The following is a 230,686-nucleotide window of genomic DNA, read 5'->3' as shown; positions in this document are numbered from 1 at the left end:
ACTAAAAGCCTCGTTTAACAATGCAGAAGTTGTAATTTCATCAAATTTTAACAAAGCTTGTAGTAAATCGTCCACTAAAACAACTTCTCTATCGGAATGTATTTCTTTTTGAACATCACTCTGCAAACGATTCCCTTCTAATAATTGAACTGCTTGTCCAATCATCATGCCGGAAGAAACCTTGTCCATTAACCATTTCAAAATTTGAATATGCTCTTCTGTATATAATCGATGCCCCGCATGATTCCGCTTTGGGGCAATAATTTGATATCGTCTTTCCCACGCACGAAGCGTACTCGGCTGAATTCCAATTATATTCGAAACAGCCTTTATGTTATATTTTCCGTTTAGAGTTGGCATCATTTCCCTCCCTGTAACGTAATAATATGTGTTTGAGCAGGTGCTCGGAAACGAAATGGAATCAACGTTGTTCCATAACCATTACTAACAAAAAGAGTCACATTTGAATGCTTATATACGCCACCTTTTAAATATTTTTTAGATGGGAATAATCGGATTTGCCCTCCATGTGTATGTCCACTTAACACAAGGGAAATTTGTTCTTTTCCAGACATTTTGTTTATTATATCAGGGTTGTGGCTAATTAATATGCGAAAACCATCTTCTTTACAATCAGCCAACGCTAAATCTAAACGATCACGTTTCACCCCAACATCATCTACACCAAGTAAACAAATTTTCTCTCCTAATTCAGACTCAAATACAACTCTTGTATTATCTAAAACTTTCACATTATTTTCTAATAACAAAGCATCTAATTCATGATATTCAATCTCATAATCATTATTTCCCCATACAAAGTATACAGGAGCTATCGCTCTTAACTTTTGTATATTTGCAGAGATTTGCGATAAAGGGACACCTTTTTCCGCTAAATCACCACCAATAATTACAAGATCTACTCTTCCTTTTACTTGTTCAATTAACGAATTTGAAATGACCCTTCTATGAATATCAGATATAAAAAACACATTTACTTTTTGAAAACTTTTCGGAAACTCTTCAAATATTAAAGTATGTTCTAGCACCGTATCACGCATTGCTTCTCTATACATGACAAGAAGAAATATAATACCAATACATATGAGAGTACTTAATAAGATAATCCATATCATATATTTTTTACTCCCCTCCTCATAAAGATAATCCTCAGTTTTTATAGTAAGCGTTTTACTAACTCTCTTGTTTTGTGGACTTATCTTTTATCGGAATTTTTAATTCTTGACCTACATTCACTTCATCTTCTTGTAAGTCATTATACTTTTTAATTACTTCGATCCCAGTTTCATCTGAAAAATATTGCCTCGCTATACTTTCTAAAGTTTCTCCCTCTTTCACCGTATGCGTTACGATCTTCTCAGACGATGCTTCAGAATCAGATTTAGCTGAATCAAAGAAAATGACCTCAAATGCACTTTTCCCAGCGTTATTACCATCACTTTTCACCTGAATATATTTATCTGTATACCATAAAATACTAATTGGTAGTAATATGAATAGAAATGTTAAAACTCGGACGAAAATATGATTCATTTTAAATTTTTGTTTGTTCTCTTTATTTCTATGAATTTCACTACGCGGCGGTAAACCTTCTTTTTCTTCCACTCGCTCAACTTCTAATTCCTCTTCAAAATCAGGAATTCGTTTCCTCATGTTGTTCACCACCACCTTCCATTTATTTTCTTAATTGGAGTCCCATTATAAAATCTACAAGAAAGTGTGCAAAGATTGTTATAAACAAATTTCCTGTCCATTCAAATACATACCCAAAGACAAAACTAATGAAACAGACGAAACAAAACAAAAACGGCTTTTTTATATATCGAATATGTAACACTGCAAATACTAAACTCGCTATTACAATTCCAAAGTGCGTCTGCACTACACCTCTAAATAAAAATTCTTCTGCAAAGCCGATAATGAACGTAATAACGAGTAGATGCATAATTGACATCCCTTGAAACATCCTATCGTTAATACCACCATCATCAAACCAAGACTCTGGAAATACTCGCATTGCAACATAATCTAATAACACAATACCAATTGCTAACAAGCCACCTATTATAAGTATAGACATCGGTTCCCATTTCCACAGACTATACACCGATTTTATATCTCGAAATAATATATATGCTAGTAAACAACCGATACCGATAATAATGAACTGTGTGATATACAGATTTAGTCTTATTTCTTTCGGACTCATATCTTCTATATTATGCCTTTGAATGTTCATCATTCCCCCATCTTTTCTAGACCGAAAAGCTTTTGTAACTCTGTTTCCCAATTATAGTCGAAATCCGATTGTTGCGCTTGTCTTTTTTTATAATCTGTTTTTGTAATATGACAATAGTCACAGCAATTCTGCAACTCGTCCTCTTTTCTATAACCGAACTGTTGCAGCAAATATTCACGTCTACATCCTTTCACTTGTATCCATGATTTCATGTTTTCTAGCTCACTATATTTATTACGTAGTCTTATTTCTACTTCAGCTATTAATCTGTTCATAATTTCATCTGACAAGCTCTCTAATATTAATTTTCGCTGTTGTATGATTCCAAGCCGCTCCAGATGATAGCGAATGAAACGCCAATATTGTTCATTAAATCTTGCTGCATTATAACAAATTTCTTCTACCTCTTCTATTGGTAATTCTTTCGTTTGAAACATTCTTTCTTGTAGTAAAGAGAATAAAAATTGTATTTGTGACTGACTCGGCAATTCGTCTTCAATGATTGAAATTGGCAAATCGTGATCTAACGGACTACATAGTAAAATAGCTATACTCGGTTCGCCATCTCTTCCAGCTCTTCCGATTTCTTGCAAATAAGAAGCTATATTAGTCGGATAATGGAAATGAATAATATATCTCGTATTCGACTTATTTACTCCCATACCAAAAGCACTTGTACATATTACTAGCTGCAGCTGGTCATTCATAAACTGCTGTTGAATTAACATACGCTCTTCATGTTCCATCCCACCATGATAGAAAGCGACACCAGTCACGCCTTTTCCTCTTAAATATTCCGTTAAACGTTCTGTCCACGCTCTGCTTGAACAATATACGATCCCTGGCCCTTCTAAATACATCACCTGGTCCAAAAGCGCTTCTTTCTTCTCTTCAATCGTCTCTACAAATTGTACTTCCATTGCAATATTTGGACGATCAATAGAGTATACATGCTGCGTCACATTCTTCAAATCTAGACTCTCTGCTATATCACGAAGTACATCTTTCGTCGCCGTTGCCGTTAATGCTAGCACCGTAGGAGACCCGATATTTTCAATGACTACATTTAGTTTTTTATAATCTGGTCTAAAATCATATCCCCATTGCGAAATACAATGGGCCTCATCCACAACAAATAGTGAAATATGAATTTTCTTCAATTCTCTTATTAACAATTCCGACTGTAACATCTCTGGCGAAACAAAAATAAATTTATATGAAGCTAATTTTTTCATCGCTTCTCTTTTTTCATGTAATGTCCGAAAACTATTAAATGCTATCACTCGGTTTTTCACAACATATTTTAATTGTGTAACTTGATCTTCCATCAAAGATAATAATGGTGATACAACAAGTACTGTTCCTTCTTGCATTAGCCCGGGAAATTGATAGCACATTGACTTCCCTCTCCCGGTCGGAAGCATCGCTATAACATCTTTTCCTTCCAATAAATCTGTAATTACCCCTTTTTGACCTGGACGAAATTCAGAATATCCAAACCACCTATATAAATATTCCTCAAGTTTCATTTATACCCTCCATCCGCGCCAATACAAGACGAACTTCAAAATAAGAAATATCCTCTCCAACCGCTTGTTTCAACTCACGCAACTTACGTGTTTGTAATGTATCAATTACTTTTGTTACTTTATCTATCTTGTCTTTTTGCATAAACATCTCGATAGAAAAATCTCTTTCTCGCAAAGCAATTTCAACAAAATGATCTTCTATCGTTGCAACTTTTAAATTTCTAATTGTCGCTATTTCTTCTAAAGAGCGCCCTTGCCTCCAAAAATTATATGTTTTTTTCGTTGATAAACTAAATAATTCAGCTCTCTCATTTGGATAAGAGATAATTTCAGCTAATAATGGAAATTCATTTTCTTTATCTCGAACTTCTTGTATAAGGAAATGAATTGTACCCCAAAATAAAAAGTACACCCTGAATATATCTTGTTTCGTAATTTCCGCTAACTGCTGCAATGTACAACCGATACGTTCATATCCTGTTAATCTATATGTTACAATCGTCGCTTCTACCACATCACATTTACCTAAAAGATTATGTATTTCTTTCCATAATCTTTTCGCCAATTCACTTCGCCTATACGGCATACTTGTTAAAAAGCGTTTCACCCACACCATTATTTCTGTATCTTGTTGAATAGGAATAAACTTCGTATTATTCTGTTGTAAATTAGATATAGTTTGAATAGTTAAAGATAATCTTTTCCAAAATGTTTCACCTAATTCACCGTAGTGCAAACCATGTAAATGCGCTGGAAAAGCATACCCTTCCTCCCATGTATGTAACTGCATTTTACCTTTAGGTGTTAACAAATATGTATTTTCATGTATCTCTTGAATCCAATCCGCTTGCAATAACTTTGCAACTTCACGATCATATTCAATTCTATTTAACGATTTATATATTCCAAACAAAAAAGAAATTCGGAACATATTTCCATCTTGTAACGTTTGCGAAGAACGTTTTCCCTTTAGTAAATAATAAATAGAAGAAACGGTTCTTTCACCATTCAATTGTTTTAAACAATACAATAAAGTATATTGTAGTTGCATTACCGCTTCCACCTTTCAGTTTAATTTAATTGCTTTTTAGTATGATTACACCGTCTACCGTTACTCATCAAACTTATCATACCGGCAACATATACTTGTATATAGTCTATTGTACCAAACGAAATAACATTTACGTATTTTGAAAATCTTATGACATAATGCAAAAATTAGTTGACACTCTAATTGATAAGCATTATCATTATAATTTTATGTTGAAAAGTTTTAAAAACCGTTTTACAATAAGGTTATAATTTTTATGGCGAGCTTTTCACATACATATTATCAGGAGGGAAAAAAGATGGCAAAATATACAATCGTTGATAAAGATACTTGTATCGCATGTGGTGCTTGTGGCGCTGCTGCACCAGACATTTATGACTATGATGATGAAGGTATTGCATTCGTAACATTAGACGATAACCAAGGTATCGTTGAAATTCCAGATGTATTACTTGAAGATATGATGGATGCATTCGAAGGTTGTCCAACTGACTCAATCAAAGTTGCTGACGAAACATTCGACGGCGATGCTTTAAAATTCGAATAGTCTTTTATTAACTTCAAAAAATACCCCTCATTCATTTGAGGGGTATTTTTTGTTTTCCATTTTCATTCTCCTTAATAAAAAAACATTAGTAGTTCCATACTACTAATGTTTTTTTATTTTACTTTTATGCATTTTTCATTTTTGCAAACACCCATACTTTCAGGCGTGAGAATAACGCTACAAATACAATTGTCACAACAATTCCTTTAATTAAATTAAACGGTAAGATTGCCGTTACAACCGTCGTTCTTATAGCTTCGCTAGACATAGCTGGTGAATTTAAAAACCAAGTGTAAGCTGGGAATATGATGATGTAATTTAATACACTCATAATGAGCGCCATTGTAATTGTCCCTAGCATTAATCCTGTCGTTAAACTTTTAACAGTACGATACTTTCTAAATAAGAAAGCTGCTGGTCCAATAAATAAACATCCTGCAATAAAGTTAGCAATTTCTCCAACTGGTACTCCCGTTAAACTCCCTTGAATCCCGTAATGTAAAATGTTCTTTATCGCCTCTACAATTATCCCCGCAACTGGCCCGAAAATAATCGCAGCAATTAGAGCTGGTACATCACTAAAATCAATTTTTAAAAATGGCGGAAGCCCTGGGAACGGGAAGTCCAACATCATCAGTAAATATGCAATACTACTTAGCATCGCTACACTCACCATCTGCACTACACTGTTTTTTTGTTTCATCTTTCTCTCTCCTTTTCCATCGATCATCTCATGGAAAGTGGAAAGGTTCTGCTATGCCTACTTTTTCATAGAACGAAAAAACCCTTTGTGTTTTACACAAAGGGAGAATTTAAGGCACATCAAACAGACGTTCAAATACCTATCTTTTTTGAACGCTTGAACCTCCATCTTCTCCCATCCAGACTATACTGTCGGCTTTGGAATCACACCAAATCCTGCCTTAACGGCTCGCGGGCTTAGAACAAAATCACATATAGTTCATCACCGCCGGTCGGGATTTTCACCCTGCCCCGAAGATAGACCGATATTCTATTTTCCATTTCATTATACAACAACATGATCGTATTGTGAACAAAAAAAGCGTAACTTATTAAAAATAAGTTATTAATTTTATACAATCGGAACGATTCATTATATTTTACAATACACTCCATATTTTTTAGTATTCGGCATTTCTCCTATGAATCCCCTAGTCATATATAATTAAAAGTGATAAGATGTTGAATTGTTAAGATAAGAACATTTTCTGGATTATGGAGGAAATGTCATGAAGAAAGAAAAAAGACACTCTATTCGAGAAGCAATGAAAAAAAACTTACGAAAAGAATACTTTTACTTAAAAAAAGAATTACTTTTCTACTGTCCGATTGATTTAGGCACATTCTCAAGCGAGACATACTATGCTGCTTTCGATGAGGATGGCATCAGTATTTATCAGTATGATAAAAAAACAGAAAGTAAATTAAAATTATGTGAGCGTCATCCGTGGAAGAGTTGGAATAAAGTGAAGGTGGATCATTATTTAACAACTTCTCAATTTATTTTCCAAGGGGAGCGAAACTGGATATTATCCCTTTTCCAAAAAGGAAAAGAAGCTCAAAAAATAATCGAAGAGCATACCTCTTTACAAACTGAAGTTGTTTCCCGCTCTTTCTTAAAAAAACTTCCAGGTTTTCGTTCTAATACACCATTGAATAAATACATCGGCAGCATTTGTTACACTGCACTTATTGCATTTTTATTAAAATGGATGATTCCATTTCAAGGACCACAAATCGCCCTGTATTCCATTTCAATCGGTTGTATGCTTCTTGGTTTACTTTGTTTGACAATCGGTTTAATTGAACCGACTATTGTACTGTTTCGAACAAATGAAAAAACAAGAACGAAAGTATTTTACTTATATAGCTACTTAGCTATTTCTGGATTTATATGTGTCTTTATTTTTTGGTAAAAAAAGAGCTAGTTGTGAACTAGCTCTTTTTTACTTTACATATAATTGTTGATTTGGATAAATAAGCTCTTGCTGCAGTCCGTTTTTTTCTTTAATTTCCTTAACTGACATACTAAATTTCCGTGCAATACTAACTAAAGTGTCCCCTTTTTGGACGACATATAACGATGAAGAAACGACTTCATTTCTTTGTTCATTTAAAACAAGCAACGGATTCATCGCATTCTTTTTCGCCATCGTCCATCTTCCTTGATGAACTTCTAAATGTAAGTGCGCACCTCGCGATTCTCCTGTATTTCCTACTTCTCCAATTATTTTTCCTTTTGAAATATAATCCCCTTGAACTACATATCTCTTATTTAAATGTGCATATACAGCCTCATATTCTCCATGTTTAATAAACACAACGTTTCCGTAACTACTGGAATAATAAGACTTTGTTACCCTACCTTCTTGAATAGCTGCCACAGGTGCGCCAATTGGTGCCGCTATATCTATACCGTAGTGTTTTCCATGCCTTGTCCCAAAATAATCACTTATCTTTCCCTCAACAGGCCATGTCCATTGATTTTCCTCTGCGTACACATGTAATTGAGATAAAAACAATACTGTCAATAACATGACGCCACATTTTAACACTTTCATATACATCCTCCGTTTTCTAATTACCACCATACCTTCTCTATTTTGGTATATTACAGAAAAAAGTATACAAAAAAAGAAAGTGGATCACTCCACTTCCTTCTCATTTTTATCACGGAAAACGATTGCACTACGATTATACTCTACATCTTTTACTTGTAATCGAGCATTTATCACTCTAGCTACTGCAAATAAATAATCAGATAATCTATTTACATACTTTAGAACAACTTTATTGATTTCCCCTTCTTTTTGTAAAGTCACTATACACCGCTCCGCTCGCCTTACAACCGTACGTGCCATATGAATAGCAGCAGCCGGCTCGCTTCCACCTGGTAAAATAAAGCGCTCTAGCGGCGGTGCTTCTTCTATATACGAATCAATCCTTCTTTCTAAGCTTTCGACCATTTCAATCGTCACTTTATAAGGGATTTTCCCTGCTACTATCGCCAAGTCTCCCCCGCAATCAAATAGTTCATGTTGAATATTTTCAAGTTCATTGTAAATATCTCCGAAAGACCCGCCTTGTAGCTTCGTCATCGCATATCCAATATAAGAATTCGCCTCATCTATCGTGCCATATGCTTCAACTCGGATATCATCTTTATCCACTCTGCCGCCTATTACACTTGTTTTCCCTTTATCTCCTGTTTTTGTGTATAATTTCATCGCTTTACGACACCCCTCTTATTATTCTTCATTCGACTAAGATAGAAAAAAGTTCTACTATTATTTATTTAATTGATTTACAAAAAAATAAAAACAGTAGAACTTTATTCATTATCAACTTTAAAAACACATATCTAAATTATACGATTCGGTAAATATACAGAGAATGTAGTTCCCTCTCCAACAACACTTGAAACAGCAATTTTCCCCTCATGGCCTTGCACAATATTTTTTGCAATCGCAAGCCCGAGTCCTGTTCCACCTTTTTTCCCACGTGTTCTTGCTTTATCAGCTTTATAGAAACGATCAAATAAAAATGGAATATCTTCCTCGGGAATACCAGCACCCGAATCTTGCACTTCAAAAATAAGTCCATTATTTTTCGTATCAATTACAAGCGTTACATGCCCACCTGCATTCGTATGACGAATTGCGTTATCAATTAAATTCGTCAATACTTGTTCCATACGATCTGCATCAAACGGGTATTGCTCAATTGGATTTTGGAAATCAACCGTTAATTCGACTTCTTTATCCTTTGCAATCCCTTGGAATTTTCGACCTATTTTTTCAACGAAAGGATGAATATCTACTTCACCGATATGTAACTCTACATTACCACTTTCCATACGCGCTAAATCTAACAATTCATTTACAAGTTTACCTAAACGGACGGATTCATCATAAATAATTTGAACAAACTCATTAATTTCTTCTTTCGTTTGCACAATATCATCTAAAATTGCTTCACTGTATCCTTGAAGCATTACCATCGGTGTACGAAGTTCATGTGATACGTTCGCAATAAAGTCTTGACGCATCTTCTCGAGACGACGTTCTTCCGTCATATCACGCAATACCGCTACAGCACCACGAATTTTCGTTTGGTTGTAAAGCGGCGTCATAAGAACTACGTAGTTGCCTTTTTGTAAATTAATTTCAACTACTTGTTGTTGTTCGCTTTCTACAACGAGATGGAATAGTTCAACAAGTTCAGAAGGTAGCTTTTTACTTAATTCTACTTCTTTTTCTTCTTGCCAAACTTGTAAGAAATGTTCAGCCGGCGGATTGATTACAACAACTTCGCCTTCTTGATTTAACGTAATAACCCCATCTGCCATACTACTTAAAATACTAGCTAACTGTTCTTTCTCTTGCTGCAGGGCATTCATATTAAACTTCAACTGTTTCCCCATTTGATTTAAGGCCGTTGCAAGCTCACCAATCTCGTCCTGAGATACCATAGGAGCTTTCGCATCAAACTTCCCACGTGACACCTCAAAAGCAACCTCACGCATTTTACGAAGTGGTGCTGTAATTCGAGTAGATAAGAAGAATGCAAAGAAAGTTGTTAATATAATCGCAATCCCTGCTGATAAGAATATAAAATCAGTCGTTCTTTCCATACCTTGTATCGGCACTTGCAGTGATTCATATACGAACACTGCACTTTGATTTTTTGACTGTACCGGTTTTCCGACAATCATAATATCATTTTCAGTGTTTTTATTCTTTCTACTATTAGAAGCTTTTCTAATGTTATTTTTAATTTCTTTTTTGTCTGTAAAAACAGCCGCTAATTCTTTATCTTCTTTCAAATCATCCATTGTAAGAGTGACTAATCCTTCTTGTTTCGGCGAAGAAGATATTTCTTTACCATCTTCTACAATAATGATTCTTGAAAGTGGATCAGAGAATTTGTACGCGATATTCTCAATCGTTTTTACATCGGCACCTTCTTCAATTAGTTCTGAAACACTTGTTGCAACTTTTTGAAGTCTAGTTTCACTCATATCAACATAATATGTTCTAAAAAACTGTGAAAGTAAAATTGCAACAAATCCAAGCACAAACGAAACGAGAAGTAATATGGTCATCCATAACTTCCCTACTACACTTCTCCAAAGCATCAGTCGTTCACAACCTCAAATTTGTAACCTACGCCCCAAACAGTAACAATCATCTTCGCAGCGTCTGGTGATTTTTTGCTTAACTTCTCACGTAAACGCTTTACATGCGTATCAACTGTACGTAAATCTCCGAAGAATTCATATTGCCATACTTCTTTTAACAATTGCTCACGATCAAACACTTTATCAGGCGCTTTCGCTAAGAATAATAGTAATTCGTACTCTTTCGGTGTTAAGTTCACTTCATTACCATCTGCTGTAACACGGTGTGCATCATTATCAATTGTTAAATGAGGGAACACAGTAACATCTTTTGTCGTTGTATCTTGTGTAAAGAATGTTGTTGGTACAGAACGGCGTAAGACCGCTTTCACACGAAGCACTACTTCACGTGGGCTAAATGGTTTCACAATATAATCATCTGTGCCTACCTCAAACCCTTGTACTCGGTTTACTTCTTCACCCTTTGCTGTCAACATAATAATTGGTGTCGCCTTCTTCTCACGAACCCCTTTACACACTTCAATACCATCTTTACCAGGCATCATAAGATCTAATAGGATTAAATCATAATCATTTTGCAGTGCCATTTCTAAAGCTGTATCACCATTGTCTGCTTCATCAATTGTGTATTGTTCTCTCTCTAAATACATTTTCAACAAACGACGAATACGATCCTCATCGTCTACAATTAAAATTCTTGATTCATTTTCCATTTTTACCCGTTGCGTACTTTTACCACAACGGTTCACACCTACCCTTCTACACTATTATGTTGCGCTATTCTCGTTTATTTAAGCAATCTTCTAAATGTTTCACTTCCCATATTATGCTTCACAAGAATAATAAAGTTTGTTCAATTTTTTTCCAAAACTATGTATTTTTTTTGAACAGTATATAATGTCCTCGACATCATTTTACAAAATCAACCGCTACTTTGTCATGTTTTTCTCAAAAAAGAAGAAAAGTTGACAAAAATAAAATAGGAAAGTGACATACACTCTCCTATTTTATTTCTCTATGCGTATGAATGTAAACCCGCGATAATTAAGTTTACTACAATAAAGTTAAACATAATGATTGCAAAACCAATTACCGCTAACCACGCTGACTTCTCTCCGTGCCATCCTTTTGATAAACGTAAATGTAATACCGCAGCATAAAAGAGCCAAGTAATAAGCGCCCAAACTTCTTTCGGATCCCAGCCCCAAAAACGTGTCCACGCTATTTGAGCCCAAATCATGGCAAAAATCAATGCACCTAATGTGAAAACTGGGAATCCAATTGCAATAGATCGATATCCTATTTCATCTAACAAATCACTATTCGTATTTTTCACTAACGGCTGAAGTGCCGCTGATACTCGTTTACGTAAAATTAGCCTTAATACGATATACAGTAACGTTCCGACTAACACAGACCAAATTACAGTATTTAATTTTTTTGCATTTACAATCGCTGGAACTTCAACTGTCGGTTCTAATTTATTTTCTGTCAGTAACTTCCCTTCATGTGGTCCAACTAAAGCGGGAAGGTTGTACTTCATTTCCACTTGTTGTTCATTTTTATCAATCCATTGAAACTTCGCTTCATATTTCATACTAGAAAATACCGTTGTTACTCCAATAAATCCAACTGTACAAACAAGTGTGAACACGACCGTTTCTAACCAAAATGTACGTTTACTTCTCGTTGATTGATCTACATTTTTCAATAAATACATAACACCCGTTATAAAACTAATTGCTAAAATTGCTTGTCCTGCAGCTGCAGTCGTCACGTGAATATGTAACCAATTACTTTTTAAAGATGGAATAAGCGGAGATATTTCCCTCGGAAACATACTTGCATAGGCAATTAATAAAAGCGCAACTGGTAATGCAAATAGTCCAATTATACTTACGCGGTACATAAAATACATGACAATAAATGCTCCTACAAGCATCATGCCGAAAAATGTACCGAATTCAAAAAAGTTACTAACTGGCGCATGCCCTGATGCAATCCATCTTGTAATAAAATATACTGTTTGTGCAATAAACCCTAAAATTGTAATCGTTATTCCTACATTTGCCCACTTATGTCCCTTTTCTTTAATTGCTCCCCCAAAAAATAGAGTGGCAATTAAATATAAAATAAATGCGGTAAAGAGAAAGTTACTACTTATTTGCACCATATCGTTTCCCCACCTTAACTAATTTTTTTATCGACTACTTTATCATTTGGTTGCGGAATTGCTGTACCTTCTATTACTCTTTCAATATCTTTCTTTAAACCGAACCAATTTTTATTCGTATGTCCTGCAATCCACCATTCATCATTAACGCGTTGTATCCAAATACGGCGATGATTCCAATACATCCCTTGAATGACACCAACCATAAAGATAAACCCTCCAATACCGAGAATCCAAAGCGTTAAATCTTTCCTTACAGTAAGCGCAGTTGCATTTTGCATTTCCACACCCGCAAATGACATTTTATATTTGTTATTCCCATCTGGTTCTATATTTTGCTGAATACCAACAAAACTCACTTCACCGTCTGGTGTTTCAGGTGTAAACATTTTAAACACAAATGCAGGGTTGTTTGGTAATTTCGTTTTTGTATTTGGTCTTCCATTCTCGTCAAAATAAAAATCAGGGAAATAGCTTAATAGTTCTAAAGAATAACCATTTCCTAAATCATATTTTTCCTTAGGATTCGTTAAATCAACTTTAATCGGTCCCCACTTTTGATTATTTTCTTTATTTTGCAAGTTAAAGGACATACTTTTAAATTCATTTTCTTTATAATCCACTTGATACACTGCAAACTTATCAAATTTCAGTGGTTCATTCACTCGAATTTCCGCTTCTTTTACTTTTTCCAATTTCGGTTTTTGTCCTGCTATATTTTCGCCGACCGCTTTATATAATACAGCATTCGTTTGGAAGTTTTTCGCAATCATCTTATCACCTACACGGTCAATTGCTTCATCAAAAACTTCTTTGTCCTTACTTTTATCATAAACTTCCTTTATAAACTTCTCGTTTTTTAAATAGTATTGACCATCTGTCCCTGGTATTTCTTTCGTTTCTCCATCACGTAACCAAATCGCTTCGTCTACGTACATACTCGGTAAAAAACGGAGCATTGCACCGAATAAAAAGATAATGAGACCGATATGATTCACATATGGACCCCAACGTGAAAACCGCCCCTTTTCTGCTAAAACGTTTCCATCTTCCACTTTCACATTATAGTTCGTTTTCTTTAAATTCTTTTGAACTTTTTCAAGATCCCCTTCTTGAGGTGTACCAGTACCGTATAATCTTTGTCTCTTTAAAAAGCTAGGGTGTCTTTTTACCCCTTGCTTCTTTAAAGCTTTATAAAGCGGAATGACACGGTCTAAGCTACATATCACAAGAGAAATACCAATTGAAGCAATTAACATCATATACCACCATGAACCGTATAAATTATTAAAACCTAATTGATAGTATAATTGCCCTAAAAATCCGTATTCTTGCTTATAATATTCGGCGGGTGCAATTCCTGGAGTTATGTACATTTCTTGCGGAAAAATAGTTCCTATCGCCGATGCAGCTAAAGTGATTACAATGAGCCATACACCGACTTTTACAGAAGAGAAAAAACTCCAAATTTTATCGACTATCGTTTTTGTTTGCGTGAGAGATCTTCGAGCACTCCCCTCATAGCGCATATCCAATAGTTTTATATTTTCATTGCTTTCAAATGGTTTCCCGCAAGCTTCACAAAAAACAGTTCCTATCGGATTCACATGTCCACATTCACACTTAATTTCTTTCAACACTCTCACCGCCCCTGTATCTATATGTACTATTGTATATTCTAACCTTAAGTTACCGCAATACTCAGAATTTTTAAACCGAAGGCGCTATAGGTAAGCGCCTTGTATGTAAAGGCTTTCTTTATTATGGAGTGATTTTCTTTAAATACTCCTCCAATTGTTCCTTCGTTTGTTCACCTTTAATCTCTTGAATCACCTTACCATCTTTATCAATTAAGAAGCTTGTTGGTAATGGTATTACTCCATACGTTTTTATAATTTCTCCACCTTTATCGATTGCAACGGGGAACTTAAGATCATATTGTTTCACAAAATTCTTAACAGCAATATCCGTTTCATCTGCATCTAACGCAATAATTTCAACGCCTTTTTCTTTATACTTTGGATATAATTCGTTCATATAAGGCATTTCTTTTTCACAAGGTTTACACCACGTGCCCCAAAAGTTTAAAAATACACCTTTTCCCTTAAAATCTTTTAGCTCAATTTTCTTTCCTTCTAAATCTGTCACAACAAAGTTAGGTGCTTCTTTTCCAATTTCCATTTTCTCTTCTTTAGTGAAATATCCTTGATAAAGTGTAAACCCTACAGCACCACATAAAATGAGCAGAATAATAACGCGAAATAATAAGCGATTTTTTTTCATATTGTCTCCCCTCTCTTCGACGAGTGATGAATATATGTATTTTTTAATAAATCACCAGCGGAGCATTCCACTGGTGAAATTTTCACAATATCGATTAGCGAGGCTTTGTAGAAGCCAATGCACGTAATTGTTTCACCTCATGTGGTGTCAATTCTCTCGCATCACCAGGGCGCAAGCTTCCTACTTCTAAGAAAGCATAGCGTTCACGCTTTAGTTTCACTACTTTACAATCTAAAGCTTCAAACATACGACGTACTTGACGGTTACGCCCTTCATGAATTGTTAATTGTACAATCGCCATTTCTTTACGCTTGTCCCAAGAAATAATTTTCACACGCGCTGGTGCTGTTTTCCCGTCTTCTAACATTACACCACGTTCTAACATACGGATTTTCTCACCTGTTAGGGGACCTTTTATTTTTGCAACATATGTTTTTTCAACTTTATATCTAGGGTGCATTAATACGTTTGCGAAATCCCCATCATTTGTCATTAATAATACGCCAGATGTATCATAATCTAAGCGTCCGATTGGGAATAAACGTTGTGTAATTTCAGGGAAAAAGTCTGTTACAACATTTCTTCCTTTATCATCTGATACACTTGAAATTACGCCAGTTGGTTTATATAGTAAAAAATAAACAGGCTCTTCTTTTTCAAGAGGGATGTTATTTACTTCTACTTTATCTTGAGGAGTTACTTTCGTTCCTAACTCCTTCACTATTTTTCCGTTAACTTTCACTTTTCCTTGCTGAATTAATTCCTCAGCCTTTCTTCTCGATGCAATACCTGCTTGCGCAATCACTTTTTGTAATCGTTCCATTTCTTTTTTTCACCTCGAATTTATCTTACCTTACATTAGAAAGACTTGGCAACCGCATACACTTGACGGCTTTTCGCTTCATCTCACTTAAACAACATAGCGATGATAATAAACATATACAGGTCAAATCATGTTTTTACCTTTTATTATTGTCCATCTTTTTCATATTTCTCACAATAAAAGTTCATCATTTTGTCAAAATTACCGCATAAAAAAACCACTATTAAGCAACAACTTAATAGTGGTCGTATACGTATTATAAGCGAAATAGCATAAAAAATGAATAGTATTACTTAAACATTAAAGAAACAAACACAATGGAACAAATAATTCCGATCAAATCGGCAAAAAGTCCTACTTTTAATGCATCTCCCATTTTTCTAATTCCAACGGCTCCGAAGTATACTGTTAAAATATAAAAAGTTGTATCTGTACTTCCTTGCATCGTAGAAGCTAACCTTCCAATAAACGAATCTGGTCCATATGTGGCAATTAAATCGGTCGTAATACTTAAACCAGCAGAGCCTGAAATAGGGCGTATAAGTGCTAGCGGAACAATTTCTGCTGGGACATGAATTAAATCTAACATCGGCTTCATTACTGATATCATTGCATCCAATGCACCTGAAGCTCGAAATATAGAAATAGATACGAGCATCCCAACCATAAACGGTAAAATGGAGATTGCAATTTGAATTCCTTCTTTTCCTCCCTCAACGAACGATTCATAGGTTGGCACTTTCTTGATCGTACCATATAAAAGGATAAAACCAATTACACAAGGGATTACCCATAATGAAATTGTATTTACAATGCTCATTTTTTCCGCCCCTTCCTACTCCTTCTTCGGTAAAAATAGCGGTCAATCCAAATCGCTCCGATCATAGAGAGTACTTGTGCAATGAATGTTACCCCAACAATTTCAGTAGGATTCGCTGATTCATACGTCATTCGAATTGAAATGACAGTAGTAGGAATTAAAGTAATTGCTGATGTATTTAACGCGAGAAACGTCACCATAGAGCGGCTTGCCGAATCTTTCCCTCCATTTAACTCTTTCAATTGTTCCATCGCTTTAATACCAAGAGGAGTCGCTGCATTACCTAACCCAAAAAAGTTTGCCATCATATTTGATAAAATAAACCCCATTGACGGATGATCCTTTGGTATTTCTGGAAACAATCTTTTTACTATCGGTATAAAAAGTGACACTAACTTTTTTAACAACCCTGCTTCCTCTGCAATTTTCATTAAACCGAGCCAAAATACTAAAACACTAATGAGTCCTATACAAATTGTTACTGCATCTTTTGCCCCGTCAAATACAGCTTTATTTATTTCTTCCATCGTTCCGTTTATCATGGCATAAACAATCCCTATGACCGCCATCGCAACCCATACGAGATTAACCATCGCTCCCAACACCTATCATATGAGAAAAAATTTCTTTCACATTATTCCAATACATTCCCGTTGTAGCTACTAACTTTCGTTTACTATAAAATAAATTCCGTTCTCCAACTTTCTCATTGCCAACATAAATTTCTGCCTTCCCAACCTTTACCCCATCCTTAAGTTTTGCACTTTTATCGAGTTCAACTTTTAATACGACATTCTTTCTTTCCTGCTCAGTTAATGGCACCGCAAAACTATTTTTCGTATAAACATGATTGGCATATTTCTTTTCAGTTATTTCAGCAAGAGCTCCTTGTCCTACAACATTCGTTTGCTTAAAACGCTCAAACCCTTTATCAAATAAATTCATATGATCATCCCAATCACTAGAAGCGCTCAACGTTACGACAATTAGATCTAGTCCATCTTTTGATGCTGTTGTAACAAGCGTCCGTCCTGCTTTCTTCGTAAAACCTGTTTTTCCTCCTGTTGCAAATTCATAATACGACGTCACGAGTTTATGTTTGTTTTTCCACGGATAATCCCATGAATCTGATTTATACGTTTTTGTCCCAAAAATCTTCTTAAAGGTTTCGTTCCCCATTGCATACTTCGTTAAAAGCGCCATATCATAAGCAGACGAATAATGAGAGCCATCTCCATCCAATCCATGTGGGTTTGAAAAGTGCGTATCTTTCATTCCAATTTGTTTTGCCTTTTCATTCATTAAATATACGAACCCTTCTATACTCCCTCCAACATTTTCAGCAATTACTTGTGCTGCATCATTACCAGATCTAAGTATGAGTCCGTATACTAAATCCTCTAACTTCACTTTCTGTCCAGGTTTTAAATAAATTGCTGAGCCTTCTACTCTCACCGCTTCATTACTAACCGGTACCATTTCTTTCATTTTTCCTGATTCAGCAGCTAACAAGGCAGTCATAATTTTTGTTATACTAGCAATCTTTTGTGGCTCATGTTCTGCTTTTCCGTATAATACACGACCTGACTGTTGCTCCATTAATACTGCATTTCGAGCACTGACATTACTGTTCATCTTTGCATATGTAGGAATTGGCATAACGCTTGCGTACATAATAAGAAGCGTGATTATTACACAAATTCGTCTCATATTTCCCCCCACGTCCTTTTGGCACTTTTTGTACAAGTGTATGCTTGGCCTTTTAAAATATGAACGAAATATCCCTCCCCTTCCAATAAAGTGAAACTTTAATCAGTGGGGGTTTTCTTCATCCCCCCACTGATTATCAGCCCTCACCAATCGGACTTTTATGGGCAGCCCGACCCCCACCTAACTTCTTTGCTTTCGCTGAATTTTGAGTGGGGGTCTTACTGCCCATTAAAGCGGGATAAAAAAGACGCAGAGAGCCTGCGTCTAATACGGTGTCCATTCAATTTGTTTCGCACTTTCAAATCTTTTTTCCACATCAGGCCAATTGACGACATTCCACCAATTTTTTATATATTCATCTTTTCGATTTTGGTATTGTAAATAATACGCATGTTCCCATACGTCTAGTACAAGGAGCGGTATCGTATCCCATTGTGTAAATAATTGATGAAGTGTACTCTGCAAAATTTCCAACCGTCCAGATCGTGGCACCCAAACGAGAATCGCCCATCCTGACCCTTCTACTTTAGAAGCTGCTTCTGTGAAATGTTTTTGAAAACGCAAGAAACTCCCAAAATCTTGTTCAATTTGTTGTGAAAGAGCCCCTCTTGGACTTCCACCACCATCTTTTTTCATGTTATTCCAAAATATCGTGTGTAAATAATGACCTGATCCATGAAAAGCCGCTTCTCTCTCCCAATGCTTAATTAGATCAAATTGATTTGTTTTTCTCGCTTCTTCCATCATCTTTTCTGCTTTATTTAATCCTTCAACGTAACTACGATGATGTTTATCATGGTGTAACATCATAATTTCTCTAGAAATATACGGTTCTAACGCATTATACGGATATGGTAATGGCGGAAGTGTGTGTCCTCCAATTGGAACAGCTCGTTCACTATCCCCTCTTTCATATAGTTCATATTCCTCTTCTCCCTGCACGAACACTTCCTGTAAATGATGCTGAATATGCTCTACATCATCACTTATTTCATACATAAACTCTGCATCTGTATCATACTCATGCTCTTTCATACGGTCTAATAACGTTTGAATTTTATAAGCAAGCATATGGACATCATACACTTCCATTGCACGACTATCTAATACATGAAGAACACTTTCACACCAGCTTTCTACTTCATGAAAGTAATCTGTAAATACACCTTGCTGACTCATGTTACACCTCCTTAATGCTATCCCCTTAAATATATTCAAAGGAAATCCCTTATATAACTGTACAAAAGGAAAAGAAGCTAAGTCCCCTTAGCTCCTTTTTCGCCATTAATATTTGTGTAACATCTTTGTTTGATAATCCGTCTCATAATATTCTAGTTCTTCACGCATCAATTGAAATTTACCTTCTAAACTCTTCATCACTAGCTCTATAGATGCAGGTGGCGTTTGTTGAAAAACGATGGAGTTTTTCCCTGTATAAGCAGACCGACTATTTTCGTACCAATGATCATTCTTTGGTGAAAAGAACTCTGCTATTACTTGATGATAAATTTTATATAGAATCTTTTCAGCTGCTGTTTTCCGAAATGGCTGGCTATTTAACAAAACAAAACATGCATCATGTCCTTCTTCACAAAAAACGAGAAGACGTCTTATTGACGCTAATAACCCCTTATAATATTGTTCATTCCCTGCTGGTGTCTCTTCTAATAAAGAAGGCAACGTATGATAATTTACATAATTGGTTATCAAAGTAATAACATCTTCTAAAAACATAGAAACTTGTTCTGTTTGATTTTCAACCATTAGATTAGACATTTTTTCCCTCTCCTTTGCCATTTCACGCTATTTCTACTCTTTTATTTTTATGTAATTCAGCCAATATTTCTTGTACTTTCACCACTGTTTCCACATCAAAATATTGTTGGAATTCTTCTATATTATTTAAATACAAACGTTTTTGCATGCGAAGCTCATTCTCTTTGAGTAAACAACATATCGCTACAATATCCCGCAAATATATGTCTTGTTCTTCTACTTTACATATTGGATTTCCTTCAAAAGGAGTAATTTCTTGTAAAACTTCTTCAAAATACCGAACGTATAAAACGGAAAAGGTTCTTTCTTTATCATTTAATATATATGTCACTTCAGATCTATTAAAAAAATCTTCTGATGTATTAGGTTTTGCTTTCTCTAGCTCATACCCCGCATAACCTATTAGAATCATCTACTTCCCCTCTCTTCCTTCTTTCAACTTATTTTAACTTAATTTTCTGACAAACGAAATACTCTTTTAAATATAAACGTCATAAAAAATAGCTTCCTTATACAGGAATTTACCTTTTTATTTTTCTTGAAGTTTGTCATAATAATATTATTGTCTCAGTTTTCTTATACAAGGAGAGTTGTATTTATGTCGTTTTCATGGAAACGTTTCTTACAAATCGGGAAAATTATATTCCCATTTGTTGTATTAACAATTGTATTCTTTCAAGCAAAAAAAGAATTAGCAGGCATTTCTTTTTTAGAAGCAATCAATACAATTAAAAACATTCCAACCGGAGGAGTCTTTTTAGCAATTACACTTGGTGCGTTTGCTGTATCAACAATGTTCTTTTATGACTATGTTATGCTTCGTTATTTAAAAGCTGATATACCCGTCCAAAAGATTTTTCGCATCTCATGGATTGCTAATACTTTAAATGGATTTATTGGATTTGGTGGTCTCGTTGGAGCTGGTGTACGCACAATGCTTTATCGTCCATACATAAAAGAAAATGGCAAACTTATTAAAAGTATTGCTTGGATGACAACTGCTTTTATTAACGGATTAGCCATCCTTTCATTCCTCGGCCTTATTGGAATATTAGACACTAGTTTTATTTTGCATGAAAAACCGTGGCTATGGCCTGTTCTTATCTTCTTCGCCCTTTTCGTCCCTATATATATTGGCTTTTCTAAACTAAAAAATAGAAAACCAAAGCAAACTGAAGGAGAAGAAGGAGAAGAGAAAAATCCAACTGTTTTATACTCATTAGTTTCATTAGTTGAGTGGGTATCTGCCGGTATTGTTATGTACGTCATACTAATATTATTTGGCATCGATATCGAATTTCAAAAGTTTTTAGGTGTGTATGTCATTGCTGCTTTAGCTGGTGTTGTTAGTCTTGTGCCTGGTGGACTTGGTTCATTTGATCTCGTCTTTTTAACTGGACTCGGACAGTATGGCATTGATACAGGCGTATTACTACCTGCTATGTTATTATATCGCCTCGTCTATTACATTTTACCTTTCTGCCTTGGTCTTATTTTTGCAGCTTTTGAAATGACAGGCGTGGCCATTAAAAAGTTTGAAGATAAACCTTTTATTGCGCCTGCATTAGAAACAACTGGTGTTATATGGACTTTGCAACGTGATTTTCTAGGAAAACTAGGTTCATGGGCATCTGCTGCTTTAACAGTATTTGCTGGATTAATGGTTATTTTATCGACCATTCTACCGACAAGTATAAACAGAGCACACGCCTTACATATTCTAGCTCCAAAGTATCTTATTCAATTTTCTTTTAGCTTATCACTAACATTCGGTATTCTCCTCCTGATTCTTTCACGAGGCATATATTATGGAACAAAGCGTTCTTACTATATGACGATTATTTCTTTAATCGGAGCAGCCATCTTTAATACGCTAAAAGGGATTGATATTGAAGAGACGTTTATTTTATTAATCGTACTTGCTGTATTATATATGCTTCGTAAAAGATTTGTACGTGAGAAAATGGAAGTCTCCCTTTCTGATATGGTAAAAGTTTTTATATTCTTGCTCATAACTTTATATTTATATAAAAACTTAGGTATTTTATTTGCAGGTGCAAAAGAAGCTTTTAAACCTGATTTTGTCGTTCGCAATATTACGCAAGTGAAACGAAGTGCATTAGCAGCTGCCTTTTTCGTTCCTACATTTTTACTGATCGGCTCACTCATTGCCAATCGTTATCGAAATGAATTTCCCGGGCAACCAGCTAATGATAAAAGATTGCAAAACTTTTTAGATGAACATGATGGAAATGTACTTAGTCATTTAGGATTTTTAGGAGATAAACAATTCTTCTTCAGTAGTGATGGGAAAGCGCTCCTTCTCTTCTCTATAACTGGAAAACGTCTCGTTGTGCTAGGTGATCCAATTGGGGATCCTTCCTCCTACCGCACTGTGTTACAAGAGTTTTTAGCTGAGGCTGATCGATTTGGATACATTTGTGTATTCTACCAAATCGAAAGTAAATGGATGAGTTTATATCATGATTTTGGTTACAACTTCTTTAAGCTTGGCGAAGAAGCTGTCGTTGATTTGAATACATTTACAATAACGGGGAAAAAACGGGCCGGTATGCGAGCGACTTTCAACCGTTTCGAACGAGAAGGCTATACATTCTCTATTCACCAGCCACCGTTCTCAAACGAGTTATTTGAAGAGTTAAGAAAAGTTTCAGATGCGTGGCTCGGCGGAAAAAAAGAGAAAGGTTTTTCACTCGGATACTTTGACCGTGAATATATCAGCCGCGCACCTATTGCTACATTATCTGATACGGATGGAAAAATCATCGCATTTACAACTTTTATGCCCGTATATCAAGACGGATCGTTGTCTGTTGATTTAATGCGATATTATCCAGATGCACCGAGCGGCATTATGGATGCAATTTTCATCCACCTATTCCAGTGGGCAAAAGAAAATGAATACCATTCCTTTAATATCGGTATGGCACCACTTTCAAATGTAGGTTTATCGACACAGTCTTTCTGGTCTGAACGAGTTGCTGCTGCCATCTTTAATAATGTTCGTTATACGTATAGTTTCAGCGGGTTACGACATTTTAAAGAAAAATACAAACCAGCATGGAGCGGTAAATATTTAGCATTTAGAAAGAATCATTCTTTACCAATTACAATGCTCTCTGTAACAAAATTAATAGGAAAAAGAAAAAACGGCTAAACATTTAGCTGTTTTTTCTTTTTTGAACTTGTACAATAAATTCTTTTTCATATTTCTTACCATTTATATAGAAATCTCCCCATATTTTATACGTTCCTTCAGCAGGAAATGTAATGCGATATTGTACTTGCTCATCTGTATCAACAGGTATTGCGTATAAAAAATTTTCTCTCGTTTCGTCCACGATATAGAGCGCCTCCACTTCTCCTCTCTCTGCATGTAACTTCAATTTTTCACCCTTTTTCGCTTGGAATTGAAACGTTAATGTCGCTGGTTCATTTGGATGCAATGCACCAAATAAAAGAGAAACTTCATACTCCCCTATTTTTTTTGTAAGTACACTATCGATTGGAAATTTTACTTTTTTCTTATTTTTCTCCTCGACTTCTCTCCCCAAATCTTTCTTTGCAAATGATTTTACCGACTTATTTTTATCTTCATATAAAAACATTGTATATCTTTCATCTTTCGCTATTTTGGAAGATACTTTATATGATCCATTCCCTGCAAATGTAGGCTTCATTTGTTGTATATGCTTTAATTGCCCGTCCACAATAACTGCCCGAATTTGATCATTTACACCTCGAACTTCGTTATTTTTATTATTTAGTAATTGAAACGAAATATCTACTTTCTCATTTCCTTTTCCGTATGACACATCCCATTTTACTTCCTGAATATTACCTACAGTCTCTGTAGTTGCTTGATACTTTTTTATGTAAAATCCTCCTACTACAATAAATAACAAAGCAACAAATCCAATGACAAGATTTTTCAAGACATCACCTACCATTTTTATTGTCTCTGTTCATACAAAACTTCTTACTTATATATTCTAGATTGTTATTTATGAAATCCTCCTGTTTTGCACATATTACAAATAATAAAAAGATTTTAATTGAAAGGATTCGTAGTGTATAATGCAAATGATATTGATTTCTATCAATACATTATAAGGAGGACTTTTCATGAGTGTACATATTGAAGCAAAACAAGGCGAAATCGCTGAATCTATTCTATTACCTGGTGATCCATTACGTGCAAAATATATCGCTGAAACATTTCTAGAGGACGTTACATGCTATAATAACGTTCGTGGCATGTTAGGTTTCACTGGAACTTATAAAGGAAAACGTGTATCTGTTCAAGGTACAGGTATGGGTGTTCCTTCTATTTCTATTTATGTAAACGAATTAATCCAAAGCTACGGAGTTAAAAATTTAATTCGCGTTGGAACTTGCGGTGCGATTCAAAAAGACGTAAAAGTACGTGACGTTATTATTGCAATGACAGCTTGTACAGATTCTAATATGAACCGTTTAACATTCCCAGGTTTCGATTTTGCACCAGCTGCAAACTTTGATCTTTTAAAGAAAGCTTACGATGCTGGAACTGAAAAAGGCTTACATGTTCGTGTTGGTAATGTTTTAACAGCAGATGTATTTTACCGCGAAAGCATGGACATGGTTAAAAAACTTGGAGATTACGGTGTACTAGCAGTAGAAATGGAAACAACTGCTCTTTACACTTTAGCAGCGAAATACGGTGTAAATGCGTTATCTGTATTAACAGTAAGCGATCACATCTTCACTGGTGAAGAAACAACATCTGAAGAACGTCAAACTACATTTAACGAAATGATTGAAATCGCTTTAGATGCAGCGATTCAATAATAATACATTAAAGAACTCGTCATACGTCTGTCGAGTTCTTTTTATGTGACTTTTTATTAAAAACTACTTTCGGAAGAGACAGATTTTCTCCTCTACTTTTTTGTACCGTTTGTTATAATAAAGAAATCATTTACAGTATTTCTCACAAGAGGTGACGCAGTGAAAAACAGAAGTATCGTCTTTAAACTATTTTTATTAACATCGACATTATTTACAATCATATTCCTCCTTTTTTTCTTAGGACAATCTCTATTTTTAGAGAAATTTTATATTAATAAAAAAGTAAAAACAGTTCAAACTGCTTTTGAAAAATTCGTAGCTAATTATGAAAAAAGCGAAAAAGATCCTGAGGAAATAAGAAAACTAAAACAAGAATTTCATGATAAAACAAATGCTGATATGCAATTTTTAAATTCTGAGGGCATTATTAAAAGTGACAGCAATTACTACATTGATGTAATTAATCCTAAAAATAATGAAACATATTTCATTCCACTCAATAATCTTTTAACGCCTGAAGAATATAAGAAATTCGAAAACTTAGGATTGAAAAAAGATGGCATGATAAACGTTGTCGGTTTGGTACGAGGGAAAACAATAACACCACTAGAATTGACAACAAATTATAATAGATGGCAAAACGAACGTGTCACTTCAGATTTTCAATCCATTAATGGCAACTCTTCCAAAAATAGACTTACAAACCGCTCCAAAACTGTAACTCAAATTGAGTTTACTGGTATTATATCTAAATTACAGCTCCCATCAAAAGCCGAGGTTCGGCTTGCAAATGATTTTGAAACATTACAAGCCGTTCAATATTTTGCAGACATTATTAGAAATGGCACTGCTAACTCGCACCAATTAAACACTTATATAATAGATGGCGGAGAGAATATAAAGAATAGTATCTTTGTAAAACCTATTATGGAAGACGGAAAAATTACAGAATACGCTTTTGCGATAGCATCTTTACAGCCTGTTAATGAAGCAATGCTCGTTTTAAAGGATTATTATGTCTATGCCTTAATCATCGTATTTCTCGTTATTATTTTGTTATCCTTCTACTACTCAAAAATCATTGTGAAACCATTAATTAAAATTAATCGCGTTACAAAAAAAATGGCCAATTTTGATTTTAGCGAGAAGTTACCTGTGACAGCAGACGATGAGATTGGTGGGCTTTCCGGTAGTATTAATACATTATCTGTAAACTTAAAAGACCGAATTGATCGATTAAATGTTGCCAATACAAAATTACAACAAGATATTGAACGTGAACGTCAATTAGAGAAAACGCGAAAAGAATTCATTTCTGGTGTATCACACGAATTAAAAACACCACTTAGTGTAATTAGAAGTTTCGCAGAAGGAATTAAAGATGGTGTTAGTAAAGATACGACGTATTACACAGATGTTATTTTAGAAGAAACCGAAAACATGAACAGACTTATTGTTGAAATGTTAGAATTAGCAAAATTAGAATCAGGTACGTACAAGCTAGATATGACGACATTCTCAATCGGTGAACTAATTCAACAAGTCTATACAAAGTTATTATTTAGCATGGAAGAAAAGCATTTACAAGTGAATATAGATGTAGACTCTTCTATATTTGTTCAAGCGAATCGTAGTCGTATTGAGCAAGTGGTTGTGAACTTACTTAGCAATGCCATTCGCTATACGCCAGAAGGAGAAAAAATACAAGTTTCCGTTATAGCAATGGAAGATACAGTAAAAATACAAATCGAAAACACAGGAAACCCTATCCCAGAAGAAAGTCTTGAAAAAATTTGGGATCGTTTCTACCGTTTAGATGCATCTCGTAGCCGTCATACTGGTGGTACTGGTCTCGGATTATCAATTGTAAAAAACATTTTAGACCTTCACCATGCGGAGTACGGTGTATATAACACAACTAATAGTGTTGTATTCTACTTTAATTTACAAAAAGTAAAAGAAGTCAAATAATTTGTCTTAATTTCACTAGGAGTTCACATGAAATTCACACTCTCCCTTTATAGTAAGAAACAAGTTAATCCTTTCCTTTACACATATAAAAGAGGAGAGTGCGTGAAATGAAACAAGCAGGACAACCTATTCAAAATGAAAAACAATTAGAAACTATCAAAAATATACTTTTACAATCTTCGAAACGTGATGGCTTATTATTCGTATTAGCTGTAAATTCTGGCTTAAAAGTAAGTGAAATCTTACAATTAAAAGTTAGTGATGTAATTGATGAAAATGAAAATGTTCGCCATTCCATTTTATTTTACAATGAAAAAGTAAAGAAACATAAATGGTTTGCTGTTAATGAAGACTTACAGCACGCAATCGAAGACTACATGAAAGAACGTAAAACTTGGAAACGTAATGAACCATTATTAAAGTCTCAAAAAGGAACAAAATCTATTACGAGACAACATGCATGGTACATTTTAAACAAAGCTGCAAAAGAAGTTGGATTAGAAGGGATTAGCTCACATACACTTCGAAAAACTTGGGGATATTGTGCATACAAATCAGGTGTTGACATCGCATTTTTACAACACTTCTTTGATCATAGTACTCCATCAAAAACTTTAAAGTATATCGGTATTGCTTAATAACTCTTATACATAAAAAAGGTTACCATTTTATAAATGGTAACCTTTTTTATGTTTCACATTCTCTTCCCTTGTCTCTCCTATATTGTAGTGGTACTCTAATAGTAAGGGGGAGAAATTATGAACACATTAACAATTGAATTACCGAAAGAAACGGCTGAAAAACTTGATTTATTAAAACAAGCTTATGAAAAGAAAACAGGTGCTTCTATTTCTGAGAGTACTCTAGTTCAAACACTTATCTCAAAAGAGTTTATCCAAGCGATAACTCCTTTTGATTTACAACAATTCGTCACTGGAAAAGAACAGCATTAATTGCTGTTCTTTTTTGTACTTTATCAAAAGATCTCTGATAAAAACTTCCTCGCTTCATCCAAACCTTTTATTTGGAATCTCCCTACCGTTAATGTCTCATAAAAAGTTTTTTATTTATTTTCCGGAAAACCATTGACAATGATAATGATAACCATTATCATTTATTACGAAGCCAACAATTGATGAATCAACCAAACGCTCAGTAACATTGTTACCCCTCTTTTTCATATAGAAAGGCACTGTACATTCCCCCTGTTTGTACAGTGCCTTTCTTATTTATTATCATTCAAACAAATTTAATTGCTCGGGCTTCGGCTCACCATATGTAATGTTCATCATTTTCATAAGCTGTTTCGCATTATCCGCTGCATCTCCGCCTGAATTGTTGTTAAATAGTACATATATGTTCTTTGTCTTCTTTTTTAATTGCTCTAATCTTTCTACCCATTCTTCTAATTCTTTATTGTTGTAGCGATATAAGCAACGAACCGCTCTCCAATTTTCTCCTTTATCAAGCCAACCATGAACATTTCGGCCATGAAAACGTATTAACACCATATCTGCATTCGTTACTTCTAATACGAGCGGTACTGAACCTATTCCGGCCTGCGGCTCATCACAAATGGTATGAATCCATTTCTCTTGTTCCAAAAACTGTAGCGTCTTATCTCTCATTTCCGGATAAAACCATGTTTGGTTCCGAAATTCTATGGCACATGGCAAACCTTCCATTTTTTCTTTCGTATATCGAAGAAAATCTACATTTTTCTTTTTACAATCAAACCATGGTGGATATTGAAATAAAATCGTTTTTAATTTACTAGCTTCTATTAAAGGAAGAATGGATTGTTTATACACATCAAACATTTCATCAAACGTAGAAAAAGGAATTTCACCTTTCATATGTCCCGTCATCCCTTGATACGCTTTTACAACAAAAGAAAAATCATTCGGTGTCTCCATTGCCCATTTTGTATAATTTCGTGCAGGTTGCATCGCATAAAATGAACTATCCACTTCTACAATAGGAAAATGCTCACTATATGTTCGTAATTTATTTCTATTTTCATAGGGATCTATATATAAAGAATCATGATCTCCCCATCCTGTTACTCCAATGAAAAGCAAATATATCCCTCCCTTTTTCACTTCATCTTCTATTCATTCTACTCACTTCCTGAACACTTCGACTAATCAATTTCATTAAGTAGTCCCTTCTTTCAGAGTGTCCGTATAAAAATATGATATACTATATGGAAGAATTTTTAAATTGAGGGGTTATTTATTTATGCTTCCAAACGATGATATTGTATCTCATGAAAAACGAATAGAAGAACTAGAAAATAAAGTACGTTTTTATGAAGAACTTGTAAAACAATTACCACATCATTTCACATACAAAAATCCACATATTGGTTTACAAATAAAGAAAACGAGAACGACTCATTCCATTCAAAACATACGAAAAGAAAATAAAGAAGATGATTTTCAACTTACTTGCGATTCATTATTTTTATTTGAACAACTTGAAACATACTTTGTTCATATTTTTGATGCTTTTTCACATCATGTAACCTTTGTTGATAGTAAAGGAAATATAACTTTATGTAATCAAGTTGCAGCAGATGATTTTGGTGTAGTACGAAATGATATAATTGGAAAACCAATTCAACAATTGCTACAATTACCAGAAGAAAAAATTAAAGCTCTTGAAACATTAAGAACGGGCATAGAAATATATAATGAAGAAGTTTTAGACAAAAACTATGGCATTATAAATAACCGCATTATTCGTGATTATAACGGAGAGATTTTTAGAGTTATTAGTGTCTTTCATTATTTAAACACAGAACGTGATGCAGAAAAATTTTCATTAGCAGGACGAATCGCAGCTGGTATTGCACATGAAGTACGTAATCCTCTTACAACCGTACGGGGTTATTTACAATTTTTACAAGAAAGTGTTTCTCCATCTAATAAAGAATTATTTAAAAACTTACTTATCCCTGAATTAGATCGTGCAAATAGTATTATTACAAAATTTTTATCTATTTCAAAAACACGTGAATTTACAAGAGAACCGTTTCCTATTAATACATTTTTACGGGAGTATATTCAACAGTTACTAGCTAGTGAAGTCTTTTTACACAACATTTCAATTGATTATAATTTTTCTACCGAATTAGATGATATATTAGTCCATATCGATCGTCACGAACTTGTGCAAGTTTTTTTAAACTTATTTCAGAACGCTGTCGATGCGCAAGGCGAAAAAAAACTTTCTATCCAAATCAGTAGTTATCGCCTAGATAATTTTGTCCGTATTACTTTCACTGATAATGGAATTGGTATTCCCACAGCCATTCAAGAATATATCTTTGATCCATTCTTCTCTACAAAAGATTCAGGCACAGGGCTGGGCTTGTCAGTAACGAAGAAAATCATGCAAAATCATAACGGTACATTAAAAATGACTAGTAATGAAAACGGGACAACTTTCACTATTTCAATTCCAATCTTACCTAAAACAGCCCTTGAAAAATTAAATCCATGCGAATAAAGGAATAACCCACGAACTGCATGCCAATTGTTCAACATTCTCAACAATTGGCATGCAGTTTTTTATGTTGCACTTTTTTTCTTTACATTATATAAAACCTTCTCTATATCTTACTTAGTTTTTTTGCTAGGTGGGCCCATTTCTTATTTTTTTAGAAATGGTAGTTTGTCCATCACGAATTTAGTATAAATTTCATTTTAATATCTAGTAATGACTATTGATTCTATGAAAGAAAGGAATGAAAAGATGAACAATAAAAATAAAGGAAAAGTATTTTATGGGAATGATTGTTGCGAAGTCAGAGCTTGTAGTCATATTAACATTTCTAAGTCCGAACTTACAGAATTCGTTAGACTTCTTCAAGCTCTTGGCCAAGCTATTCAAGCTGTCTTTCAAAACCCTTCTCAAAATAATATCGATAACTTAATCGCGGCCCTAAATAACTTACAAAAATTCCTCAATTGCTTAGATTTATCTCCAGCACAAAAACAAATTGGAAATTCTATTATTGCTAATCTATTAACTATTTTAAGAACAACACCTTTCTCATGCGGAGCATTGTACGTTGAGCTACAAAGCCTGCTCAATTATTTATTGTATATCGCTAAGTTATTCAAAGTAGATTGTTGTACAATCGACAAACTAGTTAAACTCATAACAGAAATCCAAACTATCCTAGTTCAATACGGATCAGGATGCCTTGGAGGAGGCGCAACAGGTGCTACGGGACCTCAAGGACCTCAAGGTATTCAAGGACCAGCTGGCGCTCAAGGTGCTACGGGTGCTCAAGGACCAGTTGGCGCTCAAGGTGCTACGGGTGCTCAAGGACCTGCCGGCGCTCAAGGTGCTACGGGTGCTCAAGGACCTGCTGGCGCTCAAGGTGCTACGGGTGCTCAAGGACCTGCTGGCGCTCAAGGTGCTACGGGACCTCAAGGACCTGCTGGCGCTCAAGGTGCTACGGGTGCTCAAGGACCTGCCGGCGCTCAAGGTGCTACGGGTGCTACGGGACCTCAAGGTGCTCAAGGTGCTACGGGTGCTCAAGGACCTGCTGGTGCTCAAGGTGCTACGGGCGCAACTGGACCAGCGGGTACTCCAATTCCTGTAACGATCGCTGCAATCGGAAACTCAAATCCACAAACTATATCCCCTGGAACAAACATCCAATTCAATCAAGTTTTCGAATTAACTAATATCTCTTTTAACGACACTTCAGATACTTTAACAATTTTAGAAACAGGCGTATATGATATTAGTTTCTCAGCTTCTACAACTTTCCCTGGATCTTCACCGTTTGGATTCGGAATTTCATTCAACGGTCAACCACCTACTCGTAATTTCTCAACTAACGTTATCGGTAGTGCTGTTTCTTTCTCTACAATCGTTACTTTACAAGCTGGTACAACAATTTCTGTACAACCTACAGCAAATACTATTTCTATTCCTAACACAGGTGATACAACTGCAACACTATCAGTATTCCGAATTTACTAATTTCCACTCAATAAGCATATTTACAATAATATGTATCGTTTAACCGTGCATTAAATCTCTCTTTATATAGAAAGGAGCACTTATTTGGGAGGATAAGTGCTCCTTCTTTACGTTTCTTTACCTCAAATTTACTCTATCTTAATCCTCATTTTGTATGATAAATAGTGAAGTCAAAGATATGAAAGAGGGATGAAAATGAGAGTTATGTCACTAATACGCATTTGGTTTGCTCTTATGATATGCATTATTTTATGTGTAGGATTTTTTTTAACTCTAAAATATTCCACTATATCAAAAGCAGAGAGAAAAACCGTTCCATACAACCTTTTGTATACGAAACAAAATAACATCCCTTATTCCAATGCCACAAATAATGAAAAAAAAGTTATAAAAGGAATGCTCATTACGAAAGCTTCTAATTCCGAAGCATTACTTCAAATCGCTGAAACGATTAAAGATCAGTATACAAATAAAGAAATTGATGAAATTATACTCACTATCCACAATGAAAATAATGGTAATTACGAAGAAGAATTACCTTACGAACCTATTAGTAAAGGAAAGATAATCGTCACATATGATTCAAAATCCTTTGGCAGTACGAACATTATACTTAACGAGTAATAACTAGTAAGAGTAGAGGAAAATCTCCACCATTTAAAGTTCCATATTGTTTTTCATACGAAAAAGAGGCGAATTTCGTTATCCGCCTCTTTCTTTTACCAAAATGAAGGAATCCATTCTTTCACTTTATCAATCCACTCTTGTTGCTCTTTTTTTCTTTGTTGTTCTTCTTCTTTCCTTCTCTTCTCTTCTTCTTTTCTTCGTTTTTCCTCTTCTATTGTATTCAATTGTTTTTTATAATCAGCCTCAGATATGAGCGATAACTGGAATGCTTTTTGCGTCGGATTAGCATTCGCTTTTCTCATAATATCCCGGAACATTGTCGTCGTAATTTGACTCCCGCCTGGAACATAATGATCACTATCTGTTTTATCATATCCTACCCAAATCGCACCTACTAAATCTGGTGTGTATCCAACAAACCATGAATCCTTTGCACCGGTGCTTGGTCCATTTACAATTTGAGTAGTTCCTGTCTTACCGGCCGTATCAACATTATTAACTTTCGCCTTTTCGCCCGTCCCCTTTTCGACAACACCTTTTAATAAATATGTCATCTTTTGAGAAATTTTCTCGCTTGTCACTCGTGTCTCTTTCTTATACCACTTTCCAATCGTTTCACCTTCAGCATTTTGTATCTCTCTAATCGCATGGGCTTCCACTTGAACACCATCATTTGCAAATGTACTATACGCTTGAGCCATTACAAATGGAGATGTCCCTACATGCATACCACCTAAAGCGATCGGATACGTACGATCTTCTGGTACTAATGGAATACCAAATCGCTCTAAAGATTTCAATCCTTTATCTAATCCAATCTGTTCTAATAGCCAAACAGCCGAAACATTGTACGACTTTGCCACAGCTTCATACATTGTCACATCACCGTGAAAAGTATGATCGCTATTTTGTGGTTTATATTCTTTAATATTAAATGGTTCATCTTTCAATATATCGTATACTTCATACCCTTGCTCTAACGCTGGTACATATACAGCTAAAGGCTTTAACGTTGAGCCAGGTTGTCTTTTTAATTGGGTTGCATGGTTAAACTGTAAAAACTGATACGGTCCTCTACCTCCAACTAAAGCTGGTACACCACCTGTTTTTGGATTCATAAGAACTACACCCGTTTGCATAAGTTGGTCTGAACCACTATCTTTGAAATAACTATCATTATTCACAACATCTTCTACAGCCTGTTGTTTTTTCGGATCAAGCTCTGTATAAATACGATAACCACCCGCCAAAATTTCATTTTGTGTTAATTCGTACTTATCCATCGCTTCTCTAACAATATAGTCTACATATTGAGAGTATTTTCCCTTATATTTATCATCCACACCACGTTTTAATACAAGACCGCTCTCTTTTTCTTTATTATACTGTTCGTCAGAAATATACCCTTGCTCTTTCATTAAACTTAATACGACATTACGTCTTTCAATTGACTTATTAAAGTTTTTATAAGGCGAATACGCAGACGGTGCTTTAATCAAGCCAGCAATCGTTGCAGCTTCTGAAATTGTTAAATCTTTTACCTCTTTATCAAAATAAGATTTAGCTGCCCTTTTTATCCCCCAAGCACCTTCACCAAAATAAATTTGGTTCATATACATTTCAATAATTTCATCTTTCGTATACGTACGCTCTATTTTTTTTGTTAAAAAATATTCCTTTATTTTTCGAGAGTATGTGCGGTCTTGTGTTAGAAATACATTTTTTGCAAGTTGTTGTGTAATTGTACTTCCCCCTGCTACAACTTCTCCTGCTGTAATATTTTTAAAAACTGCACTTATAATTCCACTATAGTAAATACCGTGATGATTAAAAAATTCCTTATCTTCTACTGCAACAATTGCCTGAACCATAATATCAGGAATATCTTTCCTTTTAACACCTTCTGTTTTAGAAGAAGCTAATTTAGTCGCAACTTCATTATTTGCATCATAAATTAAGGTCGGTTGCGGAACAGCTTGTTTTAATTCAGATATGTCTTGAATGGAAATTATTATATTTATAGCAATAAATAGAGTAGCAAGTAAACTTCCTAATACAATTAATGAATTACGAAGCTTCTTTCTCTTATTGAACCACTCCTGCATTTTTTTTAAGTGAGTGTTCTTCAATTTCATTCGTTCACTTCCTTCGTTTGTTTACACTCTTCTTTTCAAAAGGAAGAATATACCTCCTTTTAAATTTATTATAATAACGTAGTCTTTCCTGTAGTGTAAAGCTTTTCTTTTACATTCATACTTTTTGCAAGAAAAGGACATTCTACAAGTAAGATATTCAATATTGATTATTAATATTATTAATACAACAATGAGAGTTATGTTAAGTTTTTGTAAACTTTTCGATAAAATGTTTTAAAAAACGACAGTTTTTTGTTAGAATTGACTAGCCAATATATTTTACATATATTACTTTTGTGGGGGTAACTAATAATGGTCTTTAAATCAAAAAAAGATAAATTTTCTGAAATGTTAATGAATGTTTCCGAAAATTTAAAAGAAGGCGCGCAGTTTTTCGTGGAGTATAAAATTAAAAATGCTAGCGATTTAAAAGAGTTTTCTATGCGCATGAAAGAGTATGAGTCAAAAGGTGACTCATTTATTCACGAAATCATTATGGAGCTAAACAAAGCGTTTATTACTCCTATTGAACGTGAGGACATCCTACAACTTGCAATGAGTATGGATGATGTATTAGACGGATTAGATCATAGTGCTGGTCTATTCGAAATGTATTCTATTACAGAAGCTGATGAATACATGATTAAATTCGTTGAAGCAATTAATCAATGTGCGATTGAGATTGCGAATTCTGTTGAACTACTGTCTAAAAAGAAGTTAGTCGACATTCGTACGAACGCGATTAAGATTAAGGATTATGAATCACAATGTGATGATATTCGCCGTCATGCGATTAAGCACTTATTCTCTCGTGAGAAAGATCCGATTAAGATTATTCAATACAAAGAGATTTACGAAGAACTTGAAGAAGTAGCGGATAGCTGCCAAAGCGTTGCAAACGTATTAGAAACAATTATTATGAAGAACGCGTAAGGAGTTTGATCATGGATACACTCTTGATACTGACCGTTTTAGTAGTCATTTGCGCTTTAGCTTTTGACTTTATCAATGGATTTCACGATACAGCAAACGCTATTGCAACGGCTGTTTCAACGAAAGCTCTAAAGCCTAGACATGCAATTATTATGGCAGCTATTATGAACTTTTTAGGTGCGATGACATTTACAGGTGTAGCAAAAACGATTACAAAAGATATCGTTGATCCATTTGCTTTACCAAATGGTTCTCTTGTAATTTTAGCTGCTTTACTTGCGGCAATAGCTTGGAATTTAATTACTTGGTACTACGGTATTCCAAGTAGTTCTTCGCATGCAATTATTGGCTCAATCGCAGGTGCAGCTATCGCTGCTGCCGGTATTAGCTCATTAAATCTTAAAGGGTTCATAAAAATTCTTGAAGCTTTAATCATTTCACCGATTATCGCTTTTGTTATCGGTTATACCGTATACAGTATTTTTAAAGTCGTCTTTAAAAACTTTAACTTAACGAAAACGAATAAAAACTTCCGTATATTCCAGATCTTCACTGCCGCATTACAAGCTTATACACACGGTACAAACGATGCGCAAAAAGCAATGGGAATCATTACGATGGCTCTTATGGCCAATAACTATCATACTTCTAGCGACATCCCGTTCTGGGTACAATTATCTTGTGCAATCGCAATGGGTCTTGGTACTTCTGTCGGTGGATGGAAAATTATTAAAACTGTCGGTGGACAAATTATGAAAATTCGTCCTGTAAATGGGGTAGCTGCCGATTTATCATCATCACTTGTTATTTTCGGTGCAACATTCATTCATTTACCAGTTAGTACGACGCACGTTATCTCTTCTTCTATTTTAGGGGTTGGTGCTTCTCATCGTGTAAAAGGTGTAAAATGGGGAACAGCAAAACGCATGTTAATTACATGGGTTATCACGCTTCCTATTTCAGCTTCTTTAGCTGCTTTATTTTACTCTTTATTACACTTAATCTTTTAATTAAAAGTCGTCTTCCTTATTTTTCTAGGAAGACGACTTTTTTGTGAACATACCTTTTTCTTATTAAAAAGCGTGTATAATAATTGGTGGATAAGTTATATAGAGGAGTTGGCAATTTTGGAATACATCATGTTACTTTTCATCGGGTTAATCGCCGGGACAGTCGGGAGTCTAGTCGGGCTTGGTGGCGGAATTATTATTGTTCCGTTATTAATCGGATTACACAGTCTATCACCACAACTTGCAGTAGGAACTTCAATGGTAACAGTCGTTTTTACAGGACTATCTTCCACCCTTACTTATATGAAACATAAACGAGTAGATTACAAAAGTGGACTTATTTTATTTATCGGGAGTGGGCCTGGTGGTATCATCGGCTCGTGGGCAAATAAATTTTTAAACCAAGATACATTTTCTTTATATTTTGGGATTTTCCTTATTTTCGTCTCCATTCTTCTTATGTTACGAGACAAATTAAACCCTCTTTCTTTATCAAATATGACGGTAATTAAGCGTTCTTTTACAGATAACGAAGGAAACACTGTACACTATCAATTTCCACCGCTTCTCGCTATCTTTATCGCCTTTATAGTTGGTTTTATATCTGGGTTATTTGGAATTGGGGGCGGTGCCTTACTTGTTCCAGCAATGATGCTACTTTTTGCATTCCCAGCACACATTGCTGTAGCAACTTCGATGTTTATCGTATTTCTATCAGCAATTGTAAGTTCGGCAACTCACATCTCTCTTGGAAATGTCAGCTGGATTTACGCATTAATTCTTATTCCTGGTGCATGGATTGGCGGAAAAATCGGGGCTTATATTAATACAAAATTAAGTGGTAAAGCTGTAATTAATTTATTACGTATCACATTAATTATTCTCGGAACTAGATTAATTATTACTTCTTTTCTATAACGCGTTCTTTTTAGAATGCGTTTTTTTCTTATACACATGAATATAAAAATCCTCCTAAGAGAACGAATAAAATTAAACAAACAGATAATAGCATATAATTGGAAATATGTACTTTCTTCACGTTGACCACTCCTATAACTGCGACTGTTATCTTTATGATAGCGAAAAAATGGTTTACTTGCAGTTACAAAGTGCTAACAATGCAAAATCATTTATTACAAATTTTATCCTTATATTTCATTTCTTTGTATATTCTATCGATTTAATAAAAAAAAGATGTCATATTGACATCTTTTTTAATGAAGAAGTGACCATCCCATAAAATCCTCATGTACTTGGCACGCCCTCTTATCGTTTCGATCATATAATTCAGCATAACTATCTGTTTCTTCATCATAAGCCATCGTATAAATAATTTGGCCGTCTACTTCAACGGATAATACGACTCCACCTTTCATCTCTTCTACATGAATGATAGCATTCGCCGGAATTCTCATATCCGTCATTTTTATCGCATCTAACAATATACTAAACCCCCTACAGCGTATTCATTGCTAGTACTATTACACACTAAATAGTATACTACTGTAATAGCATATATTTCGTCAATGAAATTGCTGTTTAAAAGCATATTGTCTTTATACATATACGCTAAAATAAAAGAAATATAAATGTTTAAATGGGGGGCTAACATTGATTCTACACAAAGGAGATGTACTATTCCGTCAAGGCGAGGACGGTCCTTTATATTTTATAAAAACAGGTTTATTAAAAGTAGTACGGATAGAAGAAGATGGAACACCATTTTTATTCAACATTATCGTTCCAGGTGAAACGATACCTCACCATTCTTTAATTTCACCGAAGGAATATCACGGTACAGCAATCGCTTTAATGAAAACAGAAGTTGAACCTATAATTAGTAATGAATGGTACGATCAACTTCAGGCAAATCCTGCATCATATGCAAATATTGCTATGCAACTTCAATCAAAATTAAGAATGATGCAGCAACGTATCGATCAATTGACAACTGTCTCTCCGAAAGAACGTCTTCATCGTTTACAAGAATGGTTCACACTATATTTAGGTGACATTCCTATATATGAAATATTAACACAAACTGAAATTGGTCAACTCATAGGTATACGCCGTGAAACTGTAAATCGGCTGTTACGAGAACAATTAAAAAACGAGGTAAAATAATACCTCGTTTTTTGCTTATTTCAAACCTCATCTATTGTAAGCTTGCTGCTGGACCGAAAAACTCATAATGAATATGCTCTTGTTTCACACCTAAATTAGTTAGTGCAGCATTTATATGTTTCATAAATGGTACCGGACCACAGAAATAAAACTCTGCTTCAGTTGTTGGAATAATCGTTTGTAACCATTCAGCTTCAATGAAACCTTCTTTATCAAAGTTCTTCATTTCCAAATCTGTTTCAGTTGGCGCAGAATAGCAAGTATACGCTTTAACTTGTTCGTATTCATTATCTACTGCCTCAACGTGTTCTTTCATTGCATGTGTATTACTATTTATCGCTGCATGAACAAAACATACATTACGTTTTGAATCTTGTTCAATTAACGTATTTAGCATACTCATCATTGGTGTAATACCTACTCCACCACTAATTAGTACAACTGGTAATGTTGAATCCATATTTAATACGAAATCTCCTGCTGGTGCACTTACTGGTAATATATCGCCTTCTTTTACATGATCATGTAAGTAGTTAGATACTTTACCATCCGGTGTATCTACACCTTTTTCTTTCTTTACACTAATACGATAATATTCTTTTCCAGGGGCATCTGATAAGCTATATTGACGATTATGTGTATATGTTTCACCTTCGATATTTATTTGAACCGTTACATATTGTCCTGGGATGAATAAAGAAACTTTCCCTCCATCTTCAGGTTTTAAATAAAATGACGTAATAACATCGCTTTCCTTCACTTTTTTAACAACTACAAAGTTACGGAAATCTTTCCATCCGCCCTCTTTATGTGCCGCTTCTTCATACATCTCTGCTTCAATGCTAATGAATGCATCAGCGATGACACCGTAAGCTTCTCCCCATGCGTTTAACACTTCATCAGGTGCACCTGCGACCTCTTTAATTGCACGTAGTAAACATGTACCTACAATCGGATAATGCTCTGCTTTAATACCTAAACTTCTATGCTTATGACCAATTTGTTTTACAACCGGAATAATAACTTCTAAATTATCAATATACGTTGCAGCTGCATAAACAGCATTCGCTAACGCTTGTTGTTGTCTTCCCTTTTTCTGATTTGTATGGTTGAAAATATTCAATAACTCCGGATGTTCCGAAAATAAAATTTCATAAAATCTCGTTGTAATTTCAACGCCTTTTTCTTGTAATAATGGTACTGTTGACTTTACGATTTCAATTGTTTTTTCACTTAACATTGTATCCCACTCCTCTATTTCCTTAACTGTTTTTAGTTTAACTGAATTGTATAGTACATATTGTGATTTTAATCACTATTAACACTGTGTTTTTGTGAATAATCTATGAACATTGCACTTGCAAAAGAAAATAAGCCAACTAGAATTCTAGCTAGCTTATTATTTGGACTCTATAGCTTGTTCAATTACCCTTATATCTTTCCCATCTCCAAACTCTGTATACCCCCAGATGTTCGTTTCACCTCTATACTTATTTACGATAATATCTAAGTCATGATATACACGGTGTGCATAAACTACATACTCAATATTTTGAAGTTCCACACCTTTTTTTACAATTTCATAGCTTCTATTTACATCACGTTTTATTTTTTCATTCTTTATTTCTGTATGTATACTTTTTAAAGACGATTCTTGTTGTTGAAACCATTGTTTAAATTGGTTCCAGTCCCCTTCTGTATAATTCTCTGCTTTACCATAATTTAAGAAATTATTATAACTTTCATGTGTCATACGAATAAAATCAAGCACTTTTGTCTCTTCTTGTACATCTTCTACTTGAGCTATTGTATTTACCTCAGCAGGCTTATTCGCATAATGTAACAACACTTTCATGAGACTATAACTTGCAATGATCATTACGATAATAATCCCAAATACACGTAACAATTTCTTCATATACAGAACTCCTTCTCTACTAAAGATATTACAATGTATGACTATACTTGTAACATTCTCTCGTAGAAATATAATTCCTGTATAAATCTTTCACATCATTTCGACAATATTTTTCTATACATTTCTCGTTGGCAAATGTTCTTGTAAAACAATATACCCTTCATAAGCTGCGTAACCGAGTATAGCCATTAATCCGATATAACAAGCAAATACCGTCCATTTCGTTTTCGTATCCACTTTGTAATAGTTTTCCTGTTGTCTCTTTTCTGCTTCCCATTCCTGTAATTTTCTTTCTGACATTTCAAATGCTTCTCTTATATGAATTGTATGGGTTTCTTTTTCATCTTCATATGGGACGTAATCAAGTGGCTCAAACTTTGGTAAAAGATACTCTAACACCTCAATCTTTTGAAGTTCTCCTGTTTTTAATTCTTTCTCTCCCTCTTTTTGCCTTAATATATTTATTTCATGTTGCATCATATATATATTTCGATGCACCGCACCTGTTTCTTTTAACTCCTCTTCAAGCCTTGCAACATAGTCTTTCATTCCATCAATTCTATATCCTAACTCCTTAATTGGCTCATCTCTCTTTATTACTCTATATAATTCCATACAGCCGATAATAAAAATAAACCCTCCCAAAATACTTTTAAAGTAAATGGAATAACCGAGCAATACAATAAGGCCCGCTCCCCAAATCTTTGTACTTACAACTGAAATAATTCTTCCACCATCCAATGGAGAAACTGGAATCAAGTTAAAGAAGTTAATCATACTTCCAAGTAAAATAATTAATGCCCAAAATGGCTCTTTCGTTATTATATAAAGTGGGATTGCAGGTAAAAATGATAACAATCCGAAAAGAGGTCCCATATAAGCGATATAAGCTTCATCTTTTGCATTTTTCGGCATCTCTTTCATCCCAATAAGAGCACCCATAAATGGAATAAATATTGCTGGCGATGTTGGTATACCTTTTCTTTTCGCAGCCCATAGATGGCCCATTTCATGAATAAACAACAAATAAATGAGCGCCACCCCAAATTTCCAACCATATATAACTGCGTATGCACCAAGTGATAGAAACATACTAAATACCGTTGAAAACTTTGCTAGTTTAAAAATTGCAAATACCCACTTTAACTTAGAAAGTAAAAATAGCCCTATTGCAACAATAATTCCCCATAATCCTTTTTTATTATTTTTCATATTCCTCTCCTTTATCTCTCATGAATGAATCATATTAATTAATCAAAACTATTCTTTTCTCTATTATGACATATTTTTTTCTATTGTTAGAAACAATGTTTAATTAATCCATTTTTAGCCAAAAATATAAATAAAAGGAGGTGTTCGCAAATGAATTTACAATCTCTCATAATAGGCGCTCTATCGTTTTTAGCTTCAACTCTTATTTTTTATACCGTTAGTTACGTATTATTATTAGATTTGTTGCCCAATCACGTATTTATTGCCCTTATCATCCTTTCCGCTCTTATGATTTCTTTTCTTATTACACGAAAATCAATGAATGAGCCATCTGCAAAAGTAAAATAATAGAGAGGGGATTTTCCCCTCTCTATTATCATTTCCTAGGAAAGGTCATATAGACTTTACGAATTCACATACATCCCAATCCATAAGGGTTAATTAAAGTTTCACTTTATCTTTGTAAATCCATTTTTTCACCATACTCTTTAACAATTTGAATGATATTTTGAAAAACACCTATTTTTTCTTTTTTACTATTTAATATTTTTAAATCATAATTTTCATAATATGTTTCTAATGAATTTAATTGTGATTCTGAAGCACCTTTTACCGGAACAGTAGCATGTAATTCATACTGTTTATACCCTTCCTTTACCTTCTCACCTGAAATTTCTTCACTCTCTTTTGCTCCAATTAATTTTTGAACTTTTTCCGGATAAATGACTTGCAAATAATATTCTTGTTCCTTCTCTAACTTGTTGTATAGTGATTGTGAAATCGTATACCGTACCGTATAATTCACTTTTTGATCTCCTGCTTTAATATGAAACGCGGTAATCTGCAAATCTTTTTTTGTTACTTCCGTTAAAGGACCTACCTGCTTCGCATCTTCTGTTTGTTCTGAAACATTTGGAAATATAGCCAAAAGCTTTTCCGTATCTTTTTTATTCAGCATATACATAGCTTTCTTATGTTGTATCCAACCTCGTCTATCTTCTCCTCTTAGCCATGCATAATACGTTTCTTTCTTCCCATCTCTACTAATTTGTATTTCATATTCAGGTTCACCAAAGCTCCCTGTTATTTCTTGTTTCTCCGCTTTATCCATAATGTCTACTACTAACTTCGCTTCTGATTCCTGTAATTTTTTCTCTTTATGTTTTTTTTGTATAACAGTTACCCCTATTGTTTCTTTCACTTCATTCACCGTCTCTTCTACTTTTTCTGTTTCTTTTTTTGGCTCAGTTTGACTACAAGATGCTAGTAACATAGCAAGTACTAACAATACATATTTCCTTTTCAATTTAATCCTCCCTTTACAATAAGAAATCCTTATAATCTTCATACAAAAAACAAAAACGTGACACACTATAAAATACGCTATACTAAGCATTGAAAGGAGGTCTTTTTCATGTCTATTAATTTTCACGATGCAAACAATAAATACACATACGCACAGCGAAACGCCCATATTTCTTGGGGAGAAATGATAAAAAGTATTACAAATATACAAAACAAGCAAATAATTGATATCGGCTGTGGTGGCGGAATTTATACGAAAGAACTTGCTCTTATGGGAGCAAAAAGTGTTGTTGGGCTGGATTTTTCCAAAGAAATATTACAAGCTGCAAAAGAAAATTGTAGCGCTTTTTCAAACATTTCATTCATTCACGGCGACGCACATAGCGTCCCCTATCCTAATGATACATTCGACATTGTTATTTCGCGCGCAGTTATTCATCATTTACAAGACATTCCTACATTTCTACGTGAAGCTTCTCGTATATTAAAGAAAAACGGTGTACTCATTGTACAAGACCGAACTATTGAAGATTGCATAATTCCAGGAAGCCCCGAACACATTCGTGGATATTTTTTCTCTATCTTTCCAAAACTTATTGAAATTGAATCAAAAAGACGTCCAAAAACCACCACGATACAACAAGAATTACAAAAATATTTTCTTCACGTGTTCCCCACTCAAACACAATGGGAAGTACGAAAAATACATGATTCTGTAGAAGCATTGCTACAAGATTTATCACCTCGAACAGGTCGATCCATTCTATACGAATTAACAGATCATGAACTTTCTCAACTTCTACAACAGATCCAGATCGCATTACAAAACACCTCTCCTATAATTGAAAGGGATCGGTGGACAATTTGGAGTGCCATGAAATTGTAAGGAAGGAAGCCTCACAAAATAATGTGAGGCTTCCTTCTTTCATAATCTACTTTTGCAACACTCTTGATATCCTCCACTTCTGGCCTGTGCACTTCCACACTTCGGACATACTAAATATCTAGACTGATTTGTCAACAAACTACCTTTTTGAAAGAGTAAAACTTCTGCTTGTTTAAACGAACGTGAATAATATAACCACATAAAACCAATTATAGCAATAATGCCAAATAATACTCCCATCGCAAGCATTTCAGTCACCTCTTTTGGTTTGTTCTTTCCAGCAAGTGGATTGATGTATTATTCTCTGTAAATTCAAACAATACCTTCTTTACTCCTGTAAATATCAACTTTCTCTATAAACTTTACAATTCTCTACAAAATTTTACTCCCTTTTTACAATTCACCATTCCTTTTACTACAACGAATATCACATTCGACATTTCCGCATATAAATATATCTTTCAAAAAAAATATTGACTTTCAAAAAAAAACATGCAACAATACTGTCAGAATACTTGAATAAAAATTCATTGACGAGAACGAGTACGTTATAGGACTGTCCCCAGAGAGTTGGCGATTTGCTGAAAGCCAACGTTCAGTGCGTAGCGGAAAATCATCTCCGAGAAGTAGAACCGAATGTTACAGTAAGTTCTTACCGGCTGTCCCCCGTTACAAGGAACACGTATCATGTTGTACGTTGTAAAGCCGTATACATATAGACTCGTTTCTACATGTATAAATTAGGGTGGTATCGCGGGTAAATATAACTCGTCCCTTTCTTTAGGGACGAGTTTTTTGTGTTCTTACAAATGAATTTAAAAAAAGGAGGAAAAACGATGAACACTGTATCAAAAAAACATATTTTTTTCACGGGTCTTATGCTATTTTCTTTATTTTTTGGGGCAGGTAATTTAATTTTCCCTCCCATGCTTGGACAAAATGCAGGTGAAAACTTTTGGCCGGCAATGATTGGATTTTTACTAACAGGAGTCGGTTTACCATTATTAACTGTTATTGCAATTTCTTTATCAGGAAACGGTATGCAACAACTCGCAAGTCATGTTCACCCATTATTCGGAATTTTCTTTACTGTAGTTGTATACATCGCAATAGGTCCTTCTATGGGAATTCCACGCGTTGCAAATGTCGCTTATGAAATGGGTGTTAGTTCTTTCTTACCAGAAACAATTCGCTCTAGTAACCTAGCACTCTTTTTATACACGGTCATCTTCTTCGCTATCGTATTTTGGCTTAGTTTAAATCCATCTAAACTTGTCGATCGCATCGGAAGTATATTAACACCTATTTTATTACTCTCTATTTTCTTATTATTTGTTAAAAGTGTATTTACACCACTCGGGCAATCAGGACCCGCAATGCAAGAGTATCAAACTTCTCCAATCTTCAAAGGCTTTATGGAAGGATACTTAACGATGGATACCATTTCTGCGCTTGCATTTGGAATTATCGTAGTAAATACCATTCGTTCTAAAGGTGTGAAGGATCGTAAATCGATTGCCATCGCAACAGCGAAAGCAGGACTTATTGCCGCTACTGGTCTCGTACTTGTATATGGTGCACTTGGCTGGCTTGGTGCAACTAGCGTCTCTCTCGGATATGCAAAAAATGGCGGACAATTACTTACTGTTATCGTACAGCAATTATTCGGTCCATACGGTTTGCTTCTATTATCTCTAATCGTTACACTCGCTTGTTTAACGACATGTGTTGGACTTGTATCTGCATGTAGTCAATATTTCTCAACATTATTGACTACATTTTCATACAAAACGTTCGCTAGCATCATTTGTGCATTAGGATTATTAGTTGCCAACTTAGGTTTAACAAAAATTATTGCTATCTCTGTTCCAATTCTACTTGTCGTATATCCAATTGCGATTGTACTCGTTCTACTATCGTTACTTCATAAATATTTCGGTGGATATCGCTCTGTTTATGTAGGTACTTTAATTGGAGCAGCAGTGGTGAGCGTATTTGATGGATTAAAACAAGGTGGTATTTCAGTTTCATTTATCACACCATATTTTGAATTCATCCCTTTATATAAGGAAGGAATCGGCTGGTTAATACCAGCATTAGCCGGAGCTCTTATCGGCCTTATAATCGCTAAGCTAAGCGGTGCGAAAAAAGTGCCCTTACTAACCGAATCTCATGAAGTAAAAGCATCCTAAAAAAACTCCCAAAAGGGAGTTTTTTTACATTTGATAGGCAGTATGATTAAAACTGCTTATTTTATACACTTTCGTATAATAGTCGATATTTGTATCCACTGTTTCTACTTTGACAACATCGTAGCAATCTTCTTGTTTCACTAAAAATAAATAGTACTCTTCTGTCGCCTCGACAATTGCAATTTTATCTGTTTCAACATCATATTGTTCACAAAGCGCTTGTAATGCGTTCACATAATCCCCTAATTTTTTAGACTTATCCATGCCAAATATCGTTTGAACTAACATACACTCTCTCCCCTTTGTATGTACTGTTAACAACTCAATGATAACGCTTACATTTATTGGCGTCAATAATAAGATTTGGAATCCCAATTGGTGCAAACTAATAATCAGTGGGATACCCCCCACTGATTAAAGTTTCACTTTATCATTTCGTCAATTGATGTCTAAACGCATAAATAACCGCCTGTGTCCGGTCACTTACATTTAGCTTATTTAATATATTACTCACATGTGTCTTTACTGTTTTGAGGGCAATAAATAATTCATCCGCAATCTCTTGATTACTTTTCCCCTCTGCAATTAATAACAAAATTTCAGACTCTCTTTCTGTTAACTCCTCATGCAAAGGTTGTTCTTTCTTCTGACGCATACGAGACATCATTTTACCAGTAACTTTTGGCTCTAATACCGTTTCTCCATCATAAGTAGCTCGTACAGCGTCTGCTATATCACTCGCTCTTGATGTTTTTAATAAATAACTTGTCGCTCCGGCCTCAATAACAGGATACAATTTCTCATCATCTAAAAAGCTCGTTACAACTACAATTTTCGCTTCTGGCCATTCCTGAATAATTGCGCGTGTTGCTTCAACCCCATCCATTTCGTCCATGACAAGGTCCATCAAAATAATATCTGGTCTTAATTGCAAAGCTAACTCTGAACCTTTTCTTCCATTTTCAGCTTCTCCAACTACTTCAATATCTGGCTGCGTTGATAAATATGCCGATACACCCATTCGAACCATTTCATGATCATCAACTAGTAATACTTTTATCATGACTCTCCCCCTCTCTCAATTATAATCGGTACTTTCACTTCTATTTGTGTACCTTTATTTGGAAAACTAAGCACTTTTAATGTACCACCAATTTCATGAACTCGCTCTTGCATTGATCTTAATCCGTACGAACCAGCTTTATTAACCCCTACTTTAAAACCGACACCATCATCAATAATTTTCAATATTGCATATTGCTCAATTTTGCGTAGACGTACTTCCGTTTTCTTTGCCTTCGCATGCCGTAAAGTATTAGACAGCGCCTCTTGTACAATACGGAATAAGTGATCTTCTACACCTTTTTTTAATTGAATTGGTTCAATTAACCATTCAATTTTCATATGTTGCTTTCTAGACAGTTCTGTTAATAATTCTTCTATACCCTCTGTTAGTTTCTTACCTTCTAACTGCACTGGGCGTAAATGAAGAAGCAATGCTCTCATTTCTGATTGTGCATTTACAACCATATTTTCAACGAGCTGCAACTGCTTTTTCGTCGTTTCTGGAAATGCAGCTACTTGTTCATTAATAGCCGACATCATCATCGACATTGCAAAAAGCTGCTGACTTACAGAATCATGCAGCTCCCTCGCCAATCGATGCCTTTCCTGGGAAATCGCCTCTTGTCTCATCTCTTCATTCCAATGAGCTCGTTCATTCGTTACTTTTTGAAAGAGTCCAGCTTGCTCCTCTAATCGACGGGCAAGAACGATTACTTTTCGTTCCACTTCATGAAATTCATCATCTGCAGTAAACGAAACATCGCTTGGAAAATTCCCTCGCTCTACTTCAAATAAAAACGTATTTAATCCTTGTATACGCTGCTCTATATAGTAACCAATTGCATATCCTACAATTCCCCCGATAAGTAAACTTGTAGTCATAATAAACAAGCCAATTGGAACAGAAGCGATGGATTCTTTCCATAATAAATCATACACTTGTTGCTCGCTCTTCCATACATATACAATTGTACAAATGAGTGCGATACTAACAGAGGACAACATAGAATAACGAATATACATCCACGAAATATTTTTTTGTTTCTTCATTATACTTTCCTCACTTCCGTATCGCCTACGACAAGCGAAGAAATAATTTTAATACGACGAGGAGCCTCTTTATACTGCTCTGTTCTAAATGTAACATTACGGTTAAACCCTGTCTCCTCATGTCCTGGCAAGAGCACCCGTCCGACAATAACAGAATGATTTAAAGACAGTTCAATATCATATGGCACATATAAACGAATATTACCAACGACACCCCGAATAACAATTACCGTTTCTCCTTCTGGAATCATAGCAGTTGTTAAATCTATTTCCACATCACAAGCACCATATTGAACATTAATATCCTCAAGTTCATAAATATGATCCATCATTCGTACATTACCGACAAACATATTTTTCAAATATGTTTCTGTACGATATATTTGCTTCTCTTCGTCTATAATCCCTTTTTCTTTAATTTCAATCTTCATTTCCTTTTGCTTATGTCCTTGTTGAATCAATTGATAACCAATTAAAGCTAAACAAGCGAATACGACAAGAACAAATGCTGCTGATGAGAATAAGAAGAATAAAAATACGATACCACCAACAAATAAAAATACATTTCCCCGTACATAACGATTCTTTTTACGATAATGCCTTCCAAACATAAGCATAATAAATGCAAAAATGAGACCACCTGGTTCAAAATGTCCAAGTATCATATCAAGAAAAAGACCGAATCCAAATATGATGAGGAGCATCCCCATTAATTGTGTTTTTGAAAAATGTTTCTTCATTTCAGCTCCCCCCTTCTTGTCACATATACATAGAAGAAAAGGCATTGCTTTCCAACACCTTTTCTCCTATCACTATATCATAAGCCTGTTTTATAATATACTACTATTATTTTGTTAACTCTTTCGTTAACGATACATCATTCTTTTCCTTCATTTCACGCTCAAGCTTTGCAATCTTCATATCAAATGTATCACGTTCATGCTCCTCATTCATACGAGTTTCTAAGTCGCGGATATGATCTTCAATTTCTTCAAAGCGTAAGAACGGATTATTCTCATCCATTTTATGCATAGCAGTATTCATACGACGATTTGCATGTGCCATATTTTCACGTGCCATTAATTCCATACGTTTCGCGTGCATTTCTTTTAATTTATTTTTCATCTCAGAAAGACGACGCTCCAACTCATCAATTTGCTCTACAACACCTGCATACATTTCTTCTAATCGAGTTACTTGCCCTTCATAATACGCTACTTCTTCTAACGCACGCTCATGTAGTTGTAATTCGCCTGCTTCTTGAGCAATGATAGCTTGCTTTGATCTTTTATTAACGAAATAACGTGCTTGCTCAAGCTCACGAGCAAAATTTGATTTTAATGTTTTATGGCGCTCAATTAACTTTTCAATTTTTGTTATTTCACGCTCACTATCGCGTAAATATTGATTTAACATCGCTATTGGATTTTTTCTTTCTTTCTCATCTAACACATTATGAAAATCTGCTAAAATTGCATCGCGTACACGTCCGAATAAAGATTGTTTCATTATAATCTTCCTCTCTTCTACCTTATAAATTTGATTTTTATTAGTTTTTCATTAGTTTTTCATTAACTTGTTCCACTCATCTTCAAAGTTGCTATATGGTTTAGAACTTTCTGGTGCAGAATCAACAACTACATTTTTTTCTTTTTTCCACTCACGGTATCCGTAGTATAAAACTACTAATGCTGCGATACCGATTAATGCTGGGGAGTGCGAAAGTGCAATGGATAAACCGATTAAACCAACAATACCCCAAGCTAACTTTCCAAAAAATGATTGTGCTCGCACAAATGATTTATAGCTCCAGTACACAACTCCTGCTCCGATTGCGAATCCTACAATACCAGCAAGACTACCAAGAGCAATTAAAGCCAAAATACCGGCCGCGATAAACGCTAGAAATTGTTTCATCTTGTGCTTGCCTCCCTTCGATTTGATACTCTTATCTTAACTATTTTTTCATTTTTCCATAACGAGCTTAAGAACCGTTTTCGACTCAGACTTAAGACCGAGTTGCATTCAGCCTTTTGTAAAAACATACGGTAGGATAGGATGTTTCACTCTTTTATCGCACATAAAAAGCCGTACAGAGAACATTCTCTGTACGGCTTTCGTTACTATTCATAAACTTCATTTTACTTATGCTGTTTTATGATACTCTTTCTTTCCCGCTACTTTAGAAAACCTCGGGAAACCAATTAATATAGAAATGATTCCACATACTCCAACTAAAATCGGATAAAATGCATATGGTAACAATTCAATCGGAGATAACGCTGCAAATCCTGCTGCAGTTAACATTTGCGCACCATACGGAATTAATCCTTGCACACAACATGAGAAAAGATCTAATACACTCGCTGATTTACGAGGATCAATTTCATATTGGTCTGCAATGTTTTTCGCAAGCGGACCTGTAAAGATAATAGAAATCGTATTATTCGCTGTACACATATTCGTCATACCTACTAAACCAGCAATACCGAACTCCGCTCCTTTTTTTGAACGAATGTTACGAGTTAAAATATTCATTAAATATTGAATACCACCATTATATTGAATCAGTTCGACCATACCACCAATTAAAATAGCAAGTAATACTAACTCCATCATACCGCCCATTCCAGTCGTTACACTTTTAAAGAAACTCTCTAACGTGTAGCTACCATCTAAAAGACCGATAACGCCGGATAGTACAGTTCCACCAGTTAACACAATAAGTACATTCCAACCTAGTAGCGCTGTAATAAGTACTCCTGCATACGGTAAAATCTTTATCCAGTCAAAGCTATGCGCTTTAATCTGCGTGTCGCTTCCTAAAGTAATGATTACTAATAGTACAATTGTAATAATAGCTGCAGGTAATACAATTAAAAAGTTCGTTTTAAACTTATCTTTCATTTCTGTTCCTTGCGAGCGTACAGCTGCAATTGTTGTATCTGAAATAAATGATAAATTATCACCAAACATTGCCCCGCCAACAACTGTCGCCATCGTAAGTGCAATTGAGATATCAGTTTGCCCACTAATACCTACAGCAATTGGTGCTAATGCAGCAATTGTTCCCATTGAAGTTCCCATCGCTAATGAAATAAATGCCCCTATAACAAAAATTCCAGCTACGATAAATCCTTGCGGTAAAATTGATAACGCTAAGTTAACTGTAGAATCAACGCCGCCCATCCCTTTTGCTGTTTCAGAGAACGCTCCTGCCAGTACAAAAATTAAAACCATAATCATAATATCTGGATTCCCTGCACCTTTAGCAAATCGTTCCACTTTTACATTAAAGCTTTCTTTACGATTCATTGCTAAAGCGACTCCTACAGCAATTGAAATCGCTATAAGTATCGGCAATTTATAGAAATCACCTGTAATAATTCCAGAACCAATAAATAGTGCCAAAAATATTCCAAGCGGTAATAAAGCTAAACCATTTCCTCTCGTTTCTTTCAAAGTATCATCTCTCCCTAGTTTTAAACCTTTTCTACTGAACAACAAAAGACCTCTTCCAACGAGAAGAGGTCTTATACATCTATAAGAAACGCTCTTCTCATCTTTCAAGCACATGCTTGCTGGATTTGGCACAGCACTCTGAAATCGAGTCCGCTGCCGAGGCATCGTAGGGCCAGTCCCTCCGCCTCTCTTTATAAGAAGGTTTCATATTTATTTTTTAATAATAATTTCTTCCCTAACTTTACTCGCTTACAAAACAAAAGTCAATTATTTTTTGTATAGATTTTTTTGGTAATTATGCAAAAATTTGAATACAATAATCATTTTAACTTTTTGATTTCTTCTTCCAATATTGAAATCCAATAAAATTCACTATTGTTTATTGCAGCTATTATCCATTTCGTAGTGCACCAAGCTAAATCATACTCTTCTTTTGTAACATCGCCACTTTTATAGGCATCCTCTAACTCATCTTCATCTAGTACATACATCTTACCGTTCGGTAATAACACTACATCTAAATATAAATCATCAAAATACGGTAAACCACGGTCATCAATTTTATATTCTTTCGCCACATCGATATAATATTGCACTAATTCTTTTTGATCATCTAACATGGCTGTAATCGCAAAGTTTTTCCCGTTTATGAAATATTGAATCCACGTATACTGATCCCCTGCAATACAAAGTTCTTTCCCATCATATTCTTTATAACTAGGTTCGCTAACCTTTTTTATTTCCAGTATTCCTAGCATTCCCTCTTCTATTTGCTTAACCGTATAATCTTTCTCTATTAGTCGCTTCCACGAAGAACCGTCACCATATTTACGTTTCATTACGTCCGCTCCCCTTCTATATAGAAAAGCCCCCACATATTATGTGAGAGCTTGTTCAAATTATAATTTAAGCTGCTTGTTTATTAGAAATCTCTTCCAAATAAGCTTGTCCTTTTTCAGCATCATACTGACCTTCCCACTTAGACATAACTACAGCTGCTAAAGAGTTACCTACAACGTTAACTGCTGTACGAGCCATATCTAAAATACGGTCAATACCGGCGATGAAGGCTAAACCTTCAGCTGGAATACCTACTGTACCAAGTGTCGCTAATAATACAACGAATGATACGCCCGGTACACCCGCGATACCTTTTGATGTAACCATTAATACAAGTAATAATGTAATTTGTTGTGTAATAGATAAATCAATACCGTACATTTGCGCTAAGAAAATAGCCGCAATTGCTTGATATAAAGTTGATCCATCTAAGTTAAATGAATAACCTGTCGGAATAACGAAAGATGTAATTGCTTTCGGACAACCGAACTTTTCCATTTTCTCCATAATTTTCGGTAAAACTGTTTCTGAACTTGCTGTTGAATACGCTAAGATCAGTTCGTCTTTTAAAATTTTAAAGAATTGGAAAATGTTAATTCCAAATATTTTCGCTGTAAGTCCCAATACAACTACAACGAAGAAAATCATTGCCCCGTATACTACAATTAGTAATTTCCCTAACGGAATTAATGAAGCTAAACCGAATGTAGATACTGTAACACCAATTAATGCGAATACACCAAATGGTGCAAATTTCATAACTTGGTTCGTTACGTAAAACATTGCATCAGCTACACCTTGGAAAAATTGAAGAACCGGTCTTCCTCTTTCCCCAATTGCTGCTACACCTAAACCAAATAATACAGAGAAGAAGATAATAGCAAGCATATCTCCGTCAGCTAATGACTTCACAATGTTCGTTGGAACAATATTTACAAATGTATCTGCAAATGAATGACTTTGCACTTGCTCTGTCGTATGTGTATATTTCGAAATATCTGTCTTTGTTAACTGCTCCATATTTACGCCTTTTCCTGGTTGGAAAATATTCGCAATTAATAGACCGACAATAATTGCAATTGTTGTAATTATTTCAAAGTAAATAATTGTTTTTCCGCCTAGTCGGCCTAATTTTTTTACATCGCCAACACCAGCAACCCCAACAACAATACTTGCTACAACAATCGGTACAACGATCATTTTAATTAATCGGATAAAAATATCACCAATTGGTTGTAAATAACTCACCACTGCCGGATTGCCAAAGAAAATCGCCCCAACTGCAATACCTAGCGCAAGACCAATTAATATTTGCCATGCAAGTCCTATTCTTTTCATATTTGTTGTAACCCCCTCTTCGATGTGTCACTCTATCTCTCATTCTATCTCTATAAAACTCGAAATTAAGAGTATTACATATTATTCGACAATTCACTACATTTTGTCCCTGTTAAAAATCATAAATCAAAAAATTAAATCTGACAACAAAATAAGTTTGCCCGGACGCAAATAATTTTCTTGACAAAAATAAAACCCATGTCAGAAAACCTAACATGAGAACGATTCCTCACCAGTGTTTTATTGGATTCCTAACTAATATTTCACTACATAAAATAAACTCACTTTTCCCTTTATTTTACAACAAAAAAACTAAAAATACATCCTTGTTACACAAATATAAAAAATGCATCGACAGTGAAATTTATCGTCGAAAGATGATAAATTCCGACAAAACTTAGCAATTTCATAAAATTTTCTTTACATTATGGTTACAACGATAGACACTCTTCTTCTTATGATATATAACATTCATAGGGAAAGGAGCCAGACAACCATGAAAAAGAAATTTGCAGCGTTCAGCGTTTTAGCAGCAGGAACAATTTTTGTTTCTCCGTTACTATCACCTGCATACGCTGAAACGAATCAAGATAAATTATCTAATATTCAATCTGAATTAGAAGGAAAACAAAATGACTTACAAAATAAATCAGCTGAAAAAGAACAAATAGAAAAGGAAATTCAAGAATTACAAAAGAAAATCGACGATTTAACTACTTCTATTAATAAAAACGAGGCTGAATTAAACGATACAAAAAAAGAAATTAGTAAAACACAACAAGTAATCGCTGAAAAAAAGAAACATATAGAGCAACTACAAACAAACATAGATACACGCCAAGAAGTTATTAAGCAACGTTTGCAATCTATGCAAGAAAAACCTCGTACCAATATCATTACAGAGGTATTAACAACTTCTACAAACATCGCTGATCTTGTTGATAATATGTACTCTGTTAGTTTAATTTTAAACAACGATACCGATATTGTGAAAAAACAAACAACTGACCAAAATGCTGTAACGAAAGAAAAAGAGGCTGTTGAGAAAAAAGAACAAGAATTAAAAGAAGCTGAACAGAAATTAGTTCAAAAACAACAAGAATTACAAACGAATCAGCAACAGCAGCAAACCTTTATTAGCGATCTACATACGAAAGTAGCAAAAGTAGATTCAGAGATTGAAGGATTAGAAGAATCTAAAGGTATTTTAGAAAATCAGCGTCAAGCTGTTCAAAAAGCAATTGAAGAAGAAAAACGCGCAGAAGAAGCTCGTAAAGCTGAGGAAGCCCGCAAGGCAGAAGAAGCTCGAAAACAAGCTACTACATCTGCTCAAAAAGCTCAAGCAGCTCCAACACCACACGATACAAATATCGGCGGCTTTATTAAACCAGCAGCTGGATCAAAAACTTCTGGGTTTGGCGTGCGTTCTATAGATAACCATAAAGGAATCGATATCGCAGCTTCAGGGACCGTTCCGATTATTGCCGCTGCTGATGGCGTTGTTATTCGCTCGGAATTATCTTCTAGTTATGGAAATGTTGTGTACTTATCTCACCGTATTAACGGAAAAACATACACAACAGTATATGCTCATATGAGTAGCCGTTCTGTATCAAATGGACAAACTGTAAAACAAGGAACTCAACTTGGATTTATGGGGAACACTGGTCAATCATACGGACAGCATTTACACTTCGAACTTCACCTTGGAGAATGGAACGTCGGCAAGACAAACGCAGTGGATCCATCTCCTTATATCGGATTATAGAAAAAAACTCGGTGCATACCGAGTTTTTTATTTCCACTCCACACAATATAGGCATTCCACATAGACAACAACTAAATGCCATATTTTACGGGGTGAATCATATGAATACACAATTACAGCAAAAAAATAGAAGAAGCTAGAGAAACTCACATTGGCCGGCTATTTACATTTGGCGGTTCAGCATTATTTTTAATCGGATCATTCCTCGCAGTCATCACAGCTTATAAAGCCTATAATCGCTTATTAAATACACCTACATAATAAAAAGACGGAGAAATCTCCGTCTTTTTATTATGCAAACATTTTAAATACGCCTATCGCATTTAAAAATACAATGATTACCGTTACTGGAATAACATAACGAAGTAAGAAGAACCAAATATTAAATAATGTTTTCCCTTTCGTTTCCGTAACTTCTAATTCTTTCATTAACATTTCTTTACTCATTTTATTTGGTACAAATAGCGAAATGGCTAGTACACCAAGCGGCAGTAATACGTTACTTACCGAGAAATCGACTAAATCAAAGAACGTTTTCCCAAATATCTTCACATCACTCATAATTCCAAACGATAGAGCTGACGGAATTCCAACTGCAAAAATAAGAATACCAATTAATAATGATGCTGACGGACGCTTTTTCTCATTATCTTTCGCAACAGATGCTACTACAATTTCAAGCATAGAAATCGCCGATGTTAACGTTGCAAAGAAGAATAAAACTAAAAACATAATAAAGAAAAATTGTCCAAATGGTATTTTCGCAAATACTGCTGGAAGGACAATAAACAGTAGTCCTGGTCCTTCAGTCGGCTTAACGCCTAATGCGAAAATCGCCGGGAAGATTGCTAATCCTGCAAGTACTGTAATAAAAACAGTTAAACTTACAATAGATGTTGCTGATTTAGCTAAATGCTCTTCTTTCTTCAGATATGAACTATACGTTACCATTACTGAGGCACCAACTGTTAACGAGAAGAACGATTGTCCCATCGCGTATAAAATTGTATCTGCTGTCAGCTTTGAAAAATCTGGTTTTAAGAAGAACTCTACCCCAGCAAAAGCACCATCCAGTGTTAACGCACGAACTATGATCGCAATAAATAAAATAAATAATAGCGGCATCATATACTTACTTGCTTTTTCTATCCCTTTCTCTACACCTTTACTTACAACAAAAATAGTGCAAAGCATAAAGATAAATTGTGCTCCAATCGCGCTAACTGGATTTGAAATCGTTTCACCAAACAATTGTCCATAATCAACAACACCATTCCAGAAGCTTCCTGTAACACTATAGTATAAATACAGTAAAATCCAGCCACCTACAACACTATAAAAAGATAGTACACTAAAACAAGTAACAACACCCATACGACCAATCCAAGGATATAACTTGCTATTTGGCACCAATACTTTATACGCTGTAACTGCCTCTTTTTGTGTACTACGTCCAATAACAAATTCAGCTAAAAGAAGCGGCATACCTATAAATAAAGTTAATAGTAAAAATACAAGGAAGAATGCGCCTCCCCCACCATTACCTGCAACATATGGAAATTTCCATATCGCACCAAGACCTACTGCGGCTCCGGCTGCTGCGAGTACAAAGCCTATTTTCGACGTCCATTGCTGTGTTTCTTTCATCATAAATTCTCCTTTTCTGAATATTTAAACTTTTATTAATTATACACTTTCATTTCATACTCGCACACCTCCTTTAGAAAATAAAAAAGTCCCCTACACGCAAATATGCATGTAGAGGACGATATATGTAATGTAAATACCGTGGTACCACCTCAATTGGATTGATAAATCCCACTTGTTCAAGTACAGGAAAAACTCCGATACTCTATCCTTTTAACGGCGGAACCCGGGTTGCCTACTACAATGTTCAACATACCTCTCGCAAGCCCATTCTGTATATTTTATCGTACCGGGCTCACACCTTACCCCAGCTCTCTGAACGTATCAAATATACATACTCTTCTTGCTCATCGATTTCATCTATTGAAGTTACTTGTGATTATAAATTATATTTTTATAGTTGTAAAGTACAATTTATTCATTATCCTATATGAACTCTTCTCTCTAATTCTTGTAAAAACAATTCTCTTTTTTGTTCATCTTGAACATATATCGACTTTAATACTTCTTGCAACAATATATTTCTCTGCTTTTTCTCTATTTGTAATTCTTTCACTTTTATTCTAACCTCGTATAAAAAATCAAGATATGATTCATACGCCACGTCATATTTATTTGCGATATCATCTCGAATTTTTTTTGCAAGTTTCGGACTCGCTCCTCCGGTAGAAACAGCTATATTAAGTAGCCCCCGATGAAATGCCGCCGGAAAATGAACATTTCCACTTTCCGGATTCGTAATAACATTTACCAACTGATTTTCTGCCGCATCTTCAGCAACCTTTTCATTCAATATGGCATCACTACTTGCTGCTACAACTAAAAAAGCACCATTAATATCACTTTTTTCATACTCCCTTTGATACCAACGAATTTTCTTTTCTTCTACAAGTTTCACTAAATTCGCATCCAATTCAGGACTGACCACAACTATATCTGCACCTTGTTTTAGTAAAGGAATGATTTTAAATCCTGCGACTTTCCCTCCACCAATGACAACAACACGTTTCTTCTCAACTCGCACTGTAAGTGGATACATATTGATCTCCCTTCAATAATTTCTTCGTTTTCTGAATTAACATATACTGAAACGCTTCATTCTTTCCTAAATACGGACTTATTTTTATCTCATCTAGCTCATATTGGAGCACTTCTTTTTCAATATGCTTCATAAGTAAACCTGTAAATAATAAGTAAGGCAGCACAACGATATTCTTTTCTTTTCGTTCTACAACTTCCTTTAACTTCTCCTCAAATTTCGGCTCGGCAGCCGCTAAATAACAAACTTCTACTTTCTTAATCTTTTCTTCCGTTTGAAATAAAGAAGCGATCCAGTTTATATCTCTTAATACTTCAGGATCACTGCTCCCTCTTGCAACGAGAAGTAACGTCACTTCATTCATATCTTCCTGTTCAATACCACTACCGTTATACACTGATTTTATAAGTGTTTCTGATACGCCAAATGGGTTACCATAGGTCACTTTAACATTCGAAAATTGATTATTTAACTTCTCCAATTCAAACGGGATATCTTTTTTCACATGACCTGCCGCTAATAAAAAAACTGGAATAACAATAATCTCTGTAGCACCACGCTTCACACATGTACGGAACCCTTCATCAATAGTTGGACTCGCTAACTCTAAAAAACAAATTTCTTGAATACTTGCCTCTACACGGTTCATGCATGACGTAATAAACGCAGCCGCTTCTTCTTTAGCTGCTTTCAAACGACTTCCATGACATATATATAAGATGGCTTTCATTTTATAACACTCCACTTACTTGATACGTACTCTCTGTCTGTTTCTCAAACCAATGGATTTTTTCTCTAAAACGGACCACTTCTCCAATTACAATCATGCTCGGATTTTGAATTTGTTCTTTTTTGGCAACATCTACAATTGTCCCTAACGTCCCAACAACTGTGCGCTGCATAGATGTCGTTCCTCGCTCAATAATAGCAGCAGGTGTACTTTTATCTTTTCCATGCTTCATCAGTTGTTCACATATGTAGGGTAAATTACTAACCCCCATATATACAGCTAAAGTCTCTACACCTTTCGCTAAATGTTCCCACTTCACTTCTTCTTCAGCATCTTCTTTCCTATGCCCTGTCACAATAGCAAAACTTGCACTTGCATCACGATGTGTCACCGGAATACCAGCATAAGCCGGAGCAGCTATTCCAGCTGAAATACCAGGAACAATTTCAAATGGTACCCCTTGCTTCGCTAACGCTTCAGCTTCTTCTCCCCCTCTACCAAATACAAATGGATCGCCGCCCTTAAGCCTCGTTACAACTTTTCCTTTCTTCGCATATTTAATAAGAAACGTGTTAATTGTCTCTTGCTTCATCATGTGATAATTTGGTAGTTTTCCGCAATAAATTAAATCCGCTTCAGGCTTTGCATAGGAAAGTAACTCTTTATTTACGAGACGGTCGTACAAAATAACATCTGCCTCCTTAATACATTTCAACCCTTTCACAGTAATTAAATCTGGATCACCAGGACCTGCACCAACGATATAAACCTTCCCCATCATCTCTCCTCATTTCTACTATTAAAATGAAACTTCCATCCTTATATACGAATGGAAGTTTTCATTATTTCGTATTACTTTTTCCTTACTCATGAATAACAAAAGCCGCCCCTTTTCGAATCTTCTTTTTTTCAAATAGGGAAATCTCCTTTACTTCTGGCAACGGTAAAAAATGCTTTTCAAGCTCCATCTCCGCGAGCTTAAATGCCTGTTCTTCACTTTGAGCAACGACAACAATCGGAACAATACTATTTATTAACACAGCTTCAAATCGATATAAATCCATATTGTCCCTCCTAAGACGCTATTAATTCTTCTAGTACGTTATTTAACGCTATTTGCAATGTATCTACACCGATACGACCGACAAAATCATAAAACGTTTCAGCTGGTAATTTATTCTCTTTGAAATAACTTATAAATGAAGCAAGTACATCAGGTAGATCCTCGCCATCTATTTTCCCTTTTAACTTTTGATTATAAGCACCACCATCTAATAACGTTCCACCTACATATATTTCAAATGCTTCAACAATTCCTTTCTCCTTCGTTTTCATTTTCACTCCTTGTAATCCAATATCAGCAATTTGACGTTGACCACATGAATTCGGGCACCCTACCATATGAATACGAACCGGAACATCGAGCGCAATTTGTGTATCTAAGTATTCGGCAATTTTCCGCAATCTTTCTTTCGTTTCTACTAAAGCAAGGTTGCAATATTCAATACCAGTACAAGAAACCGCATGACCAATAAATGATTTCGGACTTGCTGATATTGCTTCAAACAATGGCTCATTTAGTAAACCCGTCACATTTTCTGGCGGAACATTCGGAATAATAAAGTTTTGCGAATTACATGTACGAATCTGTCCATTTCCATACCGCTTAGCAATTTTTGCAATCTCAAACATTTCTTCTGCATGTAGACGTCCGACAGGCACATTAAAACCTACATATTTTAGTCCATCTTGTTTTTGATCTTGAACCCCATAAAAGTATCCAGCATTCCATCCTTTGACAGCACTTTCTCCTTTACTTTGCAATGGTCCTGTATACTCTATTAGTTTCTCTTTAAATTTCTCTGCTCCCCAGTCTGCAACAAGAAATTTCAAACGAGCTAAATGACGTTTTTCGCGATATCCAAAATCACGGAATATCGTAGCAATCGCAATCGATACCGCCTTCACTTCTTCCGGTAAAACGAATACATCTAATTCATCAGCTAAATATGGACGAGCTGATAATCCACCGCCTACTTTTATATGAAAACCAACTTTTTTCTCACCATCTATTTCTTTCGTTGCAGGTGTAAATGCAACACAGTTAATCTCTGCGTTTGCTGAATTATAAATGTTAGAACTAATAGACATTTTAAATTTACGTGGTAAGTTAGAAAACTCTTCATTATGTTGGAAATAGTCATATACCTCTTTCACAATACCAGTTGTATCAAACAGTTCATTTGCATCAATGCCAGCAAGCGGATTTCCTGTAATATTACGCGTTATATCACCACACGCTCCAGCTGAAGATAACCCAACTCTTGCTAACCTTTTAAAAATATCTGGAATTTGATGAATTTCTAACCAATGAAACTGAATCGCCTGTCTTGTCGTAATATCTATTACGTCACGCCCATAATCCTCAGCGATAGAAGCAAGCACTTCTGCCTGTGCATTCGTAATAATCCCTGAAGGAATATTTACACGCATCATAAAATATCCAGCTTCTTTCGGTCTTTGTAAATACAACCCTGCCCATTTGAATGCGTCCCACTCTTCTTTCGGAATAGATTCGAAGCCATTCTCTGCATAGTAAGGAATATCATTAAAGATTTCCAATCCATCTTTTTTTAATTTATTTTTCTCAGTTTGATTTAATTTTTCATTGTTAGACCATACTTTTTCATAACTCATTTTTTAATCCCCCTATATAAAACTACGCTCTTGTAAGTACTTCACAATTTGTTCTGCACATTCTTCAATAGAATACTTGTGTGTTTCTACAATTAATTCCGCTTGCTCCGGTTCCTCATACGGTGAATCGATACCTGTAAACTCTTTAATATCACCTTTTCTTGCTTTTTTATAAAGCCCTTTCGGATCACGCTTTTCGCACTCTTCAATTGGACACTTTACAAACACTTCTATAAACTCATCTGCAGCTAATAAATCTCTAACTTGTTTTCTGTCTACTCGAAACGGTGAAATAAACGCCGTAAGAACAACAGTACCTTGATCTACAAATAGCTTCGCCACTTCGCCAATCCTTCTTATATTCTCCATACGATCACTTTCAGAAAAACCTAAGTCTTTATTTAAACCGTGGCGTATATTATCTCCATCTAGTACATAGTTTCCAATATTCTTTTCAAATAGTTTACGAGCCACCGCGTTCGCCACTGTAGATTTACCTGAAGCTGATAATCCAGTAAACCAAACTACGAAACTATGATGCCTATTTTTTATTCTTCTCTCATCTTTTGAAACAGATGCTGTATGCCAAGTAATATTTGTGTCCATCTCATTCTCTCCCTATTCTGTTACTACTTCTTTTTTCAAACCTTTAATTAGCACTTCCACTACTTCTTTACGACTAAATGTACTTGGCGGAACCTCACCATTTCTTAATAATTCTCTTACTTTCGTACCTGATAAAATGACATGATCTTCTTTTCCGTGCGGGCATGTTTTCGTCGAAGCCATCGCTTCACATTTCGCGCAGTAAAAACTATGTTCGAAAAATAGCGGTGTAATCCCCAACTCTTCCACTGTAAAGTTTGTAAAAATTTCTTGCGCTTCATACGTACCGTAATAATCTCCTACCCCTGCATGATCGCGCCCTACTATAAAGTGTGTACATCCAAAATTCTTTCTAACTAGCGCATGAAATATCGCTTCCCTCGGTCCTGCGTAACGCATTGCTGCCGGAAATACACTTAAAAAGACACGATCTTTCGGATAATAATTTTGAAGTAATACTTCATAACTTTCCATCCTTACATCAGCAGGAATATCGTCCGACTTCGTTTCCCCAACAAGCGGATTCAAAAAGAGGCCGTCTACAATTTCAAGAGCAGATTTTTGAATATATTCATGGGCACGATGTACCGGGTTCCTCGTTTGAAATCCGACTACTGTTTTCCAACCACGTTTTTTAAATTCTTCTCTCGTTTCAATTGGATCTAAATGATAAGAAGGAAACGGATTATTTTCAAAGCGTTTCGTAAGAATAATAGCTCCTCCAACGTAAACATTCGGTCGTTCGTATAATTTTTTCACTCCAGGATGAGCCTCATCCGTCGTTTTATACACTAGTAACGCTTCTTTTTCCTTGTCAGGCACAAAAATATCTTCTATTTGAATGACGCCATATACATTTCCAGCGTTAACAAGCTTTACTTCCTCTCCAACTTTCAGGCTCTTTGCTACTTCTTCTGTTACTGGTAATGTAATTGGTATACTCCAAACGCTCCCATTATCTAAACGAAGCGTTTCTACAACTGAATCATAATCTTTCTTTCCCAAAAAACCAGTAAGCGGGCTATATCCCCCTGTCGCTAATAGTTCTAAATCACTTAACGCAATGTTGTCTAGCCCAATTTCTTTTTCAATTTGTGATACGTCATATGTCTCATCTATAAGATTTACTAATTCGTTTACTGTACTCATTTTCTATATCCCCTCTTAGTTTTATTTCAAGATTCATCTTATTGATAATGTAGACCACATTCAGTTTTCACTTTCCCGGCCCATCTACCATCTCTCGAATCGCCATCCTCACCTACAGGTAACGTACACTTCTCACACCCAATACTTGGATATCCAATATCATGTAATGGGTTATACGGCAAGCTATGCTTGTATACATATCGCCATACCTCTTTCCACGTCCAATGAATGAGCGGACAAACTTTAATAGATTGAAAGCGATGATCTTGATTTATAAACTTTGTATGCTTACGTGTTTCTGATTGTTCCCTCCTTAAGCCCGATATCCACGCTTTTTCCGGTGCTAATGATTTTTCTAACGGTAAAATTTTTCTAATTTTACAACAGAGATTCGGATTACTTTCCCATAATTTCTCACCATGCAACTTCGCTTGTTCATCAAGTGTAAGTTCCGGCTGTTGTTCTATAATATTTAATGAAGGAAATCGTTCCCGCACTTTTTGGATTAATTCATACGTTTCTTGAAAATGAACATTTGTATCTAAAAATACAACTTTAGCAGATGGATTTACTTGGTTTATAAGGTGCAGCAGTACCATCCCTTCCACTCCGAAGCTACATGCGTATACAATTTCACTTTTATATTCTTTATAAGCCCAACTTAATACAGATAGCGCGCCTTTCGTTTCATCTTCTTCTGAAAATGAAATGTTATTTTCTTCCCACGTTTCATACGTCAACATGTTCTTTCCCCCTGTAAAAGCAAAAAGACGGTTTTAACCTAATGATATAGGTTAAAACCGCCTCTAGTTTTTCTAGTCAGCGCTTTTTACTTTAAACGTACTTTTTCACTTTTCTCTAATTGAATGACTTTCCCATCTTGCACAACAATTGTAATTGAACCATATTTCATATCAGCAAGCATCGCTTGAATCTTCTCAGATACTTCCTCAAAATGTTCCCGTACGCTCACGCGAACAGCCCCCCTTTTTATTCATAAAAAAAATCTTTCCCATTTCGAAAAGACTGTTCGGTAATATATTTTACCTTATCTTTCAAAATGGATTCCATTTTGCTGGATTTAGCACCTTGCTTTCTATAAGCAGGTTGCCGAGCTTCGTCGGGCCAGTTCCCTCCGCTTCTCTTGATAAGCTTTGTATTTGTATTTTATCACAATTCAGATTTTTTTCAATCCTAGTTTTCCGATATATTTTAATTATTTTATTTTACAAAAAAGGAATTGCCCATCTGAACAACTCCTTTTTCCTCATTTAAACTAATTCTTTAATACGTATGCGATCGTTCCCAATAATATTTTCATATGTTTCGCGCTCTACAACAATTTGTGATGTGCCACCTTTCGCGAAGACAACAGCTGGTCTACGAATCCTGTTATAATTATTCGCCATCGAGTACCCGTATGCCCCTGTACAAGAAATTGCTAATAAATCGGCAGTAGCAACTTTCGGTAAAGTGATATCCCAAATTAACATATCTCCACTCTCACAACATTTCCCTGCAATCGAAACAACTTCCTCGTTCTCATCGTTCCCTCGATTCGCTAACATCGCTTCATAACGAGCGTTATATAAAGCAGGTCTTAAATTATCAGTCATCCCACCATCCACTGATACATATTTCCGAATACCAGGAATGTCCTTCACAGATCCGACTGTATAAAGTGTCGTTCCAGCATCACCTACAATGCTACGGCCTGGTTCAACCCATATTTCTGGCAAGGGATAATTACATACTGTAAATTGTTCTCTCACTGCACTTGTTACCGCTCGCACATATGTCTCAAGAGTTAATGGCGTATCTGATTCTGTGTAGCGTATTCCGAATCCTCCGCCCACATTTAGCACTTTTACTACATAATTTGTTCGCTCTCTCACTTCTTCTAAAAATTGATGAAGAACTTCAATCGCTCGCACAAAACCGGCCGTTTCAAATATTTGTGATCCGATATGTGAATGAATTCCTAGCACGTTATAATTTGATTTTTGTAAAGCAAGCTCAATTGCCTGCATCGCTTGACCATTTGACACACCAAATCCAAATTTCGAATCATCTTGACCTGTTGTAATATATTCATGTGTGTGCGCCTCTACTCCAGGCGTTACACGAATTAATATGTTCACAAATTTCCCATGTTGCACTGCTAAATCATGCAAAATCTCTAATTCTAAGAAATTATCTACGACAAAACAACCAATATTCGCCTGAAGAGCCATCACAATTTCTTCATCTGTTTTATTATTGCCGTGAAAATGAATACGCGATGCCGGAAATCCTGCTTGAAGCGCAGTATATAATTCCCCTCCAGAAACAATATCTAATGACATATTCTCTTCACGAGCCACTCGGCACATCTCCATGCACAAGAACGCCTTGCTTGCATATGCTACTTGGTAAGAGAAACCACTTTCTTTAAAAGCACGATGAAACGCGCGGCACTTTCCTCGAATAGACTCTTCATCGTATACATAAAGTGGTGTTCCGTATTGTTTTGCTAGCTGCGTCGTATCGCACCCTCCAATTTCTAAGTGTCCTTGCCCATTGATTCGGCTTGTGCCGTGTAAATACATTTGAATTCCTCCCTTATTTCCTCTAAAACTCATAACCCCAATCTTCTATTCATTGCAGCACGCTTTTAGATAGACAAAAAACGCGCGGAACAATGTTCACACGCGTTTCTTATTAGGAAAAATATATATTGAAAAAATAAACGAGTTGTTATCTCCTCAAAATAAGAAACCGCATCAACATCTCCAAATAGCTCTCCATAAAATAAATCTTATGACAGTACTACATTTATTCAATGCAGTCCCAATATATGAATAAGATGGTTATTCTTATATTTCGGCAATAGTCCCTTTCAACCTATGATCACAGATTCCATTAAATCTCCCATAGCTTACTCTTTCCTATCGCGGCCTCTACCTTTGAGAGTAGATGAGGTAAGTCTATTTAATTTTCAAACATCTAATTGTTGCTATTAACAATACCAAAGGACCATTTTATTTGTCAAACAATTTTTTATATTGTTTTTTTACAGTTTAATTTTGTATCATTTGGTAAGCGCTTTACTATTATCTTTGTTACTTCCCATTCGCCCTCTTCGTTATTAAATGTAATCGTTACCTTCTCAAATGGTGGAACAATTTTCCCACCAACCTGTTCATACTTCGTCACTTCAATACTCGCTTGAAATAAATATGTACCGCTATACACTTTTTTTAAACTGATGATTTTCGGACATTGATAAGGTTTTAAGCTCCCATATTGTTTTTCAATTGCTTTATTTATTTTCGGAAATAAAACAGAATAAAGGGCATCTTCCATAAGAGGTGCATCATATTGAGCTACCGACACACTCGGTGAAGCAAAAAGTATAACACTACTGCATACTATAAAATATAATAATTTTCGCATTATAACCTCCGTATTGTTACACGATTCTTTCTGCGCACGATAATAATCATACATAGAAACTCCGTTATATTGTCTCCTACTGCCCTTTTTCTACTCAATTATTATAAAAAAGCCCACAACTCTCTTTTATTTTCGTATAATGATACTCATAGTATAATAAACATAATAATAAAGGACTGTTCGTATATATAAAATGAGGCGCTAATCAAACCGGCTCACAAGAACGGTCATGCTTTTTAGGAGAGGAGTATATTATGCTACAACGTCTGTTTCCAAAACTGCGATTTGCACTCGTTGCAGTCGTTTTATTATGGATAAAAACATATATTGTGTACAAGCTAGCATTTGATATTAAAATTGATAATTTCTTTGAAGAATTTATGCTTTTTATTAATCCACTAGCTGCGTTACTTTTATTTTTCGGTTTTGCTTTATTTGCATCTAAACACCGAAACCGCATTATAGTTGGAATTAGTTTTGTACTATCATTCATTTTATTTGGAAATGCAATGTTTTATGGGTTTTATAACGATTTCGTTACGTTCCCAGTGTTATTTCAAACAAATAATATGGCTGATTTAGGGACGAGTATAAAAGAACTCTTTACGTACAAAACATTACTGTTATTTGCAGATGCGATTATTTTAATGTTTCTTTCGCGTAAATTCCCGGCATTTTGCGACAAGACGCCGCTTTCTCGCTCTGAGAAGCGAACTTTCTTTAGCGGTGTAACAGCTCTATTAGCATTGCAAATTGTTGTTTCCGTTATTTATAAACCACAAATGTTCTCACGCTCATTTGACCGTCAAACCGTCGTGAAAAATTTAGGTTTATACACATATCATCTATTCGATATTACACTTCAATCAAAATCTTCAGCTGAACGTGTATTTGCAAGTGGTGACGGGTTCTCTGAAATTAAAAACTATACAGACTCAAAAGATAAGCAAGTTGATAAAAACTTATTTGGGGCTGCAAAAGGTAAAAATGTCATTTTGATTTCCATGGAATCTACACAAAGTTTTGTTATTAATAAAAAAATAAATGGAAAAGAAATCACTCCATTTTTAAACGAATTTATTAAAGATAGTTTTTATTTCGATAACTTCTATCATCAAACAGGACAAGGTAAAACTTCTGATGCTGAATTTATCGTTGAAAATTCACTTTATCCGTTAGACCGCGGTTCAGTATTCTTTACTCACGCAACAAATGAATATACAGCTACACCAGAACAATTAAAAAAATACGGATATTCTTCTGCTGTCTTCCATTCAAATGATAAAGCTTTTTGGAATCGTGATGTAATGTATCCTGCACTTGGATATGATCGTTACTTTAATTTAAATGATTACGTAGGCACAGAACAAATGTCTGTCGGTTGGGGATTAAAAGATAAAGAGTTCTTTGAACAATCGATTCCAAAGCTAAAATCTTTACCACAGCCGTTCTATACAAAATTCATTACTTTAACAAACCATTTTCCATTCCTTCTAAATCCAGAAGACCAATATGTTGATGAGTTTAATTCAGAAAGTGGTGTTGTAAACCGTTACTTCCCAACTGTTCGTTACACGGATGAAGCTCTTAAACGATTTATTAAACAATTAAAAGAAGAAGGACTATATGATAATTCCGTTATTGTCATTTACGGAGATCATTACGGTATTTCTGAAAACCATAACGCAGCTATGGCTCAGTTCCTTGGGAAAGACGCTATTACACCGTTTGATTCTATGCAATTACAACGCGTCCCTCTCATTATTCACGTGCCTGGTCAAGAAGGAAAAGTCATTTCTAAAGTATCTGGTCAAATTGATATTAAACCAACGCTACTTCATTTACTTGGTATTAAAACAAATCAATCGGTTGAATTTGGAACTGACTTATTTATTAAAGAAGAAGACCCACTTATGGTAATGCGTGATGGTAGCTTCGTTTCGGAAGATTATGTGTATACAAAAAACATGTGTTATAAACGAAATACAGGTGAAGAAGCAGACATTTCATTATGTCAACCGAATATTGAAAAAGCAAAAAATGAATTAAAACTCTCCGACAAACTCATTTATGGAGATTTATTACGTTTCGATCCTAACAATCGGTATAAAACTGGAACGATGACAACGAAATTTGAATAATACACGAAGCAACTTTATAAAAGTTGCTTCTTTTTTCACTTATTTTTCAAATCATTCTTCTATGAAATCTTTCACAAATTGGGAATTTTTTTCGTATGAGGAAGAAATTTATGGTATGATAAAATAAGTAAACTTTCATACACTAATTAAGAATTTATTACAGAAAGCAAGGGATCAGATTTTGTATAGAGCAGCTATTCCAAACTTATTTACGCTCGGAAATTTATATAGTGGATTCTTGTCAATCGGCTATGCATCTTTAGGATATTATAAATCAGCTGCTATTTTAGTACTTATCGGGATGATGTTAGATAGTCTTGATGGGCGTGTTGCTCGTTTATTACGCGTTGATTCACAAATGGGAAAAGAGCTTGACTCACTTGCAGATGTCGTGACATTTGGTGCCGCACCTGCTGTTCTTATGTATTACACATCTTTCTCCAATTATGGAATCATCGGACTATACATAGCGGGACTATTCCCTCTTTTCGGAGCATATCGTTTAGCACGATTTAATGTAACACCATCTTCTACTTCAATGAAATATTTCACTGGGGTACCGATTACAGCAGCGGGAGGGCTTGTTGCTTTCTTAACATTATTTTCACATACCATTCCCAAAATCGTTCTTATTACAGTATTTGTAACGTTCGCATTTTTAATGGTGAGCCGCATTCGTATCCCAAGTTTAAAAGATGTACCAATTCCACGATATAGCATCATTATTACACTATTTTTAGTTGGAATCATTATCACAATGTACCAAACAGGGTTCGGTAATTTTTCTGTTTTCTTATTCATTGCTATTCCACTATACATTTTGTATATGCTATCTCAATTTCTTAGACAAAGACCATCTAAAAGAGCAAATAAAGACAAATAAAAAACCTTCCGGTTCCGGAAGGTTTCTTTTTATTTTGTAACTAACACTTTTTGATTTACAGGTGTTACAGGCTCTTCACCGTTTAATACGGATAAAATATTTCTTACAGCCATTTCAGCCATCGCATCACGCGTTTCAAATGTTGCATTTCCTACGTGAGGAGCTAGTACTACATTCTTTAATTCTTTTAGCTCTTCCGTAATTTTCGGTTCAAATTCAAACACGTCAAGAGCCGCCCCTTCAATTTCATTCGTTTTTAATGCATGAGCAAGTGCAAATTCATGCATAATTGGTCCACGTGAAGCATTTATAATATACGCTGTTTTCTTCATCATTTTGAACTGTTCTTCATCAATCATATGATGTAATTTCGGATTATACGCACAGTTAATTGTAATAAAATCTGCTGTTTGTAATAATTCTTCCAATGTTACATATGTTGCTTCCAATTCACTTTCAGCTTCGGGCTTTCGATTTGGTCCTGTATATAAAATATTCATTCCAAATGCTTTCGCGCGCTTTGCAACTGCCTTTCCGATTTCTCCAAGACCAATAATTCCAATTGTTTTACCGTGTACTTCGCGGCCTAAGAAAAATAACGGTGCCCATCCATTAAATCCAGTTGTACGACATAACGTATCCCCTTCAGGAATTCTACGTGCAGCTGCTAAAAGAAGTGCAAATGTTAATTCTGCTGTCGCTTCCGTTGATACTTTCGGTGTATTCGTTACCGAAATCCCTTTTTCCCCAGCATACGTGTAATCAATATTATCGTAACCAGCACCATAGTTTGCAACGATTTTTAAACTAGGTGCCGCATCAATCACTTCTTTTGTCACCTTTGTAGAAAGTAAGCTTAACAATGCATCTTTATCTTTTACACGCTCTGTTAATTCATCTAAAGAAATTAACGCCTCTTTATCGTACATTTCTACATCATGATCCTTTAATAGTTCTAATCCGATTGCTGGAATTTTCCCTGCTACTAATATTTTTGCCACTACTAACACCTCTTCTACAGAAAATAAGATAGCTCTTATCTTTCATTGTAAGAAATCCACCTATAAAAACCAAGGAATTTGATTATAGTTTTGAAAATCGACACTTTTCCATGAAAAAAAGAGGAGATGCAAGTCTCCTCTCTTCTTATGCTTTCTCTTGTGATTCTTTTCCAAGCTTCACATCGATCGTTCCTTCTGCAACTGTATCACTAATTTGTTCCTCGATAACGGATTGAGAAGTAGCATTCGTTTCAGAAGTATACGCTTGTTGCTGTGCACCTTGTACATTTTGTTTATTTTGTTGTTTCGCCATTTCTTTACCCTCCTTTTTTATTCTTTCTTATTTTGAACAAAAAGGTGGGTTTTCATCAAAAAATCATGATCATTTTAAAATTGTAACTTCTTCTTCTAACAATCGCATCGTTCTTACTCGTTTCGTAAATGTAGCTACATGCGAAATATCATGATTGCGTAACGTCTTTATATTCTCTTTCACATATTTCCCCAAATGATTCGGATAATGAGCATCTGAGGAGAGTGTAATCGGGACCCCGTGCTTAGCTAATACTTGTAAATATAGTGGACTCGGGCACATCTCGCGCACAGGGTATCGATAGTACAATCCCGCATTTATTTCCGTTGCCGTATCAGTTTCTACTAACGCACGCGCAATTTCCTTATAATAAGAAAGTTGTTCATTCTCATCTAGTCGGTAATTAAATACTTTTATGTTATCAAGATGAGCTATTATATCAAATAACTCAGAACGAACTGCACACTCCACCGTTTTGAAAAACGTATCATATAAAGCATATAAGTCATGTTCCTTAAAATATTCTTTCGTATCTGGATTATCAAATCCCCATCCATTTAAAAAATGAACAGAACCAATTACATAATCAAAATCTCCTAATGCGAGTAAAGATTGTAATTGTTGTTCACCACCAATAAAATAATCCGCTTCAATTCCAAGTTTAAGCGTAACACCTCTTTTACTCCACCGTTCTTTTGCCTCTTCAATTGCCTTTGTAAAATCATGTAGTGACGCTACCCTTACTTGGTCTAACCATTCCTTCTGTAAGCGACCAAGCCTAGAATCACTAATATCGACATATCTTTCATAGTATTCTTTCGCTTCATAAAAACGGTATAAATGATCGACAATCCCAACTTCTTTTATACCTTTTCGTAAAGCTTCTTCTAAATATAAATCAATCCATTTCGCTGTAAATGGCCCTTCTTTCACACGTCTTTGCAGGCGTTCTTGTGTTTTCACAAGCCATTTCATAGAATGTTTTTCTTCTTTAAGCGGTTCATAATGTTGCAGTGCTTCATTTATTTTAGCTAGCCATCCTATTGAATACGGCCCTTCTTCTAAATGAATGTGATAATCCACTTTCATACATATTCCCCCTTATAATGTATCTATTTCTCTTCTGTCCCCTACTCTCGAAAGCTTTCCATTTCTTTCTGTTACTTCCTCCATAATATCTTCTAACGATATATTTTTTTCGGCTAATAAAACGAAGCAGTGATACAGTACATCAACCATTTCTCTCACTAACTCTTCTTTATCATTATTTTTAGATGCGATAATTACTTCCGTACATTCCTCACCAATTTTCTTTAAAATTTTATCTTCTCCTTTTGAAAACAAGTAATTTGTATATGATTCAGGAAGTGGATTTCTCTTTCGTTCTTCAATTGTTTCAAATAGTAATGTAAAGGCGTTTTTCATATGTATCCCCCTATATAATTTTGTAGTGAAAACATGTCTTCTCTCCCGTATGACAAGCAGGTCCCACTTGCTTTACGACGACCACAATTGAATCTTGATCACAATCTAAATAAAGAGATTGCACAGATTGGACATTTCCTGATGTTTCTCCTTTATTCCATAACGACCTTCTTGAACGAGAATAAAACCATGTTCTTTTCGTTTCTAACGTTTTTTCATATGCTTCTTCATTCATATAAGCTAGCATTAAAACTTCTTTTGTCCCTTCTTCAATTACAACTGCTGGTAATAATCCTTTTGAAAAGTTAGGTTTCATAGCCGCACCTCAACGTTAGCTTCTCTTAACTTTCTCTTTACACTCTGTACAGTTTCCTCACCATAATGAAAGATGGATGCCGCTAATGCTGCATCAACTGTTGTCTTTTGAAAGACTTCTATAATGTGATTAGCATGACCACATCCGCCTGACGCAATGACTGGAACAGAAACACTTTTTGAAATTTCTTCTGTTAAACGAAGGTCATATCCATTTTTCGTTCCATCTGCATCCATACTCGTTAACAAAATTTCACCTGCGCCTAGCTCGGTAACACGCTTCGCCCATTCTATCGCATCTATTCCTGTATCAACTCTGCCTCCGTTCACGTATACATTCCACCTATCTTCCGCTACTTTTCTAGCATCAATTGCTGTGACAATACATTGTGAGCCAAAATGTTCTGCCCCTTCTTTGATTAGCTTTGGATTTCGCACTGCCGCTGAGTTAATTGAAACTTTATCTGCTCCAGCTCTTAGTAAATTGTACATATCTTTAACACTTGAAATCCCTCCCCCAACTGTAAGGGGAATAAATACTTTCGAAGCTGTTTTCTCTACAACATCTATAATCGTTTTTCGTCCCTCATGCGTTGCCGTAATATCTAAAAATACTATTTCATCTGCTCCCGCCTCGTTATATAAAGCGGCTATTTCAACAGGATCACCGACGTCTTGTAACCCTATAAAATTTACACCTTTTACGACTCGCCCTTCTTTCACATCTAGACAAGGAATAATTCGTTTCGCTAACATAACTTTGTTACCTCTAATACTTCTTCTAAATCAATCGTTTTCTCGTAAAGAGCCTTACCAATTATGACACCGTATATATTCATATCATTTAACTTTTTCACATCTTGCATAGTTGCCACTCCTCCAGAAGCAATAAGACGAATAGAAACGCTTTTTTGTAGTAACTCCAATTGCTCTATATTCGGCCCTGCAAGCGTCCCGTCTTTCGAAATGTCTGTAAACACAATCGTTTGAACCCCTACATTCTCCATTTGCTTCGCTAAATCAATGTAAGAAATTTCAGACACATCAAGCCAACCTCTCGTTGCTACGAAACCATTTTTCGCATCAATGCCTACAATGATTTTTTCTTTATATAGAAGAACTGCTTCTTCTAAAAATTTCTTATCATAAAGAGCGGCTGTTCCTAAAATCACTTTGTCTACCCCTGCTGACAATAGCTTCTCTACCGCTATAAGTGATCGAATTCCTCCTCCAACTTGTACTGGAATTCGTACCACCTTACAAATTCTTTCAATGACGGACAAGTTTAACGACTTACCAGCAACTGCACCATCTAAATCAACAATATGCAGTGTTTTCGCTCCCGATTTTTCGAATATAATCGCTTGCGCAACCGGATCTTCATTCATTACTGTTTCTTTACTAAACTCTCCTTGATAAAGTCTAACGCATCGCCCTTCTTTTAAATCGATAGCTGGGAAGATTTCCATATTTCTACCACTCCTTTGAAATTTTTCAACATTTGCATGCCAATGTCACCACTTTTTTCAGGATGAAACTGTGCGCCATATATACTTCCTTTTGCTACAAAACCAGGTACGTTCACTCCATATTCACTTATTCCATACACAATTTCATTTGGACAATCTGCGTAATAAGAATGGACATAATATACGAAAGAACCGTCCTCTACTCCATTCCAAAGTGCTGTTTCTCCCTCTTTCTTTAACTCATTCCATCCCATATGTGGAATTTTATAAGGAACCTTTAACTTTCTAATAACACCTGGCAATAAACTTAATCCGTTACAGTCTTGTAGTTCCTCACTTTTTTCAAATAAAAGCTGCATTCCTAAGCAAATGCCTAGAAGTGGTTTTCCTGAACTTCCGACTTCTTTTAACACACTCACTAAATCTTTTTCTTCCAATACATTCATCGCTTTTGGAAATGCACCTACTCCTGGTAAAATCACTCCATCACTTCTAAAAATCTCTTCTTTCTCACTCGTTACGATGTAATCTGCTCCAATATACTTTAAGGCTTGTTCTACACTACGAATATTTCCCATTCCATAATCTACAATGGCAATCAATTACAACATCCCTTTCGTTGAATTTACACCAGTAATGTTGGCATTTCTTTCGACTGCTTCCCTAAGCGCTCTACCAAACGCTTTAAATAATGCTTCAATTTTGTGATGTGTATTACTTCCGTATAGAATGCGAGCATGTAATGTAATATTGGCAGCATGAGCAACTGCTCTAAAAAACTCTTCCGTTAATTCTGTATCGAAATCGCCTAATTTGGGATTTGTTAATTCTCCCTGAAACACAATATAAGAGCGTCCGCTTATATCAATTGCGACAAAACCTAAAGATTCATCCATTGGTACATAAGCGGAGCCATAACGGTTAATCCCCTCTTTATTTTGCAATGCTTCTTTCAAACAATTTCCGAGTACAATTCCAACATCTTCAACTGTATGATGCGCGTCAACAAATACATCCCCTTCTGCTTCAACTTGTAAACCAAATCTTCCATGTCTTGCAAACAAAGTTAGCATATGATCAAAGAAACCTACTCCCGTTTGCACAGACACATTCGTACTTTCATCGAGCTGCAAACTTAGTTTAATTTTTGTTTCTGTTGTCTCACGTACTTGACTGGACTCACGCATTATTCTTCCTCCTCAAATCTAATTTGGATTGCTCTCGCATGCGCATGTAACCCTTCTTTATTGGCAAGTTCTACAATATGATGTTGTACATCTCTTAACGCTTCCTCCGTATAAGACAGGAAGCTTGATTTTTTCACGAAATCATCAACTGATAACGGCGAGAAAAACCTTGCCGTTCCACTTGTCGGTAACACGTGATTCGGCCCTGCTAAATAATCACCGAGTGGTTCTGGTGCATATGGTCCAAGAAAGATTGATCCTGCATGTTTCACATAAGCTAGTGCATTCATCGGTTCTTTTATATGTAACTCTAAATGTTCCGGGGCGATTTCATTTGATAATTGTAGTGCCTCATCTAAAGAAGGAACAATAAAAACGGCTCCATTTCTATTTATCGATTCACGTGCAATTTCGCTTCTTGGTAATGTCCCTAACTGTCTTTCAATCTCTCTTTCTACTCCTTTTGCTAGCTCTATATTCGTTGTAATACAAATAGCTGTTGCTCTTTCGTCATGCTCTGCCTGTGACAATAAATCAGCAGCAATATATTTCGCATTTCCTGTTTCATCAGCGATAACTACAATTTCTGACGGTCCGGCAATCATATCAATATTCACTACTCCATATACTTCTCGTTTCGCCAGAGCAACGTACAAATTTCCCGGGCCAACTATTTTATCCACTTTCGGAATCGATTCCGTCCCGTATGCTAATGCAGCAATTGCTTGCGCGCCACCTATCGTATAAATTTCATCTACTCCTGCAAAGCTTGCAGCAACCAAAATATGTGGATCAATTCCTCCTTCTCTCGGCGGTGTTACCATTACAATCTTTTTCACACCAGCGAGTTTTGCTGGCAATACATTCATTAATACTGACGAAGGATATGAAGCAGTTCCGCCTGGCACGTATACTCCTACATTCTCTAACGGCCGAATGATTTGTCCTCTAATGATGCCTTCATTCTCGCAATCGAATATAGATTGCCTTTTTTGCTTTTCATGATACGAAATAATATTTTTCTTCGCCTCTTGTAACGCTGCTAAAAATGAATTCTCGACAAACATACTCGCTTGTTTTATGTCTTCTTCACTTACGCGAAATTCTTTAACCTTTACACCATCAAACTTTTTTGTATAAAAAGATAGGGCCTCATCCCTACTCTCCCTTACATTTCGAACGATTTCACTTACACTTCTTTGAACAGTTTCTTCTATTATATTAGCGTTTTCTCTTAGCAATTTTATTTTCGATAACGCCTCTTTGAAATCTTCATAAACGATTTCCATTTTAATCCCCCTATTTTCCTGATAAAATTTCTTGTTCCATCATGTTTATAATACTGAATATTTCGTCTTTTTTAGTTTTTAATGCAGCCTTATTTACAATCATTCGAGCAGATATAGAACACATTTCTTCAAATACAATGAGCCCGTTTTCTTGTAATGTTTTTCCTGTTTCAACAATATCAACAATCGCATCTGCCAATCCAAGAATAGGCGCAATTTCTACCGAACCTTCTATTTTTATAATTTCTACATCTTCTCCTTTGTCATGAAAATAGTTAGAAGTAATATGTGGATATTTCGTCGCAATACGTTTCTTCCGGTAGCTCTTCGCGTTATAAGTAGGAATAGAAGCAACACAAAACTTACACACACCTACTCCTAAATCCAACATTTCATAAATATCTTTCTCGTTTTCCATTAAAACATCTTTTCCAACGACTCCAATATCAGCTACTCCATGTTCCACATAAGTAGCAACATCTACTGCTTTCACTAAAATAAATGAGATATCTGTATTTTTACTTTGAAAGACAAGCTTTCTTCCTTTATTTTTGAGTTCTGAACAATCAATTCCAATTTTCTCAAAGAGCGGAATCACATGTTTTTCTAATCTTCCTTTCGTTAACGCAATTTGAATGTTACGCATGAAGTTTCTCCTTCTTTCTGGACTACCCATTTTTCTTTCCACACATATTCCACTAATGATTCATTCTTTGCCTCAACGACCGTTCCTATTTGATTTTTTCTTGCAAATTGAAAGGTGTCATTTATATTAGAGAATAAAGATAGCTCTACTTTTTTTCCGTCCTTTTGAAGTAAACTTCGTAATCGTTCCGCTTCTGCTAATCTATTTAACTCATAATGAATTATCATATCTATTCTCTTTCGTTCATATGGCTCTTGTTGATCTTGTAGTGCCTTCACAATTTGATTGACTTGCACCGCGAGTCCAACAGCCGGCCGTATTTCTCCAAAATTTCCAATTAACTCATCATATCTTCCGCCACTAACAATTTCTTCCCCAATTTCATATATATATCCTTTGAAAATAACACCTGTATAATAATCCAAATGTTGAATCATACCTAAATCAATTGATATGTAAGATCCATAGCCTAGTTTTTCAATCGCTTCATATATTTCTTTCACTCTTGCAATAGCCATTTTCATTTCATTACTTGAGGCGAGTTTTTCTGCTTCCTCAATCACTTCTAAATCCCCAAAAAGCCTTGGTAATTTCTCCAGTAATCTGACTGTTTCATCACATCGATCTAATTTCTTTTCTCTAATAAAATTTGATAGCGCAGCATAATTTTTACTTTCAATATACGTTCTAAGTACTTTCTCTTCTTCCTCATGAATAGAGAGCTTTTTTACAATACATTTATATAACTGCACTTGCCCAATCTCTATTGTAAAAGATTGTACTTTCAACTTTTGAAGTGATTGAATGACGCTTATAACACATTCAATTTCCGCTCTTACATTATCAATCCCAATAATTTCAATACCACTTTGTACAATCTCATTATATTTTCCAGTAAGAGACTCATTCGCTCGAAATACATTCCCGCTATACGTTACTTTAAGTGGCGTATCACATCTCTGCGTTCCAATCACTCTCGCTAAAGGAATTGTCATATCTGGACGCAAGACGATAATCCGTCCCTTTTCATCAAAAAATTTATACATCTTTTCTTCATCTATCGGTCTATTTTGAAAGGCAAATACATCATAAAATTCTATTGTTGGTGTCCTTATTTCTTCATAACCTCTCTCTAAAAAAGTACGCCTTAATTTTTGCTCCACTTCTTCAATTAACGTACATTCTTCGAATAAATAATCTCTCGTTCCATTTGGGTTTGCACGCTTCCATTTTGTCATCTACATTCTCACGCCTTTCCCTTTCTACTGTATGCCTATTTCATGCACCTAAACCGAAAATAAAAAGAGCCTTGTAGATAAAATATACCTACAAGGCTCTTTCGTAGCGTGTAGGTACAACGGGAATAACCCTTGCACCTACACGTTTTCACGCTAGGTTCAAGGGCTTTATGTATGATGATGTAGTTGTGTAAGCATTTTAATAGATTGCATTGTTTTCATAATACTTACTCCCTTTCTCCTCTAATTTTTACATAGTATATAATACTTCATTCTGAATGTAAATACATTTTAAATATTCCGTTATCTCTTAATATACTGCTACCCTTCTTTCATACTCTTTTATTTCTTGTTCATATTGCATCGTAATACTAATTTCATCTAAACCATTTAATAATTTGTCTTTCCACATTTTCTCGATTGTAAAATGAAACCTGTGCGTACTCGTTGTAATGACTTCATTCTCTAAATCTACTTCTATTTCTTCTCTTGCATCTGTTTTGGCAAGTTTTTCTCGCATTTCTTTATCCATTACAATTGGTAACATACCATTCTTCATACAATTCATATAAAAAATATCTGCAAACCCTCCAGCGATAATAGCGCGGAAACCATAATCAGCAAGTGCCCAAGGTGCATGTTCTCTTGAAGAACCACATCCAAAATTATCACCTGTAATTAATATACTTGCTCCTTTTCTTTCGTGTGCATTAAGCGGGAAATTAGGTTTTTCTTGTCGTTCATTATCATAACGCCACTCATCAAATAAATATTTTCCAAACCCCGTCCTTTCAATTCTCTTTAAATATTGCTTCGGAATAATTTGATCTGTATCAATGTTATCATTCATCAGTACTGCGGCAGTACCTTTATGAATAAGAAATGGCTCCATCATAACTCTCCTTTCTAGTATCAACAAAATGACCATATAACGCAGCTGCTGCCGCCATTGCTGGGCTAACTAAATGTGTTCGTGCCCCTTTTCCTTGTCTTCCTTCAAAATTCCGATTTGAAGTGGAAGCACAATGTTCTCCTTCAGGTACTTGATCTGGATTCATTCCAAGACACATGGAACATCCAGGTTCTCTCCATTCAAATCCTGCTTCTTCAAATATGCGGTGTAGTCCTTTTTGCATCGCTGCTTCCCTTACTCTTTTCGACCCAGGAACAACGAGTGCTCGCACACCTTCTTTTACCTTTTTCCCTTTCACAACAGATGCAGCAATTTCTAAATCAGAAAGCCTGGAATTTGTACAAGATCCAATGAAGACATGCTGAACTGGAATATCATACGTGCTTTGTCCAGGGCTTAATCCCATATAAGAAAATGCTCTTTCGTCATTTACATCATGCTTTTCTGGCAACCTTTCATCAATACGAACACCCATACTCGGATTTGTTCCCCACGTAACGTACGGTGCTAAATCCGTAACATCAATTGAAATATGTAAATCATACATTGCATCTACATCTGTATAAAGTTCAGACCATTTTTTCTCGAAAGTTTCATAGTCTTTCGGTACATATTTACGCCCTTTTACGTAAGCAAATGTTTTTTCATCTGGTGCGATAATACCTGCTTTTGCTCCTCCTTCAATTGCCATATTACAAAGCGTCATTCTCTCTTCCATCTCCATAGACCCAATCGTCTCTCCGTAAAATTCCATTACGTACCCAGTTCCAACTGCTACACCGTACTTTGAAAGGAGATGCAAAATAATATCTTTTGCGTAAACACCTTTCTGTAATTCTCCTTTTAACTCAATGCCCATCGCTTTCGGTTTTCTTTGCCACAGCGTTTGCGTTGCCAATACATGTTCCACTTCACTCGTACCAATACCGAATGCTAACGCACCAAACGCACCGTGCGTTGCCGTATGACTATCACCACAAACAATTGTTTTGCCTGGCTGCGTGAGCCCTAATTCTGGTCCGATAACATGAACGATCCCTTGCTCTTCATCTCCGATATCCGCTAACGGCACCTGAAATTGTTTACAATTTTCCCGAAGTGTATCTAGTTGCTGCTTCGCAATACGATCGGTAATATTCCAAACGTCTTTCGTTGGGATATTATGATCCATCGTTGCGAATGTTAAATCTGGTCTGCGGACCGTTCGATTTGTAAGCCGCAAGCCTTCAAAGGCTTGCGGTGACGTTACTTCGTGAACAAGGTGCAGATCGATATACAATAAATCTAATCCATTTTCGTTTGTCGTAACTACGTGTCTTTCCCAAAGTTTATCTAGCAAACTTTTCCCCATTATCTCCCTCTCCCTACTAGCGCTTGCTCTTCCATTTCTTGCATAACTGCCTTCGTAAATGAAGTTGTCGTTTCAGTCCCGCCGATATCTGCTGTACATTTTCCTGATTTAAGGACTGCTGAAATCGCTTCTTCAATTGCACACCCTTCTCTCGTTAATCCGAACGATTGCCCAAGCATCATCGCAACAGAGCGCATCATAGCAATTGGATTCGCCTTATTTTTCCCAGCAATATCTGGCGCTGATCCGTGAATAGGCTCGTATAATGAAGGTCCCTTTTCCGCGTGACTTGCTGATGGAAGCATTCCTAATGATCCAGCTAATACGGAAGCTTCGTCGCTCAAAATATCTCCAAATAAATTTTCCGTTACAATTACATCAAACCGTCCTGGATTCCGAATTAACTCCATCGCAGCGGCATCTACTAAAATATGTTCTAGTTCAACGTCTGGATAACGAAGTGCTACTTCTTCTGTCACATTTCTCCATAGTTTACTAGACTCTAAAACATTCGCCTTATCAATTGATGTTACTTTTTTCTTCCGCTTACTTGCTAGTTGAAAAGCATACGAAACGATACGTTCAATTTCATGGCGATGATACGTAAGTGTATCTGTTGCTACTTCGTCCGTTCGTTCTTTCGGATAAGAAAAATAAATCCCACCTGTTAACTCACGAACGACAACGAAATCAATTTCATCTGCCTTCTTTAATGGTGATAAATGTGCCGTTGCGCTTTCTACAGTTACAGGGCGAACGTTCGCAAATACACCAAGCCCTTTTCTTAAAGCTAATAATCCTTTTTCTGGTCTTTCTTTCGCACCATCCCACCTTGGTCCACCAACCGCTCCTAGTAATACCGCATCACTTGTTAAACAGGCGGCAAGCGTCCGTTGTGGTAATGGTTGCCCATTTAAATCGATAGCACTCCCGCCAAAGTACTCATCTTGCAAATGAAAATGATGCCCATATAGCCTCTCTACCATATGCAATACTTCCTTCCCACTTTCCATAACTTCTGGGCCAACACCATCACCAGCTAAACACACGATACGTTTTTCCAATTTCAACACTCCTTTTAACTGAATTTTCAGAACTTTAATTAGATAGATGAGAAATGCTTCTCTCACCTATCTAAAACTTATTTCACAAGTTGGATAAAAGATTTCAATTTTCCCGCTGCATGGACATATGCTCTCGCCGACGCTTCCAATACGTCTTGGGCGACACCAAAACCTGATACTTGATGCGTCCCTTCTTTTAATTCAACATGTACATGAGCCAGTGCATCTTGACCTTGTGTAATAGATTGTATGCGATAATCTGCCAATTCACATTCTAATCCTAAAATTCTTTGGATTGCATTGTAAATCGCTTCAATACTACCAGAACCAGTAGCTGCATCTTCGTATACATTTCCCTCCTCATCTTTTAGTACAACTGTCGCGCATTGTGTACTATTTGATACGAAATGTACTTGCAGTTGCTTAATGTTATATTGCTGAGCCGCAAATGCTGCTTCTCCAAGCATAAGTGCACGTAAATCTTCCTCCGTAATTTCCTTTTTACGATCAGCTAATTTTTTAAACGCTTCAAACACCGTATCTCTTTCTTCCGTTGTAAATTCATAGCCAAGCTCTTTCATTTTTTCTGTAAACGCGTGACGGCCAGAATGTTTTCCAAGTACAAATAAGTTTTGAGATTCGCCTACTAACTCCGGTTCAATAATTTCATATGTTGTCACTTCTTTTAGAACACCGTCTTGATGAATTCCTGACTCATGAGCGAACGCATTCGCTCCAACAATCGCTTTATTTTTCGGTACAACCATACCTGTTAATCTGCTTACTAATGTACTCGTCGCTTTAATTTCTTTTAGCGTCATAGAAGACTCTGCTTTATAGAAATCTTTTCTAATATGAAGAGCAACTGCGACTTCTTCTAACGCTGCATTCCCTGCTCTTTCTCCAATTCCATTAATGGTTCCTTCTACTTGCAACGCTCCTCCTTCAACCGCAGCTAACGAATTTGCTACAGCCATCCCAAGATCATCGTGACAATGACAAGAGAAAATTGCTTTTTCATATGAAGGAACAGATTCTTGTAAGTGCTTAAAAAGAGAATAATATTCTTCTGGATTCGTATATCCAACTGTATCTGGAATATTAATTACATTCGCTCCTGCACGAATCGCAACTTCTACTGCTTCAGCTAAAAAATCTCTTGCTGTTCTTGTCGCATCTTCTGCAGAAAATTGTACTGTCGGAAATAATGATTTCCCGAGTGTAACCGAGCGGTGAATACTATCTAATACATCTTCTTTTGACATACAAAGTTTATATTTCATATGAATATCACTCGTAGCTAAAAATACGTGTAAACGAGGAGATACAGCACCTTTCACCGCTTCATATGCTCTTCGAATATCACTTTCTTTCGCTCTAGCTAAACTCATAACTGTAGCATTTCGAATCGTATTTGCGATACGTTTTACCGATTGAAAATCCCCTTCGGAAGCTGCTGCAAAGCCAGCTTCCATGACATTAATCCCTAGTCTCTCTAATTGCCTTGCGATTTGCAATTTCTCTTGTTCATTTAAATTCACTCCTGGTGATTGTTCGCCATCACGTAGCGTCGTATCCATGAACAAAATCTGCTTCATATTACTTAACCCCTGCCTTTACTCGCGGCTGTACGAAAGGCATCATTTCACGTAATTTACGTCCAACTACTTCAATTTCATGTTCATTTTCTTTCTCATTTGTCGCATGGAAATTTGGTTTTCCTGCTTTATGCTCTGCAATCCAGCCTCTTGCAAATGTACCATCTTGAATTTCTGCTAGCACTGCCCCCATCGCTTTCTTCGTATCTTCCGTTACAACTCGTGGTCCTGATACGAAGTCGCCCCACTGCGCTGTATCTGAAACTGAGTATCTCATATTTTCAAGTCCACCTTCATACATAAGGTCAACAATTAGTTTTAGTTCATGTAAACATTCAAAATATGCAAGTTCAGGCTGATATCCGGCATCAACTAACGTTTCAAATCCAGCTTTTACTAGCGCAGTTACTCCGCCGCAAAGTACAGCTTGCTCTCCAAATAAATCTGTTTCCGTTTCTTCTTTAAATGTCGTTTCTAGTACACCAGCTTTCGTCGCTCCAATTCCATCAGCATAAGAAAGTGCCTTTTCAGTCGCAACTCCTGTTGCATCTTGATATACTGCAAATAATGCAGGAACAGCTCCGCCCTCCGCAAATGTACGTCGCACAAGATGACCTGGACCTTTTGGTGCTACTAAAAATACATCTACATTCGCTGGTGGTTTCACTTGATCAAAGTGAACGTTAAATCCGTGTGCAAAAACGAGAGAATTTCCTGCCTTTAAATTTGGCGCAATTTCCGCTTCATATACTTCTGGCTGCAGTTCATCCGGTAGTAAAATCATTACTACATCAGCCTGCTTTGCCGCTTCCGCTACTGTATATACAGAAAATCCATCTTCTTTCGCTTTATCCCAAGACTTCCCTTTCCTTAAACCTACTACTACATCAAATCCGTTATCACGTAAATTTTGCGCATGCGCATGACCTTGCGAGCCGTATCCGATGATTGCTACTTTCTTTTCTTTTAATACATTTACCGTTACATCTTTCTCATAATAAACTTTTGCCATTTTCATTTCCCCCTATATTTAAATGATTATTGAATTAACATCACTTGCTTATCTTGCTTTTTCATACTGCGTGTAAATGCTGTTACACCTGTTCTAGCAATTTCTTTCAAACCGTATGGACGAAGTAATTCAATTAACGCTTCTACTTTCTCCTGCGTACCGGTTACTTGCACAACTATGGAATCCTTTCCAACATCTATTACAGTGGCTCGAAACGGCTCAATTAAACTATATAACTCTGCTCTTGCTACTGATGTTGCAACTTTAATAAGTGCGAGTTCTCTTGCTATCATCGCTTCTTCTGTAATATCTGATACTTTCAGAACATCAATTTGCTTATGAAGTTGTTTAATTAACTGCTCCACTTGCTGTTCATTTTCAACGTGTACAACAATCGTCATCCGCGATATGTCCGATGATTCCGTATGACCTACTGAAATGCTTTCAATGTTAAAATGTCTTCGCGTCATAACACCTGTAATTCGGTTTAACACACCGCTTTGATTTCGAACTGTCGCTGTAACAATTCTCTTCACCTTTTTTCCACTCCCTCCATTTGGTGAACACCTTTCCCTGGCGCAACCATCGGCATTACCTTTTCTGATTGAAGTACACGGCAATCAATTACGACCGGCTCTTGTAATTCAATCGCCTGCTGCAATTGTTTCTTTGCAAGAAGTGGATCATCTATGCGCACTCCCTTTATGCCATACGCATTCGCAAGAGCAACGAAATCTGGTTGGCAAGGTAGTAAAGAGTGCGAATATCTTTTGTTATAAAATTCATCTTGCCATTGTCTTACCATTCCTAAAGCTTCATTATTTAAAATAAATACTTTAACAGGTAAAGAGTGTTCTTTTAACACACTTAATTCTTGCAGCGTCATTTGAAATCCAGCGTCACCGACAATTGCAATAACTAGTTCTTCAGGCTTTGCAATTTGCGCACCAATTGCTGCTGGAAATCCGAATCCCATCGTCCCTAATCCTCCTGAAGTTACCCATTTGTCTGGATTCTTCAGCGGATAATATTGTGCTGCCCACATTTGATGTTGCCCAACATCTGTTGTTACAATCGCTTCTCCCTTCGTAATTTCATATAACATATCAATTGCGTATTGAGGCTTAATACTTTCAGCGTTTCGTTTATACGAGAATGGATATTGTTCTTTTCTACTCTTTAATGAAGAGATCCATTCATGATGATTTTCTTTCCTTCCTTCTGGTTGAAGTAATACTTCCAATGCCCGCTTAGCACTTGCAACAATAGGAATTTCAGTCGGCACATTTTTTCCGATTTCTGCTGGATCGATATCAATATGTGCGACAGTCGCTCCTTTAGCAAAATAAGCTAAGTTTCCAGTAAGCCGATCATCAAATCTCGCACCTACATTAATGAGTAAGTCGCATTCATATAACGCCATATTGGCTGTGTAAGAACCGTGCATTCCTCCCATTCCTAGAAAAAGTTCGTCATCTGGCGGAAAGCCACCAAGACCAAGTAATGTATGAACAACAGGAATTTCATATTTACGCGCAAAACTTGTTAACTCTTTTGATGCTTTCGCATGTAATACACCTGCTCCAGCTAAAATTAACGGCTTATTTGCAGCACGAATTGCTTGTAATAATTTGTTTATTTGGAGTAAATTCGGTTCATAATTTGGGTTGTATCCTGGTAAATCCATTTGCACATCATTACATCGTTCTCCTTGCTCTACCACCATATCTTTCGGAAGATCGATCACAACTGGGCCCGGTCTTCCTGTTCTAGCAATATGAAATGCTTCTTTAATAATTCGAGGTAAATCTGAAGCCTTTCGCACTTGATAGTTATGTTTTGTCACCGGCATCGTAAGCCCCATAATATCCGCTTCTTGGAAAGCATCACTTCCAATTAACGTTGTTGCTACTTGCCCTGTAAATACAACAAGTGGTAACGAATCAATCATGGCATCTGCAAGACCCGTAATCACATTTGTAGCACCTGGCCCACTCGTTGCAATGACAACCCCTGGATTACCAGTAATTCTGGCATATCCTTCAGCAGCGTGAATCGCTCCTTGCTCATGCCTTGTTAAAATATGCGGAATTTCACAGTCATAGAGTGCATCATAAAGAGGTAAAACAGCACCACCAGGATAACCGAAAATTACTTCTACTCCTTCCTTTTCTAGCGATTCTAACAATAGCTGTGCACCAGTTGCCAGTTTCTCTTCCGTTTTTGAAGACATTGTTCTTATAAGCCCCCTTTTTGAAAACTTTTATCAATAAAAAAAATCCTACGTCCACACTCCAGCTATGTGCTGAAGGGACGAAAGATTTCGCGGTACCACCCTTCTTTGCAAGAATACTCTTGCCTCAGTGACCCATAAATGAGTCTAGCTAATAACGGAGCTACCGTCTAAGCCTAGACAAATGCTTCAGCTTAGCACTCAAGGGCGATGTTCGTCGACGTGAACCATCGGTTTTCAGCAACCACCGACTCTCTGTGAGGCTTCACAATCAACTACTCCTCCCTCTCAACGCTTTCTTATGTTATAAAAAGTTGTTATCCAACTTTATTTTCTTCGTAAATCTTCTCTCCATCTTCTATAACTAACTTTCGGAATTCTTCTAATAAACGATTCGTATGTGGACCCGTTTGCCCTAAACCAATCGTTCTACCATCTACTGTCGTAACAGCAATTACTTCAGCTGCTGTTCCTGTTAAAAATACTTCATCAGCTACATATACATCATGTCTTGTAAATAACTCTTCTCTAACGTCATATCCAAGTTTTTCACCAATTTCCAAAATAGCGTTTCGTGTAATACCTTCTAACGCTCCAGCAGAACTTGGTGGTGTAATTAATTTATTTCCTTTTACAATAAACACGTTATCCCCTGATCCTTCAGCTACATATCCTTGATCATTTAACATAAGCGCTTCTTGTACTCCAGCCAATTTCGCTTCGATGCGAACTAAAATATTGTTTAAGTAATTTAAAGATTTTACTTGAGGCGACAATACATCTGGACGGTTTCGGCGCGTTGCAACTGTTACAACTGGAATCCCTTTTTCATAATATTCTTGCGGGAATAAAGATAGTTGCTCTGCAATTACTACTACATTCGGTTCCTTACAAGAATCAGGATCTAATCCAAGGTTTCCTGCACCTCTCGATACAACTAGGCGAATGTATCCATTAGATAATTTATTTTGTCGAATCGTCTCAACAACAATATTCGTTACTTCATCTAAAGAATATGGAATTTCTAACATGATGGATTTTGCTGATTCATATAACCGGACAAGATGCTCTCTCAAACGGAAAACATTACCGCTATAAACTCGAATCCCTTCAAATACTCCATCTCCATATAAATAACCATGATCATATACTGAAACTTTTGCCTCGTCTTTTGGAACAAATTCTCCATTTAAGAAAATCCATTGCTCGTTCACTGGAAAGCGCCTCCTATGTTCTATGAATTTTTTATTGTTTCCTAGTTTACTCTCCTTTCTAAATAAATCAAGTGAATTTTTAGAAAATTTATAATTTTTAATCGTACGTACATCTTTGATTATATTGATTTAACAGCATTGTTAACGTTTACAAAAAGTCAAAAAATTTTTTTCGCCAATTTTCACTAAAAAAATATTTGTTTAAAAGAAGGATTTTCATCAATTGATACGAATCTATTGTATTCAATAAACGGACGTCCGTTTTTATAAATTCGGGAATATACAACGACTTTTGCTGAAAAAGGGGGAAAATAATAAAAATAACGCTGTCTAAAAATAACATTCATATTTTTCATTTCGGAATCATAATCCTATTTTTAAAAAACAATTTGTCAAAATGAAGGAGGAAATCAATATGGCGTATGTACAAATTAAAGGAACGAGACAAGAGGTAGTAGAAATGCTTCAACTATTTGATCTAATGGATACGAAAGGTTTTTGTAAATTCGATAACTATGTAGAGGTAGAACCAAATAATAAAGAACATAATAACTTTATTGCTTCAATCGATATCCATTCAAATACTTCTTCTACTCAAGATACTTTAAACGATCAATTCGTAAGTCAAATGCTTACTGGTGTATATAACGACTAAATGAAGTGATACTTTAATCAAACTCTCCGTAAATAACAGCTAAATATATGTTTCCTACCATCTTTGCATAAATATATGCGATGTACTTGTGCATACTAGCAACTAGATGGTAGGAGGTGAGAATTATGGCTAGAATTGGCGTTGAAAACTCATTAACAGATGTTCAGCAAGCCCTTCAGCAACAAGGACATGAAGTTGTTACCCTTAACTCCGAACAGGATGCACAAGGATGCGATTGTTGTGTTGTAACTGGGCAAGATTCCAATATGATGGGGATTGCAGATGCATCAATTAAAGGATCGGTAATTACAGCTCACGGTTTAACAACAGATGAAATTTGTCAGCAAGTTGAGAGCCGCACTTAAATTTCATATATAAAAAGAAAGAGGACTCCTTTTGAAAAGGAGTCCTCTTTTTTATATTCACCTAACGGGAAAGTAACATATATACTGGATGAAAGCCCTACCTCTCTCTCATCATTACGGTTCCACTGACCGCTCCTTGATTCACTAGTATACATATAAAGCTTACAAGCACAATTTATAGGGTTTGTTCACAAAAGTTGTTGGTAACATTACCCGATCTTTCGCAAACTTTTCGTATTGTATTCATAAGAGTTATTTACTTTACACTAGCTGTAACCGAGACACGAATTAAAATTTTAACACCAATACAATAACTTGTCAATATTTTTTCAAATTAAAAACAGACAGTAACGGTTTGTCTGTTTTAAAATGGAGCTTTTTCTTTTATTACATATACAACAAAGCCGCTTACTAACATACATAAGCCAACTACTAAGTTTTTGATATTAATCATAAATTCCTCTCCCTTATTCCACACATCATATATATTTAAAGTTCAATTATTCCGATCATCCTAAAGCGCACTTTTTCTAATATATCATAATTCCTAAAAAATGCAAGTTCACTTTTGACGATTATTTACAAATTTATCTACAGTGCTTGGTACAGTATTTAAAGCCTTCTCAATTAAATGCGTGCTACTATTGAGGTGCAGCACTTGCACACCGTTAGAACCAACTACTAAAAAAGCAACTGGGCTAATCGAAACCCCAGCCCCGCTCCCGCCTCCAAATGGATGACTTTGCTTGTGCTCTTTATGCTGCCCTTGTCCATTATTATGTTTTTCAGAAATAAAATCACCTTTAAAGTCACTTCCGCCAGCTCCAAAACCGAAGGCCACTTGTGATACTGTTAATACTACATTTCCATCAGCTGTTGAAACTGGGCTACCCACAATTGTATTTACATCTACCATCTCTTTTAAATTTGTCATTGCTGTTTTCATTAAATTTTCAATTGGATGTTCCATTATGTATTGCACCCTTTCCTCATTATTCTTTTTTATACTTTCCAAAATAGAGGAAGTCATACTAACTTTTCCTATTTCAAAAAAACAATTTCCACCTTTTAAATGGATATTACTCCCTGTCCATACTCGGATAAAAAGGAAAAAGAGATACATACTACTATTGAACCTTGTTATGAAAGGAGTCATGACTTTGACTGAGAAATTTGATGAGTATAAAAAAAGAGATAGCATAGATAGTGATTATAGTGACTATAAAGAAGAGTATGCAGCTGAAGTTGCACCACAGCGCATTGATTACGATGAGAAGGATCATACAGGTGATGTAAGATCCTCCGCCGCTGGATCAACTGCTGGCTTTATCGCTCTTGCTTTATCTATCTTATCACTCTTTACCTTCCCAACATTATTTGGTCTTGTTTCTGTATTACTAGGTATTTACGCTTATAATCGCGGAGCTACTGTAACTGGTGGTATCGCTGCGATCGTCGGCGGAATTGCAGCACTCATTGCAATTTTATTCCGAGTAGCACTTGTCGGATTATTGTTCTCCCTTTTTTAAAAAGAAAAAGGTATCTCGCTTATGCGGGATACCTTATCCTGTAAATACATCTTCCGATGGATATTTAATTTTTTGTTTTGCTGGTCGCGCTAAAGAAAAGACAAGTGTTAACGGACCAATTAATCCGCAAAACATAACAAACATAATGATACATTTTCCAAATGCTGATAACTTTGCAGTAATCCCCATTGTTAATCCTACTGTACCAAATGCTGAAATTGTTTCAAATAATAACTGAATAAAACTAAAGTCTTCTGTAAGCATTAATACAAATACCGCTGCAAAAATGAGTATTTGACTGGCAACAGCAATCGCTAACGCCCTCGTTACTGTCGACATTTTTATTGTGCGCTGAAATAATACGATTTCCTCTTTCTTTCTAAAAAAAGAAAGGACAGATGTAACTAAAATAACAAACGTTGTTAATTTAATCCCTCCACCTGTTGATACACTTCCTGCACCAATAAACATTAAAACCATCGTAAATAATATAGATGATTCTTCCATTCCCCCGTAGTCAACTGTATTAAATCCAGCAGTACGAGGAGTAATACCTTGAAAGAAAGAAGCCCATAACTTTTCATTTAAAGGTAAATTCCCTAACGTCTTCACATTATTATATTCCAATACAAAAATCACAATCATCGCTATCACATTTAGCACTACTGTTCCAACAATCATGATTTTGGAATGAAGTGATAATTTTCGAAAACTACGGCTATACCATATATCAATTAATACAGTAAAACCGAGGCCACCTATTACGATTAAAGAACAAATCCCAATATTAATAATAGGATCTCCTACATACCTTGTTAAATTATCCGGCCATAGAGCAAATCCAGCATTATTATAAGATGCAATAACGTGAAAAATACTATAGTATACACCTTTTCCAAAGCCAAACTCTGGAATAAAGCGAAACGATAAAAAGATGACCCCAATAAGCTCAATGCAAATTGAAAATATAAAGACACGTTTTACTAATTTTACGAGACCACCTATATTTGTTTGATTAAATGCCTCTCCAATTAATAAGCGATGGCGTAATCCGATTTTTTTGCCTAATACCCAAACAATTAAAATCGCAATTGTCATAAGACCTAGACCGCCTGTTTGAATTAAAAACATAATTACAATTTCGCCAAACATCGTAAACGTACTTGCAGTATCTACTACTCCCAATCCCGTTACAGTTGCTGCTGACGTTGCCGTAAAGAAAGCATCTACCCAACTAATATGTACTTTCGTTGCAAATGGTAACTTTAATAACAAACCGCCAACCACAATTAAGCAGAAAAAACCTAATGCTAATATTTGTGGTGGATTTAATCGTATAAAACGATTATACAGACCTTGTCTTTTTGTTACTTCCATTTCACTAACTCCCTTTTCCCCTTATAAATAAAAGCTTATAAGAAACCTTAAATAGCGGGATAAACCTTATATTCTTATAATATAGTTGAGCATAATCCTTTTTTTCCTAGTTTTCAACTTTTATTTATACTCGAACTTCATTTCATTTATGACAAGGCACTTTCTATTACATTTATTCTTACTCTACAACTCTTGTAATCATCATTTTATATGTATTGTTTCTGAAATTCTCATATCTTTCACTCTATGTTCACATGAGGGTCACATCCACCTTTTATAGTATATGTATCGGAGCTGTTCCTCCCTAATTTATAAGACATTCCCCAGTGTCTTTGAACAGCTTTCCATCCCTAATTAAATTGACATAAATTGTCCCCTTCCTTTGACCATCTTTTATATGATGGTCTTATTTTTGTTTACTTTATCCACTATTAAAAACTCCCTCTCTCTTTCACTCCATGTTCACACCTAAGTCACATCTATCTTTTATAGTATATGTATCGAAGCTGTTCCTCCCTAATTTATAAGACATTCCCCAGTGTCTTTGAACAGCTTTCCATCCCTAATTAAATTGACATAAATTGTCCCCTTCCTTTGACCATCTTTTATATGATGGTCTTATTTTTGTTTACTTTATCCACTATTAAAAACTCCCTCTCTCTTTCACTCTATGTTCACATCATGGTCACATCTATCTTTTATAGTATATGTATCGAAGTTGTTCCTCCCTAATTTATAAGACATTCCCCAGTGTCTTGAACGACTTCCATCCCTAATTAAATTGACATAAATTGTCCCCTTCCTTGACCATCTCATATGTGATGGTCTTATTTTTTTGTCTTTCTATCTTTTATCAAAAACTCCCTCCCTCTTTCACTCTATGTTCACACCCCGGTCACACTTACCTTTTATAGTATATGTATCGAAGCTATTCCTCCCTAATCTATAAGACATTCCCCAGTGTCTTTGAGTAGCTTCCATCCCTAATTAAATTGACATAAATTGTCCCCTTCCCTAGGCCATCCAATGTGATGGCCTATTTTGTTTTTCAAATACAGAATGTAATCCTCCCTACATTAAAATGAAATTTTATACAAAATATTCAGAAAATATTGTCAAAATAGGGATTTTTTCGGTACAATTAATGTAGAAAGCTATTTTACAAAAAATAAGGGGGGATTTTATTGAAACAAACAAAAGCAATCTTAATTGCATTATTTCTCGGTCTAGTTGTCGGACTCACTCTAAATTTAGCTGCACCATCCATTTTTGAACCATTAAATCAATATGTGTTCAATCCACTTGGTCAATTGTTTATACGCCTCATTAAAATGCTAGTTGTTCCTGTTGTATTCATTTCTATCGTACTTGGAGCTGCTGGGCTTGGGGACCCGAAGCAACTTGGAAGAATTGGCTTAAAATCAATTTCATTCTTTCTTGTAACTACAGCCGTTGCCATCTCTATTGCAGTTACATTTGCACTTATTATACAACCAGGATCTGGTGGTAATTTTAAAACCGAAGGGCTTAAATATGAAGGTGCAAAAACCGAAACATCTTTCGTCGATACATTGCTAAATATCGTACCAGATAACCCAGCAAAAGCGATGGCTGATGGAAACATGTTACAAATTATTGCCTTTGCCGTATTAATTGGACTTGGTATAGCTATTTTAGGAAAGCGGGTCCAAGGTATTCATTCATTACTTGAACAGGGCAACGAATTAATGATGTATCTCGTTAATCTCGTTATGAAATTAGCTCCAATCGGAACATTTGGGTTGCTTGCTTCATCCGTTGGTAAAATGGGGCTTGCAGGCGTCGCTGCGATGTTCAAGTATATGATTGTCGTTATGCTAGTACTTATTATTCACGGCGTCTTCGTCTATGGCGGATTATTAAAGGTATTAGCAAAAGAAAGCATTGTCCGTTTCTTTAAACATTTCGGACCAGTAATGGCGATTGGATTTAGTACATCTAGCTCTAATGCATCTCTTCCGTTTGCAATGAAAACCGCACAAGAGAAACTTGGCGTTCCAAAAGCGATAAGTTCTTTTGTACAACCACTAGGTGCAACAATTAATATGGATGGTACTGCTATTATGCAAGGTGTAGCAACAGTATTTATCGCTCAAGTATACGGCGTTGAACTTACATTAGCACAATTAGCTATGGTCGTATTAACTGCTGTACTAGCTAGTATCGGCACTGCGGGTGTACCAGGTGTTGGACTAGTAATGCTGACGATGGTTTTAAATCAAGTAAATCTACCAGTGGAAGGTATTGCCTTAATTATCGGTATTGACCGCATTCTAGATATGTCACGAACAGCTGTAAACATTTCTGGTGATGCAATTTGCGCAATGATTGTCGCAAAATCAGAAGAAAAATATAATACAGATCAATCTGCAGCATCTTAAATCAAAAAAGGAGTGAATTATTTCACTCCTTTTTTGATTTACTTCCTTTTTTCGAACGATATTCTTTTCCTTTATTATCATTACCAGTCTCAAATTCAGAACTAAATTCTTGCTGAAATTGACCTGATTTCGGTGAACCTTGATTTCCGCTCCCTTTACTACCATTTCGATTTGTCATATTTCTGCCCCCTTTCTTTACTAGTAGTATGTTACATATTTTCTTTTTTATAATCTTTTACATACGAAAGAAGACCTTCCTCATATAAGGAAAGTCTTCACCTTTTTTGCGTAAGCGTTTTCTTACTAATAATGACTTAAATAAGTTTTTTAGAAATAGATATCATTATATTCATTTCTTCTTCTGAAAGCGTAGAAAATCTTTCTTGTAAATATTGTTTTTTCGCACCTTCCATTTTCGCAACTAAATCTTTTCCTTGTTCTGTAATCTCCAAATATACAACTCGTCGATCTGACGTAGAACGTGAACGAGTTACAAAACCTTTATTAATTAATTTTTCTGTAACAGCTGTAATATGACTATTCGACACATTTAACTCATTCGCTACACGTGATACCATTTCTTTATTCGTACGATTCAATATTCTAAGGACGATGAACTCATTCCACGGTATGTAACCACCAAATATTTTTCCGATATCATTACGCAACGTGCGGAACATAGCAAAAACATTTGTCGATAGTTCTTCCATTAATTGCTCTCGATTTTGAGACAACTTTGACAGCCCCTTTTATTTCATTTAGTTAAATAAAAACCTTATTAATAATTTTACATGAAATCTTACTTTTTGTCACCTTATTTTCCCATAATTCGTAGTTTTTTAATATATATTTCATGATACAATAAAGTTGAATTTCCAAAAAAAGGAGTTGGAATAGTGGAGGAAGAAGACAAGTTTTCTAATCTTAATCTAAAAGATAAGACTTTGATTATTGTTTTTGTTATTCTATTTCTCATTATATTTTTTGCATTTATATTTTTTGTATATATAGGAATCTTTCAAATTACAGGTATAGAATATTCATCCAAAACAGCTCTACTACTGTTTTTTTTACTTATTCTATTATTAGATGGTATTACATATTTTATATTCATTTTCTTTAAAGCGCTCCTACATCCAATGATGGCAAGTATGCCCAATTGGCTCTCAATCACCCTGCTCTCCATCATTGAAATTACGCTAGATTGGTTTGTCATACATACCGCCGACGAATGGATAGAGAACGTACAACTGTCCAACATAGCCGAATTATGTGTTGTACTATTCTTTTTCCTACTAAATAAATTATTAAGCGACAAGAAAGAGTAAGAAAACAAGCTTTTCTATATAAAAATTGGTACAATGAAAACAAATCATACTAAAGAGGTGTTATTTATGAACTTACTACAATGGGCTGATAAAGGTATGTCCTTTGATACATATGTGAATGAAATGAAAGTAAATCAATACGAGCTACTGCACATTTACAATAACTTTTTAATTCCAAATGAGTTACTTCCTGTATTAGAAGAACGTCAAAATGATGGCTGGCGTGTTATCGTATTAACAGCTGATTGGTGTGGTGACGCTCTTTTATGCGTACCTGTTATGAAAAGAATTTCTGAAGTTGCAAATATTGAAATGTCATTATTAATTCGCGATGAAAACTTAGAATTAATGGATCAATATTTAACAAATGGAACAGCTCGTGCGATTCCAATCTTTATTTTCATTGATAAAGATGGAAATGAACAAGCCGTTTGGGGACCACGCGCTCCAAAAGTACAAAAGTTAGTAACGTCAATGCGCGCTACATTGCCTGAAAAAGAGGATCCAACATTCGAAGAGAAACAAAAAGAAATGTACGCTAATTTCCGTGCTACATTAGCGGATGATACTTCTCTTTGGGAACATGTAATGGAAAGCATGATGGAAAAAGTAGTAAAATAAAACCTGCCGATTTCGGCAGGTTTTTTATTAAACAAAATTACAATCCTTTTTTCTGAGAATATGCAGCATCTACGCACTCTGCTAACCGTTCCATTTCACCCATATATACTGCACGGGTCATCCATCCAGTCAACTTATACATAATCTTATATAAAAAATTCTTCGGTTCAAATTCTATAATTAAAGTAAGTGATGTACCTTCCTCATCCTCTTCTAACATATAAGTTGCGGCTGTATAGCCTTGCTTCATTTCACATCCAATTGATACGATATAAGGTGCTTCACACTCTAAAATTTCTGCCTCAAACTCATATATTTTCTTCCCCATCTTTTGCACGGATATATATTTATCACCTTCACGAGGATTATTTACATCTACATGTGGAGGATACCTATTTTCCACCATAAAGGTACTCCATTCCATTATTTTCTCGTCATTATTTACATAATCAAATACAACATCAATTGGTGCTGGAATTACTATTTCTATTGCAAAACTCACTAAACTGCCCCTCTCAAATACACTATCGATTTCCTTAAAATTATTATATCGACATCATTATGTCATATTTCATATGGTGAAATACAAGTATATGAGGGTGAAAATTTTCCCTCACGATAAAAAAACACCCTATAGAATAGACTTTTTTCAAATGTCTATTCTATAGGGTGTTACCAAGAATCTATTTCTTACATAATGAAGAAATAGAATACCGCAGCTAAAATGAAACGGTAGTAAGCAAACGGTGTTAGTTTTACACGAGATAATAATTTTAAGAATGAAACAATTGCAAGCATCGCAACAACGAATGCTGTAATAAATCCTGTTGCAAATAATGGTATATCAGCCGCACTTAATATATCCCAGCTTTTAATTAAATCTAAGCCACTTGCAGCTACCATCATTGGTACCGCTAAAATGAATGTATATTCAGCCGCCGCTGTATGTGACACGCGAGCTAATAAACCACCACTTATTGTAGAACCAGAACGAGAAAATCCTGGCCAAAGTGCTAAACATTGGAACATTCCGATTGTAAATGCTTGCTTATATGTGATTTCATCTAATGTTCTTGCTGTACTTGGTTTCGAAAACTTCTCAGCAACAATCATTAAAATACCACCAGCCACTAAGCTAATGACAACTGGGCCTGGCCCAAATAAAACTTCTTTAATCATACTATGGAACAATACGCCAAGTACGCCGGCAGGAATCATCCCGATAATAATATGTAATAAATTTAACGATGGTCCGTCTGTTACTTTCCCTATACCTACTAAAGACCATAGACGCTTCCAAAATATAACGACAACTGCTAAAATTGATCCCAATTGAATAACAACTTCGAAAACTTTTGCTCTCTCGTCGTTAAATCCAAGTAAATGACCTGTTAAAATCATATGTCCTGTTGATGATACTGGTAAAAACTCTGTTAAACCTTCAACAGCACCCATGATTATTCCAATTAACCAATCAGCCACGAGTAGTGCCTCCTTAATAACGAATATGTAATTTTTCACACCTTATCATAATACCTTATCCCCTTTTAAAGTGCATCTTTTTTTTATTGATTGTACATGTTGTATACGCGTATTTCTTTTCTATTTTTTGATTAAATTGTATGATAGTAAGAGTTTGTTTTTTTAGCGGAAAGGGGATTTTATGAAAGAAACTAATTCATTCTCACAAAAATTAAAGCAATTTGTATTACTATTTTTCCCGATTTTCGTTACGCAAATGTCATTATTTGCAATGAGTTTTTTCGATACGACAATGTCAGGACATGCAAGCCCTATTGATTTAGCAGGTGTCGCGATTGGCACAAGTATATGGATTCCAGTTAGTACGGGATTAACAGGAATTTTGATGGCCACTACTCCAATTGTTGCACAACTCGTTGGCTCTAAGAAAAAAGAGGATGTTCCTCACGTTGTTATACAAGCAGTATATTTAGCAATCTGTGCTAGTTTTGTTGTTATCCTTATCGGATTCTTCGCTGTTTCGCCTATTTTAAACGGCATGCGATTAGAAGAACCTGTGGAACGTATTGCAGCACAGTTTTTAAGTATTATTGCAATTGGAATTATTCCTTTATTTACTTACACTGTTTTACGCGGATTTATTGATGCATTAGGAAAAACTCGTACAACGATGATCATTACATTACTATCATTACCAATTAACGTAGTATTAAATTATGTATTAATTTTCGGTCATTTCGGTTTTCCAAAACTCGGTGGTGTCGGAGCAGCAATTGCTTCTGCAGCAACCTATTGGTGCATTTTAATTATTACCGTTATAATTATTCGTACGAAAGAACCTTTCACATCTTTCCATATCTTTAAACAATTATATCGTCCTTCTCTTTCGAGTTGGAAAGAATTCTTAAAACTTGGCGTCCCTATCGGATTTGCTATCTTTTTTGAAACAAGTATTTTCGCTGCGGTAACACTTATGATGAGTAATTTTAGTACGACAACAATTGCAGCCCACCAAGCAGCTATGAACTTCGCTTCCTTGTTATATATGACTCCTTTAAGTTTAGCAATGGCAATGACCATCGCTGTTGGATTCGAAGTTGGAGCAAAACGATATAATAACGCAAAACAATATGGATTTATCGGGATTGGCTTAGCACTTGCATTCGCCCTATTGTATTCCATTCTTCTTTACTTCTTTGATGATGAAATTGCTTCTATTTATACGACAGATATACAAGTTCATCATTTAGCAAAAGAATTTCTTATATTTGCGATTTTATTTCAAATTTCAGATGCAATTGCAACGCCTGTACAAGGGGCTCTACGTGGTTATAAAGACGTAAATGTTGCCTTAATTATGACATTAATCGCTTATTGGGTAATAGGTCTCCCTCTCGGTTACATATTAGCAACGTATACGGACTGGGCAGCAAAAGGATACTGGATCGGTCTTATTATCGGTCTAGCATTTGGCGCCATCTTCCTTCTTGTCCGTCTCTTCCAAGTGCAAAGACAATATACAACAGAAAACCACCGCTCGCGATAGAGGGTGGTTTTCTTTATGCATATTTTTTCTATGAACGTATAACATAATGAAAAAGAAAGGTGGATGTATATGGACGAAAAAGAAAACAAGCAATCATTCGATGAAGAATTCGCCCCTGAAATTTCACCTGGATATCGGCAAGATGTACATAAGCCGCCTAAATATAAAAACACTTCGTTTTTAATGGGTATTACCATCTTTGCTGCTGTATTACTCGTACTTATCATTTTCGTTTATTTTTGATGGAAGGTGATTTATTATATGAAGAAACAAAATTCCAATCGTTCAAAAAGAACTGTAAAAACAGAAAAAGGATATGCAGGTGATTCTGTTCTTACTCAGAAACAAGTCGAGCAAGGAAATTTATATATTGCTCAAAAAGAACTTGGTCAACAAAATGAAAACCTTTAGAATCCCTCAAAGAACTGGGGGATTTTTTATTCTACTATTTATGGCACTGATTCATGTTTCACTCTATTGTACGTACTGTTTTTGTTCTAACACCCTAAATACATTATTAACCTTTACAATTTTCATTTCATAATTCAATTTCATTTCGCTTCTCTTACCATTTTCAGTACCCGCCACGTACGCTACAGTTTTATAGAGAAAACTTTCATTCGTTACTTCACATATCTCCCCGTTTATAAATTTATACTCTACATCCCGAAAACGATTTGGATAATAATTTTCTATTAATCGGTCATACCCTCTATTTAAAAATATTTCTTCACCTTTTCGTTTTACATCTTCTTTATTATTAAACTCAAACACAGATAATTGCTCTGTCACAAAATGTTCTCCTACCTTTTTCATTTCATTATGAGTTAAAGTTTCTATACTTTTGTTCTTTACTTCTTCTTTTAACTCATACTGATCAATCGATTTAAAGCTAGCAAAAACCGTCTCTTTATATGACCAAAACACTCCAAAAGCGATACATAAAGAAGTGATTAGTATTCTTTTCTTCATAATGATAGTTATATTTTAACATATAGAAAGAAAATTCTGATATCATGAAGTGGAATAACTTAACTTTGAAATGAGGAACAATGATGGACTCTTACAAACAATATATAAAAGAAGCTTTGCCTAATCTTTCTATACACTCCTATAAACAAAATGAAGAAGGGTGGGATAATGTAGCTATTATCGTAAATGATGAGTTACTGTTTCGTTTCCCGCGAAAACAGGAATATGCAATGCGTATTCCGTTAGAAAAAGAATTATGCACACGTCTCTCTTATTCACTACATGAAATTGAGGTTCCACAGTATCACCTATTCTACAGAAAAGATACTGATACTATTCCGTTTTGTAGTTACTATACTCTCATTCATGGTGAACCGTTAAAAACAGAAATAGTTACTACACTAGAAAAACAAGAACGAAAAGCACTTATTACACAATTAGCAACTTTCCTTGCTGCTCTACATAGTATTCCTCTAAAAAGTGTTACAGCGTTAGGATTCCCTATTGAAAAAACACTTACCTACTGGAAAGAGCTGCAAACTAAATTAAATCAGTATGTTACTAACAATCTTACTTCGTTCCAGAAATCAGCCTTAAATCGTTTATTCGAGAATTTCTTTGCCTGTCTAGCTACATCTAAATTTCAAAATACAATCATTCACGCCGACTTTACACATCATCACATTTTATTTGATAAACAAAATAAAACCATTTCAGGGATTATCGATTTTGGTGATGCTCAAATCGGAGATCCTGCCTTTGATTTTGCTGGGCTATATGATGATTTCGGACATGAATTTACTACATCCGTATATGAACAATACCGTACCCTTACTTCACACCATGATCCATTACTCATTCACCGCATCACAAGTTTTTATCAATACAGTCCTTTACTACATAATATGATTTATAACTTTGAAACAAAGAATGAACTAGAATTTCTAGCAGGTCTAGAACAACTGAAAGTAGTACTGCAGGGATGAGATTACATTCTCTCCCTATATTCCCTCTCCTCATACATCATTAACTTTTTATCCATTTCAACAATAATTTTATACAGTTGAAAGGCTTGTAAAATTTGCAGTTGAATTCCAAAAGGAGCATTCTGTTCTTTTAACCATTGAAATACTTTCGTTTCATCTTTCATTGATTATTCCTCCCTTTATTAAAATCTGCTACAAATATACGGTAAATGATGAAAAGCTTTTCATGTCAATAACAAAAAAGAATGCAAATTTGCATCCTTTAATGTACGATATTTTTCTTCTGCTTCGCTTCTTTCTTTACTTCTTCCCCTTGGCATTCGCTACGAAACGCACAACTTATACACTCAGAACGAAAATGGCGCTCTGTATAATGCTCAGGTTGCTGCAACATTTCTTTCATTCGAGATAAATCAGCCATTCCAGTTATAATATCTTCCTGTTTCGGAATGTACTCATACTTAGTTCCTTCTATTAAATTAATTACTTCAATTTTTCCTGGAAGAATGCCGAAAGCTTTATAACTAAATACTGTCATTAACTTTTGACAAAGAGCAAGCATTTCCTCATCCGCATCGACAACATACTTTTTAATTACAAACGACTCAGTACTCCACTCACCAACTTCTAATGTCAATGACATGTGGACACCTAGCTCTTCCATATATGTTTGAAATTTTTCATATAAAAATAACGGCGGTGTCTGACTATCATCTCTTTCAACAAATTGTAATAAGTGATCTGTTAGCTTCGCTAACACAATATAATACTCCGTCTTCGAAGCAAACATATTAATCCTTACTTTTTTCCAATACTTTTCTATTAATATTAAAAGTACGATTTTCGTTTGTTGGCCCGCGGGTAATGTGTAATATTCGTTAATAATTCGATTCACAATCATTTGTGCGATTTGTTGCCATTCAAATGAAGAAGGTTCTCTTCTTTTTATATGACGAAAATAAAATTTATGCGGGCAACGCATAAAATCATACAAATGATAATCTGTCATCGTTTTGATTGCGATTTTCTCGTGCACTTGCTCTTCATCTCCCTTCTGCCATTAAGAAAGGTGTTTTACAAATTCAGCTCCAAACTGTAAACATTTTTCTACATCTTCATCTTCTGGCGTTAATTCTACTTTTAGTCCTTCTAACACAACTGCAGCTCCGCGCGCTTGTAGCTTTTCTATTAAAATGTCAACCGCCACGCCGTACTTCGGATAAGCTGAATCACATGACCCGAATACTGCCGCTTTTTTCCCAGTTAAATCAATAGAATCCATTGCGTCATAAAAATCTAAGAAATCATCAGGAAGGTCACCATCTCCCCAAGTGTATGCACCTAAAATAATTCCATCATACTGTTCTAGTATAGAAGCTTCTGGTGAATCCATAATATCAATAACTTCAATTTCATTTTCTGTTTCACGAATCACGCCGGCAATATGATCAGCCATTTCCTCTGTATTTCCACTCATACTTGCAAAAATCATTACTAACTTACTCAACTGAACCTCTCCCTTTACTTTGTATCTCTTTTTCTGTCTGAATGCTCTTCTTCTCATCTACATATTCTGAACGAATTACATTTCGTTGCCATTCCATATGCTGATCAACTTCTTTATTTTTATCTTTTAATCCCCTCCGCAGAAGGTGAAATTTTTTTCTCATTAACATGTCGCATCCATCCTATTGATAATAATTATCAATTTCAACTACTTTTAGATTAATTGACATTGATTATCACTGTCAACAACTATTTTTTAAAAAATGATTAAAATGTACAAGCTTGTCCGTTAGCTATTCATATACTATAAATGAGCATAGTTCTTTCTCAGCCCTCTCTGACGGAAAGAAATAAAAGCAACTGCGATAGAGCGCAGTTGCCTTTTTTTATACTTTTCTATGATTTTAGTAGTCTTATCGCTGTCTCTAAAAATAGTTCCACTCCATAAATTAGCGCTGATTCATCTACATCAAATTTCGGATGATGATGCGGGTAGCAAGTATCTATCATTTCATTACCTGTTCCTAGTTTAATGAAACAACCAGGTGCCTTTCTTAAATATGCTGAAAAATCTTCTCCTCCCATAGAAGGTTCCAGCTTCACAACACGCTCATTCCCAAACAAATGTAGTGCACTTTCTTCTACTACTTTCGTAATATATTCATCATTAATAACCGGATCATATCCATATCGATATGAATATGTATACTCCCCTCCATGTGCTTTTGTAATTCCTTTCACGATTTTCTCAATTTTCTCTTCTGCTTCCACCCTTAATGCTTGATTAAATGAACGAACAGTTCCCATTAAAGTTGCTGCACTAGGAATAATATTATCAGCCATGCCCCCATGAAACTGCGTAACTGAAACGACTCTTTGCATGAAAGCACTTGTATTTCTTGATACGATATGTTGTAGATTTGTAATAATCTGCGCTCCGATTGCAATAGGATCTATCGTTTCTTCTGGCCTCGCTGCATGCCCTCCTTTCCCTTGAATTTCAACTGTAAATACGTCTGGTGCCGCCATCATCGGCCCATATGCAATTCCAATCTTCCCGCTCTCAAGTCCTGACATAACATGTAAACCAATTACATAATCAACACCATCCATCACGCCTGCCTCAACCATTTCTTGTCCGCCGCCAGGATATACCTCTTCTGCATGCTGAAAAAATAGACGAATCTCACCTGCAAAATCTTCCTTTATATTTGATAGTACTTCTGCTGTACTTAACAAAATAGCGGCGTGAGCATCATGTCCACATGCATGCATCACTCCCTTATTCGCAGACGTATAAGATTTCCTTGTCTCCTCTTGAATTGGCAAAGCATCTATATCAGCCCGAATCGCAACTACTTTCCCTTGTTCCGTTCCTCTTTTAATTGCTAGTACACTATACTTCGTCGGTCTCGTTACTTCAAAAGAAGAAAATGAGCACAATGTATCATATATAAATTGCGAAGTTTCTTTTTCATGAAATGATAATTCCGGATGTTTATGAAAATACCGTCTCCATTTAATAATGTTTTCTTCCGAAATAAAATCCTTCCACATCCTCTTCATCAGAAATTCCTCCTTTTACGAAACTTTAACAATCCATACATGAACTATGAAAAGCTCAAAAATTCAAACAAATATTACATTCCTATCCATTCTCCCAGACCACTTTTATACATTCACACAATCCACTTTCTATTTACATATCAAACCCATTACAAATTGGTGCTGAATGTAATATAATTGCTAAGTTAGGGATTTTCTTTTTTAGTATTTAGTGCTAATATCAGAAAAGAGCCTTTTGACTTATTTTTACCTAAAATGTGGAATTTTGTTTTTTTCACAATAATGTAGGACATGATACCTACAAAGAGCTATTATTTCATTAAGAGAGGGAAAGACATGGAAAGATTAAAAGAGATATGGTCTCGACCACTCACACAATGGGTTGCAAAGACGGTTTATTACCTTGCAATTTTATTTGCATTACTTTGGTTGTATGGATTCCATGATACAAACACAAGTACATTTATTTACAATGAATTCTAGGGTGGGAACGTTATGAAGTTATTAGAACAAATTGAAAAGTGGGCTATTGAAACGCCTGATCAAACTGCTTTTGTTTGGCGAGATGCGAAAATTACGTACAAACAATTAAAGGAAGATTCTGATGCGTTAGCACATTGGATTTCTTCTGCGTATCCAGATGATCGTTCACCAATTATGGTGTATGGCCATATGCAACCTGAAATGATTATTAACTTTTTAGGATGTGTAAAAGCTGGACATGCTTATATTCCTGTAGATTTATCTATCCCAGCTGATCGTGTACAACGTATCGCTGAAAATTCCGGTGCGAAACTACTTTTATCAGGAACTGAAGTAACTGTAACTGATTTACCAGTTCGCATTGTAAGTGAAGACAACTTAAAAGATATTTTCTTTACTCATAAAGGGAACACTCCAAATCCTGAACATGCGGTAAAAGGTGATGAGAACTTCTACATTATTTACACATCAGGAAGCACAGGTAATCCGAAAGGGGTTCAGATTACTTATAACTGCCTTGTAAGCTTTACAAAATGGGCTGTAGAAGATTTCAACTTACAAACAGGGCAAGTATTCTTAAATCAAGCACCTTTCTCATTCGATTTATCTGTCATGGATATTTACCCATCATTAGTAACAGGTGGTACACTTTGGGCAATCGATAAAGATATGATTGCACGTCCAAAAGACTTGTTTGCTTCTTTAGAGCAATCGGATATACAAGTATGGACTTCAACACCATCTTTCGCAGAGATGTGTTTAATGGAATCATCTTTCTCTGAGAGTATGCTACCGAACATGAAAACATTCTTATTCTGCGGTGAAGTGTTACCAAATGAAGTAGCTAGAAAATTAATTGAGCGTTTCCCGAGAGCAACAATTATGAATACGTACGGTCCAACAGAAGCTACTGTCGCTGTAACAGGTATTCACGTTACAGAAGAAGTGCTTGATCAATACAAATCACTTCCAGTTGGCTACTGTAAATCAGACTGTCGCCTTCTTATTATGAAAGAAGATGGCACGATCGCACCTGATGGTGAAAAAGGTGAAATCGTAATTGTCGGTCCAAGCGTAAGCGTTGGATATTTAGGAAGCCCTGAATTAACAGAAAAAGCATTTACTATGATTGACGGTGAGCGCGCCTATAAAACAGGCGATGCTGGCTATGTTGAAAATGGTCTTCTATTCTATAATGGTCGTCTTGATTTCCAAATTAAGCTGCATGGTTATCGAATGGAATTAGAAGAAATTGAGCATCACCTTCGTGCGTGTTCTTACGTAGAAGGAGCAGTTATCGTTCCAATTAAAAAAGGTGAGAAATACGATTATTTATTAGCGGTTGTTGTTCCTGGCGAACATTCATTTGAAAAAGAATTCAAATTAACATCTGCAATTAAAAAAGAACTCAATGAGCGATTACCAAACTACATGATTCCTCGTAAATTCATGTATCAATCTTCTATTCCAATGACACCAAATGGAAAGGTAGATCGCAAAAAATTATTGAGTGAGGTTACAGCATGACCGCATATGGATCATTTTATTTTTTCGCTATAGTGGGCATTTTATTAATACCTACTATCATAGCTGGATTAAAAGGTAAAATGTTGCGTAAATATAATGCCGTATTAACATTAGTCATGATTGCTATTATCTTCTCTGATAAACCGAAGCAAGCGATTATGTTAGCCGCATTTATTATTTGGCAATATGCCCTAATTAAAGGCTATTTAATTTTAAGAAAACAAAATAATAGTACATTCATGTTTTGCATAGCTGTTATTTTATCGATTTTGCCACTTATTTTGGCAAAAATCGCACCATTTGTACCTGAATTACATTTTATTGTTTTCGCAGGTATGTCTTACGTAACATTTAGAGCTGTACAAATGGTCTTTGAAGTTCGTGATAATTTAATTAAAGAACTTTCCTTCTTTAATTTCTGGGAGTTTGTTTTATTCTTCCCTGCGATTTCAAGTGGACCTATTGATCGTTACCGTAGATTCCAAAAAGATATTCAAAAGCCGCCTAGCGCTGAAGAATATCAAAAGTTACTATATACAGGGCTTAACCGTATTTTCCAAGGTTTCCTGTACAAATTTATAATTGCGCACTTGATAACAACATATCTTGTAAAGGCCGTATTCGCCAATCAAGATACACTTTTATCTAATGCGATTTTTATGTACGCTACTAGTATGCAGTTATTCTTTGACTTTGCAGGTTATAGTGCGTTCGTAATTGGTATCAGTTACATGATGGGAATTAAAACTCCAGAAAACTTTAATAAGCCATTCCTTAGTCGTAACATTAAAGACTTCTGGAACCGCTGGCACATGAGTTTATCATTCTGGTTCCGTGATTTTATCTACATGCGTTTCGTCTTTTTTGCAACGAAGAAAAAGTTAATTAAGAACCGTTACACAATTTCGTATATCGGTGCATTTTTAAACTTCTTCATTATGGGAATTTGGCACATCCAAGGAAGCGCTGTTGCACAATATGTTATTTATGGTCTCTATCATGCCGCACTGTTCATTTTATTCGACATTTTCGAACGAAAAAACAAGAAGCATAAGTTTTGGCCAAACAATAAATTTACACACGTCCTTGCGATTGTAATTACGTTCCACGTTGTATGTTTCGGTTTCCTCATTTTCTCTGGACACCTTAACAGATACTTTTAATGCACCCTTCTTATAACTAGTAAGAAGTTGCACATATAATATATTTCGGATATAAAGGAGATTTTAAAAATGGCAGAATTCAAAGAGCAAGTATTAGATATTTTAGAAGAAGTATGTGAAAACGATATTGTGAAAGAAAACTTAGATGTTCAATTATTTGAAGAAGGTATTCTTGATTCTTTCGCTGTAGTATCTTTATTAGTTGAATTCCAAGAGCGTTTAGATATTGAAGTTTCTATTTCTGATTTTGACCGTGACGAGTGGGCTACTCCAAACATGGTTATTAAGAAGTTGGAAGAAATCCGATGAACAAAGCAAAATTTGGTCCGATGCTTTTAGCATTGGCCCTTTTTGCTGTATTCTTACTTATTCCAACGCGCTTCCTACTTCCACTTTTAAGTGATGAAAAAGTAGAACAAGCTGCCACTTCTTTAAAAGAAGAAAAAATTCAAAGTATGATTTTACAGCAAAAGATGTTAGCAGACTCAAAATACCTTCCGATGTATGGATCATCGGAATTCGCACGTATGGATGCTTACCATCCATCAAATTATTTCAAAGTAAAGCCTGAAGGATTCACACCATTCCTACTTGGACGCGGTGGAACACAAGACCTTGTACATGTATTAAACTTTGCATCTACAATGGATCAATTGAAGGATAAGAAAATGGTATTCGTTCTTTCTCCGCAATGGTTTGTGCCACAAGGTATTGATGAAACACACTTTGCACCTAACTTTTCAAAACAACAAGGTTACCACTTCATTTTCAACGATGATGTAAAACCTGAAATGAAAAAGCAAATTGCAAAGCGTTTATTAAACTTTGAGATTGTTAAGAAAGAAACTTTACTTAAAATTTCGCTTGAAGGTATCGTTTACGATGATACAAAGCATAAAGTAAAAGCACTTGCGGCTAAACCTTTCGCTTATATTTATCGTAACATTTTAGATCGCAAAGATTTATTTACAGCAATGTTTGATATTAAACCGCATAAAGAAAAACTGGACCCTTCATTAAAACAAATGAACTGGGATGAAACTCGTAAACATGCAGATCAAACAGGTGCAGCAGAATCTGGATCTAATGAATATGGTATCGAAGATGGTTACTTCAACAGCAAAATCAAGAAGAAATTAAAGCAACGTGAAGGCTACTTAAAAAATGATGCTTATGATCAATCGCCAGAATATGAAGATTTACAAATTGTACTTGATTTATTAAAACAATCTGGTGCAAAACCGCTCTTCATTTCTGTTCCTGTAAAAGGCCCTTGGTACGATTACGCTGGCTTCCCGAAAGAACGCCGCGAATTGTACTATAAAAAAGTTCATGAGCAAATTGAGAAAGCTGGCTATCCAATTGCCGACTTCTCAAATCATGAGTATGATAAATACTTCTTAAAAGATCATATGCACTTAGGTTGGAAAGGCTGGGTTTATATCGATGAGGCCGTCCAACAATTTTATAAAGCAAACTAATGAAAAGACCGCTTGAATTATTCAAGTGGTCTTTTTCTATATACATTTTGCAATTGTTCAATTACGTTATCTGCTTCTTTCATCACTCGCTCCACAACATGCTGAGCTGATTCTATTCGTGCTAATGATGACGCTTGCCCTGCCCAAAGCGACATGTATTCTCCTTTATTTTGTTTTGCTGCTTCTTGGCGTATTCTAGAGGTTAATACATTTTGCACTGGATACATCGGAAGCCCTTCTTCTTTCCCTTCATGTCTCTCTATAAATTCATTACGAATACCCCGTGCATATTTCCCGGAAAACGCACGGGTCACAGTTGTACTCGTATCTGTACTACGTAAAACTGCTTCTTTATACACATCATGCGTAATACTTTCTTCACTCGTTAAAAAGGCTGATCCCATTTGAACAGCTTCTGCCCCCAGTGTAAATGCCGCAACAAGCCCTTGTCCGTTCATTACACCACCTGCTGCAACAATTGGGATATGCGGGACTGCTGCTACTAACTGCGGAATTAATGCAAACGTCCCAATCATAGCGTCCTGTTCTTTCCCAATAAACGTTCCTCTATGCCCTCCTGCCTCACTACCTTGACCGACAATAATGTCTACTCCTAATTCAGCAAGTACTTTCGCCTCTGCCACATGAGTAGCTGTTCCAATGACTTTTATTCCTCTTCTTTTTAAGTCATCTATTTCTTCTTTTTCTAACGTTTGAAATGCAAAGCTAACGGCTGGCACGTTTTCTTCTACTAACACTTGTAATTGTTCTTTATAACTTTTCGGAAGCTTTAACTGCTCTTCTTCCTCTATACCGAATTCTCTATTCACTCCGCTAAGTAATCCTTTTGCCAAGATTACCTTCTCTTCTTCTATCTGTACCTCTTTCGTTAACAATAAGTTAACACCGAAAGGCTTATCCGTTCGTTCCCTTATTTTATAAATTGCGTCACGAATTTGTTCAGGGCTCATATAGCCTGCTCCAAGCGTTCCTAATCCTCCGCTATTACTTACAGCTGCAACAAGTTCTGGCGTCGTAATCGCACCTGCCATACCTGCTTGAATGATTGGATACTTAATTTGTAATATATCTATGACTCGACTTGTAAACATCATTTCTCCTCCTATTCCCCTTATATCTTCTTTATTTGACAAACTTTCCCCTTCTTTTACAAGGGTTGAACTTCATATGAAGCGAATATATTGAAAGTGAAGGAGGCTGAAAACAATGATATATCCAAATGCGTTACAACAAGGTGATACAGTAATGATTATTGCACCGTCTGGCCCACCAACAATTGAAAATGTATTAAAAGGTGTAAACGTACTACAAGAAATGGGGTTATCTGTAGTAATCGGGAAGAGTGTTTATGAGAAATATGGATATTTAGCTGGAAGTGATCAAGTTCGTCTCGATGATATACATGAAGCTTTTTCAAATCATGAAATAAAGGCCATTTTCTGTGCACGAGGTGGTTACGGAAGTGCCCGTCTCCTCCCTCACATTCAATATGAAATCATTCGGCAAAATCCAAAAATCTTTTGGGGATATAGCGATATTACAGCTTTACATACTGCCTTTTCACGTTATGCAAAGCTCGTTACTTTTCATGGCCCAATGGTGGAAGAGTTAGGAAAAGGGGTAAATTCTCTTTCTTTATCTTCTTTCAATCAACTATTCCATCCGTATTCCACCATCTTATCTGCTTCAGAATGTATCGTCCCTACCTCTTCCTGTACCGTTACAGGCACATTGGTGGGAGGGAATTTAACTGTATTAACGAGTATAATTGGCTCATCCTATGAGCTAATTACGGCTAATAAACTTTTGCTCCTTGAAGACATTGGGGAAGAACCGTATCGCATTGACCGTATGTTAAATCAGCTATTTTTATCTGGAAAATTCAATGAGTGTAGTGGTGTTATTTTTACAAGTTGTCACGACTGTACTCCTTCTAAACCATCTCAATCATTACAAACAATACTATATGAATATTTCGCACCATATCATATACCTGTTCTATTCAGTTTACCGATCGGTCATATAAGCCCAAACATCGGGATTCCTCTTGGAGCCACAGCGACAATAAATACAAATAATAAAACACTCTCTATTTCCTCTGGCATAGCCACTCCGTTTTCAAATTAAAAAGGAAAAGCGATTCCGCTTTTCCTTTTATTTATAATAATTAAAAATTCGTCCAGATGCGATATCTGCAATTTCTTCTGGAATAAATGTTTTACTTATATCAGTTCCAACATTTAATACTGCTGTAGCATCTTTCTCAATGCTACCAAATAACTCTTTCCCACGTATCGTAATAAGGGGCGTTCCTTCTGGCAACACATCTTTTACAAATTCCATTTGTGTAAAGAACGGAACAATCCATCTATCCTCTCCTTGGAAATGACGCAAACGAAGTATCCCTTCTGTTGCCCCGTCCTCTGCTTCTAGTGAACCAGCAACATAAAACTCAGTAGATAAGAGCAATTCATAAAATTCCTTTTGCTTCTGTTTATCGTTCCCTGCTACAACAAGTACTTCTTCTATTCTCTTTACCGGAATTTGCTCCATATGATGCCACCCCTATTTCAAAATGATTGTACTTAGATTATACGAAATATTCTTATTTTTTTCTACATAATTCGCAATTATTTTCTTAAAATAATTTTAATAGTCCTTCTGTCGTCAAAATCGTAGCAAGCTCTTCATATTAAAACGCTTTTTGTACATCAATAATGATAAATGCTGTTTGATTTATCATTATTCTCTCCTTAATTAGGCTGTAATTGAAACAGAACACCAAGTTGCTGCGATGCAGTAATAAAACAAATATAAGCACAAAGTTCTACAATTTCTTTTTCCGTCCAGTATTGTTTCAATACACGAAACATATTGTCATCTATCGCTTGTTTATCATGAACAAACGTATGTGCAAAAGTAACGGCTACACTTATTTCTTCTACCTTTTGTATATCATCAGGCCTTCCTTTTGCCATACAATACGGACATTCATTCCCGTACGCTAATGTTCTTCTTACTTGTTCTTTCATCTCTGCCGAGAGAATTCCTTTACTATACAGTGTATTCTCTACCATACTCCATGAATGTAATAACTCTGGATTATGCCCTAATAACTTTTGAAACTTTGTATCTCCCACATTTGATAATGAAATTCTCTCCATCATTTCCCCTCCTATTTTCTTCTGTTTTATTGTAAAATAAATAAAGTTCACTTTACATTTCATATGAATCTTAATTTATGTTTTTCCTTTACAAAAATCATTATTTTACTGGAGGTATATTTACAAATGCAACTAGATCGTGTTGATCGAAAAATTTTAAATGAATTATATAATGATAGTCGCCTGTCCATGCGTGAATTGGCAAAGCGAGTAAACTTATCTGCTCCATCTACTGCAGAACGTGTTCGTAAACTGGAAAGTGAAGGCGTGATTCAAAAGTACACAATCGATATCGATTATAAAAAAGCAGGACTTGTTTTAGATTGTATTTTAGAAATCACTTTAAAAAATGGTGATACAACACGTATGCAACAGTTTATTCAGTCTTATCCATCTGCAAGTTTTTGTTACCGCGTAACAGGGAGCTTATGCTACATTGTAAAAATTTCTGTTCCTTCACTCGTTGAACTTGAAGAATTTATCAATGATGTTTCTTCATACGCGACGACTGTTTCTCATATCGTATTATCAGAAGTATCTCTTACTCCTGATATTGAACATATCTTCCCAGAAGATTAATTAATTTTTATTCATAAAATATAAAAAAACCCCTTACAATAAGAATAAAAATAATATATTATGTATTAAAATACATAAAGTTCTAGAAAGGGGCTTTACATTGAAAATCTGGTTTTATGAAAAAACGGCACAATTAGATGAATTGCTTGGTATTTGGGATAATGTTCCAACTATCCCTCGAATTGGTGAAAAGGTTGAGATTTTAAAAACAGTCCGCACTGTTACAGATATTAAATATGTAAAGAACGGTAATAATTTTCGTGTAGAAATTATTACAAATTAAAAAGTAGCTCTTTAGGAGCTACTTTTCAATTATCTATCATGTGCTTTCTTTATCACAATTTTATCTTCTTCTACAGATACTGTTACATAATCATTTTCTTCTAATCGAAGCTTATTTACTGCTTCATCTGGTAGCTCTACAGCCATCAATCTATCTGTTACGATCACTTGACTATACACTTCATCTTCTTGTGATGCATTCCCTACTTTTTCCTCATTTACGAAGCGCACTGGTGGTACACCCACTTCTTTCACTGTACGCCATTGTTTCCAAACATAAGGAATTAACCAAAGTAACCCAACAACTGTAAGACCGATACCAACCCATAAATTACTTTGCGCTTGTAATTCAGGAATTGAGATTGCGCTACTCTCTTCTCCACCGATAAATTGCATACTTGTTGCAATCAAATTATTTAAAGCATGCACAGCGATATTCGTCCATATATTTTTCGTCTTTATGTATAAAAGACACATTACAACACCAAACATGAACGCACCAATAACATCAAAATGTCCTAGACCAAAAATAAGTGAAGATATGATTACAGCTTTTTTAATTCCCCATTTATAAGCCATTCGCTGTAAAAAGAATCCCCTAAAAATAACCTCTTCCATAATAGGTGCTAATACACATGCTGAAATGAAAGTAAATATCGTCATATATATGTTACTCGTATTAATGACAGTTCCATCTTCTAACATGGTAACTAAGAAATTCGGTAACGTATGTGCTAATATGTAAAATTGAATATGAGATATACCAACTGAAAAAATCATTCCCATTATTGTTGCTAATACAATTAATCCCCACGGTAAACGTCCTGGCTTATCAAAAAAGCTGTTAAATACAACATTATTTTTATTTGTTTTTACGTATAACCAAAATAACGGAAATACAAAAAATACAGTTATTTGCGAAATAACTTCCATCGTATTCTCAGAAACGTTTGCTAGACCTAATGGAATTATCGTAAGGAACAATCCTATAATCATCCATCCAAAAAAACTGCGCAGTCTTATACGTGAAAATGCATAGTGCATAGAGAACACCCCCAAAGATTGTAAAATAAATGGTGTGATAATTAAATTATAATATGAATATAGTTGAAAATCTTCCTATTTTTCTTAAATTCTCCCAAATAACATATAGTAATCATTTTTTAAATTGAAATTTAAGAGAAAGTTATGTAATAAAAATCCCCGTTTTACAAGCGGGGATTTCTTTTATTATAATACGTCACGTTTTTGGAATAATGCACTTGATGCTACAAGTAATACAATAAAGTATGCAGCTACAAGTAATAATGAAGTTGTAAATGTAAACTCTGTAAATGTTGGTTCCGCTCCGCCACTTACTAGTTTATTGCTATCGTACACACTTAAATTTAAATGGAAAAACACTACAAATTTAGCTACACCTTTTGCAAACATCATCAGTACCATATTAATTGGTCCTTGTAAAAAGAAGAGGAACATCGTAATAATTAATGGTAGTACAGACTTTCTAAATACGTTTGCTAAGAAAAATGCAAGCGTCGCAAAGAAGAATGGCGAAAGGACTTGATATAAAGTAGATTTCATTACGATTCCTACCGTTAATTCTGTTTTACTACCATCCATTACAATTCCGCCAATAATCATTGCAATTAACGTGCTAGCAAATATGATAAATACTATAGTAAGTAACACTGTAGTATACTTAGAGAATAAAACTGTAATTCGTTTTCTTGGACGGATTAATAACTGCTTAATTGTACCTTTTTGGAACTCATCCGTAATCATACGAGAAGCAATCGTAATTCCAAAAATTGTTGCAAACAAAGTAATTAAACCAATCTCTGAACTTGCAAAATCTAAATACGATCCTTTAAATTCACTTCCGTCTCCCCATTTCAGCATCGCTAAAACTCCCAAAATCTCCAATACTGCAATGGCACCAATTAAAATATACATACCTTTTTTCGCATGCAACTTTAAAAATTCATTTTGAATTAATTTAAACATTACGCTTTCACTCCCCCTGTAATCGCTAAGAACTCATCCTCTAACGTTTTATTTTGAACAGTAACTCCGTATATAAGCACATCATCATTCACAAGTCTTTTTACAAGTTGTGGAATTTCTTCTTTCGTTACAGATACTGCAATTACATTTCCTTGCGCCTTACCTTTAATGATTTCATTTGCTTTCTGTACTTGATCTACTTCAAACGCTACGACGACTGTCTCATCATGTTTCGCTTGTTCATGTAAGTTGTACTCTTGTACAAACTCACCTTGCTTAATAATAACGACACGATCACACATAAGTTCAATTTCACTTAACAAGTGACTTGATACGATTACGGCAATATTCTCTTCTTTCGCTAAACGCTGTAAATAATCACGAATTTGACGAATACCAGCTGGATCTAATCCATTTGTCGGCTCATCTAAAATTAAGATTTTTGGCTGATGCAGTAATGCCTGTGCAATTCCTAAACGTTGTTTCATACCAAGTGAATATGTTTTCACCTTTTTATGAATCGCATGCTCTAACTCAACAAGCTTTACAATCTCAGCAATGCGCTCTTTACTAATTGGTGTGATTGCCATGTTCGCAAAATGCTTTAAGTTTTGCATTCCATTCATATAATCATATAGTTCAGGATTTTCTACGATCGCTCCAATTTGCTCTAGCGCCTTTTCACGCTCCGTGCGAATACTATGACCGCAAATTGTAATATCGCCCTCTGTCATTGATATAAGACCTGTCATCATACGAATTGTCGTCGTTTTACCACTACCGTTCGGTCCAAGGAACCCGTACACTTCCCCTTCACGAACTTCAAATGATAAACCGCGGATAATTTCCGTTCCACCAATCCTTTTTCGAACATTCTCTAACTTTACTACTACATTTCCCAATGTTGATTCCTCCTTTAGACTTCTAGTTTTTTATCAATTATGCGACCTGTTATATAAACAAGTAGAACAAATATACCGATTGAAAAAGCAATACTATATACATTCATAAGTTTTTCTGGATATAGTATGAGATTTACATCTGTCGATTCATCTATATAAACTAATTTTTTGATAAAAGCAGATGTAGGTGCAAATCCGCCTAACATTTCATATATCATATTGATTACTTTCGTCACTAGTAAAAATAAGAAGAAAATAATTACATACTCTATTTTTTTCTTTTTCAAAGAAAATACTTTAACTCCAGCTACTATAAAAAGTAAGACTAACAATATACTTGATAAATTAAATACATATAACACGCTACTAAATAACTGCTTTACCATATCTAGTGTAAGTGTACTTTCGGTGAATAACAATTCATGGAGTTCTGTACCTTTTATTACTTTCATCGAAATACTATAGAAAAACATAGCACCTATTAATTCAAAACACATTAAGCTAATTGCTGCATATGACAATATTGCTAAAACAATTTTTTTACCAGATATCGGTGTTAACCGAAATAATTTACTTTCAGTCATTTTCCCAAACGCAGACATCGCCTGCAGAAATACTAATACCGCAAAAATTAAATAAACTAAGAATACTAAAGCAATTGTAATCATTTGCCTTACTTCTCCTGATTCTTGTTTAATATAATTTCCCATACTTACAAAAGCGACAGCTACAATAAATATGAATGACAATAACGAAATAATAATTTGTTTTTTATTCGCATTGTACATATATATTAAACTGGCCTTCATCTACTAAACACCTCCTTAAACACATCTGTGACAGCTTTTCCTCGCTGAAAGCGTAACTCCTCTACATTTTCATGTAGTACACTCTCACCATCTTTTAAAAAGATTACTTCGTCAAAAATATTTTCCACTTCTCCAATTAAATGTGTTGCAATTAAAATGGTACAATCTTCGCGATAAAATTGTAAAATAAGTTCTAATACATGTTCTCTAGAAACGAGATCAATTCCGCCAAGCGGTTCATCTAGTACGTATAACTTCGCTTTCCTCGAAAATGTTAAAATAATTTGTAGCTTTTCAACCATACCTTTTGATAAAGCTGTAATTCTTTCTTCTAACGGTATTTTAAATTCCGCAATCGTATCTACCGCTTTTTGAATGTCGAAGTCTTTATAAAAATCTCGATAGAAAAATAAAGAATCTTTTACTGTCATCCAATCATCAAATACTGGTTTATCCGACATAAAAGAAACAATTTCTTTCGTTTCTAATCCGACCTTTTTACCAGCGATTGTAATACTGCCTTCAGAAGGATGTTGCAGACCAGCAATCATTTTCAATAACGTCGTTTTCCCGCTCCCATTATCTCCAACGAGTCCTATAATTTTCCCTTCCGTAATCTCTATGTTTAATTCACGGATCACTGCTTTTAATCCGTATCTCTTCCATAAGTTTTCTATTTTTAATAACTCTGTCATTCGCTCTCCTCCCTCTTCTCATGTAATGAAGAGCGCAGGATTGTAAGAATTTCTTCTTCTGAAAAACCTAAATTGTCCATTCCATCTATAAAAGAATGAAGTAATTCTTTCGCCATCTCTTTTCGCAGCTCCATAATTTTCTCCCCTTCATTCGTTACATATCGTCCCATTCCTCTACGTGTTACAACAACCCTATCCCGTTCTAGCTCTTGAAATGTACGCTGAATCGTATTTGGATTTACTTGTAATTCACTCGCTAATTCACGTACAGAGGGAATTTTATCACCAGGCAATAAATGTCCTGTTACAATTTCTTTTTTTATGTATTCCATTACCTGAATGTAAATTGGTGTATTTGGAGAAAACTCTATTTTCATTTCTTCCCTCCTTTTGTATCGGTGTACTAGTTAAATAATACACTGATACAAAAAGATTGTAAATACCCATTTACTTACAAAAAAGTTCTATCCATTAACCGGATAGAACTTTTTCAACAAAAATCGTTATACAAAAATAATAGTGTTATGTAAACAAAACCATAAAGAAAAGCTGTCTTATCAATGAATAAGACAGCTTTTCTTTATGATTATATATTAAAAATTAAACACGAAGTCATCATCAGATAACTTTTCAACGTTCGTCGCTTTTACGTAACCATTTCCTTTTACAGAGAAGAAATCATGGTTTTTCGTATCTGTACGTAAACCATTTAAAACGATTGGGTTAATTTCTTCTTCTTCAAACTTCGGCTCAAGTCCTAAGTTCATAAGTCCTTTATTCGCATTGTAACGAACGAAACGATTTACATCCTCTACAAGACCGATAGAAGTGTAAATTTCTTCTGTGTATGCCATTTCAATTTCATATAGTTCCATTAATAACTCTTGTGTTTCTTTTTGCACTTCTTGTTGATCTTCTGCAGAAAGTTCTGCGAAGAGTTGTTGTGCTAAAATACCGACGAATACGCCGTGAATTGATTCATCACGAATTATTAAGTTAATAATCTCACCACTTGCCGTTAGTTTTCCTTGACCAGCTAAGTAAAGTGGATAGAAGAAACCACTATAGAATAAGTAACTTTCTAAGAACACACTGGCTACCATTGCCATGTATAATTCTTTTTTCGCTACTTCAGGCTTTAATAAACGACGATAGTAACTCGTGATAATGCCAGCCTTTTTCTCAAGTAAAGGATGATTGTCTACCCATTCAAAAATATCATCGATTTCTTCTTCAGTAGCTAACGTTGTGAAAATATGACTGTAACTCTTCGCATGTACTTCTTCCATAGCTCCCATGAAAGCTAATACACTTTTCGCTTGTAAATTTTCAAGATGAACAAGTACAAGAGGCATCCCTTCGCCGCCTTGTTTCGTATCTAAAAGTGTTAAACCACCTAATACACGCTTATAAGCAATCTGCTCTTCTTTTGATAATTGTGCCCAAGTATTTTTGTCAGAAGACACTGCGATTTCTTCTTCTGTCCAAAACTGAGCGATGTTTTGCTTCCAAAACATTAAACTAAAATCATCTTCTTTTTTGTTCCAGTTTACCGCACGCATTCAATCGCCCCTTCTCTAAATAAACATGAAAAATTGATAACTAAGCATGAGCAGGGTTCAGAAAACCCTGCTCATGATGTCTCACTTTTTATATTAAACGGTACAAGCTACGCACTCTTCAACGCTTAACTTACGTGTTCTCGTATAATAAAGACTCTTTAAGCCTTTTTTATGTGCATAGATGTAGTAACGTGCTAATTCACGTGTTGAAATATCACTATTAACGTAAAGAATTGTACTAATTCCTTGGTCAATATGTTCTTGGATTTCTGCGATTAAATCAATTAATTTAAACTGATTCATATCGTAAGAAGATTTATAGTACCAGAACGTATCTTTTGATAAATACGGCATTGGATAATATGTTGTTGCATTCGCATACGTTCTTGATTCAATTTGACTTACGATCGGCATTACGCTTGAAGTTGCATTTTGAACGTAACTGATAGATTGTGTTGGAGCGATAGCAAGACGGTATGAATTATATAATCCATTCTTCTTCACTTGCTCTTTTAAACTTGTCCAATCTTCTTTTGTCGGAATATGAATTCCTTCAAATAGTTGCTGAACTTTTTCAGTTACTGGGCTGTAATCTGTCGTTTCGTACTTTTCAAAGTATGTGCCATTCGCATAATCAGACTTATCGAAGTCTTTAAATGTTTCGCCTTTTTCTTTAGCGATTTCCATACTTTTCTCAATCGAGTAGTAATTTAACATCATAAAGAATGTACGAGCAAACTCTTTCGCTTCAGCACTTTCATATGCGATTTTGTTTTTTGATAAATATCCGTGTAAGTTCATTGCGCCAAGTCCAACTGAATGAAGCTCATCATTCGCTTTTTTCACAGTTGGTGCATTCGGAATGATCGTCATATCAGAAACAGCTGTTAAAGCTTCCATTCCCGCATGAACGGCTTCACGAATTTCTTTATTCTCCATTACATTTACGATATTTAACGATCCTAAGTTACAGTTAATATCGCGACGAATGATATCATCTGTACCGTAATCATTTATTTCTGAAGTTTCTTGCAACTGGAAGATTTCTGTCTCGAATGTTCAACTGAGTTCGCTACTCCTCAGTCCGTTGCTCAAGCAACTGCTGTATGTCACCATACAGGACAGACTATATCATCACCTGCAGCATTACCTGATTAGGTGCTCCGCTTTTCGAACGCCAATCGCTTGCGCTCTACTCCCATAAGGGATAGTCGTTAGGCTTTTACTTATCTTAATACTTCAGAAAGTCTCTTATTACTTTATGGTGTCCCATCACTCTGCTATACAAAATAATAAGATACATTCTGAACTTTTATATTTTCATTCTAAGATAAGATTTAGCACGGTAGGTTACCTCAAATTTGAGGCTTTCCCCGTTTAACGGAGTTTTCGACTAGCATTTCTACTAGAAGGTGCTACATATTTAACACAAGTTCGACATCTTCACAGTTCCAATATCCTTCAGTGGATGTTGGTTATTTGCATTTGATTTAAACATTAAGTACGGATAACCAGACTCAAGTTGAATCATAGCAATTTTAATAAGCATATCACGTGCACTAATATCTAGCGGCTTCTTCTTCACTTTCGGATTGCTCATTAATTCATCGTACATTTCATCGATATCAATATCATCTAAATGCTTGCCATATTCTTTATACACCGTATAAGGCGCGAAAACATGGAAAGGTTCGTTTTTCTCAGCAAGCTCAAAGAACTTACTTGGAACGATAATTCCGATTGATAGAGACTGAATACGGCTCTTCTCATCGGCATTTATTTTTTTTGTATCAAGGAATTCAATAATATCCCAATGGAAAATGTTTAAGTATACTGCCCCGGCACCTTTTCGTTGGCCAAGTTGATTCGCATATGAAAACGAATCTTCAAGCAATTTCATAACAGGTACTACACCACTTGCTGCGTTTTCGATACCTTTAATTTGCTCACCGCGTGCGCGTAGCTTAGATAAGTTTAAAGCTACTCCTCCGCCGATTTTCGATAATTGCATTGCAGTATTAATGTTAAAGCCGATTGAATTTAAGCTATCATCCATCTCTAACAAGAAACAAGACACCATTTCTCCTCTTCTGCTTCGTCCCGCATTTAAAAAGGTTGGTGTCGCTGGTTGGTAGTTTTGTTTTACAATCATGCTTGCGAAGTGTTTTGCCTTCGCAACATCACCGCGTCCTAAGTATAATGAAACAATTGCTACACGATCTTCATAGCTTTCTAAGTATTGTTTTTGATCATTTGTTTTTAACGCATAATCTTTGTAGAACTTAGATGCTGCCATATAAGATTGGAACTCGAAGTTTTCACCATAAGCGATGTTATATACCTCTTCTACTTCCTCCAAGCTATACTCGTCCAGAACGTTGTAATAGTAATCATGTTCTTTCATATACTCCATTCGCTCTGCCACGCTATTAAAATGAACGGTATTCTCTCTAGCTTCTTCCATAAAGACTTCTAATGCCTCTTTATCTTTATGAAGCTGATAAAAACCGTCCTGCATTTGCGTGATTTCATTATTCAGTTCAATGTGTCGCAATCTCCCGCACCCTTTCCTTAAAATATTCTACATCGTTATTTGTTCCTGATAACTCAAATTTTGATACAATAGGCACTTCATATTTAGCAGAAATTTTGTCAGCACTTGCACCGAACATGTCTCCCCAGTTACGATTGCCGCTTGCAGATACGCCTTTTAATTTTTCATTATTGCGCTCTAAAAATTCTAAAACACGTTCTGGTACATTGCCAAAACCTGTTGTATACGTAATTAAAACAAAGTCTTCATCTATTACTAGATCTTCACCAATTTGAACGGCCGGCATATTTAATTTGTGAATGAAACGCTTCACGTTTCCTGTCATAGAATCATATGCAACTAACATTTCCGACCCTCCCTCTCCAATCTATACTCTCTGTATGTTGTTTCTTGATTTCTCTATATATTGTATTACGTTTCAAAATAAGACACAAGATATATGTATAAATTCTTTCTTTTTTTAACTTTTACTTTTCGACAAGACAGTCGATTTTTTTCAATACAATGACTATGAAACAACATTCTAAAACTCATGTCAATAAAGTGCTTTTCAAAAAAGTTGTCAACGAATTTAACCTTATTTTTAAAAAAGTTACCAATATATTTTGTCATAAAACGGCAAATGCTGGAGGAATATATTTCTCCAGCATCACGCAAAAAAGAACAGACATGAAACGATAATCTGTTCTAAAAAACGATTACATTTATCAATTTTAGTTTATTAAATATTATACATATACTTTCGGTTCGCGTTACATACTAAAAGATAACTATTATAGAAAAAGATTATTATTATGGAAATTCAATTTATTTATGAAAAGATTATTCAGAGTGCTCAATGCGCAAAATATCTTTTACAAATATATGATGTGGATTTTCATCTTTATCAATCATTGTACATACAGGAGCCTCTTCATCAAAGTACACAATCATTCCTTCTACGTACTGATATGTATGTTGAACTTGTACAGTTACTTTAATTTCTACAGCCTCTTCATATGCTCTTTTTATTTTCTGGAGCATTTTTGTTGAACACTTGCGTTTCTCTGGATACATGACCATCCCCATAAACCTATTGCCCGCTCTATCTTTCCACATATAATCCCAATGCGGTAATATGCCTTGTTTAAAATCGCCCATAATTCTCCTCCCCTATAATTCTTCTAGTTACGAACGTGGCGTTTCTGAATATGTATAAATGACCTGTCCGCCGCGCTGTGCATTCCCAATAATATGTTTAAAATCTTCACGACTAACTACAACTTTCCTGAACGTATAAAATACATCTTTCGTCGCAACATACTCCTTTATTTCACCATTTTTCAGCTGATCCAAAATTGCATTTGCTAATTGTTCATCCATGTATTTCACCTCTATGCAATATTTTATTTTATCGTATATTCTATAGGTCAACAACTGTAAAATTATCCAGGTGCTATACCTTCATTTCATTTTCATTATTTCGCAAACGATATCACTTTACTATATGTCCACTAAATATCATATACTAACATAGCTACTTCTCTATATCAATCATTTCGACATTCAATTATGCAAAGTTCCATACCACTATGCTACAATATATAAATAGAACTAGGAGGGATACTATGATTCGGAAAGCAAAAAAGACAGATGCGAAACTGGTAGCACCTTTATTGTATAACGCTCTGCATGAAATTGCTGAAAAAATCACAGGTAGCACAGTTGAGACAGAAGTATTACTAGGACTTGAAACATGGTTCTCAAAAGAGAGAAATCGACTGAGCTATGAAAACTGTTTTGTATATGAGCAAGACGGGGATGCAGTTGGAGTTATTGTCGCTTATCACGGTAGCGAAGCAACAACGCTTGATGCACCAATTGTACATCACTTAAGAGAATTACATAAAGATAAATCAATTACGTTAGAAAAAGAAGCTGAGCTTGATGAATATTACATTGATACATTATCAGTTTCAAGTGCATATGGCGGAAAAGGAATCGGTTCTAAATTAATTGAAGCTGCTGAAATCCATGCAACCGAAAAGGAGCATGAAAAAATCGCATTACTTGTCAATTTAGAAAACAAACGTGCCTATTCACTATACGAAAAACTAGGTTACAAAAAAGACCAAATTGTTATGCTCGTAGGCGAACCTTATGCACATCTCGTAAAACCATTAAACATCAAAATTTCTATATCTTAAAAAGAAAGCACACGATTTATATACATCGTGTGCTTTTATGTTAAATTCGTATTTAATACATTTCCATTCATCGCCTCGTGAAACGTATATGTTGTACATCCCCATGGCTCTCTGTGCAAAATAGGTGCACCAGACCACCCCATCGCTCTCAGTTCCGCACCAATCATTACATTCACATAATTATGACCTATAAGAGCAACACTTCCATGTACGAGAGCGTAACGGTGTAACAAGTAAGCTGCTTGCTTTGCTCTCTCCCTTACTTGCTTATAAGACTCAACATTTTTATGGTAACCAAGTATCCATACTGCTCGTCCGATAAACATCCATACGTTAGGTTTACACTTCAACCATTTTGGAGCATAAAAACTCTTCGGAACTTCAGCTTCCCTAAAAAGAGAATTTTGCATAAAAGATAAAGAATCCACTAATTCAGCTGCTGACTGTACAGCACATCTTTGATCACTCGTTACAATCAATTTTGCTGCTTCAACCGCTTCCTTTGTTTCCATTGGTATAGGTGCTTTTTCTGTTATAGTATGTAAGTCATATCCTTTCATCCATTCATGAAAGGATGTAACCGTCATTGGTTCTATAGTACGATCTAAGCGACCATGACGAATAAAAGAAATCTTCATTCTCTTCACTCTCCATTCATCACTTACGAACTCTATTATGTACTATTTTTACATATCATACCACGCAAAAAAAGAAAGTTATACAGCTTTACATATCCCCGCCACTCTCATACGTGAGCCCAGCATGTACGCCATCCATCCCATCAAAATATGTAGTCGTTTCATGATGACGAATCTTTTTTAAATGTATATAAGAATATAAAAACAAAGTTAACGCTATAACACTCCCCACAAATTCAAACATCATTTTACCGCCTCTAATTTCTCCTACTTTAGTAGGTTATTGTATATTTTTTTATTATACCCCTATATAAAGATGTCTGCATTTAAACCGTTCTTTTTTCTATTAACATGGCGTTCTTGCATATTTTCTTACAAAATGTGAATATTTTTCGAATTTTTACTTTGGAAACATTTACAAACTGGACAATATGGTTCAAAATAAGAGGAAATAAAAAAAAAACCAAAATTATTCTTTTTTGGGAAAACTGTAACAAGGAGAGTTGCTTATGCAGATCGCAGAAACTGGAGATATCATTGAATTTAAAGGTGGAATGCAAGGCCGTGTTCAAAAAGTAAATCAAAACTCCGTTATTGTAGATATAACAATTATGGAAAATTTTAGAGAACTAGATATGGAACCTCTTACAGTTGTAAGTCATAAAAACTATACTGTCATTAATCAAAATGCATAATATAATAGAAAGAAAGGATCTGTATGGCATACAGATCCTTTCTTTCTATTATATATTAACGATTATCAATTGTTTCTGGATATAAATCATGGTTCATCATGCGGTAGTCTGCCATTTGTTCATACTTCGTTCCTGGGCGACCGTAGTTGCAGTAAGGATCAATTGAAATCCCTCCACGTGGTGTGAATTTCCCCCATACCTCAATGTAACGTGGATCCATTAATTTAATTAAGTCATTCATAATAACGTTCATGCAATCTTCGTGGAAGTCACCGTGATTGCGGAAACTAAATAAATATAGCTTTAAAGACTTACTCTCTACCATTCTTTGTTCTGGAATGTAGCTAATATAAATTGTTGCAAAATCTGGTTGGCCTGTTTTCGGACATAAGCTTGTAAATTCAGGACAATTGAATTTAACAAAATAATCACGGTTTGGATGATTGTTATCAAATACCTCTAAAATTTCTGGGCTATATTCAAATAAATATTTTGTATTTTGATTTCCTAATAATGTTACATCTTTTAAATCTTCATCTAATCTTCCTGCCATTTTAAACATCCCTTCTCATTATACTCCGCGTTTATTTCCCCATACTAACGCATGAAGCTGCGGCAATACTTTTGCATTATTCATTTCTTTACAGTTAACCGCTTTTTCAATAAGCCACTCATACTTATCTAATAGCTTTTTAATCAACATTGCATCATCCACAGTTTTTGTATCATCATTCCCTACTTGTAAGAAGAATGGTACATCTGGATAACGTTCATGCATCTTAACTGCATACTCGAAGTCATAATCGTCAAATACTACTACCTTTAAACTAATATCTTTTCCTGCTAGTTTCTGAATTACATCATCTAACTTCTGAAAATCAGTATTCATTGCCGAGCTTGGTGGTTTTGGAGAAATCGTTATCTCATCAATTTGAAGTAACCAATCTTGCCATTTACTCCCTTGCGTTTCGATTGCCGTTCGCATTCCATTCTCTTTTAATATAGAAAGGAGAAACTCAATATTTTTCAGCAATGCCGGATTTCCACCTGAAATCGTAACATGAGAAAAATTTTCTCCACCAATTTCTACAAGCTCATTCCAAACGTCCTCTGCTGTCATCTGTCTAATTTGATCTTTAGCCGATCCATCCCACGTAAAAGCAGAATCACACCAAGCACAGCTATAATCACAGCCAGCTGTACGGATAAACATCGTCTTTTGTCCTACAACCATTCCTTCACCTTGAATAGTCGGACCAAATATTTCTAAGACAGGGATTTTACTCATCGAGCATCCACTCCCGTCTTACTTCCGCATAACTAGTTGGCGTCTCGAAAAGACGAACAAATTCAACACGAGCTCCTTTATATTCGTTCTCACGATTATCTTTTATTAATGCTTCTGCCATCTTCTCGTAAATCCAAACGACCATATTTTCAGCAGTCGTATTCATCGCTGGTAACGTTTCGTTTAAATAACGATGGTCTAAATAAATTTCTATTTCATTCTTCCAAATTTCTTTTATATCTCCAAAGTCAATCGCAAGACCTATCTCATTTACATATCCACTAATCCCAAATACAACTTTATATGTGTGACCGTGTAAGTTTTTACATTTCCCTTCATAACAGTGTAAATGGTGTGCTGCATCAAATGTAAATTCCTTGCTGACCATTACTCTTTTATTATGATATTTAAGCTGTTTACGCTGAATATCCTTGTCCATTTTTTGCAAATTTTCTACGATGCGAAATCCAAAGAAATTATCCATTAGTTACTCGCTCCTTCGCGTTCTTGTAGGTACGTATCTAATCCTGCTTTACGAAGTTGACATGCTGGACATTCACCGCAACCATCACCAATGATTCCGTTATAACATGTTAATGTTTTTTCTCTAACAAACTCAAATGCACCAAGTTTATCAGATAATTTCCATGTCTCCGCTTTATCAATCCACATAAGTGGTGTATGAATGACAAACGGATAATCCATAGATAAATTTAATGTAACGTTTAATGATTTCACAAATACGTCACGGCAATCTGGATAACCACTAAAATCAGTTTCACATACGCCCGTTACAATATGACGTGCTCCCACTTGTTTTGCTAATACAGCAGCAAATGATAAGAATAGTAAATTTCGTCCATCTACAAACGTCGATGGCAATTCACCTTCTTCATGTGTAATCTCCATATCCGTTCTCGTTAACGCATTTGGAGCAAGTTGATTTAATAGACTCATATCTAGCACCGTATGTTTAATTCCTAGCTCATTTGCAATTTCCGCCGCACAATCAATTTCTAACTTATGACGTTGATTGTAATTAAACGTTACAGCTTCAACTTCTGCAAACTGCTCTATTGCCCAAAATAAACATGTCGTACTATCTTGTCCTCCACTAAAAACAACAACTGCCTTTTCTTTTTTCATTTCACTCATTCTCCTTCTCTACTACGAATAAGAAGAAAGAACGTTCTTGAACTGTCACAATAAAAAAACAAAACAATACCTAAAGATATTGTTGTTTCCATAGTTTTTTATAGAGGGAGTTCGCGAACCTCTCCCGCGCATTGCACGGAATTCCTTCTTTCATTGACAAAGCTTATTGTAACATATTGTATACTACCAGAAAAAATTTCTGATTTTTCCGCTATTTCTCATTTCATTTCTTTCATTTTATAGTATGATTAATTTAATATGAGAAGAGAGGAGGCATCCCACTGAAATCCTTTATTATTTATCTCTTTTTAAATATATTATTCATCCTTGTTACAATGCTCGTATACCATTTATTTTGGAATCAAAAAGGGAAACGCTCTCCTAAATTAAATTCAGCTATATTTATTGTATTATGTTGCCTCGTTACTATACTATGTATCACTTTCGCAGCAAAAACAGATTATGGATTTCAATTTGATATGCGTCATATCGTATTAGTTGTCGGTACATTAACCGGAGGTCCTATTGCCGGTGGATCAATATTAGTGGTATTAAATATATACCGCTTCTTATTAGGAGGAATAGGTGTTTTCCCATCGCTTATCGGTTCTATCCTTCTATTTATTGTTCTACTATTTACATACAAATTTTTCAATCGAACTTCTAATCGTATAAAAATAATACTTGCTATTATCTACAGTCTCACATACGGATTTAGTTGGATACCTTTCTTCCTTTCAAAGGTTACAAATAAGGCTGATTATATACCACATATTATTGTGTATGAGTTATGTACGATACTTGGTACCATCCTTATTTTATATTTATTACACATATTACAAACTCAAGTTCGTCTACAAAACGAACTTATGAATGCTGAAAAATTTCATTTAATTGGTGAAATGGCAGCATCCATCTCTCATGAAATTCGCAACCCATTAACTTCAACGAAAGGATTTTTACAACTTTTACAATCAGATACATGCACTGAGCAAGAGCGAAAATTATATATCGACATAGCCATCAACGGAATCGAACAAGCAAACCACGTTCTTACAGATTATTTAACCTTTGCAAAACCAAGTATTGAAAAAGAACAAAGATTACAGTTAGAAGAAGAACTATTACATGCATTATCGCTAATTACACCGCTTGCTAATTTAGCAAATGTGCGTACTCATTATATAAAGCAAAGTACTTCTTTTTTTATCGCGGGAGAAAAACAAAAACTAAATCAATGCTTGTTAAATATTTTAAAAAACTGCATTGAGGCCATGCCAAAAGGCGGTGATCTTTATTTCACATTAGTTCCTGATCATAAGCATATTCAATTATATATAAAAGATACAGGAGTTGGCATGGATCAAGAACAAGTAAAACGCCTTGGATCCCCTTTCTACTCAACAAAAGACAAAGGGACTGGTCTTGGAATGATGGTCGTATTCAGCGTTGTGCAAGCTATGAATGGAAAAATTGATATTATAAGTGAAAAAGGTACCGGTACAACCTTCTTATTAACTTTTCCACTCATACAAAAAACGTGATGAGTATTTCATCACGTTTTTTCTGTTCCTTCAACCAATTCAGCAAAAGCTTTCACTTTTCCATGTGGTTTTTGATTTTCTTTACGTGCTTTCCACGCGCGCTCTTCTTCTTTCTTTTTCTTGGACATACTTTTCAACTCCTTCTTTTCTTTCTCCATGTAGTATTCCAAAATAAGAAAGAAAACTATGCACGTATCAAAAAAAGAAGTGGTCTCCCACTTCCTTCTGATTATCGTTGCAAAATTGCGTGTTTCGCCTCTTTTAACTGCGTAAGATGTCTTTGTTCATGCAAATCAAGAAATTGAACCCACTGATACAAATTCAAATCATTAAAAATAGGATGCTTTAATCCATTTTCAAATAGATCTTTTTCATCTATCACACTATGAAGCGCGTGTAATAGTTCTTGTCGTGAATGTTCTAGTAATTGGATTCCTTGCTGTTTTTTCATTAACGTTTCTGTTGGTTGCATTTGCTGAGGAGCTTCTCGTTTATATGTGCGATCAAGCGTAAGTTGGAGGTCTTTAAATGGAGTCGTGTTTCTTTCATTTTTTTGTAAAGCATATACAAGGGCAGACGTCACTGATTGTTCAACTAAATGCAAGTGATGCAAAATTTGAATAATACTCCATTTATCACGGCGTGGCTTTACATTCACTTCTGTATCATTTAACATTTCAATTTCTGATAATAGCGTGCTTCGAGTAGACTGTAATGAGTTCACCAAACTTTCTAAACTCACATCCATATTAGATTGAAGCATACTTCTTTCCCCCCTTTTTGTTGGTGAAAAGAGGTGCTCCATATTAGAAACACCTCTTTAGTATTCTGAATTTTCTTTTATTATCTCATCATTTTCGCTTTATGTCGATGTTAAACATGTGAAAAAAAGCGCATGTTTTTTACAATTTTGTGTCGTCAATTGCATGTAGCCACGCTTCAATTTCTGTAATAACACTTTTCACACAACCTTCAGCAAATGGAGATGTTAAATTTGCAATTTCTACTAATTCTAAGAATGATTTACTTCCACCTTGTTGGCATAGATTCACATAATCTTCCCAAGCCTCTTGTCTATTATCTCTTGCACGTTTCCAAAATTGCAGTGCGCAAATTTGTGCTAACGTGTAATCGATATAGTAGAACGGCGAGCTATAAATATGCCCTTGACGTTGCCAGAATCCACCGCGCTCTAAATAATCATTATCTTCATAATCACGATGCGGCAAATACTTTTTCTCTATATTACGCCATGCTGTCTTACGCTCTTCTGGTGATGCTTCAGGATTTTCATATACATAATGTTGATACTCATCAACAGATACACCATACGGTAAAAACAGAAGTGCTGAACTTAAGTGAGAGAAGTAATATTTATCTGCATCTTCTTCAAAGAATAGCTTCATCCATGGCCATGTGAAGAATTCCATACTCATAGAGTGGATTTCACACGCTTCATATGTTGGCCAATTGTATTCTGGAATTTCAAATTTACGACTTTCGTACACTTGGAAAGCATGGCCCGCTTCATGTGTTAATACGTCAATATCGCCAGATGTTCCGTTAAAGTTTGAGAAAATAAACGGTGCTTTATAATTCTCAATATATGTACAATATCCACCGCCAGCTTTTCCTTTTTTCGCAACTAAATCTAATAAATCATTATCTAACATGAAATTGAAAAATTCATCTGTTTCAGCCGATAACTCTTTATACATCGTTTTCCCATGATTAACAATCCAATCCGCATCTCCTTTTGGAGTTGGGTTACCTGTAGGGAATTCAAAGTTTTCGTCGTAATACGCTAACTTCTCTACACCGATGCGTGCTTGTTGTCGTTTTCTTAATTCCGTCGTAACAGGAACGATATAATCTAGCACTTGCTGACGATAATTCGCCACCATTTCCGCATTATAATCTGTGCGGTACATTCGTGCATATCCAAGTTCAACAAAGTTTTTGAAACCTAAAGATTTTGCGATTTTCGTTCTTACTTTAACAAGCTCGTCATAAATACGATCTAACTCTTCCTCATTCTCAGCTAAAAATCCGTAATATGCTTCACTTGCTGCTTTACGTTCACTTCTTTCTTTCCCTTGCATAAATGGAATAAGCTGCGATAATGTTCTTTCTTCTCCTGCAAAGTCAATTTTTGCAGATGCTAATAACTGCGTATATTGTGAAGACAATTTATTCTCTAATTGTAAATCTTTCACGACTTCATCAGAATATGTTTTTAAATCACACTCCGCAAGAGCAAATAATTGCTTCCCATAATACGCTTCTAATTCTTCACGGAATGGCGAATGAATTAACGCATTATAATACTTTGTACCATATCCTTGTACAACTGGAGAGTATTCATCAAAGAAATCTTGCTCTTCCTTATAAAAAGCATCTGTCGTATCAACAGAATGGCGAATGTAACAAAGATTCCCCATTGTACCGAAGTCATTGCGAATTTCGTTAATTGAATTGATGACTTGTTTTTGTTCTTCTACAGTTTTTGCGTTATCAAACTTCTCTAAAGCAACCGTAAACTTCTCTTTTAATTCTTCAATATTTGGCCGTTTATATTCATAGTCTTTAAATGACATGAACGAGCCTCCTCTCCATTATGTGCATCCTTACTATTATTCAATGCTTACTTACAAATCTCCTCTTATTCTTCAGCAAAATACGGCATATACTGTCATCATTACATGTAAACAAAAAAGCTTTGGATTTCTTTATCCAAAGCTCCTTTGGAACATATTATTACCTTTCATACTTTCCAATCTTTTTTAATAGATCAAGTAATTCATCCTTTTCCTCTTTCGTTAACATTTCAAACGACTGATGTATAACTTGCTCATGCCCTGGAAAAATAGAAGCAATAAAGTTCTCTCCAGACTCAGTTAATTGTGCATAAATAACACGTCTGTCATTCGGGCACGGAATTCTCTTTACTAGTCCCTTTTTCTCCAGCTTATCTACAACGTATGTAATGCTGCCACTAGCGATTAAAATACGCTCACCAATTTGCTGAAGTGGTTGACCACCTTTATGATATAGCAGTTCTAATACAGCAAATTCTGTTGGATTTAACCCGTTACTTTGTATAGATTTATTTGTAGTATCCATAACAGAACGATGTACACGAGATAATGCAATAAATACTTTTAGAGATTGAGAAATATCTTCTCGTTCATTATTTGATGTCATACAACTTTCAACCCTTCACTTAAATTCTCAGTAATAAAAAGAAAAAATAGTTTAATACTTCATGTAATTTCCGAATGAGTATTCACTCATTCATTTCCTCTCCCCAAATATATTATGAATGATTCTTGAATAAAAACATGACAATTTTAACATAGTTTATATATAATGATAATAAAAAAGAAGGAGTACCAAATTTGAAAGTCAAATTCCACAGCATAGTTCTATATATAGTGCTTGTTATCCTACCAACGATAGGGATTGGTGCTACATTTTATTCCTATCATTCGTATAAAATGAAGCAGGAAAACAAACTATCTGCTCACACGGTTCTCTTTTTATATAGAGACTATTTAGATCATCACCTTGGTGAAGCAATTTCTGCATTAGAAATGCTCTCAAAGGTCGTAGGAACCGAGACTGGAAATATAAATGGTGTGAAACAAATTGTACATGAGACAGATGGAAACGATGCACGTTTTTCTGGGTTATATTATGCTACACCAGAAGGCATCATTACAATCGCATCCGAAGGCGACCGACCACCTGTTGATGTCTCAGATCGCAAATATATTCAAGACGCATTACAAACGAAGAAAACAACTGTATCATCAGTCATTACAGATCGTGTTCTTGGACATCAAGCTATTATGATTGCTTCTCCCATCTTCAATAAACAGAAGGAACTATCAGGCTTATTGTTAGCAAGTTTACGCTTTGACTACATTTCATCATCTTTAAATGCCATTAAGCCGCAATACCATTTTGAAGTAACTGATAAACATGATGTAGTTTTTCTAACTGATGATAATAACGAAACAAGTGATGCGCATTCTAATATGCTTACTACCCCACTTCAAAGATTAAATTGGAAGGTCTCTGTTTCTCCATTACCTATCCATCAAAAAACTTTATACCAGTGGGTTGCAATAGAGTGTATAGCTACTTTATTTTTAATGTCTATTTTATTTTTACTGGCTCAATATATGTTGTTAAAACGGCAAACTAAACTAGAAAGACAACAAAATGAACTACAAAAAATTGAATTAGTTGGAACTTTTGCAGCTAGTACAGCCCACGAAATCCGTAACCCTCTTACCGGAATTAAAGGGCTCGTCGCTCTATTAAAAGAGAAATATAAAGATGAACAAGATCAGTTCTATTTTTCCATCATCGAACAAGAAATAGAACGGATTAATGAAATTGTAAGTGAATTTCTTATTCTTGGAAAGCCAACTGCTATCATTGAACAAACATATGATGTGAGAAACATTCTAAATGAGGTAGCATTAATTATTCAATCTGAGGCGAATCTACATAACATTGTATTCCATTTACATTTGCCAGACCACCCTGTTCATATCCGCTGTTCAAAAGACCATATGAAACAAGTGGTTTTAAACATTACAAAAAATGCAATTGAAGCCATGACCTCTAGTGACACACTAACTATTTCCGTGACAAACAATGAAACACACGCACAATTGCAAATTATAGATACTGGAAAAGGGATTCCAAAACATATTCAAAAACACCTCTTTCATCCGTTCTTTACTAATAAAGATACTGGAACAGGTCTTGGACTTGTCATATGTAAACGAATTGTAGAGATGTACAATGGGCATATTTTTATTGATAGTATAGAAAACGAAGGAACGACAGTTCATATCGAAATCCCGTTACACATAGTATAATTATCCTTATCACAAAAGGGTAATTATACTTATTTCATAAAACCAGCCACAAGCATTCGCCAAAAATTACTCGATTTCCCTTCATACCCAATTTGAAAAATAGGTACCTTTATAATGGATAACCATTTTGGTGTTTGCTTTTCTTTATAACACTGGTACTGTAAAATAAGCTTGTCCAATTCTTGACTAACTTGAATTGTCTCCATACTATTTAACCCGCTCGTTAAACCTAATTGAATCATTTCTTCACGTTTCATATGAATATCACGTGAAAGCTTTTCTAATGTGTACTTCCTTTTTACAGTAAACATTCATATCCCCCTTATTATACTTCCATGCTCTCAACTTCACTTCGCCATTGACCTTTTAACTACTTAATCATATTTGAATTTGAAGAATCAGAAAATTTAACATTTTCTCCCTGTAATTTACAAATCTTTACCCTCACTTTGAGAATTATTACAAATTATTCTATCTTTGTAAATACATTCGCAATAATAGACATTTTTTTCATCTTCTTTTTTTACAAACACCAATTAAATAGCGGATTCTCTATTTTCCATATACTTTTCTTCGACATTTTTTGTTTAATTTATATAAAAAAGCAAAACATAATGATGATTGATAAAGTACAAATTTAATCATTGGGGATTTTGTTCATTCCTTAATGCCCACACATAGTGGGATAAAATAGAAAGGGAATATTTATATGCGCAAATATACGATTGCTTTGCTTATGTTTACGATGTTCTTACCATCCCTCTTGTTTCCTGTTCAAGCAAAAGCTCATACAAACAAAGTAGCTATTGTCATTGATGACTTCGGCAATAATATGAAGGGGACTGATAAAATGTTATCACTTCCTATTCCACTTACTGTTGCCGTTATGCCTTTCCTTCCTTCTACAAAGGAAGATGCGATAGCAGCTCATAAGAAAGGGCACGAAGTTATTATACATATGCCAATGGAACCTATTAAAGGTAAAAAAGAATGGCTGGGACCAAAAGCAATTACGACCGATTTAAGCAACGAAGAAATAAATAACCGACTCGAACAAGCGATTCAAGAAGTACCACATGCAATTGGGATGAACAATCATATGGGATCAAAAGTGACCGCGGACGAAAGAATTGTACGACTTATACTTACGGCTTGTAAAAAACACGGTTTATTTTATTTAGATAGCAAAACAAACCCTAAGAGTATCGTCCCAAAAATCGGGAAAGAATTAGGAGTACCAATTATTGAAAACCAATTATTTTTTGATGATGTGTACACAGCGGCACACATTTCAAAACAAGCCCAATTACTCATTAAAAAGATTCAAGAGAAACCGATTATGGTAGCTATCGGACACGTTGGGCCTCCAGGTGAAATTACATCACGTGTTATAGAAACTTCTATTCCTAACATTCGTGAACATGCAGATTTTATTTTTTTATCGGATTTAGCATTATCTCCACCTCCTGTTTCAAAATAAGATCCATGACTCAAACTAAAAAAGAGAGCAATCTGCATATAGCAAATTGCTCTCTTTCCTCTTCACCTTAAATATAATCTACATGACTCACCCTGAATCCTTTTTTCTCTATTTTTTCGATTAATTGCTTTAATCTTTTTTCATTTAACTCATCTGTTATATTTACAATAACGCGGCGAATATATTGATCACCGTTATCTAGCGTAAATAGTCCACCGATATGAAATGCTTTCAGCAATGTCCCAAGTTCTTTAATCGTTCCCTTACAATCTTGTGTTGCAATTGTTAATATATAACCACCCGTCCGCATACCGAATGAATCTTCAACAACATCAAATATATTGGAATGCGTTAAGATACCGACAAATTCATTATAATCATTTAGTACAGCTAAAAACGGAAGACGACGAATAACATAAAATGCCCTGAAAAAAGAGTCCTTTTCAAAAATAAATGCAGCGGAATCCTCCAGCATATGTTCCGTACTTAATTCCTCTAATCCGCTATTACACTTCTTTTCTAAAAGATCTACTTTATAAATAATCCCCATGAATTTCTTTTCATCTTCTGCTAATACAGGGATTGCTCGAAATCCCGTTTCATTCATAATTTGCAGAGCCTTTTCACCTGAATCGTTCATGTTACAAAATGTTACTTGCTGTTTTGGCAGAAAATGATATTTAACTCGCAAAATATGTTCCTCCTTACATGTCAACATGTAATCTATATATAATAAGGAAACCTATATTTTATGAGTAAATTAATTTTTAAAACGCTTTCATTTTTTTATTAACTCGTAACGACATCATAAACATTTTATATAACAGAGCTCTTTGCACCCTTTATCATTAACAACTTTACATGATAATTCATTAAATATTCTATACCCTCTAGCCATTTTTTCGCGTATTCTGGAGTTTTTCCCCACACGATCATGCCGTAATTATGAACGAGAACTACTCCTCCACCTTCAATAAAATTCGGCACTTTATTTTCTAATAAATCAGCGAATTTTTTCTCATCTTCTACAATAGGAATTGTCATTTCTGTTATACCTTCTTTTCCAAAAACACGTTCCACGCTACGCTTATCGAACGTTACTTCTCCTATTTCTCCATACAACTCTGATATTAAATGACTATCTACAGTTTGCACTTGTAAAATACATTCTGCACTACTTTTTTTATAAATATCTGCATGCATAAATGATTCGACAGCTGGTTTTTCTTCATTTTCAAATACTGGCTCACACATACAATTTACAACAATAAAATCCTCTTCTGAAAATAACCCTTTATCTCTTCCCTCAACGTTTACTAAAAAAGTTAACGGCTCTTTTGACGTACAGAGTGATAAACTAATCTTTGTACCATAAAACCAATCACGAAGTGCCAATTCAGATTTCACATCTTTTAATTCATTCCATTTCTTTAGAAAAAATAACATTTCGTCACCCCCGGCGTAATATTTATATAATGTTCGAATCCTTTCTATGTAAAAGGAATATTTTTTGATTATTCTAAAAATTTAATTGAATTATCACATGAGAACGCTTTTTTGTCAATATAGTTTCACAGCTCTTCTTTAAAATGGGCTATTCATATGTCTATACTTCTGTCTATTGCCTATTTCATTTTATACATAAAAAATACGCTATTCTTTTTCAATCAAAGAATAGCGTATTTTCTCATCTTTTATTTCGTTATTGCGTTATATAAAAACTGTGCATATTGTTCACGTGTTACGAAATCATCACCTAAAAAGTTTCCGTTTCCATCACCTTTTGATATATTATTATCCGCTAACGTTTTCACATAACCCTCTGCCCAATGACCAGTTGGTACATCTTTAAAGTTCACTTTATTATTTCCATCTTCTTTTAACTGAAATACTTTATGCAATACTACAGACATTTCATATCGAGTTAATACTCCATCTGGACGAAACTCCCCAGTACCATCGCCTTGCATAATGCCAGCTTGCGCAACTGTAGCAATATCTTGCTCAAACATATGCCCTTTCGTATCTGTAAATCTCTCTTTCTGCTCTACTTTATTTTCTAATTTCAAGTACCTTTGTACTAAAGACGCAACTTGTCCACGAGTAATACTATCTCCAAATCCAAATTGTCCGTTTCCATATCCCTTGAAAATATTTTCTTTCGCTAAATAATTAATTGCTTCTTCTGACCAATGTCCTTTTGGTACATCTTTAAATTCCACTACTTCTACTTTTTCATCTTCTTTAGAAGTGTTATCCCCTTTACTTTCTACCACATTTTGAATGACTGATCCCGTAAAGAAGATTCCTGTATCCGCAAACGGATCTTTCACACCAAATTCATATACTTTCTCACCTGGTGTACTCCACTTAACTGCATCGTTACTATACGTACCACCTTCGCTCTTCAAACGAATTTTTGTAGAGATTTTACCATCTTTTTCATATACAGGTACTTTTATTTCTTTATTTACTTCTGTATCCTCTAGAAAGACCTTTTGGTTTTGAACATTAATATAAGCTTTCTTACTTAGTTCTATTACTGGCCTAACATCACGGATTTCATTTGCAACAAAACTTAAATATACTAACTTATTCAACTTACTAACTGGCGATAAGTCTGAAATATAATTTGCCTCTAAATCAAGTTTTTGTAAGTTTACTAGATTTGATAATGGCGTAATATTCTTTAACTCATTATTAGGTAAGTGTAATTGTTTTAACTGTGTCATCTTACTTAGAGGAATAACATCTTGTATTTCATTTTTCCCAATCCACAATTCTTCTAATTGCTTCATTTGCTCAATGCCGGATAAATCTTTAACTTTATTACGTGTTAATACTAAGTCTGTTAAAGGTAATGAATATAACGGTTTAATATCTTCAATTTGATTACCAGCTAAAGTTAAGTATGTTACATTTTTTAACGCGCTTAATGGAGCAACATTAGTAATTTTATTATTTGCTAAATTCAAGTAACCTAGTTGTTCCATTTTCGCTAATGCTGTTACATCTTCTATTTGGTTGCCCGATAGATATAAGCTTTTTACATTTTTCATTTCAACTAATGGTGCAACGTTTGTAATTTTATTATTACTCAAATCAAGAGATTCTAAATTATCCATCTTAACAAGTGGCGTTACATCTGAAAATTCATTACCACGCAAAGCTAAATGATTTAATTGCTTTAAGTTTGTAAAGAACGACGGATCTTTTATCTTGGCATTCGCAACTGTTAAAGATTTTAAATTTGGCATATATTTCAATGCACTATAATCAAGTATCTCATTCGTATTTAAAAACAAGTCATTTACTTGTAATAACTCTTCTTTCGTAATTGGTGTATTTACATCTTTTCTATTAAATACTTTTTTGTTAACAAGTTCTCTTAGTTTCTTATCTGTTATCATATTTTGACTATCAACCGGAGTATCCGTTTCCGTATTGCCTGAATTAGAGTTATCATCTGGTTTCTCCGCTTCTTTGTCACCTACAGTTGGATCTTTAATTTCAAATTGAACTTGATATTTGTGATCATATCCAATAGCCGGAATAAGTATATGCATTTGCATATTATGCTTCTTCTCAAACTCGCCAATTTCAAATTGAACTACTTTCGTTCCATTCTTCCTCTTATCTTCTGACAAAACTTTCACATCATGAAATACACCAGGCTGGTTTCTATCTTCTATTCTAAGATATTGAAAATAATCGCTATCTTGCATTGTTACAGTAACAATTTTTTTCCCAGCTGCAATCGTTACTTTAGGATCTTTTATATATTGAGAAACCATAGATGGCTCATCTTTTTGATCCTTATATATTTTAATCTCAGTATCGTATGTACGTTCACTAGCTGCTACCACCGACTGATTTGCTTCAGCTTTTAGTGCTGCTAATGCAGGAGTAGAGTATGCAGCAAATGGAATTGCTAATGTTGTCGCTACTACTAGCGCCTTCAAATAATTTTTTTTCAAAATAATATCCCCTATCATATATAATCTTTGTAATTGATAATTTTTATCAATTACCCACAAATAAATGATAATGAATCTCATTATCATTGTCAATGAGAATATTACATTTAATTTATATTTTTAAAGGTGAAAAATAAAAAAGCCCTTTATTCAAAGGGCCTTTTTACCTATCGTATGAAGAATTTCACTTTTTTCTTTCTCATTAATTACACCGATTTTTTGCAAAATATTTGCGTACAATACAAGTTTATTATAGATCCGTTCTGACATACTTCCCCCTTCTTTCCTTCGACCAACTTTTTTTGTATTGGTAAATTATATGAAGAAGATACGAAAATGTGTCCACTTTTTGCATAAATGCAAATCTTTTATTTTACGACTTGCAGACAATAAAACTCCCACCTAAAAATGAGGCGGGAGTTTAGATGCTTTCAATTTTTAACAAACTGTCCACTGAATATTATGCTTCTTAATTTCTTCTTCAAAACTGTATGGCATTTTTTTATCACAAATTACATGTTGAATACGTGAAAATGCTGCTATTCGGTAATTTCCTTTTACCCCTACTTTTGTATGATCACATAAAATATATGTTTTCTCCGCTAATTTCATCATCGCTTCTGACAGTTTTGCCTTTTCTAATTCAAAACTAGAAACCCCAAAACCAGGTAACAATCCATCAATCGAAACGAATGCTTTATGAAAATGAAATTGCTGGATTACTTGCTGTGAGATAGATCCTGACACACGTGAATGCTTTGGAGATACTTTTCCACCAATAAATAAAACTTCACCGTGAAACATCTTTTTATTAATAGAAGAAATTAATTGTGTTGCTACTGGAAATGAACTTGTTACAATCGTTAAATTTTTACGATGAACGAGATATGGCACCATTTGAAGTGGTGTACTTCCATCATCAATTGCAATCACATCTCCATCTTCCACAAACGTTGCTGCTTTATACCCAATTCTCTTCTTCTCTTCTATATGCAGCATCTCTCGTTCTAACATTGGTGCCTCTATTCCAGCTCCCGGAAGTTGGACGGCTCCACCATACACTTTCTTCAACTTCTTTTCACGATCCAATTCTTCTAAATAACGACGAATTGTCTCTGTTGATACAGCAAACTCTCTCGCTAACTCTGAAACTTTTACTTTCCCTTTAAACTCTACCTTCTCAAGAATGGTTCGCTTTCTTTCTTCACCTACTACAGACATAGCCTCACCCCATTGATTTCTACCTCATAAACTACCTTACTTATACAAAGTTATAACTTTCCTTTTCAGTGAAAATTTCTTCATGAATATGAATACCACGCTTTTTTAGTTCATCAAAAATAATTTGTGGTTTGACAAAAGCTTCCTCAGGTGTCACAACACCAACTTGATTTACATTCCCTTTTGCGATTAACTCTGTAGCAATCCCAAATGGAATACCGACGTTTCTCGTATAAGCTCTTAATTTTTCCCATCCTGCAACAGATCCATCAGATAACGGGTGTGTATGATATAATACGTACCTTTGTTTCTCATTATTTTTCATACCTATTACTTCTACATGAAGTGCATAACCGTAAATTTCTGTTTCTTGTCCTTCTTCCGATTGCAATAAATACTTCGAGATACAATCCATAATACCGATTGCTTTCCCATTTATTTCAACTTGATCATTACGCAATATACCATAATCATATAAAGCACGTACGAGCTGCATATTTTGCTTTGGCCAAGTTCCTCTCGTCTCTATCAGCTTGACGCCTTTATTTTCTAGTGCCTTCGCTAACGTAATCGTTTCAGAGTGCGGGATTATATACTGCGTTGCCTTACCATAAGGCGCCGGTAATTCAATTTCTCTCGGACGCGCAAACGGAGGTACTTGCTTAAACTCACCATCTTCATACACTGTACGCGATGGTAAATGTGGATCATATTCATATGTCGTTGTTTCTGTAATTGATGCAGAAAAAGCAATCGGACGATACGAACCGTGACTGACACGAACTGATTCTACAGTATCTAACTGATTAGCTGCATGCATTGCCATCATTTGTGTTACACCTGGCGTCATACCAAAACCAGGTAAACACGTTTTTCCGTTTTGAGCAAATATAGAATGAGATTCATTCTCTTCACCAAATCCATTCAAATTCACACCGTGACAACCTGCTTCTGCAATACATCGAGTGGATAATCCATTTAACTTAATTGTCGTACCATCCATTACAATGTCATAGCCTTTCATTTTTGCAACCGTATCCTCGTGGTTCGTTACGTCTACTTTCACAAAATCTACGCGAGGATCGTTGAGCCATTCTACTACTTTCAGTGCCTCTTCTTCATTAAAATCCGCTACTGTAATCGTCTCAAAAGATGAAAATTGTACTAAATCTAAAATTGCTTCACGACAAATTTTACCTGCTCCACCTAAGCAAAATACTTTCAACCTATAACAACTCCTTTAGCGATACTATCAACTAAGCAATTAATATCTGCCTCATGTACATCACCGATATTTCCAATACGGAATGTATCTACTTTTGAAATTTTACCTGGATAAATAACAAATCCATCACGCTTTAATTCATCATATAACTGCCCAAAATCAAACCACTCTTCTGGATAAATGAAGGATGTAATAATAGGCGATTGATATTTCTCATCTACTAGTGGCTTGAATCCGATTGCTCTCATTCTATTTACTAATAGTTTTTGATTATTATAATATCGATTGTAACGTGCTTCTACTCCGCCCTCTTTTTCTAATTCAAGTAGTGCTTGATAAAAAGCGTGTACAACATGTGTAGGTGACGTAAAACGCCATTTCCCATTTTGATTTTCCATCGTTTCCCACTGATCAAATAAATCTAATGATAATGAACGTGCCTGCCCTTTACATTTCACCAATTCATCGCGCTTTGCAATAACAAAGCCGAACCCAGGAACACCTTGGATACATTTATTCGCACTACTAATCAGAAAGTCAATTTGCAACTCCGCGATATCTATTTCAATACCACCAAAACTACTCATTGCATCAACTAGTGTTACTTTTCCATATTGCTTTCCTAATTTACATACATCTACAATTGGGTTGATAATACCTGTTGTTGTTTCACAATGAACAACTGCAATATGTGTAATCTCTTTATCTTGTTGTAATATCTTTTCTACTTCTGTAATATTAGTAGGCTCCCATTCTTCCGTTTGACTAACCACCACATCTATATGTAACATCTCTGCCATTTGTACAATTCGCTTACCGTACGCACCATTTGTACAAACGAGCAGTTTTCCATTTTTAGGAATAACAGAACCAATTACTGCTTCAACTGAGAACGTACCGCTTCCTTGCATGAGAACAGTCGTATATTTCTCTTCCTCTTTCGTTGCTAACGATACAAGTTTAGCTCTTACATCTTGCACCATCGTGTTATATTCAGCATCCCACGTACACCAATCGTATAACATAACTTCTTTTACCGTTTTTGTTGTCGTTAATGGTCCTGGTGTTAATAATAAGTAGTGATTTTCAGTCATGGTCCTATTCCCCTTTTATGAAATAATAAGTTCTTGTTTTTCGATATGTTCCATTACGCTTTCGAGTTCCTGCATCGTTTCTATCGTAAAGTGCGCCCCATTTTCAACGAAACGATTGCGAACTACTTCTATTTTTTCACGAAGTTCTGCCGAATCCATATTCTCCACTTCCTCTTCAGTTAAACCGAGCTCGCTACTGCCAAGAATTACACCAACTGTCCACATTCCAGCATTTCTTCCCTCTTTCATATCTGATACCGTGTCTCCAATTTTCATCATATGATTCATCGGATATACGCCAAGTTCCATCGCATTCTTATAGCACATCCACGGATATGGACGACCCGCCGGAACATCATCTGGCGTTACAAGAAAATCAGGTTTATATCCTTGTAGTGCTGCTTCTTTTGCTACAATGTCCATCATTTCTTTCGTATAACCAGTCGTTGAACCAATTTTAATTCCTCTTTCACGTAAAGAAGCAATCACTTCTTTTACTCCGTTAATCGGCGACGCATAACGCGGTAAGATAGCGAAGAGAATCTCTTCAAATTCTTCATACATCTCATGAATGTCTGCTTCTGTTGGTAATTGTCCGAAAACACGATGCCACTCACTCGCAATACGAGGCATCTTTGTAAGTGCCCTTACATGATCAATTTTTAATAACCCCATTGGCTTACGAGCTTCTTCTGCTGTAATCTCAACACCGCGTTTATGGAAGATCTCCATAAATACTTCCAACGGTGCAAAACATCCGTAATCAACTGTCGTACCTGCCCAATCAAAAATAACTGCTTCTATTTTCATTCAATCCATCACCCTTCTTATTTATCTTTTTTGCCATTGTGAAGTTCGGTTACGAAGTGCTTTCGTTCCCCATTCATATACAACTCTTACTACAATATTTGTAACAACAATAAGTATACTCATTGCAGCTGCTGGTGCTACATTTCCTGCATCATCCATGTTTACAATTGATACAGCAGCTAGTTTAAAATCAGCTGCGTATAGGAATACGACTGCCGAAACAGTTACCATTGAATTTACGAAGTAGTACATTACCATTTCTAAAATGGCTGGTAAACACATCGGGACCGTAACTCGAAAGAATGTTTTATAAAATGGAACGCCCATTGACTGGGAAACAAGTTCAAACTCTCGATCTAATTTCTTTAAAGCCGTCGTTGCCGTAACAAATGTTACAGAATAAAAATGAATGATATTGACTAGTACTAGCACAACGATTGTTCCGTATAGAGAGTGAAACGGGTTCGTTACGGAAAGTCCAAAGATTTGTATGGTTGGTTGACTAAAGAAGAAGACATAGCCTAACCCAAGCACTAAACCTGGTATCGCTAAAGGAACGATAGAGAAAAAGTAACCTGCTTTTCGGAAAAATTGTAGCTGATTTATTTTCTCAATCGCATAAGCGAACATAAATGTTAAAATCGCTCCAATAACCGCTGTAATTGCTGAAACAATTACACTATTTTTAAACGCCTCAAGTCCATCTCCTGTTAAACTAGAAAAATTAAAATGCTCAAATGTAAAACTCATATTATATGGCCATACTTTCACACTTGCAGCAATACCAACTGCCACAAATAATAGAATGATCATAAGCGTTACTACGCTACAATATACGAATGAAATAATATCTCTTTTTTTATTATTGATTATTCTGTAAGGTACTGATTTAGAAGATAAGAGATTTGCCTGCTTTCTTTGCGTAATACGATCAACTGCAAATGCAAAAATAGCTGGGATTAATAAAATCATCCCGACAGTTGCACCCATCGGCATATTTTGCTGTCCAATTACTTGCTTATATACGTCAGTAGCAAGTACATTATATTGTCCACCAACAATTTTTGGTGCCCCAAAATCAGTGAAACTAAGTGTAAACACAACGAACATCGCACTAATTAATCCGTACTTTACACTAGGTAAAGTAACAGTGAAAAATTGCTTTGTTTTACTCGCTCCTAACATATTAGAAGCTTCATATAAACGATAATCAGATCCTTGAAAAGCAATTAATAATATAAGAAATGCTTGCGGAAATGTATACATGACCTCAGCCATTACAATTCCTACTGGTCCATATAAAGGGATTTGTATCCCTTCAAACAAACCAAACATTCCTTTCGTTACTAACCCTTGATTACCAAATAAATATGTCAGTGCGATACCGTGCATCATCGTTGGTGCGAATAGTGGTAACAACGCGACATATTGAAATACACGCTTCCCAAACACATTCGTACGAGCAATTGCATAGGCGTAGGCGAAAGCGAGTGTCACTGCAATAATTGTTGTCGCACCCGAAATCCATATCGTATTTTGTAATGATTGAACTAGCGTTGGTGTTGTGAAATATTTACTGAAATTCGCAACACCAATGAAAGCTCCATCTTTATCGTAAAAAGCTTGTGTAAACAATTGTAATAGGGGTAATACAAGCATGATCAAAAAAGCAAGAAGCATACCAATAATTAATAGTCTTTGTATCCACTCTTCTTTACCAATACGTCTCTTAATCTTTTTTTTCGTACTTCCTACCTTGAAATTTTCTAACATCTCCATCTATACAATGACCTTCTTTCCATATGACAACATATGATTTTCTGAGAAAGAGATTTGAATCGGCTTTCCTTTTCTAATAGCGGTTTTTTCTACTTCTGATGCCAATATATCCACTACAATTTTCTCGTTATAAAGATGTGTTTTTTCTTCTACGACTCGCACTTCTGTCCGATATACAGATCCACGGAATTCCATACTTTCCACAACCGTTTTAATACCATCATTTTGTACAACTGTTACATGTTCAGGACGAATTGCATGTTCTTCATTATTTTTCGAAAAGAAATTAATAGAACCAATAAAATCTGCTACAAACGGATTAGCTGGTCTTTGATAAATCTCCTCTGGTGTTCCAATCTGCATAATTTCCGCATGATTCATTACAACAATTTTATCGGCCATCGTTAATGCCTCTTCTTGATCATGCGTGACCATAATAGTTGTTACTCCTACTTTTTCTTGCAAATCACGCATTTCTCTACGTAACTTTTCACGTACTTTTGCATCTAAAGCAGATAACGGCTCATCGAGTAACAAAATATCCGGAGACAGAGCGAGCGCACGTGCAAGTGCCACTCGCTGCTGTTGTCCACCAGACATTTGAGCAGGGTATTTATCTTTTACATTCAGTAAATCAACTAGTTCTAACGCCTCTAGCGCTTTCTCTTTTACTTCTGCTTTTCCATATTTTTTTGTCTTTAAGCCGTATTCAATATTTTCAAGTGCTGTTAAATTCGGAAATAATGCATACGATTGAAACACCATTCCGAAGTTCCTCTTTCCAGGAGGTAATGCTGTAATATCTTTTCCAGCCACAGCTATACTACCTGTTGTTGCCTCTTCTAGCCCTGCTAAAATTCGAAGCAATGTCGTTTTCCCACAACCACTTGGGCCTAATAAACATACAAACTCATTTTTTTTCACAGTAAAAGAAATATCTTTTAACGCTGTAAATGCACCAAACTGTTTTTGAATGTGTTGAATTGATAAATATTCGCTCATTTTTTCTCTCTCCCACTCACTTACTTTTTCGGTTCTGCTTTTTGACCAAACTCTTTTTCCCATTTTTCTAAAATTTTGTCACGATTTTCTGCTGCCCACTTAAAGTCATTCTTTTTGTATAACTTTTCTGTTACGTCTTTAGGGAATCCATCTGGAAGTTTATAATCATTTTTAATTGTCGCAAATCCATTTTTCTCGAAGTATAACTTCATTACATCATCAGTAATTGCCCAATCTAAAAATGCTTGCGCTAATTTTTCATTTTTTGCGTTATCTTTTTTAATAAGTGCGTTCGCTTCTACTTCCCAACCTAATCCTTCTTTCGGTAACACTACTTCAACTGGTGCACCTTTTTGTTTCTCTTTTAAAGCACTATAAACCATTGATACACCAACTGGATATTCACCTGCGCCTGCTAATTTCGCTGGTTTTGAACCTGAATGAGTATAAGTTGCCATATTCTCATGAAGTTTCTTCATGTAATCCCAGCCTTTATCTTCACCCATAATTTGTAACCATGCAGAAACTGTTAAAAATCCTGTTCCAGAAGAAGCCGGATGTGGCATAACAAGCGTTCCTTTATATTCTGGTTTCGTTAAGTCTTCGTATGATTCTGGCATCGGTAAATTTTTCTTCTTTAATTCTTCTTTATTTATAGCAATCCCCGTCATAAATGCCGTATTACCTATCCATTTTTCTGGTTGCTTATCATCTTTAAATTGCGGAAGAACACGATCTGCCCCTTTTGGAGAGTACCCTTTTAACATATCTTTTTTATCTAAAGCTAATAGACTAGACGCTGCCGTTCCCCATACAACATCTGCTTGTGTATTTTTTCCTTCAGCTAGCAATTTCGCTGTAATAACTCCAGTTGAATCACGAACAATGTTCAGTTTTACATCTGGATACTTCTGTTTAAAAGAATCAAGATAAATTGGTACAAGTTCTTCTTCGATCGCTGTGTAAACAGTTAATGATCCAGATAATTTATCATCTTTCACTTTTGCCCCAGCACTTTCTTCTTTCTTTGCACCACACCCCATTAATAACGAAAATACCATTCCAGTTGCTACAGCTTTAAAGATTGTTTTTTTCACTGTCTCTCTCTCCTTTTACAAATCTTATGTACAATTCAAATATAAACAACTAGTGTAAAAGCAGTATTAAACCAACATTAATCTTTTGTTTGTTGTTTGTTTTTGTGTAATACGTTGCTACTTCTATGTTTTTTCGCATTTTTCTGCTAATAATGAACCCTAAATTTACAAATAATTAAAAAAACCTTTATATTCCCACAAAAAAATGAGGCGTTTGTAAAAAACGCCTCATTTTTGTTTACCTTTTTTTGAATTACGATTTGCATACTTCGCGCTATTCTCTCCTTCATACTCTAATGCAAATTCTGCATCTGGTAAGCTTTCTTTCGGAGTTTTATTATTATTGATTGCCGCATTTTGTTTCACTTTTCTTTTTACCAATACATTCACCTGCTCTCAAGAATTCACTTTCTACTCTAGTTTGAAGCAAACTGAAATAATTATTACTGGCAAGTGTTAACAAGTACATAAGAGCTACTAGCTGGAAATACTACCTATGAAGAAAGCATTAGAAAAGGAGCGATTATTTTGAAGAGAAAAGATAAAATGCAGTCACCCATTTTAGATGAAACGCTCCCGCATCAAATGAATTTTCCATCTTTTAAAGGAACAGGAAAGAAGATGCAACAACCTTTCATCAATCAATATGACGTCGTAATCGGAGACAGTAAGTATGATTCCGAGAATAGTCCACTTCACAATTGGAGTGATGAAGTGGATCCTGCCATTATGGCTGGAGAAGAATGGATTCATCCTACAAATGATATTGGGTGGATTTCAGAAGAAAATCAAGAGTTGCTAAAAAAAGAAGTAGATAATAAGAATGATACTTTTATGCATCCGCAATTTGGCATTAACGACTAAAAAACCATTCTACCTCACATAGGTAGAATGGTTTCATACTATCCAATAATAATTCTCTCTTTCGGATATTTATAGCGAGGTGGCTGTTCTCTTCCGCCACTAGCTAGTATAAATGTTAAAATACCGACACGCCCGATAAACATAAGTACAATGAGCACAAGTTTACCAACAGTTGTTAAATCTGGCGTAATACCTGTCGATAGTCCTGTCGTCCCGAACGCAGAACACACTTCAACAATTAAACTCATAAGCGGTACATTTTCCGTAATAGATAAGATAAATAGTGCTGTAGCACATAATAAAATCCCCATCGTCATAACGACAGATGCTTTCAGCACGTCCTCTTCATGTAGCTGACGTTTGAAGACTCTAACCGTTCTCCCGCCTCTTGCAAAAGTGTATAGCGATAATATGCTAACAGCAAATGTTGTTGTACGTATTCCGCCCCCAACCGAACTTGGCGATGCCCCTATAAACATTAATATACTCATAAATAAAAGCGTCGGTTGTGACAATTCACGTATATCCATTGTAGCAAGTCCACCACTTCGCGTCGTCACAGATTGGAATAATGTATAGAAAACTGTTTCATGCCATGATTTCCCCGCTAAAAACTGATTTCGTTCTAGTAAAAAAATCATAATTGTTCCAACGATAACGAGTGCAAAAAATGTTGTCGTCGTCAATTTTGTGAATAATGAAAAACGAAATAGTTGTTGTCTCCTTTTACTAAGAAATTGCTTTATTTCCATTAGCACTGGGAAACCGATAGCTCCTAAAATAATAAGTAACATATGAATCATTTGAACAATATAATCTTTTTTATACGGAATTAATGATTGCCCTGTTAAATCAAATCCACCGTTCGTCGTTGCACTAACGGCCGCAAAGAAACCGTGGAAATAAGCTTCTTGCCAAGTCGGAAAGTAAAGTAGAAATCTTGTCCCTAACAGTATCGCTCCAATAAGTTCTATTGAAATAATTACAATTAAAATAGAACGCATCAATTCTACAAGACCTGATAAATTCCCTTGATTATGGTCTGCCATAATTAATCTTCTTCTCTGCAAACCAATCTTTTTTCCCGTTATAATCCAAACGAACGTACCAAGTGCCATAATTCCTAAGCCGCCTAATTGCAAAATAAGGGCTAAAACAATAATTCCTGCCGTAGTAAATGTATCTGAAATTGTAACAACAGATAATCCCGTAACACTTACCGCACTAACGGATGTAAATAAGGCGTCGATAAACGTCCATTTCACACCATCCTTTGTAACAAACGGTAAACTAAGCAATATCACCGATACAACTACTGCTAATAAATAAAACAAAACAATGAGTTGTACAGGACGTAATTTTTGTAAAAACTTTTTTATATCTCTCATTCCATCACTTCGCTACCTTTTTTCTATCGATTAAATAAAGAAAAATCTTCACTTTCTTTATTTGTAAATAACTGCTCAAATAATTTGGCAAATACCATTCCATACACAGTTCCATTACCTCCATACGGCAATGCGTAAAATAAATTATGTATTTTTTCGTCTTCTTTTAAAATAGGGAGACCATCATGACTACCGCCAAATGCTGCCGCCCAATAGTACTCTGCCTGTATATTCTTATACTGCGGGAACATCTCTTTTACAATGTTAATAAGGATATCGCGTTTATGCAATAACTTCGTATCACCAATTGCTTGAATTTTCATTGCCTCATCTAATCCACCTATAATAATGCGTTTTTGATACGTTCGAAAATACAAATAAGGACGTGCTGTTTCCCAAATTAATGATTGCTCATGCCATCCCTCAAAATGATCTACCTCATTTGTCACAACTGCATATGATGTTTCCACTGTTGTATTTTTTTCTTTCTTGCCAAAAAGCGCTTCATAACCTGTCGCCATAATAATATTCTTTGTTACAATTTGATTTCCTGTTTTCGTATAACAAATTAAATCACTTTGGCGTTTTTTTATATGTATGGCCTCTGTATGCTCATATATAGTAGCACCCATTTGATTTGCTTTATGCAAAAGACTATGCGCTAATAAATACGGATTCACCTCGGCATCACCGTTTGTATATAATGCCGCTTGTTTTGTAAAAGAATAGCGCTCTTTCACATCAGTTTCTGTAAAATACTCAACTGGAAATCCATAATTATGTAACGTATTATACTCCTCTTGTAAAAATGAAACATCCTCACTTTTACTTGCATAATATAAACTACTTCGCGGAATAAACTGGGGATCAATATCGAGAGTCGGTACAACTTGCTCCATCGTTCGTAACGCTTCATAACAAAGCTTATATGCTCGTACCCCTTTTTCTTCACCAAATGTATGGATAATTGTGGTTAACGATTTATCATTTGAAAATTGTAGTAAACCTGTATTAGCAGCTGTGCTGCCGCAAGCGATCGATCGCTTTTCAATGAGCGTGACACGCATTCCAATTTTCGCTAACGAATACGCTATATGAGCACCTGCTTCTCCGCTTCCGACTACAAGCACATCACATATCATATCATTTTCTAACGATGGATAACAAGGTATAGAAACTCCCGTATTCCAAAACAACTTACCAGTCATAAGTTTCATAATAATTCTCCTAAAATATAAATTTCTCCTCTCTATGGTTTGTTATTTCTCATAAAAAAATCCAACTAACATACGCTAGTTGGATTTTTTTATTTTTAATTAGAACGCTCTTCTAGCCAATTTCCAACCGTCGGATATGTTTGTTTTACCGCTGTTCCACCGTAAACGATAGACATATGTCCCGTCGGTAAACATACATATTGTTTATCTGTGCTAGAAATATGATCTAGTAACGCTTCTACTTGGCATGGCAGAGCGATATGATCACGTTTCGCAGAAATATTTAAGACATTCGCCTTAATATTTGCAAGGTCTACCTTTTGTCCGCGAATAACGAGTTCACCTTTCACTAATTTATTATTTTGATAAAAATCACGAATCCATTGTCTATAAGATTCACCCGGGAATGGAATACCGTCACCAACCCACTTTTGAACTAATTTCCAACTTTCGACGAAGCGCTCATTTTCTGAACGATCGAGTAAAGCGACATATGGACCTACAAAGTTTGTGATTGGTTTTAACATCTTATTTCCGAAATCAATCATTTCTGGCGGAATATTTCCGAATGTATCAACCGCTTTATCTAAATTGAAGTATTTCTCATCTAATAAAGGACCGTATAATCCTGTTTCAGAGAAATCAAAAGGACTTGTCATAAAGATTAAGTTACGAATTGGCATGTGCGGATGAAGTGCCGCATAAATAGAAGTTAGCGTTCCACCCATGCAATAACCAAGTAAAGAAATCTCGTCCGATTTTGCAGTTCGCATTACTTTCTTCACTGCTTTTGCAATATAATCAAACACGAAATCATCAAATTTCAAATGACTATCTTCTAAACCAAATGTGCCCCAATCAAGCATATACACATCAAAACCACGATCTACTAAATATTCCACTAAACTATTTCCTGGAGTTAAATCCATAATATACGGTTTATTAATAAGCGCATATATTAATAAAATTGGAACTCTCTGTGTTTTTTCTTGTTTTGGAATGTAACGATACAGCTTCGTCTTATTCTTCGTCCAAATAACTTCTTTCGGTGTTAAACCAACTTGTGGTTCTGGTTCGCGTAATAAAACTTCGCTCGCTCTTTTCACACGACGATATGCTTTACGATATTCTTCTGGGTACAACTCCAATTGCTTTTCCCATTCCGTTACGAATGTAGTCATTTTTCTATCTCCTTTTCGGTCGATTTCTTTCTAAAAAAAAGAAGTGCATTCCTGCTATGGATATGCACTTTTTTCTTACTTCATTACATGTATAATCCACCGTTAATGTTTAATTGCTGACCTGTGATATATGCACCATCACGGCATAGGTATACTACACCTTTTGCAATTTCATCAGCTTGACCAAAACGTTTTTTCGGGATTTTCGCAACGATTTTTTGACGTACTTCTTCTGGTACTTCTGCTACCATTTCAGTATCAATAAATCCTGGGCAAATTGCGTTTACAGTTACATTTGTTTTTGCAAGTTCTAACGCTAATGATTTTGTAAATCCTAACATACCTGCTTTCGCTGCTGAGTAGTTTGTTTGTCCAAATCCACCAGCTTGACCAATAATAGAAGAAATACTAATGATTCTTCCTTCTTCTGCTTCCGTTATGTATGGAAGGACAGCGCTTGTCGTATTAAATACGCTACTTAAGTTCACGTCAATTACGCGCTCCCAATCTTCACGATTTAACTTTTTGAATGTACGATCTCTTGTAATACCAGCATTATTAACAAGAATATCAACTTTACCAAAACGATTCACAGCTTCTTCTACAAGTCGGTTTGCATCTTCTACTTTCGAAACATCCGCTTGAACTGCATAAACGTCATGTCCTTCTTTTCCTAATTCATTTACTAAGATTTCAGCTGCTTCTTTACTGCTATTATAATTAATAACTACTTTAGCACCCTCTTGTGCTAATGCTACTGTAATTGCTTTTCCAATTCCTTTTGCCCCACCTGTTACGATTGCTACTTTTCCATTTAATTGAACCATTTCTTTTCCCCCTTAAATGAATTTGTGAACGATTGTTATGAATCATTTTGGTACTCATATGAATAGAGTCCATATATTAATTATGTTTCGTTATTTATACATGAAAAGGAGATTCTCCCTATCTCTCTTACACGTTATAAACAAACGCTTTTATCATTTTTTATTTTCCGGCTTATTCGCAGGCTTTACTTCTTCTTTTACAGGTACTTGTAGTTTAGCTAGTACCGCATTTTGCTTTTCTAGCAATTCTAAAATTTGATCAACTTTCGTTTCTAACGTACGCATATCCTGTTTTACTTTCGTAACATCACGCTTTAATGTAGGAGCTTGTCCTAAAGAGTCTACTTTCTCCTCTAGAAACTCCTCGATGTTATCTACTTTATTTTCCAAGTTAATAACAAGCGTAGCCACCCTTGCAATATCCTCTTTTGTCGGCACATTTACTTGTTCTAAATAGCTTTTTGTCGTATCATTTAATGCTTTTTGATAAAACAAATTCAAATCTAGAACGCTGCCCATCCAAGCAGAATATTCTTCTGTTTTAATTGTTTCATTGAGCGCTTTTCCCCAAAATGTTTCGGTTTGTTCATAAGCATTCTTCCATGCTTGTAGTGGATCGAATTTTTGATCAATCACTTTACCTACACTCCCTTTTTTGTTTTTGAAACAATTCAACCTATTCACTATTTTCTAATATTCTGAATAAAACTTCAAGTCTATATTTTATTTTTCTTTATTTTCCAATAAATGTGTTGACATTAAAAACAGATAGGTGTAAATTGCACTTATAAGCAAAAAATTCCATCTTACTGATTCATGAGGTGATGCACAATCATGCTACAAAATGAACCAGAACAACGCGAAAGTTTGGAAAACAACCAAGCGAAACAACCAAACTCCATGCCAAAAAACTTCTTAGTTCCCTTCTTACTTCTCTGTCTAAAAGACTGGAGTCTTCATGGTTACAAACTTATTCAAATGCTAATGGACATCGGCTTTTCTTCTGTTGACCAAGGTAATGTGTACAGAACATTGCGCAAGTTAGAAAAAGAAAATCTCATTTCTTCTACTTGGGATACAAGTGAAGGCGGGCCAGCGAAACGAATTTATTCTTTAACAGAATATGGAGAGCAATATTTAACAACATGTGCGACTTCTTTTGAACATTATCAAAATATGTTGCGGACGTTTTTTACGTTATACACCAATGCATTCTTTCCATTTTCTACTTCTCCAGAAAAGGATGAAAAGGATTCTTCATCTTCACCTGGTGGTACAGCAGAGTAATCTGCGTTCACAATATGCAAAAAAACATTTGGAGGTCAAACAATGGAAACTAAGCCATACGAATTAGTCGATGCATTTTGGAAAAACTGGTCTCAATCTCTTTCCCTCTTCTCTTCAGCTGGGAAACAATTAGAGCAACTTACTTTAGAAACATTAAAACAACAGCAAGACGCTTTGCATAAATTAACATCAGGAGTAGATGAACTAGAAAAAGAACTACAACAATTCACTGCTCAGTTCAATAACCAATATACAGATTACGTGAAGCAATTAACTGGAAACTCCTTAAATGATCAAATTAACGAGTGGCAAGGGAAATGGAATGAACTTTCTACTCAAATGCACCAACTTACTGTTTCTCCTACGAAAACATCTTTGTCTATTCTTACTCAAACTAGCGGTCAATTTGAAGAAACAACAAAACAATTTATTGAACAACAACAATTACAACGTGAAGAGGTTCAAAAACAGTTAGAAGTTTTTTTGGGAGAGTTCAAGTCCAAACAACTAGAACTCGCAAAGCAGTTCGAGGAAAACTCAAAAAATTTATTTACTTCCATCAAGTAAGAAAAATGTGGGAGCTAACTGCAGCACAAACAAAACTCTTTCTTCCTCCTACTACAACAAGATGGCTGGCATTTTTCGATATGGAAAAGAAGGAGGCCAAAATGAATCCATTTCAAGAAGCACAAACTGTTCCAGAGCTTCGTTATGATGAGATTCAAGTCGGTGATCAAGCATCCCTTACAAAAACGATTACGGATGAGGACGTTATCAATTTTGCAAAATTAACTGGAGATGTGAACCCTATTCATATTTTAGATTCTTTTGCAAAAACGACAATGTTTAAAGAACGTATTGCTCATGGCATGCTCGTTTCCAGTTTCATTTCGACGATTCTTGGTACGAAACTCCCTGGCAAAAACACGATTTATTTATCTCAAAACGTTTCATTCCGTGCTCCTGTCAAAATCGGCGATACACTTCGCGTTGTGGCAGAAGTTATAAAAAAACGGGACGATAAAAAAATCATTACGTTACAAACAAACATATACAACCAATCCGATGATGTTGTCGTGGAAGGTACAGCGACAATACTGAAAAAAGAGTAGCAAATTTGCTACTCTTTTTTCTATCCAATAACTTCTAATCACACCGATTACTTCCGCGTATGAGTACGCCCGTTCCACATAAAATAACGTTACCAGTTTAGATAAGTACTTAGCTGAACTGGACTACTCATAAGGATGTGTATCAACATGGTAAAAACAAACAAATTACTAGTTCCAGGTGCGGAACAAGCACTTGAACAATTTAAATATGAAATCGCACAAGAATTCGGCGTAAGCTTAGGATCTAATACAGCATCTCGTTCTAACGGTTCAGTTGGCGGTGAAGTAACGAAACGACTTGTTGCTTTAGCTCAACAACAATTACGTGGATAATACTATAACATATGGCTTAGAGGCAGATATTCTCTGCCTCTTTCTATTTTTAACATACCTAATCGTGCTTTTTCACATACTAGTAAGAGCAAACTGAAAGGAACGATATATAACATGAAACGGATTAACATTAGCATGAGTCCTCCCCGCGTTCTTACTTTATCTTTCATTATGTTATCCATTGTGGGCACATGCTTATTAAAGCTACCAATTGCTACAACAACGTCTATTTCATGGCTCGATGCTTTATTTACAACCGTTTCTGCTTGTACGGTTACAGGGCTCGGTGTTGTGGACACTGGGAAAGTATTTACCTTATTCGGCCAATGTGTCATTTTAACGCTTATACAAGTGGGCGGACTTGGCATTATGAGCTTTGCCGTTTTAATTGCGATTATGCTCGGCAGAAAAATCGGTCTTCAAAACCGAATTTTACTACAACAAGCGTTAAATCAAACAAATATTGGAGGCGTCATTCGTCTTGCCAAAGCATTATTTTTATTCTCTTTTACAGTCGAATGTATCGCTACTTTGTTTCTCTCTTTTGAATGGGTACCAAAATACGGGATTGCTAAAGGGCTATATTATAGCTTTTTCCATTCAATTTCAGCCTTTAACAATGCTGGTTTTTCTGTGTGGAGCGATAATTTAATGTCGCATTCTCATAGCATTCTTGTCAATCTTGTTATTTCCTCTCTCATCATTTTAGGCGGGATTGGTTTTACAGTAATCGTAGATATAAAAAGAAAGAAAAACTTTAAAAACCTTACTTTACATTCAAAACTTATGCTTTCTTCTACTCTAATCGTCAATATTATTGCTACCGTGTTTATTTTTATATTCGAGTTCCATAACTCCCTTTCTATGAGAGGGTTTACTCCCTTTGAAGAAGGAATGGCCGCTTATTTCCAGGCCGTTTCAACGCGAACTGCCGGGTTTAATACGGTTGATATTTCCGCATTATCCAAACCTTCCCTACTATTAATGATGCTCCTTATGTTTATTGGTGCCGGTAGTGCTTCAACTGGTGGTGGAATTAAGTTAACGACATTTTTAATTATGTTTTTTGGCGTATTTAAATTTTTACAAGAACAAGATGATATTGTCGTATTTAAAAAATCTATTAAAGATACTCTCATTGTCAAATCATTAACCATTACTATTATTTCCATTTCATTTATCTTTTTTGCTATTTTAATTTTGAGTATTACTGAGCGTGTTCCTTTATTGATGAGTGCTTTCGAAGTATTTTCAGCATTTGGTACTGTTGGTCTCAGTATGAATTTAACTCCCCACTTAACTATGATCGGAAAAGCTATTATTATCTTTATGATGTTTTTTGGGAAGATGGGACCTTTAACACTTGCTTTTTCATTTGCACGTAAAAAGAACCGGAAAATAAAATATCCGAATGAAGATATTTTAACTGGTTGACAACCGTATAAATTATCCATATAATGAGAATACAATAGCATATCTCCAAAGGGGAGTAGCGTCCAAGAATACTTCTTGGAAACAAAGTCGTCATTACGTAGAACTTAGTTCTTCCGGCTTTGTTGGCATTTTCATTACATATGTCTAGCAAGACCTTTGCCTATTAACGGCAGAGGTCTTTTTTGTATTCATTACCAAATTCTTCCAAAGTTAATAGGCAGGAGTATGGGGAAACTAAATAGTGGGGAAATTCTTCACTTATTTAGTACTTATAGAAATGAGAGGAGAATGTACATGGATGTATCATTATTATTGGAGTATGGTTGGGTATTACTCATCCTAATTGCACTAGAGGGGATTTTAGCAGCTGATAACGCTCTTGTTCTTGCAATTATGGTAAAACATTTACCAGAAGAAAAACGTAAGAAAGCACTATTTTACGGATTAGCGGGGGCATTTGTTTTCCGTTTCGGATCGTTATTTATGATTTCTTTCTTAGTCGACGTATGGCAAGTGCAAGCAATCGGTGCCCTTTATCTTATGTTTATCGCTGGTAATCACTTATTTAAAACGTATGTTAAAAAGAATACGGATGAAGAAACAGAAGAAAAAGAAGCAAAGAAAAAACAAGAGAATTTTTGGTGGACTGTATTTAAAGTTGAGGTTGCTGATATCGCCTTCGCAGTTGATTCTATTTTAGCTGCTGTTGCATTAGCAATGACTTTACCAAAAACAGGCTTAGGTACAATTGGTAGTCTTGATACTGGGCAATTCGTTGTAATCTTTGTAGGTGGACTTATCGGATTAATAATTATGCGATTTGCAGCAACTGCTTTCGTACAAATCTTAAAACGTAAACCAGGACTTGAAACTGCAGCATTCTTAATCGTAGGTTGGGTTGGTGTGAAATTAGCAGTTTATACATTAGCACACCCTGCATTAAATGTAATTCCACATTCATTCCCAGAATCTACACCATGGAAGCTTACATTCTGGATTGTATTAGTCGGAATCGCAGTTGGCGGTTGGTTCTTCTCGAAAGAAGTAGAAGTAAAAGTAGAAAAGAATTTAGACGAAAAAGCGCTGTAATTACAGCGCTTTTTCTTTTTCCTTTCTCCCTCTCAATGTCCAGAAAAATTTCTATTATACTATCTTTTGTAAACGTTTTCTTAATGTATGTATGTCCTTTTTGTGAAACATTGCACAAACTTATTGAAACTATGACCGAATCCATGTACTTTATTCATATAAGGAGTATTTATAGATGATGTATTAAAGGAGCGTATTACTCATGCTAGAACAAGGATTAGATTATGTTGTCAAACTGGCTAAGAGCAAAAAACAAATGCTAGATACAAACCCGATGCAATATTTCATTCGTGCCGCACTTGCGGGTATTTATATCGGTTTTATTATTGTACTATGTTTTAAATTAGGTAACTTTTTTCACATTGCAGATTCACCAGCAACTTATTTAGCGGCTTCTATGTTTTTCGGAATTGCCCTTGTCCTTATTATATATGGCGGTGCTGAATTGTTTACTGGAAACACAATGTACTTCACTGTAGCAACTTTAAGAAAAGAAACAACGATTTCTGATACACTTCGTAACTGGGTCGCTTGTTATGCAGGGAATTTAGCTGGCGCTTTATTCTTTGCCTTACTATTTTATGCAACTGGAATTTTCGAAGCAATTGATCACGGGCATTTCATGAATAAAGTAGTAGAAGGAAAAATGAATACACCTACAATGCAATTATTCTTTAAAGCAATTTTATGTAACTGGCTTGTATGTCTTGCTTGTTTCTTACCTTCTCAAGTGAAAGGTGATACAGCAAAAATTATGATGATGATGCTACTTGTTTTCACATTCTTCTTATCTGGTTACGAGCATAGCATTGCAAACTTATCACTGTTTGCCTTATCTTTAGTTTCACCGCATCCGGAGACAATTTCTTTTGCAGGTGCTATTCATAACTTAATTCCTGTTACAATCGGTAACATTATTGGCGGTTCCGTATTTGTCGGTATGGTTTATCATTACTTAACAAAGAAAGCACCTACTGTTGAACAGGAAGAAACTGAATTAGCAGCAGTTCAAACAGAGGAAATCATTCCTTTACAAGCCCATATGAAACATTAAAAACTCCAAAGTTTTACTTTGGAGTTTTTAGCTCCCCACATATTTAACAATAAGGTGAGGATTAATTTCCCCTTCTTCCTTTCCCTTATTAATCCTCTGTTTCATCTTGTGCATACCGCTGACATCATTCGTATGAAAGTGCATTTCATTTACATATAAACCCTCTTTACAAAAAGCATCTACAAAATCTAACCCGCTTTTTTCTCCCCATCCCATGTTAAAATCAAGGGAAAGAATATTCACATTATAATCCCGAACTATTTGCAAAGCACGTTCTACTGTAGTTACGAGCACATACCCGTATGGACAACTTCTTTGATCATCCATATATAGATTCATGTTCTATCCCCTCTCTATTTTGCATACGTGATCAACATGTAACATATTGCCCCAAGGCTAATAAAAGGACCAAACGGAATTTGAGTCCTCATTTTCACACGCTTTAATACGAGACCAACTCCAAAGAAACAAAGACTAAGGCAAGAGGCTAAAAATAAAATCATAAAAACCCCTTTCAGTCCCACTATAAATCCAAGTAGCGAAAGTAATTTTACATCACCTCCCCCAAGCCCTTCTGGATATATCTTTTGCATGCAATATAACAAAATGAATATAACGCCACTACCAACTATACTATCTGGCCAAGTGACTAACGGTACAAAAATACATTCTAAAATGAGTAAACAGGCAAACCAAGCTAAAATACGATTTGGGATTAACATATATATGTAATCTGTAACTGAAATAATAAGAAGTAATGAAAAAAGCGATAAAATGATAATAAGCTCTCTTTCCACCCCGATCATATATACCGTAAGAAAAAATATCATTCCGGTTATAAGTTCAAATACTACGTACAAAATTGAAATTTCATTCTTACAATTCGTACAACGTCCCCCTTGTATACAAAAAGAAATAATTGGAATCAATTCTTTTGGCTTTAGCACATACTTACAATAATGACAATGTGAACGAGGGACAATGATAGACTCCCCTAGTGGAACTCTCATCGCAATCACCATAAAAAAGGAACCAAACACCATCCCCACTAACAATGCATATACATAAGTGAACATCCCTTCCTCTCCTTTCCAGAAGAACATAGCAAAAAAAGGAGAGAACTTCTACTTCATATTATCTCTATTCTATTAAAAAAGCAGGCCATTTTCTGGCCTGCTTTCCCCTCTTTTATACGATGAAATATACTGCTTTTAATGGTCCATGTACGCCGACAACAAGATTCATTTCAATATCTGCCGAGTTACTAGGTCCTGTAATAAAGTTAATACAAGATGCCACTTCCTCACCATTTTCTACACGTGAGTTCATATCCTCAACTGCTTGTGTAATACGAGGCACAAGTGTTTCACGTGGAATAATAGCAAAGTATACAGTCGGTAAAAAGTGTAAAGAACGACCTTGGCCTTTATGACTTTGTACAACGATCGTACCAGATTCAGCTAAAGTATAATCACTAAAGGCAATTCCAATATTCGCTCTTTCTGCGATACGCATATTCTCTTCTTTTTTCTCAGGATCCCATACATTTACTTCAACATTTTGCTTTGGAAGCTCTTCTTTAAATAAAGAAGTCAATCCATAAGAATCAAAACGTTCATCTGCCGATAACATAATAGGTCCCCCGCCGTTTTCCACGATTACTTTTTGAATATCTTCACGTAAACGGTCGTTTGTCGTTTCCACCACAGTTGTATGAATGTTTGTACATTGATTTTTAAATACTTCTAACAATTCTTCTTGTGAATAATCTTTTAACGTTTCTTTATTTACATTATTTTTCCACACTGGACGTTTTACACCATCCGTTTTACGCGCGCGTCCAAGTTCTTTTGCAATATTCTCTAGAAAGGACTCACGGTTTTGAATTAATCCTGTCATTATTTGTCCCCGCCTTTCTTATGGTCTTTATACCAATCACGGAATCGTTCTTTACTTGGAGCCGGGAACTCACGAATATCTGTCCAGTTTTTAAGTGGCCCAACACCTTTTGATACACGGTTACCAGATGTAAATGGACTCATTGCCGCTGGCGCCATTTTTGATCCCATTTTATATAAAGCTGCTGAAGATGCACCCATACTAAACATTTTCATTGCTAATTTTTCTGCAAGTGGAGCACGTCCTTCTTGCTCAACAATTACTTGACGATGTTTTAATAATAAATCATGCAATGGTATTTTTACTGGACAAGCTTCTGTACACGCTCCGCATAAACTAGAGGCATAAGGAAGCTCTTTGTAATCATCATACCCGCCTAAAAGTGGAGTTAATACCGCACCGATTGGTCCTGAGTATATAGAACCATACGAATGCCCACCAACGTGACGATATACAGGACATACGTTAACACAAGCAGCACAACGAATACATTGCAACACTTGACGGAATTCAGAGCCAAGAATTTGAGAGCGGCCATTATCAACAACAACTAAGTGGAATTCTTCTGGTCCATCTACTTCCTCTTCTTGAATTGGTCCCGCTACAGTTACATAACTTGTTAACTTTTGGCCTACTGCACTACGACATAGTAAACCAACTAAAACATCTAATTCTTCCATTGTTGGAACCATACGTTCCATACCCATTACTGCAATTTGTGTTTTCGGAATCGACATAACAAGATCGGCATTACCTTCATTCGTTACTAAACAAAGAGAACCAGTATTTGCAACAGCGAAGTTACAACCTGTCACACCAATTTCCGCATCCATAAATTTCTCTCGGAGTTGTTTACGAACAAACTTTGTCATTTCGTATGGATCGTCAGAATTTTCATAGCCAAGTTTTTCTTTAAATACATCACGAATTTGCGTTCTATTTTTATGAAGTGCAGGCGCAATAATATGTGAAGGTGGATCGTTATCTACTTGCAGAATATACTCTCCTAAGTCACTTTCTAACACTTCACAACCGATTTCTTCAAGCGCATGGTTCATACTAATTTCTTCTGTTACCATCGACTTTGATTTTACTACTTTTTTTGCCTGCTTCTTTTTTGCAACATCTTGAATATACTTTGCTGCTTCTTCTTTCGTTTTCGCAAAGTATACATGCCCGCCTCTTTTTGATACATTTTCACTTAACTGCATTAAGTAATAATCAAGATTTTCTAACGTATGTTGACGAATTTCTTCACCGAGTTCACGCCATTCTTCCCAGTTTCCTAATTCATCCGCTGCTTTTAAGCGATTCGTATATAAGCGTGTTTGTGCAGAAGATACTGCTCCGCGCATAAACGAATCTTGAATTCCATCGCCAACGCGATCATTAAATTTTTTCTCACTGATTTTCATAGACATAGCTTATGTTCCCCCTTCATGAGCGACTATTCAGTACCTCAGCAATATGCATTACTTTTATTTCTTTTCCTAAACGCTCAATACGTCCGCCAATGTTTAACAAACACCCACAATCAGCACCGATTAAATAATCAGCACCTGTTTCCATTGCACTATCTACCTTTTCATCTACCATTTGCTCAGAAATTGGAGTCATCTTCACTGAAAACGTTCCCCCAAACCCACAACAATTTTGTGCATTTGGCAGTTCTCTCACAGTTAATCCTTTTACATTTGATAATAAAATTCCTGGTGCCTCTTTTACTCCAAGCAGGCGTGTCATATGACAAGATTTATGAATAGTAGCGATCCCTGCTAAACTTGCACCAACATCTGTCACTTTTAAAACATCTACAATAAATTGTGTCAATTCATATGTTTTATCAGCGACCTTTTGTGCACGTTTAGCCCACTTCGGATCATCTTTAAAAACATGCGGATACTCATGAAACATTGTCGCACAAGAACCAGATGGCGTAACGATATATTCTGCATCTTCGAAAGTTTCAATCATATGTTTCATCGCTTCTTTTGCTGCTTCTACATGGCCGCTATTATAAGCAGGCTGACCACAACAAACTTGTGCTTCTGGAAATTCAATTTCACAACCTAAACGCTCCAACACTTCAACTGTTGCTTTGCCGACGTTTGTTTCAAACATATCGACTAAACAAGTAACAAATAAAGTAACTTTCATAATTATTACTCCCCCTTTTTACAACTCCACCAACAAACATATGGTCATCAGATGACTAAGAAAAGAAGAAATAGGCTCAACCATGGCCTATCCTCTCCCTCTTCTAAAGAAAACGCTTACTTAATCTCTCTCTATTTTATCAAAAAATTTGATTTTTAAAAGATTAAATTACGAATTTATATCGTTTTTACCTGTGACAATATGTTCTACATTTGTTAAATGATCTAGCATTGCTTGCTGCGCTAATTCTACATCTTGCTTTAACACTGCATCATATATAACTTGATGCTCTTCTATAAGTCGTTCTGATGTTGTTTGTTCACCATATAAAATAATGCGTCTTGATTCACCAATTGTTTCAGCAATCATCTCTGAAACATGATTCATGAGTTCAAGTAAAATGTTGTTATGCGAAGACTCCGCAATTCCCATATGGAACTGAAAATCTGCTTTTTCACCAGCTTTTTCATCTCCAATGCTCTTTGCCATTTCATCTAACCAATGCTTCATATTTTTTAAATTTTCTTCCGTACGTTTTGCCGCAGCTGCTCGAACTGCCCCCACTTCAAGCACCTTTCGTACTTCTAATAAATTCAAAATATCTTCTTTCTTCATTAATAATCTATTGTTTAATGATTTTGTTAATGAAGAAGAATCGAAATTCTTCACATATGTACCTTCTCCTTGTTTCATCTCAATTAAGCCCATCGCTCTTAGCGCACTTAACGCTTCACGAACAGCAGATCTGCCAACTTGAAACTGCTCAGCTAATTGATGTACAGGAAGTAGTTTGTCACCAGGTTTTAACGTACCATTTTTAATCATTGTTAAAATAGCTTCAGATACTTCTTCGTAAATTTTTTTCGGTTTAATCGATTTGTACTCCAGTTAAATCACCTCAGTATCTTCCAAACAACAATTGAAACGATTTATAAGAACTTTGCATCATAACTATTTTAGAACGAATTGGTAAGAAGTACAAATGTTTTGTTCATAAAATCGTCAAATTTTCGATATTTCTTACATATTAATTTATATCTTTCTGTATAACTATTGTCTCCTATATAAAAAAGCATGCCCTAAAAATTAGAACATGCTCCCCCCATCCTGTACTTTCAATTTAATAATAACCGTCGTCCCATTCCCTTTTTCACTTTTAATTCGCCACTGTCCATCATGTATATGAACAATTTGTCTTACAATAGCAAGACCTAAACCTGTTCCACCATGTTGACGACTTCTCGCTTTATCCACTCTGTAAAAACGTTCGCCAAGATTTTCTAAGTGCTCTGTATCAATACCGATTCCTGTATCTTTTATTTTTAATTCACAGTAATCATCGATTTGTTCTAAAGTTATATTGATATCCCCGTTTTGATTTGTATACCGTATCGCATTATCTAACACGTTATGAAGCACTTGTTGCATGCGATCCTCATCAATCATTACAATGATTTCTGGATTTAGATTTGTTGAAATACGAATTTTCTTTTCTATAAATTTAATCTCATACGTATCCAGCACATCTTCAATCAATTGTGAAAAAACGATAGGTTGTTTCTTTAACGGAAAATGTTCCCCTTCTAATTGTGCTAAATCTAACAAATCATGAACGAGGCGCTGCATACGATCTGCTTCTTTATGAATGAGCTGTGTTACTTTTTCCTGCTGCGGTCCTTTCGCTACACCATCTAAAATAGCCTCGCTATATCCTTTTATATAACTAAGCGGTGTTCTTAGCTCGTGTGAAACGTTAGCTAAAAATTCCTTACGCTTTACGTCTTCTGTCTCTAAAGAATTTGCCATTTTATTAAATGCTTTTCCTAATCGTCCAATTTCATCTTCAGAAGAAATTGTAATTCGTTCTGAGAAATCTCCCGTAGCCAAATGATTCGCAACTCGTTCCATTTGCGAAAGTGGTCTCGTAATAGCAATAATAATTTTTCTACCAATCCATATTGTCAGTAAAGTTATAGCAAGTGCTAACGGTGCCAAAATAAGGCCCATATCATATATTAAGTCTTTTATACTTTTTAAAGGAATATAAGAATATACAATACCAACTAATTTTTTATTTTCTAAAACAGGGATGACAACTCCCATAATATTCCGGTCAAAATGCTCCTCATATCCTATTTTTGTCACAGTTTTTCCATCTAATAATGCTTGCCTATCCCCTTCATTTATAAGAGAATGATGATGCACATCAAAAGGTAAGCATGCGCTTAAATCACGTGGGTTGGATACGAAAAGAACGTCTGAACTAGATATTTGATCAAATGCTCTTACTTTCTCTTCAAAAGTTGATATACCTTCACGCTTATCATATTGCGCAGCAAGACTCTTCCCCTCCATTACTAATGAATCATTTAAATTATCAACGTATAGTTTTTCGTACGAGTATAAAGATACAAAATAAAGAAAGGAAACTGTTACAAATACTGCACATACTACTGTCAGCCAAAGCTTCTGTACCATCGTAAACATACGTTACACCTCAAATTTATATCCTACACCCCAAACAGTTTGAATGTAGTTTCCACTTTCTCCAAGTTTCAAACGCATCGTTTTCACATGCGTATCTACTGTTCTTGTACTTCCGGCATAATCATATCCCCATACCTTTTCCAGCAATTGCTCTCGGCTAAATACTTGTCCCGTATGTTGGCAAAGAAAATAGAGCAAATCAAACTCTTTTACTGTAAGAGAAATCGGCTCACCATCCGCCTCAATCTTCCTACTTTTTTCATTAATTAGGATTGGTCCAAACTGAACCTCCTCTTGTTGTTCTTGCTTTGTATAACGTCTTAACACAGCTTCCATACGAGCAATTAATTCTCCAGGACTAAATGGCTTTACAATATAATCATCTGCTCCCATACGTAAGCCGTTCACCCTATTCCACTCTTCACCTTTTGCTGTTAAAAATATAATTGGTACATCTGACGTCTTTCTAATTTCTTTACAAACTGAAAGTCCATCCATCTCTGGCATCATAATATCTAGTACAACGAAATCATAATGATTCGTCTCTAATTTTTGTAGAGCTTCTTTTCCATTTTCAGCTTCTCCCCACTCGTACCCGAAATTATCTAAGTACATGCCAACAAGCTGCCTCATATCACTTTCATCATCTACAACTAGTACCCTGTATTTACTCATTATCCTTCCCTTCTCTCTCTATGAGTTGAAACGGCCCTTTTCCGACTTTAATTGTTTGTTTTATTTTCAAATTCTTCATATCCATGACGCACAATTCATCACTATCATAGCTTGCTACGTATCCCTCTGCTCCGCTCTTCAAAAATGCAAATGGGTTCGATCCTACTTCTACAGAAGCAACCTCTTTATACGTGCCAACATCAAACTTTCTAAGTGTATTCGAGCCGTGACTCAATGCATATACATACTTATTATCCTTCGTTATATTCACAGGCATGAATGGGGCGTGTAAAGAACGTACCATTTCCCCGCTCTGCAAAGAATACACTAATACTTTCTCATTCACTTGATTTCCATCACCATGCCCGCCAATCCATATTTCTTTCCCATCCGGACTAATTGTCGCTCCCGTTGACGCTGGGGGAATCATAAAGGATTGGATTACTTCTTTTTTATTTGTATCAATTGTCGTTAACTTCGTATCATAAAAGTTTAGTACAGATAACTGGTTATCGTGCTCTACCATCGTTATTGGTCCTTTTCCGGTTGACACACTCCCTGTTTCTGTCCCTTTTACCGTAAAAAACCTTACCTTTTGAGCCTTTTGATCAGCAGCAAATAATTGCTTTTTATCTTCGGATACAATCACATTTACAATACCTTTTCCCGTTTTATACTTGTCCACTTGCCTTCCTTCTGCTAGTGAATATACATACATGTACTCTAACTGCTTGCCATATACAAGTATGTCCTCACCGTTTGGAAGTAGTAGGGTTCCTGCCATTGGTTCATTAAGTTCCCATGTCGTAATTAACTTTTTAGTTTGTTTATCAACAAAACTAATACTACCTTCTTTTATATTCGTTGTTATAATAACACTTTTATCTTTAGCAATCGGTGTATATGAACTTCCTTGACACCCTACTAATAGAAATAAAAAACAGAGAAGAAAAACATACTTTCTCAAAAGATTCCCTCCATCTTCGGATGATTTCGTTATAATTGTAAAATAACAAATAAATGTGTGGAAAGTGTGAAATTTCCCTTTCTTACATCATTTACATATATAATGTACAACAAATAGAATTTGAGGTGTGCAAATTATGCTTTTTCCTGATTTAGCGAATAAAATTGTACGAGAAGTACGCAGACTAATTAAAGAAAATATCATTATTATTAATATACAAGGCTTTATTATCGCAAGTACAGATGTAGAAAGAATCGGTCAATTTCATGAAGGTGCACTCCGCTGTGCGAAACAAAAGAAAACTGTCATTATTACAAAAGAAGATGAACGACGTTTGCAAGGCGTAAAAGCGGGCATGAACCTTCCCTTACTATTCCACGACGAAGTAATTGGTGTCATTGGAATTACAGGTGAACCTGAAAATATATCGCAATACGGAGAAATATTACGTAAAATGACCGAACTACTCATTCACGAAAACTACTTTTTAGAACAACTAGAACTTGAACACCGTTCTTATGAAGCATTTGTCTTTGATTGGCTTCAAAATACAGACTGGTCTCCAAGCTTTCTCGATCGCGCAAAAACACTTGGTATTGATTTATATAAGAAGAAACAACTTATTTTGTTCTCAATCGATCAAAATGACACGATGCTTCAGCGCAAAATTTGGCAACACGTACGCAATCTATTAACAAAGGAGCATCTATTTGTTCGCTGGGGAAATGATCGATTTATTTTATTTACAGCCACACACTCTAAAGAGCAAACATATCAATTTTTAAACCGATTAAAACAAGACTGTGAAACTTTATTTTCTATTCCTTTATATATTGGGATTGGACAATCCGTTACGCCAAATAATATGAACTTATCGTACGAACAAGCATTACAAGCTCTTTCTGTATCACTTGAAACGAAAAAGATTGTGTTTAATGAAGATTTACGTTTAGAAATGTGCTTACAAGATATTTCCGCTGAAACGCGGGAACAGTTTCTAAGACGCACGATCGAAAACTTACTATCATCGCCTGAACTTATGCACACTTTACGTTTATTTATTGATTATAACCAATCTTATAAACAAACAGCTGAACAATTACATATACACATTAACACATTGCATTACAGGCTTAAAAAGATTGAGGAGCATACAGGACTTGATCCAAAACAATTCAAAGACTTAAACATTTTATACTTCTCGCTCCTCTTATTAGATAATCATACAAAAAAGAATGATAAAATAGATTAATCTTTAGTGGATTATACATAGAAAGAATCCCCCAACTTTTTTATCATTATAATGAAAGCACTGTTACAACGTTTTTTATTATGACTAAATACGTTAACAGTTTGAGGGGGATTTCCAATGTTAGAAAAGCAAATTATTCATTCATTCGTATCCATTGTTGGCGAAGATAATGTAGATACATCCAATATGGGGCGTTTAACGTATAGTTATGATGCCACTCCAAACTTCCAAGCAATGCCTGATGCAGTCATTGCTCCTCGTAATACAAATGAAGTAGCTCAAGTATTAAAAGCATGTAACACTCACAAAATTCCTGTATATGTTCGTGGTTCTGGAACAAACCTTTGTGCAGGTACATGTCCACTTGAAGGCGGTATCGTCCTTATCTTCCGCCATATGAATAATATTTTAGAAATTGATGAAGAGAATTTAACAATTACTGTACAAGCTGGTGTCATTACACTTGATATTATTAAAGAAGTAGAAGAAAAAGGTTTATTTTATCCACCAGATCCAAGCTCGATGAAGATTTCTACAATCGGCGGTAACATTAATGAAAACTCAGGTGGATTACGCGGATTAAAATATGGCGTCACACGTGATTATGTGATGGGTCTTGAACTTGTCTTACCAAATGGCGATATTATTCGTACTGGCGGTAAATTAGCAAAAGATGTAGCTGGTTACGATTTAACTCGTTTATTTATCGGTTCTGAAGGAACGCTAGGCGTCGTAACAGAGGCAATATTAAAACTTGTTCCTATGCCTGAAACGAAAAAAACGATGCTTGCGCTATATGAAGATATAAATGAAGCTGCACGTGCAGTTTCTTCAATTATTGCAAATAAAATCATTCCAGCGACACTTGAGTTTTTAGACCAGCCGACAATTGAAGTGGTAGAAGAGTTTGCACAAATCGGTTTACCAACTGACGTAAAAGCAATTTTATTAATTGAACAAGATGGCCCGCCCGAAGTTGTCAATCGAGATATTGAAAAAATGGCTCACGTTTGCCGCTCTATGAACGCAGTCGATGTTCGCGTTGCAAAAGATGAAGCGGAAGCAGATGCACTTCGGACAGCTCGCCGTAGTGCACTATCAGCACTTGCAAGATTAAAACCTACAACAATACTGGAAGACGCAACAGTACCACGCTCACAAATTGCTCCGATGGTTGAAGCTATTAATGCCATTGCAAAAAAATATAATATTCCTATTTGTACGTTTGGACATGCTGGGGATGGTAACCTACATCCAACTTGTATGACAGATGCTCGTAATAAAGAAGAAATGCACCGAGCTGAACAAGCTTTTGCTGAAATATTTGCGAAAGCAATCGAACTTGGCGGCACCATTACTGGTGAACATGGTGTTGGCGCGATGAAAGCTCCGTATTTAGAAATGAAATTAGGTAAAGAAGGTATTGCTGCTATGCAAGGAATTAAACAAGCATTCGATCCAAATAACATTATGAATCCAGGTAAGATGTTCGCGAAAGACACTCGTAAAAGAGTGGTGGTTGAGCGATGACAACATTAAATAAAGAAAACATTCAAAAGGAATTTAAAGAACGATTAAGTGAAGATGAACTACTAAACTGTATGCGATGCGGTTTCTGCTTACCAACTTGCCCTACTTACATTCAATCTGGATATAAAGAATCTCACTCACCACGAGGACGTATCGCATTAATGAAAGCAGTCGTTGACGGTTTAATTGAGCCAGATGAAGATGTTGAAAATACATTAAATGTTTGCCTCGGCTGCCGTGCTTGTGAACCAGTTTGTCCATCAGGTGTGAATTATGGACATTTATTAGAAGAAGCTCGTGATATTATAAATCAAAATAAGAAATTCTCAATGCCAGTGAGAGCCGTTCGTAAAGTCGTTTTCGAAGGACTATTCCCGCATCAAAATCGAATGAGAACATTAACAGGATTAATCGGATTTTACCAACGTTCTGGTTTACAAACGCTAACACATAAAACAGGGATTATGAAGTTATTCCCTGAAACACTTGCAACGATGGATCTCGTTCTACCAAAAGTCCCTAAAATGAAAGCAATGAAAGATCGCCCAGAATTTTTACCTGCTGAAAGTACAAAGAAGAAACAAGTTGCATTCTTCACAGGTTGTTTAATGGATACAATGTTTTTAGAAACAAATAACGCAACGATGAAACTTCTTCAGTTAGCTGGTTGTGATATCGTTATTCCGAAAACACAAAGTTGCTGCGGGGCATTACATGGGCATGCTGGTGAAAAAAGCGGAGCAAAGGAACTAGCGAAACGCAATATAAAAGCATTCGAAGATTTAAACATCGACTATATTATTACGAATGCCGGTGGTTGCGGAGCTTACCTCGTGGACTACGATTATCTTTTAAAAGACGATCCACAGTGGGCTGAACGCGCAAAGCAGTTCGTTTCTAAAATTAAAGATATTACCGCTATTCTAGTAGAACTAGATTTCCATAAACGAAAGGACTTACGACTCACACCGCAAATTATTACGTATCAAGACTCTTGTCATTTACGCAATGTTATGCGAACATCTTCAGAACCTCGTATGCTACTAGAAGCAATTCAAGGCGCAACATACCGTGAGATGAAAGACGCTGATCGTTGCTGTGGTTCCGCTGGTATTTACAATATTGTTCATTCAGAGTTATCAATGGAATTTCTAGATTACAAAATGGACCGTGTGAATGAAACAGACGCAGCAACCATTGTTACTGCAAATCCAGGTTGTTTATTACAAATGAAATTAGGCATTGAGCGAGAAGGTCTTTCTCATAAAATGAGAGGAATTCACATTGTAGATCTATTATTAGAAGCAATTGAAACCAACTCGTAATAACTCGTAACATACGTAATAATAAGAAAACGGCTATCTCCTTCGTCTACGTAAAGAGATAGCCGCTTTTTTGTCCGCTACAACATTAAAAATATGTTACTTTATTATAAAAAAGAACAACAGAAACATTACAGTTTTGTAAAAATCAATCCAGTATATTCCTCAAAAAAATGCTCAAACCATTGATACAATAGGATTCTTCATTTTCAATATAGGTACATTTATCCAAAAACACCCTCTTAAAACCAAGTATAAAAATGCTGAAAATTCCTTTTATACTCTATGTTTCTCTTATTCCTCCCCCTTTCCTCCCTTAGGATAAATTAGGTAAATTTTAAGTCTATGAATTTTTTTCCATCTTTTTTCTCACAAAATCTATGCTACGATGAATTTGTCAGTTAGACGGCTGGCAAAAATTAAATAAAAACATAGACAATATGGGGGCAAACATTATGAAAAAACGTGTTCTATTATCTGTAGCTGCTGCAACAGCACTTACTTTAGGAGTATCTTCTTTAGATGCACAAGCGGCAACAGTACAACCATCTAACATAAAGGTTCAAAATATTCAGCATTCTAAAGTGATGATGAAGCAAATGAGCCAACAAGAATTACAAGCATTCTTACAATCTATGGGAGTTGAGTCATTAGCACAATGGCAACAAGGAAATTTCCAACCAAACTGCTTCATTCCTGGTCAACAACCAACTGAAAATGTTGTAACTGAGCAACCAACAGCTAAGCCAGAAACTCAAAAGCCTGTTGAACAAAAACCTGCTGAGCAAAAGCCTGCTGAAGAAGTTCAAAAACCAGAAACTCAAAAGCCTGCTGAAAACAACAATACTCAAAAACCAGCTGAACAAAGACCTGCTGAGCAAAAGCCTGCTGAAGAAGCAAAATCTTTAAGCGAGTTCGAACAACGCGTTGTTGAATTAACAAACGCTGAGCGTACAAAACAAGGCTTACCAGCATTACAAATCGATACTGAATTAAGCAAAGTAGCACGTATTAAATCTGAAGATATGCAAAAAAATAACTACTTTGATCATAATAGCCCTACTTACGGATCTCCGTTTGACATGATGAAGAAATTTGGTATTTCTTATAAGTCTGCAGGTGAAAACATTGCTCAAGGCCAACGTACACCTGAAGAAGTAGTACAAGCTTGGATGAACAGCGCTGGACACCGTGCAAACATCTTAAATAACGGCTTCACTCACATCGGTGTTGGCTATGTAGAAAGCGGCAACTACTGGACACAACAATTTATTACGAAGTAAATAGATTAAAAGAGTCTTCTCATAATGAGAAGACTCTTTTTTTACGTTTCATAACTTTCTATTATGTATGAGTACAATATGTAGAACATAAACAAAATAGAGCCACAACTTATTACACTAAGTAACACATAAAATCCCCATTCCAAGTTCAAAAACAATGAGAACAATATACTACATGCCATCACTTGAAAAATCCGCCTACTCACTAAACGGATATTTTGTAATTTAATTGGGTCTTTTTCCATACTCTTAACTTTTTTAAACCCTTTACTAACCATAAAAAGGAATATACTAATTCCAATTGTTAGTCCTGTCTGAAAAGATATCACGCTTCCAAAATTAATAAAGAGAATGAGCATATGGATAAACAACATAAATAAAGTAATTGTCTTTAGAAATCCATTTATAATGATATGTTCGCCTTCATTCAACTTATATATATTATGTGAAATAATATACACGAATCCATGTAAAAACATAATAAGACAAGGAATAAACGCTATAACAACTTGTTTACTCATAAACTCGTTCGGCCTACCATTTTCATTCCAATGTACTGCCATAAGGTTTGGTAAATATGGATAAAGGCATAGAGTAACTAAAAGACAAGCGAAAAATATTCCTAGTATATATTTATATTTGACCAAGTGATTCTCACCTCTCTTTTCTCTTAACGGCTTCGCTTCTTTTAGAGAAATTCCTGCAAGAATCTACTTTTCTCAAATTTAAACTTACACTTTACGCATTCATTCTTTGAAATTCTTTCATTGTATGATTTAATTTTGTAGGAAATGGTACATCCACTTCAATCTCTTCTTTTGTAATGGGATGTAAGAATTTTATCTTCATCGCATGTAATGCTTGCCCGGACATATATTGCGTTTGTCCACCATATAATACATCCCCAACTAATGGATTGCCATTATAACTCATATGAACACGAATTTGATGAGTTCTACCCGTTTCTAATTGTAACGTTACGAGCGTAACATTTTGGTTCTTAAAATACTTCTCTACTTTATAAAATGTGACCGCTTGGTCTCCCTTTGGAGAAACACGTCGTCTCGTCGCATGATGGCGATCTCTTCCAATAGCTGCATCAATTGTTCCTTGCTTCTTTTTTACTTTCCCTTCCACAAGCGCCGCATACGTTCTTTTAATTTTTCGTTCCATTAATAAACGATCCATAATTGCACCTGCAATTCTATGCTTCGCAAACACGACACCACCTGTCGTATCTTTATCTAACCGATGAATATGACGCACCTTCGTCTCTAAACCTTGCATTTGAAAATGAAAGGCAACAAGGTTTGCCAGTGTTCCCGTCCCGCCTTTTTCAGCAGGATGCGTATCCATCTTCTCAGGCTTATTTACAATAAGTACGTGATCATCTTCATACACTACATGTAATTCACCATACTCAGGCTCTACATCGTATGCTTCCGCTATAAACATATGCACTTGTAACTTATCGCCTTCTTTTAAAAGTTCATTCCATCTTCTCTGTTCACCGTTAACGGTAACACCTTTTTCCATACGAAGCTGATGTAACAACTTTTTCGGTATTTCCCATTCTATTTTTAATAATGACTCAATACTTATACCATTCCATTTCGCTGGAACAGTAATTTCGCACCATTCACCCTTCTTCTTCGTTTCCATACTGTATCACCTTATTTCTATTGATTCTCTCATTGTAACGGAAAATACAATTTGATGCACCGTCAAAAATAGAGGACAGTCTTCTAATAGACTGCCCCTCACGCTCTACGCTTTTTCATTTCCTGTAATACTTCTTCCGCTTTTTGTTCATACGATAAATCTTTAAAGAAATCCGCCAACCTTTTATAATCATTATACGTATCTAATAAGTCATCCATCTTTTCTACTTTCATCACTTGTTGCTTTTGCTTCATTTTTACCGGATAACGATAGCCCGATACCTCTTGTATTTTGTAATACTCATCCTCTACTTGAATAACCTTTACAAGTTCCTCTTCTTCCGCATCCATCGTATATCCATCAAAATCTCTAAGCAACTCATAAATGATATGAGTCCATTCATCTTTTGGATAAAACCCTTTTTCTAACCGATAACCGACAATGCGATACATATGCCCATCGTTCTCTGCAAACTGTACTGTATCATTTAGCTTAAACTTAAAATAACGAAACATTGCCTTCACCTACTTATATGTAATGTTCTTATCACATACTATTTGCAAAATGTAGGTCTTGCTATTCATAAAAAAATACTCATCTATGAGATGAGTATTTTTTACGATGATTTTTCTCTTTTCTTTCGAAATGGTAACCACCAGTTCCAGTCTCCAAACAATTTCATTAAACTTGGTACAAGCATAAGACGAATAATTGTTGCATCAAGAAATATCGCTAATGCAACACCAAGCCCCATCTGCCGTACTGGTAAAATATCAGTAAAGGCGAACGCACCAGTTACAACAATCATAATTAGTGCAGCGGATGTAATGATTCTACTTGTTGACACAAGTCCTTCTAACGTCGCTTGATCGTTATCTCCTGTTTCTTCATATAACTCATGAATACGTGAAATAAGAAAGACTTCATAATCCATGCTAAGCCCAAATACGAGGCCGAAAATAAAGATTGGTAAGACAAATAGAACAGGACTTGCTTCTAAACCAAAATGCCCACCTTCAAATAACCAAACAACAATTCCAATTGTTGCGCTTAAACTAAGTATATTCATAATAATTGCCTTAATTGGAATGAGGATAGATCGGAATGCAAATAATAATATAACAAAGGTCGATCCAAATATAACAGACATACCAATTGCAACTTTATCTTTAATTTCATCTTCTAACTCTTGTTGGAACGTCGTCATTCCGCCTAAATAATACGTAACATCTGTTTCTTTATAATTTTGTTTAAAATCACGAACCCATTGTTTAGCAGTTTCAGTACGTGGTTTTGTTTCTAGAAAGATTTCTATCGTCGTCTTATTCCCTTTCGTATATACTTCAAATACAGGAGCTAGTTTCGCTGCTTCTGGCGACTCTAATATTCCAGCAACTTGATCTGCTTTCATACCTGTTAATCCGTCGTATAAACTTCTTACTTCATGCACTTTCTTATCGTCTTTTAACTTTTGAACGACTTCTTCTACCTTTTGTAAACTTTCTTTTTCTTTCATATCTTTTTTCGTCTCTATCACTAACGTAACATCAGCATGTGTTTTTGCCGTTTCATTAAATGCCTCTTCGTACTTCTCATATGCAATTCTTGTATCACTTTGTTTAGGTAAAGCTTCCACGTCAGGAAACTGCAAATTAGCTGTACGTAACGGTAATAAGCAAATCACAATAAATATTGTAACAACAATAATCATCGCAATTGGATGTTTCATTACAAATTGTGCAAATGTACGCCACGCTTTTGCCGGCGTATGCGCTACTTGATTCTTTTTTAATATCCGTTTCCCAATTAATGATAATAGCGCCGGAAGGAGTGTGAGTGAAAATAAAATACTCATAATCACTACAATCATGCCGCTAATTGCGACTGACTGAATATAATCAATTTTAAAGAAGAACAAACCGGATAATCCAACAAATACACATAATCCTGAAAATACGATTGCACGCCCTGCTGTCTGATATGTAATTGCTATCGCTTCTTTTACCGTTCGCTTTGCAACTTCCTCTCGAAAGCGATTTACAAATAATAGCGCAAAATCAATAGATAATGCAAGTCCGATCATCGGTGCAACATTTAACACAAAGATAGATAGTTCCTTATCGCTACCTATAAAGTATAATATGCCCATCGTACTAATAACACTAAGTGCCCCATTTACAATTGGTAAAATAGATGCCAAAAGGCTACCAAATGAAAATAGTAATACGAGAAATGCAATTGGTAGCCCAATCATCTCTGCTACTTTCAAATCATTTTGCGTTCTTTCATTAATCTCTTGATTAATTTTTGGAAATCCTGTCGGCGTTACTTTTAACGCTGCATTACTTTCCTTTTCGATTTTATCAGCAAATTGTAACGTCTTTTCCATTCGTTCCTTATTTGTTTTCCCGGAAAATAAAATTGTCGCATAGCCGATATCATCTTGTAACATTTCTTTATTTTGCACTGGGTGATGGAAAGATTCATAAGTCTCTTTCTCTTGTACATTCTTTACAATTCCCTCTACTTGCTTTTGAAATTCCTCATGTGAAACACCTTTATTTTTTTCAAAAACGAGTAGGAGTGTATCTTGAGACCTCTTAAAATCTTTATCTAAAATTTCTTTCGTTTTTTGATAGTCCCCTTCTGTTTGGAAACCGTCACCACCTAATACTCCTGGTAACTTTGGAGCGAAAATACCGAGTCCTATCGCTAGCAATAGTAATGCTACAATTACCGTATAACGAAACTGATACAAAAAAGCGCCTAACTTCCCCCACTTATCTACTTTATGTACATTTGTTTTCACACATTTTCACCTACTTTAAATAATTCAATTGTCATTTATACTGTATCACATCTTCGTACAAACAAAAAACGTCTGGAAACACTATAATGATAGTTTTTCCAGACGTTTTTTATCTCTCTTTATTAAGTCCCAATCTCTCGGTGAGTAAACGATGGCAATAAATCGCCATAATTAACAAAATACCACCTACGCAATAACCAGCTAAAATATCAGTTGGATAATGCACATTTAAAATAACTCTACTTAATCCAATCGATACAATTACGATTCCCATCAAAATCGTTATAACATATTTCCCAGTTACACTCTTCAAATTAGCGGCAATGATATAAGCAAGAAACCCGAATGTCATAATAGATAACATTGCATGCCCACTAGGGAAACTATACCCAAGTGCATCCAGCGCTTCATTTAACGACGGACGCTCCCTTTTCGCAATTTCCTTTATCCCTTTATTTACAAGATGTGTTACTAAAATACCAACTGGATACACGATCATCGCAGCATAATAACGTTTTCTCCAAAAAACAAGTAAACTTATAACGAGCGTAGTTACGATTCCTATGGCAGACCCTAATTTTGTATAATGCGAGAAAAATGTAAGCGAATCTTCTGTTTGTAATCCTTTTACTAATGCTCGGACATATGTATCCATCACTGTAACACCACCCGCATGTACGCGCCAAGCAACAATACCAAATACAGCAAGTAATAAAGCGATACATACTAGCTCATATTGATGTAACTTCTTTTTCAAACGATTTCCTCCTACTATGAAAAAATGCGATTTCTACTTTAGAAACCGCATTTTCTTACTATTTACCTTTTGTTTTTAACTCTGTCCAGTAACGATCATAGTCTTTTAACTTATCATCTACATCAACAAGCCATTCTGTACGATCTAATTCTTCTTTCGTTAAGAAAATCATATGGTTATCACGATATTCTTTACTATGAAGGGGATGAGCTTTTTCATTTGGATTACTGTATCCAATTGACTCGTAGTTTTTCACACTTACTTTTTCATCTAATAAGTAGTTCATAAACTTCTCTGCAAGCTCTTTGTTTTTCGCGCCTTTTGGAATTGCTAACGTATCAGCCCAAATTGTGCCGCCTTCTTTTGGTACAACATACTCTACATCTTTATTATCTTTTGCGATAAATGCTGCATCTCCAGACCAAACTGTTCCGATCCAAGCATCTTCTGTAATGAATTTTTGTTTAATATTATCTGTATCAAATGCTAATAAGTTTGGAAGTAGCTTCTGTAAATCAGTTGCTGCTGTCTTTAACTGTGCATCTTCTTTCGTGCTGTTTGAGAAGCCGTTTTTCTTAAGACCCATACCTAATACTTCACGAGAATCATTTAATAAAGTTACATGCCCTTTATATTTCTCATTCCATAAGTCAGCCCAGCTTGTAGGAGCTTCTTTCACATACTTTTTATTGTATGCAATCCCTGTTACACCCCAAGTGTATACTAAAGAATATTTATTCTCTGGATCAAAAGCCGGTGTTTTGAAATTAGAAACCATATTTTCGATATTCGGGATATTCTTTTTGTCTAACGGCGCTAATAAATCCATTTTCGCCATTGTTTTAACCATGTAATCAGACGGCTGAATTAAATCATACTTCGCGCCACCAGCTTGTAATTTCGCAAGCATTTCTTCATTACTTGCATACTTATCATAGTTAATTTTCACGTTATATTTCTTTTCAAAATCTCTTAGCACTTGCTCATCAAAATTGTCAGCCCAGCTATAAATGTTTAACTCTTCTTTCTTTTCACCACAACCAGCAAGTACACCAGCAACAAGGCTAAAGCTAATCGCTGCGCCGGCTAATCTTTTCATTAATTTCATCGGTTTATTACCCCCTCGTACTTTCTATATCGTTCGTATTATAAAGGAAGGTGTCCTCCAGAGTTTTCTTCACCATCTGCACCTTTGTTACGGAAGATTTCAGATAGAACCATTAATCCTACGATAGCTACAATTAAAATTGTAGAAAGCGCATTAATTTCTGGTGATACTCCGCGCTTAACCATACTGTAAATGTATAATGGCAATGTTGTTGATCCTGGTCCTGATACGAAGAAACTAATTACAAAATCATCAATTGATAATGTGAATGTTAATAATGCTGCTGAAACAACTCCTGGTGCAATTGCCGGGAACGTTACATAACGAAACGTTTGCCACGGCGTTGCTCCTAAATCATTCGCAGCCTCTTCTAAATCACGTCCCATACCAGAAAGACGTGCTGCTAAAATAACGACAACAAATGAAATACTAAATGTAATGTGCGCGATAATAATTGTTGTTTTGCCAAGTTCCATACCTAATTGACTAAATAAGATAAGTAAAGATAATCCCATTAAAATATCAGGAATTAAAATTGGTAAATACACAAGACCGTTAATAGCCCCTTCATAACGATATTTATAACGATGTACTGCAAGCGCGAAAATCACACCAAGAACTGTCGTTACAATCGTCGTTACGATCGCAATCGTCATACTATTTACAAACGCATCAATAACATCTTGCTTTTGAAATAAATCTGTATACCAATGAAGCGTAAAACCTTCCCATTCCGCATTAATGCGAGAATCATTGAAGGAATATACCATTAAAACCATCATTGGAAAATACAAGAACAATAAAATTAACCAAGAATAAGAAACTAAAAACTTCTTCATCTTTCTCTATTCCCCTCCGTTCCCATCATATTTATATACTTTCGTTGCACGATAATATAAGTAAATTAACAGAACAGAGAATAGAACAACAATCATAGATAACGCAGATCCAAACGGCCAGTCACGCGCTCCTAAGAATTGATTTTGAATTACGTTTCCGATTAACGCTACTTTCGATCCACCCATAACGTCTGATACAACAAACATTCCGATAGAAGAAACAAACACTAAAATAGAACCAGTAGCAATCCCTGACATCGTCATTGGTACAGTAACATTCCAAAATGCCTTCGCTGGTGTTGCTCCTAAATCGTAAGCTGCTTCTAGCTTACGCTTATCAAGCTGCTCAATCGCTGCATACACCGGTAAAATCATAAATGGTAATAAAGAATAGACCATTCCGAGTATTACAGAAGGTGTGTTATATAGTAAATTTAAAGGTTCACTAATAATACCTAGTTTCAATAGCAATGTGTTTACGAGACCTTGTGAACGTAAAATAACAATCCATGCGTATGAACGAACAAGGAAGTTAATCCAAAACGGGATCGTTGCCAATAATAAAAGAATGGAACGGTATTTACGATCAACAATTGTAATTGTATAAGCAAATGGATAACCAATTACTAAACAGATTACTGTTGTAATAACTGCAATCTTAACAGTTTCCCATAACGTTCCCATGTATAGTGGATCAAACACACGAGCTATATTCTCTAACGTAAATTTCATTTCCACTGTTCCGTATGCTCCGCGCTGCATGAAGGCAAATGCCAATACAAACAGAAGGGGAATTAGGAAGAAGATTAACAGCCACGCGACTGTAGGTAGTGCGAGTAATTTCCCTTTTTTCAATTTAAGGTCACCTCGTCCTCTTGCTCCCAGCCTACGTATACATTATCTCCAATGCTCCACTGCATTGCTTCTTCAGCAGTTTGATATGCCATTAGTAATTCTGATGTTTTCTCGTCACGTACATACAGCTTTTCCATATTTCCAACAAACTCAACGTCTTCAATATGTCCAAGATGGTATTCTTTTAAAATCGGCTCTTCAACCGAACGTACCTTTACGTTTTCAGGGCGAATTGCTACATAGCCTTCCCCGTTTTTCACAATATTATTTTCACCGATAAATGTCGCAACGAACATCGTTTTCGGCTTATTGTAAATTTCTTTCGGCGTTCCAATTTGTTCAATATGTCCTTTATTCATAACGACAATACGATCACTCATGCTCATCGCTTCTTCTTGATCGTGCGTTACGTATATGAACGTAATTCCTAAATTACGTTGTAAGTTTTTCAATTCACGTTGCAAATCTTTTCTTAATTTAAAGTCTAACGCCCCAAGTGGCTCATCTAGTAATAATACACGCGGGTTATTTACAATCGCTCTCGCAATTGCTACACGCTGCTGCTGTCCACCAGAAAGCTTTGCAGGTTTACGATTACGGAACTCAAGTAACTGCGTTAAACGCATTGCCTCTTCAGCACGCTCTTTCTGTTCTGCTGCTGGTACTTTCTGCATTTTCATACCGAAACAAATATTTTTCTCCACATTCATATGTGGGAATAGCGCATAATGTTGGAACACTAGGTTCATATGACGCTTATATGGTGGCAAATCGTTAATCTTTTCATCATCTAATAAAAGATTCCCTTTAGTTGGAGTTTCAAACCCTGCGATCATACGAAGTAATGTCGTTTTCCCGCAACCACTCGGCCCTAAAATTGTTAAAAATTCCCCTTCTTTAATATCTAAAGAAAGCGGTGGGATAATCACTTGATTTCCAAAATGTTTTTCTACTGCTTCAACTTTAATAATCTTTTTCATTTTCCCGTCCTATCTACCTTAAATTTTAAATTTTAATTTTTATATTCATGAATAAACATTTATGTTCTATAGACTATTTTTTGTTTCGATCCAAACAAAAATGGTTATTTAGCAAGCGTTCACTTCTATTCTTTATGTAGTATGTTTGATTCATTTTCGCATGATACATAATGTCGAACAGAAAAACCCCTTCCATTGCGAAGGGGCTATTATCATACGGCTACGCCTACTGATAAACACCATCATCATTTTAACAACTTTCGTATGAATTTTAAAGCACTTTTTGTAGAAGAATAACGAATTTTCATATCGAATGCCGTAGATTGGGCTAAAATGCTTTTATAATGTGAAAAAGTCCGAAAACTTTCTTCCCCATGATAACCCCCTAATCCACTACTTCCGACGCCCCCAAAAGGTAAATATGGTGTTGCAAGATGATAGACAACATCATTAATACAACCTCCGCCATATGAAATATTACTCGTCACCTTCTTTTGTACTTCTTTATCTTCAGAAAATACATATAACGCTAACGGCTTCGGATGTTGCTGAATCGTGTCAATAACGTCTTCTATATTCTCATATTCTATAATTGGTAAAATCGGACCAAAAATTTCGTCTTCCATAACAGTACTTTGCCATGTAACATTTGTTAACACTGTTGGTTCTATGTGTAAAGTTTCCTTTTTATAGCTCCCGCCAATTACAGTTTTACCATCTTTCAAAAACGTACATAAACGTTCAAAATGACGTTCACTCACAATTCGTACATAATTATCATTGTGCAGTGGCTCTTTTCCATACTGCTCCTCAATTTCATATCGCAACGCTTCAATTAACTGTTTTTTCACGGAAACATGCACATACATATAATCAGGCGCTACACACGTTTGCCCTGCATTTAAAAACTTCCCCCAAACAATTCGTCTTGCTGTTACGTCTATTTTTGCATCTTTATGTACAATACATGGGCTTTTTCCGCCAAGTTCTAACGTAAGCGGCGTCAACTGTTTCGCAGCTGCCTCCATGACAACTTTCCCAACGCCCACACTACCTGTAAAGAAAATATAATCAAATGGTTCCTTTAGCAAAGCTGTACTCTCTTCTACACCGCCTTCTACTACCGCTACAAGCTCTTCTTGGAATAGTTCGCCTAACATTCTCGTCAGCACTTTAGAAACGTTTGGCGTTAACTCTGACGGCTTTAAAACGATTGTATTTCCAGCTGCCAACGCCCCTACAAGTGGTGCAATTGCTAATTGAAACGGATAGTTCCACGGTGCAATAATAAGTGTCACACCGTACGGTTCTGGCACTACTTTCCCCTTTGATCCAAAGTGAGTAAGTGCTGTTCGAACTCGCTTCGGTTTACTCCACGATGAAATGTGCTTTAATTGAAAGGAAATTTCTTTTAATACATATCCAACTTCCGTTGTAAACGACTCATGAACTGACTTATTTAAATCTAATTTCAATGCCTGAAATATTTCTTCTTCAAAGCGCTGAATGCCTTCATAAAGCTTCTTCAAATTATTCTTTCTCACTTCTATACTTCTCGTATGGCCATTATAAAAATATGCCTTTTGTTTATTTACAATAGAAGAAACACTCATTCATTCACCTGCTCTCACTATTTTTATCTAATTCTTTCATTATTTATATAGACTTTATATGTAACTAATTTTCATTCGTAAAGTTACATTATATATAATTTCTTCTTGTATATAAAATTCATTGCTCACAAAAAAAACTACCGAGAGAAAATCTCTCGGTAGTTTCACTGTATTAACGATATAAACGAACAGCACCTGCAGAATTATCATCAGCTTGTCCTACTACTTCAAACTTCAGGCCAAGGTTCGGTAAAATACGTCCTGCATCTGGAATCTGTTGATTAATATACGTTTTCGAATCATCAAACTTCGGTACACCTGCTAAGCCATTATACGTATACGTTCCGCGCGTTGGAGATACAACTTTCCATGCTGGCGTTTTATCAAATGAGAACGCCGCATCAGCGATTTGGAATCGTGTACTACTGTCAATTGTCGGTTTACCATTTAAAGTTCCTACAATTGCTTCTGGATGAGAGTCAACTACACCAAGGAAACCATGTCCTGGATGTAAACCAACCCAGTTATCTGTGTAAGCTGAGTCTGCATACCATACAACCATACCAGAGTTATATTCTGGACCGCGAGCAAATTTCAATGCGCTATCTGACCCAGTATGATTTCTCCACTCTACATAGTAGTTATGTTTTTTCTTCTCAGTTCCGTTAGAAACTGCAAAACCATCTAATTTAAATTGTGGTGTACCTTCTGCATCATCAGAGAATACTACTTTACCATCTACTGTTAATGAAGCATTATCAAGTAGGAAACCATTTAATGCTAAACCACCATCTGTAATGTACTCAAATGTTAATTTTACTTTCTTACCTTTGAATTGGCTTAAATCATATGATTTATCAACCCATTTTCCATTTGTCGAATCTGCATTTCCACTATTTGCTTTCTCACCAAGTTTTTCAATTAGCGTTTTTTGCCCATCTTCTGTTACAGCATGTACTTCAAGGAAATCATACTCTGCTTCAATTTCATATAACGATTTGAAATCAAATTTCGCATTCGTTGCATTCGTTAAATCGAACAGCGGTGTTTCTAACGTTGTATGAAGATTGTCACCTTTTGTGCTGTAGTAATACTGCTTACCAAATGCTGGAGCAATCGTTTTTATATCTTTATCAGGTAAGTTTACACGAATCATACCTGGACGGTTCGTTTTCGTAACACTTTGGTCTAAATATGTTGCTAGACCGATACCTTTATTTAATTTCTCGTAATCTACTTCTACGATATTCGCCCAGTTACCACCAATTGTTTTTTGGAAAAACTCTTTATTTTGTGGTGAGAAACTCGTTGGCGTTGTTCCTGCAATCTTACCAGCCCAGCTTCCGCCACTCATAACAGACCAAGCTTGAATTGGCTCACCATGACCAGTATAGTCTGTATCATACTCATCTGGAAGGCCTAAATCATGACCATATTCATGCGCGAATACACCAACTGCGCCATCTTCTGGCTCAATTGTGTAATCGAATGCCGCTATCTTTCCGCCCCAATATGGAACTTTCGCTTGTGTACCTTCAATTGGGAATGGTTTTGGTCCAACTGTCCAGCGATGTGACCAAATTGCATCGTCACCTAATTTACCACCGCCCGCTTCTTGTCCAACACCTGCATGAATAATCATTAAGTGATCAATTAAACCGTCCGGTTGCTTTTGATTTCCATCACCATTTACATCGTATTGATCGAACTGATCAAACTCAGATAAATCAATACCGCTATCTACAGCTGCTTTTAATGCATCTTTTACTAAATCACGTGGTCCTTTTGGTCCTTTATTATCATGACCTGTAGCAGCATCCGCACCGTAATCAGCAGCTTTACCAGGAACTGTTAACCATTTTGTAACTGTTCCGTCTACTGTATAACTACCGCCAGATTGCTCTTCATAATATTGTTTAAACGTTTCGATTTTGCTTCCATCCTCTAATGCGAATGGCTCATCACCGAATAACATTTTTTCATAATGTTCTTTGTTAAAGTCTTCCGAATACATATAGCCAGGCTCTTTATCGATATTGTTATGTTTAAAATCAGCGTACTCTACAAGTAAAACGAGTACTTTATCTTTACGAACATCACCATTGTACGCTTTTTCCTTTGCTGGAGATGTTGGTACTTTACCATTTAGACCGCCCCTAACTGGGCCTGTCGCTGCAGATGTTCCTGTTGCAGGTTTGTCTAACTTTTCTTTCGTATCTGCTTTTGCATCTTTCACTTTCTTTAAAAAGTCAGATGCCTCTTTCGTAAGTGGGTCCCCATTTGTTACTTCTTTCCCCGGATTTTCACCCTTTTTGTTCTCTACGTATTTTTCGACAGCTTTCTTTGTTTCTTTCTCTGAAGCCTTCGAATCAATTACCCCACGTTTTTTTAGCGCATCTGCTAAACGTTCTTCCGGAATTAAATGATCATCAACTGGGCTCGTAGCTGTCTTATTCACAGGCGTTTCAGCATATGCAGACTGGCCACCTGCTCCGAATGAAAGACCTAATACAGCTGTCAAAGCGATTGATGATAAAACTTTGAACGGTTTCTTGTTCATCCCTTATTTCCTCCCCTAATAAATAATATGTATTACAAATTGAATTTTATTAAAAATTCAATATTTTTTCAATATTTAGTCATATTATGTAATGTTTTTAATATATTTGTAAAAATTTCAAAGTTAGCATACGAATATATCACAATTCAACAATGTTTTCTGAAAATATTGAAAATATTTGTCAGAAACTTTATAATCGCCATAGAGGGAATTTAATGGGGATTTTATCTTTGTTTTATCTACAAAATATTTGATAATTCACTACATAAATACAAAATTCGATTGCATTATCAAGCATTCTGTAGCAGCAGTTATGACCGATAATTAGGGAGGAATTACATTTGTACAAAGATAAGACTGACGCACTGGATCAAGAATGGATTGATTTAATACTTGAAGCTCTCGACTCTGGTATCGCTCTGCAAGATATCGAACATTTTTTCCAACGTATGAAGTCATCCAGTCAGGCTCAATAGGTTTGTTCTTTTTAACGAAGTTTATGTTATAATAATGGCATCATAAGACGACGACATATTGATAGAAAGGTGCGCAAATATGATTGGAGAACGTATAAAACGCCTGCGCTTACAAAAAGGTATTTCATTAACTGAACTTGCCGAAAAAGCCGGTGTTGCTAAATCTTACATTAGTTCTATAGAACGAAATTTACAAAAAAACCCTTCCATTCAGTTTCTTGAAAAAATCGCAGCAGTTCTACAAATTCCAGTTGATAGTTTACTTCATGATGAAACAACAAAGGAAAATCACTTAGACTCCGAATGGACACAACTCGTTAAAGATGCAATGAGCTCAGGTGTCTCCAAAGAACAATTTCGTGAATTTCTTGAATTTACAAAATGGAAGCAAGATCAAAAATAATAAATAGAAAGAAGTGCTTACGACCAGCACTTCTTTTTTCTTTATAAAAAAAGCGGGGATTCCCCGCTTTTTGATTTATTCTTTTGCTTCGCCTTCTCCTTGGTGAGCATTAAATGTCCATTCTAAGCTCAATGAATCACCTTGGAATTTATTTTGATCACCTTTATCTTCGAATTCAAATTCTACCCATAAGTAATCGTCAGTACCAGCTGCTAAACCACCATTTTCTCCCCATTCAGGAGCAAAGATTGCTTTAGCTAAAACATCTGGATTTTCTTTTTGTAAATCAGCTAATGTTGTTTCGTATACAGGCTCACTTTGTTTATCCCAATTCCAAATGAAGTTCACCTTAATGTGCTTACCAAAGTCTTCACCAGCGTTATCATTTTTTAAATCACTCACAGTATACTTTGTCGCTAATTGTACGTCTTTAATTGCTAACGAACCGCTATTCTTTAATAAGAACTCTTTCTTTACTTTATCCCCTGGTTTTAAATCTTTAATATCTACAAGCGTTTTAGGGTCTAATGTAAGATCTAACGTCCCAGCTGCAAATGTATTATTTGATACTTCTTTATCGCTAAAGTATGCAAATGTTCCTCCACCAATTAAAGATAACCCCAGTGCCGCTGATGCAACTCCCATACCTAATTTCTTTTTCAGACTCACAATCAATTCCCCCTAGCTGTTTTTTATATTTTTACCCCTATAATTTTTCAATAAGGGACATAAAGAAAACTATATTAGCTTCGCTAACATTCGTTCTCTTTTAAAAACCTTAAGTTCATTATAACGAACAAAACTATATAAGTACAACAATTTTTTATTAGTATTTTCAGTTATTTTCATTTCTCAATATTATTCTGAAATTTCTAAAAAATATTGAGAAATAAAAAAACGATAACTAATACTTAAACTAATTATTATCCTTCACTACCATGCCGCCAACTAGTTTTCTCGTATCCGCTTTTTGGCGTGTATTGTTAAACGAAAGAGGACACGCCGGATAAGCGAGTTGCAATAATGCTCTTCTCTCACCTATTCGGCTTTATAACCTCTATTCAATCTGAAATGTTGCTGTATTTTACTTGCTATCTTTATTTTTCTGTTCTTCTTGTTTCTTCTTCTCTTCCAGCTTTCTCGCTTCTTCTTGCTTCTTCTCTTCTAGCTTTTTCGCTTCCTCTTGTTTCTTCTCTTCTAGCTTTCTCGCTTCTTCTTGTTTCTTCTCTTCTAGCTTTTTCGCTTCTTCTTGCTTCTTCTCTTCTAGCTTTTTCGCTTCTTCTTGCTTCTTGCTCTCTTCTAGTTTTTTCGCTTCCTCTTGTTTCTTGCTCTCTTCTAGTTTTTTCTGTTCCTCTTGTTTCTTACTCTCTTCTAGTTTTGTTGTTTCATCTACTAGTAACTTCTCAAAATCTTGAATTTGTTTATCAATCACTTGTAAATTAACTTCTTTGTCAACATACTCACAGTTTTCTTTCACTATATGATAACCAGCATTCACATACGAGAATACTTGCTTATTCGTTTCATTTTTATTTCCTTTTAACTCTTCTTGTACTTGATTAAACGGACCTTCTATTGATACATATACTTTTTGTAACAATTCTCTCTCAGCAACTATTTTCTCCCGCCCTTGCTTCCACGTAACAAGCGTCTGTTCTAACTCTTGAGTGGAAGTAACAGTTACTTTTGATTTCATTCCTTCATACTCATGCAAAATAACTTCCTTATGTTTCTTAGCTTGTTCTTTTAATTGATCAACTGTTTTTGGAAAAATACTTGCTGTAGAAATAGTGCCCTCTACTTTCGTTTCATGAATGAAAGCTGCTTCTGTATAAGTCATCATTTGAGAGCCTAAATAAAAAGTAATAGAACACAAACATGGCAATATAAGCATCTTTTTGAATTTACGAGGTTGCTTCAGCATTTTAATCTCTCCTATCGAACAACTTGTTCTTTATCAAGAACTATACCTTTATTATAATAAAGTGAATTATAAAATGATATAAGAAATTATCTTTCTTTTTACATTTCCCTTTTAAAAGAAAAGGAGACTATCATTTTTTGATAGTCTCTTTTTCTTGTCATTATTGCTTATTTTCACCTTCGCCTTGCTGTGCTTCAAATGTCCAATTTAATTGAAGTTTATCGCCCTGGAATTCGTTTTGTTCTTTCTTTGTATCATTAACAAACTCGAATTTCACTTTGAACTTATCAGACTTACCTGCCGAAATACCCTTTTCATCCCAGAACCAAGCAGATAAATCGTTATTTACCGCAGTAAGTGTGTCACCCTTCAATTTATCTAGCGTCGTTTCTTTTACGACTGTTTCATGCTTGTCTACATTTTTTAAGAATGTTACTTTAATATGTTTACCAAAATCATCTTTATTATCTTTCTTCACATCTTCTACATTGTAATCTGTTTTTAGTAGCACTTTTTTAATATCTAATGTACCTTTATTCTCTAATTTAAATTCTTTTTCAATCGTATCACCTGGTTTTAAATTATCTACTTTCACAATTGTTGATGGGTTCAGTGCTAAATCAAGTGTCCCAGATGCAAATGTATTGTTTGACACTTCTTTATCGCTAAAGTACGCAAATGTTCCTCCACCAACTAATGCTGCTCCTAATACTGCTGATGCGATACCCATCCCTAATTTTTTCTTTAAAGTCATGTCCATATCCCCTTAATTTATATATTTGTCAACTTCCTAAACGGAAAGTATAACCAAATGAACTAGACGGATTGTTCTACTTTTTTCTCTTTCTTTTCTCCGTCGATGCTACGGATTGCACTAAAAATAGAAATCGCGGAATAGCCTAGTAAAAAGACTCCTGGAATAATAAGAAGTAAAGCAGCTCCAGCTTTTGAATTCGCATAATTTAATGCATACCCTGCATAAGGAACTGTAATATCCGCATATTTTCCAATTACATTCTCCGCAAGTACTGGTTCTAAATCAGCACCGTTGTTGTTATCCCCTTTTGTTTCATACATTACTTTTCCATTTGTATCTTTCACACCGATAATACGGTGAGTGATAATTTTTTCATCTTTCTCTTTAAAGGTAATAACATCACCTTTTTGATATTTAGAACCATCTTTCGTCGGCTCTATCGCAATGATTGATCCTGTTAAAAATGTCGGTTCCATCGATCCTGAAAGAACGCTCTTAAATTGATATCCCATCACCGTTGGATCACCACCACTTGCTTTTGAAGAAATAACTACAAAAGCTAAACAAACCATTAATGCAAATAAAACAAATGAGATAACGTTGCTAATCACCTTCCAAATTAATTTCATCGTTTCTCTCCCTCTCCGTTGTTTTATATTATTTGAAGTATGCAATATCCACCTTCGTTCTTTAACAAGAACACAACTAAATAATATAACGAACAAAATGGAAATGCAATAAGAAAATTTACAATTATTAGTTATTTAAAATATAAAAAAAGACTGTGACAAAGTCTCTTCACAGCCTTTTAACTAATAATTTATTTTTCTTCTGATTTCATTCCTGTTGTATTTCGGCGTAACACTACAAATAAAATGGCTCCAAATAATACAGCGGCACCTATCCTAATGCTTATTATTTTCACATTTGATTCCTTTACTTCAGGTGTAGCCATTTCTTTTTTAGGCATCACAAAAGTAACATCTTCTTTTGAAAGAACATTTACCGTCGCAATTGTTTGATTATTTTTCGTAATATCAACTGCCCCAACTACCTCACCACGATGAATTCCTTTATGATATAAAGAATCTTTATCTAATGAAGCCGCACGGAAAATCGTCCTTACGTTTTTCCCTTCATCTTTCTTAAGCATAAGTTCTGCACTTTGCTCAAGTTCGCTATCAATATCTTTATTTAAATATGTTGTCTTTTGATGCCAACTATGTTTATCTAGTACTGTTTGCTTCACAAATTGACCGAAAGAATAGTCCGCCATCTGCTTCAAATCTTCATAAATTTCAGGTCTTTGAGAAGCCATTACTACATTTATAATACGATTTCCATCCTTCTCATTTAATAAAACGAGTGTATTGCGCGCTTCATTTGTAAAACCCGTCTTACCACCAATGCTATATGGATTTTCAAAATAAGTAGACTTGTTAAAAATAGACACCGTCTGCCTAGATGTCGTAACTGTCGTTCTTTTCGTATTCATTGCTTGCAAAATTTCTGGATACTTTTGTACCCCTCTCGTAATCATAGCCATATCAAATGGCGTAGTATAATGATTCGGATCATGCAATCCATTTGGCGTGACAAAGTGACTATCTGTTGCACCTAATTGCTTCGCTCTCTCATTCATCATATGAGCAAAATTCTCAACACTTCCGCCAATACGCTCCGCAATCGCATACGACACATCATTCGCACTCAGCACCATTAAAATCATAAGCGCAGTATTTCTATTAATCGTCTCACCAGGTTGAAACTCAATTTGATAATTACTCTTCTCTTGATCTAATGCTAATTGCGAAAACGTAAATTGATCCTCTGGCTTTGTATGCTCCATAAGTAAAATTGCTGTTAAAACTTTCGTCATACTAGCCGGAAATGCACGATGATGTGCGTTTTTGTCATACAAAACATCTCCCGTTTTCGCATCAATCGTAGTTGCAAACTGACTAAAAACATTTGGCCCTTCCTTAGGTGGTGGTGCCACTTGTTCTGGATTCACTCCAATATTCGTCTCAGCACGTAACGTCATAGGTGTCAAAAAAAATAAACAAATAACGGTAATAAAAGCCAAAATTTTCTTAAAATTTACCATATGACTCTCCCTTTTCACTATACTCTCACAGCTTAAAAACTGAATCCGCCAATTCATATGTAATTTGTATTAAATTGGAAGAACATTTACTGTTTTTTACTATATCATACTTTTACGATAAAGAACATGAATATACAATAAAAAATAAGAAGGAATTATTCTTTCTTATCCTTCTCATCAATCAATGAATCTATTAAATTTTGACTAGCTTCCTCGGGTGTAATCTCATCTGTCATCCCCATAAACGACCAACCTTTAGAATCGACCCACTCAACAAACTCTTGTAAAAACTCATCATGTGTAACATCCACATCAAGAATCGAGCCATTAATCGAAATCGTTCTATTTCTAGATACACGCATCTTGAACGTTTTCCTTACCATTACGATAATTCTCCCTTTACTTTTGAATATTTATAAAATAATCTTGTATCTCTGTTATACATGATTTTAAGTAAATTGTAAAAAGGATATATTGGCCAATTTAAATATTGAAAATGGAAGCCTCTTATCCTACATACCTCTCGTTCCATATACAAATGGTCATAGTATTCAACAATTAAACCATTTAGATGAATAAGAAATCATGGTTTTTTGGAAGATATCATGTAAAATAGTATAATTTGAATAAGAGAACTAAGGCAGCCCCATTTAGCTGGACTTTTACGTTGTAAACTTAGAGACCGATGCGGAAATTACTATTTAGTTCCTATTTCTATACATAATATTGCTGGAAAGAAGGTAGTACGGTGAAAACAACAGAAAATTTTACTGACAAGGCCGATATATATGCGAAATATCGACCTAGTTATCCCGATGAATATATTGAGTATTTGCTCTCAGCTAACGAACTAAATGAGAATCAGATTGTGGCCGATATTGGTTCAGGTACGGGGATATTTAGCCGACAGCTACTTGAAAGTGGTTTACATGTTATTGGAGTTGAGCCAAATGATGACATGAGAAAAATGGCAGAACAATCGTTAAGCCAATATTCTCGTTTTCAATCCATAAAAGCAACTGCCGAAAATACCACTTTAAAAGAAAATAGTGTAGATTTAGTAACTGTTGCTCAAGCATTTCATTGGTTTGATAAAGAAGCTTTCAAAATCGAATGCCAACGAATTTTGAAACAAAAGGCAAATGTTGCTCTTGTTTGGAATAGTAGAGATGGAACTAGTCCGATTATTAAAGAGAATGCAGAAATTTGCCAGAAAACCTGCCCGAACTTCAAAGGATTTAGCGGTGGAATCGAGGAAACGCCAGAAATGTTTAACAGCTTTTTTAAAGATGGAAAGTATGAGTTTAAAGAATATCAAAATGATTTACTTTTTGACTATGAAGGTTTTTTAGGAAGAAATTTATCAGCATCCTATGCTCCAAAAAAAACTGACACAGAGTATAAAAACTTTATTTTCCTGCTATCAGAGTTATTCGAAAAATACAGTAAGAATGGAAAAATTCTTCTCCCAAACTTAACGCGAAGTTATTTGGGCAATGTGTAAACGCCGGACATATAATTAACCCTCACCAATCGGGCATGATCATTGAATAAACCTTAGCTTTATTGGTATATGTTGAGTACAATGCAGTACACTATATTGAAAATTAAGCAAGCATACTCCCGGTCTGGAATTAGGACGGGGGTATGCTTGTTTCGTGTGATGAAATGTAATAGCTTTATTATCTTTTTATAAAAAACTCACATTTCATCACACGAAATACACTTGACTTTAGTACAATAAAATGGGATTTATTAGAAAATACCTAAAACCGAGGAGGAACTTCATGGCGCGTTGTACGTATTGTAAAACGAAATGGAAAGTAAAAGACGTATGGTCGATACTCGTGACATTTGAAAAAGATTGTCCCTATTGTTTCGGAAGGCAATACCTATCAAAGAAAACAATAAACGCTATGCCAGAACTTATAAGCCTACCTTTACACTTCGTATTTCCTTTTCTTGTTGATTTGAGTGATGAAGATCCTTTGGATTGGTATCGAAAAAAATAATATAACCGCTTTATTCGAATCCACCTTTAATTAAACTTTCTACTTATATATTCCTTAATACACTACTAACTTGATTCCAAATTCTTCCCTTTCAAAAGATTACTATAAAAATATTGTAAAATTTCAGTTAATTATATATAATTGCTTTAACATAATGAGTAAAGATGCTATTACATAAGCATTTTTGAAGATCCCGTAGCTCAGCAGGGAGAGCGCCACCTTGACAGGGTGGAGGTCGTGAGTTCGAGCCTCTCCGGGGTCATAAAACCTAATAGTATCAAGGATTGAGAGGGTATTCTCACAAGCTAAAACTGTGGAGGCCTCCATCAGACACCACAAGTTAACAGAGGACTACTTCTAGTCAGCAAACCAACTGGCCCAGGGGAGTCCTCTTTTTGTTTCCATAAAGCTGAGAAAGGACTGAAAAGAAAATGCTACTTAAGTTTGTATAGTAATTAAAATTATAGTTTTTACACTCGTTTAAATCAGTGAGATAACTCTTAAGACTACTGTTTCTTTAACTCAGATCCCTATCCCCCTCAGGTATCCTAATTTAACGATACTCTACTTAATAATTCTATACAAAAATAAAGCAAGGATTTCTCCCTGCTTCTGTTAATTTCTTTCATTGAGAAGATTAGCTACCAATATTTTCATCTGTCATTCTATACAATTTATATCTATTTGGCCCTCTTCTTTTTCCGATTTCTAAATATTACCTCTAACACTACTACTGCGATGAATCCTACAGTTAATTGTAAACCTGTAAACAAAAGTTTAACATTTAGAGGGATATCAGGTGCACTCCACAGTAACGCTGGAGGAATAATAATACCAATGATTACAATAATTCTCATTATCTTCCCCCATTTTGTTTCTCCTATCATATCTTTAAGATTTACGTTTTTTTTACAATTCTACTAATTTCTCACGTAGAACTAATTCACTCTCAGTCATATACCCTCTATGCATTTCTTCCACAACCTTATCGTGGTTAAAGCATAATACTTTTTCCTCACCCAAATAGCCAACTGGGTAAGGAACACCTATATAATCGAACTCACGCTTATCCGCTGAAGTAACCATTCTTCCAATAATCATCACAAATTGTTCTATATCTTCTAGCTTCACAACTGTTCCAATCGGTAAAAGTTTCATTTATTTATTCCCCCTTTTTTTATTGACTTTTTCCATAAGATTTATAACAAATGAGTTCCACACTAGAGAAAATCCAGTAAATATAAGAACAGCCAGCGAAATAACAATTTTATCTTTCCACGTTTCTCCATTTATCATAGCTAGTGTAATTAATAGTACTGCTGCAATACATATTACTATTTGTGTGACTCTACGCATTTTAACCCCATCCTCACTCTTCCTTCTTAAATTTAAATGAGAATCCTCCACCATAACCATTAGGTGCTGTTGCGGAAAATCCTGATTCTTCACCTGCACGGATTTTATAACCATATCCACCCAGTATGATTTCACCTTTAACATCTATATCATAGTCACCTAATACAGGGATATAATCAGGTATCTTAATCTTCGTAATTTCCGCTTCGTATACTTGCAAAGCTATCATGTTTTCACTTTTAAAAGAAAATCCCTCAATCCCCTGTACATAAGAAGCTACTCCTTGTTTGCTAGTAAGAGTTAATTCCTCCCCAAAACCTTTAGAAGAATTATATTTATAGGCTATAGTCTCTTCTGCAACAGCGCCTTCTATTTTTACCCCTATAATATTTCGTTGTAAAACATCTTCTTTAGCAGCCTCAACCGTATATGGTATGTTGAATTCTGCTGAACCGTTTAATGCTTTAAAGGTAAAGTTTGCATTATCAAATAACTCATGTTCGGCATTCATCACAGTTCCACTACCTTTAAGTGACACTCTACCATCACCAAAATTCGCGTCCATACTACCTTTTAAATATTCTACATTTTTTTGGGACTTCGCCTTCGCAATCATATAATTCATTTGATCTGCTTCACGGAATTTCTTAGCAGAATGTTTGAGTTCTTCTGAAATTTTATCCAATAGATTATTAACTTCAAAAATCTTTGGTTTAGCTTCATTAAACATTTGATAGAAATTCTGACTGGTTGCACCTGTCCACTGAGACGCTATGTACTCTGTTTGATTATAAAGATCTTTGTGCATATTGTCTAAAGTTTGTTTAACATCTTGTACCAACTTAGCTGACTGATCCAAACGTTCTGGAGTAATTTTTATTAAACCCATAGGCCCTTCCCCTTTTAAATATTTATATAGAATATTTTACCACAATAGAATTGTTGCAACTATGAATATTTTATATAATCTTAAAACTCCAAAGACTTCTTCTCCTCAGGGTTACCCTTATGGCACTTGAAATTATAACTTATGCATTCGTGCTAACTCTGTAATATTATCTAGTCCGATTATATGAAATTATTTCTACTATCGGATACGCAGACCTACCCCTAGCCTTATCTTTCTAGGTAAAACTAAAGAGGTAGCTTTGAATTGCTACCTCACGAGACACAACCATCCAGTGTGATCTGTTGGAGGAATCTCAATTCAGCATCTTCCTCTACCCTACCTGCTCGGTATTCTATCTCACTTACCTCAGTAACATTAATCCCCTCGAGGTAGACTAACTTATCAAACAGATTACTAAATATGTGTAACACATCGTTTTGAACTTGCTGGATATCTTCCTCAGGTGTTACTTTTCTATATTGTGCCTGTTTATACACTTCTCCCTCAGGTTTAAACTTATAAGCAACAGCTACTTTAATATATTTGTTCATATTAGTTTTCTCTCTTTTATATTCCAGCTCACTAACCTCCTTAATAGTTACATCTAGCACTTTGCCCCCTGAGGTGTACTTACCAACTGTTTCCTGTATAGTATCTCTATGGAACGGAGCTACAACAACTTTCATCCCTTATCATCTACTATAATCATGAAAGATTGTTGATGGAGATCCTGAGTTCGAGCCTCTCCAGGGTCATAAAAAAAGAGAAACCATATCAACCTTCTACGTGATATGGTTTCTCTTTTTTTATCTAAGTCAATTACTTCCCATCAAACATCTTCTTCAACGACTTCGCATTAGCAAACAATACTTCTTTCAAGTTATCATCAGCAACGATTTTATAGTCACCATCTTTATCTTTCTTTAAGTTCAATGTAACTTCGCGGGTTGCCATTGCTGCATCTTTATCTGCTAAGTTTTTGACGATAGTTGATGTCATTGTTTTTTCAATTGCTTTTTCAGATTGTTCTTTGTCTTCGCTAAAGGCACTAGCGAAGGCCATTGGCATCACTTCTCCCACTGCTTTTGTTACAGCAACGGATAGATCAGGAGATGTAATTTTCACTTTCACTTCTGCTTTGTCATCTTTTTTCGATACTTCTTCTGGCTTTTCAAATTTAAAGTTTTTCGTAATTGCACTTAGCATTGCTTTTGCCTCAGCATCATCTGTTTTTTCATTCAGTTTATTAAATTCCTTGTCACTCTCAACAAATGTACGAGCCTTTTCTACATCACCTTTTTGTATGGCTGTTAAAAATTCTTCTGTCGTATCTTTTGGATTTGCACATCCTGCTAAAACACCTACTGTTAATCCTACTACCATCATTAACAGCAATAATTTCTGTATCTTTTTCACGTTTATTCTCCTCTTATCTTTTCTAGTAAGTCACCATTATATAATAGTATGAAACTGACATTACAAACATTTTTTAGTATAGCATTTATATGATTCAGTTTCTATTCATTCCCAAAAGATAAAGAGCCTTGTAGTATTCCTACAAGGTCCCTCTTCTATCAATCCGTATCCGTAGCACAAACTAACCACATTTTCTGCTCCTTACTATCTAACACCATCCAAGTAACATCCCACGCAACATCGTAAAACCAATCTATCCAAGGGCGATGACTTCCGAACACTTTAATATCTTCGTATCGATCTTGGAACATATATTGGCATACATTGACTGCTAATTGCTTTGCAATAACTGGTCGTTCCTTAAATTCTTCATATGCTCCGCCCCACAAAATTTGAGCGGCAATGCTACCATCAAGTATGACTGCCGGATGTTCTTTAAAATGAAACTTATATTTTTCTGATGTATGTATTTTTAACTCTTCTAAGTTATTGATTATGTCTAAAGAGTTAAAGATTCTTCTAAAGAAGTGTTCGTGTCCCTCTTTCGAATGTGGTATTTCTTTGAAAAAATTTTCGTTATACACTTTGAAACAGCTTATTATTGCGCCACCATTTACGTTTTGTTCCTTAAACGTGTTTATAAGTTGCTCAATAGATGAGTCATTCGTTTTTATTTTTTCAAACGTTCCCTCTTTCCATCTCATAACGCCCACTACTCTCTATTAAAAATTTGTTCCTTCATTATAAATAGCCAAATAAAAACCAGCAACTTTAAGGTTGCTGGCCTATCTCTTATTCAGATTCGAAACAACAATAACAATTGCTCCAAGTACATAATGCCCCGCTACCATCCACATACTCCGATCAAAGATCATAAGCGATAACCAAAGCGATAGATTAATAGCAGCAAATACTACATATAAAATGAAGTCTCTCTTTTGTAGCGCTTCTCTATTCATCAAAATATAAATTGCACCGATTGGTGGAAGGATGAAGCAAAGGAAAAAAACAAACATTTTTCTTAACGACCATGGATATGAAGTTACTGTCTGCATATGAGTCTCCTTTTCACTTTATAGTACATGTAACATCGGCCTTACTACTCTATATTCATCACTATAAGGCTCCTTTATGATTAAAGGTGAGTGAGGACCTTTTTCTTCTTCTATCATTGTGAATACTTCTGTTTTTTCTTGTAATGTGTTGGATTCACTATTTTTAGTAGGCTTTTTACTTGTTTTGATTTTCTTTGTTACTTCTCCGAGCCTTTGTCCAACTTTTTCAGCTTCGGCAGGTTCATTTGTAACGTAGTATTCTTGGCCCTCCCATACTAACATAGGTGGCACTGGTTCCCGTTTGTTACATATTATATAAGTAATACTAGCTATAAGTAGTAGGCATGTTAGTAAAAAGAAGATAGTTTTTTTATTCATATACTATGCTCCCTATCTATCATTTTATCAAATTATATAATATCAATTATATGTAGTAAAAGGATTTAGTGGGAATTTTCGGATTTTATAACAAAAAGAAAAACCTTACTCAAGTAAGGTTCATTCTATAGTGACTGATTTATTAAAACGATCATTACGATAATCGCTATAAACATAACAACTAAGCAGCCGATCATTTTATAAAAGCCTCGTTTCGTTAACGTCCCGCCTTGAACGTCTTTACGAATAAATAAGAATACGGCTAAAAATAATACAAGCCCAATGCCAAAAGCATACATCATTTGCATATGTTAATCTTCCTTTCTCTCTTCCATCTTAATATCTTTTTGCCAAAACAACAAACGAGATAAAGACGGTACTCATCGTGAGTGCCATAAGTATGTTCAGTAGTTCAACTGCAGATAGTGTAATAACATTTAAGTTTAATCCAATAGAGAAAAGAAGGTAATATGCTGTTAACGCAAAAAAGCTGAAGAACATGCCTTTATAACGAATAAGTTTCATCCGTTCATCTTTTTCTTTAAATTGCGGATGTAAGTAGCTTAAGCAAAAGCACATGATCATCATTGCAAGTACTGTATAAGTTGGAGCCGGCGGTGCGGACTGCGTCATTATACCTGTTAATATCATAAATCCACTCATGAATAGAAAAATAATTCCCATGATAACGAAATACTTTTGTGAATAATTCATCCCTATTCCTCCCCTTCTTTTCCTTCATAAATAAATACATGTTCTATCGTCGTCTGAAATGTTTTCGCGATTTCAAATGCTAACGGAAGTGATGGATCATATTTTCCTTTTTCAATTGAAATGATGGTTTGTCTGGAAACTCCAAGTTTCTCAGCCAATTTTTCTTGAGATAGTCCAAATTTTTTTCGGTATTCAACCATTTTATTTTCCAAGGAAATTTCTCCCTCCTCCCTTATACCGAGTATAAATGTAAAGCGAACTTTACGTCAAGCTTCCTTTACATTTATTTTGTTTATTTTTCTTTCTATTTATATAGAAGAAACTTTTTTCATTTTCAGCACGTCTATTTTGAAATGAAACGCGGAACACTGTAAATAATCGTTACTATATCTCTTCCTCTCTTTTTTTAAAATTTAATATCTTCATATTTGTTTTATCCTTTTAAAATATTTCATTTATCTCTTTATTCCACGAAACCTGTTACTCGTTTTACGGTGTTTTTCAGCATATTTATAGAAACTAACTGTTTATGAAGCATTTTTTATGTTTAGCAACTTTTTTTGTAGAAATCCTTCACTTTCCTTTCAATATTTAACACTATCTAAATAAAGTTTACGCTAAATTCATAATTTTTTATTTTTTATACTATATTCCGTTATATTGTTGTATAATATCAATGAAAGCGCTTATTATTTCAATATACATAATTCGAACTTATTTTTATCGAAACATTCTAACTATTATACTTATATTTACATGCAATAATTTTAGCTATTCGTATAGGTATACCAAATATATCCACCCCATTTTTCTGTAAAATTACTTTATAACATGAAAGATTAACTTGGGTGATAAGTTATTGTGAATGTTTTTTTACAAAACAGATAAGTAATAGTGTTTGGTATTATGTAAATTATTGTAATAACATAAGAGTAAAGAAAACATTTACATTGATTATTGATTCATCAATTATTGAAAAGAGCAAAATGCACCTTTTGTAAGGAAAAGGATTATATGCATTGGGAGGTTTAAACAAATGACGAGGAAGAATACAACGACAAACCCTTGGGCCAAGTTCCACGGTCCGAACCTTGGTTATGTGATTGAACAGTATGATCTTTACGTAACTGGAGCAGGTTCTGTTGATCCGGAATTACAAGAGCTTTTTGAAATTTTTGGAGCTCCTTCGTTTCAAGATGATGTCGTAACAGGGGACAACACAGCAACACATTTTTCTCCTCAAAACACAGGGAACATTGAAAAAATTCTTAAAGTCGTTCAACTTGTTGAACAGATTCGTTCTTTCGGGCATACGTTGGCTCACATCAACCCGATGGAAGATGCTGCAAATGGACAATCTCTTCTTGAGAAAGCAATGAACGAACTGAGCGATGCTGACTTGAAAGCGATTCCAGCAAAAACAGTATGGCAAGATGCACCAGAAGGTATTCACACTGCACTTGATGTAATTCATAGATTAAAAGAAGTGTATACACAATCTTTAGCTTATGAATTTTCTCATATACAAGATAGTGAAGAACGCGCGTGGTTGCATCAAATGGTGGAATCAAATTCATTGCGTCAACCACTATCAAATAAAAAACGAACTGCTCTTTTAAAACGTTTAACAGCTGTTGAAGGTTTCGAGCAATTCTTGCATAAAACATTCGTTGGGCAAAAACGTTTCTCTATCGAGGGCGTTGATATGCTTGTACCTGTTCTAGATGAAATTGTGCTAGAAGGTGCTAAGAGCGGCGTAGAAGATGTCATGATTGGTATGGCTCACCGCGGTCGCCTAAGCGTACTTGCACACGTATTAGAAAAACCATATAGTCACATGTTTGCTGAATTCAAACATGCAAAAATAGAAGGCGCAGTTGCAAATTCCGGCTGGACTGGCGATGTAAAATACCATTTAGGTAGAGAACAAGTCGTTAGTAATGAAGAAGTTAGCACTCGCGTTACATTAGCAAATAACCCAAGTCATCTTGAGTTCGTTAATCCTGTAGTGGAAGGTTTCGCACGTGCGGCTCAAGAAAATCGTAAAAAATCTGGTCTTCCAGAACAAGATACTTCAAAATCATTCGTAATTTTAGTTCATGGTGATGCTGCATTCCCTGGTCAAGGTATTGTATCTGAAACGTTGAACTTAAGCAGATTGAACGCGTATCAAACGGGCGGAACAATTCATGTTATCGCAAACAATGCAGTTGGTTTTACGACTGATAGCTATGATTCTCGTTCTACGAAATATTCAAGTGACCTTGCAAAAGGTTTCGATATTCCGATTGTTCATGTGAACGCTGATGATCCGGAAGCTTGTCTTGCAGCTGCTAACCTTGCGATTCAATATCGTACATTGTTCAAAAAAGATTTCTTAATCGATTTAATTGGTTACCGCCGCTACGGTCATAACGAAATGGATGACCCAGCAGTTACACAACCACAAGTGTACAAAAAGATTAAAAATCACCCAACTGTAAGAGCAATTTATGCAGATCAATTACAAGCTGCTGGTGTTCTAAATGCAGATGAGATTGAAACAATTACACAGTTTACGCAAGAACAATTAAAGTCTGACTATGCACAAGTACCACCAGCTGATACGAGCGATGCAACAATTCACGTTAAAGTACCAGATGTTGTTGCAAAAGGCATTCAGCCAATTGATACTGGTATTGATCTTGACTCACTTCGTGCAATTAATGAAGGTCTACTATCTTGGCCAGAAGGCTTTAACGTATATCCGAAAGTGAAGAAAATTCTTGAGCGCCGTAAAGATGCTCTTGAAGAGAACGGTAAAATTGAATGGGCACTTGCTGAGTCATTAGCATTCGCTTCTATTTTACAAGAAGGTACGCCAATTCGTTTAACTGGTCAAGATTCACAGCGTGGTACATTCGCGCACCGTCATATCGTATTACACGATACTGATACAAATGAAACATATTCACCATTACATCGCTTACCAAACATTAACGCTTCATTCTCTGTTCATAACAGTCCGTTATCAGAGGCTGCTGTTGTTGGTTACGAATATGGTTATAACGTATTCGCTCCAGAAACACTTGTTATGTGGGAAGCGCAATATGGTGACTTCTCAAATACTGCGCAAGCATTATTTGATCAATATGTTTCAGCTGGAAGAGCAAAATGGGGTCAGAAATCTGGTTTAGTTCTTCTATTACCACACGGTTATGAAGGTCAAGGACCAGAGCACTCTAGTGCACGTCCAGAGCGATTCTTACAGTTAGCTGCTGAGAATAACTGGACAGTTGCAAACTTAACGAGCGCGGCACAATACTTCCATATTTTACGTCGTCAAGCATCTATCTTAGGAACAGAAGCTGTTCGACCATTAGTACTGATGACGCCGAAGAGTTTATTACGTCACCCACTTACGCTTTCAACTGCTAGTCAGTTAAGCGAAGGACGTTTCCAGCCTGCTCTAGAACAAGAAAACCTTGGTACAAAACCGAACAAAGTAAAACGTCTTGTATTAAGCACAGGTAAAATGGCGATTGACTTAGCTGCAGAAATTGAGTCTGGTAAACATGAGTACAACTTAGATGAGGTTCATGTCGTTCGTATTGAACAGCTGTACCCATTCCCTGCTGAGAAAGTTCAATCTATTATTAAACGCTTTAAAAACTTAGAAGAAATTATTTGGGTTCAAGAAGAACCTCGTAATATGGGCGCATGGCATTACATGGCTCCAATTCTGTTCGAACTAGCTGGAGATAAAGTGAAAACAGGTTACATTGGACGCCCAGATCGCTCTAGCCCATCTGGTGGCGATCCATTCGCTCACAAAGCTGAGCAAGAGCTAATTGTTGCACATGCTTTAGATGTGAAGTATAACTTCCGTCAAGATAAACAAGAAATTGAAGTTTATAGCAACTAAAAAGTAACAACGAAGGTTTCTAGCTTGTTCCCTGGGCAGATATTCTGCCCAGGAGCAGGCTAACAAATGGAGATTACCGAAGACAAAAGAAGAAAAAACACACCGTTAGGCAAATAAGGGGAGGACATTTAAAATGATCGAAATTAAAGTACCTGAGCTTGCAGAATCTATTACTGAAGGAACTATCTCACAATGGCTTATCAACGTAGGCGACAAAGTTGAGAAAGGTGGCAGCGTTGTTGAGCTTGAAACTGATAAAGTCAATGTAGAAATCATTGCTGAAGATTCAGGTATTGTATCGAAATTACTAGGCGAGCCTGGGGATACAGTTGAAGTTGGCGCAACTATCGCAATTTTAGATGCAAACGGAGCACCAGTTGCAGTAAGTACACCTGCACCAGTGGCTGAGCAACCAAAACAAGAAACGGCTGAAGCACCGAAAGCTGCGGCACCAGCTGCTGAGCAAACTGCAACTTTACAAGGTTTACCAAATACGAATCGTCCTATCGCATCACCAGCTGCTAGAAAAATGGCTCGTGAATTAGGAATCGACTTAAACGACGTACGTAGCACAGATCCACTTGGACGTGTGAGACCACACGATGTACAAGCTCATGCTACAACACCAAAAGAAGCACCAGCTGCTCCAAAAAGTCCAGCTCCTGCTCCAGTTGCAAAAACGGAATTCGAAAAACCAGTTGAGCGCGTGAAAATGTCCCGCCGCCGTCAAACAATTGCAAAACGTCTTGTAGAAGTTCAACAAACATCTGCAATGTTAACAACATTTAACGAAGTTGATATGACTGCAATTATGGAATTACGTAAAGAGCGTAAAGACGCTTTCGAGAAAAAACATGATGTACGTCTTGGTTTCATGTCATTCTTCACAAAAGCAGTTGTTGCAGCATTAAAACAATTCCCATTATTAAATGCTGAAATTCAAGGCGACGAGCTTATCATTAAAAAATTCTATGATATCGGTATTGCAGTAGCAGCTCCAGATGGACTAGTTGTTCCAGTTGTACGCGATGCTAACCAATTAAACTTCGCTGAAATCGAAAGCGAAATTCGTAATTTAGGTATGAAAGCACGTGACAACAAACTTTCATTAAAAGAGTTACAAGGTGGTACATTTACAATTACAAACGGTGGTGTATTCGGTTCTCTAATGTCAACACCAATTCTAAACAGCCCACAAGTTGGTATTTTAGGAATGCACAAAATCCAAGTACGTCCAGTTGCAATTGATGCAGAACGTATGGAAAACCGTCCAATGATGTACATCGCTTTATCTTACGATCACCGTATCGTTGATGGTAAAGAAGCAGTTAGCTTCCTTGTTGCTGTTAAAGATATGCTTGAAGATCCAAAATCATTATTATTAGAAGGTTGATAGATTAATAATCTATTAAAGGCTGTAGAATGAATCATTCTACAGCCTTTTTTTATTGCATTCATACGGGACAAATTTCATAACATAAGCTAATAATGTATGCCTAAAACGTAAGGAGGATTAAAATGAGTACCCTTCCAATTCATGCAAAACTGAAAGCAAATAAAGATACCTTCTTCCTCCCCGACTCAAACGGGGGTGTCTATTTCCGAAATAACGCCAGTTCATTTCGTATGGACGGTGACGGAATTTATAACTGGATTGAAAAGTTAATGCCGATGTTTAACGGTAATTATTCTTTAGCAGAAATAACGGATGGTCTCCCTCTTCCCTATCAAAATCGTGTGTTTGAAATTGGAGAGATTTTATATACAAATGGGTTTGTCCGTGATGTAAGTCAAGATGCACCTCATGAATTAAACAGTGCGTTACTCGACAGGTATGCTTCGCAAATTGAATTTCTAGAAGCAGATTCTCATTCAGGCGCTTTAAAATTCGAAACGTATCGCGCGGCAAATGTCCTTATAGTTGGTTCTGGAGATATGCTTACATCCTTAGTTTCTTCTTTATTAGAATCCGGATTACCTACCTTTCATTACCTTGTGACAGATTGTGAAGATACGAATTACGACCGCATTTATGAGCTAATAGAACGTGCACATGAAGTAGATGATACTGTGCTTGTTCAAGAAATAGATACGACAATTGATCGTCCCCTTCATGAAGTGTTCGAGCCTTTCGACTGGATTTTGTACGTTTCTCAAAATGGAGATATTGAAGGTCTAAGAACAGTTCATACGATTTGTAGAGAAATAGGAAAGAATTTCATACCGTCCGTCTGTTTATCAGCACTTGGTATAGCTGGCCCTGTCGTAACAGCGAATCGTGAAGAATGCTGGGAGTCCGCATGGCATCGGCTACATGAAACAACTTTACAAAATGAACATTCAGCAGCATCATTTTCACCTATTACATCTGCAATGTTAGCAAATATAATCGTTTTTGAATTATTTAAACATGTTGCTGATGATTCACATCGGGAAAAGAATCCACAATTCTTTTTATTAAACTATGAAACACTCGAAGGAGCATGGCATCCTTTTATAAAACATCCTCTCGCAACTGATGAAAGTTTTACAATTGATACGATAGAAAATCTTTCTGAACAACTTGAGCATCGGTCCAGCCAACATACTTCAACTGATTTATTCCGTTTTTTCGATTCATTAACTTCTAAAGAAGCGGGTATATTCCATATATACGATGAACAAGATTTATATCAATTACCGTTATCACAATGCCATATTCAAGTAGCTACACCACTATCAGATGGTCCTGCTTCCCTCCTGCCTCTTATGACTTGCACTGGTTTAACTCATAATGAAGCGCGCCGAGAAGCTGGTTTAGCAGGAATTGAAACATACGTAGCAGAAATTATGCACCGCCTTATCCCTGAACATAACGATATCGGTATTGGCGCTGGGGAAACGATGACAGAAGGTGTATACCGGGCACTACACCAACATTTAAATAACAAATTGTATGAACGGCAATCACATATGCTAGAAGAAATTACGACAGTCGACTTAACCGAAATTCATGATAAACATTGTAGATTTTATTACGATGCTCTCGCTACAATTCATGAAACACCTAAAATAGCAGTAAGTGAAGAGATTCTCAGCTTTCCAGTCGTTTGGGTCGGTATAAATGATCGATGGTACGGCGCGTCTAATATTAATACGACGTTAGCGTTACGAAACGCACTACAACTATCACTTCTTCACATTCAAAATGAAGAGACTCCTTACAGAGCTAATATCTTGCCTGAATCCTCTATTATTTTATATGACACGGATTCTTTTAGGTTAGAAATACAAGCGGAAGAAGAAATTCCAAGCTCGCAATCTGTACAGCTTGCCTTGCAACATTTAGAAGAACATAATTTTTATCCATTCGTGTTTGATTTAGCAATTGAACCATTTTTGAAAGAAAACTTAGATGGTGTGTACGGGGTATTAATCGCAAAGGAGGATAGTCTATGACTCAAAATATATTACTTATAGGAGATGGCTTGCTTGCAGACTATGTACACAATCATTTAAGCAAACAATTTTCCATCATTCGCCAACATACTATTACAGACAAACTCCCTGAAAATATTCAACTCGCTCTCGTATTACACGATGGCTCTCCTTCTGCTATTCATCATGATGCCGAGCTAATTTTTCGTTCCAATCATATTCCGTGGCTACGCGGGTTTACTTCATTTGGTGAAGGTGTTATCGGCCCTTACATTCATCCTCTTGCAGCGGGATGTACCCATTGTGCTGATGGACGACGCTTTATCGCTGGCTTTGATCAAAAAGAAATGTGGGAGCTACAGCGAAAATATGCGGTAAAAGAAGATAACGTAACGAGGCGTGATGTACGTGCCACCCAAAATGGGATGCTACAAATGTGCCATCTTATTTGCGCAGAAACAGAGAAGATATTAGCTCATCGCCATTCTTCTTTAGAAAACGAACTCATTTTACTAAACTTACAAACACTGCAATGTACACGTCATTCTTTTCTTGCAGATCCCCTCTGCCCTGTATGTAGCAATTTGCCTGACGATACGGCAGATGCAGCTGTGATTTCATTACAACCAAGCTTAAAAACAAGTGATACAACATATCGCTGTCGTTCCATTCATGAACTAAACACATTTTTAACGAGAGATTATTTAGATTACCGAGTCGGTATGTTGAACGGAAAAATGCAGCATTCTTTATTGCCGTTTGCTGACGTTATTATAAACATGCCATTAATGTTTGGAAATGAAGGGGTTGCAGGCCGAACTCTTTCATTTGCAATAAGTGAAGCAACTGCTATTTTAGAAGGTTTAGAACGATACTGTGGTATGTCACCTCGAGGAAAAAAGACGAATGTGCATGGTAGTTTTCATGATGTAGAGGATTATGCACTGAATCCCCTCTCGCTCGGTGTACATACAAATGAACATTATAATCGTGATAATTTCCCGTTTAAACCGTTTGATCCTGACTATGAACAAAACTGGGTATGGGGCTATTCTTTATTACAAAACGAGGCAATTTTAGTTCCTGAATCAATCGCTTATTATAGCCTCGGTCATCGAGATGCTTACGTATATGAAACATCAAATGGCTGTGCAATTGGTGGTAGTTTAGAAGAAGCAATTTTTCACGGCATTTTAGAAATTGTAGAGCGTGACGCCTTCTTGCTCACTTGGTATACGGAATTACCCCTTCCCCGCCTTGATCTTAATTCAGCAAATGATATGGAATTACAATTAATGATCCAGCGGCTGTACACGATTACTGGGTATGAGTTACATGCTTTTAACGCAACGATGGAACACGGTATCCCGAGCTTATGGGTAATTGCGAAAAATACGCGAGAAAATGGAATGAACGTTGTTTGTGCTGGGGGCTCTCATTTGGACCCAGTCCGCGCTTTAAAGAGTGCCATTCACGAAATAGCAGGCATGTTACTTATAACAGACGATGAACTTCAGCAAAAAAGAGAGCACTACGAAAACTGCTTACAAGACCCTTATCTCGTAAATAAAATGGAAGACCATAGTATGTTGTACGGATTGAAAGAAGCAGAAGAACGTCTTCACTTTCTTTTGCGTGACGATGCGCCGGTGCAAACGTTCCAAGAAATGAATGCAATACAATCCGTTGACCTTGATTTAACATCCGACCTTCATCAACTTTTAAACCGCTTGCAGCAATCTGGACTTGAAGTAATCGTTGTAGATCAAACAGTACCTCTTATAGAAAAAAACGGATTACATTGTGTAAAAGTCATTATTCCAGGCATGCTACCGATGACGTTCGGCCACCATCTCACTCGGGTTACAGGACTGGATAGAGTGTATACTGTACCGATGACGCTTGGATATACAAACGAACCTTTAACGAATGAACAATTAAATCCACATCCGCATCCGTTTCCATAGTAAAGGAGGGATTCTATGCAGCTGGATACTTTTTTACATCATCTCCATTTTTCTATAGACGAAATTATGCCGAACCATGAAGTGGACTGGGAAGATGCACCGCTTCCTTATAAACTATATCGAAATGTACCTATCATCCCTCTCTCTTTAGAAATCCCATTATCTTTACCTAACTCTTCTACTACACCTACTTTGAAGGAGATTGGTCATTACCTTTGGTCCTCATTTGGTTTAACACAATTATGTCAGCTAAATAGCGAGAAAATTTTATTTCGAAGATCTATCCCTTCAGGCGGCGCTTTATATCCAAATGAATTGTATATATATTTAAAGATTAACGATTATCCAGACGGCATTTACCATTACGACGCCGCACACCACCGACTTATCTTACTTCGCGAAGGAAATTTCGATTCTTATCTTTCGGAAGCACTTGGTAATCGTTGTAACATACATTCTTGTTTTGGCACTGCATTCGTATCCACTATGTTTTGGAAAAACTACTTTAAATACAATAACTTTTCATATCGACTTCAAGGATTAGATAGTGGTGTTCTCATCGGACAATTACTTGAATGTGCCAAACAATTCGGTTACACAAATGGCGTATATTTTCAGTTTCTAGACCGGACAATCAATCATTTACTCGGACTGTCAGAAGGCGAAGAAAGCGTGTATGCTGTCGTTCCTTTAAGTACAGAACCACAAACGAATTGGTTTAACAATGATTACCGTGAAAATAAAACAGTTACTTCTCATGAGTTGTTACAGCAAATTCCGCCTTTAGCACACGAACATTTCGTTCGATCAAAGCAAGTAGATAAACACCTGATGATAACAAAAATAAATGAAGCTTCTATGATTGAATCGACAGTACACTTCCAAACACTGCATCATGAAGAGCACTATCAACATCATGCGCACGCTGTACAGCTACCGAAAGTAGAACGTTTATCGTATAATTTCTTACAACTTTGTAAACAGCGGTATTCCCCTGATGCTGACTTTACTTTAACGAAATGGGATGCAGCCGCGCTCGCTACTTTACTACAAGAAACGAGCCTCTCCTTCCCTTATTACAACGACCTTGACGGTAAGTATGTAAATGAAAATGAACGTGTCTCATTATATGGGTGTTTTTATAACGTAAAAGATATAGAAAACGGTGCTTATTCATATAACAGTAAAACGCATTCCATACAACCACTTCGATATGGAGACCTTCGTTACCCCCTTCAATCTAGTATGACGATGGATAACGTAAACCTTTTTCAAGTACCGCTTTGCCTACATGTAGTCGGAAAGAAAGATTACTATACAAATGCATTAAACTATAGAGGATATCGTATCCACCAAATGGAAGCTGGTATCCTCGTTCATAAACTCATTTTCGCAGCGACCGCAATGGGAATGGCTGGGCATCCTTTACTTAGCTTTGATACAAATTCATGTGATCAGTTGTACGGGATAGATGGTGGAAATGAAACGTCTCTCATTCAAATTCCAGTTGGGGCGTATCGGGCTCGGAATTGGTTAAAAGGGGATTTGCATAATTAGAAGCACGCCGTCCACCGGCGTGCTTTTTTACTAGATTAATTTAAAAATACTCTTAATTTGTCTCGCAAATAACCAGTTTTTCGTACCGTAGTTATCATTTAAACTATCTAAATTGATAGATTGTCCGTTAGCAAATTTTAATTCTAGCATTGTATTTTTATCATTTGTTTTTAAGTTACTATGTGTAATGGCATCATACTTTAATTTTTCAATCTCAACATATTCGTCTTTTTCTTGTCCGATTACGACATGATCTTGGAAGAAGAATAATACTTCTACTTTCTTACCGAAGCAAAATACATTTTTCGTATAAATTAATGTCGCATTATCAAGTCCGACACATACTTCTTTCATCTCTTCAACAACATTTCCAAAGTCTTCTTCATGTCTTGCGTTTGATTCAGCAATCCATTCTTCGATTGTTTTCATGTTAATTGCCATACTGTGCCCCCTGGTTCGTTCATTGCTTTATTTAAAAATAAATACTATATGACAATATAAGCCATATGTACTATGTTTTCAAGGGTGAACGGTATATTCAAAATAAAGTTAAATTTCAAAGTAATATATAAGTAGAATCTATTTCATTATATTTTAAACGTTTGAACGAGACATTCTTCATCATCGATTAACTGTGTTTTCTCATCAAATTCGATGTTTAGCTCCCTATATACTTTCTTCCAAAAAGAAACAGCTGGTACATTTTTCACAAGTTCGATAATGAAATACTGTCCTCGTTTCTCTTTTAGTACATTCTCAATAACTCTTTTACCGATTCCTTTCCCCTTATACTGATTCAATATGAAAATGTCATTTATGCTAAAGTCATTTTCCTTCTTCAAAAACGGGCGTTCCAACAATAATAAAAATCCTATAATACTATTTTCAGCTTTTATAAAATACGGAGTGATTCCATCATTTTCCCAAAACATGTGCAAATCTTCGTATTCAAAAAATCCATTTTCCCCAATCGTTATATTAGGAGTGAATGTAGAGAGGTCATGAAGATATAGTGCATACAAATTACGCAATATTTCTTTTTCTGATTCTTGAACTGTTTGAAGTGTTACAACCATTTTAAAAATCCCCTTCCCCTATATGTAAATTCCCCTTTTTTATTCGGCAAAAAGGATTATTCCCCTTTAACGAAAAAATAGCACTTAAAAAGTGCTATTCCGCTCTCCTTGCCGCTTGCTGAATTGGATCCCAAACGCTGTTATATGGTGGTGCGTAACTTAAGTCGACATCTTCTAAATCGTGAATGCTCATTTTATTGAAAAGCGCCATCGCAATCACATCAATCCGTTTATCTACACCTTCTTCTCCAATTACTTGTCCGCCTAATAATTGTTTCGTGTCAGAACAATATAGTAATTTCAAATAAAGTGGTTTCGCATTTGGATAATAGCCCGCCATATTTGTTGAATCTACTTTGACTGTTTTATACGGAATATGTAGTCCTTTTGCCTCTTTTTCATTTAACCCTGTTCTTGCAAGCGTCAAATCCATAAATTTAATAATACCTGTACCTAACGTACCTTTAAAGGCTCTTCGTTTATCAAGCATATTCAGTCCAGCAAGTCGCCCTTGTTTATTGGCAGTCGTTCCGAGCGGGATATGATCATGAATTTCCTTTATAACGTGGTAATGTGTTGCGCAATCACCAGCTGCGTATACGTCCTGCACATTCGTTTGCATGTATGCATTTACTTCAATTGCCCCTTTATGATTTGTACGTATATTTGTTCCTTCAAGAAAATCAGTATTTGGCTTCACTCCAACCGATACTAAAACAAGATCTGCTTTATACGTCCCTTTATCTGTTTCAATTTGTTCCACTCTTTCGCTTCCTTTAAATGCTTTTACATTTTCATTCGTTAAAATTTCAATATGGTGTTTATCTGCTTCTTTATGTATATATTCTGCCATATCTGCATCATAAATCGTACCGATATGATCATTTCGCTCAATCATTCTTACTTTCTTACCAAGTTCGACGAATGTTTCTGCCATCTCCAGTCCAATCGCACCGCCGCCAATAATGGTTACATATTCAACTTTATTCGTTTCTAACGTTTTTAATATACGCTCAGCATCCGGAATTGTTTTTAAAAGATGAACACCTTGTAAATCTCGGCCCTCCCACTCTGGCATAACAGGACGTACTCCGGTCGCAATTAATAATCGATCGTATGGAAATTCAAAGACATCTTTCGTCTTCGTATGCTCTGCGTATACCATTTTCTTTTCCGTATCTACTTTCGTTACTTCATGTCGTACTTTCGCATCAATTCCATATTTATCACGAAACGTCTTTACATTACGCGCGATTAACTTTTCCGTTGAAGCGATAGCACCACTAATGACATACGGTAACCCACACTGAGCGTATGAATAAATTTCACCTTTTTCTAACGTTACAACATTTGCATTTTCATCGTTTCTAACAATTTGCATAGCTGCACTCATACCAGCTGCATCTCCGCCAATAATGACATAGTTCACTTTACCACTCCTTCTTTTTTACATACTCTTTACGTTTTCCATATTTTGTAGAAATAACACCTACTTCCATTGTAAAGAAATAATATTTCATCTACAAATTTGGTGCACAAACCTATAGGTAAATAGGTAACCGTCGTGTCTTATAAACAACATGTTTAATATGCTATAACAGTTACTATTGAAAGTAGGTGAAATATATGTGCGCCAGCCTTCTCACCCAGCTTCGAGATGAACCGCAAGAACCAAAAGAACCGAAACCCGCCGTCTCACTTGACCAAGAATTTTCTATTAATGCAACAATATACAGCGCTCGTGCTTGGTTATCTAACGATGATACGTTTGCGCAAGATATTTGGAAAGCTACCCAATTCGCTTCAGCATCACATGCTGGCAAATCCATCTTTCCAGTCGGTTCCGTTAAAATTCTGAACTTTTCTGACGATACAATAACCGTTACTGCTTCGCCAGATTCAGATCATGCGCTCAAAATAGTCGTACCACCCCATTCCGAGGCAGCTCTAACGTCTGGTCCTTTATCACATATACAAGCTAGTACATCAGGAGGATCAAGTAAAGTCACATTTCTCTTTCACATCTTTTTCTCAAGAGATCCTGGTTCAGATAAATAACCATAAAAAAGGTACAGCTATGCACTGTACCTTTTTCACGTGTTTATTCTCTTGATTTGATGAGTTCCACATTATAAGTTTCAATATCTGTTAGCTTTCCTGAAAAATATGGATTTTCTCTATACCAAGACTGTTTTGAAAAGTATGATTGCATATCTTTCGTTTGAAACATGTGTCCATGTCTTGCGTATATTTCATTTCTCGCTATTTTCAATTGTTCTTTCGATAAATATGCTAAGTCTGTACTCGTTAATTTTCGAATATCACTATCAGGGAAAATGAAACCATTATATACATACCGAGTCGTAGGCGGCGGAGTAACATTATAAACAACTGTTTTTTCCGAGCTCTTCTTCTGGAATGGAAGATTATACGAAGGAAATGCCGTTACCGTTTCTACCTTCGTCGTTTCCCTTCCAGTTTCTCCATTTCGTTCTAAATAAATCGTCGCACTTCCATCAGTCGCTACCGGTCCCCACGTAATTTCTTCTCCAGCTAGCGCTGTAACTGGCTTTTGATTCACGTACAATGTTGCACCAGGGGCGTTCGTTTGAACTGTAATATATTGCCCTTGCAACGTTAAATCTATCGTTACGTTATTTTGTCCTTGTTTCATAAGTACAACCTTTTCTTCACGTGATAGTTTCACATAGTCATTTTTATATTCTGCTTGAAACACTTGAGCTCCTGGAAGAAACGGTCCATATTGCTTCTCAAACTTTTTGTCATCAGACTTATCAATTTCTATTCCATTCATTTTTAAAGATGTACCTTTTTCATTTGTAAGCAGCGTCGTATAATACGTCTTCGCTTTCAATTTATATCGATCAAAGATAAAAAAATACTTTCCATCTTTCGTTAACGAAAAGTCTGTTCTTTCGATTCCGTTCCCTTGTTTTTCAACTATCCTCAACTGTTCTTTCAATTCATTTACGTATGATGGATTTTCTTTTATATATGAAAATAGAGGCTTTACACTTTCTCCAGTTACAATAACTGACGGATCATCTGCTGTGATAATCTCGGCTAATTTCTCCCCGTCCCTCTCTTGTAAAATAGTAATGATCCGATCTACTTGTGCCGATTGCTTATAATACGATGATCCGTACAAATACAGTCCAACAATCACTACAGCAAGTAATGTTAAAAGTGTAATGCCAACTTTTGTACCGCCGCTCATTTTCTTCTTTATTACAGGGTTTTCTCTCTTCTTACCGCAGTTTTGACAAAATTGCACACCTTCTTCAAACTGAGTCCCACACTTTGTGCATATATTCATCCATTCAACCACCTTTTCTTTAGAAGCCAGTTAATCCCTGTGTAAAGGTTTGAATTATCGTGCTAATGTAAGACCACAGTACAATGAATGTTGCAATTCCGATTAAAACATTTGCGATAAGAAGTGTATAAATAGGGTCTAATCCGCCATTTTCTAGCTTTACTATAGCGACAATTATACTAATTGATATATACGTTGTAGCCAGCCCTAATAAGATTGGTAAGAAAAAGATTAATAAAAAGCTAAACAGAAAAGAAAGAACTAATATAGCAATAGCTGGCGTCGCTATCGTTCCCCATACACCGAATACTTCAAGAAATGAAAATGAAGATTTCATCATCTTCCCACTGACAAAAATAATAAATCCGACAAATAAAGTTAAAATAAGTAAAAATAAAAAGACCGTTACAGAGTCCAAAAAGAATGTAGGAGTAGGTATATCTGGTGCAAATGTTTTCGTAACAGCTGCTGCAGCACTCATCATCCTATAAAAAATACATGCTCCTAAAAAACAAATAAGAACAAGACTTATAATTCCATTTCGTACTTCAACCTTGCCGCTTTTCATAATCGCTGTCGGTGCTTTGAAAGCGTGTTTAAAGAACTGAAAATAGCCACTTGCAAACCGCTTCGCTTGCTCTACCGTTTCATTTCGCCGGGTTTCCTTTGCTTCTGCTACGCGTGCTTGTTGCTCATCTTCTTCCTGTGCACCACTCGCTACTGCTTCCTCCGTCAACGAATGTCCACAATTCCCGCAAAATTTTGCCTCTGCTGCATTTTCCGTCTGACACGCCGGACATTTCATTCTCTTATCCCTCCTTGAGCATATACCATATAGGGTGTTACAAATTCAATATATGACTTTGTACATAAAACATGACTACAAGAAAAAGATTATGAAATCCTTCTTTCAAAAGAAATATATGTGCTAGCAATCTTGAAAAATAATGCTATTATGAAACAGAACAAATAACGTTTGTAACAGATTGGATGACTGGCAATGGAATTGGTAAACTCAATTTTTCAAATACTCCTTACAAGCGTAATCCAATTATTTTCTTTAATTGGCGTTATCATTGTAATTGGATTTCTATTAGGCTATTTAGAATCACTAACACGAATGTATTGGTCGAGAGCTTTCGGAAGAAAAGGATTCCTTTTAACGGCGTGGATTGGTGTTCCGATTCACGAACTTGGACATGCCATTATGTGTGTACTATTTCGTCATAAAATTGTAGCAACGCAGTTTTTCCCAACAGATACAAGTCAAGGTGCTTTAGGTTACGTACAACACCAATACAATCAAAAAAGTGTATATCAACGTATCGGGAATTTCTTCATTGGAATTGGTCCTATTATTTCTGGTATTACTGCATTAATCCTTTTAATGCGCTATTTCGTACCAAATTCATATTTCTTATTTAATACAACTCTCGAAAAAACAATTGCTTCTACTTCTATTAATGTAGAAATGGTTCAAAACATGCTCTTGTCGACGTTTGTATTATTGAAAAGCTTATTTACACTGAATAATTTATTGAATCCTTCTTTTTGGCTATTTTTATTTATCGCTATTTGTATTTCTGCCCATATCGCTTTAAGTAAACCAGATATTAAAGGATCAATAGACGGTGTTATCGTCATGTTTATCGTATTATTTTTATTCAACATAATCGCAGGACTATTTCAGTACGATAGTAACCAGCTCATTGGAAAAATGATGAAGTATAATATGTATCTCATTGCATTTTCTAGTGTAGCATTGCTGTTCTCTTGTATTTCTACACTTGTTAGTTTTGGATTTTATAAAATAAGAGGAGGGCGTTCTTTTTGAACGCCCTCTTCTATCTTTAAATAATTATTTATCAGATTTAATAAGTTATTGAATGGGAATAGATGGTCCAATCACTTCGTTTTCTTTCCCCGAATACGGTACAAGTGAATATTTTCCCGCCGCTACATTAATTCCATCAAATCTACTAAAAGAAATGTCTCCGCCTTTATTCGATACAAATGCCTCTTTAAATATATATGTTTTTCCAGATTCTGATTCGATTTTAAAATAAATATCTTCATTTGCACTTTGTGGCACATCATAATAAATTGTTGTGGAAATCGGCGTAGAAACTACTTTTTTAACAATTACTTTATTGCCATCGTATAAAGCAATTGTTTCATTTAAATCAAACGTCTGCTTCTCTTTCATCAACTGAGCTTGTGATACTTCTATATCAAATATCCATGGTTGCTCAATTACAGTATCCTTGTTGAATGTATCATAAGTAATTTCGATTTGAAGTTCATCAGTTTGTGGCATTTCACTTAACTCAACACCACCGTAAATTGTAAACATAGAATCATTTACTCCAATTGATTGTGCATCCTTTGCATTAGAAAAGTCACGCCCATTTATTCGTACCTGTGGAATTAAATATGTTTGGTAATCAAATTTCACACCTTTCGCTGGCTCAAATGTTGAACTGATAAATAATTTATTTTCATCCACTAGTACCTCATTTAAAGTCAGTTTACCGTATTTATTTTCAGCGGTTTTCCCAATAGCCGTTTTATAGGGAGAATAGTCAAGTGGTTGCTGTTTATCAATATATTTTTCAATGAATCCCGCTATAAATGGCATATTTGCTAAAGATGTTTGTCCAAGCGGCACTGTAATGCTGACAATTAGCATGCAAGCTGCTACGACTCCGAACCATTTTTTTGAATGTTTGTTTTTACGGCGCTTATTTTTCACACGTTTTTCCCACTGCTTTTCCTCTAGTTTGGTTAAGGGAGTCTCCTCAAACTCTGTGATATCCAACTGAATATCATTTAACTCTTTATAAATAGACATGCCCTCACACTCCATTTTTAAAAATAAAAATCTGTTTGAGCTTTTTTCGTCCGCGTGACAGTTTGTTATGAATCCATGACTCCTTCACGTTAAGATGAGATGCAATTTCACGAGACGGTACACCTTCTAAATAATACTTTTCAAAAATGTTACGATCTGTTGCTGACAACTCACTAAGCAGTTCCTGTACGTCTAAGAAGTCATTTTGTTTTCTTTGTTCTTGATACAGACGATCATTAATCTCCGTACAGACAGTTTGTTGCTGATTTCTCACATTTTTCCGCTGATAATCAATTGCCCGATATTTTGCAATGGCTGCTATCCATTGTTTAAACGTATTTTTACTTGAATCAAATGAATCGATATGAAACCAAATCGCTAATAATACATCATCTAAGCATTCTTCATAATCTTGCTGATTGCTCTGTACATATTTTTTAATAATAGCGCTGAGTAATCCTCCATATGTTTGAATAATAAACGTAATGCTTTTCTCATTACGTTTTTTAATTTGTTTTACAACATTTTCTTCCGTTATCTTCAAAGGTAGACCTCCTTGTACTGCTAATTGGTATCTACTTTCTAATACGAATGAAAAACAATAACCCTATCACTGTTTTTCATATGCAAACACAATTTCACCATTAAACAACATATATCTTGTTCATAATGAGAAGAGCTAGTTCATTACGAACTAGCTCTTCCCTTTAATTACTTCTCTTATAATCACAATGTTCAACCGGAACACGAGCATGTCCCTCTTCATCGGTACACCATGACTGTGATTGGAAGGCAAGAAAGATACCAATCCATTTTTCTTCCTTTTCAAAATGAATGAGTATTCCTCCGTCTTGCCATATACCATTATCACCTTTCCATTTCTCTACATTTCCTTGATTCATGTGAATATCATGTATTCCGTTTCCTGGTTCGAAATGAAAGTAAGAATCGGGTGTATTTTCTTCTGGTCCCCATCTTTCACCAAACGCGTAAATAATTGCTTTTTCTTCTATTGCTCGTTTTATATAACGTTCTATTTTTTCATTTAAATCATTATCCACTCCTGCTTTTTCAGCAGGTAAAGGAATCATTTGTTTCGAATCAAATACATTACCTCTTACGTAGTCTAAAGCTACTTTCGGTTCATTGTTTTTTATTTCTGTAAAACCAAATGGTAATGTCGGTAAAATATGAATCGCCTCTGACCGAATATTGTCGCTCGCAAAATATAAAACTTCTGACGGGTAACTTTGCGACTTTACGTTAATTGCAATACGATAATCTACTTCTGCTTCGCCTTGTAAATGAACTTGATAATGAGGAGTTTTCCCTTTTCCGATCTTAGATTGTATAACGGTACCTTTTAACACACCATAATTTTTTAAGGGCATACATTTCATCTCCTATTCATTTAATAGAAGCTTTTCATATTTAAAACATTATCCAATCATAAAAAAAATCCTCCTATGTTAGGAGGATTTTTAATTTCTCAACATATACCAAACAATAACCTCTACCACTACAAGTAACACCGCACCAAAAATCATTAATGTCGTCTTCTTTAATAGTTCATTTTCACGATACGGAATGTTACATAAATACGCACCTAGTGTAATCCGTGACGGGCAAGCGATGGTCGCTACTGATGATGCGGTGTTTTGGAGTGTTGTAACGTATTGCCACGGGAGTGCTACGTTTTGCGCCGTTTGCATTTGTAGTTTTATAAACATCGCATTTGATCCTGCGTTACTACCTGTTAAGAAACCACCGATTCCGCCAATAAACGGAGCAACAAAAACGAAAAACGTCCCAAATGTTTCACCAGCTGTTTTTGCAAGTAACGAATGCATGCCAGATGCACCCATTAGTTCTGAAATAGCGATAAACATTGTCGTCGTAATCGCAAATGGAATCCATTGTTTTATCGTTTGCGAGAGTGATTGTTTAATAATATGAGATGGTATTCGGAAGAAAATAATAGTAAATAAGCAAGTCATACCGAGCCAAAATCCTGGTGAATATAGCATTTCTAGCTTGTAAGAGTATGATTTTAAATCAAGAACTGCATATGATCTGAATACATCATGTAATGCTGGTACGAGGCGAGAAAGTAAAATACAAACGGTTAAGAATATATAAGGGCTAATAATTTTTATAATAGATATTTCTCTTTCCGTTGCCGCAGCATGTTCTGTTATTAGATTTTGCTCCCCTTTTCCTTTTAATTTAATGATAAGAAAGCCAAATGTAATTGTAACGATAGAACTTAATATACCTGCGAGTTCAACACTTACGTATGCGTTAGAAAGATAGATTCCGAGAGAGAATAATAGAAAGAAACCGAATCCTTCTTTCCACTTTTCAATCACGGCCTGCCAGCCACCAACAATGTGTAAAGAAAGAATAACAAAATAGGCAAACATCGGAATGCTTAATAGTGCTGTATTTGTGCCAAGTGTTGTAAGCGGCATATTTATAAGCTGCGAACCGATAATCGTACCAGTTGCCATTGCGCCCCATGAGCTAGCTAGTAAACCGATAAATGAGAGCAGTACAGCTTGAAACGGTTTATATCCTAATGATAAAAAGATAGGTGCTGCAACCATGAAGCCGATACCGAATCCACTTACTGATTCAATTAGCGGACAAATACCAAAACACATAAGAAGCATTTGTAATAAACGATCGTGCGTCACTTCTTCTAAAAAACGCGCTACTTGATCGATGTACCCCATTTTGTTCATGAGGTGAAATAAAAAAATACCGAAAAACAACACGTACCCGACAATAAAACAAATTAACGAACCTTTAATCGTTGCGTGCACAGTTTCACTTATCCCTAGTTGAAACGTTGGCGAGAGCAAAACGATTCCAACAGACACAACGTAAGCAATTAAAGAGGACCGTAATGACGTTTGTTTAAATAAAAATAAACAAATGAAAATCATCATAATTGGGATAAGTGCCAACAATATGGCCATGTTATCATCTCTTTTCATTAAAAATACAATTTTTAACTATTATATAACAGATGTCATAATTTTCAATTATTTTTACAACAGATTCAAAAAAGGAGCCAAATGGCTCTTTTCATTCCCATTTTCTATTATCCTGAAAAACGTTCTGCTGCCTGATTATTTTGTCTAACACAACAAACACAATATAAGCACATATGACTTGCAATACAACATTTCCAAATTTCATTAATTCAAATGAATGGATCCACCTGAATAATTCATTTAATAATACAATCGAAACGATACTAAATAGTTCTATACTAATCGAAAATATACATATTTCTAAAATAGATTGCTCTTGAATGCGATTTAAGTTGGAAAAGATAAATACATATCCTAAAAATAGAGCCATCACCTCTATTTTCGTCATGCTAATGAGCCAAGCGTATAGTGGTACAGTTAAAAGAAGATATAGTAGTTTCCGTCTTAGCATGCTTTCTCACCCTCTAAATTATATGTATTTTCTGTATATTTTAACATTTATTACGCAAAACAAAAAGAAGAGACTTATGCCTCTTCTTTTTGTTTTGTTGCCTGTATTAATTCACATATTTCTTCTCGCTTTTCATTTTCTAGTAGCTCAATGACTTTACTTCCAACGACAACTCCGTCACATATTGTAATCATCTCTTCTACATGTTCCTTCGTTGAAATACCGAATCCTGCCACTACCGGTAAATGTGTATGTGATTTTACTTTTTCTAAGTAACTATGAATCTCACCTTTAAAGTTTTGACGTACTCCTGTTACGCCCGCTACTGTAACTGCGTAAACAAATCCTTCTGATTCACTCGTAATTTTCTCGATTCGCTCAATTGGGCTCGTAACAGTAACAAGTGGAATTAAAGCGATATTCGCCTCTAGAAGGAGCGGCGCAATAATGTCTTGTTCTTCATACGGTAAATCTGGAACGATGATGCCGTCTACACCCGCTTCTAAGCATCTCTCAATGAATTTTTCTTTTCCGAATGCGAGTACTGGATTTAAATATGTCATGAGTACAAACGGAATTTGTACTTCTTTCCTTACCTCTATTAATGCTTGAAAAATGCCTTTTACTGTTACACCGCCATCTAGCGCTCGCTTACCCGCTCTTTGAATCGTTGGGCCATCTGCGACTGGATCTGAAAACGGGATGCCAATTTCAACAATGCTCGCTCCTGCTTCATCTAAAAAACGAATTCTTTCTTTTAATTTTTCAAGACCACCATCTCCGCCCATTACGTACGGAATAAATGCTTTCTTACCACTTTCAAACGCGGCTTTAATTTTTTCTACTCCCATTTTTTACACCTCTTCCATATAACGTTTTATACTCTCTACATCTTTATCACCGCGGCCAGATAAACAAATGACAAGCCCTTCGTCTTTCTTCATTTGCGGCGCTAATTTTAATGCGTATGCGACAGCATGTGAGCTTTCTAATGCCGGGATAATCCCTTCTTTTTTCGTTAATAATTGAAATGCTTCTAACGCTTCATCATCAGTAATGGAATAATAAGAAACACGGCCAATATCTTTTAGCAAACTATGTTCTGGTCCAACACCCGGGTAATCAAGTCCCGCTGAAATAGAGTGTGCTTCTTGAATTTGTCCTTCTTCATTTTGCAGAAGGTACATCATCGATCCGTGTAAAACACCGACGCTTCCTTTCGTTAAAGTAGCTGCGTGCTTTTCTGTATGAACGCCTTTTCCAGCTGCTTCAACGCCGTAAAGAGCAACTTCTTCATCGTGTACGAACGGATAAAACATACCCATCGCATTACTACCACCGCCAATACAAGCAACGACTGCTTCTGGTAATTTCCCTTCTAACGCTTCATATTGTTTTTTCGTTTCGTTCCCAATTACACTTTGGAAATCACGAACAATTTGCGGGAATGGATGTGGTCCGAGAACAGATCCCATAATGTAGTGCGTATCGTGCACGTGTGAAACCCAGTAACGAAGCGCCTCGTTTACCGCATCTTTTAATGTACCGCTACCTGCCGCTACACTTTCTACTTTCGCTCCGAGTAATTCCATTCGGAACACGTTTAATTTTTGACGTCTCACATCTTCTTCTCCCATAAAGATGACGCATTCTAATCCGAGTAGGGCACATACAGTAGCTGTTGCCACTCCGTGTTGCCCAGCCCCTGTTTCAGCGACAACTTTTTTCTTGCCCATTCGTACTGCAAGTAGTGCCTGACCGATTGTATTATTAATTTTATGAGCTCCTGTATGGTTCAAATCTTCACGTTTTAAATAAATCTTTGCACCGCCGCAATACTTCGTCATATTTTCAGCGAAATAAAGCGGTGTTTCTCTTCCGACGTACGTTTTTAAATAATGATTTAATTCTTTTTGAAACGCTTCATCTTGCATCGCTTCTTTATATGCTTCTTCTAGTTCTAATACAGATTGCATTAACGTTTCTGGAACGTATCGTCCTCCATATACACCGTAGTGACCTTTTTCATCTGGATATGCGTAATTCATTTGGAACACTCCTTCGCTTTTATAATAAATTGTTTTATTTTCTTTAGATCTTTCTTTCCTTCTGTCTCTACTCCGCTACTTACATCGACCATGTACGGCTGAATCGTTCGAATCGCTTCTTCTATATTAAGAGCGTTTAATCCACCAGCTAATATCGTTTTCTCTCGCAATTCTTTCGGCATATGCGTGAGTAACTCCCATGAAAATTTCTTTCCATTTCCTCCGTGAAACTTTTCTTTCGGGCTATCAAACAATATATACTCCGTTTCATACCTTTGAGCGTTTTTCATATCGTTCTCTGAAGTTACTCCAAGTGATTTTATAGACGGAATATTCAATCTTCTAATTTGATGATTATCTTCATCCCCATGTAGTTGCACGTGTGTTAATCCGCATTCCTCTGCAATTTTCTGGATACCTTCTACTGATTCATTTACGAAAACACCGACCTTTAACACGTTTGCTGGAAGCTCCTGAATGATTTCTTTCGCAAGCACTGGGGTAATTTTCCGCTTACTTTCTGCAAAAACAAATCCGAGTGCATCTGCTCCGTATTCGCAAGCATGTTTTGCTGTTTCCATATCAGTGATCCCGCAAATTTTCACTTTCATACGTTCACCTTACAATCTTCAAAAAAGGTACGAATAGAAGAGGATGTCATAAGCGCTTCTCCAACTAATACACCTTTTGCTCCGGCTCGTTTGACGCGAATAATATCTTCCTTTGAATGAATCCCGCTCTCACTAATCCAAAGTAATTTCTCCTCATTTAATCTTTTTCCAAGCTTTTCTGTTTGGCTTAAATCGACTTCGAAAGTTTTTAAGTTACGATTGTTAATACCGATAACGTGCGGATTTAATTGAATTGCAATTTCTAATTCCTGTTCATCATGGACTTCAACAATTGCTTCTAATCCTTTTTCTAGTACGTAGCGATACAGCTCTTGTAACTTCTCTTTCTTTAACGCGGCTACAATTAATAAAATAATATCTGCCCCAGCTTCATACGCCCTATCAATTTGAATTTTATCGATTATGAAGTCTTTGCATAAAAGCGGAATGTTACTTTCTTCACTTGCCGTTTGTAAATCATGAAACGATCCTTTAAAAAATTGAACGTCTGTTAAAACAGAAACTGCACCAGCTCCGCATTCTTCATATGTTTTTACTTGCTTTCGTACATCAACATGTAAATTAATATCTCCTTTTGATGGTGATGCTCGCTTTACTTCTGCAATGACAGTAAACTGCTGTAACGCTTCTACAAGAGAATGTGTCTTTCTACTTTCTTCTATTGGTGTATACGTTTCATATAATGCCGCAACTTCTTTTTTCTTTTGGTCTACAATTTTGTCTAAAATCGTCCCCACTTTAATTCACCCTTTCTAATTTTTCATTACTTGCTGCAATTAATAAGTTTAGTTTGGCTAATGCTTTTCCAGAGTCAATGCTATGCTTTGCTAGTTTAATTCCTTCTTCAATCGTTTCTGCTTTTCCATTTGCAAAAAGAGCTAGACCTGCATTTAATAAAACAGTATCGCGGTAAACACTCTTTTCTCCGCTTAATACCCCGAGCGTAATCTTTGCATTTTCTTTTGAATTCCCGCCTCTAATCTCTTCATTTTTCACTATTTTGAAACCGTATTTCTCAGGTCCAATACTCGTTTCTACTATTTCATTACCTTTCAAAATGACAACATGATTTTCTCCTTGTAATGATGCTTCATCTAAAAATCCACTTCCGTTTACAACAAGTGCTTGCTTTCTTCCTAGTTTCTGTAATACTTGCGCAACTGGTAGTAACATGTCTCGTTTATAAATACCGACAAATTGTGTTTCTAAATTCACCGGATTTGTTAAAGGGCCAATTAAATTAAAGATCGTCGGCACATTTAATTCTTTTCTTATTTTCATAATGCGTCTTAATGCTGGATGCATCGCTGGTGCGAATAAAAATGCAATGCCGACATGCTCTAATAAATAATCAATTTCGTTTGGTGTACTGCTAATATTTACACCGAGTTCTTCTAATAAATCTGCACTTCCTGTTTTACTAGATACAGCACGGTTACCGTGTTTTGCAACCTTTACGCCAGCTCCTGCCAGTACAAATGCCGATGTTGTACTAATATTAAACGTTTGGGCACCGTCACCACCCGTTCCGCAATTGTCCATTGCTCCTTGTATATGGTTCAAAAACGGTAATGCCTTTTCACGAAGTGCTCGAACGAGGCCGTATATTTCTTCTGCTGTTTCACCTTTCGCTTTCAGTAAGACTAAGAAAGCTGCAATTTCACTTTCCAATATGTTTTCATTTAATAAAAGAAGCCCTGCTTTATACATTTCCTCTTCTGTTAAATGTTGTCCCTCCACTAATTTACGAAGATAATTATTCATACTCTTTCCTCCTCCTTCACTTCTGTTAAAAAGGCACGTATTAACTTTCCGCCTTCTTCTGTCGCGATTGATTCTGGATGAAACTGTAATCCGAATAGCGGGTAATAATTGTGACGAACTGCCATAATTTCTCCGTCATCCATCGCTGTCGCTAGTATGTCAAAACACTCTGGTAAACTCGTTTGCGCTGCAACAAGGGAATGGTAGCGCATCGCTGTTAGCGGCTGTGTCACGTACGAAAAGATTGACGTCCCGTTATGTTTCACACGAGATGTTTTTCCGTGTTTAATGCGCTCCGCTCTAACAATTTCTCCTCCAAATGCTGATATAATTGCCTGGTGTCCGAGGCAAATACCTAATATGGGAACGTTCTTATAAAAATGACGAATCACTTCGATACAAATGCCAGCATCCTCTGGTTTTCCTGGTCCTGGTGAAAGTACAATTCCTGTTGGATTCATCCCTTCTAGCTGTTCGATCGTTATTTGATCATTTCTTACGACAACAATATCTTCTTCGTATTCACCTAACAGTTGATACAAGTTATATGTGAATGAATCGTAATTATCAATCAGTACAATCATTTCATTACCTCCAATAGTGCTCTCGCTTTATTTAACGTTTCTTCATATTCAGCTACTGGGTCTGAATCATAAACAATTCCTGCTCCTGCCTGAACGTATGCTTTTTCATCCTTTACAACCATCGTTCGAATGGCGAGCGCCATATCAAGATTCCCTGAAAAACTAACGTATCCAACTGCACCTGCGTATACATTTCTTTTTTCATTCTCTAGCTCATTTATAATTTCCATCGCTCTAATTTTCGGAGCACCTGACACTGTTCCTGCTGGCAAGCAATACGCTAATGCATCAAATCCACTCATTCGTTTTCGCAATGTTCCGTAAACTTCGGATACAATGTGCATGACGTGAGAGTATTTTTCTACTTTCATATATTTATCTATCGTCACAGAGCCAATTTCACTTACTCTGCCAATATCATTTCGCCCAAGATCTACAAGCATCATGTGCTCCGCTCGTTCTTTCTCATCTTCTAACAGTTCTTTTTCGATTTCCGCATCTTCCTGCTTCGTTTTCCCTCTCGGCCTCGTACCGGCAATTGGATTCGTCATCACTTTATTCTCTCTTACCGATAGCAAACTTTCTGGCGAAGAACCGAGTACAACATAATCTTGAAAATCAATATAGAACATATATGGTGATGGATTTGCAATTCGAAGTTTTCGGTATAACGCGAATGGATCACCAATACATTCACTTTGCAAACGCTGAGATAATACGACTTGGAATATGTCCCCGGCCCCGATGTATTCTTTCGCTGTTTCTACCATCGCGCAAAATTCTTTTTCCGTTATAGAAGAAGTGAATGATAATGTTGATCTTATTTCAGTTACTTCCGCTTCTTCTCCCTTTAGCACTTCCTCTTTATATACTTGCAATCTTTCATATACTTCTTCATAAGAAGCTGCATCATCTTCCCTGCATACATATACAAATGATAATTTTTGGCGTAAGTGGTCATACACGATAAACTCACGGTACAGTAACAGGTGTACTTCTGGAATATTTAGTGGATCGTGTAAATCTGCTCCAATTTTTTCATATTGCCGAATAACGTCATAGCCAATATAACCAACTGCTCCTCCGCAAAACGGGAATGGACCGTCTACTTGAGCTGACCGGGTTTCTTCTTCTAACACTTGTAGCACGTTACCTTGCAGCTTTTCTGCCCGGCCGTAAATCGTTCGTTCCACTTCCGTACCGACGCTTTTCACTTCGCCATACGGATTACACCCTAAGTAAGAATAGCGTCCTTTATCTTGATGAAGCTGCGAACTTTCTAATAAAAACTTTTTCTTTCCCTTCATACGTCTATATAAAGAAATTGGCGTAATGCTATCTCCTTCTTCTTCAGCGATTACTAAAAATGCTCTTCCCTCTTCTTTTTGTTTCATAAATTCCTCTTTTGTTATCATGCCTTTCACCTCAATCTGAAAAATAAAAAAGTCCTCTACATATCGAAAATATGTAGAGGACGATAAATTTACCGTGGTACCACCTCATGTTGGACGCAAAAGCATCCCGCTTTGTTCAGGTACAAAATATATACCTTATCCTTGTAACGGCGGAACCCGGGTTGCCTACTGAAAAAAATTGTTCAGCATACCTCTCGTAAGCCCATTCCGTATATGGCACCGCACCGGGCTCCCACCTATCCCCGGCTCTCTGTAACGTCTCCAATATACGTACTCTTCTTACTTCAACGATTTCATTTATTTAATTTTTTGTACACAAAAAGGGAGTACTCATCCTATAGAAAGGACGGGTACTCCCGTGGTGCCACCTTAATTCGTTACAAATGTAACGCACTTTACCGTATCAAAAACAATACGTGTCTCTTATATCGATGAGATCATGTCGCCAAAGCCTACTTCTTTCGTTTCGGTTTGGAAGCTCCGAAGCCCATTCCACATTAATCCCATACTGATTCGCACCAACCATCAGCTCTCTGACATGTTCATCATGTGTACTCTTCTTCATCAACGCTTGCATTTTTTTAAGTTGCATTCATTATAGACCTTACTTTTTTCATAAGTCAATACTTTTTAAAAAATTTTATTTTTCTCTCCTTTCAATATTATATTGACAAAACAACCTCTTTTTATGTAAATATAATAAATACTCTATTAAAAATAAGGTTTTTTGTATGAATATTATATATTAAAAAAGTAAAATGATATCAAAAAACGCTTACATTTCTGAAAATTCATATTTCTGTATGGATTTTTCAGAATAATCATGATAGATTATAATTATGCATAACGCATCAAAAGACATGACAAAAGGAAGGGGAACTACATGAGTACGCAGATGTTAACTTTAACTTCTATCTCTATTTACATGCTCGGGATGTTAGTCATTGGCTATTTCGCCTATAAACGAACGTCCAACTTAACAGATTATATGCTTGGCGGGCGTACACTAGGCCCCGCAGTAACAGCATTAAGCGCTGGAGCATCCGATATGAGTGGTTGGCTTTTAATGGGATTACCCGGTGCAATGTTTAGCGTTGGATTAAGTAGTAGTTGGATTGCGATTGGCCTAACACTAGGCGCATATGCAAACTGGCTATATGTCGCTCCTCGCTTACGTACCTACTCTGAAATTGCAAACAACTCTATTACTATCCCAGAATTTTTGGAACACCGTTTCCACGACAAATCTCATATGCTACGTTTAGTATCCGGACTTGTTATTATGATTTTCTTTACTTTTTATGTAGCTTCAGGACTTGTTTCAGGCGCTGTATTATTTGAAAATTCATTCGGTATGAACTACCACGTTGGATTATTCATTGTTGCAGGCGTTGTTGTAGCTTACACATTATTTGGTGGTTTCTTAGCAGTAAGTTGGACAGACTTCGTGCAAGGAATCATTATGGTAATTGCTCTTATTCTTGTTCCTATTGTAACAATTATGAATTCGAACGGACTTGGACCTGCATTTGATACAATTCAATCTGTAGATCCAACACGTTTAGATATTTTTAAAGGTGCCTCTACTTTAGGAATGATTTCTCTATTCGCATGGGGCCTTGGTTATGTTGGACAACCTCATATTATCGTACGCTTTATGGCAATTTCGTCTGTAAAAGAACTTAAAAGCGCACGAAGAATTGGTATGAGCTGGATGATTTTCTCTGTTGTCGGAGCTATGTTTACTGGTCTTATCGGTATTGCTTACTATTCACAACAAGAGTTAACATTGTCTAACCCAGAAACAATTTTCCTTGAACTAGGAAAAATTTTATTCCATCCACTTATTACTGGATTTTTATTAGCCGCTATTTTAGCAGCTATTATGAGTACAATCTCATCTCAGTTACTCGTTACTTCGAGTGCAGTAACGGAAGATTTATATCGTACATTCTTTAAACGTTCTGCTTCTGATAAAGAACTTGTATTTGTCGGTCGTATGGCTGTACTTGTTATTGCATTAGTTGGGTGCGCTTTAGCGTTTAAACAAAATGATACGATTTTAGCTCTTGTTGGATACGCTTGGGCTGGATTTGGTTCTTCATTCGGACCTGCTATTTTATTAAGCTTATATTGGAAACATATGACGAAATGGGGCGCGCTTGCTGGTATGATTTCTGGTGCCGCTACTGTTATTATATGGACTCAATTTGAATTCTTAACAAAATTCTTATATGAAATGATTCCTGGTTTTGCTATTAGTTTAATAGCAATCATAATTGTTAGTTTACTAACACAACCTTCAAAAGAAGTTGAAGAGCAATTTGAGAATTTCGAAAAACAACATAGTCATAATCTATAAAGGGAAAGCTCTGCTGTTATCGTAACAGCGGAGCTTTCTTTATATCAAAGTTCGACAATCTTCTGCTCGAATTTAACAATTTCTTTATGTTTCGTTAAATTAAACATAACACTACTCCTTTATAGTAATACTATCAGCACTTATACAGAAAGGGGACTCCAACATGTTAGCAGCTTTCCAGCAACAACAAACACGAAAATTTTCACC

General features: G+C 35.6%; 248 protein-coding genes, 1 tRNA gene, 1 pseudogene, 6 riboswitches and 5 other annotated features (2 of these 261 only partly in view). Of the genes and pseudogenes, 69 read left to right on the top strand and 181 right to left on the bottom strand.

Annotation, left to right across the window (positions count from 1 at the left end):
• The 6 genes in view from VF726_RS01865 to VF726_RS01840 are tightly spaced (at most 58 nt apart) and all read right to left on the bottom strand, a layout consistent with a single transcriptional unit that may run on beyond the window.
• Nucleotides 1-360, bottom strand: the start of a protein-coding gene (locus VF726_RS01865; RefSeq protein WP_440165427.1) for a MerR family transcriptional regulator. The gene continues 504 nt to the left of window position 1, outside the view; only the first 360 of its 864 coding nucleotides appear in the window; the start codon lies at nucleotides 358-360; its stop codon lies beyond the left edge, outside the window.
• Complete coding sequence (locus tag VF726_RS01860; RefSeq protein ID WP_440165425.1) at nucleotides 360-1,136, bottom strand: metallophosphoesterase; 777 nt, start codon at nucleotides 1,134-1,136, stop codon at nucleotides 360-362. Before VF726_RS01860 ends, VF726_RS01865 begins: the two co-directional genes overlap by 1 nt.
• Nucleotides 1,137-1,194: 58 nt before the next feature.
• Entirely contained in the window at nucleotides 1,195-1,674 is a 480-nt protein-coding gene (locus VF726_RS01855) for a LysM peptidoglycan-binding domain-containing protein (RefSeq protein ID WP_440165423.1), read from the bottom strand.
• 22 nt (nucleotides 1,675-1,696) lie between these two features.
• A complete protein-coding gene (locus tag VF726_RS01850; RefSeq protein ID WP_429602201.1) occupies nucleotides 1,697-2,260 on the bottom strand; it encodes a CPBP family intramembrane glutamic endopeptidase in 564 nt (187 codons plus the stop codon).
• Complete coding sequence (locus VF726_RS01845; protein WP_440165420.1) at nucleotides 2,260-3,789, bottom strand: RecQ family ATP-dependent DNA helicase; 1,530 nt, start codon at nucleotides 3,787-3,789, stop codon at nucleotides 2,260-2,262. Before VF726_RS01845 ends, VF726_RS01850 begins: the two co-directional genes overlap by 1 nt.
• Nucleotides 3,779-4,840, bottom strand: coding sequence for a helix-turn-helix domain-containing protein (locus tag VF726_RS01840; RefSeq protein ID WP_440165418.1), 1,062 nt, complete (start codon nucleotides 4,838-4,840; stop codon nucleotides 3,779-3,781). The genes VF726_RS01845 and VF726_RS01840 overlap by 11 nt, the downstream gene beginning before the upstream one ends.
• Before the next feature lie 298 nt (nucleotides 4,841-5,138).
• Between VF726_RS01840 and VF726_RS01835 the strand changes: the two genes are divergently transcribed.
• Nucleotides 5,139-5,387, top strand: a complete 249-nt coding sequence (locus VF726_RS01835; protein WP_166702152.1) for a ferredoxin — start codon at nucleotides 5,139-5,141, stop codon at nucleotides 5,385-5,387.
• Nucleotides 5,388-5,511: 124 nt separating this feature from the next.
• Here VF726_RS01835 and VF726_RS01830 read toward each other — a convergent pair whose 3' ends face one another.
• Nucleotides 5,512-6,090, bottom strand: coding sequence for an ECF transporter S component (locus tag VF726_RS01830; RefSeq protein ID WP_000810851.1), 579 nt, complete (start codon nucleotides 6,088-6,090; stop codon nucleotides 5,512-5,514).
• 162 nt (nucleotides 6,091-6,252) lie between these two features.
• Nucleotides 6,253-6,392: riboswitch (FMN riboswitch) on the bottom strand.
• 245 nt (nucleotides 6,393-6,637) lie between these two features.
• On the opposite strand from VF726_RS01830, the gene VF726_RS01825 reads away from it, so the two are divergent.
• On the top strand, nucleotides 6,638-7,324 hold the full coding sequence (locus tag VF726_RS01825; RefSeq protein ID WP_087958107.1) for a hypothetical protein: 687 nt from the start codon (nucleotides 6,638-6,640) through the stop codon (nucleotides 7,322-7,324).
• A gap of 30 nt (nucleotides 7,325-7,354) precedes the next feature.
• Here the strand turns inward: VF726_RS01825 and VF726_RS01820 are convergent, their stop codons facing one another.
• From VF726_RS01820 to VF726_RS01755, 14 genes are all read right to left on the bottom strand, one after another.
• Nucleotides 7,355-7,969: a peptidoglycan DD-metalloendopeptidase family protein gene (locus VF726_RS01820; RefSeq protein WP_440165415.1), complete on the bottom strand. Its 615-nt coding sequence runs from the start codon at nucleotides 7,967-7,969 to the stop codon at nucleotides 7,355-7,357.
• 84 nt (nucleotides 7,970-8,053) lie between these two features.
• Nucleotides 8,054-8,635, bottom strand: coding sequence for a cob(I)yrinic acid a,c-diamide adenosyltransferase (locus VF726_RS01815; protein WP_440165413.1), 582 nt, complete (start codon nucleotides 8,633-8,635; stop codon nucleotides 8,054-8,056).
• A 134-nt stretch (nucleotides 8,636-8,769) separates the two neighbouring features.
• On the bottom strand, nucleotides 8,770-10,545 hold the full coding sequence (gene resE, locus VF726_RS01810) for a sensor histidine kinase ResE (protein ID WP_098347244.1): 1,776 nt from the start codon (nucleotides 10,543-10,545) through the stop codon (nucleotides 8,770-8,772).
• Nucleotides 10,545-11,261, bottom strand: coding sequence for a DNA-binding response regulator ResD (gene resD / locus VF726_RS01805; protein WP_002017976.1), 717 nt, complete (start codon nucleotides 11,259-11,261; stop codon nucleotides 10,545-10,547). Before resD ends, resE begins: the two co-directional genes overlap by 1 nt.
• Nucleotides 11,262-11,563: 302 nt before the next feature.
• Nucleotides 11,564-12,721 (bottom strand): cytochrome c biogenesis protein ResC, encoded by a 1,158-nt coding sequence (gene resC, locus VF726_RS01800; protein WP_060630156.1) that lies wholly within the window; start codon nucleotides 12,719-12,721, stop codon nucleotides 11,564-11,566.
• Between the two features lie 14 nt (nucleotides 12,722-12,735).
• Nucleotides 12,736-14,361: a cytochrome c biogenesis protein ResB gene (gene resB / locus VF726_RS01795; protein ID WP_440165410.1), complete on the bottom strand. Its 1,626-nt coding sequence runs from the start codon at nucleotides 14,359-14,361 to the stop codon at nucleotides 12,736-12,738.
• Between the two features lie 121 nt (nucleotides 14,362-14,482).
• Nucleotides 14,483-15,004 (bottom strand): thiol-disulfide oxidoreductase ResA, encoded by a 522-nt coding sequence (gene resA / locus VF726_RS01790; protein WP_000742200.1) that lies wholly within the window; start codon nucleotides 15,002-15,004, stop codon nucleotides 14,483-14,485.
• Nucleotides 15,005-15,098: 94 nt separating this feature from the next.
• Nucleotides 15,099-15,827, bottom strand: a complete 729-nt coding sequence (gene rluB, locus VF726_RS01785; RefSeq protein WP_029440666.1) for a 23S rRNA pseudouridine(2605) synthase RluB — start codon at nucleotides 15,825-15,827, stop codon at nucleotides 15,099-15,101.
• 289 nt (nucleotides 15,828-16,116) lie between these two features.
• The gene (gene spmB / locus VF726_RS01780; protein WP_000029511.1) at nucleotides 16,117-16,647 is read right to left on the bottom strand and encodes a spore maturation protein SpmB; all 531 of its coding nucleotides are present in this window, start codon (nucleotides 16,645-16,647) and stop codon (nucleotides 16,117-16,119) included.
• Nucleotides 16,644-17,240: a spore maturation protein SpmA gene (gene spmA / locus VF726_RS01775; RefSeq protein WP_440165406.1), complete on the bottom strand. Its 597-nt coding sequence runs from the start codon at nucleotides 17,238-17,240 to the stop codon at nucleotides 16,644-16,646. Before spmA ends, spmB begins: the two co-directional genes overlap by 4 nt.
• Nucleotides 17,233-18,357, bottom strand: coding sequence for a D-alanyl-D-alanine carboxypeptidase DacB (gene dacB / locus VF726_RS01770; RefSeq protein ID WP_440165404.1), 1,125 nt, complete (start codon nucleotides 18,355-18,357; stop codon nucleotides 17,233-17,235). The genes spmA and dacB overlap by 8 nt, the downstream gene beginning before the upstream one ends.
• A gap of 264 nt (nucleotides 18,358-18,621) precedes the next feature.
• Nucleotides 18,622-19,536 (bottom strand): superoxide dismutase, encoded by a 915-nt coding sequence (locus VF726_RS01765; protein WP_000082672.1) that lies wholly within the window; start codon nucleotides 19,534-19,536, stop codon nucleotides 18,622-18,624.
• 105 nt (nucleotides 19,537-19,641) lie between these two features.
• Nucleotides 19,642-20,133 carry a YpuI family protein gene (locus tag VF726_RS01760; RefSeq protein ID WP_048526967.1) on the bottom strand — a complete coding sequence of 164 codons (492 nt, stop codon included), beginning with the start codon at nucleotides 20,131-20,133 and terminating at the stop codon, nucleotides 19,642-19,644.
• A 22-nt stretch (nucleotides 20,134-20,155) separates the two neighbouring features.
• Complete coding sequence (locus VF726_RS01755) at nucleotides 20,156-20,545, bottom strand: hypothetical protein (RefSeq protein WP_440165401.1); 390 nt, start codon at nucleotides 20,543-20,545, stop codon at nucleotides 20,156-20,158.
• A gap of 186 nt (nucleotides 20,546-20,731) precedes the next feature.
• Between VF726_RS01755 and mprF the strand changes: the two genes are divergently transcribed.
• Complete coding sequence (mprF, locus tag VF726_RS01750) at nucleotides 20,732-23,311, top strand: bifunctional lysylphosphatidylglycerol flippase/synthetase MprF (protein ID WP_440165400.1); 2,580 nt, start codon at nucleotides 20,732-20,734, stop codon at nucleotides 23,309-23,311.
• Nucleotides 23,312-23,315: 4 nt separating this feature from the next.
• On the opposite strand, the gene VF726_RS01745 is transcribed toward mprF, so the two are convergent.
• A complete protein-coding gene (locus VF726_RS01745; RefSeq protein WP_440165398.1) occupies nucleotides 23,316-24,104 on the bottom strand; it encodes a hypothetical protein in 789 nt (262 codons plus the stop codon).
• Nucleotides 24,105-24,279: 175 nt separating this feature from the next.
• Between VF726_RS01745 and deoD the strand changes: the two genes are divergently transcribed.
• The 4 genes from deoD to VF726_RS01725 all read left to right on the top strand — a co-directional run bounded on the left by deoD (nucleotide 24,280) and on the right by VF726_RS01725 (nucleotide 27,908).
• On the top strand, nucleotides 24,280-24,984 hold the full coding sequence (gene deoD / locus VF726_RS01740) for a purine-nucleoside phosphorylase (protein ID WP_002149423.1): 705 nt from the start codon (nucleotides 24,280-24,282) through the stop codon (nucleotides 24,982-24,984).
• A 159-nt stretch (nucleotides 24,985-25,143) separates the two neighbouring features.
• Nucleotides 25,144-26,955 carry an ATP-binding protein gene (locus tag VF726_RS01735; protein WP_440165395.1) on the top strand — a complete coding sequence of 604 codons (1,812 nt, stop codon included), beginning with the start codon at nucleotides 25,144-25,146 and terminating at the stop codon, nucleotides 26,953-26,955.
• Between the two features lie 107 nt (nucleotides 26,956-27,062).
• Nucleotides 27,063-27,593 carry a tyrosine-type recombinase/integrase gene (locus VF726_RS01730; RefSeq protein WP_000806236.1) on the top strand — a complete coding sequence of 177 codons (531 nt, stop codon included), beginning with the start codon at nucleotides 27,063-27,065 and terminating at the stop codon, nucleotides 27,591-27,593.
• A gap of 120 nt (nucleotides 27,594-27,713) precedes the next feature.
• A complete protein-coding gene (locus VF726_RS01725; RefSeq protein WP_001094861.1) occupies nucleotides 27,714-27,908 on the top strand; it encodes a DUF3924 domain-containing protein in 195 nt (64 codons plus the stop codon).
• A 282-nt stretch (nucleotides 27,909-28,190) separates the two neighbouring features.
• Here the strand turns inward: VF726_RS01725 and VF726_RS01720 are convergent, their stop codons facing one another.
• Nucleotides 28,191-29,036: a DUF72 domain-containing protein gene (locus VF726_RS01720; RefSeq protein ID WP_440025215.1), complete on the bottom strand. Its 846-nt coding sequence runs from the start codon at nucleotides 29,034-29,036 to the stop codon at nucleotides 28,191-28,193.
• A 160-nt stretch (nucleotides 29,037-29,196) separates the two neighbouring features.
• On the opposite strand from VF726_RS01720, the gene VF726_RS01715 reads away from it, so the two are divergent.
• The 3 genes from VF726_RS01715 (at nucleotide 29,197) to VF726_RS01705 (ending at nucleotide 32,583) form a co-directional block, all read left to right on the top strand.
• Nucleotides 29,197-30,468, top strand: coding sequence for an ATP-binding protein (locus tag VF726_RS01715; protein WP_440025216.1), 1,272 nt, complete (start codon nucleotides 29,197-29,199; stop codon nucleotides 30,466-30,468).
• 246 nt (nucleotides 30,469-30,714) lie between these two features.
• Nucleotides 30,715-31,959, top strand: a complete 1,245-nt coding sequence (locus VF726_RS01710; RefSeq protein WP_440165391.1) for a Gly-Xaa-Xaa repeat protein — start codon at nucleotides 30,715-30,717, stop codon at nucleotides 31,957-31,959.
• 195 nt (nucleotides 31,960-32,154) lie between these two features.
• Nucleotides 32,155-32,583 (top strand): hypothetical protein, encoded by a 429-nt coding sequence (locus VF726_RS01705; protein ID WP_440025217.1) that lies wholly within the window; start codon nucleotides 32,155-32,157, stop codon nucleotides 32,581-32,583.
• 95 nt (nucleotides 32,584-32,678) lie between these two features.
• On the opposite strand, the gene VF726_RS01700 is transcribed toward VF726_RS01705, so the two are convergent.
• Nucleotides 32,679-34,721 carry a transglycosylase domain-containing protein gene (locus VF726_RS01700; protein ID WP_440165389.1) on the bottom strand — a complete coding sequence of 681 codons (2,043 nt, stop codon included), beginning with the start codon at nucleotides 34,719-34,721 and terminating at the stop codon, nucleotides 32,679-32,681.
• Nucleotides 34,722-35,033: 312 nt separating this feature from the next.
• On the opposite strand from VF726_RS01700, the gene VF726_RS01695 reads away from it, so the two are divergent.
• The 3 genes from VF726_RS01695 to VF726_RS01685 all read left to right on the top strand — a co-directional run bounded on the left by VF726_RS01695 (nucleotide 35,034) and on the right by VF726_RS01685 (nucleotide 37,582).
• The gene (locus VF726_RS01695; RefSeq protein WP_000231446.1) at nucleotides 35,034-35,654 is read left to right on the top strand and encodes a DUF47 domain-containing protein; all 621 of its coding nucleotides are present in this window, start codon (nucleotides 35,034-35,036) and stop codon (nucleotides 35,652-35,654) included.
• An 11-nt stretch (nucleotides 35,655-35,665) separates the two neighbouring features.
• Nucleotides 35,666-36,664, top strand: coding sequence for an inorganic phosphate transporter (locus tag VF726_RS01690; RefSeq protein ID WP_429604986.1), 999 nt, complete (start codon nucleotides 35,666-35,668; stop codon nucleotides 36,662-36,664).
• 117 nt (nucleotides 36,665-36,781) lie between these two features.
• Entirely contained in the window at nucleotides 36,782-37,582 is an 801-nt protein-coding gene (locus VF726_RS01685) for a sulfite exporter TauE/SafE family protein (RefSeq protein WP_000455763.1), read from the top strand.
• 296 nt (nucleotides 37,583-37,878) lie between these two features.
• On the opposite strand, the gene VF726_RS01680 is transcribed toward VF726_RS01685, so the two are convergent.
• Nucleotides 37,879-38,106: a hypothetical protein gene (locus VF726_RS01680; protein ID WP_000882907.1), complete on the bottom strand. Its 228-nt coding sequence runs from the start codon at nucleotides 38,104-38,106 to the stop codon at nucleotides 37,879-37,881.
• A 169-nt stretch (nucleotides 38,107-38,275) separates the two neighbouring features.
• On the opposite strand from VF726_RS01680, the gene VF726_RS01675 reads away from it, so the two are divergent.
• Complete coding sequence (locus VF726_RS01675; RefSeq protein ID WP_440165385.1) at nucleotides 38,276-38,788, top strand: Crp/Fnr family transcriptional regulator; 513 nt, start codon at nucleotides 38,276-38,278, stop codon at nucleotides 38,786-38,788.
• A 31-nt stretch (nucleotides 38,789-38,819) separates the two neighbouring features.
• Here VF726_RS01675 and hmpA read toward each other — a convergent pair whose 3' ends face one another.
• The 3 genes from hmpA to VF726_RS01660 form a co-directional block, all read right to left on the bottom strand.
• Nucleotides 38,820-40,028 carry an NO-inducible flavohemoprotein gene (gene hmpA, locus VF726_RS01670; RefSeq protein ID WP_440165383.1) on the bottom strand — a complete coding sequence of 403 codons (1,209 nt, stop codon included), beginning with the start codon at nucleotides 40,026-40,028 and terminating at the stop codon, nucleotides 38,820-38,822.
• Between the two features lie 159 nt (nucleotides 40,029-40,187).
• The gene (locus VF726_RS01665) at nucleotides 40,188-40,706 is read right to left on the bottom strand and encodes a hypothetical protein (RefSeq protein ID WP_440165381.1); all 519 of its coding nucleotides are present in this window, start codon (nucleotides 40,704-40,706) and stop codon (nucleotides 40,188-40,190) included.
• Nucleotides 40,707-40,820: 114 nt separating this feature from the next.
• Nucleotides 40,821-41,918 (bottom strand): site-2 protease family protein, encoded by a 1,098-nt coding sequence (locus VF726_RS01660; RefSeq protein WP_440165379.1) that lies wholly within the window; start codon nucleotides 41,916-41,918, stop codon nucleotides 40,821-40,823.
• A gap of 150 nt (nucleotides 41,919-42,068) precedes the next feature.
• Here VF726_RS01660 and VF726_RS01655 point away from each other — a divergent pair, with 150 nt between their 5' ends.
• Entirely contained in the window at nucleotides 42,069-42,266 is a 198-nt protein-coding gene (locus VF726_RS01655; RefSeq protein WP_001053354.1) for a hypothetical protein, read from the top strand.
• Between the two features lie 106 nt (nucleotides 42,267-42,372).
• On the opposite strand, the gene VF726_RS01650 is transcribed toward VF726_RS01655, so the two are convergent.
• Entirely contained in the window at nucleotides 42,373-43,224 is an 852-nt protein-coding gene (locus VF726_RS01650) for a hypothetical protein (protein WP_440165377.1), read from the bottom strand.
• A gap of 108 nt (nucleotides 43,225-43,332) precedes the next feature.
• Here VF726_RS01650 and VF726_RS01645 point away from each other — a divergent pair, with 108 nt between their 5' ends.
• On the top strand, nucleotides 43,333-44,109 hold the full coding sequence (locus VF726_RS01645) for a class I SAM-dependent methyltransferase (RefSeq protein WP_440165374.1): 777 nt from the start codon (nucleotides 43,333-43,335) through the stop codon (nucleotides 44,107-44,109).
• Nucleotides 44,110-44,148: 39 nt separating this feature from the next.
• Here the strand turns inward: VF726_RS01645 and VF726_RS01640 are convergent, their stop codons facing one another.
• On the bottom strand, nucleotides 44,149-44,358 hold the full coding sequence (locus VF726_RS01640) for a hypothetical protein (RefSeq protein ID WP_088095727.1): 210 nt from the start codon (nucleotides 44,356-44,358) through the stop codon (nucleotides 44,149-44,151).
• A gap of 272 nt (nucleotides 44,359-44,630) precedes the next feature.
• Nucleotides 44,631-44,888 (top strand) — a binding site (T-box leader).
• 57 nt (nucleotides 44,889-44,945) lie between these two features.
• On the opposite strand from VF726_RS01640, the gene brnQ3 reads away from it, so the two are divergent.
• Nucleotides 44,946-46,301, top strand: a complete 1,356-nt coding sequence (brnQ3, locus tag VF726_RS01635; protein WP_440165372.1) for a branched-chain amino acid transport system II carrier protein BrnQ3 — start codon at nucleotides 44,946-44,948, stop codon at nucleotides 46,299-46,301.
• Between the two features lie 24 nt (nucleotides 46,302-46,325).
• On the opposite strand, the gene VF726_RS01630 is transcribed toward brnQ3, so the two are convergent.
• The 9 genes from VF726_RS01630 to gltP all read right to left on the bottom strand — a co-directional run bounded on the left by VF726_RS01630 (nucleotide 46,326) and on the right by gltP (nucleotide 54,056).
• Nucleotides 46,326-46,664 (bottom strand): DUF3922 domain-containing protein, encoded by a 339-nt coding sequence (locus VF726_RS01630; protein ID WP_440166677.1) that lies wholly within the window; start codon nucleotides 46,662-46,664, stop codon nucleotides 46,326-46,328.
• Between the two features lie 67 nt (nucleotides 46,665-46,731).
• Nucleotides 46,732-47,364: a response regulator gene (locus VF726_RS01625; protein WP_000598709.1), complete on the bottom strand. Its 633-nt coding sequence runs from the start codon at nucleotides 47,362-47,364 to the stop codon at nucleotides 46,732-46,734.
• Nucleotides 47,361-48,416: a histidine kinase gene (locus VF726_RS01620; protein WP_440165369.1), complete on the bottom strand. Its 1,056-nt coding sequence runs from the start codon at nucleotides 48,414-48,416 to the stop codon at nucleotides 47,361-47,363. Before VF726_RS01620 ends, VF726_RS01625 begins: the two co-directional genes overlap by 4 nt.
• Nucleotides 48,416-49,156 carry a cell wall-active antibiotics response protein LiaF gene (liaF, locus tag VF726_RS01615; protein ID WP_440165367.1) on the bottom strand — a complete coding sequence of 247 codons (741 nt, stop codon included), beginning with the start codon at nucleotides 49,154-49,156 and terminating at the stop codon, nucleotides 48,416-48,418. Before liaF ends, VF726_RS01620 begins: the two co-directional genes overlap by 1 nt.
• Nucleotides 49,157-49,262: 106 nt before the next feature.
• Nucleotides 49,263-49,925: a PspA/IM30 family protein gene (locus VF726_RS01610; RefSeq protein ID WP_000814127.1), complete on the bottom strand. Its 663-nt coding sequence runs from the start codon at nucleotides 49,923-49,925 to the stop codon at nucleotides 49,263-49,265.
• Nucleotides 49,926-49,976: 51 nt separating this feature from the next.
• Nucleotides 49,977-50,333 carry a lmo0954 family membrane protein gene (locus tag VF726_RS01605; protein ID WP_048370510.1) on the bottom strand — a complete coding sequence of 119 codons (357 nt, stop codon included), beginning with the start codon at nucleotides 50,331-50,333 and terminating at the stop codon, nucleotides 49,977-49,979.
• A gap of 228 nt (nucleotides 50,334-50,561) precedes the next feature.
• On the bottom strand, nucleotides 50,562-51,878 hold the full coding sequence (locus tag VF726_RS01600; RefSeq protein WP_440166675.1) for a Na+/H+ antiporter NhaC family protein: 1,317 nt from the start codon (nucleotides 51,876-51,878) through the stop codon (nucleotides 50,562-50,564).
• Between the two features lie 94 nt (nucleotides 51,879-51,972).
• A riboswitch (SAM riboswitch) is annotated at nucleotides 51,973-52,078 on the bottom strand.
• Between the two features lie 120 nt (nucleotides 52,079-52,198).
• Entirely contained in the window at nucleotides 52,199-52,717 is a 519-nt protein-coding gene (locus VF726_RS01595; protein WP_440165364.1) for a DUF402 domain-containing protein, read from the bottom strand.
• 67 nt (nucleotides 52,718-52,784) lie between these two features.
• Nucleotides 52,785-54,056, bottom strand: coding sequence for a glutamate/aspartate:proton symporter GltP (gene gltP, locus VF726_RS01590; protein WP_440165362.1), 1,272 nt, complete (start codon nucleotides 54,054-54,056; stop codon nucleotides 52,785-52,787).
• A 496-nt stretch (nucleotides 54,057-54,552) separates the two neighbouring features.
• Here gltP and VF726_RS01585 point away from each other — a divergent pair, with 496 nt between their 5' ends.
• A complete protein-coding gene (locus VF726_RS01585) occupies nucleotides 54,553-55,824 on the top strand; it encodes a murein hydrolase activator EnvC family protein (RefSeq protein WP_000726096.1) in 1,272 nt (423 codons plus the stop codon).
• Between the two features lie 291 nt (nucleotides 55,825-56,115).
• On the opposite strand, the gene VF726_RS01580 is transcribed toward VF726_RS01585, so the two are convergent.
• The 12 genes from VF726_RS01580 to VF726_RS01525 form a co-directional block, all read right to left on the bottom strand.
• Nucleotides 56,116-57,471 (bottom strand): sodium-dependent transporter, encoded by a 1,356-nt coding sequence (locus VF726_RS01580; protein ID WP_142286629.1) that lies wholly within the window; start codon nucleotides 57,469-57,471, stop codon nucleotides 56,116-56,118.
• Between the two features lie 111 nt (nucleotides 57,472-57,582).
• Nucleotides 57,583-57,831 (bottom strand) — a binding site (T-box leader).
• A gap of 61 nt (nucleotides 57,832-57,892) precedes the next feature.
• Nucleotides 57,893-58,510 (bottom strand): NAD(P)-binding protein, encoded by a 618-nt coding sequence (locus VF726_RS01575; RefSeq protein WP_440165360.1) that lies wholly within the window; start codon nucleotides 58,508-58,510, stop codon nucleotides 57,893-57,895.
• Nucleotides 58,485-59,240: a sirohydrochlorin chelatase gene (locus VF726_RS01570; RefSeq protein ID WP_440165357.1), complete on the bottom strand. Its 756-nt coding sequence runs from the start codon at nucleotides 59,238-59,240 to the stop codon at nucleotides 58,485-58,487. Before VF726_RS01570 ends, VF726_RS01575 begins: the two co-directional genes overlap by 26 nt.
• A 1-nt stretch (nucleotide 59,241) precedes the next feature.
• Complete coding sequence (gene cobA, locus VF726_RS01565) at nucleotides 59,242-60,018, bottom strand: uroporphyrinogen-III C-methyltransferase (RefSeq protein ID WP_440165355.1); 777 nt, start codon at nucleotides 60,016-60,018, stop codon at nucleotides 59,242-59,244.
• An 85-nt stretch (nucleotides 60,019-60,103) separates the two neighbouring features.
• On the bottom strand, nucleotides 60,104-60,304 hold the full coding sequence (locus tag VF726_RS01560; protein ID WP_071757530.1) for a DUF3906 family protein: 201 nt from the start codon (nucleotides 60,302-60,304) through the stop codon (nucleotides 60,104-60,106).
• A 10-nt stretch (nucleotides 60,305-60,314) separates the two neighbouring features.
• A complete protein-coding gene (locus tag VF726_RS01555) occupies nucleotides 60,315-61,937 on the bottom strand; it encodes a nitrite/sulfite reductase (RefSeq protein ID WP_440165352.1) in 1,623 nt (540 codons plus the stop codon).
• Between the two features lie 12 nt (nucleotides 61,938-61,949).
• Nucleotides 61,950-62,543, bottom strand: coding sequence for an adenylyl-sulfate kinase (cysC, locus tag VF726_RS01550; protein ID WP_048526898.1), 594 nt, complete (start codon nucleotides 62,541-62,543; stop codon nucleotides 61,950-61,952).
• Between the two features lie 12 nt (nucleotides 62,544-62,555).
• Nucleotides 62,556-63,692: a sulfate adenylyltransferase gene (sat, locus tag VF726_RS01545; RefSeq protein WP_440165350.1), complete on the bottom strand. Its 1,137-nt coding sequence runs from the start codon at nucleotides 63,690-63,692 to the stop codon at nucleotides 62,556-62,558.
• A 38-nt stretch (nucleotides 63,693-63,730) separates the two neighbouring features.
• Entirely contained in the window at nucleotides 63,731-64,435 is a 705-nt protein-coding gene (locus VF726_RS01540) for a phosphoadenylyl-sulfate reductase (protein WP_440165348.1), read from the bottom strand.
• 86 nt (nucleotides 64,436-64,521) lie between these two features.
• The gene (locus VF726_RS01535; protein ID WP_000116163.1) at nucleotides 64,522-64,665 is read right to left on the bottom strand and encodes a YezD family protein; all 144 of its coding nucleotides are present in this window, start codon (nucleotides 64,663-64,665) and stop codon (nucleotides 64,522-64,524) included.
• A 72-nt stretch (nucleotides 64,666-64,737) separates the two neighbouring features.
• A riboswitch (SAM riboswitch) is annotated at nucleotides 64,738-64,846 on the bottom strand.
• 117 nt (nucleotides 64,847-64,963) lie between these two features.
• A complete protein-coding gene (gene lysA, locus VF726_RS01530) occupies nucleotides 64,964-66,280 on the bottom strand; it encodes a diaminopimelate decarboxylase (RefSeq protein ID WP_440165345.1) in 1,317 nt (438 codons plus the stop codon).
• Between the two features lie 180 nt (nucleotides 66,281-66,460).
• Nucleotides 66,461-66,642: riboswitch (Lysine riboswitch) on the bottom strand.
• A gap of 89 nt (nucleotides 66,643-66,731) precedes the next feature.
• Entirely contained in the window at nucleotides 66,732-67,127 is a 396-nt protein-coding gene (locus tag VF726_RS01525) for a DUF3888 domain-containing protein (protein ID WP_166705391.1), read from the bottom strand.
• Nucleotides 67,128-67,381: 254 nt separating this feature from the next.
• On the opposite strand from VF726_RS01525, the gene VF726_RS01520 reads away from it, so the two are divergent.
• Both VF726_RS01520 and pssA read left to right on the top strand, forming a co-directional pair.
• A complete protein-coding gene (locus VF726_RS01520) occupies nucleotides 67,382-69,268 on the top strand; it encodes an LTA synthase family protein (protein WP_440165343.1) in 1,887 nt (628 codons plus the stop codon).
• A gap of 181 nt (nucleotides 69,269-69,449) precedes the next feature.
• Nucleotides 69,450-70,151: a CDP-diacylglycerol--serine O-phosphatidyltransferase gene (gene pssA / locus VF726_RS01515; RefSeq protein WP_000285421.1), complete on the top strand. Its 702-nt coding sequence runs from the start codon at nucleotides 69,450-69,452 to the stop codon at nucleotides 70,149-70,151.
• A gap of 29 nt (nucleotides 70,152-70,180) precedes the next feature.
• Here pssA and VF726_RS01510 read toward each other — a convergent pair whose 3' ends face one another.
• From VF726_RS01510 to ilvE, 20 genes are all read right to left on the bottom strand, one after another.
• The gene (locus VF726_RS01510; RefSeq protein WP_440165340.1) at nucleotides 70,181-71,152 is read right to left on the bottom strand and encodes a 2-hydroxyacid dehydrogenase family protein; all 972 of its coding nucleotides are present in this window, start codon (nucleotides 71,150-71,152) and stop codon (nucleotides 70,181-70,183) included.
• 145 nt (nucleotides 71,153-71,297) lie between these two features.
• The gene (locus VF726_RS01505; RefSeq protein ID WP_001118881.1) at nucleotides 71,298-71,465 is read right to left on the bottom strand and encodes a YozQ family protein; all 168 of its coding nucleotides are present in this window, start codon (nucleotides 71,463-71,465) and stop codon (nucleotides 71,298-71,300) included.
• A gap of 69 nt (nucleotides 71,466-71,534) precedes the next feature.
• Complete coding sequence (locus VF726_RS01500; RefSeq protein ID WP_400154694.1) at nucleotides 71,535-72,554, bottom strand: histidinol phosphate phosphatase domain-containing protein; 1,020 nt, start codon at nucleotides 72,552-72,554, stop codon at nucleotides 71,535-71,537.
• Between the two features lie 12 nt (nucleotides 72,555-72,566).
• Nucleotides 72,567-72,890 carry a phosphoribosyl-ATP pyrophosphatase gene (gene hisI / locus VF726_RS01495; RefSeq protein ID WP_400154693.1) on the bottom strand — a complete coding sequence of 108 codons (324 nt, stop codon included), beginning with the start codon at nucleotides 72,888-72,890 and terminating at the stop codon, nucleotides 72,567-72,569.
• Between the two features lie 10 nt (nucleotides 72,891-72,900).
• Complete coding sequence (gene hisI / locus VF726_RS01490; RefSeq protein ID WP_400154692.1) at nucleotides 72,901-73,206, bottom strand: phosphoribosyl-AMP cyclohydrolase; 306 nt, start codon at nucleotides 73,204-73,206, stop codon at nucleotides 72,901-72,903.
• Entirely contained in the window at nucleotides 73,203-73,961 is a 759-nt protein-coding gene (gene hisF, locus VF726_RS01485; protein ID WP_440165337.1) for an imidazole glycerol phosphate synthase subunit HisF, read from the bottom strand. The genes hisI (VF726_RS01490) and hisF overlap by 4 nt, the downstream gene beginning before the upstream one ends.
• Nucleotides 73,955-74,674: a 1-(5-phosphoribosyl)-5-[(5-phosphoribosylamino)methylideneamino]imidazole-4-carboxamide isomerase gene (gene hisA / locus VF726_RS01480; RefSeq protein WP_440165335.1), complete on the bottom strand. Its 720-nt coding sequence runs from the start codon at nucleotides 74,672-74,674 to the stop codon at nucleotides 73,955-73,957. Before hisA ends, hisF begins: the two co-directional genes overlap by 7 nt.
• Entirely contained in the window at nucleotides 74,647-75,276 is a 630-nt protein-coding gene (gene hisH / locus VF726_RS01475) for an imidazole glycerol phosphate synthase subunit HisH (RefSeq protein WP_440165333.1), read from the bottom strand. The genes hisA and hisH overlap by 28 nt, the downstream gene beginning before the upstream one ends.
• Nucleotides 75,277-75,861 (bottom strand): imidazoleglycerol-phosphate dehydratase HisB, encoded by a 585-nt coding sequence (gene hisB / locus VF726_RS01470; RefSeq protein WP_440165331.1) that lies wholly within the window; start codon nucleotides 75,859-75,861, stop codon nucleotides 75,277-75,279. It lies immediately after the preceding gene.
• Complete coding sequence (gene hisD, locus VF726_RS01465) at nucleotides 75,861-77,150, bottom strand: histidinol dehydrogenase (protein WP_400154687.1); 1,290 nt, start codon at nucleotides 77,148-77,150, stop codon at nucleotides 75,861-75,863. Before hisD ends, hisB begins: the two co-directional genes overlap by 1 nt.
• A 10-nt stretch (nucleotides 77,151-77,160) precedes the next feature.
• Entirely contained in the window at nucleotides 77,161-77,796 is a 636-nt protein-coding gene (gene hisG / locus VF726_RS01460; RefSeq protein WP_440165329.1) for an ATP phosphoribosyltransferase, read from the bottom strand.
• Complete coding sequence (hisZ, locus tag VF726_RS01455) at nucleotides 77,772-79,034, bottom strand: ATP phosphoribosyltransferase regulatory subunit (protein WP_440165327.1); 1,263 nt, start codon at nucleotides 79,032-79,034, stop codon at nucleotides 77,772-77,774. The genes hisG and hisZ overlap by 25 nt, the downstream gene beginning before the upstream one ends.
• Nucleotides 79,035-79,344: 310 nt before the next feature.
• Nucleotides 79,345-79,926 (bottom strand): 3-isopropylmalate dehydratase small subunit, encoded by a 582-nt coding sequence (gene leuD, locus VF726_RS01450; protein ID WP_440165325.1) that lies wholly within the window; start codon nucleotides 79,924-79,926, stop codon nucleotides 79,345-79,347.
• A complete protein-coding gene (gene leuC, locus VF726_RS01445; RefSeq protein ID WP_440165323.1) occupies nucleotides 79,904-81,298 on the bottom strand; it encodes a 3-isopropylmalate dehydratase large subunit in 1,395 nt (464 codons plus the stop codon). Before leuC ends, leuD begins: the two co-directional genes overlap by 23 nt.
• Nucleotides 81,298-82,362: a 3-isopropylmalate dehydrogenase gene (gene leuB / locus VF726_RS01440; RefSeq protein WP_440165321.1), complete on the bottom strand. Its 1,065-nt coding sequence runs from the start codon at nucleotides 82,360-82,362 to the stop codon at nucleotides 81,298-81,300. The genes leuC and leuB overlap by 1 nt, the downstream gene beginning before the upstream one ends.
• A 77-nt stretch (nucleotides 82,363-82,439) precedes the next feature.
• Complete coding sequence (leuA, locus tag VF726_RS01435; RefSeq protein WP_440165319.1) at nucleotides 82,440-83,960, bottom strand: 2-isopropylmalate synthase; 1,521 nt, start codon at nucleotides 83,958-83,960, stop codon at nucleotides 82,440-82,442.
• Between the two features lies 1 nt (nucleotide 83,961).
• Nucleotides 83,962-84,972, bottom strand: a complete 1,011-nt coding sequence (gene ilvC, locus VF726_RS01430; protein WP_440165317.1) for a ketol-acid reductoisomerase — start codon at nucleotides 84,970-84,972, stop codon at nucleotides 83,962-83,964.
• A 26-nt stretch (nucleotides 84,973-84,998) separates the two neighbouring features.
• The gene (gene ilvN, locus VF726_RS01425; RefSeq protein WP_000822949.1) at nucleotides 84,999-85,508 is read right to left on the bottom strand and encodes an acetolactate synthase small subunit; all 510 of its coding nucleotides are present in this window, start codon (nucleotides 85,506-85,508) and stop codon (nucleotides 84,999-85,001) included.
• On the bottom strand, nucleotides 85,505-87,205 hold the full coding sequence (ilvB, locus tag VF726_RS01420) for an acetolactate synthase large subunit (RefSeq protein ID WP_440165315.1): 1,701 nt from the start codon (nucleotides 87,203-87,205) through the stop codon (nucleotides 85,505-85,507). The genes ilvN and ilvB overlap by 4 nt, the downstream gene beginning before the upstream one ends.
• Before the next feature lie 73 nt (nucleotides 87,206-87,278).
• Nucleotides 87,279-87,506, bottom strand: a binding site (T-box leader).
• Nucleotides 87,507-87,522: 16 nt separating this feature from the next.
• The gene (gene ilvE / locus VF726_RS01415) at nucleotides 87,523-88,419 is read right to left on the bottom strand and encodes a branched-chain-amino-acid transaminase (protein WP_440165313.1); all 897 of its coding nucleotides are present in this window, start codon (nucleotides 88,417-88,419) and stop codon (nucleotides 87,523-87,525) included.
• 415 nt (nucleotides 88,420-88,834) lie between these two features.
• On the opposite strand from ilvE, the gene VF726_RS01410 reads away from it, so the two are divergent.
• Nucleotides 88,835-89,074 carry a DUF3911 family protein gene (locus VF726_RS01410; protein WP_440165311.1) on the top strand — a complete coding sequence of 80 codons (240 nt, stop codon included), beginning with the start codon at nucleotides 88,835-88,837 and terminating at the stop codon, nucleotides 89,072-89,074.
• Nucleotides 89,075-89,199: 125 nt separating this feature from the next.
• Nucleotides 89,200-89,439, top strand: coding sequence for a YkuS family protein (locus VF726_RS01405; RefSeq protein ID WP_000101018.1), 240 nt, complete (start codon nucleotides 89,200-89,202; stop codon nucleotides 89,437-89,439).
• 364 nt (nucleotides 89,440-89,803) lie between these two features.
• Here VF726_RS01405 and VF726_RS01400 read toward each other — a convergent pair whose 3' ends face one another.
• The gene (locus tag VF726_RS01400; protein WP_000608225.1) at nucleotides 89,804-89,893 is read right to left on the bottom strand and encodes a hypothetical protein; all 90 of its coding nucleotides are present in this window, start codon (nucleotides 89,891-89,893) and stop codon (nucleotides 89,804-89,806) included.
• A gap of 108 nt (nucleotides 89,894-90,001) precedes the next feature.
• Nucleotides 90,002-90,469, bottom strand: coding sequence for a GerW family sporulation protein (ytfJ, locus tag VF726_RS01395; protein WP_078419312.1), 468 nt, complete (start codon nucleotides 90,467-90,469; stop codon nucleotides 90,002-90,004).
• 130 nt (nucleotides 90,470-90,599) lie between these two features.
• Here ytfJ and VF726_RS01390 point away from each other — a divergent pair, with 130 nt between their 5' ends.
• Nucleotides 90,600-90,968, top strand: a complete 369-nt coding sequence (locus VF726_RS01390; RefSeq protein WP_440165308.1) for an imidazole glycerol phosphate synthase — start codon at nucleotides 90,600-90,602, stop codon at nucleotides 90,966-90,968.
• Between the two features lie 33 nt (nucleotides 90,969-91,001).
• On the opposite strand, the gene VF726_RS01385 is transcribed toward VF726_RS01390, so the two are convergent.
• A complete protein-coding gene (locus tag VF726_RS01385; protein WP_440165306.1) occupies nucleotides 91,002-92,345 on the bottom strand; it encodes a TrkH family potassium uptake protein in 1,344 nt (447 codons plus the stop codon).
• Nucleotides 92,346-93,529: 1,184 nt separating this feature from the next.
• Between VF726_RS01385 and VF726_RS01380 the strand changes: the two genes are divergently transcribed.
• Nucleotides 93,530-94,765 carry a dicarboxylate/amino acid:cation symporter gene (locus VF726_RS01380; protein WP_440165304.1) on the top strand — a complete coding sequence of 412 codons (1,236 nt, stop codon included), beginning with the start codon at nucleotides 93,530-93,532 and terminating at the stop codon, nucleotides 94,763-94,765.
• 22 nt (nucleotides 94,766-94,787) lie between these two features.
• Here the strand turns inward: VF726_RS01380 and VF726_RS01375 are convergent, their stop codons facing one another.
• Together VF726_RS01375 and VF726_RS01370 are read right to left on the bottom strand one after the other, a co-directional pair.
• A complete protein-coding gene (locus VF726_RS01375; RefSeq protein WP_042982698.1) occupies nucleotides 94,788-94,943 on the bottom strand; it encodes a hypothetical protein in 156 nt (51 codons plus the stop codon).
• Between the two features lie 136 nt (nucleotides 94,944-95,079).
• Nucleotides 95,080-95,499: a MarR family winged helix-turn-helix transcriptional regulator gene (locus VF726_RS01370; protein ID WP_000081439.1), complete on the bottom strand. Its 420-nt coding sequence runs from the start codon at nucleotides 95,497-95,499 to the stop codon at nucleotides 95,080-95,082.
• A gap of 162 nt (nucleotides 95,500-95,661) precedes the next feature.
• Between VF726_RS01370 and VF726_RS01365 the strand changes: the two genes are divergently transcribed.
• Together VF726_RS01365 and VF726_RS01360 are read left to right on the top strand one after the other, a co-directional pair.
• Complete coding sequence (locus VF726_RS01365) at nucleotides 95,662-96,093, top strand: YrvL family regulatory protein (protein WP_440165301.1); 432 nt, start codon at nucleotides 95,662-95,664, stop codon at nucleotides 96,091-96,093.
• Between the two features lie 33 nt (nucleotides 96,094-96,126).
• On the top strand, nucleotides 96,127-96,714 hold the full coding sequence (locus VF726_RS01360; protein ID WP_440165299.1) for a thioredoxin family protein: 588 nt from the start codon (nucleotides 96,127-96,129) through the stop codon (nucleotides 96,712-96,714).
• Between the two features lie 37 nt (nucleotides 96,715-96,751).
• Here VF726_RS01360 and VF726_RS01355 read toward each other — a convergent pair whose 3' ends face one another.
• Both VF726_RS01355 and uppP read right to left on the bottom strand, forming a co-directional pair.
• Nucleotides 96,752-97,216, bottom strand: a complete 465-nt coding sequence (locus tag VF726_RS01355) for an SRPBCC family protein (protein ID WP_016716970.1) — start codon at nucleotides 97,214-97,216, stop codon at nucleotides 96,752-96,754.
• Nucleotides 97,217-97,404: 188 nt separating this feature from the next.
• Nucleotides 97,405-98,196 (bottom strand): bacitracin resistance undecaprenyl-diphosphatase, encoded by a 792-nt coding sequence (gene uppP / locus VF726_RS01350; RefSeq protein WP_440165296.1) that lies wholly within the window; start codon nucleotides 98,194-98,196, stop codon nucleotides 97,405-97,407.
• Nucleotides 98,197-98,377: 181 nt separating this feature from the next.
• On the opposite strand from uppP, the gene VF726_RS01345 reads away from it, so the two are divergent.
• The 3 genes from VF726_RS01345 to VF726_RS01335 all read left to right on the top strand — a co-directional run bounded on the left by VF726_RS01345 (nucleotide 98,378) and on the right by VF726_RS01335 (nucleotide 100,153).
• Nucleotides 98,378-99,742 carry an MATE family efflux transporter gene (locus VF726_RS01345; RefSeq protein ID WP_440165294.1) on the top strand — a complete coding sequence of 455 codons (1,365 nt, stop codon included), beginning with the start codon at nucleotides 98,378-98,380 and terminating at the stop codon, nucleotides 99,740-99,742.
• 69 nt (nucleotides 99,743-99,811) lie between these two features.
• Nucleotides 99,812-99,985 carry a 2-isopropylmalate synthase gene (locus VF726_RS01340; protein ID WP_440165292.1) on the top strand — a complete coding sequence of 58 codons (174 nt, stop codon included), beginning with the start codon at nucleotides 99,812-99,814 and terminating at the stop codon, nucleotides 99,983-99,985.
• Between the two features lie 18 nt (nucleotides 99,986-100,003).
• Entirely contained in the window at nucleotides 100,004-100,153 is a 150-nt protein-coding gene (locus VF726_RS01335; protein ID WP_000744621.1) for a hypothetical protein, read from the top strand.
• A gap of 63 nt (nucleotides 100,154-100,216) precedes the next feature.
• Here the strand turns inward: VF726_RS01335 and VF726_RS01330 are convergent, their stop codons facing one another.
• A complete protein-coding gene (locus VF726_RS01330; RefSeq protein WP_440165290.1) occupies nucleotides 100,217-100,714 on the bottom strand; it encodes a biotin transporter BioY in 498 nt (165 codons plus the stop codon).
• An 83-nt stretch (nucleotides 100,715-100,797) separates the two neighbouring features.
• Between VF726_RS01330 and VF726_RS01325 the strand changes: the two genes are divergently transcribed.
• Nucleotides 100,798-101,700 (top strand): aminoglycoside phosphotransferase family protein, encoded by a 903-nt coding sequence (locus tag VF726_RS01325; RefSeq protein ID WP_440165288.1) that lies wholly within the window; start codon nucleotides 100,798-100,800, stop codon nucleotides 101,698-101,700.
• Between the two features lie 2 nt (nucleotides 101,701-101,702).
• On the opposite strand, the gene VF726_RS01320 is transcribed toward VF726_RS01325, so the two are convergent.
• The 5 genes from VF726_RS01320 to amaA form a co-directional block, all read right to left on the bottom strand.
• Complete coding sequence (locus VF726_RS01320) at nucleotides 101,703-101,864, bottom strand: hypothetical protein (protein ID WP_440165286.1); 162 nt, start codon at nucleotides 101,862-101,864, stop codon at nucleotides 101,703-101,705.
• Between the two features lie 98 nt (nucleotides 101,865-101,962).
• Nucleotides 101,963-102,736 carry a hypothetical protein gene (locus tag VF726_RS01315; RefSeq protein ID WP_097845709.1) on the bottom strand — a complete coding sequence of 258 codons (774 nt, stop codon included), beginning with the start codon at nucleotides 102,734-102,736 and terminating at the stop codon, nucleotides 101,963-101,965.
• A gap of 24 nt (nucleotides 102,737-102,760) precedes the next feature.
• On the bottom strand, nucleotides 102,761-103,207 hold the full coding sequence (locus VF726_RS01310) for a flavodoxin (RefSeq protein WP_440165284.1): 447 nt from the start codon (nucleotides 103,205-103,207) through the stop codon (nucleotides 102,761-102,763).
• A complete protein-coding gene (locus tag VF726_RS01305; RefSeq protein WP_000929012.1) occupies nucleotides 103,200-103,376 on the bottom strand; it encodes a hypothetical protein in 177 nt (58 codons plus the stop codon). Before VF726_RS01305 ends, VF726_RS01310 begins: the two co-directional genes overlap by 8 nt.
• Before the next feature lie 226 nt (nucleotides 103,377-103,602).
• The gene (gene amaA / locus VF726_RS01300) at nucleotides 103,603-104,772 is read right to left on the bottom strand and encodes an N-acyl-aliphatic-L-amino acid amidohydrolase (RefSeq protein WP_440165282.1); all 1,170 of its coding nucleotides are present in this window, start codon (nucleotides 104,770-104,772) and stop codon (nucleotides 103,603-103,605) included.
• Between the two features lie 336 nt (nucleotides 104,773-105,108).
• Here amaA and VF726_RS01295 point away from each other — a divergent pair, with 336 nt between their 5' ends.
• From VF726_RS01295 to dltD, 5 genes are all read left to right on the top strand, one after another.
• A complete protein-coding gene (locus VF726_RS01295; protein WP_000440293.1) occupies nucleotides 105,109-105,255 on the top strand; it encodes a teichoic acid D-Ala incorporation-associated protein DltX in 147 nt (48 codons plus the stop codon).
• 12 nt (nucleotides 105,256-105,267) lie between these two features.
• A complete protein-coding gene (dltA, locus tag VF726_RS01290; protein WP_440165279.1) occupies nucleotides 105,268-106,782 on the top strand; it encodes a D-alanine--poly(phosphoribitol) ligase subunit DltA in 1,515 nt (504 codons plus the stop codon).
• The gene (dltB, locus tag VF726_RS01285; protein WP_000127922.1) at nucleotides 106,779-107,945 is read left to right on the top strand and encodes a D-alanyl-lipoteichoic acid biosynthesis protein DltB; all 1,167 of its coding nucleotides are present in this window, start codon (nucleotides 106,779-106,781) and stop codon (nucleotides 107,943-107,945) included. Before dltA ends, dltB begins: the two co-directional genes overlap by 4 nt.
• Nucleotides 107,946-108,014: 69 nt before the next feature.
• A complete protein-coding gene (gene dltC / locus VF726_RS01280; RefSeq protein WP_000807310.1) occupies nucleotides 108,015-108,254 on the top strand; it encodes a D-alanine--poly(phosphoribitol) ligase subunit DltC in 240 nt (79 codons plus the stop codon).
• A complete protein-coding gene (dltD, locus tag VF726_RS01275) occupies nucleotides 108,251-109,426 on the top strand; it encodes a D-alanyl-lipoteichoic acid biosynthesis protein DltD (protein WP_429598895.1) in 1,176 nt (391 codons plus the stop codon). Before dltC ends, dltD begins: the two co-directional genes overlap by 4 nt.
• 17 nt (nucleotides 109,427-109,443) lie before the next feature.
• Here the strand turns inward: dltD and VF726_RS01270 are convergent, their stop codons facing one another.
• Nucleotides 109,444-110,538: an NAD(P)H-dependent flavin oxidoreductase gene (locus VF726_RS01270; RefSeq protein WP_440165275.1), complete on the bottom strand. Its 1,095-nt coding sequence runs from the start codon at nucleotides 110,536-110,538 to the stop codon at nucleotides 109,444-109,446.
• A gap of 115 nt (nucleotides 110,539-110,653) precedes the next feature.
• On the opposite strand from VF726_RS01270, the gene VF726_RS01265 reads away from it, so the two are divergent.
• Nucleotides 110,654-111,574: a S66 peptidase family protein gene (locus VF726_RS01265; protein WP_440165273.1), complete on the top strand. Its 921-nt coding sequence runs from the start codon at nucleotides 110,654-110,656 to the stop codon at nucleotides 111,572-111,574.
• Between the two features lie 27 nt (nucleotides 111,575-111,601).
• On the opposite strand, the gene VF726_RS01260 is transcribed toward VF726_RS01265, so the two are convergent.
• On the bottom strand, nucleotides 111,602-112,000 hold the full coding sequence (locus tag VF726_RS01260; protein ID WP_087958001.1) for an SseB family protein: 399 nt from the start codon (nucleotides 111,998-112,000) through the stop codon (nucleotides 111,602-111,604).
• Nucleotides 112,001-112,200: 200 nt separating this feature from the next.
• Nucleotides 112,201-112,614 (bottom strand): carboxymuconolactone decarboxylase family protein, encoded by a 414-nt coding sequence (locus VF726_RS01255; RefSeq protein ID WP_440165271.1) that lies wholly within the window; start codon nucleotides 112,612-112,614, stop codon nucleotides 112,201-112,203.
• 123 nt (nucleotides 112,615-112,737) lie between these two features.
• On the opposite strand from VF726_RS01255, the gene VF726_RS01250 reads away from it, so the two are divergent.
• Nucleotides 112,738-113,190, top strand: a complete 453-nt coding sequence (locus tag VF726_RS01250; RefSeq protein ID WP_001175498.1) for an Lrp/AsnC family transcriptional regulator — start codon at nucleotides 112,738-112,740, stop codon at nucleotides 113,188-113,190.
• 100 nt (nucleotides 113,191-113,290) lie between these two features.
• Nucleotides 113,291-113,473, top strand: a complete 183-nt coding sequence (locus VF726_RS01245; protein ID WP_030024226.1) for a DUF3913 family protein — start codon at nucleotides 113,291-113,293, stop codon at nucleotides 113,471-113,473.
• Between the two features lie 29 nt (nucleotides 113,474-113,502).
• On the opposite strand, the gene VF726_RS01240 is transcribed toward VF726_RS01245, so the two are convergent.
• The 12 genes and pseudogenes from VF726_RS01240 to VF726_RS01185 form a co-directional block, all read right to left on the bottom strand.
• A complete protein-coding gene (locus VF726_RS01240; RefSeq protein WP_440165267.1) occupies nucleotides 113,503-114,516 on the bottom strand; it encodes a CPBP family glutamic-type intramembrane protease in 1,014 nt (337 codons plus the stop codon).
• A 186-nt stretch (nucleotides 114,517-114,702) separates the two neighbouring features.
• Complete coding sequence (locus VF726_RS01235; RefSeq protein WP_440165265.1) at nucleotides 114,703-115,479, bottom strand: ABC transporter permease; 777 nt, start codon at nucleotides 115,477-115,479, stop codon at nucleotides 114,703-114,705.
• Nucleotides 115,479-116,381 carry an ABC transporter ATP-binding protein gene (locus tag VF726_RS01230; RefSeq protein WP_440165263.1) on the bottom strand — a complete coding sequence of 301 codons (903 nt, stop codon included), beginning with the start codon at nucleotides 116,379-116,381 and terminating at the stop codon, nucleotides 115,479-115,481. Before VF726_RS01230 ends, VF726_RS01235 begins: the two co-directional genes overlap by 1 nt.
• 14 nt (nucleotides 116,382-116,395) lie before the next feature.
• On the bottom strand, nucleotides 116,396-117,190 hold the full coding sequence (locus VF726_RS01225; RefSeq protein WP_440165261.1) for an ABC transporter permease: 795 nt from the start codon (nucleotides 117,188-117,190) through the stop codon (nucleotides 116,396-116,398).
• Nucleotides 117,187-117,885 carry an ABC transporter ATP-binding protein gene (locus VF726_RS01220; RefSeq protein ID WP_064476714.1) on the bottom strand — a complete coding sequence of 233 codons (699 nt, stop codon included), beginning with the start codon at nucleotides 117,883-117,885 and terminating at the stop codon, nucleotides 117,187-117,189. The genes VF726_RS01225 and VF726_RS01220 overlap by 4 nt, the downstream gene beginning before the upstream one ends.
• Nucleotides 117,882-118,262 carry a GntR family transcriptional regulator gene (locus tag VF726_RS01215; protein ID WP_144613738.1) on the bottom strand — a complete coding sequence of 127 codons (381 nt, stop codon included), beginning with the start codon at nucleotides 118,260-118,262 and terminating at the stop codon, nucleotides 117,882-117,884. The genes VF726_RS01220 and VF726_RS01215 overlap by 4 nt, the downstream gene beginning before the upstream one ends.
• A 216-nt stretch (nucleotides 118,263-118,478) precedes the next feature.
• Entirely contained in the window at nucleotides 118,479-119,447 is a 969-nt protein-coding gene (gene nrdF, locus VF726_RS01210) for a class 1b ribonucleoside-diphosphate reductase subunit beta (protein ID WP_440165259.1), read from the bottom strand.
• Nucleotides 119,448-119,540: 93 nt separating this feature from the next.
• Nucleotides 119,541-120,491, bottom strand: coding sequence for a ribonucleotide reductase (locus tag VF726_RS01205; RefSeq protein ID WP_306295567.1), 951 nt, complete (start codon nucleotides 120,489-120,491; stop codon nucleotides 119,541-119,543).
• A 382-nt stretch (nucleotides 120,492-120,873) separates the two neighbouring features.
• Nucleotides 120,874-122,001 (bottom strand): annotated as a pseudogene (locus VF726_RS01200) (ribonucleotide reductase N-terminal alpha domain-containing protein); the annotation flags it as partial.
• Complete coding sequence (nrdI, locus tag VF726_RS01195) at nucleotides 121,988-122,347, bottom strand: class Ib ribonucleoside-diphosphate reductase assembly flavoprotein NrdI (protein ID WP_048526818.1); 360 nt, start codon at nucleotides 122,345-122,347, stop codon at nucleotides 121,988-121,990. The gene nrdI and the pseudogene VF726_RS01200, both read right to left, overlap by 14 nt.
• A 476-nt stretch (nucleotides 122,348-122,823) precedes the next feature.
• Complete coding sequence (locus tag VF726_RS01190) at nucleotides 122,824-123,141, bottom strand: hypothetical protein (RefSeq protein ID WP_166704852.1); 318 nt, start codon at nucleotides 123,139-123,141, stop codon at nucleotides 122,824-122,826.
• Nucleotides 123,142-123,168: 27 nt separating this feature from the next.
• Entirely contained in the window at nucleotides 123,169-123,363 is a 195-nt protein-coding gene (locus tag VF726_RS01185) for a hypothetical protein (protein WP_000344282.1), read from the bottom strand.
• Between the two features lie 245 nt (nucleotides 123,364-123,608).
• On the opposite strand from VF726_RS01185, the gene VF726_RS01180 reads away from it, so the two are divergent.
• Nucleotides 123,609-124,187 carry a GNAT family N-acetyltransferase gene (locus VF726_RS01180; protein WP_440165255.1) on the top strand — a complete coding sequence of 193 codons (579 nt, stop codon included), beginning with the start codon at nucleotides 123,609-123,611 and terminating at the stop codon, nucleotides 124,185-124,187.
• Between the two features lie 35 nt (nucleotides 124,188-124,222).
• Here the strand turns inward: VF726_RS01180 and VF726_RS01175 are convergent, their stop codons facing one another.
• Nucleotides 124,223-124,825 carry a histidine phosphatase family protein gene (locus VF726_RS01175; RefSeq protein ID WP_440165253.1) on the bottom strand — a complete coding sequence of 201 codons (603 nt, stop codon included), beginning with the start codon at nucleotides 124,823-124,825 and terminating at the stop codon, nucleotides 124,223-124,225.
• A gap of 88 nt (nucleotides 124,826-124,913) precedes the next feature.
• Nucleotides 124,914-125,069, bottom strand: coding sequence for a hypothetical protein (locus VF726_RS01170; protein ID WP_440165251.1), 156 nt, complete (start codon nucleotides 125,067-125,069; stop codon nucleotides 124,914-124,916).
• A 265-nt stretch (nucleotides 125,070-125,334) separates the two neighbouring features.
• Between VF726_RS01170 and VF726_RS01165 the strand changes: the two genes are divergently transcribed.
• Nucleotides 125,335-125,520 carry a YkvS family protein gene (locus VF726_RS01165; RefSeq protein WP_001165081.1) on the top strand — a complete coding sequence of 62 codons (186 nt, stop codon included), beginning with the start codon at nucleotides 125,335-125,337 and terminating at the stop codon, nucleotides 125,518-125,520.
• A 55-nt stretch (nucleotides 125,521-125,575) separates the two neighbouring features.
• On the opposite strand, the gene queF is transcribed toward VF726_RS01165, so the two are convergent.
• The 4 genes from queF to queC are packed head-to-tail and all read right to left on the bottom strand — an operon-like array spanning nucleotide 125,576 to nucleotide 127,954.
• Complete coding sequence (gene queF, locus VF726_RS01160) at nucleotides 125,576-126,073, bottom strand: preQ(1) synthase (RefSeq protein ID WP_000918895.1); 498 nt, start codon at nucleotides 126,071-126,073, stop codon at nucleotides 125,576-125,578.
• Nucleotides 126,074-126,091: 18 nt separating this feature from the next.
• Entirely contained in the window at nucleotides 126,092-126,808 is a 717-nt protein-coding gene (gene queE, locus VF726_RS01155) for a 7-carboxy-7-deazaguanine synthase QueE (RefSeq protein ID WP_048526812.1), read from the bottom strand.
• A complete protein-coding gene (gene queD, locus VF726_RS01150) occupies nucleotides 126,801-127,292 on the bottom strand; it encodes a 6-carboxytetrahydropterin synthase QueD (RefSeq protein WP_440165246.1) in 492 nt (163 codons plus the stop codon). The genes queE and queD overlap by 8 nt, the downstream gene beginning before the upstream one ends.
• Nucleotides 127,292-127,954 carry a 7-cyano-7-deazaguanine synthase QueC gene (gene queC, locus VF726_RS01145; protein ID WP_440165244.1) on the bottom strand — a complete coding sequence of 221 codons (663 nt, stop codon included), beginning with the start codon at nucleotides 127,952-127,954 and terminating at the stop codon, nucleotides 127,292-127,294. Before queC ends, queD begins: the two co-directional genes overlap by 1 nt.
• 93 nt (nucleotides 127,955-128,047) lie before the next feature.
• A riboswitch (PreQ1 riboswitch) is annotated at nucleotides 128,048-128,091 on the bottom strand.
• 207 nt (nucleotides 128,092-128,298) lie between these two features.
• Here queC and kinB point away from each other — a divergent pair.
• The gene (gene kinB / locus VF726_RS01140) at nucleotides 128,299-129,507 is read left to right on the top strand and encodes a sporulation sensor histidine kinase KinB (RefSeq protein ID WP_270731197.1); all 1,209 of its coding nucleotides are present in this window, start codon (nucleotides 128,299-128,301) and stop codon (nucleotides 129,505-129,507) included.
• Between the two features lie 11 nt (nucleotides 129,508-129,518).
• Here the strand turns inward: kinB and VF726_RS01135 are convergent, their stop codons facing one another.
• The 4 genes from VF726_RS01135 to VF726_RS01120 all read right to left on the bottom strand — a co-directional run bounded on the left by VF726_RS01135 (nucleotide 129,519) and on the right by VF726_RS01120 (nucleotide 132,711).
• Entirely contained in the window at nucleotides 129,519-129,635 is a 117-nt protein-coding gene (locus VF726_RS01135; protein WP_000038254.1) for a DUF6254 family protein, read from the bottom strand.
• 101 nt (nucleotides 129,636-129,736) lie between these two features.
• Nucleotides 129,737-130,270, bottom strand: a complete 534-nt coding sequence (locus VF726_RS01130; protein WP_087979889.1) for a DinB family protein — start codon at nucleotides 130,268-130,270, stop codon at nucleotides 129,737-129,739.
• 139 nt (nucleotides 130,271-130,409) lie between these two features.
• Nucleotides 130,410-132,104, bottom strand: a complete 1,695-nt coding sequence (locus VF726_RS01125) for a M3 family oligoendopeptidase (protein ID WP_440165240.1) — start codon at nucleotides 132,102-132,104, stop codon at nucleotides 130,410-130,412.
• A gap of 160 nt (nucleotides 132,105-132,264) precedes the next feature.
• Nucleotides 132,265-132,711 carry a MarR family winged helix-turn-helix transcriptional regulator gene (locus tag VF726_RS01120; RefSeq protein WP_440165238.1) on the bottom strand — a complete coding sequence of 149 codons (447 nt, stop codon included), beginning with the start codon at nucleotides 132,709-132,711 and terminating at the stop codon, nucleotides 132,265-132,267.
• A 194-nt stretch (nucleotides 132,712-132,905) separates the two neighbouring features.
• On the opposite strand from VF726_RS01120, the gene VF726_RS01115 reads away from it, so the two are divergent.
• Complete coding sequence (locus tag VF726_RS01115) at nucleotides 132,906-134,402, top strand: DUF3149 domain-containing protein (RefSeq protein WP_440165236.1); 1,497 nt, start codon at nucleotides 132,906-132,908, stop codon at nucleotides 134,400-134,402.
• A gap of 29 nt (nucleotides 134,403-134,431) precedes the next feature.
• Here VF726_RS01115 and VF726_RS01110 read toward each other — a convergent pair whose 3' ends face one another.
• Nucleotides 134,432-134,713, bottom strand: coding sequence for an aspartyl-phosphate phosphatase Spo0E family protein (locus tag VF726_RS01110; RefSeq protein ID WP_000495532.1), 282 nt, complete (start codon nucleotides 134,711-134,713; stop codon nucleotides 134,432-134,434).
• A gap of 398 nt (nucleotides 134,714-135,111) precedes the next feature.
• Between VF726_RS01110 and VF726_RS01105 the strand changes: the two genes are divergently transcribed.
• Nucleotides 135,112-135,882 carry a divergent polysaccharide deacetylase family protein gene (locus VF726_RS01105; RefSeq protein ID WP_440165234.1) on the top strand — a complete coding sequence of 257 codons (771 nt, stop codon included), beginning with the start codon at nucleotides 135,112-135,114 and terminating at the stop codon, nucleotides 135,880-135,882.
• A 67-nt stretch (nucleotides 135,883-135,949) separates the two neighbouring features.
• On the opposite strand, the gene cbpA is transcribed toward VF726_RS01105, so the two are convergent.
• The 11 genes from cbpA to VF726_RS01050 all read right to left on the bottom strand — a co-directional run bounded on the left by cbpA (nucleotide 135,950) and on the right by VF726_RS01050 (nucleotide 148,468).
• Nucleotides 135,950-136,573 carry a cyclic di-AMP binding protein CbpA gene (gene cbpA, locus VF726_RS01100; RefSeq protein ID WP_440165232.1) on the bottom strand — a complete coding sequence of 208 codons (624 nt, stop codon included), beginning with the start codon at nucleotides 136,571-136,573 and terminating at the stop codon, nucleotides 135,950-135,952.
• A gap of 125 nt (nucleotides 136,574-136,698) precedes the next feature.
• On the bottom strand, nucleotides 136,699-137,328 hold the full coding sequence (locus VF726_RS01095; RefSeq protein ID WP_048526804.1) for a class II aldolase/adducin family protein: 630 nt from the start codon (nucleotides 137,326-137,328) through the stop codon (nucleotides 136,699-136,701).
• Nucleotides 137,329-137,576: 248 nt separating this feature from the next.
• Entirely contained in the window at nucleotides 137,577-139,877 is a 2,301-nt protein-coding gene (locus VF726_RS01090; RefSeq protein WP_440166672.1) for an NEAT domain-containing leucine-rich repeat protein, read from the bottom strand.
• A 420-nt stretch (nucleotides 139,878-140,297) separates the two neighbouring features.
• Entirely contained in the window at nucleotides 140,298-141,080 is a 783-nt protein-coding gene (locus tag VF726_RS01085; RefSeq protein WP_440165228.1) for a DeoR/GlpR family DNA-binding transcription regulator, read from the bottom strand.
• A gap of 40 nt (nucleotides 141,081-141,120) precedes the next feature.
• Nucleotides 141,121-142,305 carry a saccharopine dehydrogenase family protein gene (locus VF726_RS01080; RefSeq protein WP_440165226.1) on the bottom strand — a complete coding sequence of 395 codons (1,185 nt, stop codon included), beginning with the start codon at nucleotides 142,303-142,305 and terminating at the stop codon, nucleotides 141,121-141,123.
• The gene (phnW, locus tag VF726_RS01075) at nucleotides 142,302-143,399 is read right to left on the bottom strand and encodes a 2-aminoethylphosphonate--pyruvate transaminase (protein WP_440165224.1); all 1,098 of its coding nucleotides are present in this window, start codon (nucleotides 143,397-143,399) and stop codon (nucleotides 142,302-142,304) included. Before phnW ends, VF726_RS01080 begins: the two co-directional genes overlap by 4 nt.
• 15 nt (nucleotides 143,400-143,414) lie before the next feature.
• A complete protein-coding gene (gene phnX, locus VF726_RS01070; RefSeq protein ID WP_440165222.1) occupies nucleotides 143,415-144,209 on the bottom strand; it encodes a phosphonoacetaldehyde hydrolase in 795 nt (264 codons plus the stop codon).
• Nucleotides 144,210-144,230: 21 nt separating this feature from the next.
• On the bottom strand, nucleotides 144,231-145,988 hold the full coding sequence (locus VF726_RS01065; RefSeq protein WP_440165220.1) for a putative 2-aminoethylphosphonate ABC transporter permease subunit: 1,758 nt from the start codon (nucleotides 145,986-145,988) through the stop codon (nucleotides 144,231-144,233).
• Complete coding sequence (locus VF726_RS01060) at nucleotides 145,989-146,990, bottom strand: putative 2-aminoethylphosphonate ABC transporter ATP-binding protein (RefSeq protein WP_440165218.1); 1,002 nt, start codon at nucleotides 146,988-146,990, stop codon at nucleotides 145,989-145,991.
• A gap of 20 nt (nucleotides 146,991-147,010) precedes the next feature.
• Complete coding sequence (locus VF726_RS01055; protein ID WP_440165216.1) at nucleotides 147,011-148,087, bottom strand: putative 2-aminoethylphosphonate ABC transporter substrate-binding protein; 1,077 nt, start codon at nucleotides 148,085-148,087, stop codon at nucleotides 147,011-147,013.
• Between the two features lie 228 nt (nucleotides 148,088-148,315).
• On the bottom strand, nucleotides 148,316-148,468 hold the full coding sequence (locus VF726_RS01050; RefSeq protein WP_000240799.1) for a hypothetical protein: 153 nt from the start codon (nucleotides 148,466-148,468) through the stop codon (nucleotides 148,316-148,318).
• Between the two features lie 147 nt (nucleotides 148,469-148,615).
• Here VF726_RS01050 and VF726_RS01045 point away from each other — a divergent pair, with 147 nt between their 5' ends.
• A complete protein-coding gene (locus VF726_RS01045) occupies nucleotides 148,616-148,951 on the top strand; it encodes a DUF3905 domain-containing protein (RefSeq protein WP_440165213.1) in 336 nt (111 codons plus the stop codon).
• Nucleotides 148,952-148,989: 38 nt separating this feature from the next.
• Here the strand turns inward: VF726_RS01045 and VF726_RS01040 are convergent, their stop codons facing one another.
• The 5 genes from VF726_RS01040 to phaR form a co-directional block, all read right to left on the bottom strand.
• Complete coding sequence (locus tag VF726_RS01040) at nucleotides 148,990-150,339, bottom strand: TrkH family potassium uptake protein (protein WP_440165211.1); 1,350 nt, start codon at nucleotides 150,337-150,339, stop codon at nucleotides 148,990-148,992.
• 23 nt (nucleotides 150,340-150,362) lie between these two features.
• Nucleotides 150,363-151,556 carry an NAD(P)/FAD-dependent oxidoreductase gene (locus VF726_RS01035; RefSeq protein ID WP_440165209.1) on the bottom strand — a complete coding sequence of 398 codons (1,194 nt, stop codon included), beginning with the start codon at nucleotides 151,554-151,556 and terminating at the stop codon, nucleotides 150,363-150,365.
• A gap of 95 nt (nucleotides 151,557-151,651) precedes the next feature.
• The gene (phaC, locus tag VF726_RS01030; protein WP_000206842.1) at nucleotides 151,652-152,737 is read right to left on the bottom strand and encodes a class III poly(R)-hydroxyalkanoic acid synthase subunit PhaC; all 1,086 of its coding nucleotides are present in this window, start codon (nucleotides 152,735-152,737) and stop codon (nucleotides 151,652-151,654) included.
• A gap of 83 nt (nucleotides 152,738-152,820) precedes the next feature.
• A complete protein-coding gene (locus VF726_RS01025) occupies nucleotides 152,821-153,564 on the bottom strand; it encodes an acetoacetyl-CoA reductase (protein WP_440165206.1) in 744 nt (247 codons plus the stop codon).
• 153 nt (nucleotides 153,565-153,717) lie between these two features.
• Complete coding sequence (gene phaR / locus VF726_RS01020; protein ID WP_000566958.1) at nucleotides 153,718-154,200, bottom strand: polyhydroxyalkanoic acid synthase subunit PhaR; 483 nt, start codon at nucleotides 154,198-154,200, stop codon at nucleotides 153,718-153,720.
• 198 nt (nucleotides 154,201-154,398) lie between these two features.
• Here phaR and phaQ point away from each other — a divergent pair, with 198 nt between their 5' ends.
• The 7 genes from phaQ to VF726_RS00985 all read left to right on the top strand — a co-directional run bounded on the left by phaQ (nucleotide 154,399) and on the right by VF726_RS00985 (nucleotide 159,873).
• Nucleotides 154,399-154,851 (top strand): poly-beta-hydroxybutyrate-responsive repressor, encoded by a 453-nt coding sequence (phaQ, locus tag VF726_RS01015; protein WP_440165204.1) that lies wholly within the window; start codon nucleotides 154,399-154,401, stop codon nucleotides 154,849-154,851.
• A 42-nt stretch (nucleotides 154,852-154,893) separates the two neighbouring features.
• A complete protein-coding gene (gene phaP / locus VF726_RS01010; protein WP_075308595.1) occupies nucleotides 154,894-155,418 on the top strand; it encodes a polyhydroxyalkanoic acid inclusion protein PhaP in 525 nt (174 codons plus the stop codon).
• Nucleotides 155,419-155,519: 101 nt separating this feature from the next.
• Nucleotides 155,520-155,963, top strand: coding sequence for a MaoC family dehydratase (locus VF726_RS01005; protein WP_440165201.1), 444 nt, complete (start codon nucleotides 155,520-155,522; stop codon nucleotides 155,961-155,963).
• Nucleotides 155,964-156,110: 147 nt separating this feature from the next.
• Nucleotides 156,111-156,296, top strand: coding sequence for an alpha/beta-type small acid-soluble spore protein (locus VF726_RS01000; RefSeq protein ID WP_000241212.1), 186 nt, complete (start codon nucleotides 156,111-156,113; stop codon nucleotides 156,294-156,296).
• A gap of 114 nt (nucleotides 156,297-156,410) precedes the next feature.
• Nucleotides 156,411-157,730: a TrkH family potassium uptake protein gene (locus tag VF726_RS00995; RefSeq protein WP_440165198.1), complete on the top strand. Its 1,320-nt coding sequence runs from the start codon at nucleotides 156,411-156,413 to the stop codon at nucleotides 157,728-157,730.
• A gap of 38 nt (nucleotides 157,731-157,768) precedes the next feature.
• Nucleotides 157,769-157,934, top strand: a riboswitch (yybP-ykoY riboswitch).
• A gap of 90 nt (nucleotides 157,935-158,024) precedes the next feature.
• A complete protein-coding gene (locus VF726_RS00990) occupies nucleotides 158,025-158,819 on the top strand; it encodes a TerC family protein (RefSeq protein ID WP_440165196.1) in 795 nt (264 codons plus the stop codon).
• A 202-nt stretch (nucleotides 158,820-159,021) separates the two neighbouring features.
• Entirely contained in the window at nucleotides 159,022-159,873 is an 852-nt protein-coding gene (locus VF726_RS00985) for a formate/nitrite transporter family protein (protein WP_440165194.1), read from the top strand.
• A gap of 27 nt (nucleotides 159,874-159,900) precedes the next feature.
• Here the strand turns inward: VF726_RS00985 and VF726_RS00980 are convergent, their stop codons facing one another.
• From VF726_RS00980 to VF726_RS00940, 9 genes are all read right to left on the bottom strand, one after another.
• Nucleotides 159,901-160,212: a cyclic-phosphate processing receiver domain-containing protein gene (locus VF726_RS00980; protein WP_440165192.1), complete on the bottom strand. Its 312-nt coding sequence runs from the start codon at nucleotides 160,210-160,212 to the stop codon at nucleotides 159,901-159,903.
• A gap of 14 nt (nucleotides 160,213-160,226) precedes the next feature.
• Nucleotides 160,227-160,949, bottom strand: coding sequence for a prepilin peptidase (locus VF726_RS00975; protein WP_440165190.1), 723 nt, complete (start codon nucleotides 160,947-160,949; stop codon nucleotides 160,227-160,229).
• Nucleotides 160,950-161,061: 112 nt separating this feature from the next.
• A complete protein-coding gene (locus VF726_RS00970; protein WP_166704881.1) occupies nucleotides 161,062-161,772 on the bottom strand; it encodes a LutC/YkgG family protein in 711 nt (236 codons plus the stop codon).
• The gene (locus VF726_RS00965) at nucleotides 161,772-163,193 is read right to left on the bottom strand and encodes a LutB/LldF family L-lactate oxidation iron-sulfur protein (RefSeq protein ID WP_000061914.1); all 1,422 of its coding nucleotides are present in this window, start codon (nucleotides 163,191-163,193) and stop codon (nucleotides 161,772-161,774) included. The genes VF726_RS00970 and VF726_RS00965 overlap by 1 nt, the downstream gene beginning before the upstream one ends.
• A gap of 16 nt (nucleotides 163,194-163,209) precedes the next feature.
• Nucleotides 163,210-163,929, bottom strand: a complete 720-nt coding sequence (locus tag VF726_RS00960) for a (Fe-S)-binding protein (RefSeq protein ID WP_440165187.1) — start codon at nucleotides 163,927-163,929, stop codon at nucleotides 163,210-163,212.
• A gap of 168 nt (nucleotides 163,930-164,097) precedes the next feature.
• Nucleotides 164,098-164,787, bottom strand: coding sequence for a FadR/GntR family transcriptional regulator (locus tag VF726_RS00955; protein ID WP_269732695.1), 690 nt, complete (start codon nucleotides 164,785-164,787; stop codon nucleotides 164,098-164,100).
• Nucleotides 164,788-165,015: 228 nt separating this feature from the next.
• On the bottom strand, nucleotides 165,016-166,416 hold the full coding sequence (locus tag VF726_RS00950) for a sensor histidine kinase (protein WP_440165185.1): 1,401 nt from the start codon (nucleotides 166,414-166,416) through the stop codon (nucleotides 165,016-165,018).
• Between the two features lie 3 nt (nucleotides 166,417-166,419).
• Nucleotides 166,420-167,091, bottom strand: a complete 672-nt coding sequence (locus VF726_RS00945; protein WP_000049882.1) for a response regulator transcription factor — start codon at nucleotides 167,089-167,091, stop codon at nucleotides 166,420-166,422.
• Complete coding sequence (locus tag VF726_RS00940) at nucleotides 167,084-168,058, bottom strand: YncE family protein (protein WP_440165183.1); 975 nt, start codon at nucleotides 168,056-168,058, stop codon at nucleotides 167,084-167,086. The genes VF726_RS00945 and VF726_RS00940 overlap by 8 nt, the downstream gene beginning before the upstream one ends.
• Before the next feature lie 136 nt (nucleotides 168,059-168,194).
• Between VF726_RS00940 and VF726_RS00935 the strand changes: the two genes are divergently transcribed.
• The 4 genes from VF726_RS00935 to VF726_RS00920 all read left to right on the top strand — a co-directional run bounded on the left by VF726_RS00935 (nucleotide 168,195) and on the right by VF726_RS00920 (nucleotide 173,445).
• Nucleotides 168,195-169,310: a CdaR family transcriptional regulator gene (locus VF726_RS00935; protein WP_440165181.1), complete on the top strand. Its 1,116-nt coding sequence runs from the start codon at nucleotides 168,195-168,197 to the stop codon at nucleotides 169,308-169,310.
• A gap of 117 nt (nucleotides 169,311-169,427) precedes the next feature.
• Nucleotides 169,428-170,840, top strand: a complete 1,413-nt coding sequence (gene glcD, locus VF726_RS00930) for a glycolate oxidase subunit GlcD (protein ID WP_440165179.1) — start codon at nucleotides 169,428-169,430, stop codon at nucleotides 170,838-170,840.
• Nucleotides 170,837-172,165 carry a (Fe-S)-binding protein gene (locus VF726_RS00925; RefSeq protein WP_440165177.1) on the top strand — a complete coding sequence of 443 codons (1,329 nt, stop codon included), beginning with the start codon at nucleotides 170,837-170,839 and terminating at the stop codon, nucleotides 172,163-172,165. The genes glcD and VF726_RS00925 overlap by 4 nt, the downstream gene beginning before the upstream one ends.
• Before the next feature lie 452 nt (nucleotides 172,166-172,617).
• Nucleotides 172,618-173,445 (top strand): CAP domain-containing protein, encoded by an 828-nt coding sequence (locus VF726_RS00920; RefSeq protein ID WP_440165175.1) that lies wholly within the window; start codon nucleotides 172,618-172,620, stop codon nucleotides 173,443-173,445.
• 41 nt (nucleotides 173,446-173,486) lie between these two features.
• Here VF726_RS00920 and VF726_RS00915 read toward each other — a convergent pair whose 3' ends face one another.
• The 11 genes from VF726_RS00915 to inhA1 all read right to left on the bottom strand — a co-directional run bounded on the left by VF726_RS00915 (nucleotide 173,487) and on the right by inhA1 (nucleotide 186,628).
• Complete coding sequence (locus VF726_RS00915) at nucleotides 173,487-174,092, bottom strand: DUF1648 domain-containing protein (RefSeq protein WP_440165173.1); 606 nt, start codon at nucleotides 174,090-174,092, stop codon at nucleotides 173,487-173,489.
• Nucleotides 174,093-174,183: 91 nt separating this feature from the next.
• Nucleotides 174,184-175,107 (bottom strand): RluA family pseudouridine synthase, encoded by a 924-nt coding sequence (locus VF726_RS00910; protein ID WP_440165171.1) that lies wholly within the window; start codon nucleotides 175,105-175,107, stop codon nucleotides 174,184-174,186.
• Between the two features lie 98 nt (nucleotides 175,108-175,205).
• The gene (locus VF726_RS00905) at nucleotides 175,206-175,622 is read right to left on the bottom strand and encodes a hypothetical protein (RefSeq protein WP_048526774.1); all 417 of its coding nucleotides are present in this window, start codon (nucleotides 175,620-175,622) and stop codon (nucleotides 175,206-175,208) included.
• A 101-nt stretch (nucleotides 175,623-175,723) separates the two neighbouring features.
• Nucleotides 175,724-177,916, bottom strand: a complete 2,193-nt coding sequence (locus tag VF726_RS00900) for an MMPL family transporter (protein ID WP_440165169.1) — start codon at nucleotides 177,914-177,916, stop codon at nucleotides 175,724-175,726.
• Nucleotides 177,917-178,025: 109 nt separating this feature from the next.
• Nucleotides 178,026-178,673, bottom strand: a complete 648-nt coding sequence (locus VF726_RS00895; RefSeq protein WP_440165167.1) for a phosphatase PAP2 family protein — start codon at nucleotides 178,671-178,673, stop codon at nucleotides 178,026-178,028.
• Nucleotides 178,674-178,731: 58 nt separating this feature from the next.
• Complete coding sequence (gene potD, locus VF726_RS00890) at nucleotides 178,732-179,781, bottom strand: spermidine/putrescine ABC transporter substrate-binding protein PotD (protein WP_048561458.1); 1,050 nt, start codon at nucleotides 179,779-179,781, stop codon at nucleotides 178,732-178,734.
• Between the two features lie 38 nt (nucleotides 179,782-179,819).
• A complete protein-coding gene (gene potC / locus VF726_RS00885; protein WP_048561459.1) occupies nucleotides 179,820-180,620 on the bottom strand; it encodes a spermidine/putrescine ABC transporter permease PotC in 801 nt (266 codons plus the stop codon).
• A gap of 6 nt (nucleotides 180,621-180,626) precedes the next feature.
• Nucleotides 180,627-181,475: a spermidine/putrescine ABC transporter permease PotB gene (gene potB, locus VF726_RS00880; protein ID WP_440165164.1), complete on the bottom strand. Its 849-nt coding sequence runs from the start codon at nucleotides 181,473-181,475 to the stop codon at nucleotides 180,627-180,629.
• Complete coding sequence (gene potA / locus VF726_RS00875) at nucleotides 181,472-182,455, bottom strand: spermidine/putrescine ABC transporter ATP-binding protein PotA (RefSeq protein ID WP_151631215.1); 984 nt, start codon at nucleotides 182,453-182,455, stop codon at nucleotides 181,472-181,474. The genes potB and potA overlap by 4 nt, the downstream gene beginning before the upstream one ends.
• 245 nt (nucleotides 182,456-182,700) lie before the next feature.
• Nucleotides 182,701-184,068 (bottom strand): aldehyde dehydrogenase, encoded by a 1,368-nt coding sequence (locus VF726_RS00870; RefSeq protein WP_440165162.1) that lies wholly within the window; start codon nucleotides 184,066-184,068, stop codon nucleotides 182,701-182,703.
• Nucleotides 184,069-184,240: 172 nt separating this feature from the next.
• Nucleotides 184,241-186,628 carry a M6 family metalloprotease immune inhibitor InhA1 gene (gene inhA1, locus VF726_RS00865; protein WP_440165160.1) on the bottom strand — a complete coding sequence of 796 codons (2,388 nt, stop codon included), beginning with the start codon at nucleotides 186,626-186,628 and terminating at the stop codon, nucleotides 184,241-184,243.
• A gap of 341 nt (nucleotides 186,629-186,969) precedes the next feature.
• On the opposite strand from inhA1, the gene VF726_RS00860 reads away from it, so the two are divergent.
• Both VF726_RS00860 and VF726_RS00855 read left to right on the top strand, forming a co-directional pair.
• A complete protein-coding gene (locus tag VF726_RS00860; protein ID WP_048526766.1) occupies nucleotides 186,970-187,104 on the top strand; it encodes an anti-repressor SinI family protein in 135 nt (44 codons plus the stop codon).
• 79 nt (nucleotides 187,105-187,183) lie between these two features.
• Nucleotides 187,184-187,507, top strand: coding sequence for a helix-turn-helix domain-containing protein (locus VF726_RS00855; protein ID WP_440165157.1), 324 nt, complete (start codon nucleotides 187,184-187,186; stop codon nucleotides 187,505-187,507).
• 75 nt (nucleotides 187,508-187,582) lie between these two features.
• On the opposite strand, the gene calY is transcribed toward VF726_RS00855, so the two are convergent.
• The 6 genes from calY to VF726_RS00825 all read right to left on the bottom strand — a co-directional run bounded on the left by calY (nucleotide 187,583) and on the right by VF726_RS00825 (nucleotide 192,678).
• Nucleotides 187,583-188,176, bottom strand: a complete 594-nt coding sequence (calY, locus tag VF726_RS00850; protein WP_440165155.1) for a biofilm matrix protein CalY — start codon at nucleotides 188,174-188,176, stop codon at nucleotides 187,583-187,585.
• Nucleotides 188,177-188,591: 415 nt separating this feature from the next.
• The gene (locus tag VF726_RS00845; protein ID WP_440165153.1) at nucleotides 188,592-189,431 is read right to left on the bottom strand and encodes a DUF4047 domain-containing protein; all 840 of its coding nucleotides are present in this window, start codon (nucleotides 189,429-189,431) and stop codon (nucleotides 188,592-188,594) included.
• Between the two features lie 160 nt (nucleotides 189,432-189,591).
• Entirely contained in the window at nucleotides 189,592-190,185 is a 594-nt protein-coding gene (locus VF726_RS00840) for a TasA family protein (protein WP_440165151.1), read from the bottom strand.
• 62 nt (nucleotides 190,186-190,247) lie between these two features.
• Entirely contained in the window at nucleotides 190,248-190,817 is a 570-nt protein-coding gene (sipW, locus tag VF726_RS00835) for a signal peptidase I SipW (protein WP_048553859.1), read from the bottom strand.
• Nucleotides 190,818-191,008: 191 nt separating this feature from the next.
• Nucleotides 191,009-192,295 carry a D-alanyl-D-alanine carboxypeptidase family protein gene (locus VF726_RS00830; protein ID WP_440165149.1) on the bottom strand — a complete coding sequence of 429 codons (1,287 nt, stop codon included), beginning with the start codon at nucleotides 192,293-192,295 and terminating at the stop codon, nucleotides 191,009-191,011.
• Between the two features lie 155 nt (nucleotides 192,296-192,450).
• Nucleotides 192,451-192,678: a hypothetical protein gene (locus VF726_RS00825; protein WP_000251865.1), complete on the bottom strand. Its 228-nt coding sequence runs from the start codon at nucleotides 192,676-192,678 to the stop codon at nucleotides 192,451-192,453.
• Between the two features lie 365 nt (nucleotides 192,679-193,043).
• On the opposite strand from VF726_RS00825, the gene VF726_RS00820 reads away from it, so the two are divergent.
• The 3 genes from VF726_RS00820 to VF726_RS00810 all read left to right on the top strand — a co-directional run bounded on the left by VF726_RS00820 (nucleotide 193,044) and on the right by VF726_RS00810 (nucleotide 194,569).
• Nucleotides 193,044-193,799: a class I SAM-dependent methyltransferase gene (locus tag VF726_RS00820; protein ID WP_440165145.1), complete on the top strand. Its 756-nt coding sequence runs from the start codon at nucleotides 193,044-193,046 to the stop codon at nucleotides 193,797-193,799.
• Between the two features lie 283 nt (nucleotides 193,800-194,082).
• Nucleotides 194,083-194,307 (top strand): hypothetical protein, encoded by a 225-nt coding sequence (locus tag VF726_RS00815; protein ID WP_440165143.1) that lies wholly within the window; start codon nucleotides 194,083-194,085, stop codon nucleotides 194,305-194,307.
• Between the two features lie 189 nt (nucleotides 194,308-194,496).
• Nucleotides 194,497-194,569: transfer RNA gene (locus VF726_RS00810), tRNA-Val, on the top strand.
• Nucleotides 194,570-194,987: 418 nt separating this feature from the next.
• Here the strand turns inward: VF726_RS00810 and VF726_RS00805 are convergent.
• From VF726_RS00805 to VF726_RS00750, 12 genes are all read right to left on the bottom strand, one after another.
• A complete protein-coding gene (locus VF726_RS00805; RefSeq protein ID WP_440165141.1) occupies nucleotides 194,988-195,194 on the bottom strand; it encodes a hypothetical protein in 207 nt (68 codons plus the stop codon).
• Between the two features lie 22 nt (nucleotides 195,195-195,216).
• Nucleotides 195,217-195,465: a DUF4176 domain-containing protein gene (locus tag VF726_RS00800; protein ID WP_440165139.1), complete on the bottom strand. Its 249-nt coding sequence runs from the start codon at nucleotides 195,463-195,465 to the stop codon at nucleotides 195,217-195,219.
• Nucleotides 195,466-195,663, bottom strand: coding sequence for a hypothetical protein (locus VF726_RS00795; protein WP_440165137.1), 198 nt, complete (start codon nucleotides 195,661-195,663; stop codon nucleotides 195,466-195,468). It abuts the gene before it with no gap.
• A 13-nt stretch (nucleotides 195,664-195,676) separates the two neighbouring features.
• On the bottom strand, nucleotides 195,677-196,552 hold the full coding sequence (locus tag VF726_RS00790; RefSeq protein WP_078984907.1) for a WXG100 family type VII secretion target: 876 nt from the start codon (nucleotides 196,550-196,552) through the stop codon (nucleotides 195,677-195,679).
• A gap of 272 nt (nucleotides 196,553-196,824) precedes the next feature.
• Nucleotides 196,825-197,238 carry a hypothetical protein gene (locus VF726_RS00785; RefSeq protein WP_440165135.1) on the bottom strand — a complete coding sequence of 138 codons (414 nt, stop codon included), beginning with the start codon at nucleotides 197,236-197,238 and terminating at the stop codon, nucleotides 196,825-196,827.
• A 133-nt stretch (nucleotides 197,239-197,371) separates the two neighbouring features.
• On the bottom strand, nucleotides 197,372-197,968 hold the full coding sequence (locus tag VF726_RS00780) for a hypothetical protein (RefSeq protein WP_440165133.1): 597 nt from the start codon (nucleotides 197,966-197,968) through the stop codon (nucleotides 197,372-197,374).
• Between the two features lie 158 nt (nucleotides 197,969-198,126).
• The gene (locus VF726_RS00775) at nucleotides 198,127-198,672 is read right to left on the bottom strand and encodes a hypothetical protein (RefSeq protein WP_440165131.1); all 546 of its coding nucleotides are present in this window, start codon (nucleotides 198,670-198,672) and stop codon (nucleotides 198,127-198,129) included.
• A gap of 81 nt (nucleotides 198,673-198,753) precedes the next feature.
• Nucleotides 198,754-199,023, bottom strand: coding sequence for a hypothetical protein (locus tag VF726_RS00770; protein ID WP_440165129.1), 270 nt, complete (start codon nucleotides 199,021-199,023; stop codon nucleotides 198,754-198,756).
• An 18-nt stretch (nucleotides 199,024-199,041) separates the two neighbouring features.
• The gene (locus VF726_RS00765; protein ID WP_440165127.1) at nucleotides 199,042-199,401 is read right to left on the bottom strand and encodes a hypothetical protein; all 360 of its coding nucleotides are present in this window, start codon (nucleotides 199,399-199,401) and stop codon (nucleotides 199,042-199,044) included.
• 125 nt (nucleotides 199,402-199,526) lie between these two features.
• Nucleotides 199,527-199,709, bottom strand: coding sequence for a DUF3976 domain-containing protein (locus VF726_RS00760; protein WP_001178300.1), 183 nt, complete (start codon nucleotides 199,707-199,709; stop codon nucleotides 199,527-199,529).
• Nucleotides 199,710-199,737: 28 nt separating this feature from the next.
• Nucleotides 199,738-200,115 (bottom strand): permease, encoded by a 378-nt coding sequence (locus VF726_RS00755; protein WP_440165125.1) that lies wholly within the window; start codon nucleotides 200,113-200,115, stop codon nucleotides 199,738-199,740.
• A gap of 2 nt (nucleotides 200,116-200,117) precedes the next feature.
• Complete coding sequence (locus VF726_RS00750) at nucleotides 200,118-200,327, bottom strand: helix-turn-helix transcriptional regulator (RefSeq protein WP_000428510.1); 210 nt, start codon at nucleotides 200,325-200,327, stop codon at nucleotides 200,118-200,120.
• Between the two features lie 824 nt (nucleotides 200,328-201,151).
• Here VF726_RS00750 and odhA point away from each other — a divergent pair.
• From odhA to VF726_RS00725, 5 genes are all read left to right on the top strand, one after another.
• Nucleotides 201,152-204,019: a 2-oxoglutarate dehydrogenase E1 component gene (gene odhA, locus VF726_RS00745; protein WP_440165122.1), complete on the top strand. Its 2,868-nt coding sequence runs from the start codon at nucleotides 201,152-201,154 to the stop codon at nucleotides 204,017-204,019.
• A 133-nt stretch (nucleotides 204,020-204,152) separates the two neighbouring features.
• The gene (gene odhB, locus VF726_RS00740; RefSeq protein WP_440165120.1) at nucleotides 204,153-205,412 is read left to right on the top strand and encodes a 2-oxoglutarate dehydrogenase complex dihydrolipoyllysine-residue succinyltransferase; all 1,260 of its coding nucleotides are present in this window, start codon (nucleotides 204,153-204,155) and stop codon (nucleotides 205,410-205,412) included.
• A gap of 125 nt (nucleotides 205,413-205,537) precedes the next feature.
• Complete coding sequence (locus VF726_RS00735) at nucleotides 205,538-207,457, top strand: putative thiazole-containing bacteriocin maturation protein (protein ID WP_440165118.1); 1,920 nt, start codon at nucleotides 205,538-205,540, stop codon at nucleotides 207,455-207,457.
• Nucleotides 207,454-209,403: a TOMM precursor leader peptide-binding protein gene (locus VF726_RS00730; protein WP_440165116.1), complete on the top strand. Its 1,950-nt coding sequence runs from the start codon at nucleotides 207,454-207,456 to the stop codon at nucleotides 209,401-209,403. The genes VF726_RS00735 and VF726_RS00730 overlap by 4 nt, the downstream gene beginning before the upstream one ends.
• Before the next feature lie 15 nt (nucleotides 209,404-209,418).
• The gene (locus VF726_RS00725; RefSeq protein ID WP_440165114.1) at nucleotides 209,419-210,960 is read left to right on the top strand and encodes a SagB family peptide dehydrogenase; all 1,542 of its coding nucleotides are present in this window, start codon (nucleotides 209,419-209,421) and stop codon (nucleotides 210,958-210,960) included.
• A 30-nt stretch (nucleotides 210,961-210,990) separates the two neighbouring features.
• Here the strand turns inward: VF726_RS00725 and VF726_RS00720 are convergent, their stop codons facing one another.
• The 3 genes from VF726_RS00720 to VF726_RS00710 all read right to left on the bottom strand — a co-directional run bounded on the left by VF726_RS00720 (nucleotide 210,991) and on the right by VF726_RS00710 (nucleotide 213,465).
• On the bottom strand, nucleotides 210,991-211,401 hold the full coding sequence (locus tag VF726_RS00720) for a DUF3908 family protein (protein ID WP_440165112.1): 411 nt from the start codon (nucleotides 211,399-211,401) through the stop codon (nucleotides 210,991-210,993).
• A gap of 146 nt (nucleotides 211,402-211,547) precedes the next feature.
• Entirely contained in the window at nucleotides 211,548-212,036 is a 489-nt protein-coding gene (locus tag VF726_RS00715) for a GNAT family N-acetyltransferase (protein ID WP_440165110.1), read from the bottom strand.
• A gap of 94 nt (nucleotides 212,037-212,130) precedes the next feature.
• Nucleotides 212,131-213,465, bottom strand: coding sequence for an FAD-dependent oxidoreductase (locus VF726_RS00710; RefSeq protein ID WP_440165108.1), 1,335 nt, complete (start codon nucleotides 213,463-213,465; stop codon nucleotides 212,131-212,133).
• A 197-nt stretch (nucleotides 213,466-213,662) separates the two neighbouring features.
• On the opposite strand from VF726_RS00710, the gene VF726_RS00705 reads away from it, so the two are divergent.
• Complete coding sequence (locus VF726_RS00705; RefSeq protein ID WP_212955152.1) at nucleotides 213,663-214,094, top strand: hypothetical protein; 432 nt, start codon at nucleotides 213,663-213,665, stop codon at nucleotides 214,092-214,094.
• Between the two features lie 43 nt (nucleotides 214,095-214,137).
• On the opposite strand, the gene VF726_RS00700 is transcribed toward VF726_RS00705, so the two are convergent.
• Together VF726_RS00700 and VF726_RS00695 are read right to left on the bottom strand one after the other, a co-directional pair.
• A complete protein-coding gene (locus tag VF726_RS00700; protein WP_440165106.1) occupies nucleotides 214,138-215,373 on the bottom strand; it encodes a YARHG domain-containing protein in 1,236 nt (411 codons plus the stop codon).
• Nucleotides 215,374-215,392: 19 nt separating this feature from the next.
• The gene (locus VF726_RS00695) at nucleotides 215,393-216,178 is read right to left on the bottom strand and encodes a zinc-ribbon domain-containing protein (RefSeq protein ID WP_440165104.1); all 786 of its coding nucleotides are present in this window, start codon (nucleotides 216,176-216,178) and stop codon (nucleotides 215,393-215,395) included.
• A gap of 195 nt (nucleotides 216,179-216,373) precedes the next feature.
• Here VF726_RS00695 and VF726_RS00690 point away from each other — a divergent pair, with 195 nt between their 5' ends.
• On the top strand, nucleotides 216,374-217,207 hold the full coding sequence (locus VF726_RS00690; RefSeq protein WP_440165102.1) for a hypothetical protein: 834 nt from the start codon (nucleotides 216,374-216,376) through the stop codon (nucleotides 217,205-217,207).
• 45 nt (nucleotides 217,208-217,252) lie between these two features.
• Here VF726_RS00690 and VF726_RS00685 read toward each other — a convergent pair whose 3' ends face one another.
• The 12 genes from VF726_RS00685 to trpE form a co-directional block, all read right to left on the bottom strand.
• Nucleotides 217,253-218,224 (bottom strand): DUF4179 domain-containing protein, encoded by a 972-nt coding sequence (locus VF726_RS00685; RefSeq protein WP_440165100.1) that lies wholly within the window; start codon nucleotides 218,222-218,224, stop codon nucleotides 217,253-217,255.
• Between the two features lie 4 nt (nucleotides 218,225-218,228).
• Nucleotides 218,229-218,768 carry a sigma-70 family RNA polymerase sigma factor gene (locus VF726_RS00680; RefSeq protein ID WP_063546863.1) on the bottom strand — a complete coding sequence of 180 codons (540 nt, stop codon included), beginning with the start codon at nucleotides 218,766-218,768 and terminating at the stop codon, nucleotides 218,229-218,231.
• 163 nt (nucleotides 218,769-218,931) lie between these two features.
• Complete coding sequence (locus VF726_RS00675) at nucleotides 218,932-219,615, bottom strand: DUF2278 family protein (RefSeq protein ID WP_088298784.1); 684 nt, start codon at nucleotides 219,613-219,615, stop codon at nucleotides 218,932-218,934.
• A gap of 90 nt (nucleotides 219,616-219,705) precedes the next feature.
• The gene (locus VF726_RS00670; RefSeq protein WP_440165097.1) at nucleotides 219,706-221,205 is read right to left on the bottom strand and encodes an L-lactate permease; all 1,500 of its coding nucleotides are present in this window, start codon (nucleotides 221,203-221,205) and stop codon (nucleotides 219,706-219,708) included.
• 109 nt (nucleotides 221,206-221,314) lie between these two features.
• Complete coding sequence (locus tag VF726_RS00665) at nucleotides 221,315-221,674, bottom strand: DUF4029 domain-containing protein (RefSeq protein WP_440165095.1); 360 nt, start codon at nucleotides 221,672-221,674, stop codon at nucleotides 221,315-221,317.
• A gap of 74 nt (nucleotides 221,675-221,748) precedes the next feature.
• Complete coding sequence (trpA, locus tag VF726_RS00660) at nucleotides 221,749-222,525, bottom strand: tryptophan synthase subunit alpha (protein ID WP_440165093.1); 777 nt, start codon at nucleotides 222,523-222,525, stop codon at nucleotides 221,749-221,751.
• Between the two features lie 3 nt (nucleotides 222,526-222,528).
• Nucleotides 222,529-223,722, bottom strand: coding sequence for a tryptophan synthase subunit beta (gene trpB, locus VF726_RS00655; RefSeq protein ID WP_440165091.1), 1,194 nt, complete (start codon nucleotides 223,720-223,722; stop codon nucleotides 222,529-222,531).
• Nucleotides 223,719-224,333, bottom strand: a complete 615-nt coding sequence (locus tag VF726_RS00650) for a phosphoribosylanthranilate isomerase (RefSeq protein ID WP_440165089.1) — start codon at nucleotides 224,331-224,333, stop codon at nucleotides 223,719-223,721. The genes trpB and VF726_RS00650 overlap by 4 nt, the downstream gene beginning before the upstream one ends.
• Nucleotides 224,330-225,091, bottom strand: coding sequence for an indole-3-glycerol phosphate synthase TrpC (trpC, locus tag VF726_RS00645; protein ID WP_440165087.1), 762 nt, complete (start codon nucleotides 225,089-225,091; stop codon nucleotides 224,330-224,332). The genes VF726_RS00650 and trpC overlap by 4 nt, the downstream gene beginning before the upstream one ends.
• A gap of 1 nt (nucleotide 225,092) precedes the next feature.
• A complete protein-coding gene (gene trpD, locus VF726_RS00640; RefSeq protein ID WP_440165085.1) occupies nucleotides 225,093-226,118 on the bottom strand; it encodes an anthranilate phosphoribosyltransferase in 1,026 nt (341 codons plus the stop codon).
• Nucleotides 226,115-226,702 carry an aminodeoxychorismate/anthranilate synthase component II gene (locus VF726_RS00635; RefSeq protein ID WP_000636341.1) on the bottom strand — a complete coding sequence of 196 codons (588 nt, stop codon included), beginning with the start codon at nucleotides 226,700-226,702 and terminating at the stop codon, nucleotides 226,115-226,117. The genes trpD and VF726_RS00635 overlap by 4 nt, the downstream gene beginning before the upstream one ends.
• Nucleotides 226,699-228,117 (bottom strand): anthranilate synthase component I, encoded by a 1,419-nt coding sequence (gene trpE / locus VF726_RS00630; protein ID WP_440165083.1) that lies wholly within the window; start codon nucleotides 228,115-228,117, stop codon nucleotides 226,699-226,701. The genes VF726_RS00635 and trpE overlap by 4 nt, the downstream gene beginning before the upstream one ends.
• Before the next feature lie 52 nt (nucleotides 228,118-228,169).
• Nucleotides 228,170-228,414, bottom strand: a binding site (T-box leader).
• 42 nt (nucleotides 228,415-228,456) lie between these two features.
• Nucleotides 228,457-228,694, bottom strand: a binding site (T-box leader).
• A gap of 306 nt (nucleotides 228,695-229,000) precedes the next feature.
• Between trpE and putP the strand changes: the two genes are divergently transcribed.
• A complete protein-coding gene (gene putP / locus VF726_RS00625; RefSeq protein ID WP_440165081.1) occupies nucleotides 229,001-230,479 on the top strand; it encodes a sodium/proline symporter PutP in 1,479 nt (492 codons plus the stop codon).
• Nucleotides 230,480-230,642: 163 nt separating this feature from the next.
• Nucleotides 230,643-230,686, top strand: the beginning of a protein-coding gene (locus tag VF726_RS00620; RefSeq protein ID WP_440165079.1) for an Ig-like domain-containing protein. Its footprint extends 355 nt past the window's final position; the window shows 44 of its 399 coding nt (coding positions 1-44); its start codon is at nucleotides 230,643-230,645; its stop codon lies off the right edge, out of view.

Source organism: Bacillus sp. Brlt_9, from assembly GCF_051948935.1.
GTDB lineage: Bacteria > Bacillota > Bacilli > Bacillales > Bacillaceae_G > Bacillus_A.
The sequence above is the reverse complement of the archived record's forward strand: the minus strand, read 5'-3'. Positions and strand labels throughout refer to the sequence as shown.

Bases quoted from the DNA above. Each gene is read 5' to 3' on its own strand.
- VF726_RS01860 (WP_440165425.1), bottom strand. From the start codon at position 1,136: ATGATATGGATTATCTTATTAAGTACTCTCATATGTATTGGTATTATA.
- VF726_RS01855 (WP_440165423.1), bottom strand. From the start codon at position 1,674: ATGAGGAAACGAATTCCTGATTTTGAAGAGGAATTAGAAGTTGAGCGA.
- VF726_RS01850 (WP_429602201.1), bottom strand. From the start codon at position 2,260: ATGAACATTCAAAGGCATAATATAGAAGATATGAGTCCGAAAGAAATA.
- VF726_RS01845 (WP_440165420.1), bottom strand. From the start codon at position 3,789: ATGAAACTTGAGGAATATTTATATAGGTGGTTTGGATATTCTGAATTT.
- VF726_RS01840 (WP_440165418.1), bottom strand. From the start codon at position 4,840: ATGCAACTACAATATACTTTATTGTATTGTTTAAAACAATTGAATGGT.
- VF726_RS01835 (WP_166702152.1), top strand. From the start codon at position 5,139: ATGGCAAAATATACAATCGTTGATAAAGATACTTGTATCGCATGTGGT.
- VF726_RS01830 (WP_000810851.1), bottom strand. From the start codon at position 6,090: ATGAAACAAAAAAACAGTGTAGTGCAGATGGTGAGTGTAGCGATGCTA.
- VF726_RS01825 (WP_087958107.1), top strand. From the start codon at position 6,638: ATGAAGAAAGAAAAAAGACACTCTATTCGAGAAGCAATGAAAAAAAAC.
- VF726_RS01820 (WP_440165415.1), bottom strand. From the start codon at position 7,969: ATGAAAGTGTTAAAATGTGGCGTCATGTTATTGACAGTATTGTTTTTA.
- VF726_RS01815 (WP_440165413.1), bottom strand. From the start codon at position 8,635: ATGAAATTATACACAAAAACAGGAGATAAAGGGAAAACAAGTGTAATA.
- resE (WP_098347244.1), bottom strand. From the start codon at position 10,545: ATGCTTTGGAGAAGTGTAGTAGGGAAGTTATGGATGACCATATTACTT.
- resD (WP_002017976.1), bottom strand. From the start codon at position 11,261: ATGGAAAATGAATCAAGAATTTTAATTGTAGACGATGAGGATCGTATT.
- resC (WP_060630156.1), bottom strand. From the start codon at position 12,721: ATGGTGCAAATAAGTAGTAACTTTCTCTTTACCGCATTTATTTTATAT.
- resA (WP_000742200.1), bottom strand. From the start codon at position 15,004: ATGAAAAAAAATCGCTTATTATTTCGCGTTATTATTCTGCTCATTTTA.
- rluB (WP_029440666.1), bottom strand. From the start codon at position 15,827: ATGGAACGATTACAAAAAGTGATTGCGCAAGCAGGTATTGCATCGAGA.
- spmB (WP_000029511.1), bottom strand. From the start codon at position 16,647: ATGAGCATTGTAAATACAATTTCATTATGGGTAATCCCTTGTGTAATT.
- spmA (WP_440165406.1), bottom strand. From the start codon at position 17,240: ATGGTTAATCTCGTATGGGTTGCGATGGCGGTCATAGGGATTGTTTAT.
- dacB (WP_440165404.1), bottom strand. From the start codon at position 18,357: ATGAGACGAATTTGTGTAATAATCACGCTTCTTATTATGTACGCAAGC.
- VF726_RS01765 (WP_000082672.1), bottom strand. From the start codon at position 19,536: ATGAGTCAGCAAGGTGTATTTACAGATTACTTTCATGAAGTAGAAAGC.
- VF726_RS01760 (WP_048526967.1), bottom strand. From the start codon at position 20,133: ATGTCTAATCTAATGGTTGAAAATCAAACAGAACAAGTTTCTATGTTT.
- VF726_RS01755 (WP_440165401.1), bottom strand. From the start codon at position 20,545: ATGATTCTAATAGGTTATGCGGGGTATGAGCTAGAGAAAGCAAAACCT.
- mprF (WP_440165400.1), top strand. From the start codon at position 20,732: ATGTCGTTTTCATGGAAACGTTTCTTACAAATCGGGAAAATTATATTC.
- VF726_RS01745 (WP_440165398.1), bottom strand. From the start codon at position 24,104: ATGGTAGGTGATGTCTTGAAAAATCTTGTCATTGGATTTGTTGCTTTG.
- deoD (WP_002149423.1), top strand. From the start codon at position 24,280: ATGAGTGTACATATTGAAGCAAAACAAGGCGAAATCGCTGAATCTATT.
- VF726_RS01730 (WP_000806236.1), top strand. From the start codon at position 27,063: ATGAAACAAGCAGGACAACCTATTCAAAATGAAAAACAATTAGAAACT.
- VF726_RS01725 (WP_001094861.1), top strand. From the start codon at position 27,714: ATGAACACATTAACAATTGAATTACCGAAAGAAACGGCTGAAAAACTT.
- VF726_RS01715 (WP_440025216.1), top strand. From the start codon at position 29,197: ATGCTTCCAAACGATGATATTGTATCTCATGAAAAACGAATAGAAGAA.
- VF726_RS01710 (WP_440165391.1), top strand. From the start codon at position 30,715: ATGAACAATAAAAATAAAGGAAAAGTATTTTATGGGAATGATTGTTGC.
- VF726_RS01705 (WP_440025217.1), top strand. From the start codon at position 32,155: ATGAGAGTTATGTCACTAATACGCATTTGGTTTGCTCTTATGATATGC.
- VF726_RS01700 (WP_440165389.1), bottom strand. From the start codon at position 34,721: ATGAAATTGAAGAACACTCACTTAAAAAAAATGCAGGAGTGGTTCAAT.
- VF726_RS01695 (WP_000231446.1), top strand. From the start codon at position 35,034: ATGGTCTTTAAATCAAAAAAAGATAAATTTTCTGAAATGTTAATGAAT.
- VF726_RS01690 (WP_429604986.1), top strand. From the start codon at position 35,666: ATGGATACACTCTTGATACTGACCGTTTTAGTAGTCATTTGCGCTTTA.
- hmpA (WP_440165383.1), bottom strand. From the start codon at position 40,028: ATGTTAAGTGAAAAAACAATTGAAATCGTAAAGTCAACAGTACCATTA.
- VF726_RS01665 (WP_440165381.1), bottom strand. From the start codon at position 40,706: ATGAAGAAATTGTTACGTGTATTTGGGATTATTATCGTAATGATCATT.
- VF726_RS01660 (WP_440165379.1), bottom strand. From the start codon at position 41,918: ATGAAAAATAATAAAAAAGGATTATGGGGAATTATTGTTGCAATAGGG.
- VF726_RS01655 (WP_001053354.1), top strand. From the start codon at position 42,069: ATGAATTTACAATCTCTCATAATAGGCGCTCTATCGTTTTTAGCTTCA.
- VF726_RS01645 (WP_440165374.1), top strand. From the start codon at position 43,333: ATGTCTATTAATTTTCACGATGCAAACAATAAATACACATACGCACAG.
- VF726_RS01640 (WP_088095727.1), bottom strand. From the start codon at position 44,358: ATGCTTGCGATGGGAGTATTATTTGGCATTATTGCTATAATTGGTTTT.
- brnQ3 (WP_440165372.1), top strand. From the start codon at position 44,946: ATGAACACTGTATCAAAAAAACATATTTTTTTCACGGGTCTTATGCTA.
- VF726_RS01625 (WP_000598709.1), bottom strand. From the start codon at position 47,364: ATGATAAAAGTATTACTAGTTGATGATCATGAAATGGTTCGAATGGGT.
- VF726_RS01620 (WP_440165369.1), bottom strand. From the start codon at position 48,416: ATGAAGAAACAAAAAAATATTTCGTGGATGTATATTCGTTATTCTATG.
- liaF (WP_440165367.1), bottom strand. From the start codon at position 49,156: ATGAAGAAACATTTTTCAAAAACACAATTAATGGGGATGCTCCTCATC.
- VF726_RS01610 (WP_000814127.1), bottom strand. From the start codon at position 49,925: ATGAAACAATCTTTATTCGGACGTGTACGCGATGCAATTTTAGCAGAT.
- VF726_RS01605 (WP_048370510.1), bottom strand. From the start codon at position 50,333: ATGAAACAATTTCTAGCGTTTATCGCGGCCGGTATTTTGGCTTTAATT.
- VF726_RS01595 (WP_440165364.1), bottom strand. From the start codon at position 52,717: ATGAAACGTAAATATGGTGACGGTTCTTCGTGGAAGCGACTAATAGAG.
- gltP (WP_440165362.1), bottom strand. From the start codon at position 54,056: ATGAAAAGAATAGGACTTGCATGGCAAATATTAATTGGTCTTGCGCTA.
- VF726_RS01585 (WP_000726096.1), top strand. From the start codon at position 54,553: ATGAAAAAGAAATTTGCAGCGTTCAGCGTTTTAGCAGCAGGAACAATT.
- VF726_RS01580 (WP_142286629.1), bottom strand. From the start codon at position 57,471: ATGAAAGAAACACAGCAATGGACGTCGAAAATAGGCTTTGTACTCGCA.
- VF726_RS01575 (WP_440165360.1), bottom strand. From the start codon at position 58,510: ATGTATCCACTTACAGTGCGAGTTGAGAAGAAACGTGTTGTTGTCATT.
- VF726_RS01570 (WP_440165357.1), bottom strand. From the start codon at position 59,240: ATGAAAGCCATCTTATATATATGTCATGGAAGTCGTTTGAAAGCAGCT.
- cobA (WP_440165355.1), bottom strand. From the start codon at position 60,018: ATGGGGAAGGTTTATATCGTTGGTGCAGGTCCTGGTGATCCAGATTTA.
- VF726_RS01560 (WP_071757530.1), bottom strand. From the start codon at position 60,304: ATGGATTTATATCGATTTGAAGCTGTGTTAATAAATAGTATTGTTCCG.
- VF726_RS01555 (WP_440165352.1), bottom strand. From the start codon at position 61,937: ATGAGTTATGAAAAAGTATGGTCTAACAATGAAAAATTAAATCAAACT.
- cysC (WP_048526898.1), bottom strand. From the start codon at position 62,543: ATGGACACAAATATTACTTGGCATACAGCATCTGTTTCAAAAGATGAG.
- sat (WP_440165350.1), bottom strand. From the start codon at position 63,692: ATGAGTACAGTAAACGAATTAGTAAATCTTATAGATGAGACATATGAC.
- VF726_RS01540 (WP_440165348.1), bottom strand. From the start codon at position 64,435: ATGTTGACGTATGAAACGTGGGAAGAAAATAACATTTCATTTTCAGAA.
- lysA (WP_440165345.1), bottom strand. From the start codon at position 66,280: ATGTATTTACACGGCACAAGCCGAATCAATGGGCAAGGACACTTAGAA.
- VF726_RS01525 (WP_166705391.1), bottom strand. From the start codon at position 67,127: ATGCGAAAATTATTATATTTTATAGTATGCAGTAGTGTTATACTTTTT.
- VF726_RS01520 (WP_440165343.1), top strand. From the start codon at position 67,382: ATGCTACAACGTCTGTTTCCAAAACTGCGATTTGCACTCGTTGCAGTC.
- VF726_RS01505 (WP_001118881.1), bottom strand. From the start codon at position 71,465: ATGGCGAAACAACAAAATAAACAAAATGTACAAGGTGCACAGCAACAA.
- VF726_RS01500 (WP_400154694.1), bottom strand. From the start codon at position 72,554: ATGAAAGTGGATTATCACATTCATTTAGAAGAAGGGCCGTATTCAATA.
- hisI (WP_400154693.1), bottom strand. From the start codon at position 72,890: ATGAAAAACGCCTTTACATTACTATTTGAAACAATTGAAGAACGAAAG.
- hisI (WP_400154692.1), bottom strand. From the start codon at position 73,206: ATGAAACCTAACTTTTCAAAAGGATTATTACCAGCAGTTGTAATTGAA.
- hisF (WP_440165337.1), bottom strand. From the start codon at position 73,961: ATGTTAGCGAAACGAATTATTCCTTGTCTAGATGTGAAAGAAGGGCGA.
- hisA (WP_440165335.1), bottom strand. From the start codon at position 74,674: ATGGAAATCTTCCCAGCTATCGATTTAAAAGAAGGGCGATGCGTTAGA.
- hisB (WP_440165331.1), bottom strand. From the start codon at position 75,861: ATGCGTGAGTCCAGTCAAGTACGTGAGACAACAGAAACAAAAATTAAA.
- hisD (WP_400154687.1), bottom strand. From the start codon at position 77,150: ATGGAAATCGTTTATGAAGATTTCAAAGAGGCGTTATCGAAAATAAAA.
- hisG (WP_440165329.1), bottom strand. From the start codon at position 77,796: ATGCGTAACATTCAAATTGCGTTAACGAAAGGAAGATTAGAAAAACAT.
- hisZ (WP_440165327.1), bottom strand. From the start codon at position 79,034: ATGACAAAATGGAAGCGTGCAAACCCAAATGGAACGAGAGATTATTTA.
- leuD (WP_440165325.1), bottom strand. From the start codon at position 79,926: ATGGAGCCATTTCTTATTCATAAAGGTACTGCCGCAGTACTGATGAAT.
- leuC (WP_440165323.1), bottom strand. From the start codon at position 81,298: ATGGGGAAAAGTTTGCTAGATAAACTTTGGGAAAGACACGTAGTTACG.
- leuA (WP_440165319.1), bottom strand. From the start codon at position 83,960: ATGAAGCAGATTTTGTTCATGGATACGACGCTACGTGATGGCGAACAA.
- ilvC (WP_440165317.1), bottom strand. From the start codon at position 84,972: ATGGCAAAAGTTTATTATGAGAAAGATGTAACGGTAAATGTATTAAAA.
- ilvB (WP_440165315.1), bottom strand. From the start codon at position 87,205: ATGTCTTCAAAAACGGAAGAGAAACTGGCAACTGGTGCACAGCTATTG.
- VF726_RS01410 (WP_440165311.1), top strand. From the start codon at position 88,835: ATGGCGTATGTACAAATTAAAGGAACGAGACAAGAGGTAGTAGAAATG.
- VF726_RS01405 (WP_000101018.1), top strand. From the start codon at position 89,200: ATGGCTAGAATTGGCGTTGAAAACTCATTAACAGATGTTCAGCAAGCC.
- VF726_RS01400 (WP_000608225.1), bottom strand. From the start codon at position 89,893: ATGATTAATATCAAAAACTTAGTAGTTGGCTTATGTATGTTAGTAAGC.
- ytfJ (WP_078419312.1), bottom strand. From the start codon at position 90,469: ATGACTTCCTCTATTTTGGAAAGTATAAAAAAGAATAATGAGGAAAGG.
- VF726_RS01385 (WP_440165306.1), bottom strand. From the start codon at position 92,345: ATGGAAGTAACAAAAAGACAAGGTCTGTATAATCGTTTTATACGATTA.
- VF726_RS01375 (WP_042982698.1), bottom strand. From the start codon at position 94,943: ATGACAAATCGAAATGGTAGTAAAGGGAGCGGAAATCAAGGTTCACCG.
- VF726_RS01360 (WP_440165299.1), top strand. From the start codon at position 96,127: ATGAAAACAAATCATACTAAAGAGGTGTTATTTATGAACTTACTACAA.
- VF726_RS01345 (WP_440165294.1), top strand. From the start codon at position 98,378: ATGAAAGAAACTAATTCATTCTCACAAAAATTAAAGCAATTTGTATTA.
- VF726_RS01340 (WP_440165292.1), top strand. From the start codon at position 99,812: ATGGACGAAAAAGAAAACAAGCAATCATTCGATGAAGAATTCGCCCCT.
- VF726_RS01335 (WP_000744621.1), top strand. From the start codon at position 100,004: ATGAAGAAACAAAATTCCAATCGTTCAAAAAGAACTGTAAAAACAGAA.
- VF726_RS01330 (WP_440165290.1), bottom strand. From the start codon at position 100,714: ATGAAGAAAAGAATACTAATCACTTCTTTATGTATCGCTTTTGGAGTG.
- VF726_RS01325 (WP_440165288.1), top strand. From the start codon at position 100,798: ATGGACTCTTACAAACAATATATAAAAGAAGCTTTGCCTAATCTTTCT.
- VF726_RS01320 (WP_440165286.1), bottom strand. From the start codon at position 101,864: ATGAAAGATGAAACGAAAGTATTTCAATGGTTAAAAGAACAGAATGCT.
- VF726_RS01305 (WP_000929012.1), bottom strand. From the start codon at position 103,376: ATGTTAATGAGAAAAAAATTTCACCTTCTGCGGAGGGGATTAAAAGAT.
- amaA (WP_440165282.1), bottom strand. From the start codon at position 104,772: ATGAAGAGGATGTGGAAGGATTTTATTTCGGAAGAAAACATTATTAAA.
- VF726_RS01295 (WP_000440293.1), top strand. From the start codon at position 105,109: ATGGAAAGATTAAAAGAGATATGGTCTCGACCACTCACACAATGGGTT.
- dltA (WP_440165279.1), top strand. From the start codon at position 105,268: ATGAAGTTATTAGAACAAATTGAAAAGTGGGCTATTGAAACGCCTGAT.
- dltB (WP_000127922.1), top strand. From the start codon at position 106,779: ATGACCGCATATGGATCATTTTATTTTTTCGCTATAGTGGGCATTTTA.
- dltC (WP_000807310.1), top strand. From the start codon at position 108,015: ATGGCAGAATTCAAAGAGCAAGTATTAGATATTTTAGAAGAAGTATGT.
- dltD (WP_429598895.1), top strand. From the start codon at position 108,251: ATGAACAAAGCAAAATTTGGTCCGATGCTTTTAGCATTGGCCCTTTTT.
- VF726_RS01270 (WP_440165275.1), bottom strand. From the start codon at position 110,538: ATGTTTACAAGTCGAGTCATAGATATATTACAAATTAAGTATCCAATC.
- VF726_RS01265 (WP_440165273.1), top strand. From the start codon at position 110,654: ATGATATATCCAAATGCGTTACAACAAGGTGATACAGTAATGATTATT.
- VF726_RS01260 (WP_087958001.1), bottom strand. From the start codon at position 112,000: ATGGAGCAAATTCCGGTAAAGAGAATAGAAGAAGTACTTGTTGTAGCA.
- VF726_RS01255 (WP_440165271.1), bottom strand. From the start codon at position 112,614: ATGATGGAGAGAATTTCATTATCAAATGTGGGAGATACAAAGTTTCAA.
- VF726_RS01250 (WP_001175498.1), top strand. From the start codon at position 112,738: ATGCAACTAGATCGTGTTGATCGAAAAATTTTAAATGAATTATATAAT.
- VF726_RS01240 (WP_440165267.1), bottom strand. From the start codon at position 114,516: ATGCACTATGCATTTTCACGTATAAGACTGCGCAGTTTTTTTGGATGG.
- VF726_RS01235 (WP_440165265.1), bottom strand. From the start codon at position 115,479: ATGTTTAAATTAATTCAAAATGAATTTTTAAAGTTGCATGCGAAAAAA.
- VF726_RS01225 (WP_440165261.1), bottom strand. From the start codon at position 117,190: ATGAAGGCCAGTTTAATATATATGTACAATGCGAATAAAAAACAAATT.
- VF726_RS01220 (WP_064476714.1), bottom strand. From the start codon at position 117,885: ATGACAGAGTTATTAAAAATAGAAAACTTATGGAAGAGATACGGATTA.
- VF726_RS01215 (WP_144613738.1), bottom strand. From the start codon at position 118,262: ATGAAAATAGAGTTTTCTCCAAATACACCAATTTACATTCAGGTAATG.
- nrdF (WP_440165259.1), bottom strand. From the start codon at position 119,447: ATGCGTGCGGTAAACTGGAACAAAAAAGAAGATGATTTTAGTTTAATG.
- nrdI (WP_048526818.1), bottom strand. From the start codon at position 122,347: ATGTTAGTTGCATATGATTCTATGACAGGAAACGTGAAGCGTTTCATT.
- VF726_RS01190 (WP_166704852.1), bottom strand. From the start codon at position 123,141: ATGGGCGATTTTAAACAAGGCATATTACCGCATTGGGATTATATGTGG.
- VF726_RS01185 (WP_000344282.1), bottom strand. From the start codon at position 123,363: ATGGATGAACAATTAGCAAATGCAATTTTGGATCAGCTGAAAAATGGT.
- VF726_RS01180 (WP_440165255.1), top strand. From the start codon at position 123,609: ATGATTCGGAAAGCAAAAAAGACAGATGCGAAACTGGTAGCACCTTTA.
- VF726_RS01175 (WP_440165253.1), bottom strand. From the start codon at position 124,825: ATGAAGATTTCTTTTATTCGTCATGGTCGCTTAGATCGTACTATAGAA.
- VF726_RS01170 (WP_440165251.1), bottom strand. From the start codon at position 125,069: ATGTTTGAATTTGTGGGGAGTGTTATAGCGTTAACTTTGTTTTTATAT.
- VF726_RS01165 (WP_001165081.1), top strand. From the start codon at position 125,335: ATGCAGATCGCAGAAACTGGAGATATCATTGAATTTAAAGGTGGAATG.
- queF (WP_000918895.1), bottom strand. From the start codon at position 126,073: ATGGCAGGAAGATTAGATGAAGATTTAAAAGATGTAACATTATTAGGA.
- queE (WP_048526812.1), bottom strand. From the start codon at position 126,808: ATGAGTAAAATCCCTGTCTTAGAAATATTTGGTCCGACTATTCAAGGT.
- queD (WP_440165246.1), bottom strand. From the start codon at position 127,292: ATGGATAATTTCTTTGGATTTCGCATCGTAGAAAATTTGCAAAAAATG.
- queC (WP_440165244.1), bottom strand. From the start codon at position 127,954: ATGAAAAAAGAAAAGGCAGTTGTTGTTTTTAGTGGAGGACAAGATAGT.
- kinB (WP_270731197.1), top strand. From the start codon at position 128,299: ATGCTCGTATACCATTTATTTTGGAATCAAAAAGGGAAACGCTCTCCT.
- VF726_RS01135 (WP_000038254.1), bottom strand. From the start codon at position 129,635: ATGTCCAAGAAAAAGAAAGAAGAAGAGCGCGCGTGGAAAGCACGTAAA.
- VF726_RS01130 (WP_087979889.1), bottom strand. From the start codon at position 130,270: ATGCTTCAATCTAATATGGATGTGAGTTTAGAAAGTTTGGTGAACTCA.
- VF726_RS01125 (WP_440165240.1), bottom strand. From the start codon at position 132,104: ATGTCATTTAAAGACTATGAATATAAACGGCCAAATATTGAAGAATTA.
- VF726_RS01120 (WP_440165238.1), bottom strand. From the start codon at position 132,711: ATGACATCAAATAATGAACGAGAAGATATTTCTCAATCTCTAAAAGTA.
- VF726_RS01110 (WP_000495532.1), bottom strand. From the start codon at position 134,713: ATGTTTACTGTAAAAAGGAAGTACACATTAGAAAAGCTTTCACGTGAT.
- VF726_RS01105 (WP_440165234.1), top strand. From the start codon at position 135,112: ATGCGCAAATATACGATTGCTTTGCTTATGTTTACGATGTTCTTACCA.
- VF726_RS01095 (WP_048526804.1), bottom strand. From the start codon at position 137,328: ATGTTATTTTTTCTAAAGAAATGGAATGAATTAAAAGATGTGAAATCT.
- VF726_RS01090 (WP_440166672.1), bottom strand. From the start codon at position 139,877: ATGATAGGGGATATTATTTTGAAAAAAAATTATTTGAAGGCGCTAGTA.
- VF726_RS01085 (WP_440165228.1), bottom strand. From the start codon at position 141,080: ATGTCTGTAGTAGGTGAAGAAAGAAAGCGAACCATTCTTGAGAAGGTA.
- phnW (WP_440165224.1), bottom strand. From the start codon at position 143,399: ATGACTGAAAATCACTACTTATTATTAACACCAGGACCATTAACGACA.
- phnX (WP_440165222.1), bottom strand. From the start codon at position 144,209: ATGAAAATAGAAGCAGTTATTTTTGATTGGGCAGGTACGACAGTTGAT.
- VF726_RS01065 (WP_440165220.1), bottom strand. From the start codon at position 145,988: ATGGAGATGTTAGAAAATTTCAAGGTAGGAAGTACGAAAAAAAAGATT.
- VF726_RS01060 (WP_440165218.1), bottom strand. From the start codon at position 146,990: ATGAGCGAATATTTATCAATTCAACACATTCAAAAACAGTTTGGTGCA.
- VF726_RS01040 (WP_440165211.1), bottom strand. From the start codon at position 150,339: ATGAGAGATATAAAAAAGTTTTTACAAAAATTACGTCCTGTACAACTC.
- VF726_RS01035 (WP_440165209.1), bottom strand. From the start codon at position 151,556: ATGAAACTTATGACTGGTAAGTTGTTTTGGAATACGGGAGTTTCTATA.
- phaC (WP_000206842.1), bottom strand. From the start codon at position 152,737: ATGACTACATTCGTAACGGAATGGGAAAAGCAATTGGAGTTGTACCCA.
- VF726_RS01025 (WP_440165206.1), bottom strand. From the start codon at position 153,564: ATGGTTCAATTAAATGGAAAAGTAGCAATCGTAACAGGTGGGGCAAAA.
- phaQ (WP_440165204.1), top strand. From the start codon at position 154,399: ATGCTACAAAATGAACCAGAACAACGCGAAAGTTTGGAAAACAACCAA.
- phaP (WP_075308595.1), top strand. From the start codon at position 154,894: ATGGAAACTAAGCCATACGAATTAGTCGATGCATTTTGGAAAAACTGG.
- VF726_RS01005 (WP_440165201.1), top strand. From the start codon at position 155,520: ATGAATCCATTTCAAGAAGCACAAACTGTTCCAGAGCTTCGTTATGAT.
- VF726_RS01000 (WP_000241212.1), top strand. From the start codon at position 156,111: ATGGTAAAAACAAACAAATTACTAGTTCCAGGTGCGGAACAAGCACTT.
- VF726_RS00995 (WP_440165198.1), top strand. From the start codon at position 156,411: ATGAAACGGATTAACATTAGCATGAGTCCTCCCCGCGTTCTTACTTTA.
- VF726_RS00990 (WP_440165196.1), top strand. From the start codon at position 158,025: ATGGATGTATCATTATTATTGGAGTATGGTTGGGTATTACTCATCCTA.
- VF726_RS00985 (WP_440165194.1), top strand. From the start codon at position 159,022: ATGCTAGAACAAGGATTAGATTATGTTGTCAAACTGGCTAAGAGCAAA.
- VF726_RS00980 (WP_440165192.1), bottom strand. From the start codon at position 160,212: ATGAATCTATATATGGATGATCAAAGAAGTTGTCCATACGGGTATGTG.
- VF726_RS00975 (WP_440165190.1), bottom strand. From the start codon at position 160,949: ATGTTCACTTATGTATATGCATTGTTAGTGGGGATGGTGTTTGGTTCC.
- VF726_RS00970 (WP_166704881.1), bottom strand. From the start codon at position 161,772: ATGACAGGATTAATTCAAAACCGTGAGTCCTTTCTAGAGAATATTGCA.
- VF726_RS00965 (WP_000061914.1), bottom strand. From the start codon at position 163,193: ATGTCTATGAAAATCAGTGAGAAAAAATTTAATGATCGCGTTGGCGAT.
- VF726_RS00960 (WP_440165187.1), bottom strand. From the start codon at position 163,929: ATGAAAGTTACTTTATTTGTTACTTGTTTAGTCGATATGTTTGAAACA.
- VF726_RS00950 (WP_440165185.1), bottom strand. From the start codon at position 166,416: ATGTTTACGATGGTACAGAAGCTTTGGCTGACAGTAGTATGTGCAGTA.
- VF726_RS00945 (WP_000049882.1), bottom strand. From the start codon at position 167,091: ATGAGTAAATACAGGGTACTAGTTGTAGATGATGAAAGTGATATGAGG.
- VF726_RS00935 (WP_440165181.1), top strand. From the start codon at position 168,195: ATGCTTTTTCCTGATTTAGCGAATAAAATTGTACGAGAAGTACGCAGA.
- glcD (WP_440165179.1), top strand. From the start codon at position 169,428: ATGTTAGAAAAGCAAATTATTCATTCATTCGTATCCATTGTTGGCGAA.
- VF726_RS00925 (WP_440165177.1), top strand. From the start codon at position 170,837: ATGACAACATTAAATAAAGAAAACATTCAAAAGGAATTTAAAGAACGA.
- VF726_RS00920 (WP_440165175.1), top strand. From the start codon at position 172,618: ATGAAAAAACGTGTTCTATTATCTGTAGCTGCTGCAACAGCACTTACT.
- VF726_RS00910 (WP_440165171.1), bottom strand. From the start codon at position 175,107: ATGGAAACGAAGAAGAAGGGTGAATGGTGCGAAATTACTGTTCCAGCG.
- VF726_RS00905 (WP_048526774.1), bottom strand. From the start codon at position 175,622: ATGTTTCGTTATTTTAAGTTTAAGCTAAATGATACAGTACAGTTTGCA.
- potD (WP_048561458.1), bottom strand. From the start codon at position 179,781: ATGAAATTAATGAAAAGATTAGCCGGCGCAGCGATTAGCTTTAGCCTT.
- potC (WP_048561459.1), bottom strand. From the start codon at position 180,620: ATGAAGAAGTTTTTAGTTTCTTATTCTTGGTTAATTTTATTGTTCTTG.
- potA (WP_151631215.1), bottom strand. From the start codon at position 182,455: ATGAAAAAGATTATTAAAGTTGAAGCAGTAGAAAAACATTTTGGAAAT.
- VF726_RS00870 (WP_440165162.1), bottom strand. From the start codon at position 184,068: ATGAGTGTTTCTTCTATTGTAAATAAACAAAAGGCATATTTTTATAAT.
- inhA1 (WP_440165160.1), bottom strand. From the start codon at position 186,628: ATGAACAAGAAACCGTTCAAAGTTTTATCATCAATCGCTTTGACAGCT.
- VF726_RS00855 (WP_440165157.1), top strand. From the start codon at position 187,184: ATGATTGGAGAACGTATAAAACGCCTGCGCTTACAAAAAGGTATTTCA.
- VF726_RS00845 (WP_440165153.1), bottom strand. From the start codon at position 189,431: ATGCTGAAGCAACCTCGTAAATTCAAAAAGATGCTTATATTGCCATGT.
- VF726_RS00840 (WP_440165151.1), bottom strand. From the start codon at position 190,185: ATGACTTTAAAGAAAAAATTAGGGATGGGTATCGCATCAGCAGTATTA.
- sipW (WP_048553859.1), bottom strand. From the start codon at position 190,817: ATGAAATTAATTTGGAAGGTGATTAGCAACGTTATCTCATTTGTTTTA.
- VF726_RS00830 (WP_440165149.1), bottom strand. From the start codon at position 192,295: ATGGTAAATTTTAAGAAAATTTTGGCTTTTATTACCGTTATTTGTTTA.
- VF726_RS00825 (WP_000251865.1), bottom strand. From the start codon at position 192,678: ATGGTAAGGAAAACGTTCAAGATGCGTGTATCTAGAAATAGAACGATT.
- VF726_RS00815 (WP_440165143.1), top strand. From the start codon at position 194,083: ATGGCGCGTTGTACGTATTGTAAAACGAAATGGAAAGTAAAAGACGTA.
- VF726_RS00805 (WP_440165141.1), bottom strand. From the start codon at position 195,194: ATGATAGGAGAAACAAAATGGGGGAAGATAATGAGAATTATTGTAATC.
- VF726_RS00800 (WP_440165139.1), bottom strand. From the start codon at position 195,465: ATGAAACTTTTACCGATTGGAACAGTTGTGAAGCTAGAAGATATAGAA.
- VF726_RS00795 (WP_440165137.1), bottom strand. From the start codon at position 195,663: ATGCGTAGAGTCACACAAATAGTAATATGTATTGCAGCAGTACTATTA.
- VF726_RS00790 (WP_078984907.1), bottom strand. From the start codon at position 196,552: ATGGGTTTAATAAAAATTACTCCAGAACGTTTGGATCAGTCAGCTAAG.
- VF726_RS00785 (WP_440165135.1), bottom strand. From the start codon at position 197,238: ATGAAAGTTGTTGTAGCTCCGTTCCATAGAGATACTATACAGGAAACA.
- VF726_RS00775 (WP_440165131.1), bottom strand. From the start codon at position 198,672: ATGAGATGGAAAGAGGGAACGTTTGAAAAAATAAAAACGAATGACTCA.
- VF726_RS00770 (WP_440165129.1), bottom strand. From the start codon at position 199,023: ATGCAGACAGTAACTTCATATCCATGGTCGTTAAGAAAAATGTTTGTT.
- VF726_RS00765 (WP_440165127.1), bottom strand. From the start codon at position 199,401: ATGAATAAAAAAACTATCTTCTTTTTACTAACATGCCTACTACTTATA.
- VF726_RS00760 (WP_001178300.1), bottom strand. From the start codon at position 199,709: ATGCAAATGATGTATGCTTTTGGCATTGGGCTTGTATTATTTTTAGCC.
- VF726_RS00755 (WP_440165125.1), bottom strand. From the start codon at position 200,115: ATGAATTATTCACAAAAGTATTTCGTTATCATGGGAATTATTTTTCTA.
- odhA (WP_440165122.1), top strand. From the start codon at position 201,152: ATGACGAGGAAGAATACAACGACAAACCCTTGGGCCAAGTTCCACGGT.
- odhB (WP_440165120.1), top strand. From the start codon at position 204,153: ATGATCGAAATTAAAGTACCTGAGCTTGCAGAATCTATTACTGAAGGA.
- VF726_RS00735 (WP_440165118.1), top strand. From the start codon at position 205,538: ATGAGTACCCTTCCAATTCATGCAAAACTGAAAGCAAATAAAGATACC.
- VF726_RS00730 (WP_440165116.1), top strand. From the start codon at position 207,454: ATGACTCAAAATATATTACTTATAGGAGATGGCTTGCTTGCAGACTAT.
- VF726_RS00725 (WP_440165114.1), top strand. From the start codon at position 209,419: ATGCAGCTGGATACTTTTTTACATCATCTCCATTTTTCTATAGACGAA.
- VF726_RS00720 (WP_440165112.1), bottom strand. From the start codon at position 211,401: ATGGCAATTAACATGAAAACAATCGAAGAATGGATTGCTGAATCAAAC.
- VF726_RS00715 (WP_440165110.1), bottom strand. From the start codon at position 212,036: ATGGTTGTAACACTTCAAACAGTTCAAGAATCAGAAAAAGAAATATTG.
- VF726_RS00705 (WP_212955152.1), top strand. From the start codon at position 213,663: ATGTGCGCCAGCCTTCTCACCCAGCTTCGAGATGAACCGCAAGAACCA.
- VF726_RS00700 (WP_440165106.1), bottom strand. From the start codon at position 215,373: ATGAATATATGCACAAAGTGTGGGACTCAGTTTGAAGAAGGTGTGCAA.
- VF726_RS00695 (WP_440165104.1), bottom strand. From the start codon at position 216,178: ATGAAATGTCCGGCGTGTCAGACGGAAAATGCAGCAGAGGCAAAATTT.
- VF726_RS00690 (WP_440165102.1), top strand. From the start codon at position 216,374: ATGGAATTGGTAAACTCAATTTTTCAAATACTCCTTACAAGCGTAATC.
- VF726_RS00685 (WP_440165100.1), bottom strand. From the start codon at position 218,224: ATGTCTATTTATAAAGAGTTAAATGATATTCAGTTGGATATCACAGAG.
- VF726_RS00675 (WP_088298784.1), bottom strand. From the start codon at position 219,615: ATGCCCTTAAAAAATTATGGTGTGTTAAAAGGTACCGTTATACAATCT.
- VF726_RS00670 (WP_440165097.1), bottom strand. From the start codon at position 221,205: ATGGCCATATTGTTGGCACTTATCCCAATTATGATGATTTTCATTTGT.
- VF726_RS00665 (WP_440165095.1), bottom strand. From the start codon at position 221,674: ATGCTAAGACGGAAACTACTATATCTTCTTTTAACTGTACCACTATAC.
- trpA (WP_440165093.1), bottom strand. From the start codon at position 222,525: ATGGGAGTAGAAAAAATTAAAGCCGCGTTTGAAAGTGGTAAGAAAGCA.
- trpB (WP_440165091.1), bottom strand. From the start codon at position 223,722: ATGAATTACGCATATCCAGATGAAAAAGGTCACTACGGTGTATATGGA.
- VF726_RS00650 (WP_440165089.1), bottom strand. From the start codon at position 224,333: ATGAAAGTGAAAATTTGCGGGATCACTGATATGGAAACAGCAAAACAT.
- trpD (WP_440165085.1), bottom strand. From the start codon at position 226,118: ATGAATAATTATCTTCGTAAATTAGTGGAGGGACAACATTTAACAGAA.
- VF726_RS00635 (WP_000636341.1), bottom strand. From the start codon at position 226,702: ATGATTGTACTGATTGATAATTACGATTCATTCACATATAACTTGTAT.
- trpE (WP_440165083.1), bottom strand. From the start codon at position 228,117: ATGATAACAAAAGAGGAATTTATGAAACAAAAAGAAGAGGGAAGAGCA.
- putP (WP_440165081.1), top strand. From the start codon at position 229,001: ATGAGTACGCAGATGTTAACTTTAACTTCTATCTCTATTTACATGCTC.